The sequence below is a fragment of the Caulobacter sp. FWC26 genome (genome assembly GCF_002742645.2).
Classification (GTDB): domain Bacteria; phylum Pseudomonadota; class Alphaproteobacteria; order Caulobacterales; family Caulobacteraceae; genus Caulobacter.
On the sequence record NZ_CP033875.1, the window covers coordinates 3,770,350 to 3,990,089 of the forward strand.

Here is a 219,740-nt window from a genome sequence, read left to right on the forward strand (position 1 = left end):
GTCGCGGCCCTGCGCACCTACGGCCTGGTCGAGGTCGGGCGCAGCGACGCCCAGCGCATCGAGCTGGTGCGCCCCGCGCACGGCGCCTAAGGCCCAGGTACAAGTTTTCTCGATCCGAAGGTGAGGTTGCGGCGGCGAGCTGCGTCTTACCGATCGACCGCCTCCGTTCCGTTGTCCGGGGGCGCGGTCCTTCGCAGTCCGGGGAAACGTCCAATGAAGCTGTCCGCCCTCAAGCTCGCTCTCCTGTCGGCCACCGTGGCCAGCGGGGTCCTGGCGCCGCACGCCTTCGCCAAACCCGTCCCCGAGGCCGAGAAGGCGCAGATCCTCAAGCTCGTCGATGCGGACGCGGCCAACATCCAGGACGCGGCCCTGAAGATCTGGAGCTTCGCCGAGGTCGGCTATCAGGAGACCAAGAGCACGGCCCTGCTGCAGGACCAGCTGAAGGCCGCCGGGTTCGCGGTAAAGGCGGGCGTGACGGGCGAACCGACGGCCTTCATCGCCAGCTACAAGAACGGCGAGGGTCCGGTCATCGCCATCCTGGCCGAGTTCGACGCCCTGCCGGGACTGGCCCAGACCGCCGATCCGGTGAAGACCGGCATCCCCGGCCAGATCGCGGGCCACGGCTGCGGCCATAACCTGTTCGGCGCGGCCTCGGTCGGCGCGGCCGTCGCGCTCAAGGCATGGATGGTCAAGAACAACATCAAGGGCGAGCTGCGCGTCTACGGCACGCCCGCCGAGGAAGGCGGCTCGGGCAAGGTCTATTTCGTGCGCGACGGCCTGTTCAACGACGTCGACGCCACGCTGCACTGGCACCCGGCCAACAGCAACTCGGCCGTCCAGGGCGTGTCGATGGCCAATATCAGCGGCAAGTTCCGCTTCCATGGCGTCTCGGCCCACGCCGCCGGCGCGCCGGAAAAGGGCCGCTCGGCCCTGGACGGCGTCGAGGTCATGGACGTGGCCACCAACTTCCTGCGCGAGCACACGCCGGACAAGACCCGCATCCACTACGTGATCACCGCCGGCGGCACGGCCCCGAACGTCGTGCCCAACTTCGCCGAGGTCTACTACTACGTCCGCCACCCCGATCCCGCCGTGGTCAAGGACGTCTGGTCGCGGGTCGAGAAGGCGGCCGAGGGCGCGGCCATCGCGACCGGCACGACGGTCGACAAGGAAATCACCGGCGGCGTCTACGCCCTGCTGCCCAACGACACGCTCGGCCGCGTGATGGACGCCAACCTGCGCAAGGTCGGCGGGATCACCTGGACGCCGGAAGAGATCGCCTTCGCCAAGAAGATCCAGACCTCGCTGGTCAATCCGCCCTCGATCGACACGGTCAAGACGGAGGAGCCCTACAAGATCGAGCTGGAGGGCGGCGGCGGCTCGACCGACGTCTCCGACATCAGCTGGGTCACGCCGACCGTGGGCCTGGGCACGGCGACCTTCGTGCCCGGCTCGGCCGGTCACAGCTGGCAGAACGTCGCCGCGGCCGGCTCCTCGATCGGCGTGAAGGGCGCGGTAAACGCCGCCAAGACCCTGGCCCTGACCGGCGCGGACCTGTTCGCCAACCCCGACATCGTCAAGAAGGCCAAGGCCGAGCTCAACGAGCGCCGTGGTCCGAACTTCACCTACAAGGCCATGCTGGGCGATCGTCCGCCGGCCCTCGACTACCGCAAGCCCGCTGGGGCCGCGCACGAATAGCGATCGTCCGCCTCCCCGGCGATCGTCAGCGGCCGGCGCGTCCCCCCCCTTGCGCCGGCCGCGTCCTCTTTCACCCCTTGTTGGAGTCCCGTGTGAGCGACACCGTGGTCATCAGCGCCGAGCGCTTCGAGACGCTCAAGAACGCCCTGCCCGCCATCACCCGCGAGCACCTCACCCGCATCTATGGGATTAGCGAAACCACCTGGACCAAGCTGCGCCGCGGCGAGCCGATCAAGCGCAACACCTGGGAGCGCATGCAGGCTCGGCTGGCGCGCGTCCTTCCCGGCGCTTAACAGTCCCGACGCTCTCGTCGCCGCGCTAAGCAGTGATCGCCGGGAAGGTCAGGATCACCCGCAGACCGCCTGGCGGCGCGAGGTCCAGCACCACGCGACCTTCGTAAAGCCCGACCAGATCGCGCACGATCGACAGCCCCAGGCCATGGCCGGGCGTCCGCTCGTCCAGCCGCTCGCCGAGGCCGAAGACGTGCTCATAGCTCTCCGGCGGCAGGCCGGGTCCGTCGTCGTCGACGATGATCTCGGCGAAGTCGCCCCGGCGCCGCACCAGGATCTCCGTCCGCGACCGCGCCCATTTGCCAGCGTTGTCGATGACGTTGCCGAGAATCTCGCTGAGGTCCTGAGCGTCCACCGCGACGATGGGCTGGTCTTGGTAGTCGACGACGAACGACACGTCCCGGCGCGCATAGAGGCGCGAGAGGGCTGCGACCACCGGGTCCAGCGTCGCCTTGACATCCGCCGCCACGCCCGGCGCCCGCTTCAACGCCGCCGCGCGGGCGCGGGCGATCTGATAGTCGATCTGCCGGCGCATTCGCTCGCACTGCAGGATGACCACCTCGGCGGCCTCGCCCTGTCCGGCGGCGCGCATCCGCTCGGCCTCGTCGACCAGGATGGCCAGGGGCGTCTTGAGCGCGTGGGCGAGGTTGCCGGCCTGGGTGCGGGCGCGCCGCAGCATCTCGACATTGGCCTCGAGCAGGGCGTTCAGGTCGATCGCCAGCGGACGCACCTCGCTGGGGAGGTCCTCCGGCAGACGGCTCGCCTGGCCCAGGCGAACGGCCGACAGCGCGTGGCGCATGCGGGTCAGCGGACGCAGTCCGAACCAGACCTGGAGCATCGCCGCGCCGATCAGGCCAGCGGCGACGATCGTCAGCGACAGGAAGAGCGTCCAGTTGAATCGTCCCAACACCTGGTCGAGCAGACGCTGGTCCACGCCGATCCCCAGGCGCAGGGGCGCTCCGTGCGGGTTGGCGACCGAGCGCTCCACCAGGCGAACCTGCCCGGAGGGGCCGTCAATGAAGACGTGCCGCTCGACGCCGAGCGGGGGCAGCGGATCTGGCAACGGCAGGTCGCGCCCCGCCAGGGAGGGAGAGGTGATGGCCTGCCCGCCGGGGCCTTCAACCCGCCAGTAGAAGCCTGAATCCTTCGGCAGGAATCGGGGATCGCTCAGACGGCGATGCAGCGAAAGACCGCCATCCGGCGCGATGTCGATCAGCGCGGCCAGTTCGGCGGCGTGACCGTGCAACTCGTCGTCGAACTGCTGGGTCACGTGGGCCTTGAACAGTTCCGACAGCAAAAAGCCGCTGACGGCGAGGCCGGCGATGATCCAGACGGCGGCGCCGACGATCAGGCGCGTGCGAAAACTGGTCCACAGCTGGCGCATCAGGCGAACTTGTATCCCAGGCCTCGGATCGTCCGGATCGCGTCCTTGCCCAGCTTCTTGCGCAGGCGGGCGACATAGACCTCGATCGTGTTGGACTCCCGCGTCTCGTCCAGGCTGTAGACGTGGTCGATCAGTTCGCCCTGCGACACCACGCGGCCCGCGCGGTGCATCAGATAGGCCAGCACTTTCAGTTCGCGGGCGGTCAGCTCCACGGCCTCTTCGCCGCGCTGGACGGTCCCGGCCTCGGGGTCGAGCACGATGTCGCCGCGACGCATCACCGGCGACGACCGGCCCGCCGAGCGCCGCGTAAGCGCCCGCAGGCGCGCCACCACCTCGGCGTTCTGGAAGGGCTTGCCGAGATAGTCGTCGGCCCCGGCGTTCAGGCCCTCCACCCGGTCGGTCCAGGCGTCGCGGGCCGTCAGCACCAGCACCGGCATGTCGCGCCCCTCGCGGCGCCACTGCTTCAACACCTCCAGCCCCGGCAGGCGCGGCAGGCCCAGATCCAGCACCACGGCGTCGAAGTCGTTGGTGCGGCCCAGCAGCAGGCCCGTCTCACCGTCCCCGGCGCGTTCGACGACGAAGCTCGCCTCCGCCAGCGCCGCGGCGAGGCGAGGCGACGGGCGATTTCCGGATCATCTTCGACGAGCAGGACGCGAATGGCGGGTCTCCTTTGGCGGACGCCACAGCATAGCACTCCCGGCTGAAACGAACCTGACAGGACGCTTTCAGCTTCGTTTCAGCTTCGCTTCAGACACGCTTCAGGCTGGCGGCGCATCAGGGGCGCGTTCAATCCCCCGAGGAGCCCATGCCCCCCGCTCATCCCCTGGTCGCCGCCGCGCTCCTCGCCTGTCTCTTCAGCACCTCCGCCCTGGCCGCCGGTCCGATGGCCTTGAGCGCGGCGCAGGAGAAGGCCATGGGGATCGTCCTGACCACCGCCAAGCCAGCTTCAGGCGCGCCCGTGGCGGCGCTGCCTGGCGCGATCACGCCTCCGCTCAACGACCGGCGGGTGGTCGCCGCCCCCTTCGCCGGGACGGTGACGCGGATCCACGTGCTGGAGGGTCAGTCGGTCAAGGCCGGCGCGCCGCTGGTGACGCTGTTCAGCCGCGAAGCGCTGGCGGTGTCCTCGGAGCTCGTCCAAAGCCAGGCCGAACTGCGCGTGGCCGAGGCCGCCGCGCGACGGCTGCAACAGCTGGCCAGCGAAGGCGTCATCGCCGGCGCCCGGGCCGAGGAGGCGCAAGCCCGGCTGCAGCAGGCCCGCGCCATGGTCAACGAGCGTCGTCGCCTGCTCTCCGGCGCCGGCTGAACCCGTGGCGAGTACGTCCTGCGCGCTCCGACCGCCGGCCGCGTGGCGGCTGTCACCGCCCAGCCCGGCGGCGGCCTGGAGGCCATGGCCCCGGCCGTGACCCTGGACCGCGCCGATCGCCTGTGGGTCGAGGCGCGCGTCTCCCCCGAAGTCGCTCGCCGGCTGAAGGTCGGCTATCCGGTTCGGGTCGGCGACATCACCGGGCGCATCGTGGCGCTCGGCGCCAGCATCGATCCCAAGACCCGGTCCCTGCCCCTGCGCGCCGAACTGGCCACCGCCGCGGGCCTTGCGCCCGGTCAGACGGTCACGGTGACGGTGCTGAGCCCCGCACCGAGCGGCGCCCAGACCATTCCGCGCGGCGCCCTGGCGCAGGACAGCGCCGGCGCCCGCGTGTTCGTCAAGACCGCCGCCGGCTACGAGGCGCGCGCCGTGACGGTACTGGGCGCGGCCGGCGTCGAAGCGGTTGTGACCGGCCTCGCCCCCGGCGCGCGCATCGCGGCCTCAGGCGCGTCTCAACTGAAGTCGGCGCTGGGCCACTAGCATGCGCAAGCTCATCGCCCTGGCGCTCTCGCAGCGCCTGCTGGCCGCCGTGCTGGCCATCGCCCTGGTCGGACTGGGCGCGAACGCGTTCCTGAAACTGCCCGTCGACGCCTTTCCCGACATCTCGCCGACCCAGGTGAAGATCATTCTCAAGGCCCCCGGCATGACCCCAGAGGAGGTCGAGAGCCAGGTCATCACGCCGCTGGAGATGGAGCTGCTGGGCATTCCCAAGCAGGCCATGCTGCGCTCGACGGCCAAGTACGCGATCGCCGACCTGACCATCGATTTCGCGCCGGGCACGGACGTGTACTGGGCCCGCCAGCAGACCGCCGAGCGCCTATCCAACGCCCTGGGCGCCTTGCCGGCGGGCGTCAGCGGCGGTCTCTCGCCCATCTCCACGCCCCTGTCCGACGTCTTCATGTTCACGCTGGAGGGCGAGGGCCTGACGCTGGAGCAGAAGCGCACCCTGCTCGACTGGACCGTCCGCCCGGCCCTGCGCGGCCTGCCCGGCGTCGCCGACGTCAACGTGCTGGGCGGCCGGGCCAAGACCTTCGAGGTCTCGCCCGATCCCGCCGCCCTGGCCGCCTCGGGCCTGACCGCCCAGGCGATCATCGACGCCATTCCCGCTTCGAACCGCAACGACGGCTCGGGTCGCCTCAGCGAGGGCGAAGAGGCGCTGGTCGTGCGCGTCGCAGGGGCGATCACCAGCCTGGACGACCTGCGCGACACCGCCATCGCCTTGCCCGGCGGGGGCGTCGCGCGCCTCGGCGATCTGGCGGAGGTCAGCGAAGGCGCCCTGACCCGCTATGGCGCGGTGACCGAGAACGGCCGCGAGGAAGCCGTTCAGGCCATCGTCATCGCTCTGCGGGGCGCCGACGCCAAGGCGGTCGTCCGATCGGTCGAGGCGCGGCTGAAGGAGATCCAGCCTTCCCTGCCCAAGGGCGTCACCATCAGCCCCTTCTACAATCGCTCCGACCTGATCCAGCGCGCGACCGGAACCGTCAACAAGGCCCTGGTCGAGGCGACGGTCCTGGTGGTCATTCTGCTGCTGCTGTTCCTGGGCGATCTGCGGGCCGCCACCATAGTGGCCGTGACCCTGCCCCTGGCGGCGTTGACCACCTTCCTTTTGATGAAGACCTTCGGCCTGTCGGCGAACCTGATGAGCCTGGGCGGACTGGCCATCGCCATCGGCATGCTGGTCGACGCCGCCGTGGTCGTGGTCGAGAACACCGTCGAGCGCCTCGACAACCCGAGCCTCACCGGCTCCCGTCGCCTGCACGCGATCTATGAAGCCGTCGCCGAGGTCGCCGCGCCGGTGACGTCGGGCGTCTTGATCATCTGCCTGGTGTTCCTGCCCCTGCTCAGCCTGCAGGGCCTGGAGGGCAAGCTGTTCGCGCCGGTGGCCCTGACCATCGTCTTCGCCCTGGGCTCGTCGCTGCTGCTGTCGTTCACGGTGATCCCCGTCCTGGCCGCCTTGTTGCTGAAGGCCCATCCGCACCAGGAGTCCTGGATCATGCGCCGGATCGGGCCGTTCTATGAACGCCGACTGGCCAAGGCCCTGGCGCGTCCCAAGCCGGTCTTCGCGGCGGCCGGCGGCGGCATGGTGCTGGCGGCGATCGCCTATGTGCTGATCGGGAAGAGCTTCATGCCGACGATGGATGAAGGCGCGATCCTGATGCAGCTGGCCAAGCTGCCCTCGATCAATCTCGACGCCAGCGCCCGGCAGGACATGGCGGTGCAGCGCGCGATCCTGGCGCAGGTGCCCGAGGTGAAGCGGATCGTCGCCCGTGTCGGCTCCGACGAGCTCGGCCTCGACCCCATGGGCCTGAATGAGACCGACAGCTTCCTCGTGCTGGCCGACCGCAAGGATTGGCGCAAGAAGGACAAGGCCTGGCTGACCGAGGAGATCCGCAAGGTCGCGGCGCAGTTCCCCGGGGTGGAGGCCACCTTCACCCAACCCATCGAGATGCGGGTGTCGGAGATGCTGACCGGCAGCCGCGGGGACCTGGCCGTCAAGGTGTTCGGCCCCGACCTCCGGACGCTGGGAGATCTGGCCGGCCGCATCGAGGAGACCCTCAAGAAGACGCGCGGCGCCTCCGACGTCTATACCGTCGCCGGCGACAGCGTGACCTACCTGCAGCTGGACGTCGACCGGGCCGCCGCCGTGCGGGTCGGCCTCTCCGCCCAGGCCCTGCAGCAGGAGCTGCGCGCTCAGCTGGAAGGCGCCCCCGCCGGGGTGGTCTTCGAGCAGGGCAAGCGTACGCCGATCCTGGTCCGGGGGCCGCAGGACCTGCGCGAGGACCCGGTCCTGTTCGAACAGGCCCAGATCGCCACGCCCGACGGCGGCGTCGTGCGCGCCGGCGACGTGGCCCGCATTCAGCGCCGCGAAGGTCCGGTCAAGATCGACCGGGAGAACGCCTCCCGCTTCGCCGTGATCCAGGCCTATGTCCAGGGTCGCGACCTGGTCGGCTTCGTCAAGGAAGCCCAGGCCAATGTCGCGCGCGAGGTTCCGCTGCCGCCAGGCTACCGTATCGCCTGGGGCGGACAGTTCGAGAACCAGAAACGCGCCGCCGCACGGCTGGGCGTGGTGGTGCCGATGGCGCTGGGTCTGATCTTCCTCGTCCTGTTCATCAGCCTGAAGTCCACGCGCCAGTCGCTGCTGATCCTGGCCAACATTCCGTTCGCGATGATCGGCGGGTTGGTGGCCCTGTGGATCTCAGGCGAGTACCTCTCGGTTCCCGCCTCGGTCGGCCTGATCGCCCTGCTGGGCATCGCGGTGCTCAACGGCCTGGTTCTCGTCTCGCACTTCAACGAGCTGGTGCAGCGCGGCCGCGACGTCGCCACGGCCGTCACCGAGGGCGCGCGGCGCCGGCTGCGGCCGGTGCTGATGACCGCCAGCATCACCGCGCTGGGCCTGGTGCCGCTGCTGACCGCCACCGGTCCCGGCTCCGAGATCCAGCGGCCGCTCGCCATCGTCGTGGTGGGAGGTCTGGTGACCTCCACCCTGCTCACCCTGATCCTGCTGCCCATTCTCTATCGCCGCTTCGGCGTCGAGCCCGGGGCCGCAGCGCTGGAGGCTTCATCGTGAAAACCGTTCTTCTCGCCGCCGCGGCCGGCCTGGTCCTGGCCTCCGCCGCCAGCGCCGCCGACACCGGCTGGACGCGCCCGGATTTCCTGCCCAGCGACGCGCGCATCCTGTCGGCGCTGGAGGGCTCGCCGGAGCTGGCCGAGGCCCGCGCCCTGCAACGCGGCGCCGAAGCCGAACAGCGCGGCCTGGCCGCCGGTCCCCACGAGACAACGATCGGCCTCTCCAGCGATCGACGCCGGGTGCGCGGCGAAGGCGACTTCGCCGAATGGTCCTTGCAGGCCAGCCGGGCCCTGCGCTCGCCGGGCAAACGGACCCTCGACCTGGCGGCAGGCGCGGCGGGCGCCCTGGCCGCGCGCGACAGCGTGGATGACGCGCGCCACCAGGCCTCGCTGCGCCTCGCGGGACTGTGGATCGAATGGCTGGAGGCTGAGGCCCGCATCGCGGTCGACCGCGACGAGATCGCCGTCGAGCAGAAGGAGGTCGCGGCTCTTCGGCGTCGGGTGGAACTTAAGGACGCCGCCCTGCTGGATCTGGAACTGGCGCAGGCGGCGCTGGCCCGCGCCCAGGCCGCCCTGGCCGAAACCCAGGGACGCGCCGAGGCCGCGCGCTCGGCGCTCGACATGCTCTACCCGGGCTTGGCCCCGGCCCAAGCGCCGGCCCTGTCCGAGCCGGTCGCCCCGACCCGCGCCCTCGACGACTGGATCCCGGTGGTCATCGCGCGAAGCCACGAGATCACCATCGCCAAGGCGCTGGCGGATCGCGACGGCGCGCTGGCCCGTCGCGCGAAGCTGGATCAGCGTCCCGACCCGACCCTGGCCCTGCGGGTGTTCAACGAGCGCGGCGGCGCCGAGACGGGCGCGGGGCTCACGGTCAGCATTCCGTTCGGCGGCGCGGGACGCTCGGCGACGGCCGAGCGCCAGACCGCGTCGGCCTCCGCCGCCGAAGCGCGCTATCGGATGGTGGCGCGCAACGTCGAGGCCGAAGGCCGCAACGACGTGGCCAAGGCCCGATCGGGCCTTTCGGCCTGGGCGCGTTCGCGCGAGGCGACAGCCGCCGCCGCACAGGCCGCCGATCGCGTTCAGCGGGCTTACGCCCTGGGCGAGCGGGACCTGACAGACGTGCTCGCGGCCCGCCGTCAGTTGTTCGACGCGCGCCGCACCGAGGTCTCGGCGCGCGCGGCCGCCCAGGGCGCCTTGCTGCGTCTGGCTCTGGACGCCCACGAACTCTGGCTTTCCGAGGAGGAAGGGTCGCAATGACGGTGATGGTCGGCTTGGCGCTTGCTGTGGCGCTTTTTCAACCTAAGTCGACCACCACGGTCGTGATCGGCGACATCGGCAGCCGCGCGTTCGTGTTCCGGTCGGTCGGCCTCGACCAGCGTCGCGAAAGCCGCCCCGTCCTGCGCGGATGGATGTGCCGCCGCGCGCCCGGCGCGTCCGTCCAGCGTCTAGCCGTCATCGCCGAAGACCGCGCCGGCGCGGTGATCTGGAAACAGGTCGTCGCGCCCCCGGCCTTTGCGCCCGGGCGAAGCGGTGAGTGTCGCGTCCTGCGGATCGCCGTTCCCCCCGACGTTGCCCCGAACGCCGCCGTCTGGCGATTGGCGCGCCCCTAGGGCGCGACGCCGTCCCGCGCTCGCACCCCATCCAGCACCAGGGCCGTCACCGCCGCCACGGCCTCTTCCAGAAAGCCCTTGTCGGACAACGATCCGCCCGACAGCGCGCGCACCTGGACGGCGAAGTCGGCGTAGTGCTGGGTCAAGGCCCAGATGGCGAAGATCAGATGCGGCGGGTCGACGGAGGCGAGCTTGCCTGTCGCGACCCAATCCTCGATCACGGCGACCTTGGCGTCGAACACCGCCTTGAGCGGGCCCGTAAGAACCGGCTTCAACAGCGGTGCGCCGCGTAGCATTTCCAGGGCGAACAGGCGCGAGACCTCGGGATGGTCGCGACTCATCGCCAGCTTGGCCTTGATCAGGGCGCTGATCGCCTCGGCCGGATCGTCCTCTGGCCGGAAGCCGGCCAGCGGCGCCAGCCATCGCGACAGTCCCTGCTCCAGCACAGCCACGTAGAGCGCGTCCTTGGACGGGTAGTAGTAGAGCAGATTGGCCTTCGACAGCCCTGCGGCGCGGGCGATGGCGTCGAGGCTGGCCCCGTCCAGGCCCAGGCGCGCGAAGACCGACAACGCCGCCGCCAGGATCACGGCCTTACGGGCCTCGCCGGCCTGGGCGCGACGGCCGGCCGGCGGCGGAGCGTCCGCCGTTTCGCCTGCCGATTGGGCGGCCTTGACCAGAGCGCGGGCGCCGGAAGACCTCGCGCCGCCGCGACCGGCCATGCGCCCCCGCGGCGGCTTGACGGACTTGGCGGCGGGACCGGTCATCGGCTCTCGAACTTGGACCAAATGGTCAAACTTGAACCAGATGGTTCGGATTGCAGCGTTCGGCGGAATGGTATTCCATGCAGGCTGGACATCACAAGGAGCCGCGCCGATGAGCTCGCCGATCGCCCCGCTGTCGCCCGGCTGCGTGATGCTGCCCGCCCGGCCCGAGCCCCTGCCGATCGATCCCAAGACGACGGCAGTGATCGTCATCGACATGCAGAACGCCTACGCCTCGCCCGGCGGCTATCTGGACCTGGCCGGCTTCGACATCTCGGGCGCGGCCGGGGTGATCGACAAGATCGCCGAGATCCTGCCTGTGGCCCGCGCGGCCGGCATGACGGTGATCTATTTCCAGAACGGCTGGGACGACCAATATGTCGAGGCCGGCGGTCCCGGCTCGCCCAACTGGTGGAAATCCAACGCCCTGAAGACGATGCGCGCCCGGCCCGAACTGCAGGGCAAGCTGCTGGCCCGGGGCCAGTGGGAATATGAGCTCGTCGACGCGCTCAAGCCCCTGCCCAGCGACATCCAGCTGCACAAGACGCGCTATTCCGGCTTCTTCAACAGCCAGCTGGACAGCGTGCTGCGGGCGCGCGGCATCCGCCACCTGGTGTTCGTCGGCATCGCCACGAACGTCTGCGTGGAGTCGACCCTGCGCGACGGCTTCTTCCTTGAGTATTTCGGGACCGTGCTGGAGGACGCCACCCACCAGGCGGGCCCCGACTTCGTCCAGAAGGCCGCGCTTTTCAACATCGAGAGCTTCTTCGGCTGGGTGTCGAACACCACCGACTTCAAGGGAACGTTCGGACAGCTGGCGCCGTCATGAGCAGCTTAAATCAGGTGTCATCCCGGCCGTAGCGAAGCGGAGAGCCGGGACCCAGGGGTGGCCTCACCAGCGGCGGCCCCTGGGTCCCGGATAAGCCCTCCGGGCTTTCCGGGATGACACGTTTGGACCTGGAAAAAGGAACGAGACCCCAATGCCCAAGACCGTCATCACCCCGCCCGGGACAGGCGTCCCCATCGCCCCATTCTCGCCAGGAACGATGGCCGACGGCGTCGTCTATGTCTCTGGCACCCTGGCCTTCGACAAGGACAACAACGTCGCCTTCCCCGGCGACGCCGAGGCCCAGACCCGGCAGGTGCTGGAGACCATCAAGTCTGTCATCGAGACCGCCGGCGGCACGATGGAGGACGTGACCATGAACCACATCTTCCTGACCGACTGGGTTCACTACGCCCCGATGAACAAGGTCTACGCCGAGTACTTCCCCGGCGACAAACCGGCCCGCTACTGCATCCAGTGCGGCCTGGTGAAGCCCGGCTTCGTGGTCGAGATCGCGTCCGTGGCGCACGTGGGGAAGAAGTAGCCAGCCATGACTTCAGGCGTCGTCGACGGCATCTTCTACGAGCTCCACGGAGGCCCTGTCGCCGGTAGAGACGCCGTGCTGCTGTCGTCGGGCCTGGGCGGCTCGGGGGCGTTCTGGGCGCCGCAGATGCAGGCCCTGACCGAGCGCTGGCCGGTGGTCACCTACGACCATCGCGGCACGGGCCGCAGCGTTCGCGAACTGCCGCCCCACTACACCATCGCGCACATGGCCGATGACATGGTCAAGGTCATGGACGCCCTGGGCCTTTCCAAGGCCCACGTGGTCGGCCACGCGGCCGGGGGCAATGCGGGGCTGCAACTGGCGCTGGATCACCCTGATCGCCTGGCCAAGCTGGTGGTCGTCAACGGCTGGAGCCGTCCCGACCCGCACATCAAGCGCTGCTTTGACACCCGCCTCCATCTGCTGAACGACACGGGCCCGGAGGCTTATGTCCACGCCCAGCCGATCTTCCTCTATCCGGCCGACTGGATCTCGCGGAACCACACCCGGCTGATGGCCGAGGAGGCTCACCACGTGGCAGGTTTCCCGCCCCGCGAGGTCATGCTGGCGCGGATCAACGCCCTGCTGGCCTTCGACATCGACGCGCGGCTGGAAGAGATCACACACCGGGTGCTGATCAGCGCCAGCGCCGACGACATGCTGGTGCCGATGCTCTGCTCCCAGCGCCTGGCCGGCCGCCTTCCCAACGCCGATTTCCAGCAGGTCGCCTGGGGCGGCCACGGCTTCACCGTCACCGATCCCGAGACCTTCAACGAAGGTCTGGTGACGTTCCTGGAGGGGACGTGACCTTAGTTCCTCCCCCGCGATGCGGGGGAGGTGGCCCAAAGGGCCGAAGGGGGCTGGCGGCGCCAATGTCCAGCGCGCCCCCTCAGTCGCTCCGCGACAGCTCCCCCGCATCGCGGGGGAGCATCTTCAATCCCTAGAAGGCTAATCATCCCATGCAGGTCGGCGTCTTCATTCCCATCGGCAACAACGGCTGGCTCATCTCCGAGACCTCGCCGCAGTACATGCCCAGTTTCGAGCTGAACAAGGAGATCACCCAGAAGGCCGAGCAGTACGGCTTCGACTTCGCCCTCTCGATGATCAAGCTGCGCGGGTTCGGCGGCAAGACGCAGTTCTGGGAGCATAACCTCGAGAGCTTCACCCTGATGGCGGGCCTCGCTGCGGTGACCTCCAAGATCAAGATCTTCGCCACCGTCGCCACCCTGACCATCCCGCCGGCCATCGTGGCGCGCATGGCCTCGACCATCGACTCGATCGCGCCGGGCCGCTTTGGCGTGAACCTGGTCACCGGCTGGCAGAAGGCCGAGTACAGCCAGATGGGCCTGTGGCCGGGCGAGCAGCACTATACCGACCGCTACAACTACCTGGCCGAATACACGACCGTGCTGAAGGACCTGCTGGAGACCGGGGTGTCGGACTTCAAGGGCAAGTACTTCCAGATGGACGACTGCCGGGTCAGCCCGCACCCCAAGGAAACCAAGCTGATCTGCGCCGGCTCGTCCGACGAGGGCCTGGCCTTCACGGCGCAGTACGCCGACTACAGCTTCGCCCTGGGCAAGGGCGTCAACACCCCGACCGCCTTCGCCAGCGTCAACCAACGCCTCGAAGCCGCCGCCGCCAAGACCGGCCGCGACGTCCAGTCCTTCATCCTGTTCATGGTCATCGCCGACGAGACCGACGAGAAGGCGCTGGCCAAATGGCAGAAATACCGCGACGGCGCCGACCAGGAGGCCCTGGCCTGGCTGACCCAGCAGGCGGCGCCCAACGCCAAGGCCGGCGCAACCACCAACACCCAGCAGCTGGCCGCTCCGGAGTCTGCGGTGAACCTCAACATGGGCACGCTGGTGGGCAGCTATGCGAGCATCGCCCGGATGATGGACGAGATCGCGCAGGTCCCCGGCACGGCCGGCGTGCTGCTGACCTTCGACGACTTCGTGCAGGGGGTGCAGGACTTCGGGACCAAGATCCAGCCGCTGATGAAGAGCCGAACGGCGCGATGAGCATCTCAGGCCGGCTCAGCCAGGGTCATCCGCCGCCGGTGGTCGCCAAACGACTATCAGAGCTGCACGGGCACGAAGGGCGTTCCAGACGCAGGGGCGCGCGCAACGCCACGTCGCAGCGGACGGCGAATTGAACGGGAACCGCCCGAAACATGCGAGAAATCGAACGATCGATTTCGCCGCAACACTTTGACGTCATGGAAGAAGGGAATGGTGGACGCGACAGGGATTGAACCTGTGACCCCTACGATGTCAACGTAGTGCTCTCCCGCTGAGCTACGCGTCCGCCGAAGCGATCCGAAGCGTCTTCGTGAAGACGTCCCGGCCGGGAAGGTGTGGGGGTATAGCGGCGGCTCGCGGACTGCGCAAGCCGCCTTTCGCAACTTTTTATGCGGTCAGGCGGCCATCATCTTTTCCACCTCGGCGACAAGGTCGCGCAGGTGGACGGGCTTGGACAGCACCTTGGCGCCGGCGGGCGCGCGATCCTGCGCCGAGAGGGCCACGGCGGCGAAGCCGGTGATGAACATGATGCGCAAGGACGGGTCGCGGGCGGCGGCCTGGCGGGCGACCTCGATGCCGTCCATGCCCGGCATGACGATGTCGGTCAGCAGCAGGTCCCAGGGATGATCCAGGTGCTGGACGGCTTCCTCGCCGTCGGCGCAGGCCTGGACTTCGAAGCCGGCGCGCTCCAGCGCACGGGCCAGGAAGCCGCGGAGGGAGTCGTCGTCTTCGGCGAGGAGGATGCGGGCCATGAGGTCACGTGTCCGGGGTCAAGGTCGTCGATAGAGGATCCACCTTAGCGCCTCGTCCGTAAATCGGGGATGAACCTAAACGTCGCGGCTGTGGACGGATTAAAGAGGGCGATTGAGGTTTGACCCCGCGCCGCGACGCTTCGATGATGAAGCATGAGCGCGTGGCGCCCCCTTCCCGACGATTCGAGAGCCGACGAAACGCTTTCGAGCCCCCCGCTGGAGACCTTCGCGGGGCCGGCGTTCGAGGTGCTGCGCGCCGCGCCGGTCGGGGCGCCGCCGCCCACGGCGCTGGTGTTCGCCTCACCCCATTCCGGGGACGTCTATCCCGATGAGATGATCGCGGCCGTCCGCCTGCCGCTCGAAACGCTGCGCGCCTCGGAGGACGCCTTTGTCGACCGCGTGATCGCCCGCGCGCCCACCCTGGGCGCGGCCGTGGTGCGCGCCCGCTTCGCCCGCGCCTATGTCGACCTGAACCGCGAGCCCTGGGAAATGGACCCGGCGATGTTCGATGGGGATCTGCCGGACTACGCCCAAGGTCGGACCGCCCGTGTCGCGGCCGGACTGGGAACGATTCCGCGCGTCGCCAGCGAAGGGCGTCCGATCTATGGCCGCAAGCTGTCGTTCGAGGAGGCCAGGGCGCGGGTCGAGCTGGCGCACCGGCCCTATCATGACGCGCTGGACCGCCAGCTGGCTGCGGCGCGGGCCGCCCACGGCGCGGCGATCCTGATCGACTGGCACTCGATGCCGGCCGTCGCCGCGCGGGGGCAGCGCTCCAAGGGCGGCGGCGCCTGCGACATCGTGCTGGGCGATCGTTTCGGCGCGGCCTGTTCGCCGAAACTGACGGCGCTGGTGGAGCGGGAGCTGGAAGGGCTGGGCTACAATGTCGCCCGCAACGCACCCTATGCCGGCGGCTATACCACCGAACACTACGGCCGCCCGGCCAGGCGCACCCACGCCCTGCAGATCGAGATCAACCGGGCGCTCTATATGGATGAAGCCACCCGCGCGCCTACCGAGGGCCTGGCCAAGCTGACGGCCGACGCCGAAGCCCTGACCCGGGCGCTGACGGGACTGGATCTGGCGGCGCTGAAGTAGCCGCTTGGCGACACGCCCCAGCGCATTGTCCTGGATCAACGACACCCGCCGACGCTGAGGCCAAAAAAAAGCCCGGTGAAACCACCGGGCCAGTTCATTAGGGAGGAAACGCCCAGGAAGGGCAGAAGCGGCAGCGCCGCCTCACAGGATTGTTTCTAGAGTGCGGCGCAAAATTAGGCAAGCGGAAAACGAGCGTTTGACGTCTTTTTTTTGCAGCGCACCCGTCACAAACCCCTTTGATCACGGGGGTTGCGGAACAGCGCTATGCGAAACCGCCTAAAAAGCAGGCATATTGCACTGCACAATTTGTTGCGTATGAAACCGTCTCGGATGAGAAGACGCCGCAAACACAAGCGGGATAAGACTTTCGCGATGACACCGGTGTCCTGCGACAAGTGTTTCCAACCGTCGGGGGTGGATAAATTGTACGCGTTCGCGTAAAAGCCGCGCGCCTGACGCGATGCGTCATCTCCTATTCCTCCCGAAAGTCCGTCCGCCCCCATGTCCATGCGAAATATCGCCATCATCGCGCACGTCGATCATGGCAAGACCACCCTCGTCGATCAGCTGCTGGCTCAGTCCGGCGTGTTCCGCGCCAACGAAGCCACCACCGAACGAGCGATGGACTCGAACGACCAGGAGCGCGAGCGCGGCATCACCATTCTCGCCAAGTGCACCTCGGTGCTGTGGAACGGTGAGGCGGGCGAGACCCGGATCAACATCATCGACACCCCCGGTCACGCCGACTTCGGCGGCGAGGTCGAGCGGATCCTGGGCATGGTGGACGGCTGCGTCCTGCTGGTCGACGCCGAGGAAGGCGTCATGCCGCAGACCAAGTTCGTGCTGACCAAGGCGCTGAAGATGGGCCTGCGCCCGATCCTCTGCATCAACAAGGTCGACCGCGCCCACGCCGACCCGGACCGCGTCCACAACGAAACCTTCGACCTGTTCGCCGCCATCGGCGCCACGGACGAGCAGCTGGACTTCCCGCACATCTACGCCTCGGGCCGCAATGGCTGGGCGACGCTGGACCTGAACCAGCCGAACGACAACCTGGCGCCGCTGTTCGACCTGATCGTCCGCCACGTTCCGCCGCCCAAGGTGGCCGAAAACAAGGACAAGCCGTTCCAGATGCTGAACGTGCTGATCGAAAGCGATCCGTTCCTGGGCCGCCTGCTGACCGGTCGTATCGCCAGCGGCAAGGCGATCCCCGGCATGGCCATCCATGCCCTGGACCGTGACGGCAACGAGATCGAGCGCGGCCGCATCACCAAGGTGCTGGCCTTCCGCGGTCTGAAGCGCCAGCCGGTCGACGAAGGCGCCGAGGCGGGCGACATCGTCGCCATCGCCGGCATGAGCAAGGCCACCGTGGCCGACACGCTTTGCGCCATGGAAGTCACCGAGGCCCTGCCCGCCCAGCCGATCGACCCGCCGACCATCTCGATGACCGTTTCGGTCAACGACAGCCCGCTGGCCGGCCGCGAAGGCGACAAGGTCCAGTCGCGCGTCATCCGCGACCGCCTGCTGCGCGAAGCCGAGAGCAACGTGGCCATCCGCGTCACCGAGACCTCGGAGAAGGACGCCTACGAAGTCGCCGGTCGCGGCGAACTGCAGCTGGGTGTCTTGATCGAGAACATGCGCCGCGAAGGCTTCGAGGTGTCGATCAGCCGCCCGCGCGTGGTCTATCAGACCGGCGAGAACGGCGAGCGCCTGGAACCGATGGAAGACGTGGTCATCGACGTCGACGACGAGTTCACCGGCATCGTCATCGAAAAGCTGTCGGCGCGTAAGGCCGAGCTGAAGGACATGGGCCCGTCGGGCGCGGGCAAGACCCGCATCCAGCTGCTCTCGCCCTCGCGCTCGCTGATCGGCTATCAGGGCGAGTTCCTGACCGACACGCGCGGTTCGGGCGTGCTGAACCGCGTGTTCAGCCACTACGAGCCCCACAAGGGCCCGATCGACCAGCAGCGCAAGGGCGTGCTCGTCAGCAACTCGGACGGTGAAACGGCGGCCTACGCCCTGTGGAACCTGGAAGAGCGCGGCGTGATGTTCGTCGGCGCCGGCGAGAAGACCTACCAGGGCATGATCATCGGCGAAAACAGCCGCTCGGACGACCTGGACGTCAACCCGATGAAGGCCAAGCAACTGACCAACGTCCGCGCCTCGGGCAAGGACGAGTCGATCCGCCTGACCCCGCCGCGCCGCATGACTCTGGAACAGGCCATCGCCTATATCGAGGACGATGAGCTGGTCGAGGTTACGCCGAAGAACATCCGCCTGCGCAAGCAGGTCCTGAACCCCTCGTTCCGCAAGAAGCGCAGCAAGGAAGACTAGGATCTCCAGATCCGACCAGAAGGGCCGCCGTTCTCCGGAACGGCGGCCTTTTTTCTGGGCCGCGTCATCTTGTCGCCCGCAGGCGACTTAACCCCGGATTTACCGAAAAGAACGATGTTCTGACGGGGAAATCTCGGTTCCGGAAGACCAAGGATCGCGCGTGCGCGCCACCATCAGTTCGCTGCTCCATCGCGCCGTCGCCTCCCTCCAGGTCCCCGCGCTGGCGGACGCCCCTGAGGCGCTGGCCGGTCGTGTGCGCATGGAGCAGGTGCAGAGCATCCTGCGCATGACGCCGGTGATGATGAGCGCCAACATCGCCATCGCCTTCCTGGTGTCCATGGCGGGCCTGACCCACCCCCACCGCGTCACGATCGGCGTGTGGGCCGCGCTGGTGATGAGCTACGCCCTGCTGGGGCTTCGCGGCTGGGTCGCCTCGCAACGCAGCAAAACTGGAAAGGCCGCCGTCTCCGCGCGGGGCGTTCGTCGCATCGCGCTGCAAGCCGGCGTTCTGGGATGCCTCTGGGGCGCCCTGCCGCTGATGACCCTTCGCCCGGGCGACAATAGCGCCTTGCCGATGATGGTCGCCTCGGTGACGGCCGGGATGGTCGGTTGCGGCGGCTTCGCCCTGCTGACCCTGCCCGCCGCCGCCATGGCCTATTCGACGCCGATGGTTCTGGGCTCGGCCTACATGCTGGCGGCCAGCGGCGATCCGATTCTCTATGCCTTGGGCGGCCTGCTGCTGTTCTGCTACGCGGTCGTCACCGTCTCGTGCCTGTCGCACGCCCGGATCTTCGTCGAGCGGCTGATCGCCGCCGATGAGCTGGAAAAGCAGAAGCAGGTCGTCAGCCTTTTGCTCTCCGACTTCGAGGAAGGCGCCAGCGACTGGCTCTGGGAGGTCGACGCCTCGGGCCGCCTGACCTACGTCTCAGACCGAATGGCCGCCGCCGCCGGCGTGCCGAAGGAGACCCTGCTGGGTCAGCCGATGTCGGACCTGTGCGGCGCGGCCGAAGGCCCCGGCGGCGCGTTCGCCGCCCTCTCGGCGCTGTTCGCCGAGCAAAAGACCTTCCGCGACATGGTCGTCTCGATCACCAGCGGTCCGGACACCGAGTCCCAGACGGCCCACTGGTGGTCGCTGTCGGCCAAGCCGGTGCATGACCTCGACGGCTGCTTCATCGGCTTCCGGGGCGTGGGCGCCGACATCACCCAGGCCCGCGAGGACCAGGAGCGGATCTCGCGCCTGGCGCACTACGACGTCCTGACCCAGCTGCCCAACCGCCTGTCGCTGCTGCAGTCGCTGGGCCAGGCCTGGCTGGAGCACGGGCGCGAGTCGGGCGCGGGCTGCGCCGTGATGTGTCTGGACCTCGACCACTTCAAGGGCGTCAACGACAGCCTGGGCCATCCGGTGGGCGACGCCCTGCTGGTGCAGGTGGCCTCGCGGCTGCGGACCTGCGTCGGTGACGCGGGCATGGTCGCCCGTCTCGGCGGCGACGAGTTCGCGGTGATCTGCGCGCCCGCGCCCAGTCGCGAGGCCTTGGCGACCCTGGCGCTGTCAATCGTCGAGACGCTCTCGGCGCCCTACGACATCTTCCGGCACAACGTGCTGATCGGCGCCAGCGTGGGCATCGCCGTGGCCCCGCAGGACGCCGACGACCCCGATGGCCTGCTCAAGAACGCCGATCTGGCCCTTTACCGCGCCAAGGGCGACGGCCGGGGGGCCTATCGGTTCTTCGAGACGGCCATGGACGTCCTGGCGCAGGAGCGCCGCGCCCTGGAGCTGGACCTGCGTGAGGCGCTCGCTCGCGACGAGTTGAAGCTGTTCTTCCAACCGCTGATCGGCCGCCGCGACAACGAAACCACCGGCTTCGAGGCGCTGTTGCGCTGGCAGCACCCGACGCGCGGCCTGGTGCCGCCGTCCGACTTCATCGAGTGCGCCGAGCAGTGGGGCCTGATCGGCAAGATCGGCGAGTGGGTGCTGACCGAGGCCTGCCGCACGGCCGCCACCTGGCCCTCGCACCTGACGGTCGCGGTCAACCTGTCGCCGAACCAGTTCACCTCTGGCGACCTCGTCGATCAGGTCCGCGCGGCGCTGGCGGCCTCCAACCTGACGCCCTCGCGCCTGGAGCTGGAAATCACCGAGGGCCTCTTGCTGCATGACAGCGCCAAGACCCTGGAACAGCTGGCCGCGCTGAAGGCGCTGGGCGTCAAGATCGCCATGGACGACTTCGGCACCGGCTATTCCAGCCTCGCCTACCTGTGGCGGTTCCCGTTCGACAAGATCAAGATCGACCGTTCGTTCGTGGCCGAGATGCAGGACAATGCGGCCATCGCCGATATCCTGCGCACGATCGCCCTGCTGGGCCAGACCCTGAACCTGGAGGTCACCGCCGAGGGCGTGGAAACCCAGGCCCAGGCTCAGCTGCTGGCCGAGATGCGTTGCGACCAGTTCCAGGGCTTCCTGTTCGGTCGGCCGATGCCGGTCAGCGACATCCCGAGCTTCCTGGTCTCCAACCTCGCCCAACGCATGCGCCGAGGGCACGAGGCGGAGCCGGACGACGCCGGACTGCTCAATTCCCAGGCCCCGGGCTAAACCGTCAGCAAACCGTCACAAATAAAGTAACATTCTGCATACTTAGCGCAGTACGGGGCAGGTTAGCCGCCCCGACTCTCAGGGATGGCCAACCTGAGGGGGTTTCATGTCTTTCGCTCGCAAGCTCGCCGCGGGAGCGGCGTTCGGCGCGTTGTCGTTCGCCTTCGCCGCGCCGGCTGTCCACGCCCAACAAACCACCGCCGCCGTGCGCGGCGTCACCGTTGACGACAAGGGCGCGCCGATCGCCGGCGCGACGGTCACGGTCACCCACGTCCCCAGCGGCACCGACCAGGTGGTCGTCACCAACGAGGCCGGCGCATTCGACGCGCGCGGTCTGCGCGTGGGCGGTCCCTACAAGGTCACCGCCACCGGCCAGGGCTTCGCGTCGCAGACGCTGGGCGACCTGTTCCTGAACGTCGGCGACGCCCAGCGCGTCCGCCTGACCCTGGTTCCGGCCAGCGAAGTGTCGGAAATCGTCATCACCGCCGCCAAGGCCGCCACCACCAGCCAGCTGGCCAATGTCGGCTCGCGCACCACCCTGGGCCGCGACCAGATCGACGCCGTCGTGTCGGTCAAGCGCGACATCCGCGACATCGGCCGCCGCGACCCGCTGGCCAATCTCGACTTCGTGGCCCGCGGCACCGGTCCGTCGGGCGGCCTTTACATCGCCGGCTCGGCGCCGCGCGCCAACCGCATCACCATCGACGGCGTGCGCTCGGCCGACAGCTACGGCCTGAACACCGGCGGCCTGTCGACCAACCGCGGCCCGATCTCGTTCGAGGCGCTGGAACAGGTCGCGATCCAGGCCGTGCCGTTCGACGTCGAAGACGGCGATTTCACCGGCGGCGCGCTGAACCTGATCATGCGCTCGGGCGGCAACGACTTCCACGGCTCGCTGTTCTCCAACGAGCGCACCACCCGCCTGGTCGGCAACAAGCTGCCGATCGTCGGCTTCACCAACAACGACGTGCTCCAGGCGCCGCTGAGCGGCTTCCGGAAGGTGAAGAACCAGATCGCCGAGACCAACTACGGCTTCTTCCTCTCGGGTCCGATCATTAAGGACCGCCTGTTCTTCGCGGCCTCGTACGAGAAGTTCTCCAGCTCCGACACCACGGGCGTTGGTCCGATCGGCGGCGGGTTCGCCAACACCTTCAACCGCATCCCGGGCGTCTCGACCGGTACGGGCGCCAGCCAGGCCGACATCGACGCGGTGCTGGCCAATTGGAGCGGCTATGCGGCCTCGTCGATGCTGAAGCCAGGCTCGGTGGCGCTGGTCGAACCGATCCTCGACGAGAAGTCGTCGATCAAGATCGACTACAACATCACCGACAAGCACCGCCTGTCGGCCACCTATCGCCACGCCTTCAGCTCGGTTTGGAAGCGCAGCCCCTCGGCCACCGCGATCAGCCTGGACACCAACTGGTACGTCCAGCCCGAGAACGAGGACAACTACGCCCTGCAGCTGAACTCGCGCTGGAGCCCGACCCTGGCGACCGAGGCGCGCGTGGCGTTCCGCGGCTATCAGCGCGGCCAGCTGCCGCCGGTGGGCCAGGGCTTTGCCAACGTCTCGATCTGCACCGACTCGGCTTTCGGCACCGGCGCGGCCTTCTCGTGCTCGTCGGGCGTGCCGTCGATCAACTTCGGCCCCGACCAGTTCCGCCAGGCCAACGTTCTGAAGACCAAGGACACCTCGGGCTCGTTCGTCGCCAACTACACCGGCTTCGACAACCACCAGATCAAGCTGGGCTACCAGTATCGCGGGATGGAGATCTACAATCTCTTCCTGCAGGCGGCGCGCGGCGTCTACTACTTCGACAGCGTCGCCGAGTTCCAGGCGGGTCAGGCCAACCAGCTGTCGTACGGCAACTCGCTGACCGGCACGGCCACCGACGCTGCGGCGGTGCTGGACTACAAGGTCCACTCGCTGCTGGCTCAGGACACCTGGGACGTCACCGACGCCCTCACGGTGAACTTCGGGGTTCGCTGGGACCACTACGCCGCCGACAAGAAACCGACGCTCAACAGCAACTTCATCAACCGCTACGGCTATTCCAACCAGACCACCTATGACGGCATCGACGTGGTGATGCCGCGCGTCTCGGCCAAGTACAACAGCGACTGGTTCGAGCTGTCGGGCGGCTTTGGCCTCGTGTCGGGCGGCCTGCCGGACGTTTTCCTGGGCAACAGCTACGGCGGCACCACCGGCGCCCTGACCAACAGCTTCGCGATCCGCCGCACCACCAACGGCACGCTCTCGACGGCCGACGACACCTTCGTCGACACCGCCACCAACCAAGCCATCGACCCGTCGATCGGCAACGCCCTGCTGACAATCAACAAGGCTTCGCCCTCGTTCATCACAAGCCCGGCAGCCGTGGCCCAGACCCTGCTGACGGCCGACAGCGCCAGCCGTCGCAACGCCTACACCAACTCGCTGGCCCCCGGCTTCAAGATGCCGGCCGACTGGAAGACCAACCTTTCGTTCAAGACCACCCAGTTCGGCATCGACTGGGGCGTTGACGCGGTGGCCAGCTGGTCGGAGGTCAATGTGGCGTTCCGCGACGCCCGCGCCCGTCGCCTGACCGTCAACGGCGTCCAGCAGTACACGCCGGACGGCCGCGCCCGTTACGACGGCCTGGTGATCCCCGGCGCCAACGCCGCGGCGATCAACGTCAACCGCGCAGCGTTGGGCCTGCCGGTCGTCGCCAACGCCGACCTGGCCAATCTGGGCCTGTTCGGCGACATCCAGGCCTACAACCCGTCGACCAAGAACTGGACGCGCACGCTCGCCCTGTCGGCCCGCCGCAACATCTTCGGCGTCGACACCTGGGCCGCCTACACCTGGCAGTACGGTCATCAGTACGGCGGCATCTCGGAGTTCGGCACCACCGCCGGGGGCAACTCCACGAGCGGCAACTACTATGCCGACCAGGGCTTTGACCTGGATCCGAACGCCGCCGCCGAGGGCAAGTCGAACAACCTGATCCGCAACTCGCTGAAGGTGAACCTGAGCTACAAGCTCGAGCTGCGTCCGGGCTGGGTGTCGCGCTTCACCCTGTTCGGCGAGCGTCGCGACGGTCGTCCGATCAGCTTCCTGATGACCGACCCGGCCGGCGGCCGTAACCCCACCTTCGGCGTGTCGCGCGACGACGCCCTGGCCTACATCCCGAACCTGAACAGCCCGGACGCGGCCAACCCGCTGAAGTTCGTGAGCGCGTCGGGCACGACGGTGTTCTTCGACAGCCAGGCCTCGGTCGACAAGCTCAAGGCTCTGGTCAACCAGTTCGGCCTGCCGATGGGCAAGATCGTGCCGCGCGGTTTCGGCAAGAACCCCAGCGTCGACCGCATCGACTTCCAGTACGCCCAGGAAATCCCCTCGCCGATCCGCGGCCACAGCCTGCTGTTCACGGTGGACATCCAGAACCTGGGCAACCTGCTCGACAAGAAGTGGGGCGTGGTCAAGGAGTACACCAACAGCCGCTCGGGCGGCGTGGTGGTCAACGCCCAATGCGCCAAGGCCGACGGGACGGCCGCCGGTTCGGCGGACCCGACCTGCGTGGCCTATCGCTACAGCTACACCACCGCCTCGCCGGCCAGCCTGGCCGTCCCGACGGTCGACCAGGCCGCCAGCCTGTGGTCGGTGGGCATGGGCCTGAAGTACCGCTTCTAGAAGCGCGCGCTCCGCAAGGATCGCCAAGGGCGCGGCTTCGGCCGCGCCCTTTTTCGTGGCCGATGCGCGGGGCGGGATGCTACCCCTCGGCCATGGTCCACCCCGTCTTCGACAACCTGTCCACCACGATCTTCGAGCGCATGAGCGGCCTGGCCCGCCAGCACGGCGCCATCAATCTGGGGCAGGGCTTTCCCGACGATCAGGGCCCTCTGCCCGTTCGCGAAGCCGCCGCGCGGGCCCTGATCGAAGGCTCGAACCAGTATCCGCCGATGCGAGGTCTGCCCGAGTTGCGGGCCGCCGTCGCCAGCCACTATGCGCGCACGCAGGACCTGACCCTGGATCCCGACAGCGAGATCGTCATCACCTCCGGGGCCACCGAGGCCCTGGCGGCGGCGTTCACGTCGCTGATCTCGCCCGGCGACGAGGTGGTGCTGTTCCAGCCGCTCTATGACGCCTATCTGCCGCTGGTGCGTCGCGCGGGCGGCGTCCCGAAGCTGGTCCGGCTCTCACCGCCCGACTGGCGCTTCGACCGCGCCATGCTGGAGGCAGCGTTCTCGGACCGCACGCGAATGGTGGTGCTGAACAGCCCGCTGAACCCCGCCGGCGTGGTCACGCCCGATGAGGATCTGGCGCTGCTGGCCGAGTTCTGCGTTCGCCATGGCGCGGTGGCCGTCTGCGACGAGGTCTGGGAGGCCGTGGTCTTCGACGGGCGCCGCCATCGGCCGCTGATGAGTTTCCCCGGCATGCGCGAGCGCACGGTCAAGATCGGCTCGGCCGGCAAGCTGTTCGGCATGACCGGCTGGAAGGTCGGCTTCCTCTGCGCCGCCCCGCCGCTGGCCAAGGCCCTGGCGGCCGCCCACCAGTTCCTGACCTTCACCACCCCGCCCAACCTGCAGGCGGGCGTGGCCTGGGGCCTGGAGCACCACCGCGCCTGGTTCGACGAGATGCCGGCGGCCCTGCAACGCGCCCGCGACCGCCTGACCGAGGGCCTGCGCGCGGCCGGCTATGTCGTGCTGGAGAGCCAGGGCACCTATTTCCTGAACGTCGACCTCGCCGCCTCCGGGATCGCGCTGGACGACGTCACCTTCTGCGAGCGCTGCGTGACCGAGCACGGCGTCGCGGCCATTCCCGTCTCGGCCTTCTTCGCGGAAGATCCGGTGACCAGCGTGGTCCGCCTCTGCTTCGCCAAGGCCGACGCGACGCTGGACGAGGCGGTCCAGCGGCTAGCGGCGGCGAAGGCGGCGTTGGGGTGAAGCGCTCTGGTCGGAGGAGCGGTGACCGAGGTTATCCGCCCAAGGCCGCCCCTGACTTGTTTCCTCCGCGCTGTACAGCCCTACAGTGCGCCTTGGCCGACCGCCGCCTCGCGGGCCACACTGCGGGCCAGGCAGCGGTCCATGACCGACAGCAGGTTGCGCAGGTCGATCGGCTTGGCCACATGGGCGTCGCAGCCAGCGTCGAGGCAGGTCTTGATCTGGGCCGACATCACGTCGGCGGTCAGGGCGATCACCGGCAGGCGCGCGAAGCGCGGGTCCAGGCGCAGGCGCCGGGTCGCCTCAAGGCCGTCCATCACCGGCATGTTGACGTCCATCAGGACAAGATCGACGGCCGCGCGTTCCAGGGCTTCCAGCGCCTGCTGACCGTTCTCGGCCTCGACAAGGTCGCAGTCGAACGGCTCCAGGAACAGGCGGATGACCCGGCGGTTCACCGGATGGTCGTCAACCACCAGCACGCGACGCCCCTGCAGCGCGGCGAAGCGGGCCTCTTCCTCGGCGCCCTCTTCCTCGAAGACCTGGGGCGCGGCGCTCTCCGCGCGATCGACCAACATCTCGATGGTGAAGATCGAGCCGACGCCCTCCTCGCTTTCGACCTTGATGTCGCCACGCATCATCTTGACCAGCCGGCGGGTGATGTTGAGGCCAAGGCCGGTGCCGCCAAAGTTACGGGTGGTCGAGGCGTCGGCCTGGGTGAAGGGGCGGAACAGCTTGGCCACCGTAGCCGCGTTCATGCCGATGCCGGTGTCGGCAACACGCAGGCGCACGCGCACCCGGTCGTCGCCTTCCGGATAGCAGGCCAGCGCCACCTCCACCTTGCCCTCGGAGGTGAACTTCAGGGCGTTGGAGACGAGGTTGGTCAGGCACTGACGCACCCGCACCCCATCGAACATCAGGGGCCCCGGCGCCGCGCTCTCCAGCCGGAAGGTCAGGACCACGCCCTTCTCCAGCGCGGTCGGCTGATAGCCGCCGACGAGGCGCGCGCAGGTCTGGACGATGTCGCCGGCCGTCGGCGCGATCTCCAGCTTGCCCGCCTCGATCTTCGACAGGTCAAGAATGTCGTTCAACAGCACCAGCAGCGTATCGCCGCTGTCCATGATCAGCTCGACCTGCTCTCGCTGTTCATGGCGCAGGTCGCCCGCCCGCAGCGCCTGGGCCAGACCGAGCATCCCGTTCAGCGGCGTACGCAGTTCGTAGCTCATCATCGCCAGGAAAGCGGACTTGGCGGTGTTCGCGGCCTCGGCCCGTTGCTGCGCGCGCTTGAGGCGTCCCGAGGCTTGGCGCTGAAGGAAGGCCCAGGCCGCCGCACCGGCCACCAGCACGCCCAGCAGCAGGGCGATCACGCCCGAAGCCCGCGCCAGGCTGCGCGAGAGCCGAACCTCCTCGGTCAGGCGGCGGCTCTCGTCGCGCTTGGCCCGCAGTTCGCTCTCCAGGGCGGTCGACATCTCGGCCACCCCGCGCGCATAGGCCTTTCGGGCCGCGAGGCTGTCGGCCTTGCGCCAGGCGTCCAGCTTGCGGAAAGCCTCGGCGTCCCGGCCTTCGCCCCGGTCGATATAGGCCTCGACCAGAGCTTCCAGCGCCAGGTCGCGGCTAACGAGTGTTTCAGGCAGTCCCCTCAACTGGTCCAGATCGCGACGCGCGGCCTCGGACTGGCCCAACTGAGCTTGGGCCAGGGCGCGCTGACCCAGCATCCGCGCCTGCAGACGGCGGTCCGGCTTGACCAACAGGCCGGCGGCGGGCGCCAGACAGCTCATCACCTTGGCGGGCGTGTCGCGCAGGCCGGCGATCCGGGCGCAGAGGAAGCGGTCCCAGGTCAGGAGGTCGGGGTCGCCATCGGCGACGGTCAGCTTGTGATGCAAGGCCGCGAAGCGTTCGGCCGCGTCAAGCTCGCCCAGATCGGCGGCGGTGAAGGCGATGTCATAGACCCGCTCGATCTTACGGACATAGAAAGAGTCGCGTTCGTCCAGGGCGGCCGCCTGGGTCATGTGGTCCAGTGCGCCTTCCTTGTCGCCAAGGTCCGCCAGCGTGTAGCTGTGAACCTGGTGGAGTTCGGCCAGCAGAGGCTGGGCGATACGACCGCGTCGCTCCAGTTCGCCGGTCAGCTCGGCCGCCAGCCTGGCGGCTTGCGCCCAGCGGCCGATCTGCCCCAAGTGGCGGACCCGCTCGATCCCCGCCATCAGCCGGATATCGGGACCAGAACGTTGCAGGAAGCGATCCCAGTCGGCGTCCTGGAACGCCTGGAAGCCGCCGCTCTCGTGGCGATAGGCCAGGGTCTCCAGATCGACCAGCGCCAGCAGGGCGGCGTCCTTGTCGCGCTGGGCCACCGCCTTCGTCCGCGCCGCCCAGACGTCGAACGATCCACGGATCTGGTTGCTTTTGAACGCGTAGAGCACGCGCCACAGGCCATAGAGCCGGGTCTGGCCGGTCTCGCGCAGGGCGCGGGCGCCGGCGCGCTCGATATCCTCGTTGTCGCGGGGCGGCGCGCGCAGCTCATGCGCGCCGATCTCCTGGCTTAATTGCTCCAGCCGCTGCCCCAAAGGCGCATTGCTCTTGGCCCAGGCGCCCTCGGCGCTCAGGAGCAGAAACAAGACGACGGAGACAACACGAAGACGCAAGCCGTTACCCTGAAGTTCAGGGCCACCCTTCGCGGCTAGAAATGTAAGACGGGTTAAGTCTAACGCCCGGGTTGCGCGTTAGATCGTCGCGCCGCCGTCCACCACCATGGCTTGTCCGGTCATGAAGCTGCCGGCCTTCGAAGCGAGATAGACCGCCGCCCCGGCGATCTCGTCCGGCTCGCCGATCCGGCGTAGCGGCACGCCCGTAGTGGAGCGCTTCAGGGTCTCGGGATTGTCCCACAGCGCCTTGGCGAAGTCGGTCTTGATCAGGCCGGGGGCAATGCAGTTGACCCGCACGTTGTCGGGGCCGAACTCGTGGGCAAGATTGCGCGCCAGCTGGAAATCGGCCGCCTTGGAGATGTTGTAGGCGCCGATGATGGCGTTGCCGCGCAGGCCGCCGATCGAGCTGATGATGATGATCGAGCCGTCCTTGCGAGCCTGCATCTCGGGCGCGACCATCGAGATCAGCCAGTGGTTGCTGATGATGTTGTTGTCCAGGATCTTGCGGAACTGGTCGTCAGCGATCCCGGCCAGGGGACCGTAGTAAGGATTGCTGGCGGCGTTGCAGACACAGATGTCGATCTGGCCGAACGCCTTGCGGGTCTCGTCGACCAGAGCCTGAAGCTCTTCCTTGGAGGCGATGTTGGCGGGGACGGCGATCGCGGCGCCCGCGCCGTGCTTTGCGTTCAGTTCCGCAGCCACCTCCTCGCAGGGTCCGGCCTTGCGCGACGAGATCACGACCTTGGCCCCGTGCTCGGCCATCCGCTCGGCGATCGCCTTGCCGATCCCGCGCGAGGACCCCGTGATGATCGCCACCTTGCCGGTCAGGTCGAAGAGGTTCATGTCGCGCGCCCTAAACGTTTGTTTGAATTTCAAGCACAGTGCGACCGGGGAAGCGCGGGGTCAAGCGCACGAGGATCTTCGCGCGCCGGGAAAGATTTTCATCCTCGCCCTGTCGGCGCACGCCCCATCGGCTCGTCCTTGGGGCAAGATCACGCCCGATACGGAGACGCCCCATGCCCCTCGAAGCCACTCCCGCCGCCGATGACCGCGACCTCGTCCTGGAGCGGGTCATCGATGTCCCTGCCGACAAGCTCTACAAGTGCTGGACCACGCCTGAGCTGATGACCAAATGGTTCTGCCCAAAGCCCTGGTACGTTTCTGACGTGCGCCAGGACGTTCGCTCGGGCGGCAACAGCTACATGGTCATGAACGGTCCGGACGGCGAGCGCGTCCCGCAGCCGGGCGTCTATCTGGAGGTGATCCCGAACCAGAAGCTCGTCTTCACCGACGCCTTCACCGAGACCTGGAAGCCTTCGGAGAAGCCCTTCATGGTCGGGATCGTCACCTTCGAGGATCTGGGCGCCGGCAAGACCCGCTACCGCGCCGTGGCCCGCCACTGGACCGCCGAGGACAAGGCGGCTCACGAGCAGATGGGCTTCCACGAGGGCTGGGGCGTCGCGACCGACCAGCTGACGGCCCTGGCCAAGACGCTCTGAGGCGCGAAACACCCTTGGCTCGCGCGGCGAAAAGGGCCATTTGCGCCGCCATGAGCTCCGCCCTTCCGCCCGCGCGCCTGGTCGACAAGGCCCTCGTCCCGCGCTTTGCCTTGCTGTGCCTGGGCATCTGGCTGAACGCCGCCGACACCCTGGTGACGGCGACGATCATGCCCAGCGTGGCCAGGGAGATCGGCGGCTATCAGTATTTCGGCTGGTCGGTCGCCGCCTATCTGACAGGCTCGATCGTGGCCGGGGCCTGCTCGGGCAAGCTGTCGGTCGCGCTAGGCCTGCGGACGGCGACGGCGCTCAGCGGTCTCGTCTACGCGATCGGCTGCGCCATGAGCGCGGTCGCGCCGGAGTTCGTCACCTTCATCGTCGGACGGCTGGTGCAGGGCCTGGGCGCGGGCGCCGTGGTGGCCCTCTGCTACGTCGCCATCACCGCCCTGTTCCCGCAGAGCCTTTGGCCGCGCGTCTATGGCGCGATCGCCGGGGTCTGGGGGGCGGCGACCCTGTTAGGCCCGACCCTGGGCGGCCTGTTCGCCGCCGCGGGCTTCTGGCAGGGGGCGTTCTGGATGTTCGTGGCCCAGGCGGTGATCTTTGTCGGGGCCGTGCTGGTGATGCTGCCGGGCGGCAAGCGCGAGGAAGGCGGCGCCCGGATCCCCAGCCTGCAACTGGCCCTGCTGGTGATCGCCGTCAGCCTGATCGGCGGCGCCGGGGTCGTGGCCTCGCCGCGCTGGGCGGTGACCCTGGCGGTCGGCGGCGTCATCGGCATGGCCGCGATGCTGGCCGCCAACAGCCACACCCAGGATCGGCTCTTACCGAAGTCCGCCGCCGATCTTCGCACCGCCACGGGGCTTGGCCTTCTGACCATCTTCGCCTGCGAGGCCGCGGTGATCGGCTTCACCGTCTATGGCCCGGCCTTCATCCAGGCCCGCCATGACGCTTCACCGCTGGTGGCGGGCTATGTCACCGGCGCCATCGCCGCCGGCTGGACGACCTGCGCCGTGGTCTTCGGCCATGTGCCGGCCCAGAAGGACGGCCAGTTCGTGCGTCTGGGCGCCGGCGTCATCGCCCTGGGGGCGGCGCTCAGCGCCTGGGCCGTGCCGCGCGGGAACCTGATCGAGACCTCGCTCGCCTTCGTCGTGCTGGGCGCGGGCTTTGGCCTCTGCCACGCCTTCATCGCCCGCCGCACCATCGCGGGGGCGCCGCCCGAAGAACAGGCCATGGCCTCGGGCGCGGTGCCGACCTCGCAACTGATCGGCGGCGCGGTCGGCTCGGCGGGCGCCGGCGCCATGGCCAATGTGCTGGGCTTTGGCCACCACGGCATCGATGCGGCGCTGGCCCAGAGTCACGGCGTCCTGCTGTTCGGGGCCTTCCTGCCGCTGGCCCTGATCGGCTTCGCGGCGGCGTGGCGGCTGGGGCGGGGTTAGGGCGTCAGTCGAGCGATGATCCGCTCGACTGCGGCACGTAGTCCAGGCAACTCGACCACAACGACCGACCAGACGATGGTGAAGCTGACGCTGGCATAGCCATGAGCAATTCGATTGCGAAGGTCGATTGCGGCGCGCCAATCGATCTCTTGCTCGAGATCTCGAACGGAAGTCGACAAGCGGGCGGCGCTTTCGCCAATGACCAGCAGGTTCATTGCGACCGCATCACGCCGCATCCGGTCCGCAAGAAACCCCGCCTGATCGACGCCTGCGACATAGGCCTCGATCTACTCGATCGACTCCAGCAGTTGGGCGAGGTGGGTGCGGGTCGAAGCGTCAGGCAAAGACGACGTCCCGTAAGACGGGCTCCTTCACCAGCCGGTGCAGGCCGTCTTCGGTAACAAGATCGACGGGTCGGCCCAGCAGCTCAACCAAGTCTCGTTCGAGCCTGAAGAAGCCAAAGCCTGGTAATACCTCCGGCGCGAACTCGACCAGTACGTCCACGTCGCTATCCGGCCCCGCCTCGCCCCGCGCCGTGGAGCCGAACACGCCCACCCGCGCGACGCCGTAGCGGTCGAGCAACGGCTTGGCCGCGCGCAGCTTGGTGAGGGCCTCGTCGAGGGTCATGGCGGGATTATAGCACGAAACGCCCTATCACCCGTAGGTCCCAACCTTGCTGACATCGGGCAGGTCCGTCGCGCCCCGGATCGGCAGGACGACACCGTTCGAGGTCCAGGGCGCGATCGGGAGTTCGGGCTGAACCGTGCGCAAGGCGGCCAAGGCCTCGTTCGGAAACAGCCCCGTTGGCGCAAGCGGCGCGGCCAGCAACGCGCTACGTCCCGCCGCCTGCGCGGCGGCGTCGGTCAGAACCAGGCGAAGCTCGCGCGGCCCGCTGGGCTGGACGGCAAAGGCGATCTCGTCCCAGCCGTAGGCTCGCCGCCACGGCGCGGCGAACACGCCAGCCTCGTCGATCCGGAGCTCGACCCTGGAGCGCCAAGCCCTGCAGGCGTAGAGGCCCGTCATCGCGAGCAGCCCGAAAGTGATCAGCAGCGCGGCGGCCACGCGCACAAGGTCGCCGATCCGCCAAAGCTCCCAGCTCAGGACAAGGAACGAGACAAGCCCGGTCACGAGGAACGGCAACAGCGCCAGACGTCGAATCCGGTCGGCCCGCGTCGTGCGCCAAACCCCCGCCTCATCCCGGTTGAATCGCCCCAGCACGTCCTCGGCCCGCTCCAGGGACAGCAGCCACCAGACACCCCCGATCGCCAGCACCAGGGGGAGGAACGGAAACACCAGCCGCGACTCCAACGGCCATTGCAGCCAGTTGGAGACGACATGGACGCCGATCAGAACAGCTGCGAGCCGAAGCCAGCTCAGCCGCTCAGAGGTGAGAAACGTCCAGAACGATGACAACCCGCGCGCCATTCGTTCAATCTAGGCGCGCATGGATCGCTTGTCACGCCTCGGCCAGCGCCGTGGACTCCACCAGCTTCACGACGTCGCCCATGATCTGCGTGATCTTGAAGTCCTTGGGCGTGTAGATCCGCGCCACGCCCATCTGTTTCAGGATCAGCGCGTCGTCGGGCGGGATGATGCCGCCGGCCACGACCGGGATGTCGCCCAGGCCCTCGGCGCGCATCACCCGGATCACCTCCTGCACCAGGTCAAGGTGCGAGCCCGACAGGATCGACAGCCCCACCACATGGGCGCGGCTTTCCTTGGCCCGGCGGACGATCTCTTCCGGCGTCGAGCGGATGCCGTCATAGACCACCTCCATGCCGCAGGCGCGGGCGCGGGTGGCGATCTGTTCGGCGCCGTTGGAGTGACCGTCCAGGCCGGGCTTGCCGACGAGGTAGGTCAGGGTGCGGCCCAGCATCTGCGAGACCCGCTCGACCTCGCGCTTCACCGCCTCGACATCCTCGGCTTCGTTGGTCGAGACGACGACGGCGACGCCGGTCGGGCCGCGATATTCGCCGAACACCTCGCGCAGAGCGCCGGACCACTCGCCGGTGGTGACGCCGGCCTTGGCGGCGGCGATCGAGGGCTCCATGACGTTGCGGCCCTCGCGCGCGGCGGCCTTCAGCTCGGTCAGCGCAGCCTCGACGGCCGCGGCGTCACGGGCCTCGCGCCAGGCCTTGATGCGGGTGACGACCTCGGCTTCCAGGCGCGGATCGACGGTCTCGATCGCCCCTTCGCCCGCCGACAGCGGCGAGGCTTCGGTCTCGGTCCAGCGGTTGACGCCGACCACGGTCATTTCCCCGGTCTCGACCGCGCGCACCCGCTTGGCGTTGGAGGCGACGAGCTCGGACTTCATGTAGTCGATGGCGCTCGCGGCGCCGCCCATCTCGTCGATCAGGGCCAGTTGCTCCAGCGCGCCCTTCGACAGTTCGGCGACCTTGGCCTCGACGACGTGGCTGCCGTCGAACAGGTCTTCGTACTCCAGCAGGTCGGTCTCATAGGCCAGCACCTGCTGCAGGCGCAGCGACCACTGCTGGTCGAACGGGCGCGGCAGGCCCAGGGCCTCGTTCCAGGCCGGCAGCTGCAAGGCTCGGCAGCGGGCGTCCTTGCTGAGCGTGACGGCCAGGGCCTCGATCAGAATGCGGTAGACGTTATTCTCGGGCTGCTGCTCGGTCAGGCCCAGGCTGTTGACCTGCACCCCATAGCGGAAGCGGCGGGCCTTCTTGTCCTGCACGCCGTAGCGCTCCAGCAGGATCTGGTCCCACAGCTTGGTGAACGACCGCATCTTGCACAGCTCGGTGACGAACCGCACGCCGGCGTTGACGAAGAAGCTGATCCGCGAGGCGACGATCTCGAAGTCCTCGTCGGGCACTTGGCCGCCGGCCTTGACCGTATCGAGCACCGAGATCGCGGTGGCCAGGGCGAAGGCCAGCTCCTGCTCCGGTGTCGCGCCCGCCTCCTGCAGGTGGTAGCTGCAGACGTTCATCGGGTTCCACTTGGGAACCTCGCGATAGCACCAGGCGATCATGTCGCCGATCAGCCTCAAGGACGGACCCGGCGGGAAGATGTAGGTGCCGCGCGAGAGGTACTCCTTGATCAGGTCGTTCTGGGTGGTGCCCTGCAAGAGCTTGCGGTCGGCGCCCTGCTCGTCGGCCAGCGCCACGTACATGGCCAGGAGCCACGCCGCCGGGGCGTTGATGGTCATGGAGGTGTTCATCTTCTCCAGCGGGATCTCGCTGAAGAGCTGGCGCATGTCGCCCAGGTGGCTGATCGGCACCCCGACCTTGCCGACCTCGCCCCGCGCCAGGATGTGATCCGGGTCGTAGCCGGTCTGGGTGGGCAGGTCGAAGGCCACCGACAGGCCCGTCTGCCCCTTGGCGAGGTTCGCCCGATAGAGCGCGTTCGACTTCTCCGCCGTCGAGTGGCCGGCATAGGTGCGGAAGATCCACGGCGGATCGGGCGCGTGCTGATACGGCTTGGCGGACATGACGAACTCCCGGCGTTTTTTGGTTCTTGTTATCGCCGATCATGAGCCGGGATTTGCTGCGGCGCAATATGGATTTCGCGGATGCGAATGAAAGCCCTAGCGCTTCAGCCAGACCTCAACCCACCAGTCCTCGTGCGCGTCTTCGAGGGCCGAGGTCGTCCAGGCGAGGATATCAGGGTGGGTCACCCAAAAGCCGAGCGGCGGCGCATGGCCGGTGTTCTCGAAACGCAGGTCGGCTTCACGATCTTGGGGAACGTTGGCGTTCGGCATCGTCCACTCATCGTCCGGAGGCACGGCCGCGCCATCTTGGAAGTGCAGCGCCGTCTCGATCAGCCCCGCCTCCGCGGGCGTCGTCACGACCTTATTCGTCGCGGGATGGCGCTCGAGGAACGCGACACCTTGCGCGTCGGTGAGAACGATGGGCTTGAACGACGAAGGCGGAGGCGTGGTCATGGCGGGAAGCTAGGCGCCGATCACCGCCCCGTAAACACCGCCGGCCGCTTGGCCATGAACGCCGCCCGCGCTTCGGCGTGGTCCCCTGAGGCCGCCAGAGCCGGGATCTCGCCACCGGTCTCTGACACGCCTGACGCCACCCGCTTGGTCGCCTCGATCGCCAGCGGAGCGCGCGAGGCGATGACGCGGGCCATATCCAGCGCCGCCGGCAGCAGCCCTTCCGACGGGTGAACCTCGGCCACGATCCCGTCGGCCAGGGCGCGGGCCGCGTCGAACGGGGCGCCGGTCAGGAGGTGCGGCTTGGCGCGGCTCTCGCCGACCAGACGCGTCAGGCGGTCGGCCGAGGCGGTCAGGCCCATCCGCACCGCCGAGCAGGCGAAGCTGGCGCGCGTTCCGGCCAGGCGGATGTCGCAGGCCAGGGCCAGCTCCAGTCCGCCGCCGATGCACCAACCGTCGACGGCGGCGATGACAGGCACGCGGACAGCGGCGATGCGGTCGCACATGTCCAGGAAGTTCAGGATGGCGGCGGTCTGGGTCGGGACGTCGCGCGACAGCGACTCGGCCAGGTCGTCGCCAGTGCAGAAGGCGCCGTGGCGGCCAGCGAGGATCGCGACCCGCACCGCGCGGTCCGCCTCGATCTGCGCGAAGGCGTCCAGAAGGCGGACGCGCTCGGCCATGGCCAGGACATTGGCCGGCGCGACGTCGAGTTCGACCAGAGCAACGCCGGCCTCGGGGTGGGACAGGTGGATCATGCCGCCAGCGTGGCCCGCCGCGCCGCGCGCCGCAACCTTCCCCCTGCGAGAGTCCGCCCCGATGTTGCGGCGCACAAAGATTCTGCTTGCCAGGTTTAAACACTTGTCTCAGCGTAGGGGCATTCCGGGATCAATTTTGCGCCCGGAGCCCAAAAACGACCCTGCGGCGGAACTTTTTCGCGTTTCGACCGCCGGGCAGCGCAGCCGAGTTTGACCTTTGCGCGTTGTTGCAGCGCGGAAGGACGGGGAGTGAGATGACGATTCAGACGCTTGAGAAGACCGAGCTGAAGGACCTGTACGAGATCGGTGAGATCCCGCCGGCCTTCCACGTGCCGAAAAACATGTACGCCTGGAGCATCCGCAAGGAGCGCCATGGCAAGCCCTCCACCGCCATGCAGGTCGAGGTGGTGCCCACCTGGGAGATCGGCGAGGACGAGGTTCTGGTCCTCGTGATGGCCGCCGGCGTCAATTACAACGGCGTCTGGGCCGCGCTGGGCGAGCCGATCAGCCCGCTGGACGGCCACAAGCAACCCTACCATATCGCCGGGTCCGACGCCTCGGGCATCGTCTGGAGGGTCGGGGCCAAGGTGAAGCGGTGGAAGCTGGGCGATGAGGTCGTCATCCACTGTAACCAGGACGACGGCGACGACGAGGAGTGCAACGGCGGCGACCCGATGTTCTCGTCCAGCCAGCGCATCTGGGGCTATGAGACGCCGGACGGCAGCTTCGCCCAGTTCTGCCGGGTCCAATCGCGACAATTGCTGCCGCGCCCCAAGCACCTGACCTGGGAAGAGGCCGCCTGCTACACCCTGACCCTGGCGACCGCCTACCGGATGCTGTTCGGCCACAAGCCGCACGAGCTGAAGCCCGGCCAAAACGTGCTGGTCTGGGGCGCCTCGGGCGGTCTTGGCGTCTTCGCCACCCAGCTGGCCGCCGTCGCCGGCGCCAACGCCATCGGCGTGGTCAGCGATGACGACAAGCGCGAATTCGTGCTGTCGATGGGCGCCAAGGCGGTGCTGAACCGCAAGGAGTTCAACTGCTGGGGCCAGCTGCCGAAGGTGAACGGCCCCGAGTTCAACGACTACATGAAGGAAAGCCGCAAGTTCGGTAAGGCGATCTGGCAGATCACCGGCAACAAGGACGTCGACATGGTGTTCGAGCACCCTGGCGAGCAGACCTTCCCGGTGTCGGTGTTCCTGGTCAAGCGCGGCGGCATGGTCGTGATCTGCGCCGGCACCTCGGGCTTCAACCTGACCATGGACGCCCGCTTCCTGTGGATGCGCCAGAAGCGCGTCCAGGGCAGCCACTTCGCCAACCTGATGCAGGCCAGCGCCGCCAACCAGTTGGTCGTCGACCGCCGCGTCGACCCGTGCCTGTCGGAAGTGTTCCCCTGGGACCAGATCCCGGCCGCGCACGAGAAGATGCTGGCCAACCAGCATCTCCCCGGCAACATGGCCGTACTGGTCTGCGCCCAGCGCCCGGGCCTGCGCACCTTCGAGGAAGTGCAGGAACTGAGCGGGGAGCGCTGAGGCGCGTTGAGACCTTGTACGCCTAGAGCCTTTAGCCTGAAATCGGAATCGATTTCAGGCGTTAAAAAGGCTCTAAATCAAATACTTAGAGCGTGAGAATAGCCGAAACCGGTTCCCACTTTCGGCCTCACGCTCTAGAGCATCAATCCGTGTCATCCCGGAAAGCCCGAAGGGCTTATCCGGGACCCAGGGGCCAACGCACTGCGCCCGCTCCTGGGTCCCGGCGCTTCGGCCGGGATGACACGCTTTGGATGATCTATCGATTGCGAGCTTGGCCCGCGCCGTCCGCCGCTACCCTTCCCGCGTCAGCCGCAGGTCGTGGTAGTCGTAGCTGAAGTCGGCCAACGGCGAGACCGCCTTGACCAGGGCCGAGACCGCCTTGCCGTCCTTGAGGTCGAAGGTGAAGAACGCGTCTTCCTGGGTGCGGTCCTCGAAGGTGGTGATGAAGGTCTCGCCGTCGAACGGCGCGAGCCTGCCGCGCAGCAGCGGGGTCTTGTCGAACGAGACATAGAGCCCCTTCTTCTTGCCCTTCCCTGTGACGCTGATCGTCACCGTGCCGTACCAGGGATCGCGATAGACCCCGGCATAGGCCTCGAGCGGCAGGCTGGGCGAGGCGCCGCCGCCCTTGGGCGTGGTCGCCGCCGCAGCGTCCTTGATCGTCCGGGCGTCGGCCTCGGCCTGGACGCGCTTGGACGAGGCGATCCAGTCGAAGTCGCTGCGGCCCTGCAGCCGGTCCGGTCCTCCGAAACGCAGCGACCGTAGCACCGGGTTCTCCTCGGCGTTGGTCATCACCATGATGCCCGACTTCCGACCGGGCAGCAGGCCCGTATAGGAGATGAAGCCCGCCAGACCGCCGGTGTGCCACAGCAGCCGCTCGCCCCGGTGATCCTGCACGTACCAGCCCAGGGCATAGGCCTGAAGCGACGGCCGCGCGGGGTTCTCGTTGGACGGACCATCCGACCAGCTGGTGATGGTCTGCGGCTTCCACATCTCACGGGCCTGGGCTTCGCTCCACAGGCGCTTGCCATCGGCCGCGACGCCGAGGCCCAGCTGCGCCTGCATCCACTTGCCGATGTCGGCGGGACAGGAATTGACCCCGCCCGCAGGCCCCGCCGCGTCGAAGCTGGCGTCGAACGGCAGCACCTTCTGCGGCCCCAGCCCCCGCACCGGCGGCCCGAGGCGCGCATGCGGCAGGGCGCGGCGGGACTGGTCGACAAGGCGCGGGCTGGAGACGGTGTTGGTCATCGCCAGCGGGTCGAAGATTCGCGCCTTGATCACCTGCTCCCAGGTCTGGCCAGTCACCGCCTCGATCACCGCCCCGGCGACGACATAGAGGACGTTGTCATAGGCGTAGCCGCCCCGGAACTGCCCGCTGATCGGCAGGTGCTTCAGGCCCGCCACGATCTCGGCCCGGGTGTGGGTGGGCGCCGGCCAGATCATCAGGTCCCCGGCGCCCAGGCTCAGGCCGCTACGGTGGACCAAAAGGTCACGCACCGTCAGCAGCTTGGTGACGATCGGATCCTTCATCTGGAAGTCCGGCAGATACTTCGTGACCGGCGCGTCCCACTCGACCCGTCCCTCGTCGACCAGCATGGCCAGAAGGGCGGCGGTCATGGCCTTGGTGTTGGAGGCGATGCCGAAGATCGTATTGGCGTCGCAGCGGTCCTGGCCGCCCAGCGCCTTGACGCCATAGCCCTTGGCCAAGGTGATCTGGCCGTTCTCGACCACGGTGATCCCCAGGCCCGGCTGGTCGGGGAACGCCGCCATCACCTCCTGGGCGAACCTGTCGACAGCGGCCCCGACCGCGCCGGTCTCTTGCGCGAAGGCTCTGCTTCCGAACGCCGCCAGGCCGGTGGTGGCGAGACCCGAGATCAGGGCGGCGCGGCGGGTGGTGGTCAGCATGGGGCGTCCTTCGGATGAGGACGCGAGGCTAAGCTGATGCTCCAGCGGCGGACAAGGGCGCAAGCGCCTCAAGATCCCTCTCTCTTTGAGAGAGGGAGGGGCCCGCCGCGAAGCGGTGGGAGGGTGAGAGGTTTGGGCGTCACCCGACGTGCCGGCACGCCGTCGAGCGTCGCAACCTCTCACCCCAACCCTCTCTCAAAGAGAGAGGGAGCCCGCCCGGGTCTCAGTTCCCGCCGTCCAGCAGGCGCCGCGCGATGACCTGGGCCTGGATCTCCCCCGCCCCCTCGAAGATGTTGAGGATCCGCGCGTCGGCCAGCAGGCGGCTGGCGGCGTATTCCATCGCAAAGCCGTTGCCGCCATGAATCTGCAGGGCGTTGTCGGCGGCGGCCCAGGCGACGCGGGCGGCGATCAGCTTGGCCATGCCGGCTTCGAGGTCGCAGCGCTTGCCCTCGTCCTTCTGGCGGGCGGCGAAATAGGTCAGCTGCCGCACGCCCATGATCTCGGCGGCCATCATGGCCAGCTTGTTGTGGACGCGGGGGAAGTCGAAGATCGGCTGGCCGAACTGCTTGCGGTCCAGCGCGTAGGACAGGCCAACCTCCAGCGCCGCCTGGGCGACACCCACGGCGCGAGCGGCGGTCTGGATGCGGGCGCTCTCGAAGGTGGCCATCAGCTGCTTGAAGCCCTGGCCGGGCACGCCGCCCAAGAGGTTCTGCGCCGGCACGGTGAAGCCGTCGAAGCCCAGCTCGTATTCCTTCATGCCGCGATAGCCGATCACGCCGATCTCGCCGCCGCTCATGCCCTCGGCGGGGAAGGGGTTTTCGTCCGTGCCGCGCGGCTTGGGCGCCAGCAGCATCGACAGGCCGCGATAGTCGGTGGTGGCCGGATCGGTGCGGAGCAAAAGGGTCATCACGTCGGCGCGGGCGGCGTGGGTGATCCAGGTCTTGTTCCCGGTCACCACATACTGGTCGCCCTTCAGCTCGGCCCGCGTGCGCAGGGCGCCAAGGTCCGACCCCGTGTTCGGCTCGGTGAAGACGGCGGTCGGCAGAATCTCCGCGCTGGCGATCTTGGGCAGCCAGTATTCCTTCTGAGCGTCGGTGCCGCCGGTCAGGATCAGCTCGCCGGCGATCTCCGAGCGGGTGGCCAGCGAGCCGACGCCGATCCAGGCGCGCGACAGCTCCTCAGAAACCACGCACATGGCGGTCTTGCCCATGCCGCTGCCGCCGAACTCTTCGGGGATGGTCAGGCCGAACACGCCCAGCTCGCCCAGCTCCTGCACCAGCTCCAGCGGGATCAGCTCGTCCTTCAGGTGCCACTCGTGGGCGAAGGGCGTGACCTTCTCCTCGGCGAAGGCGTGGAACTGGTCGCGGATCATCTCGAACGTCTCGTCGAGACCGGTCTGCTCCAGGGTCGAGCGACCACGGGCCTCGGCCAGGCGCTGGGCGATGCGGGCCTTCACGGCCTGGGTCCCGCCCTCGACCATCAGCTTCATCAGGCCGTTGGAATAGAGGCGGTTCAGCACCGCACGGTCCTCGACCAGATGCGCCGGGCGGACGATCTCGCCCTGGTTCATCGGGATGCCGCCGACCAACTGGGCGCAGTATTCGGAGAACAGGAGCTGGGCCAGCAGGGCCTCGATCTCGCCAAAGCGGCCTTCAGCCTCCAGCCGCTCGGCCCAGCCGGCGACCTGGTTCATCAGCTCGGCGTAGGAAGCGTACCAGCCATAGCCGTGAACGCGGTGCTGGTGGACGTCGGCGAGCTTGCGGTCGACCTTGCCGCCATTTGGCGCAATGTGCGCCAGGACCGCCGGTTTGGCCTCCGCCACGAACAGCCCCGCCGCGTCGGCGGCCTCGCGCAACAGGCCCGTCAGGCCGGCCAGGATGAGAGTCTCGTTGGTCTTCTCGGCGACCGTGTCGGTCATGGCTTGCTCCCCGCGCCCAAACAGTTGTTTTCTTTCACTGTGGCTCTTTTCGCACCTGCGAGCAATGCCGCAATGCAGCATAACCACAAAATAGGGGATGAAACGTGCTCAAGGTCCACCACCTCAACGAGTCGCGCTCGCAGCGGATCCTGTGGCTTCTGGAGGAGCTGTCGCTCCCCTACGAGATCGTCCAGCACAAGCGCGATCGGCAAACCCGCCTGGCGCCGCCGTCGCTGACCGACGTCCACCCGCTCGGCAAGTCGCCGGTGATCCAGGACGGCGATCTCGTCGTCATCGAGTCCGGCGCGATCATCGACTACGTGATCCGTCGCCACGGCGGCGGTCGCCTGGCCCCGGACGCGGCCAGCGCCGACTATGACCGCTACCAGCAGTGGCTGCACTACGCCGAGGGCTCGGCCATGCTGCCGCTGATGCTCAACATGTATGTCGGCCGCCTGGGCGAGGCCGGCGCGCCGCTGCACCCGCGCATCCAGTCCGAGATCGCCAACCACCTGTCGTATGTCGACCAGAGCCTGGCCGGCCGTGAGTTCTTCGTGGGCGACAGCCTCACCGGCGCCGACATCCAGATGAGCTTCGTGCCCGAGGTCGCCAAGGCCATGGGCAAGCTGGCCGACTATCCGAACATGGCCGCCTGGATCGGCCGCATGCACGCCCGCCCGGCCTGGAAGACCGCGCTCGACAAGGGCGGGCCCTACGCGCTGGGGGCTTGAGACCTGGGGGCCTGAGAGAAGTCCTGCGCCCTCGCGATTTCCCCCTTCCCCCTGGATGGGGGAAGGGTCGGGTATGGGGGTGACCTGCGGCGGCTAAGCCCGCGACAAGCCTCTGACGCCGCATCACCCCCACCCTGCCCTCCCCCATCCAGGGGGAGGGATTGGCGGCGCACGAACGTCCCCCTCCTCGAAAAAAATCCAACATGAACGAAATCTGCCAGAGCGGTCCGCGCAACCGTTCAGCTTGGTCCTGCCATGGTGCGTCTCACGGGGTTGCTGACCCCGGTGAATTTTCAAAGGGACGAAGGACCAAGATCATGACCATCACGACTAAGATCAAGACGATCACCCTGACCCTGGGCGCCGCCGCCACCGCTCTGGCGATGACCGCCGCGCCCGCCGCCCACGCCATGGACGAAAAGCTGGGCGGCGTCGTCGGCTGCAAGGCCTCGGGCAAGAAGCAGGAGATCGGCGCCGTCGTCGGGGCCCTCCTGGGCGCCGCGGCCGGCTCGAACCTGGCCAAGAACGACCAGCGGACGGGCACGGCCATCGGCGCTGTGGTCGGCGCGGGCGCCGGTTCGCTGGTCGGCTGCAAGATGCAGAAGACCGACGCGGCCCAGGAGGTCGGCGGGATCTACAAGTCGGGCGGCTACCGCTACGCCCAGACGGTCCAGGCCGCGCCGCTGGTGAAGATCGAGAAGAAGATGGTCGCCCGCTCGACCGTCAACCTGCGGGCCGCCGCCTCCACCCGGGGCGAACGCCTGGGCGCGGTGGAGTCGGGCACGACCTTCCAGGCCCTGGGCCGCACCGGTGACGGCAAGTGGATCCTGGTCGGCCAGGACGGCGTCGGCGTCGGCTACGTCTCCAGCGCCTACGTCTACCGGGCGTAAGGTTTGAGTTTCGGGGCGCGTCCGCTCCGTCCCTCAGGCCGCGCCTTTGAAGAGAGCCCGTCCGGTCCCCCATGACCGGGCGGGCTTTTTCGTGGGCGCATTCGTGGGCGCAGGTCAGGCCAGCGCGCTGACCCCGCCCAGCCAGGTCTGCCAGACCACCACCAGCGCCCAGTGCAGCAGCACCGCCGGCCAGACCGAACCGGTCACCCGCTTGGTCACCGCGCAGCCCAGCCCCAGCACCGCGCAGCACAGCAGGAAATCAGGCCGCAGGAACACCGGCGCGGCGTTGGGCAGGAAGGTCAGGGCCTCGACCACGTGCCACAGCACATAGAGGCCGGTGGCGCCCCCGACCTCGACCCACGGCCGCCGCCCCTCGCCCGGCCCCGGCGTCAGGACGGCGCGGAAGGGCAGCTCCTCGCCCAGGGCCGGGATCAGGATCACGGTGAGCACCCGCAGCGCCAGGCCCGGCTGGGTCGGGGTCAGGTGATAGAGGCCGGTCGAGAAGCCGATGATCGTCATGGTCGCCAGGGTGACGGCGGAGACCATCAGGCAGAACAGCCACTGCCGCGCGGTCGGCAGGGTGCGCAGGCTGGTGAGGAGGCGGTGGCGGTAGAGGTCCAAACTATGCGCCATCATCGCTTCCCGAACCTCAGCCAAGCTCCGTCATTCCCGCCCTGAATGATGGGATAGACCAGCGCTGGCAATGGGTCGGCGGCCGGCCCGGCAGCGGACATTGAAATCGGCTGTTCGGGGTGGGAAGGAGACCTTCGGCTTGGTGTGGTTGAACCGAGGAGGGCAATACTCTAGCCCTTCCGAACTTCCACTACTGGAAAACGGGGATGGCCGCGCCGGCGCGCACGTACATTCGGTTCGTCTGCTATCAGACGGTGGAATCTCAGCGGCAGCGGCTTGGACTGTTTCAAGCTCTCGATCATGCGCGAGAAAGCGATTTCGCGCCGGCATGGGCCCTCAAGGAAATCGGCGAGATCTATGGCTGGTTTAAGAAGAACCTAGCTGTGCCTGGACAGTTCTCGCGAGGGGGCTGGAAGGGTCGCGGTCAGCCGGGTCTATCCTGGTTCAAACCCGCAGCGACTGAGCATATCCGTCAGATGCATCGCCTGAAGTTGGCTCTGGAGGCCTGCGGAGTTCACGTCGATCTCCTGACAACGAGAGATCCGGGCGAAATCATTTGGCAAGATCAACATCAACTGGTCGCTGAGCCAGGCGCGCGCAAATTTTAGCGGTCGTCAGCGCGCACAAATCGGACGCGTTGGGAGGCCGCGACGGGTGGGGAGCTGTCCTCTGCCACCACTCAATAATTTCCGTCATTCCCGCCCTTGTGGCGGGAACCCCTCTATCCGCCGCAAGTGCAGGAGGGGCGGATCGCCAGCGATCCGCTTGCGTCTCACGTGTCAACTGAACCAGGGGGTCCCGCCACAAGGGCGGGAATGACGGGAGTTTGGGAAGTCAGAGTTGGGTCGCGAACTGTCTCCCACCTCCCCCCATAAAGCCGACCTTCCCGGCGAACGCCGGGATCCAGATCGAGCCCACCAGCATCTATCCAACAGACGCCGCGTGATGTCGCATCATCCCCAGCCGCCCCGGATGAATCTGGGCCCCGGCGTTCGCCGGGGAGGTCGGGTTCAGGAAACCCTCACGTCCGCCAGCGCAGCGTCTGGTCCTTGACCGGATTGACGAACGGCCGGCCCTCGCGGCGGCTCAAGTTCCATTCGCGCTTGCACTGGTGGTACCAGCGGGCCTGCTGGTCGGCGTCGCCCACCCACATCAGGGGCGGGTTGCACTTGAGGCCGGGCGTCTGGTTCTCGACGATCTTGCCGTCCTGGCGCAGGAAGGCGCGGGCGGCGATGCGGATGATCGGATAGAGCGCCGTAAACGCCCAGTGATCCGACCACATGATCTGGTTCATCCGGGTCTTGTGAGCGTTGATCGGGGTCATGGCCGACAGGGCCAGCACCTGCTTGTCGCCCACGGTCACATGCTCCCAGCGCAGGCCCGGCAGGCGGAAGGTGATCTCGGTCAGGGGCTCGCCGCCCAGGATGGCGTAGGCCTTGGAGTTCTTGGACGGCTCGTGCCGCACCATGGTGAAGCCGGCCTCGCTGGGCGCGAAGCACTTCTTCTTCTCGTGCTGGCTGGTCTTGGTGCGCCACCACCACTGCTGATGGACGTAAGGGCCGTGGGCCGGGTCGATCAGGCCCAGCACGGCGTGGTCGATATGGATGTCGTAGTCCAGATAATCGACCAGCTTCGGCTTGCCGCCCACCACGCCCGGGATCACCGGCGGCGGCTCGGGCGGCTCCCCGTCGAAGCGCGGGTTGGACGACATCCAGATCCACACCAGGCCCTGCGCCTCGACGGTGGGATAGCGGCGCACCCGCACCTTGGCGATGTCGAAGTCGCTGTCGGCGGTCAGGGACGGGATCGCGGTGCAGGCGCCGTCGGGTCCGAACCGCCAGCCGTGATAGGGGCACTCGACGCTGTCGGTCCCGTCGGCCTCGCGCACCAGGCGGCCGGCCGACAGGGCGGCGGCGCGGTGGGGACAGATGTCGCGGATGGCGTAGACTTCGCCGCCGCGCGTGCGGCCCAGCAGCACCGGCTCGCCCAGATACTCGCGCTTGGACTTGGTCCCCGGCTTCAGGTCCGGCGACATGGCCGCCACGTACCAGGCGTCCCAGACGAACCCCTCGCCGAACGTATCGGCGGGGGCGGGTCTGGCTTTCGCGGTGGAGGCGGCGTCGTCTGGCATGGTTGCCCTGAATGACTGAATTCGATTGCGGCTTTGCGACACTTTGAGTGGGTCACGCCGGCTCGGAAACACTGAAGTTTGCTGCAACCAAACACCGTGTCATCCCGGACGCCCCGCAGGGGCGATCCGGGACCCAGGGGCCCCGCCCTGTGCGGTCGCCCCTGGGTCCCGGCTCTCCGCTACGCTGCGGCCGGGATGACACCGCAATGAGCTTGAACTTCAGCCAGCCCGCCCCCCTACCGCGACCCCGCCGTCTCCACCAGGCGCTGATAGAAGCGCACCATGCGCTCGACATTGTCCAGGCTGATGTGCTCGTCGGTGCCGTGGATCACCTTGGTGCCGTCGACGGTCAGCACCAGCGGCTGGAAGCGGTAGACGTCGCTTGAGACCCCGCCCATGTAGCGGCTGTCGGTGCCGGCGGTGACGAGGCCCGGCACGACCGGGGCCTTGCTCTCGTCGGCGGCCAGGCCCGCCAGGGTCTTCCAGGCCTCGGACTCGGTCGACGACACGGCCGAAGGCTCGTTGCGGTTGCCCTGGAAGGCCAATTCGACGGGCAGGTCGCCGACCGCTTCCTTGGCCTTGGCCATCACCTTGTCGGAGCTGTCGCCCGGCGCGATGCGGTAGTTGATCCAGGCGGTGGCGTCCTGCGGCAGGACGTTCTCCTTGGGAGACCCCTTGAGCATCGTCGGCGCGATGGTGGTGTGCAGCATGGCCGCGCCCGCCGGGCTCTTGGCCGTGACGTTCACCAGCAGCGACGAGAATAGCCAGGTATTGGCCGCGAAGATCTTCACCACCGGCGAGGCGTGGGGCGCGATCGCCTTCAGCATGTCCGCGCCCGGCCCCTCGAACTTCATCGGGAAGGGGTTGTCGTGGATCGCCTGCACCGCCTTGGCCAGGGTGACCACGCCGCCGCCGTCCTTGGGCGGGGCCGAGGAGTGACCGCCGACGGCCGGGGCGGTGACCTTCAGGGTCGCATAGCCCTTCTCGGCCACGCCGACGATGGCCGCCGGCTTGCCGGTGACCGGATGGTCGGCGACCACCGCCATGCCCTCGTCCAGCACGAACTGAGCCTTGACGTTGCGCGACTTCAGAAGCGCCGCCGCCGCCCGGGCGCCCTCGCCACGCACCTCCTCGTCATGACCGCTGACGATGATGATGGTGCGGACCGGCTTGAAGCCGCCCGCCGCCACGCTCTCCAGCGCCTCGAAGATGGTGACCAGCGAGCCCTTGTCGTCGATCGCCCCGCGCCCCCAGACCTTGCCATTGGCGACGACGCCGGCGAAGGGCGGGTGGGTCCACTGCCCCTCGCTGCCGGGCGTGACCGGCACCACGTCCTGGTGGGCCATCAGCACGATCGGCGGCAGGGCCGGGTTCGAGCCGGTCCACGTGTAGACCAGGCCATGGCCGCCCACGACCTCGCGGGTCATGGCCTTGTGGGCCAGCGGATAGGTGGCCTGCAGCCAGGCGTGCAGCTTGTCCCACTCGGCCGGCTGGTCTTCGGCGCGGTCCTGGTGGCTGATGGTCTGGAAGCGGATGGCCTGCGCCAGGTGGTCCGCAGCCTTGGCCACGTCGACCGGCCGGGCCGGCGCCAGCCTGGCGGCGGCGGGATCGGCCTGGGCCGGCGCCTCGAATGTCGCGGTCCGCACCGCCACCACGGCGCTCACGGCCAGCACCAATCCCACGGCCGTCAGCGCGACCTTGCCCCCGATACCCATGGCACTCTCCCCGAACCTTTGACGGGGACTGTGCGACCGGCGAGCGCGGCTGGCAATCCTGCCCCTGCGGCGGCGACACGGCGAAAGTTATCCACAGGGCGGCGACGCAAGCGGGCTCAATCCCCGTTCCTTTTCAGATCAGATCCAGGAAATTCAGGGCCTTACAGAAAAACGCAGGTTTCTTATCCCCGCCCTTCGGCGTGACCTCATGCTGGCGCCATGACCCAGACGACCTCCGAGACCTGGTGCGCCCGGATACAGGCCAAGCTGATGGCGGCGATCGACGCCGCCTGGGCCATGATCGAGGCCAGCGACGACCCCGCCGTGCTCCGCAAGGCTCGCGACAAGGTGAAAGCGTGCGGCGAACTGGCCGCCAATGTCCGCAAGATCGCGGCGATGAGCGGGCAGAGACGGCCCGCGCCGCGGGCGGCGGCGGGATCGGCGCTGGACGCAGCGCTCGCCGCCGTCGCGACGGCTGCGCCAGCGTCGGATCCGCCGACTGAGCGAGGCTTGGATCGGTTGAGGCGCGGCGGACGCGGGCGATTGTAGGGGCACACCATCGACACAAATCCCTCTTCCAAAGGGAGAGGGAGGGGCCCGCCGCGAAGCGGTGGGAGGGTGAGGGGTTACGAGGTCTGACGGCGTGCCGGCGCTCCGTGGGACGCCGTACCCCCTCACCCCAACCCTCTCCCTCTGGGAGAGGGAGCATGGTCTCCGCCGTCACGGCCGCTGGGACAGTCCGGCTCGTGCGGCCCGCCAAGCTCCGCCAGACCAGCCCCTACTTCTTCGCGTCCTTGATCGCGTCCTTGATCTCGCCCTGCTTGAGGTTGCCGGCCACCTGGTCCTTCTGGCCTTCCTTCTTCAGGTCCTTGTCGCCGACGATCTCGCCGACGCCGGACTCGACCTTGCCGATCGTCTCCTGCTTGCGGCCGGCCTCCTTGTCGCAGGCGGCCAGAGCGCCGGTCGCGAAGAGGGCTACGAGGGACAGGGACAGGGTGCGCTTCATCGGACTCTCCATGGATTGTCCGGCTTGAACGCAAACGTGGCCGTAAGCGATCCGACGGGGCCCCATGAAACAGCGCCCCCTCCTGCCCCGCTCGCGGGGGAGGAGGGGGCGCTTTGGGCTTACCCCTACCGCGGCTTCCAGCCCTCGGCGATCAGGGCGATCTGGCGGTCCATCACCGCCGACATCTCCGTCGCGGCCAGATCACCGCCCTTGGCGGCCGCCATGCGGTAGTTCCAGGCGTAGGCGGCCTTCAGGGTGTCGACCAGCAGGCCAAGGTCGAGATCGGCCCGGACTTCGCCCTTGCGCACGCCGTCCTCCAGCACGTCGATCAGCATCTGGCTGAGACGTGGATTGAGGCCGTAGGGCGTGACGCCCGCTTCGTTGTTTGGATTGTAGGACGCGGCGATGTGAGCCAGGAACAGCTTCACGCGCCGGGTCTCGAACGCGTAGTGAATGGCGAAGATCGAGCACAGGCGATCGGAAGTGCTGCCCCGCAGGAACGGGATCACCCGGTCGAACTCGGCGTAGAGCTCGTCCAGGCGGTGGGTCATCACATGGCTGAGCACCTCCGCCTTGGAGGCGAAGGTGGTGAAGACGCTGCCGACCGAGACCCCCGCCCGCTCCGCGATGGCGCGGATGGTGGTCTCTTCATAGCCAACGTCGTTGAACAGGTCCCTGGCGGCGTCGAGAACCTTCTCGCGCGTCGCCGCCTTCTGCTCGTCTCTTACGCCCAAGCCCGCCCCCCTCGAACACGCCAGCGTCAATATGGAAATCGAAGGCGCTCCGCTCCCCCGAACGGAGCGCCTCCGTCTGGTCTTAAGCGCGGGCGCCCGCGAAGATGACCTTCAGTTGATCCGAAAGCCGCGCCAGCAGAGCCTCAACCGACCAGCCGTCGTAGACGGCGCGGCGGTAGTTGGCGACATACACGTCCCAAGTGATTTCAGCCAAGAGCTTGGCGTCGATATCCTTCTTGAGCTGACCTTCGTCGACAGCGCGCTGCAGGGTCACGCCGATCAGCTTGAAGATGTGCTTGATGTCGTTGCGGGCCCGGCGCTCGGCGACTTCCGAACGCGTCCACGACACCGAGATGCTGGCGCGCAGCAGCGGCAGTTGCTCCAGGTGGAAGCTGTAGGCCACGCCAAACAGGCCCAGCAGCGCCTCGTCCACCGTCTTGGCGGCGCGGGCGGCCTGGGTCATCTGGGCGTAGATGACCTCGTAGTCGGCGGTCAGGATTTCTTCGAACAGCTCCGACTTGTCGGCGAAGCTGGCGAACACCGCGCCGGTCGACATGCCGGCGGCCTGGGCGATGTCCCGGATGGTGGCGCCTTCATAGCCGCGCTCGCTGAACAGACGGCGGGCGGCGGCCAACACGCGCTCGCGCGTGCGCTGCTTGGCCAGCGCGCGGCGGGTCAGCTTCACCGGGGTCTCGGCGCCCTGTTCGATATTGACGGACACAAAGCTCATGCGGCGGCCTCCAGACGGGCGAGAGCCGCCTCGGCGCGCTTCTCGAACTCAACACAGTACTCATCGACGACGTTCTGAAGGACGTCGGCGTAACGGCGGGCCAACTCACGGCCGTCCTGCGCGGCGTCGCGCAGGTCGGTGATCAGTTGGCGAACTTCAGCCATGGCTTCTTCGCGATCGGACGCGGAGAGCGCGGCGGCGGTCGCTAGGCGAGCGCTCATGCGGTGGTCTCCTGTCCCCCGATTGGGTGGGTGAAAAGCGCTGAACAGACCGCAATGGGGGAGGGTGATCATGTTCAACGAACGCGCACTAAGAAAACGAAAGCGGGGCGTCTAACGCCAAGATGATAACGATGCAACCGCCAAATCGAACAGAACTCGACGAACGGCTGCGTTTAAGATGGGTACGCAATCGTTGTCAGCTAGTCACTGCGACAAATGCCCTCACCGAACAGGTTCGCCGAATTCGCTCATCGGACCTTGATCACTGATCAGGAATCCCCCGACCTCGCGGGACCGCGCCCTTATGGCTACGGTCGGTATGGCGCGGGGGCCGACCACGCCCTATTCTGAGAGGCATGTCGCACCTGTTTGACTTCCTCGTTCCCGCCGCGCTTCTGGCGGTTCTGATCGCCCTGGGGGCGGGCCTTTACGCCCTGTTTCGCGGGGGCGATTTCGGCCGCTCCTGGTCGAACAAGCTGATGCGGCTGCGCGTGCTCTTGCAGTTCATCGCCATCATCGTCCTGGTCGCCGCCGCCTTCTGGTGGCGGAAGGGCGCTTAACCTCTAGCTCTTTTCGGCGAACAGGAGTCCGCGACCGATGGTCACGCTGAACCGCATCTATACCCGCACCGGCGACGGCGGCTCGACCCGCCTGGCCACCGGGGCGCCGGTCAGCAAGGCCTCGCCACGCGTCGACGCCTATGGCGGGGTCGACGAGACCAACGCCGCGATCGGCCAGGCCCGCCAGCACACCGGAGCCGATCCGGTGCTGGACGCCATGCTGGAGCGGATTCAGAACGACCTCTTCGACCTGGGCGCGGATCTGGCCACCCCCGAGCAGCACGGCAAGCCCGAATGGGAGCCCCTGCGCGTGCTGGAAAGCCAGGTCGAACGGCTGGAGCGCGAGATCGACCAGCTGAACGGCGAGATGTCGCCGTTGACCTCGTTCGTCCTGCCCGCCGGCTCGCCGGCCGCCGCCGCCCTGCATGTGGCGCGCACGGTCTGCCGCCGCGCCGAGCGCGGTGTCGTGGCCCTGTCGGAGATGGACGGCGAGATCGTCGGCGTTCCGGCGATCAAGTATCTGAACCGCCTGTCGGACCTTCTGTTCGTCGCGGCCCGCTGGGCCAACGACAAGGGTCAGGCCGACGTGCTGTGGAAGCCGGGCGCGACGCGCTAGGGGGCCGTCCTCGCTCGGATCAGCGCCCCGCACTGACGACGGTCTAGGGTCTGGACCGCATTGCGGGCGGGAAAGCCCCGATCTCGCCCCGATATTGCAATGACTAAACCTCTCGTCATCCCGGAAGCCTCGAAGAGGCTATCCGGGACCCAGGGGCGAGCGATCGTGCGGTGGCCCCTGGGTCCCGGCGCTACAGCCCGCTACGCGGTCTTCCGGCCGGGATGACGAGAGAAAATGTTGCTGATTGAGGAGGAGCCCTAGGCTACTTCTTCTCGGGAGCCGCCGCAGCCGGAGCCGCCGCCGGAGCGGGCGCGGCCTTGGCCGGCGCGTCCGCGGTGGGCGCATCGGCGCGCTCGCCATTCAGCGGCGGGGTGCCGCGCGGACGGCGGGTCCAGGTCTCGATCGGATAGACCGTCGCGCACTTCATCCACTTGCCGGCCCAGGCGCCGCCGCTTTTCTCGCAGCGATCCTTCGGCCACACCCACATCGCGTGGTAGGCCAGCACGCTGGCGCTGGCCAACAGGAAGATACCGATGAAGATGTACTTCAGGCGGTTGATGGTCTTGTTCATGGCGGCCCCATATCGCTTTTCAGCGCTTAAGGGAATTGTCGCGAGGAGGCCCCCTGGCGACAGACGCCCGCAAAAATCGTACAACCGTTTGAAGCCCGGCGCGTTTTCAGCCTTACGCTTACGCCAAGGGAAACTTGCATTGCGGCGCCGAAACGCTAAGTCGGTGCCCGAGCAGGAGAAACACAAGCCTGGAGGCGGTGGAAACCGATGAAGGTCCTAGTCCCGGTTAAACGGGTGATCGATTATAACGTGAAGGCCCGCGTGAAGGCGGACCAGACGGGCGTCGACCTGGCGAACGTCAAGATGTCGATGAATCCTTTCTGTGAGATCGCGGTCGAAGAAGCCGTGCGTCTCAAGGAAAAGGGTGTGGCGACCGAGGTCGTCATCGTCAGCATCGGTCCGGCGCAGGCCCAGGAAACCATCCGTACGGCGCTGGCCATGGGCGGCGACCGCGGGGTGCTGATCACCACCGACGCCGATCCCGAGCCGCTGGCCGTGGCCAAGCTGCTGGCCGCCGTGGTGGCCGAGGAAAACCCGAACCTCGTCCTGATGGGCAAGCAGGCGATCGACGGCGACAACAACGCCGTGGGCCAGATGCTGTCGGCTCTGCTGGGCTGGCCGCAGGCGACCTATGCCTCGGCGCTCGAAGTCTCGGCCGCCAGCGCCAAGGTCACCCGCGAAGTCGACGGCGGCCTGCAGACGATCGACGTCGATCTGCCGGCCGTGGTCACCGCCGACCTGCGCCTGAACGAGCCGCGCTATGCGTCTCTGCCCAACATCATGAAGGCCAAGAAGAAGGAGATCGTCAGCAAGACGGTCGCCGACTACGGCGTCGACATCGCGCCGCGCCTGAAGGTCCTGAAGGTCACCGAGCCGCCGAAGCGCTCGGCCGGCATCAAGGTCGAGACGGCCGCTGACCTGGTTTCCAAGCTGAACACCGCGGGGGTGCTGTAATGGCTGTTCTCGTCGTCGCCGATAACGACAACGCGCTGCTGCGCGACGCCACCCACAAGACCGTCACCGCCGCCCTGAAGATCTCGGGCGACGTCGACGTGCTGGTGCTGGGCAAGGGCGCCAAGGCCGTGGCCGACGCCGCGGCCAAGATCGCCGGCGTCCGCAAGGTGCTGCTGGCCGAGTCCGACGCCCTGGGCCACGGCGTGGCCGAGGCTCAGGCCGACGCCGTGCTGGCCCTGGCCGGCAATTATGACGCGATCCTGGTTCCGGCCACCTCAGGCGGCAAGAACTACGCCCCGCGCGTCGCCGCCAAGCTGGACGTCGCCCCGATCTCGGACATCGTCGACGTGGTCGCCGCCGACACCTTCACGCGTCCGATCTACGCCGGCAACGCCCTGGAGACCGTTCAGTCGAGCGACTCCAAGAAGGTGATCACCGTGCGTCCGACCGCCTTCGCCGCCGCCGCTGAAGGCGGCTCGGCCTCGGTCGAGACCGTCGGCGGCGCCGACGCTGGCAAGACCCGCTTCGTCAGCGAAGAGATGGTCAAGTCCGACCGTCCGGAACTGGCCGCGGCCAAGATCGTCGTCTCGGGCGGTCGCGCCATGGGTTCGGCTGAAGAGTTCCAGCGCGTCATCGAGCCCCTCGCCGACAAGCTGGGCGCCGCCGTCGGCGCCTCGCGCGCGGCCGTCGACGCCGGCTACGCCCCGAACGACTATCAGGTCGGTCAGACGGGCAAGGTCGTGGCGCCGCAGCTCTATGTCGCCATCGGCATCTCGGGCGCGATCCAGCACCTGGCCGGCATGAAAGACTCCAAGGTGATCGTCGCGATCAACAAGGACGCCGACGCGCCGATCTTCCAGGTCGCCGACTTCGGCCTGGTCGCCGACTACAAGACCGCCGTGCCGGAACTGATGGACGCCCTGGCCGCCGTCGGCAAGTAAGCCACCGGTCGACAGACGCATAAACGCGAAAGGCCCGGAGGCGACTCCGGGCCTTTTTGCTGGACCCTAGACCTCGGAAGCCCTTTGCAACCTGTGCGGGCGCAGGTAGGAAACGACTTTAGTCGAGTTTCCAGGACCTCGGTCGCCTTGCCCAGATTCGCCGAATGGCTGGACCAGGATGTCACCACGGTGACGGCGCGCAGCCTCCCGACCCTGGGCGTGCGTCTGGTCATCTGCGCGGCGACGGCGCTGCTCTATGCGTTCGCGATCGACCTGAACGGCGGCCTGCTGTGGGGCCTGGCCGTGGCCAGCGCCGAGGCGGCGGTGTTCATCTGCAGCAGCCCCCAGCGCGCCGAGCGCAAGATCAGCCACGGCCAGCGCCTGGCCTATGTGGCGGCCGTCATCTGGATGAACATCGTCTGGTGGGCGTTGGCGATCATGCTGTGGCGTCAGGAGCACCCCGCCCTGCGGCTCTCGGCTCTCTGCGTGGTCTGCGCCTTCCTGGTTCACGCCCAGGCCTTCACGGCGCGCTCCAAGACCCTGCTGCTGATCATCGGCGGCGGGTCCGCGACGGTGTTGCTGGTGATGTGCGGCGTGATGAACGACTTCCCGCCCGCCGAGCGCCTGGTGCTATGCGCGTCGGTCCTGATCCTGCTGACCTATACGGCCAAGGCCGCCCAGACCAACGGTCAGCAGGGCCGCGCCCTGGAGCTGGCCAAGAGCCAGGCCGAGGCCGCCAGCCAGGCCAAGTCCGAGTTCCTGGCCTTGATGAGCCACGAGCTGCGCACGCCGCTGAACGGGATGCTGGGCCTGTCGCAGGCCCTGAAGCTGGAGCCGCTGGAGCCCGGTGAGCGCGAACAGGTCGAACTTCTGGAAGAGTCGGGCCGCACCCTGCTGGCCCTGCTCAACGACGTGCTCGACATGGCCAAGATCGAAGCCGGCAAGCTGGAGATCGCCCCCGCTCAGGAGGATCTTGGGCGACTGGCTGAGCGGGTCGTGCGGATCCACCAGGCTCAGGCGCGCGAGAAGGCGACGGAGATCACGCTGGACGTCGACCCGGCCCTGCCCCGCGCCCTGCTGTTCGATCCGCTGCGGGTGCGCCAATGCCTGGCCAACCTGGTCTCGAACGCGGTGAAGTTCACACCCGCCGGCCAGATCCGGGTCCGCGTCAGCTGCGAGGCGGGCGACGAGCCCGACCGGATGCTGGCCAAGATCGTCGTCTCCGACACCGGTGTCGGCATGAGTCCGACCGTGCTGGCCAGGATCTTCAAGCCGTTCGAGCAGGCCGACCCCACCGTCGCCCAGCGCACCGGCGGCACGGGCCTTGGCCTCAACATCACCCGGCGCCTGGCCCAGATGATGGGCGGCTCGGTCACCGTCCGCAGCACCGAAGGCAAGGGCTCGACCTTCACCCTGACCTTCGCGTGCGGCGTGCCGACCGTCACCGCCGTGCAGACCATCGCCGGTCTCGGCGGCGACAAACCACTCCGGTTGCTGGCGGTCGACGACTATGCGGTCAACCGCAAGGTCATCGCCATGATGCTGGGCCCGCTGGGCTGCGAGATCGTCGAGGCCGACGATGGCCGGCAGGCTCTCGATATCCTGGCCGAGCGCGAGGTCGACGTGGTGCTGCTGGACTTCAACATGCCCGTCATGGGCGGCCTGGAGGCGACGCGCCGCATCCGCGCCGACGATCGCTGGCGCAAGCTGCCGATCGTCTGCCTGACCGCCGGAATGATGGACGAGGAACGCGCCGCCGCGTCCGCTGCGGGCATGGACGCCTTCATCGAGAAGCCAATCGAGATGTCGACCCTGGTGACGACGATCACGCGGCTGGGGCGGCGCTGAGGCCCCGACGAAATAGCCCGGCGGAACGATCCGCCGGGCTATTTGTCTGTACGACGCTTGAAGGACGCTTAGTCCTTGGCGCGTTCCACGTAAGAGCCGTCTTCGGTCAGGATGACGACCTTGGTGCCGGCGGTGATATACGGCGGGACGGTGGTCTTGACGCCGTTGCTGAGCACGGCCGGCTTGTAGGACGACGACGCGGTCTGGCCCTTCACCGACGGTTCGGTGTCGACGATCTCGAGGACCACCGTGCGCGGCAGGTCGATGGCGATCGGCACGTCGTTGTGGGTCGACAGGATGACGGTCATGCCTTCCTGCAGGTAGGGCGCGGCGTCGCCGATCACTTCTTCGGTGGCCACGAGCTGGTCGTAGGTTTCCGGGTTCATGAAGTGGTAGCCGTCACCGTCGCTGTACAGGAAGGTGTGGTTGCGGTCGTCGACGAAGGCGCGCTCGACCTGCTCGGTCGTGCGATAGCGCTCCGAAACCTTCACGCCGTCCGAGATGCGGCGCATGTTCAGCTGGGTCACCGGGGTGCCCTTGCCGGGGTGGATGTTTTCGGCGCTCAGGACGACATAGAGCTTGCCGTCCATGTCGACGACAGAGCCTTTGCGGAGCGAGCTGGCTGCGACCTTCACGTAGTTACGTTCCTTGGATGAAAGCGCGCGCGAGGCCGCGGGCGCGTTCGTGCTATTGATCCGTGAGCGCCCTCGTATAGCGAAAGGGCCGAAATCTCCAGCCTCTTCGGTTTTGCAGCCTTGTCCCTAGCTTCCTCCACCTGGTGGCGCGCCAGCGTCCACGCCGACCGCCGGCCGTTCCTGCTGGCCCGCAACCGCATCACCAAGGCCTTCCGCGCCTGGTTCGAGGCGGAAGGCTTCGAGGAGGTCGAGGCTGCGGCCCTGCAGGTCTCGCCCGGCAACGAGGCGCATCTGCACGCCTTCGCCACGCAGGCCCTGACCATCGCGGGCGAGGCCAGTCCGCTCTATCTGCACACCTCGCCGGAGTTCGCCTGCAAGAAGCTCTTGGCGGCCGGCGAGGAGAAGATCTTCAGCCTGGGCAAGGTGTGGCGCAATCGCGAGCGCGGGCCGCTGCACCATCCAGAGTTCACCATGCTGGAATGGTACCGGGCCGGCGCCCCCTACCAGACCCTGATGGAAGACTGCGCGAGCCTGCTGGCCCTGGCCGCGCAGACGGCGGGAACGACGCGCTTCGAGTTCCGGGGCATGTCCTGCGATCCGTTCGCCGCACCGGAGCGCCTGTCGGTGGCCGAGGCTTTTCAGCGGCACGCGGGGGTCGACCTGCTGGCCAGCGTAGCGAATGACGGCTCGACCGACCGCGACGCCCTGGCGGACGAAGCCCGCAAGGCGGCAATTCGCGTCGCCGAGGACGACAGCTGGGCCGACATCTTCAGCCGCATCATCGTCGAGAAGGTCGAGCCGCGCCTGGGCGAAGGCCGGGCGACCATCCTCTGCGAATACCCGATCAGCGAGGCCGCCCTGGCCCGCCCCAAGGACGCCGACCCGCGCGTGGCCGAACGCTTCGAGCTCTATGCCTGCGGGGTGGAGTTGGCCAACGCCTTTGGCGAACTGACCGACCCTGTCGAGCAGCGCCGCCGGTTCCTGATCGAGATGGATGAGAAGGCGCGGATCTACGGCGAGCGCTACCCGATCGACGAGGACTTCCTGGCGGCGCTGGAGCACATGCCGCAGGCGTCCGGCTCGGCGCTGGGCTTCGACCGGCTGGTGCTGCTGGCCACCGGCGCGCGGCGGATCGAGGACGTGGTCTGGACGCCGGTGGCGGACTGAGACTCGCGCCGAAAATTTTGCATACCCCTCTTGCGAATTGCACGCGTTCGCACAAAATGCAGACAGCGGGCCGGGCCCCTCTGACGATTTCGACGCCCCCACGTCGAACGTGATGTCGGACCGCATCGGGTGCGCTCGATGTCGGGTCCTGGCGGCTTACCCTCTCGCCATCCCCTCTCCCGCCGTCGGGCGCGCCCCTTCTGAACAGAGGAGCTGGCGCTTGCCCCTTTTGACCGCCCGACAGATTCGCGCCGAGATCGCGCGGCTGACATTGACCTTGCACGAAGAAGCCCGGAAGCCCGAGCCGGATCGCAGCCTGATGCGGCTGTGGGACCTGCGTCGCGAACGCCTGAAGGAACAGCTCTGGACGGCGGAGATGAACGCCACCGCCGCACGGTGGCGGTGATACTCGCGCCCGGACCTGACGACCGCCGTCAGCAGATCGACGCCCTGGTCGCCGCCTGCGTGCTGATCGCCCAGGTCGACGGGGCGGTGACGCCCGACGAGCGCAGCCGCATGGTCGAGCGCCTGAAGTCGCAGCCCTTGCTGGAAGGGCTGGAGCTGGAGACCGCGCTGCAAGCCTTCGAGGCCCTGGACGCCCGCTTCGACGCCCGGCCCGAGGAGACCTGGGTCGAGGCCGAGATGATGATCCGCCGCCTGAAGGGGCGCGCCGAAGCCGAGGCCGTGGCCTCCGCCGCCGTGGCGGTCTCGATCGACGGGGGACTGGAAGCCGAGGAACGCACGGCCGTGCTCGACATCTGCGCCTGGCTGGACGTCAGCCCCCTACGGGTTCTGCCGTAGAGGCCGAATTCAATCCGCACTGATCATTTTCTGGTGTCATCCCGGCCGGACCCCGGCCTTGAGCCGGGGGGAGAGCCGGGGCCCAGGGGGGTGAAGGCGCGCGGCGCTTGCGGCCCCTGGATCCCGGATAGCCTCTACGAGGCTTCCGGGACGACAAGAGGTTTGGTTCTTGCCGTACCCGCGGACTTTGTCGCCGTCATGGGGTCCAGACCTGAGCACATTGAACTTGCTTGACGCGGATCAAGGCCGCGCATCCTGCTCCGATCCAGAGTGCTGTGAACAGAGAGCAACAGATGACCCGTTTGAAGGCCCACGTCGAACGCCACGCCGTTTCGCGCATCGGCTGGCTCCGCGCCGCCGTGCTGGGCGCCAATGACGGCATCGTCTCGACCGCCTCGCTGGTGGTCGGGGTGGCGGCGGCCGAGGCCACGCGGGGTCCGATCCTGCTGGCCGCCAGCGCCGGTCTGGTGGCCGGGGCCATGTCGATGGCGGCCGGCGAATATGTGTCGGTCGCCTCGCAGGCCGACAGCGAGGCCGCAGACCTCGCCCGCGAGCGCAAGGAACTGGAAATCCAGCCCGAGGAAGAGCTGGAGGAGATGACCGCCATCTATGTGGCGCGGGGCCTGACGCCCGATCTCGCGCGGCAGGTCGCCGAACAGCTGAACGCCGGCGACGCCCTGGCCGCCCACGCCCGCGACGAGCTGGGCATCTCCGAGCACGTCACCGCGCGGCCCGTGCAGGCGGCCCTGACCTCTGCCTCGACCTTCGCGGTCGGGGCGGCCATGCCGCTGCTGGTGTCGATGCTGGCGCCCTTGCCGGTGATCATCCCGACCATCTCGGTCGCCACCCTGGTGTTCCTGGCGGTCTTGGGGTGGCTGGGCGCCTGGGCGGGCGGCGCCAGTCCCTGGAAGCCGATGCTGCGCGTCACGTTCTGGGGCGCCCTGGCCTTGGGGGTGACCGCCGTGATCGGCAAGCTGTTCGGGGCGGTCGTCTAGGGGCCCTGTTTGCGTCGCGGCGGAAAATCCCGCATATCCCCGCGCCTCATGCCCCCGCCAAGACCCTTCGCGACGTCCGGTCCCTGACCGAGGCCGGGCTGGTCCCGTCCGAGCGCCTGCCGGCGCTGGAGACGGTGGCCGCGCGCTATGCGGTGACGATCACCCCGGCCATGGCCGCGCTGATCGAGACCCGCGACGAGAACGACCCCATCGCACGGCAGTTCATCCCCTCCCCCGAGGAGCTGGTGTCCAGCCCCGGCGAGGACGGCGACCCGATCGGCGACGCCGCCCACAGCCCGATCGAGGGGATCGTCCACCGCTATCCCGACCGGGTGCTGTTAAAGCCCACCCACACCTGCGCGGTCTATTGCCGGTTCTGCTTCCGGCGCGAGATGGTCGGCCCCGAGGGGCTGTCCAACCTGACTCCGGACCAGCTGGACGCGGCCTTCGCCTATATCGCCGCGCACCCGGAGATCTGGGAGGTGATCGTCACCGGCGGCGATCCGCTGGTGCTGTCGCCCCGGCGCCTGGCCGACCTGATGGACCGGCTGGAGGCGATCGACCACGTCAAGATCGTGCGCTTCCACACCCGCGTTCCCGCCGTCGATCCCGACGCGGTGACGCCCGAGCTGGTGGCCGCGCTGAAACGCTCGTCGAAGGCGGTCTATGTCGCGCTGCACGCCAACCACGCCCGCGAGCTGACCCCCGCCGCCCGCGCCGCCTGCGCGCGGATCGTCGACGCCGGAATTCCCATGGTCAGCCAGACGGTGCTGCTGCGCGGGGTCAATGACAACGCCCAGACCCTGGCCGACCTGATGCGCGCCTTCGTGGAGACGCGGATCAAACCGTACTACCTGCACCATGGCGATCTGGCGCCGGGCACCGCGCATCTGCGGACCACGGTCGCCGAGGGTCAGGCGATCATGCGCGCCCTGCGCGGGACGCTCTCAGGCCTGGCCCAGCCGACCTACGTGCTCGACATCCCCGGCGGCCACGGCAAGGTTCCGGTCGGCCCCACCTACCTCGCCGAGGGTGCGGTGGAGACGCCGGACGGCGACGCGCGGCCCTATCCGCCCACGCCCTGACGACGCCAGGGCGCCCCCGCCCCGTTGCGACGCAGCAAAGCCTTGGCGAGGCCATGGTTTCTCGTGCTAGAAAAGTCGTCACAACAGATGGCCCGGACTGTGGCGTTCGGCGCGAATTCAAGCGAAGGCTTGGCTTTTATGAGTGAAATCAAGACGGTCGGCGTGATCGGCGCCGGCCAGATGGGGTCGGGCATCGCGCATGTCGTCGCCCTGGGCGGCTATGACGTACGGCTTCACGACATCTCGCGCGAGCGGATCGACGCCGGCATCGCCATCATCGAGAAGAACATGGCTCGCCAGGTCGGCCGTGGGATCATCGACGACGCGGCGATGAAGGCGGCCCTGGCCCGCATCCAGCCCGCCGAGGGCCTGGAAGCCGTCGGCGCCACGGACCTGGCCATCGAGGCGGCGACCGAGAACGAGGAGGTCAAGAAATCGATCTTCCGCAGCCTGCAGCCGCACCTGAAGCCCGACACGCTGCTGGCCTCCAACACCTCGTCGATCTCGATCACGCGCCTGGCCTCGTCCACGGACCGGCCCGAGCGCTTCATCGGCCTGCACTTCATGAACCCGGTGCCGCTGATGAAGCTGGTGGAGATCATCCGCGGCATCGCCACGGATGTCCCGACCTACGAGACCGCCGTGAACTTCGCCCAGTCGCTGGGCAAGATCACCAGCAACGCCGAAGACTTCCCCGCCTTCATCGTCAACCGCGTGCTGGTGCCGATGATCAACGAGGCGATCTACACCCTGTACGAAGGGGTCGGCACGGTCGACGCCATCGACACGGCGATGAAGCTGGGCGCCAACCACCCGATGGGCCCGCTGGAGCTGGGCGACTTCATCGGCCTGGACACCGTGCTCAGCATCATGAACGTGCTGCACGAGGGCCTGGCCGACAGCAAGTACCGCCCCTGCCCGCTGCTGGTGAAGTATGTCGAGGCCGGCTGGCTGGGCAAGAAGACCGGACGCGGCTTCTACGACTATCGAGGCGAGACGCCGGTCCCCACGCGCTGACCGGACTTCAACACCGCGATCTCTGAAGAGAATCGAGGCGCGCGCCCCCTCCAGGCGCGCGCCTCTTTTTCGTCGGTACAGCCTTGTCGAAAGGCCTCCCCCCGAAGGCCGACGCGATAGGGGAATCGCGCCGGCTAGATCGCCGAGACCCGGCGGAGGAAGCGGCGATCACCCCCCGCGCGCGCCAACTACCCCACCGGCGCGCTCGAAAGGATGGCTCCTTTTCGCGCTACGGCGCCACTCTGTCATTGCCCGCACGTCCACGTTCTCTTGCCTGTCTGTCCGGAATCGGCGACTGGCAGGGCGATCATTGAGGGCCCATGTCAACGGAACGTCCGCCAAGAGACCTGTGGGTGCTGGACGCCCGCGAACAGCCCGATGCGGCCGAGCGCTATCGCCAGGCCTGCGCCCAGCTGTTCGACGTCACCCTGCTCTGCCCCGAGGCCGAGTTCCGCAATCGGATGGATGGCTACAATCTGGGCGGCGTGGTCCTGGCGCGCTGCGCGGGCGTGCCCCAACGCTTCGACCGCCGCTACGCCCACATCGTCACCGACACCGCCGACTCGGCCCTGGCGGTTCTGGAACTGAGCTCCGGCGGCTGGCGCGGAGTCTATGACGGGCGGCCGGCCGATGGCGGCGAGGGCTCGATCCGCCTGGTCGACATGTCACGGCCCTTCGACCTGACCACCGCCGCCTTCGAGACGCTCTATCTGGCCCTGCCCCGCGCGGCCCTGGACGAGCAGGTCGGCCAGTTGGACTTCCATGGCCGCGTGATCTCGGAAAACACCGCCACCGGCCGCATCCTGGGCGCGCACATGCGGGCGGTGTGGGACAGCATCGAGACGATCTCCACCCCCGAGGCGGCGCTGGCGGGCAAGGCGGCGGCGACTCTGTTCAGCGCCGCGATCCTGGCGCACGGAGAGCCGGCCGGCGGCGACGCCAGGCCCGTCGAGAAGATGCTGCTGGCCTCGGCCCGCGACTTCGTGATCGCCCGGCTGGCCGACCCGGAACTGACGCCCGAGGCCGTGCGCCAGCACCTGGGGATCTCGCGCAGCCTGCTCTACAAGGTTTTCGAGCCGGCCGGCGGCGTCAGCGCCTTCATCCAGGCCCGCCGCCTGGACCAGGCCTTCGACGAGATCATCCGCGACCAGAACGAACGCAAGACCCTGGCCGAGATCGGCTATGGCCTCGGCTTTCGCTCGGACGCCCATTTCAGTCGCGTGTTCCGCGCCCGCTTCGGCGTCACCCCGGGCCGCCTGCGCCGCCTGGGCGGCGCCGCGCGGCGGGAGGGGCTATCGGCGCTGGAACGGCCAGACGACGTGTTCGTCTGGGTGGGGAGCTTGCTGTAGACGCCCCCTACCCCGCGCCCAGCGCCACGGCGACGTGGTAGGTGATGAAGGCCGCGATATAGGCCAGGCTGACCATGTAGACGAACATGATCGTCGGCCAGACCCAGCTGTTGGTCTCGCGTTTCACCACGCCCAGGGTGGGCAGGCACTGCGGCGCGAACACGTACCAGGCCAGGAACGACAGGGCGCTGGCCAGCGACCACTGGTTCTTCAGCAGGGTCGACAGGGCGCCAGTCTCGCCGTCCTCGCCGCCGACGGCATAGACGGTGCCCAGCACCGCCACGGCCACTTCGCGCGCGGCCATGCCCGGGATCAGGGCCACGGTCATCTGCCAGTTGAAGCCGATCGGGGCCATCAAGGGCGCCAGGAACTGGCCGATGCGCCCGGCGATGGAATAGTCGATCGCCGGCCCGGTCGCGCCTTCCGGCGGATAGGGGAAGGTCGACAGCACCCAGACCAGAACCATCAGCGGCAGGATGATGCGGCCGGCGCGGCTCATGAAGATGCGGGCGCGGGTCCAGAGGTTCATCAGGACGTTGCGCGGCTCGGGCCAGCGATAGGTCGGCAGCTCCATCATGAAGGGCTCGACCGCGCCGCGCCAGAAGATGCGACGGATCACGAACGAGACCAGCAGCGCGCTGACGATGCCGCTGGCGTAGAGGCCGAACATCACCAGGCCCTGCAGGGACAGCACGCCCCACACCGTCTGCTGCGGAATGAAGGCGCCGATGATCAGGGTGTAGACCGGAATCCGCGCCGAACAGGTCATCAGCGGCGCGACCAGGATCGTGGTCAGGCGGTCCTGGCGGTTGTCGATCACCCGCGTCGACATGATGCCGGGAATGGCGCAGGCGAAGCTGCTGAGCAGCGGAATGAAGGCGCGGCCGTGCAGGCCGGCGCCGCCCATGATCCGGTCCATCAGGAAGGCGGCGCGGGCCATGTAGCCGCTGTCTTCCAGGAGCAGGATGAAGAAGAACAGGATCAGGATCTGCGGCAGGAACACCAGCACGCTGCCGACGCCGGCGATCAGGCCATCGGCGATGAAGCTGGTCAGCAGGCCCTTGGGCAGGTGGGCGTTGGTCAGTTCGATCAGGGCGGCGAAGCCCGCGTCGATACCGTCCATGGCGGGCGTGGCCCAGGTGAACACCGCCTGGAACATGACAAACAGCAGGCCCAGCAGGATCATCAGGCCCGCCACGGGATGCAGCAGCACGCCGTCGATCTTGCCGGTCACGGTGTCGGGCCGCTCGGGCGGCTTCACGCAGGCCTTGAAGATGCGCTGGGCCTCGGCGTGGGCGGCGCGGATCTCCGCTGGGCTGGGCTCATGCCAGGCGTTGTCGGCGGTGAGGGTCTGGCGGTCGACCAGGGCCTCGACCTTGTCCAGCAGTTCGGGCAGGCCGCGCTTGCGGGTGGCCACCGTGGTGACAATCGGCGCGCCGATCTCGGTCGACAGGCGCTCGACGTCGATCCGCAGGCCCTGGCGCTGGGCGATGTCGAACATGTTGAGGGCCAGCACGAACGGGCGGCCCACCTGCTTCAACTCGAGCGCCAGGCGCAGCACGAGGCGCAGGTTGGTGGCGTCGGCCACGCAGACCAGGGCCTGGGGGGCGTCCTCGCCGGCCAGCTTGCCCAGCACCGCGTCGCGGGTCACCGCTTCGTCGGGGCTGCGCGCGCGCAGGGAATAGGTGCCCGGCAGGTCCAGCACGCGGATCTGGCGGCCGCTGGGCGCGGTCAGCACGCCCTCTTTCCGCTCGACCGTGACGCCGGCGTAGTTGGCCACCTTCTGGCGGCTGCCGGTCAGGGCGTTGAACAGGGCGGTCTTGCCCGAGTTCGGGTTGCCGACCAGGGCGATCCGGGCGGTGTCGGCGAGCGGGGAAACGACGGGGCGCGCGGCGGCGCCGGAATCGGGGGTCAAGGTCTTAGCGTCCGTCGAACTTCACGCTGATCGCGCCGGCCTCGCGACGGCGCAGGGCCACGCGGGTGTCGTCCACCCGCACGGCGATCGGATCGCGCCCGAACAGGCCCTCGTGCAGCACCTCGATCGACGCGCCCTCGACGAAGCCCATCTCCAGAAGGCGGCGCTCGAGCTCCTCGGCGATCACCGCCTCGGCCGCGCCGCTGTGGCCGGTGACCTTGACGATGACGCCGCGCTCACCGCGATCGGCGCTGGCCAGGGAACGCACGCCCGGCGCAGTCGCGGCGGGGTTGAATTCAGGCGACAAAACGAACGCTTCGGACATCATGGCTCCGATTAGATTGCGAACGATTATCAGTCGAAGCGGCCAATGTCGATTCAGTGATCCTGGGGTTCTGCGTTATGCTGCGCCTTTAAGGATCGTTGGGACGGAATGGCGCAGGGCCGTTAATCTATTCGACTCTTCGGGCCGGGACCGGTCTGATTGCGTGTAACGATTCGTGTGGACGGATTATGCGTAGACTGATGCTGGCGCTCCTGACGGGCGCTTATCTCTGTCTGGCCTTGATCGTCTCCCTCTTCCTCTGGAGGACGGGAGCGACGCCGACTGTCGGTGTTTCCGCGTTCATCGGCACGCTGGGCCTCTGCTTCGCCTTCCACGGCCTGATCGCCCAGGCGTTCATGGGCGCCAATCTGCGCGTCGACATCGACACCATCCGCGAAGCCCACGCCATCCTGCTGGACCAGATCGAGAAGGTCGACGCCCGGGTCACCGACCTGGTCGACACCGTCGCCGCCGACGCCCAGCGCCGGTCCGAGGAGCTGTCGACCGAGGTGCATCAGCTGGAAGACCTGATCCAGCAGATGAACGACCGCCTGGAGCACCAGCTGACCCACCAGGTCGCCGCCGCCTCGGCCCGCTCCAGCGGCCGCGAGCGCGCGCCGCACGCCAGCCACATGCTGCAGGTGGTGCAGGACGCCCTGGCCGAGAACCGCGTCGACCTCTACCTGCAGCCGATCGTCAGCCTGCCCCAGCGCCGGACCGTCTTCTACGAGAGCTTCTCGCGCCTGCGCGACGAAACGGGCCGCGTGATGATGCCGGCCGAGTATCTGGCGGTGGCCGAGGGCGAAGGCCTGATGACGGCGATCGACAACCTGCTGCTGTTCCGCTGCGTGCAGATCGTCCGCCGCCTCGCCAAGCAGGACCGCAAAGTTGGGATCTTCTGCAACATCTCGCTGGCCAGCCTGGGCGACGAGAGCTTCTTCCCGCAGTTCCTGGAGTTCATGCAGGGCAACAAGGACCTGGCCGGCGCGGTGATCTTCGAGCTGGGCCAGGCGGCGTTCGATCGCCGCGGCCCGGTGGAGGCCCGCCACATGGCCCGTCTGGCCAGCCTCGGCTTCAGCTTCAGCCTGGACAAGGTCAACGACCTGGACGTCGACTTCCAGGACCTGGCCCGCGCCGACGTGAAGTTCCTGAAGGTCGGCGCCCAGATGATGCTGGACCAGTTGGAAGAGCAGGACGGCAAGCTCGTCATCGCCTCGCTGCCCGACCTGAACGCCAGCGACTTCGCCGCCCTGACCCGCCGCTACGGCGTCGAGGTGATCGTCGAGAAGGTCGAGGCCGAAAAGCAGGTGGCCGAGATTCTGGACCTCGACATCGGTTACGGCCAAGGCCACCTGTTTGGCGAGCCGCGCGCCATCCGCGACGCCGTGCTGGCCGAAGCCGACCCGCCCGCCGACTTCATCCGCGCGCCGATGCGTCGCCGCGCGGTGGGCTGGTAGCGCCAGGCGCCGCAAGCATCGGAATGACGCCGTCCCGCGCGGACGGCAGGGTCTCTCGTCAGAAGGAGACTGCCGATGACCTACCTCACCGACGAGGCCCGCTGGGCCGCCTGGGAAGCCCGCGACCGCGCCGCCGACGGGGCCTTCTTCGTGGCCGTGCGCACCACCGGCGTTTATTGCGTGGCCAGCTGTCCCGGCCGACCGCTGCGCCAGAACGTCGTCTTCCACGACAGCCGCGAGGCCGCCCGCGCCGCCGGCTTCCGCGCCTGCCTGCGTTGCAAGCCGGACCGGGTCGCTGCGTGACTGTGGACTGGATCCGCATCGCCGCCGAGCTGGACGCCCGCGGCTGGGCCCTGACCGGCCCGCTGCTCAAGCCTAAGACCTGCGCCGACATCGCCGACCTGTATCCCCGCGAGGAGGGCTTCCGCAGCCGCGTGGTCATGGCCCGCCACGGCTTTGGGCGCGGCGAGTACAAGTATTTCAGCTATCCGCTGCCCGAGGTCGTGCAGCGCCTGCGCCAGGACCTCTATGGTCCGCTGTCGGTGATCGCCAACGCTTGGGCGCAGCGCCTGGGCGAAGAGCGCCGCTTTCCCGACACGCTGGAGGGGATGCTGGCCCGCTGCCACGGCGCGGGTCAGGCCCGCCCCACGCCGCTGCTGCTGACCTATGGCCCCGGCGACTACAACTGCCTGCACCAGGACCTCTATGGCGAGCACGTCTTCCCGCTGCAGGCCGCCTTCCTGCTGGACGAGCCGGGGCGAGACTTCGAGGGCGGCGAGTTCGTCCTCGTCGAGCAACGCCCCCGCCAGCAATCCGCGCCGCAGGTCGTGCCGCTAAGCCAGGGCGAAGGCGTGATCTTCGCGGTCCGCGAACGCCCGGCCGAGGGGACGCGCGGGGTGCACCGGCGGATGCTGCGGCACGGGGTCAGCGAAGTGCGGTCCGGACGACGGCGGACGTTGGGGGTGATCTTTCATGATGCGACGTAGGTCATAAGCCGCTCCGCCCCGAGCCTTTGGGGGACTAGCCCAGGAAATCCAATGCAAGGTCACGCCAATCAGGATTGCTCTCCTCAATCAGCATGAGCTTCCAGGACCGACGCCATTCTTTGAGGCGACGCTCGCGGATCAGTGCGCTCTCGCGCGTTTCATGCTGCTCGAACCACACCAGCATCGTGCAACCGTACTTTGCGGTGAAGCCTCGAATCTGACTCTGATGCTCGAAGACGCGGCGAGCGAGGTCGTCGGTCGAGCCGATGTAGAGCGTTCCGTTTCGGCGGTTGGCCATGATGTAGACGTAAAAGGCCATGGGCGATCTTTGATCGCGCCGCCCACATAATCAATCAAAGATTGTATTTGTCCCCGACCTCCCCGGCGAATGCCGGGGTCCAGATCGCGATCGCTTGCGTCCCCGGATTGGCTGAGGCCGCCGGGCGAACCCACCCCAACCGCTCCGGATGAATCTGGGCCCCGGCATTCGCCGGGGAGGTCGGGTGTATGAGGCCCCTCACCCCATCGGCGACACGCCAAACAGCAGCCGGTGCAGCACGAACACGAACACCAGATACAGCACCGTCCCGCCAAGCACGCCGATCAGGTCCGACCGCGGCTTGACGACCACGGGGGCGGGCTCCTTGCGGCTGATGGCGGAGGCAAGATCGACCACCGCCCAGGCCAGGAACGATCCGAACAGCATCACCGAGGCCTGGTCGCCATTGGCCAGCAGGTGGCCGGCCGACCACAGGATCACGCCCAGCAGCATCGGGTGGCGCACCGTCGCCTTGATCCGTCCGGCCGGGGCGTTGGCCGTGGGCAGGAGGATGAAGGCCAGCCACACCAGCAGCATGGCCGCGTGACGGCCCCAGGTCGGCGGGTCGTAGAGCTGCGGCGCGGCGGGGCGATAGATGATCCAGCCCCAGATGATCAGGCCAAGGCCAACCGCCGACACCAGCGAATAGAGCCCGCGCCAGCGCTTGGGACTGGCGGCGACCTGCGCGTCGCGCAGGGGCGCGGCCAGGATCCGCACCGAGTGGATTCCCAGAAACAGCACAAGACCAAGAAGCAGAATCGTCATCACGCCCTCCCGTTGGCGGGAAGGATAGTCACGGAACGCCGGTCTTCGATAGCGGGGCCGCCCGGCCCTTGAATCCCGCCGCCCAGGGCTCAGCTAAGGGGCCGGCCGCATTGACGCCCCGTTCCTAGACCGTTACCGCCGAGCCCATGATGGACTTCCCCCCCGGCCTTTCCGCCCTTTCCGACCGCTACGACGTGGTGCTGTGCGACGTCTGGGGCGTGATCCACAACGGCGTGGCCAGCTTCCCGCAGGCTTGCGACGCGCTGACGAAGTGGGCGCAGACCAAGGGTCCGGTGGTGCTGATCTCCAACTCGCCGCGTCCGTCGCACGACGTGGTCGCGCAGCTGGACGCGCTGGGCGTGCCGCGCTCTTCCTGGCAGGGCTTCGTCACCTCGGGCGACGCGACCCGCGCGCTCCTGAAGGCCAACGCCCCGGGCAAGGTCTGGAAGATCGGCCCGGCCCGCGACGAGGTGCTGTACGAAGGCCTCGATCTGGTCGGCGCCGGCTGCGAGGACGCTGACTTCATCTCGTGCACCGGCCTCTATGAGGACGAGGTCGAGGTCCCCGAAGACTATCGCGACCGCCTGAAGGTCGCCGCCGAGCGGGGCCTTTTGTTCATCTGCGCCAATCCCGACCGGGTGGTGCAGCGCGGCGACAAGCTGATCTTCTGCGCCGGCGCGCTGGCCGACCTCTATGAGAGCCTCGGCGGCAAGGTGGTGATGGCCGGCAAGCCCTATGGCCAGATCTACGACCTGGCTGTGGCCGAGGCCGAGCGCCTCCTCGGCCGCCCGGTCGATCGCGCGCGGATTGTCTGTATCGGCGACGGCGTGATCACCGACGTGAAGGGCGCGCACGATCAGAAGCTGGCCTGCCTGTTCGTCGCCAGGGGCATCCATGGCGACAAGGCCGTGGGTCCCGACGGCCGGCTGGTTCCCGACGCCGTCCACGCCCTGCTGGACGCCGAGGCGGTGGGCGCGACCCACGCGATCGGCGATCTGGTCTGGTGAACGAGGATTGAGCGGTTAGACTGTGTGCAACGCACAATAAAAACCGCAGGGGAGCGTGTGATGCAGGGCAAATTCCTGGAAGAGCTGAACGTCGGCCAGTCGGCCGAGCTGGTCCGCACCGTCGGCGAGGCCGACATCGTGGCCTTCGCCGAGGTCACGGGCGACAACAACCCCGTCCACCTGGACGCCGACTACGCCGCGAAGACCAGCTTTGGCGAGCGCATCGCGCATGGCATGCTGTCGGCCGGCTATATCTCGGCGGTGCTGGGCACGACCCTGCCCGGCCCCGGCGCGATCTATCTGTCCCAGACCCTGCGCTTCAAGCGCCCGGTCAAGATCGGCGACGAAGTCACCGCCCGCGCCACCATCACCGAAATCGACGAGGCCAAGGCTCGCGTCACCTTCGCCACCACCTGCCTGGTCAATGGCAAGCCGGTGGTCGAGGGCGAGGCCACGGGCATGGTCCCCCGCAAGGCCGCCTGATGCCCCTGAAGACTGTTCACGCCTGGAAAGACCTGTCCCCCGACCAGCGCGGCGCCGCCGTGGCGCTGGGCAATTTCGACGGGGTGCATCGCGGCCACCAGCAGGTGATCGCCCAGGCCGCCAAGGCCGCCCTGGCCGACAAGACGCCGCTGGGCGTGATCAGCTTCGACCCGCATCCGCGTCGCCTGTTCCGGCCTACCGAGCCGGCGTTCAAGCTGATGACCCAGAGCCAGCAGACCCGGGCGCTGGCGGGGCTGGGCGTGGGTGTCTTCTACCTTCTGCCGTTCGACTTCGAGATGGCCAGCTTCGGCGACCGCGAGTTCGTCGAGAAGGTGCTGGTCGAGGGGCTGGGCGTGACCCATGTGGCCGCCGGCTTCGACATCTCGTTCGGGCGCGGCCGCACCGGCAGCCCCGACCTGCTGCGGGCCTACGGCCAGGAGTACGGCTTTTCGGTCTCGATCGCCGAACCGGTGGCGGGCGGCGATGGCCAGAAGTTCTCGTCGACGGCGGTGCGTGACGCGCTGCGGGCCGGCCAGCCCGAGCAGGCGGCGGCGATCCTGGGCCGCCCCTTCGCCATCGAGGGCGTGGTGCGGCGCGGCCAGCAGCTGGGCCGCCAGCTGGGCTTTCCCACCGCCAATGTCGAGGTCGAGGACTATGTGGTCCCCAAGCTCGGCGTCTACGCCACCCGCACCCGCCTGCCCGACGGCCGCGAGGTGCCCGGCGTGGCCAATCTCGGCAACAACCCGACCACCGGCCATGTCGAGACCCGCCTCGAGACCTGGCTGTTCGATTTCGACGAGGACCTGTACGGCCAGATCATCGAGACCCAGCTGGTCGCTTTCCTGCGCCCGGAGCTGAAGTTCGACAGTCTCGAGCTGATGATCGAGCAGATCCGCCGCGACGAACAGGCCGCGCGGGCGATCGTCGCGCCGGCGTTTTAGGTCTGGACTTCCCCCCCTCGATGGGGGAGGGGTAGGGGTGGGGGTGATGCGGCGGTTGACGCCACGCTCTTTCGGCAGGCGGCGCACCCCCATCCCCAACCCTTCCCCCATCCAAGGGGGAAGGGAGCCATTGGCTTCTCCCGCCGCGGGAGAAGCCCTTTCCTCCCGTCGCCCCACCCGTTAACCTTGGTTAACTTCCGTGGGGGCCGGATGCTCAAGGGGCGCAAGTATCATCATTTCGCGCGGGCCCGGCGGCCGGTCGCCCGGCGTCGGCACGAGATCCTGGCCTATCCGGACGGCGCGCAGTTCGTGTTCGACACGGGCAAGGCGATCGAGGTCGAGGGCGGCTATTGCGCCCTGCCCGACGGCGATTTGCTGGACGCCTATTCCAACGCCGTGGTCCGCGCCGTCGAGCATGTGGGCCCCAGCGTCGTCCGCATCCACCCGATGCTGGAAGACCCCCGGATGCAGGGCGTCGGCTCGGGCTTCGCGATCGCTGAAGGCGGGCTGATCCTGACCAACAGTCATGTGGTGCAGGGCGCCAACCGCTTCATCGTCATCACCGCCGAGGGCCGCAGCCTGACGGCCCGCTGCGTGGGCGACGACCCTGACACGGACCTGGCCCTCATCAAGGTCGACCAGGCCGTCGAGATCCCGGTGGCGCGGCTGGGCGACTCCAAGAAGCTGCGGCGTGGCCAGCTGGTCATCGCCATCGGCGCGCCGCTGGGCTTCGAAGCCACGGTGACCACCGGCGTCGTCTCGGCCCTTGGCCGGTCCCTGCGCGCCGAGCGTGGCCGGCTGATCGAAGACCTGATCCAGACCGACGCGGCGCTCAATCCGGGCAACAGCGGCGGGCCGCTGGTCAGCTCGACCGGCGAGGTGGTCGGCATCGCCACGGCGATCATCGCCGGCTACCAGGGTCTGTGCTTCGCGGTCGCCGCCAATACGGCCAGGTTCGTGATCGGCGAGCTCCTGGCCCACGGCCATGTGCGGCGCGGCTCGATCGGCCTTGTCGCCCAGCAGGCCCCGATCCCGCCGGCGCTTGCGCGGGCGACGGGCGTCCACCAGCCCTACGCAGTCTATGTGGCCCATGTCGACGCCGGCGGCCCGGCGGCCAAGGCCGGCATCAAGGAAGGCGACCTGCTGGTCGCCGCCGGCGAGATGCTGCTGACCGGCCTCGACGATCTGTTGCGGGCGCTGGACAACCACAGCATCGGCAAGCCGACGGTGTTCACCCTGATCCGCCATGGTCGGCTGATGCAGGTGACCGTGACGCCGAGGCTGCGGAAGCCGGGAGCTTAAGCGGCGCACAAGATGCTCCCCCGCGTTGCGGGGGAGCTGTCGCGGAGCGACTGAGGGGGCCAATGCGGCACGCATCCAGCTCGCCCCCTCCGGCCCTCTGGGCCACCTCCCCCGCGTCGCGGGGGAGGATCTTTGACGCACTGGCCTTGCCGTCCCGCCTCTGCTATCCCCACCCCATGAGTTCCGTTCGGAAGATTTCGCGAATTATCCGCCCGGCGTGACGCCGCCGGACGATCCTCCAGCGCGCGCCGGGTTCTCCCGCCTTCTTCCGAAATTTCCAGAGCCGGATTTTCATCCCATGGCCGACGACGCCACGACCGCCCGCGACTATCGCGAAACCGTCTTCCTTCCCGACACCCCGTTCCCGATGCGCGCGGGCCTGCCCAAGAAGGAGCCGGAAATCCTGGAGGGCTGGGCCGCCCTCTCCGACAAGGGCCTGTACGGCGCGGTGCGCCAGAAGCGCCAGGCCGCCGGCGCGCCGCTGTTCGTGTTCCACGACGGCCCGCCCTACGCCAACGGCGCGATCCACATCGGCCACGCGCTGAACAAGATCCTCAAGGACTTCGTGGTCCGCTCGCGCTTCGCGCTGGGCTACGACGTCGACTACGTGCCCGGCTGGGACTGCCACGGCCTGCCCATCGAGTGGAAGATCGAAGAGCAGTTCCGCGCCAAGGGCCGCCGCAAGGACGAGGTTCCGGCCGAGGAGTTCCGCCGCGAGTGCCGCGCCTACGCCGCCGGCTGGATCGAGGCCCAGAAGACCGAGTTCCAGCGCCTGGGCGTGCTGGGCGACTGGTGGAACCGCTATGCCACCATGGACTTCACCTCGGAAGCCAAGATCGTCGAGGAGTTCCACAAGTTCCTGGCCACCGGCCAGCTCTATCGCGGCTCCAAGCCCGTGATGTGGAGCCCTGTCGAGCGCACGGCCCTGGCCGACGCCGAGATCGAGTACCACGACCACGTCTCGCCCACGATCTGGGTGAAGTTCCCGGTGTCAGCGGTAGTTCGCGAAGGCCCTACGTCTAAGGCAGAGCTCCTAGGCGCGTCCGTAGTTATCTGGACGACGACGCCTTGGACCATCCCAGCCAACCGCGCCATCAGCTACAACCCGGAAATCGGCTATGGTCTCTACGAGGTTGCAGAAGTTGCCAGTGCAGAGTCCCTCGGATTTGCTCCTTGGGCCGCGCCTGGTGATCGACTGATCTTGGCTGATAACCTGGCCGAGAGCGTCTTCAAAGCTGCCAACATCGTCCAAGCCAATCGCTTGAAGGCGCTAACGAAAGACGATCTCCATGGCTTGATCGTTCGGCATCCGCTCCACGAACTCGACGCCGGTTACACGTTCACAGTGCCAATGCTAGCCAGCGATCATGTGACTGATGACGCCGGTACTGGCTTTGTTCATACCGCGCCGGGCCACGGCCAGGATGACTATTCTGTCTGGATGCGCACTGTTCATGGGTTGAACGAGTTGTTCGCTAGCCAATATCCGGCGGCTCAGGTCAATGTCGACAAATCTATCCCGGACACCGTGGACCCGGACGGCGCGTATTACGATCACGTGCCGCTGTTCGCGGGCCTCAAGGTCCTCGAGACCGAAGGCAAGAAGGTCGGCAAGTTCGGGCCCGCCAACGGCGCGGTCATGGAAAAGCTGATCGAGGCCGGCAACCTTCTGGCGCGTGGCCGCGTCGAACACAGCTATCCGCACAGCTGGCGCTCGAAGGCCCCGGTGATCTTCCGCAACACGCCGCAGTGGTTCATCCGCATGGACCACGCGGTCGACTCGCTGGGCGGCAAGACCCTGCGCGAGGTGGCCGTTCAGGCCATCGCCGACACCGCCTTCTATCCGGACGGCGGCCGCAACCGCATCGGATCGATGGTCGAGACCCGTCCCGACTGGCTGATCAGCCGCCAGCGCAACTGGGGCACGCCGCTGGCGATGTTCGTCGACAAGCACACCGGCCACCCGCTGAACGACCCCGACGTCAACGCCCGCATCCTGGCGGCCATCCGCGAGGGCGGCGCCGACGCCTGGTTCACCCGTCCCGACAGCGATTTCCTGGGCGCCCACGACCCGGCCCAGTACGAGAAGATCACCGACATCCTCGATGTCTGGTTCGACTCCGGCTGCACCCACGCCTTCACGATCGAGGGCCGCGAGGACAGCGCCTGGCCGGCCGACCTTTATCTCGAGGGCTCCGACCAGCACCGCGGCTGGTTCCAGTCGTCCCTGCTGGAGGGCTGCGGCACCCGCGGTCGCGCCCCCTACAAGGCCGTTGTCACCCATGGCTTCACCATGGACGAGAACGGCGAGAAGATGAGCAAGTCGCGCGGCAACACCGTCGAGCCGCAGACGATCACCAAGGAGTCCGGCGCGGAAATCCTGCGCCTGTGGACGGCCATGGTCGACTATCAGGAAGACCAGCGCATCGGTAAGACGATCCTGGCCACCACGACCGACGCCTATCGCAAGCTGCGCAACACCATGCGCTACCTGCTGGGGGCTCTGGCCGGCTTCACCGAGGACGAGCGGGTCACCGACTACGACCAGTTCCCGCCGCTGGAGAAGTACATCCTGCACCGCCTTTGGGAGCTGGATGGCCAGGTGCGCGAGGCCTATGAGCGCTACGCCTTCTCGGATGTCATCCGTCCGCTGATCGAATTCTGCCAGGGCGACCTGTCGGCCCTGTTCTTCGACGTGCGCCGCGACAGCCTCTATTGCGACCGTCCCGACGCCCTGAAGCGCCGGGCCTATCGCACGGTGCTGGACTATGTGTTCGACCGCCTGACCATCTGGCTGGCCCCGCTGGCCAGCTTCACGATGGAAGAGGCCTGGACCACCCGCTTCCCCGAGGCGGGCCCGGTGGCCTATCGCGTCATCCCGGACACCCCGGCCGCCTGGCGCAACGACGCCGAGGCCGCCCGCTGGGCCAAGGTCGAGAAGGTCACCAGCGTCGTGACCGGCGCCCTGGAAGTCGAACGCCGCGAAAAGCGCATCGGCTCGGCGCTGGAGGCCGCGCCGGTGGTGCATGTCGCCGACGAAGACCTGCTGGCCGCCTTCGAGGGCCTGGACCCCGCCGAGGTGTTCCGCACCAGCGCCGCGACCCTGGTCGCAGGCGACGCCGGCGCCTTCCGCGCCGACGACGTCAAGGGCGTGTCGGTCGATCCCAACAAGGCCGAGGGCCAGAAGTGCGCCCGTTCGTGGCGCATCCTGCCGGAAGTCGGAACCGATCCGCGCTATCCGGAGCTTAGCCTTCGCGACGCCGACGCCGTGGCCTACTGGGACGCGGGACGCTAAATCTCCCTCTCCCATGGGGAGAGGGTTAGGGGTGAGGGGGTAAGCCGTCAGCCGGCGTAACCCCTCACCTCCCGCTGCTGACGCAGCGGGTCCCTCCTCTCCCTCTGGGAGAGGATTTCGAACAGGGGATGACCGCCTTTGACCATCACCCGCCAAGGCTGGATCGCCTACGCCGTCGCCGCCGCCACGGTGGTGCTGGACCAGATTTCCAAGCTCTGGATCCTGGGCCTTCTGGGCCGTGAGCAAGGCGCCAGCCTGCCGCTGCTGGGGCCGCTGCACCTGACCATGGTGCATAACTACGGCATGAGCTTTGGCCTGCTGCGCAACAGCGAGTGGGGCCGCTGGCTGCTGATCGGCTTCTCGGTGGTGGTGGTGATCGGCCTGGCCCTCTGGATCCGCAAGGCGATCAGGCCGCTGCCGGCGCTGGGCGTGGGCATGATCATCGGCGGCGCCATCGGCAACAACCTGATCGACCGGGTGCTGTACGGCTATGTCGTCGACTTCATCGACGTCTCGCGGCTGCACTTTCCCTGGGTGTTCAACGTCGCCGACTCGGGCATCTCGGTGGGCGTGGCCCTGCTGCTGCTCGACAGCTTCCTGTCCGAAGAGAAGAAACTCTCTCACCAGACCGAGTAGTTTCGGCCGAATGACGCCGCAATCGCATGGGACATTGGCGCCCGCGCGATGATGTCGTATCGAGAGCGTCCGAATTTTGGGCCGGGGGTCGGCCTGCTGGAGCGTGGTTAGATGAATTTCAATCGGGTCGCGACCGTGAGCGCCCTGACCGCCGTGGCCGCCATCGGCCTGGCGGGCTGCCAATCGACCCAGAAGGCTCTGGGCATGAGCAAGGTGGTTCCCGACGAGTTCCGCGTGGTCTCCAAGGCCCCGCTGGCGGTGCCGCCCGACTACGCGCTGCGTCCGCCGGCGCCCGGCGAGCCGCGCCCGCAGGAACTGCAGCCTGAAAGCGCCGCCCGCGCCGCCCTGCTCGGCCAGAACGCCGCCGCCGGCCGCTCGGAAGGCGAGCGCCTGTTGGTCGCCCGCGCCGGCAGCGACAAGGCCGACCCGCTGATCCGCTTCGTCGTCGACGATGAGAACGGCGATCTGGCCCACAAGGACGAGAGCTTCGCCAGCAAGGTGATGTTCTGGAAGAAGGGTCAGGCCAAGACCAACGTCGCCACCGCCGCCGAAGCCGGCGGCAACGCGCCGCTGGAAGTCGACGCCGCCGCCGAGGAAGCGCGCCTCAAGAAGCTCGTGGGCACGGGCGGCGTGGTCATCAGCCGCGAGAAGAAGACCGGCATCAAGCTGCCGGGCCTGTAAGGCTTAAGTCTTCGCCGAGATACAGAACGGCCCGGAACCTCGCGGTTCCGGGCCGTTTTCGTTGGTGCGACCGCGCTATGGTTAGAACGTCAGAGCGCGGGCTTCCTTCACGTGCGGGAGCGCCTGGATCTTGGCCAGCAGGCCCGCGTCCGGCGCCTGGTCGATCCCGACGAGAGCGATGGCGTCCTCGTCGGCGGCCACGCGGCCCAGGTTGAAGGTGGCGATGTTGACGCCCGCTTCGCCCAGCATCATGCCCAGCGCGCCGATGAAGCCCGGCTTGTCCAGGTTGTTGACGTACAGCATGGCCGGCGAGAAGGCCGCGTCCAGCTCCATGCCCTTGACCTCGACGATGCGCGGCGCGCCGGCGATCACCGTGCCGGCGAAGGCGCGCTTACCCTTCTCGGTGGTGATGGTCACGCGCATCAGGCTGTCATAGGTGGGGCTGACTTCCTGGCGGCTCTCCGAGACGGTGATGCCGCGCTCCTTGGCGATGGCCGGGGCCGAAACCATGTTGATCTCGGCCAGCATCGGCTTCAGCACGCCGGCCAGGGCGGCCGAGGTCATCGGCTTGACGTTGAGGTTCGACACCTCGCCCTCATAGGCAATGTCGATGGCCTTGACGCCGAAGTCGACCATCTGGCCGGCAAAGGCGCCGATCTTCTCGGCCAGGGCCACGAACGGCTTCAGCTTGGGGGCTTCCTCGGCCGTGATCGAGGGGCTGTTCAGAGCGTTGGTGACCGCGCCGGTCAGCAGATAGTCCGAAACCTGTTCGGCGACCTGCAGGGCGACGTTCTCCTGAGCTTCATTGGTGCTGGCGCCCAGGTGCGGGGTGGCCACGACCTTGTCCGAACCGAACAGCGGGTTTTCCTTGGCCGGCTCGACGGTGAACACGTCGAAGGCCGCACCGGCGACGTGGCCGTCGTCCAGCAGCTGACGCAGGGCCGCCTCGTCGACCAGGCCGCCACGGGCGCAGTTGACGATCATCACGCCCTTCTTGGTCTTGGCCAGGTTCTCGGCCGACAGGATATTGCGGGTCTTGTCGGTCAGCGGGGTGTGCAGGGTGATGACATCGGCGCGGGCCAGCAGGTCTTCCAGCTCGACCTTCTCGACGCCCATCTCGACGGCGCGTTCGGGCGAGAGGAAGGGGTCGTAGGCCACGACCTTCATCTTCAGGCCCAGCGCCCGGTCGGCGACGATGCCGCCGATGTTGCCGGCGCCGATCAGGCCCAGGGTCTTGGCGTAGAGCTCCACGCCCATGAAGCGGTTCTTCTCCCACTTGCCGGCTTGGGTCGAGGCGTCGGCGGCGGGGATCTGGCGGGCCAGGGCGAACATCATGGCGATGGCGTGCTCGGCCGTGGTGATCGAGTTGCCGAAGGGCGTGTTCATCACCACGATGCCCTTGGCCGTGGCGGCCGGGATGTCGACATTGTCGACGCCGATGCCGGCGCGGGCGATGACGCGCAGCTTGTGGGCGGCGGCGATCACGTCCTTGTCGAGCTTGGCGCCCGAGCGGATGGCGATGCCGTCATAGTCGCCGATCACGGCGATCAGCTCGTCCTTGGACAGGCCGGTCTTGATATCGAAGTCGAGGCCGCGGTTCTTGAAGATCTCGACGGCGGCGGGGCTGAGCTTGTCGGCGATGAGGACGCGGGGAGCGGTCATGGTTCTGTACCTTGCTCCCCTCCCCCTTGCGGGGAGGGGCTGTGGGGGTGGGGGTGCGAGCACTGAGGCGGCGGGGGTCACCCCCACCCCTGCCCCTCCCCGCAAGGGGGAGGGTGGCTCGGAGCATGGAATTTAAGCAGCGGCCAGTTCGGCGCAGACGGTGGCGAAGGCCCAGTCGAGCCAGGGCGTCAGGGCCTCAAGGTCCGAAGCTTCGACCGTGGCGCCGCACCAGATGCGCAGGCCGGCCGGGGCGTCGCGATAGCCGCCGATGTCGAGGGCCGCGCCCTCCTTCTCGAGCAGGCTGGCCAGCTTCTTGGCGAAGTCGGCCTGGGCGTCTTCCGGCAGGGCGCAGATCTTGGGATCCACGACCTTCAGGCACACCGAGGTGTTCGAGCGAATTTCCGGCGTCGCCGCGAGGAAATCGACCCACGGGGTCTTGGCCACCCAGTCGGCCAGCACCTTCAGGTTCTGGTCGGCGCGGGCCTGCATGGCCTGCAGACCGCCGATGGACGAGGCCCATTTCAGGGCGTCCAACGCGTCTTCCACGCACAGCATCGAGGGCGTGTTGATCGTCGCGCCTTCGAAGATGTCGGCGGCGATCTTCCCGTTCTTGGTCATGCGGAACAGCTTCGGCATCGGCCAGGCGGGGGTGTAGCTTTCCAGGCGGGCCACGGCGCGCGGCGACAGGATCAGGATCCCGTGCGCGCCCTCGCCGCCCAGCGCCTTCTGCCAGGAGAAGGTCACGACATCGAGCTTGGCCCAGTCCAGGTCCTGGGCGAAGGCCGCAGAGGTGGCGTCGCAGATGGTGATGCCTTCACGGTCGGCCGAGATGAAGTCGGCGTTCGGGACGCGCACGCCCGAGGTCGTGCCGTTCCAGGTGAAGACGAGGTCCTTGGCCGGATCGACCTTGGAGGTGTCGGGCAGCTGGCCGTACGGGGCGCTCAGCACCTCGACGTCGGGCAGCTTCAGTTGCTTGGTGACGTCCGTGACCCAGTCCTTGCCGAAGGACTCGAAGGCCAGCAGTTGCACGGGGCGCGCGCCCAGCATCGACCACATCGCCATTTCGACGGCGCCGGTGTCCGAGCCGGCGACGATGCCGATCAGGAAGTCGGCCGGGACTTCCAGCACTTCGCGCGTCTGGTCGATGGCGGCCTTCAGGCGCGCCTTGCCCAGCTTCGAGCGGTGCGAACGACCCAAGACGGCGTTTCTGAGATTTTCGGGGGTCCAGCCAGGGCGCTTGGCGCAGGGGCCGGAAGAGAACTCGGGGCGAGCCGGGCGGATCGCCGGCTTGGCGAGGGTCGTGGTCATAGCGATGTCTCCCATCCTTACAGATGGACTGCGCCCCGTTGGGAGGGCGTGGCCCGCCGGCGAGAAACCGCGTCTGGAGCCGAATTGCAAGGAGAGATTTGTCGCGGCCTGCGGATTTATCCCGGCGCGAGGAAATTATTTTGCGGCGCGCTGCGCACGCCAAGCCAGCACGACGCCGAACAGCAGGCTGGCCACGACCCCGAAACTGACGAGGTTGTTCACCAGGATATACAGGTTGTCATAGCGCCTGGAGGCCACGAGATAATAGGCGTGGAGACTGAACTGCACGCCCTGCAGCAACAGCGCCACGCCCAGCCAGCGGCGGACATAGCGCATGGCCAGCAGCAGCAGGCCCAAGGCAAGAACACCGTCCAGCGCCAAGTAGACGCCTCGCGCCAGTTCTCCGTCTTGGACAAGGCTGGCCAGCACAAACGCGGCGAAAACCGCCAGCGTCAAGGCCGCACCGCCCCGCTCGGCCTGTCCGCCCCACCGCCACGCGCCAAAGCACGCAACCGCGAGAAGCAGCCAATCGACTAGAACCAGCAGTTGCAGGACAGCAAACATGATTTGGGCCTCTAACCTGAATTAGAGGCCCAAGACTATTAAACTATCGCAATGTCTGGTTGCCGATCGCTCAGCCGACTTCCTTCAGGCCGGTCAGGCCCTCTTCGATCGGCTTCAGGGCGCCGCCCATGCGGGTGCGCACGCCCAGACGCAGGCGGGTTTCATCCAGCTGGCTGTGCACGTCGACCATCGCCGTACGGGCGGCGACCAGCGCCTGCATCGCTTCGGCGACCTTGACGCTGACGTCGTGACCGAAGGTCGCCGACAGGTTGAGATCCTTCCGCGCCTGCATCAGCTCGGCCATCATCTCGCCGACTTCCGCCACCGCAGCGTCAACCGCAGCTTCGGTTGCGTACAGCTTGGTAGCCACGCGCTTCGCAACAAAAACCTTTTCCACGCCCGCCTCCAGTTAATGAAACACTAATGAAGAAGGTAAACGGAATGTAAACGCGGAGGCAACGCGAAAATGTGCGTTAGCGTTGTTTTGTCGCGCTACTCTCGCAACCGCCGGAAGCGAAACGTTAGGAACATTCAGGCATACTCTCGTTACAAGTGAGTCCTGGGTGCGATGACCACAAAGCGCAACCATAACGTGTCGAGCCACGCGCCTTTGCAGGCGCGAATCGCCGGCGTGGCCCTGGCCACCACGGTGCTGGCGCTGGTCGCCGCGTGCCTGTGCTTCATGCTCCAGCAGTGGAGCGTGGCGCGGCAGGAAGCGCGCGCCAATCACGAGGTGCTCGTGCAGATGGCCGCCGCCGGCGCCGCCGCGCCTCTGGCGGATCACAACATGGTCGGCGTCTACCGGGCCTTGGAGGCCGTGGCCAAGGCGCCCGGCGTCGCCAGCGCGCGCATCATCGACGCCAAGGGCCGGACCGTCGCCCAATTGGGGGAAGTCAATCCGTCCGACGTCGACACCCTGCGCCGACCGATCAAGCTGTCGACCCAGACCATCGGAACGCTGGTGCTGGTGGCCAAGCACCCACGCCTGGCCCAGACCCTGGCCCGCGACCTGGCTCTCACCGGTGCGCTGTTCTTCGGCGCCGCGGGCCTGGCGATCCTGCTGGCCAACAGCCTGGCCCGTCGCCTGGCCGCGCCGATGGAGCGCCTTTCCGACGCGATGCACGAAACCGCGGTCGGCGGCCGCTTCAAGTCGGTGGAGGAGACCGCCGACGATGACGTCTTCCGCAGCCTGACTGAAAGCTTCAACCACCTGGTCGCGCGCCTGGAGTGCAACGACCAGGACCTACGCGGCGCGATGGCCGAACTGGTCAAGGCGCGCGATGACGCCAACACCGCCAACGTCCTGAAGTCGCACTTCCTGGCGAACATGAGCCATGAGATCCGCACGCCCCTGAACGGCGTTCTGGCCATGGCCGACGTGATGGCGATGGACAAGCTGAGCGATGTGCAGCGCGAACGCCTGTCGGTCATCCGCGAATCCGGCGCGGTGCTTCTGGGGGTTCTGAACGACGTGCTCGACCTGTCCAAGATCGAGGCCGGACGCCTGGAGATCGAGGACCGTCCCTTCGACATCGCCCAACTGGCGCAGTCGATCCGCGAGACCTTCGCGCCGCAGGCCCGCGCCAAGGGCTTGGCGTTCGAAGTCGCGGTGGCGCCGGAAGCCCAGGGCCTGTGGCGTGGCGACGCCGATCGCCTGCGCCAGATCCTGAATAACCTGGTCTCCAACGCCCTCAAGTTCACGCTGGAGGGCGCGGTCGCGGTGCGCTTTGCGTCCGCCGAGGACGGCTCGGGCCTGCGGATAGACGTCGCCGACACCGGCATTGGCATCTCGGCCGACATCCTCCCGCGACTGTTCGACAAGTTCGTGCAGGCCGACAGTTCGACCACGCGGCGTTTCGGCGGCTCGGGGCTGGGCCTGGCGATCTGCCGCGAACTCTCCACGCTGATGGGCGGCTCGATCAAGGTGCAGAGCCGCGAAGGCCGTGGCTCGACCTTCACCGTTCTGGTCGCCGTGCGGCGGGAAGAAACCCTGACCGACGTTCACTACATTGACGATGGCGACCCGGTCGCCGTCCAGGCCCCGACTGCGCCGCCCCGCCTGCGCGTCCTGGCGGCCGACGACAATCCGACCAACCAGAAGGTCGTCGCCGCCGTTCTGGCGCCCTTGAGCGCAGAGGTCACCCTGGTCGACGATGGCGCGGCCTGCGTCGAGGCCTGGAAGAGCGGCGACTTCGATATCGTGCTGATGGACATCCATATGCCCGTCGTGGACGGCGTCGAGGCCGCTCGGATGATCCGCGCCCTGGAGCGCGAGGAAAAGCGCTCCCGCACGCCGATCATCGCCGTCACCGCGAACGCGCTGGCCCATCAGGTCGAGGAGTATCTGGCCGTGGGCATGGACGGTCACGTGGCCAAGCCGATCGAGGTCAGCAAACTCTACGAGGCCATCGAGGCTGCGATGGCGAACAAGCGGCTGTCCCACGCGGCCTGACGCACCGGTGGATCGCTCGGCCAGACGCGGCACCAACATGAACGCAACATAACGAGGGTCTCAGAACCGCTTCAGGCGGGACGTGTTTCTCTGCAGTCAACGTCGCTTCCCCCCGCGACGCAGACAGTTCGAAAGGAACCGAACCGATGAAGAAGATCCTGATCCCGATCGTTGCGGTCTCGGCCCTGGCGGCCGCCACCGTTCCCGCCGTGGCTTCGGCCCAGTCGATCAATGAGCGCCAGGACCGCCTGGAGCGCCGTATCGACATGGGCCTGCGCAATGGCTCGCTGACGCGTACTGAGGCCTATCGCCTGCGCGCCGAGCTGCGCGAAACCGCCCGGCTTGAGCACCGCTACCGCTACAACGGCCTGAGCCGTTGGGAACGCGCCGACCTGGATCGCCGCTTCGACCGCATCAGCGCCCAGATCCGCTATGAGCGCCACGATCGCGACTATGGCTACGGCTATGGCTACGGCCACGATCGCGACTATCGCGGCGACCGTCGCTGGTAACCGCGCCTATAAGGAGCCCGGCTCCAGCCGGAGCCGGCTCTCCAGCACCGTCACGCCGCGGCCGCGCAACAAAACGCGCGCGCCGCGGCGTTCGCATTCCAGGTCACCGCCCCGGCCGGGGTAGGCCTGATGAAACTTGAGGACCCCTGCGTTCAGCTTGTCGCCATAGAGCGGCGACAGAATGCAGTGCGCCGAGCCGGTGGTCGGATCTTCGGGAATGCCAAAGCCCGGCGCGAAGAAGCGACTGACCACGGCGTAGGGCGCTCCGGGATCGGCCCGCGCGACCACCACGACCTGCCCGGCGCCGCCGCTGGTCTCACCGCCAATCGCTTTCAAGGCTGAAAAATCGGGACGCAGGGCCCGGACCGTGGCCTCGTCCTCCAGAACCGCGACCAGATAGGCGCCGGCCCACACCTCGCGCGGGGTGACGCCGAGGGCGTCGGCCAAGCCCTCGGGCGCTGCAACCTGGTGGGGCGGATCGGCCGGGAAATCCATCTCCAGCCCGCCGTCCGCCCGCCGAACCGTCAATGGCCCCGAAAGCGTATCGAAGGTCAGCAAGGGCACGTCGACGCCCAGTTCGGCGAACAGCGCATGCGCCGCCGCCAGCGTGGCGTGACCGCAAAGCGGGACTTCCAGTGTCGGGGTGAACCAGCGCAGACCATAACGCGCCGGGTCGGCGGTCTTCAGCAGATAGGCGGTCTCGGCCTGGTTGTTCTCGGCCGCGAGAGCCTGCAGCCAGCCGTCAGCGGGCCATGCCTCGAGCGGCTCGAGCACACAGGCGGGATTGCCCTTGAAGGGCGCGCTGGCGAAGGCGTCGATGGTCCACTGCCGCATGAGGAAGGCTCCCGCGAAATCCAATGGACATCGCTGTTATGCCCGCCGCGACGGCCCCGCAAAGGCTTTATTGTTCCGATGACAATAAGATTGTCCCGATGACAATGAGCCGTCAGGGCTCGATCGAGATTTCCGGCCAGCGCGCCTTGGCCGAGGCCGTGGTCCGCTCCCAGCCGCCCGCCCCTTTCACCCGCAGGGGGTTCGGTCGCAGGCGAAGCGCGAACAGATCCTCCAGCCCGAACGGCGCCCAGACGCTCAGACGGTCGTCGGGCTCGAGCCGCACCCCGACGCAGAAGGCCGTGGCGACAAAGCGCTTCAAGGCCGCGGCGCTGTTCTCCAGCGGCGGGTAGGGCTCGTCGGCGCCGAACTTCTTGTTGAACCAGAGATGCACCCGCGCCTGGTTGCGAACCTCGACAAGGTCGCGCAACGGCGGTTCGAAGGCCGCAGCGACGCGCTTGATGACGACGTCCTCGGCCTCGTAGGAGGTGTCACTGTCGTCGTGATAGGCGACGTCGTAATCCTTGATGCCATAGTCGGGCGCGCGGCCCGTCAGCTGGTTCCAGACCGGCTGGTAGACCGCGCCCGAAAAGACCATCCAGTCGGGCAGGTCGAGCGCGCGAACAGTCTCCAGCACGCGCATCGTCGTCGGAACACCGCGCACGATCTCGATGAAGCGATCTTCAAGGTTCGTGGTCATGCCCGCAGCGTCCAGCCGTGGTCGAGCGGTCCATGGCCAGCGCCCAGCCCCGGCGCTCGCAGCATGGCCTCGTGAACATAGTTCCAGGCCTGGGCGACCGCGTCCTCCAGGCGCAGGCCGCGCGCCAGGCCCGCCGCGCAGGCCGAGGCCAGGGTGCAGCCGGTGCCATGCGTGTGGCGAGTGTCGATGCGTTCGCCCTCGAACGTGGTCTCGCCCGCCGCGGTCATCAGGATGTCGACCACCCGGTCGCCGGCGACGTGGCCGCCCTTCATCAGCACCGCCTGGGCGCCCATCGCCAGCAGGACCTCGCCGGCCCGGCGCAGATCGTCCGTGGTCTCGACGCCAAGACCGGTCAGCGCGGCCGCCTCGGGCGCGTTGGGGGTCAGCAGGGCCGCGCGCGGGATCATCAGGCTCTTGACCGCGCCGATCGCCGCCTCGGCCAGCAGGGGCGCGCCGCCCTTGGCGACCATGACCGGGTCCACCACCGCCGGGACGCCGCCGGCATGATCAAGGCATTGCGCCACGGTCTCGACCACTGCCGCGTCGCCCAGCATGCCGGTCTTGATCGCGTCCGCGCCAATATCGTCCAGCACCGCCCTGGCCTGCGCCGCGATCACGTCCAGGGGAATGGGGTGAACACCGGTGACCCCCAGCGTGTTCTGCACCGTCACGGCGGTGATCGCCGTGGCCGCATAGCCCCCCAGGGCGGTGATGGTCTTGATGTCGGCCTGAATCCCCGCCCCCCCGCCGGAATCCGAACCAGCGATGACGAGAACACGGCCTTTGGGCGCTTGTGACATTCCTGATTCTTAGGCGGGAATCGGGCTCGAACAAAGCGTGATCAGTCCCGCGCCCACAGCTTATGCCGTGCGATCACGGATCGCCGCCAGGACGTCCAGCGCCTGGACCGTCTCGCGCACGTCGTGAACCCGCACGGCCGCGACGCCGGCCTGGGCGCCCGCCAGATGCGCGGCGATCGACCCGCCCAGGCGATCGCTCGCCGCATTAGCCGAGGGGTCGACGCCGGCGATGAAGCGCTTGCGGCTGGCGCCCAGCAGGATCGGATAACCGAGGTCGACGAAGCGCGGCAGGGCGGCCAGCAGGGCCAGATTATGCTCCAGCGTTTTGCCAAAGCCGATGCCGGGATCCAACCAGATCTTCTCGCGCGCCACGCCGGCCGCCATCGCCGTGAACGCGCGGGCCAAGAGAAACGCCTCGACCTCGGCGACCACGTCGTCATAGCGGGGCGCGTCCTGCATCGTGCCGGGCTGGCCCAGCATATGCATCAGCACCACCTCGCACCCCAGGTCGGCGGCGACCTCCGGCGCCTCCGGCGAGAAGCGCAGCGCGGTCACGTCGTTCCAGATCGTCGCCCCGGCCTTGATCGCCGCGCGGGCCACGCCGGGCTTCATGGTGTCGATCGAGATCGGGATGTCGCTGGCCTTGCGGATCGCCTCGATCAGCGGGACCACCCGCAGGATCTCATCGAACTCCGAGACCGGCGCCGCGCCCGGCCGGGTGCTCTCGCCGCCGATGTCCAGGATGTCCGCGCCCTGCGCGATCAGCCGTCGCGCATGCTCGACCCCGTCGGCGGCCGACAGGAACTGGCCGCCGTCCGAAAAGCTGTCGGGCGTGACATTGACGATGCCCATGACACGAGGGCGAGTTGGCGCGGTCATGAGGGCGTTCTAAGCCCTTGCGGCCCCGGCGTCATGCCTGACGGCGTCAGCCCGAGCGGCCCATCTTGCGGCACACGTTTTGGACGCGAACAGCCACGTCAAGCCCGCCGTCTCTATCGTTCTGCGCCAGCGAGAGCGCTCGGTCGCATCGGCCCTCGTTGATCAGGGAGGCCAACTGACGCGCCAGCACCCATCGACTCGCCTGAGTGACCGAGCGATCAGGCGGTCCTACGGCCAAGGCCGGATCGGACGGGCCCTTCGGCGTGGTCAGCGGAGCGTAGGAAGGATCGGCGCGAGACTGGGCGACAGCTTGGCCTCCAGCGGTGATGACCAGGAGGACGGCGAGAAGCGTGGGACTGGCATGGCGCACCGCAAACTCCCCCAAGGCTAAAACGACAATCGCACAGGTCGTATTCTTCGGCGAGAATATCCGAAGTAGAAGCGGCTGTCTGCGTGAAATCGGGCTTGGCCTTATCGTCTCTCGCGCTCTACGCCTCGCGCAGCATCCGGTCGACCCGGCCGGCCAGATCGCCGATCGCGAACGGCTTGGTCAGCACCTCCATGCCCTGTTCGATATGGCCGTGGTTGAGCACCGCGTTCTCCGCGTAGCCGGTGATGAACAGCACCTTGAGGTCGGGCAGCACCGCCCGGGCGCCGTCGGCGACCTGTCGTCCGTTCAGCCCGCCCGGAAGGCCCACGTCCGTGATCAGCAGGTCGATCCTGCGGCCAGATTGCACGAGGCGCAGGCCCGACGCGCCGTCCGGCGCCTCCAGGCAGGCGTAACCCAGCTCGGCCAGAGCGTCGACGACCAGCATCCGCACCGTCGGCTCGTCGTCGACGACGAGCACGGTCTGGCCGGCATGGGCCTGTGAGGTCGCGGCGATCGGGGCTTCGTCCTCAACCTCCTCCTCGCCCAGGTGTCTTGGCAAATAGAGACAGACGATCGTCCCGTGCCCCACCTCTGAATAGATCCGCACGTGCCCGTGCGACTGGCGGGCGAAGCCGTACACCATCGACAACCCAAGGCCCGTGCCCTGGCCAAGCGGCTTGGTGGTGAAGAACGGGTCGAACACGCGCTCGAGCGTCGCCTTGTCGATGCCTGTCCCGGTGTCGCTGACGCTGACCGACACATACTGGCCCGGATCGAGCCCCTGCTCGCGGGCGGCGCGCTCGTCCAGCCAGCGGTTGCGCGTCTCCAAGGTGATTCTGCCACCGTCGGGCATCGCGTCGCGCGCGTTGATGCACAGGTTCAACAACGCGTTCTCGAGCTGGTTGGCGTCCACCAGGGTCGGCCACAGACCCGCCCCTGCGATCATCTCGACATGGATCGACGGCCCGACCGTGCGCCGCACCAGCTCCACGAAGTCCGCCATCAGACGGTTGATGACGACCGGGCGCGGCGCCAGCGTCTGGCGGCGAGAGAAGGCCAGCAGCCTGTGTGTCAGCGCCGCCGCGCGCCGCGCCGCGCCCTGCCCGGCCGCCAGATACCGATCGACATCCGCCGCCCGCCCCTGGGCCAGTCGCGAGGCGATCATCTCGAACGCGCCTGAGATGCCCGCCAGCAGGTTGTTGAAGTCGTGCGCCAGCCCCCCGGTCAGCTGTCCGACGGCCTCCATTTTCTGCGCCTGGCGCAGCGCCTCTTCGGTGCGCTCACGCTCGGTGAGGGCCTGGGCGATCCGGCTCTCAAGCGTCTCATTGAGCCCGCGAAGCTCTGCCTCGGCGCGCTTGCGGGCGGTGACGTCCTGGAACAGCACCGCCACCTGCTTCAACTCCGGGGGCTCAATGCGGAACGACGACAGCTCCAGATGACGGCCGGTCGCCACCAGCTCCTGCTCGAAGCGGATCGGCTCGCCCGTCCGCAGCACCGCGCCGTACCGGGCCACCCAGGCGTCGGCCTCGTCCGGCACCATGGCGCGGAGCGTCTGGCCCACGACGTTGGGGATGCCCGCGTGCCGCTCATAGGCGGCGTTGGCCATGATGTGGATGTAGTCGCTGTCAGGGCCGTGCGGACCGTCGAAGAACTCGATGACGCAGAACCCTTCGTCCATCGACTCGAACAGGGCCTGATAGCGAAGCTCGTCGGCGCGATGCGCGCGCTCCTGGCGCACGCGCTCGGTGATGTCGTTGCAGAGGATCAGGACGCCGCGAACCGCGCCGTCCTCGTCCCGGACCGGAGAGAGCATCAGGTTGCACCAGGCGGCCTCGCCGTTCTGGCGCGTAAACGCGACATACTCCCGAACAAGGCTCTCGCCGGCCCTGGCCGACTCCAGCATCGGCAGGGCGTCGGGGACCGGGAAGACCTCCGCGAACGACGCCCCCAGGGCATTGGGCGCGAGCAGACCGCGCGCCGCGTCGTTGTGCAGAAGAACCCCGTCCTGGCCCCAGGCCAGCAACGACGGAATGGGCGAGGCCAGCATCAGCCCGGCCACCGTTCGGAGCGCAGGAGACCAGGCCTCAAGCGCGCCGAGGGCCGTCGCGGACCAGTCGCGCGCGGCGATGATCTCGGCCATCGGGCCGCCGACGTTCAGAAAAGCCGGCCGCCCCGGGCGGTCTGAAGAGCCTGCCGGCTCGTCGGTCGCGGACAAGGTTTCCAACGGCGGCGTCCCCCTCGGCCGCGCCTGACGGCCAAGCTTCTAACGGGCGTTACGGCCCATGGTTGCACGTCCTCGCCAGAATCCGAGCAAGAAAAAAGCCGGCCCTTTCGAGCCGGCCTTTTCCTGACCTCCAGCCCTCGCCCGTCAGGCGGTGACGCTGGCGCCCGCGCTCGGCGACAACGGCACCAGCGACGGCGCGATGACGGCCGTAGCCGCTTCCTCTTCCTCGCGCTTGGGCGGAACGCCCTTCAGCACGCCGGCGATCTCCTCGCCCGAGAGGGTCTCGTATTCCAGCAGCGCCTTGCCCAGGGTGTGCAGATCGTCGATCTTCTCGGTCAAGATGCGGCGGGCCTCGTCGAGGCCGTACTGCACCAGACGCTTGACCTCGCTGTCGATCAGGCGGGCGGTCTCTTCCGAAACGTTCTGGGTGCGGGCGACCGAGTGGCCCAGGAACACCTCGTCCTGGTTATCGCCATAGGCCACCGTGCCCAGCACGTCGGAATAGCCCCAGCGGGTGACCATGTTGCGCGCCAGATCGGTGGCGGCCTTGATGTCGCTGCTGGCGCCAGAGGTGATGTTCTCCTTGCCGAAGATCAGCTCCTCGGCCACACGGCCGCCCATCATGATAGCCAGACGGCTGGTCATCTGCTGGTACTTCATCGAGTAGCGGTCGCCTTCCGGCAACTGCATGACCATGCCGAGAGCCCGGCCGCGCGGGACGATGGTGGCCTTGTGCACCGGGTCGGCCAGCGGGACGTTCAGCGCCACGATGGCGTGGCCGCCCTCGTGATAGGCCGTCAGCCTCTTCTCTTCTTCGTTCATGGCCATCGAACGGCGCTCGGCGCCCATCATGACCTTGTCCTTGGCCTGCTCGAAGTCCTGCATGGTGACCATGCGGCGGTTCTTGCGGGCGGCCATCAGGGCGGCTTCGTTGACGAGGTTGGCCAGATCCGCGCCCGAGAAGCCCGGGGTGCCGCGCGCCAGGGTCTTGACGTCGACGTCGGCGGCCAGCGGCACGTTCTTCATGTGCACGCGGATGATCTTCTCGCGACCGGCGACATCCGGGTTCGGCACCACGACCTGACGGTCGAAGCGGCCCGGACGCAGCAGGGCCGGGTCCAGAACGTCGGGACGGTTGGTGGCGGCGATCAGGATGATGCCTTCATTGGCCTCGAAGCCGTCCATCTCGACCAGCAGCTGGTTCAGGGTCTGCTCGCGCTCGTCGTTGCCGCCGCCCAGGCCCGCGCCGCGATGGCGACCGACAGCGTCGATTTCGTCGATGAAGATGATGCAGGGGGCGTTCTTCTTGGCCTGCTCGAACATGTCGCGCACGCGGCTGGCGCCGACGCCGACGAACATTTCGACGAAGTCCGAACCGGAGATGGTGAAGAACGGCACGCCCGCTTCACCCGCGACGGCGCGGGCGATCAGGGTCTTACCCGTACCAGGAGGGCCGACCAGCAGGGCGCCCTTGGGGATCTTGCCGCCCAGGCGCTGGAACTTGGCCGGGTCCTTCAGGAAGTCGACGACCTCCTGCAGTTCTTCCTTGGCCTCGTCGACGCCGGCGACATCCTCGAAGGTGATGCGGTTCTTGTTCTCGGTCAGCAGCCGGGCCTTGGACTTGCCAAAGCCCATGGCGCCCTTCGCCCCGCCCTGCATCTGGCGCATGAAGAACAGCCAGACGCCGACGACCAGCAGGATCGGCAGCAGCTGGACCAGGATGGCCAGGAAGCTGATCGAGCCGCTCTTGAACTTCACGTCCGCGTTCTTGGCCACCATGCGGTTGACCAGTTCCTCGGAGTTCATCGGCGCGTTGACCGTCAGGGTCTTGTTGTCGGCGGTCTTGGCCAGCACCGTCTGGCCGGCGATCTCGGCCGACTTGATCTTGCCGGCGTCGACATCCTTGAGCAGCTGAGAATAGCTGATTTCACCGCCGCTTTTCGTGCGCGAGTTCTGGCTGACGACGAACACGCCGCCCAGCACCGCCACGATCACCAGCCAGATGGCCAGGTTTCTGAAATTCATACGCCTTGTCTTCCCAGCGAGTAGGGTCTTCCCGAATAGGGCTCTCGACCACCCAAGATAGGGGGTCGCGGGCGCTTGCGCCACGGACGTGACATCAGGTCACGGATTCTTGGTCGAAAAGGCCAATGGCGGCCTTGAACCGATCCAGAACCAGGGCGCGCGCGCCGGCTCCTCCTTCGACCGCACGCTCGGGGACGTCAAGCGCGAGGGACCCCGTATCCGCCCCGTCTCGCTCCAGCAGCAGGGGCAAGGACGGCCGGGCCGCCGCCGGGATCTCGGAGAGTCGCGCGCGCTGCCCGGCGGTCAGGGTCGACGCCCGCCCCTTCAGCGGCGCCACCGTCACCGGGACATCGCCGGCCGTGATCTCCCAGCGGCCGTCCCACACGCCGGTCTCGCGGGGCGCCAGATCCAGCCGCGCAAGACCGCCGCGCGCGATCTCGCCGGCGTCGCGGCAGATCAGAAGCTCCGCTGTCGCTTCGATACGCGCGCCTGCAAGGGTCGCGGTGAAGCGCTCGCCCGAGCGCAATCGCTCGACCAGCCGCGTCAGGCGCTCCCCCCTCGGCGGACGCTCGGTTCCGCCGGCGCAGAGCAAGGCCGCCGCCAGGTGGATCGGCGCTGCTTCGCGGGTCAGCCGGATCGCGCCGGCGGCGTCGACGGTGACGCGCGGCGGCGGAACGGGCTCGCTATCGACCGGTGACGGCGCGCCGGTCCCCCGCGCGCGGGCGCGAGCGCGGGCATAGCGCGGGTCCAGATTGGCGGGATCGTCCAGCCAGGTATCGCCCTCGGCCGCCAGGCGCTCTCGAATGTCCGTGCGCGTGAGGGACAGCAGCGGACGAAGCACCATCACGCCGCGCCCCTCGGGCCACACGGGCGACGGCGCCCATTCCCGAGGATTGGAGACCGATGAGCCCTCCGCGCGCATCGCCACGCCTTCGGCCAGATCGCTGGCGGTGTGGCCCAAGAGCAGGACACGGGCGCCGGCCTCCCGGGCGGCGGTCGCCAACAGCGCGTGGCGGGCGCGCCGGGCGGCGGCCGGCAGCCCCGTCGTCGGCTTCGCGCCGGTCCAGGCCAGGGCCTTCGCCCTGGCGCCCAAGGCCTCAGCCTTGGCGACGGCCTCGGCCGTCCAGCGGGCGCTGTCGGGGTGCAACTGGTGATCGACGACGAGCGCCAGGACAGGCCGGCCCTGCGCCCAGTTCAGCACCGCCTTCAGCAGGAACAGGGAGTCGCCGCCGCCGGAAAAGCCAACGGCCAGCGGCGCGGTCGACGCCCTATCCAGGCGGCGGTCGAGGACCTCAACAATCCCCTCTCGCATCGAGAGAGGGGTTCGGGTCTCTAGGAACACTTGGCCGCGACGCGGGTGGACGTCGCCCGCGCGTTCACCTGGGCCGGGGCCTTGGGATAGCGCTTGGACAGCTCGTCCAGGGTGCGACACGCCTCGGCCGTCTTCTTCAGCGCCACCATCGAGCGGGCGAGCTTGAGCGTCGCGTCCGGCGCCCAGCTGGTCTGGGGCCAACCCCGGATCGCGCCGATATAGTTGCCGGCGGCGTCGGTGTAGGCCTCGCGCACGAACTGCGTCTCGCCCAGCCAATAGCGGGCTTCCGGCGCCTTGGCGCTGTCTGGATAGTTGTTCACATAGGCCGCGAAAGCCTGTTCGGCGTTGGCGTAGTCGCCCGCCAGCAGCAGATCCTTGGCCTGCTTGAAGGCCACGGCCGGGTCAGCCGGGGGCGCGGGAGGCGGCGGGAGGTCGCCCGCGCCGGCGCTCGACGCCTGGACGGTCGAGGCGGCCTGCAGGTCGGCCAGGGTGCGTTCGACCGCCGCCAGACGCTGCTCCAGCGAGTCCGCCCGCGCCTTTTGATCGGCGGCGGTGCGCTGGGCCTTGGTCAGTTCGAAGGTCACGGCCTCGTTCTGGCCGTTCAGACGGGTGAGCGTCTGTTCCAGATCGGAGACGCGATCATTCAGCGCCGCGATCTGCGCGTCGGTCTCGGCCGGCTGCACGACGACGGGCTTTCCGGTGTCGCGCCCCTGGAACACGATCGCGCGCAGTTCGCGCACGACCTTTTCCATCCGCTCCACGCGCTTGGCCGAGCGGTCGTCCAGCGGGTCGGCGGGCGGCAGCGGGGTCTGGGCCGCCGCGACGGCGGCGGTGGAGGCGAACAGGACGGCGAGCAGGGCGGATTTCAGCGTCATGGCCGTGATTTACCGATAGAGCCGAGACAAAACTAGGGCGGCTTCCCGTTTGAGAAGCCGCCCTGTCTGAATGCGTCTTAGCGAGCGCCGTCCGTGATGGCCGTGCGGCCGTTCCGGTTCTTGGCCCAGGCCTCTTCGCTCGAACCCGGATCGATCGGACGTTCCTTGCCGAACGAGATGGTCTCGATCCGCGCGCCCGAAACGCCCTGGGCGATCAGGAAGTCACGCACGGCGTTGGCGCGGCGAGCGCCGAGCGCCAGGTTGTACTCGCGCGTGCCGCGTTCGTCGGCGTTGCCTTCGATGCGGACGCGAACGCCCGGATAGCGGTTCAGCCACTGGGCCTGACCGGCCAGAACCGGCTGGGCGTCGGCGCGGATCACGTACTCGTCGGTGTCGAAATAGACCCGGTCGCCGATATTGACGACGAAGTCCTGCACCGAGCCCGGCAGAATGCCGCTGGTCACCGGCGGCTGGGCCGGCGGCGTGTAGGGGGTCGGCTGCGTGGGCTGCGGCTGCGCCGGCGGGGTGACGGGCTGGGGCTTCGGACGCGAAGCGCAGGCGGCGAGCGAGGCGGCGGCCAAGCCGACGAGCGCCAGTCTAACGGCGCGCTGGGTGTCGAAGCTCATCCAGTTTCTCCTCAAGTCTACGAATTCTGGACCTGATCCATACCCGCGCAACGCTTGGATTGGACCCTCTAAATGTCTGACTAAGCCTCACAATGATGTCAGATGCGCGTCAGACGATGCAGATTCACTTACAAAGGGAAATAAGCGCCGCCGCGACCATCCTCAACCGGGAACGCACGGCTCCGGTTGAGGTTGCGCGAGCGCTTGGCGTCTAGTCCAGAAGCGGCGACCAGGCCGGGTCGGACGCGGAACCGCCATAAGCGGCCGGACGGAGAATCCGGCCGGTGATGTCGACCGTCCAAAGCCTCGGGTTGCCGCTGGCGCCTTCCCGGAAGAACATCAGCACCCGGCCGTTGGGCGCCCAGGTGGGACCTTCGTCCAGATAGCTGGTGGTCAGCAGGCGCTCGTCGCCGCCGTCCGTCCGCATCACCCCGATGTGGAACTCGCCGCCCGTCTGCTTGGTGAAAGCGATGAAGTCGCCGCGCGGGCTCCACACGGGCGTCGTGTAACGCCCCCCGCCATAGGAGATGCGTCGAACGCCCGAGCCGTCGGTGTTCATCACATAGATCTGCGCCTGACCGCCGCGGTCGGAATTGAACACGATCTTGGTCCCGTCGGGCGAGAACGACGGCGAGGTGTCGATCGCCGGGTCGGTCGTGATGCGGGTGGTGACGCGCGACCGCAGGTCCATCACGTAGATGTCGCTATTGCCGTTCTTCTCGACCGAGAAGGCGACCTTGCTGCCGTCCGGCGAGAAGCGCGGCGCGAACACCATGCCCGGGAACTTGCCGACCGTTTCCTGACGGCTGGTCTCCAGGTTCAGCAGATAGATCGACGACCCCGTCGGCCGCAGGGCCATGTAGGTCAGCTCCTGGCTGGTCGACGAAAAGCGCGGCGTCATGACGATGTAGGAGCCGTCGGTCAGGTACTGCGGGTTGGCGCCGTCCTGGTCCATGATCGCCAGACGCTTGACGCGGTTCAGCTTGGGACCGCTCTCGGCGACGAAGGCGACGCGGGTGTCGAAATAGCCCTTCTCGCCCGTCAGACGCTCATAGACGGCGTCGCTGATCTTGTGCGCCACCCGGCGCCAGTTGTCGGGCGTGGAGGAGAACTGCAGGCCCAGCAGCTGCTGCTGGCTGAACACGTCCCACAGCCGGAAGTCCACGCGCAGGCCGCCGTCGGCGCCGACCGTGACCTGGCCGTTGATCAGCGCCTGGGCGCCGGTGGCCTGCCAGTCGGGGAAGCGCGGCTGCACATTGACGTCCGACAGCTTGTCCGCGACGCCGCTGACGTTGAGCGGCTGGAACAGGCCCGAGCGCTCGAGATTGCCGGTGATGACCTGGGCGATCTCGGCGCCGCGCGGCGATCCGGAGAAGGCGGGCACGGCGATCGGCAGCGGCTTGACCGCGCCCGCGTTGATGTCGACCTCGATCTGCGCGGCGGCCGGCGTGACGAGCGCCGCGCCGCTCAGCAGGGCGGCGACCATCAGCATCAGGGCCCTAAGTCTCTTCAAGGCTCTTGGGCGCATCAGGGTCTCCTTGTCCGTCTTTCCAAACCTCAACGCGAACAGGCCTGTTTTGCGTTGAAGTTGAGGGCGATTTTCTGACCGTACAGGTCGGATGGCAGATAGGCGAACGGCGAGGCCGCGAACAGCGCGCGAATGGCGCGGTCCGAGGCGGCCTTGACCACCGGATCCGGCGAAGACGTCCCGGGCGACTCCGGCTGACCGACCACCCGGCCGCCGGGGCCGATGACGAACACGACCCGGACGTTGACGTTGGCCCCGCCCTCGACCTCGCAATTGGGGTTCCAGCGATCCTGCACCTCGCCCTGAAGGCGTCCGAGCGCCGCGGCCGAAAGCCCGGTGGCCGCGCCCATGGCCGGGCGCGCCGACACCGAGGTTTCCGCCCGCGCCGGGCCCTTGGCCGCATTGGCGGTGGGCTTGCCGGTCGCCTTCTTGGTCTTGGCGATCGAAGCCTCGAGGGAAGCGAAGAAGTCGTTATCGGTCTTCTTCTGCGGCGTCGGCTTGGCCGGTGTCGGCGTCGGCGAGGGCTTGGGCGTCGGGGTCGGCTTGGGCGGCGGCGCCGGGGCGGGAGTCGGCGTGGGCGCCGGCGTCGGCGCGGGTGGCTGCGGCGTCGCCTCGGGTGTCGGCTCCGGGGTCTGGGCCGTCTGCTCCTCCAGCGCCTCTTCCGCAGGGCGCACATTGGTCGGACCGTTGGTGACGATCGTGACCGGCACCGACTCGCCGATGGTGATGGGCTCGGACTGCTTCCAAGGCAGGCCAAACGCGATCAGAGCCGCCACGGCTCCGTGCAGCGCGATCGAACCCAGCAGGCCCGGAGACAGAGTCTGTTCGCGGCGGGCGCTCATGCCGCTCCTACTGCGCGGGCCGCAGGTCGGCCGCGCCTTCCGGCTGCGCGTCGCGCGGGGCCGCCCCCGTCGAGGGGCCGCCGGTCTCGGTGATCAGGTTGATCTTGTTGAAGCCGGCGTTCGACAGGCCCGCCATCACCTGGGCGACCACGGCGTAGGTCGCGCCGCCGTCGGCCCGCACGAAGATCGGCTTGTCATAGCCGTCGCCCGCGATGGCGCTGATGCGGGGGGCGAGGTTCTCGAACGGAATCTGCGTCTCACCGACGAAGATCTGGCCGTCCTTGCGGATCGACACGGTGATCGGCTCTTCCTGGTTCTGCAGGGCGGCGGCCTCGGTCTTGGGCAGCTCCAGCGGCACGCCGGCGGTCAGCAGCGGCGCGCTGATCATGAAGATGATCAACAGCACCAGCATCACGTCCACCAGCGGCGTGACGTTGATCTCGGACAGCGCCCCGCGCGAGCGGCGACCGCGACGACGGCCTCGGCGCCCGCCCGTGGCGAACGCGTCGTTGGAGGACATCGCCATCGCTAGACTCGCTCGGCCAGGCGACGCTGGATCGCGGTCGACAGGTCGTCGGCGAAGCCTTCCAGGCGGCCGGCGTACTTGCCCGCGTCGGTCGAGAACTTGTTGTAGGCGATATAGGCCGGGATGGCGGCGATCAGGCCGATGGCGGTGGCGAACAGCGCCTCGGCGATCGAGGGCGCAACCACGGCCAGCGAGGTGTTCTTCGAGATCGCGATGTTCTGGAAGGCGTGCATGATGCCCCAGACCGTGCCGAACAGGCCGATGAACGGCGAGGCCGTGGCGACGATGGCCAGGCTGCCCAGGCCCTCCTCGACCTTGGTGGTCTCGCGGGCGATCTGGGTGTCGAGGATGCGGTCGATACGGGCGATCAGGAAACCGGCCTGGTTCTCGCTCATCGCGCCCTTGGCCTTGGCGTCACGCCATTCCTTCAACGCCGCCTGCAGCATGCGCGGCAGGGCGTGACGCGGATTGGCGCCAGCCTCGCCCGCGACGTCCTCCAGCGAGCGCCCGCCGCTGACCTGCTCCTCGAAGCGGTCGGCGGCGCGGTTCAGCGCCTGGAAACGGAACAGCTTGTCCAGAATGACCGCCCAAGAGCCCAGCGAGGCCAGGATCAGACCGATCATGACGCCCTTCACGACCCAGTCGGCCTGCATGAACAAGGCAAAGAACGAGAAATTGGGGGCGGCGGCCGCGGCGTCCATTCGGGATAGGCTCCGTTGGGTCGTCTGATCAGGACTGGAGAGCGCCGTATGGCATGAAGCGGCGCTGGGGTGAAACTATGACAATCGCCGGGCGATCCCGAAAATCGACTTCGCTCAGCTCTGCGTCGGCGTCAGCCATGGGGAAAGCTTGGCCAGCATCTCAGGCGTCGGCCTGCGCGGGCGCCCCGAGAGGCTGATGCACACCGCCACGCCCTTGGCTTCCAGCACCACATCCTGGCCGCGCGTGATCCTCTGGGTCACGAACAGCCGCGCGCCCTCGACGCGGTCATAGGTGGTGCGCACCAGCAGGGCGTCGTCGATCCGCGCCGAGCGCTTGAAGTCCAGCTCCATGCGGATGATCGCAAAGGCGGTGTCCTGCTGCGCCAGTTCGGTGTGCGAAATGCCGGCCAGCCGGAAAAAGTCGCTCCGCCCCCGCTCCAGATAGCGCAGATAGTTGGCGTGGTAGACGATCCCCGAAAAATCAGTGTCCTCGTAGTAGATGCGCACAGGCAGCTGGTGCTCGCGCCCCTCGAAGGCGCCGGCGGTGGGCTCGGTCATGACGCGGGCGGGTCCTGGTTGACGGGGCCACCGAGCACCAGACCCAGGGACAGGCCCCAGGCCAGGATCGGCGCAGCGCCATACCCTAGAACGGGCGCGGGATAGTTTCCAAACAGGTTCCCGGCGATCCAGCCGGCCCAGAGGGCGGCCAGGGCCAGGGCTTCGGCGCGACGCTCGGGCCGCGCGCGGGCCACCAGCAGGAACGGCGCGGGCAGCGCGATCATCAGCACGCCGGCCAGGGCGCCCAGCACCGGATGGGCGGCGAACGTCTGGTCCAGAAGACCCTCGACATAGGGCACAGCCGGCAAGGTGTCAGGTTCGACCCAGGCGCCGTAGGCCAGGAGCGCGGCGATGGCCACGCAGGCCCACGGCGTCAGCTGGCGCGGGCGCTCGACGAGCGTCGCAGCCGCCAGCGCCAGGGCGAAGGCCAGGGATGAGGCCGCGTCGTGCTGGTACAGCAACAGCAAGGCGACCAAGGCCGCGATCGGCGCCACACGACGGTCGCCAAAGCCCTTGGCATAGGCGAAGGCCGCAAACGGCAGGACGATCGACGCGGTGTGCAGCTGGAGCGGGCCCAAGGCCACCCAGCGCTTGGCGCCCTCCAGCGAGACGCCGTTCATCAGGGTCAGAACCAGGGCCAGGCCGCAGGCGGCTGTCAGCACCCAGAGCCGCCAGTTCGCCCGCCGCCAGAAGCGTCCGACCAGCAGGGCCACGCCCACGGCGAGCACGGCGGCGAGCCCCTGGACGATCAGGGCGTTGCGCGGCGCGCCGGCGACGTTGATCGCGGCCAGGGAAACGGCGAGGCTCGCAGCGGCGAGGCCGGCGGTGAACAGACGGATCGCGCGCACGCTGTCAGCCCTCGTCGAACAGGCCGGCCTGCCCGGGCGGGGCGGCGGGCGGGGTCAGGCCCAGATGCAGATAGGCCTTGCCGCAGGCCATCCGGCCGCGCGGCGTCCGCTGGATGAAACCCTGCTGCATCAGATAGGGCTCGATCACGTCCTCGACCGCATCGCGGGCCTCGGCGATGGCGTAGGCGATGGTCTCCACGCCCACCGGTCCGCCGCCGTAGTTTTCGATCATGGCGCGGAGGTAGCGGCGGTCCAGACTGTCGAGGCCGCTTTCGTCGACCTCCAGCCGCGCCAGGGCCATGGCGGCGGCCTTGCGGTCGATGTTGGTCGCGCCGTCGGCCGTGGCGAAGTCGCGGACCCGGCGCAGCAGGCGACCGGCGACACGCGGCGTTCCCCGCGCCCGCTTGGCGATCTCATCGGCGCCGTCGTCGGTCAGCGGCGCGCCCATCTTGCGGGCGGCGTGCTGCAGCACATGGCGCAGCTCGGCCGGGGTGTAGAACTCCAGCCGGATCGGAATGCCGAAGCGGTCGCGCAGCGGCGTGGCCAGCATCCCCGCCCGCGTCGTGGCCGCCACGAGGGTGAACGGCGCCAGGTCGATACGGATCGACCGCGCCGAGGGGCCCTCGCCGATCACCAGGTCCAGCACATGGTCCTCCATGGCCGGATAGAGGATCTCCTCGACGTTCGACGACAGGCGATGGATCTCGTCGATGAACAGGACGTCGTTGGCTTCGAGATTGGTCAGGATCGCCGCCAGGTCGCCCGGCTTGTTCAGCACAGGCCCGGAGGTGGCGCGGAAATTCACGCCCAGCTCGCGCGCGACGATCTGGGCCAGGGTGGTCTTGCCCAGGCCCGGCGGGCCAAACAGCAGCACATGGTCCAGGGCCTCGCCCCGGCCCTTGGCGGCCTCGATGAAGACGCGGAGATTGCCCTTGGCCTGCTCCTGACCGACGAACTCGGCCAGGGTCTGGGGACGCAGGGCGCGGTCGGCGGGCGCGAGGTCGCCGTGCTGGGGCTCGCCGGAGATGACGCGGGTCACTTGCCCCCTCCGCGCGGAGCCTGTCCTCGGGCGCGCGCTACGCGCGACCCGGGGGCGCTCCTCCCCCGGAGGGGGAAGAAGGCGCGCGTTTCCTTCCGCCCGCCTTCGGGGGCGGACGACCTGCGAAGCAGGTCAGGTGGGGGGAGCTGCTGAGCTAAAATCATCGACCCAACTCCTTCAGACCCGCCTTGATCAGCGCCTGAACGGTCGCGTCGTCGCCCAGCCCGGCGGCCGCAGCCTCGACCACCCGACGGGCGTTCACCTCAGTGACACCAAGGCCCATAAGGGCCGCGACGGCGTCACCAGTCGGCGCGGGCTTGGCGGGACCAGACGGCGCCGACGACGCGCTAGGCGCGGTCATCAGCACCGGGCCGTCGGTGATCGGCTTGTCCTTCAGCTCGGTGACGATGCGCAGGGCCAGCTTGGGCCCAACGCCGTTGGCGCGGCCGACGGCGGCCTTGTCCTCGCGCGCCACGGCGCTGGCCAGTTCGGCCGGCGACAGCACGTCCAGCACCGCCATGGCGGCCTTGGGTCCCACGCCCTGGATCGCCTGCAGCAGCACGAAGGCGCGGCGGTCTTCGCGGGTGAGAAACCCGTAGAGCCTTAAGCCCGCGCTCTCGCTCCACTGGCTTTCGATATGCAGCAAGGTCTCCTCGCCCAGGGCCGGCAGACGCTGGAGCGTGCGATGGCCGCAGCGGACCAGATAGCCGACGCCCATGACGTCGATCAGGGCCTCTTCCTCGCCGACCTCGGCGACGGCGCCGCGCAAACGCCCGATCATGCGACTCTCCGGTTGGCGACGCGCAGGTTGGCGTGGGTGATGGCGACGGCCAGCGCGTCGGCGCAATCGGCCGTCGTCTTGCCCGCCGTCGGCAGCAGACGCGCGATCATGAAGCCGATCTGGGTCTTGTCGGCCGCGCCGGTCCCGACCACCGCCTTCTTGACCAGACGCGTCGAATACTCGGCGACCAGCAGCCCCGCGCGAGCCGGCGCGATCAGGGCGGCGGCGCGGGCGTGGCCCAGCTTCAGGGTCGACTGGGCGTTAGTGTTGAGGAACACTTCCTCGACCGCCGCCTCGTCGGGCCTGTGCTGCTCGATCACGGCGCTGATCCCCTCGAACAGATGCAGCAGCCGGTCGGCGAATTCGGCCTTATCGTCCGGCGCGATCACGCCGTGGGCGACGTGGGTCATGCGCGAGCCCTCGACCGAGAGCACGCCCCAGCCCGTGCGGCGCAAGCCGGGGTCGAGGCCGAGAATTCGAATGGGGGCGCGATTCGTGTTCATCATGTGTTCTCGCACCATCGCCTGTTCGCGCCTCCACGAAAAGCCAGTCCTTTGCTAACGCGCGGTTAACCGCGCCCCCTTGCGCGCGAGGCCGAGGCAAGCTCTGTTCCATCGAACATGTGTTTGGGGAGATGATTTCGATGAAGCCGATGGCATGGATGACGGCGGGCGCGCTGATCGCGCTGGCGAGCGCCGCGAACGCCCAGACGGCGGCGGCGCCCAAGACCGTTCGGCCAGACCAGCTCGTCTTCCGCGAACTCTACAAGGAGCTGGTCGAGATCAATACGACCCTGTCGGTCGGGTCCTGCACCGCCGCCGCCGAGGCGATGGGCGCGCGCCTGAAGGCGGCGGGCTATCCCGAGGCCGACGTCAAGGTGGTGGTCGAGCCCAAGCATCCTCGCGAGGGCAGCCTCGTCGCCGTCTTGCGCGGGACGGACGCCAAGACCCCACCCATGCTGCTGCTGGCCCACATCGACGTGGTCGAGGCCAAGCGCGAGGACTGGACCCGCGATCCGTTCAAGCTGGTCGAAGAGAACGGCTATTTCTACGGACGCGGCACGTCGGACGACAAGGCCCAGGCCGCCATCTGGGTCGACAGCCTGGTCCGCCTCAAGCAGGCGGGCTTCAAGCCCAAGCGCGACATCAAGATGGCCCTGACCTGCGGCGAGGAGAGCGAGGGCTATAACGGCATCGAGGACCTGGTGAAGAATCATCGCCCGCTCGTCGACGCCGCATTCGCCCTCAACGAGGGCGCCTCCGGCGTGCTGGACGAGCAGGGCAAGGCCGTCGTCCTGGAGGTCCAGGCCGGCGAGAAGGTCTATCAGGACTTCACCCTCACCGTGACCAATCCCGGCGGCCACTCCAGCCGCCCCGCTTCGCCCAATGCGATCTATCAACTGGCGGCGGCGCTCGACCGGATCGGCGCCTACAAGTTCCCGCCGCGCTTCAACGACGCCACGCGCGGCTACTTCACCCAGATGCAACCGCGCGTGACGCCAGAGCAGGCGGCGGCCATGAAGGCGCTGGTCGCCGATATCAACGATCCGGCGGCGCTGGCGGTGGTGACCAAGGACGCCACCTGGAATTCGATGCTGCGGACCACCTGCGTCGCCACCATGGTCAGCGCGGGTCACGCGCCGAACGCCCTGCCCCAGCGGGCCACGGCCAATATCAACTGCCGCATCCTGCCGGGTACGCCGATCGACGAGGTCAAGGCCAAGCTGACCGAGCTGGCGGCGGATCCAGCGGTCGCCGTGACCCTGGCCCACGACTCCAAGCCCGCCTCCCCGCCCCCGCCGCTGACGCCGGCGATCATGGGCCCCATCCAGAAAAACGCCGCCAAGGTCTGGCCCGGCGTTCCGATCCTACCGGTCATGGCGACCGGCGCGACCGACGCGGTCCATACCAGCGCGGCGGGCATCCCGACCTACGGCGTCACCGGCCTGTTCCACGGCCCCGAGGGCACCGGCGCGCACGGCCTCAACGAGCGCATGCGCGTCAAGTCGCTGTATGAGGGACGCGACTTCCTTTACGGCCTGATCCAGGACTATGCGGGCGGGAAGTAGGGCCGAACACAGACTGGCGGAGCCTTCGGGTTCCGCCAGCGCAGCGACACCCTACTCCGCCAGATAGGCGTCGAGATTGCGCTTCACGCGGGCCATCACCGGCTCGCTTGGGTTCGGCGCCTCAAAGGTCTGGCCCGTGATCGCCTCGAAGGCCTCGATATAGACCGCCGACGTCCGCGCGATGAGCTCGGCCGGGATCTCGGGGATCGGGTCGTTGTAGGGATCGCACCGCTCGCCGACCCAGGCGCGGACGAAGTCCTTGTCGAAGCTGTCCGGACGCTGGCCGGCCGCGAACCGGGCCTCATAGGTGTCGGCGCGCCAGAACCGGCTGCTGTCGGGGGTGTGGATCTCGTCGGCCAGCACGATCGCGCCGGTCTCGTCGAGGCCGAACTCGTACTTGGTGTCGGCGAGGATCAGGCCCCGCTCGGCGGCCATGGCCTGGCCGCGCGCGAAAAGCGCCAGGCCGTAGGCGCTGAGCTGTTCCCACTGGGCGGGCGTGACCAGCCCCTGGGCCAGCACCTCGTCCGGTGACAACGGCGCGTCGTGATCGCCGTCGGCGGCCTTGCTGGTCGGGGTCAGGATGGCCTGGGGCAGGCGCTGGTTGGGCTTCAAGCCGTCCGGCAGGGTGACGCCGTACATGGTCCGCTGGCCCTTGTTGTAGAGGGTCAGAACCGAGGTCGAGGTCGTCCCCGCCAGATAGCCGCGCACCACCAGCTCGACCGGCAGCATCTCCAGCCGCTTGCCGATCAGCACGTTCGGGTCCGGATAGGCGACGACGTGGTTGGGACAGATGTCCGCCGTCGCGTCGAACCAGAACCTCGCCGTCTGGGTCAGCACCTGGCCCTTGCCCGGCACCGCGCACAGATTGCGGTCGAAGGCGCTGAGCCGGTCCGAGGCCACGATCACGCGGCGGCCGTCGGGCAGGTCGTAGTTGTCCCGCACCTTGCCGCGATAGTGGTTGGGCAGGTCGGGCAAAACGACCTCAGCCAGGGCGTTAGGGGCGGAAGAGGTCACCGGAGCCTCGGTCTGTCAGGGATACGCAAAGACGAAGGGGAGGTCCGTCCGGACCTCCCCCAAATGCATCAACCCAGCTTGGCCAGGTCTTCGTCGCTGATGTCTTCGTTCGAGTAGACGGCCTGGACGTCGTCGTCCTCGTCCAGCATGTCGAGCAGCTTCATCAGGGTGGCCACGGCGTCACCCGTGACCGGGACCTGCATCTTCGGACGCCAGGCGATCTTGGTGTTCGACGCCGCGCCGAACTTGGCTTCGAGGGCGGCGGCCACGTCGTTCAGGCTTTCGAAGGCGGTATAGACCGTGTGGCCTTCGCCTTCCTCGTCCATGTCCGAGGTGACGTCATCGGCGCCGGCCTCGATGGCGGCTTCCATCATGTCGTCTTCCGACGCGGTCTTGGCCGGATAGCTGATCTGGCCGACGCGGTCGAAGTTGAAGGTCACCGAGCCGGTGGCCCCCATGTTGCCGCCCATCTTGGTGAAATAGGAGCGGACATTGGCGGCGGCGCGGTTCTTGTTGTCGGTCAGCACCTCGACGATGATCCCGACCCCGCCGGCGGCGACGCCTTCATAGCGGATCTCCGAATAGTCCGCCGCGTCGCCCATCTGCGACTTCTTGATCGCGCGCTCGATGACGTCCTTGGGCAGGCTTTCGGCCTTGGCGTTGTTCACGGCCAGGCGCAGGCGCGGGTTCATGGCCGGATCCGGCAGGCCCGTCTTGGCCGCGACCGTGATTTCCCGCGACAGCTTGGAGAACAGCTTGGAGCGCGCGGCGTCCGCGCGGCCCTTGCGGTGCATGATGTTCTTGAATTTCGAGTGACCGGCCATTCGGAGGGCTCTGTCTCTAGTCTGAAGAGGAGTGTGGGCGCGCTTCTAACGCCCGGCGGCGGGGTTTGTCACCCCGCCTAGACGGTGGGCACCGTCGACTTCAGCCGACCGCCGACCCGGATCGGCTCGACCCGGACGGCCAGCCCGGTGCGATCGTCGGTCTCGACGAACACGCCGCAGACCGTCGCCGGACCCGAGGCCGGCTGGTAGCGGCCGCCGCTGATCTTGGTGGTGAAGCGCCGCAGCGGCTCTTCCTTCTGGTTGCCGATGACGCTGTCATAGTCGGCGCAGGCGCCGGCGTCGGTCTGGTAGGCGGTGCCGCCGGGCAGGATCTGGCAGTCGGCGGTCGGGACGTGGGTGTGGGTGCCCACCACCAGTGAGGCGCGGCCGTCGCAATAGTGGCCCATGGCCATCTTCTCCGAGGTCGCCTCGCAGTGCATGTCGACCACCACCGCATCGGCCACCTGGGCCAGCGGCGCCTTGTCCAGCTCGCGATCGGCGGCGGCGAACGGGTCGTCCATGGCGTCCATGTGAACCCTGCCGAGCAGGTTTACGACGAAGATCGTCTTGCCCGAGTCGGTCTGGAAGAGATGGCTGCCGCGCCCCGGCGCGTCCGACAGGATCGGATAGTTGGCCGGCCGGATCAGGCGCGGCTCGCGCACGATGTAGGTCAGGGCCTCGCGCTGGTCCCAGCTGTGGTTGCCCAGGGTCAGGCAGTCGGCGCCGGCCTCGAACAGCTCGCGCGCGGTGTTCTCGGTGATGCCAAAGCCCGCCGCGGCGTTCTCGGCGTTGATGATCACGAACTCGAGGCCGAGCTGACGACGAAGGTCGGGCAGATGGTCGGCCAGGCCGTCACGGCCCGACTTGCCGACGACATCGCCGAAGAAGGCGAAACGCATCGATAGTCCCAGAAGCGGAGTGTGACGGCCCGTTACCCGGCCATCGCGTTGACCGCTATATATTCTTTTTCGGTGAGAATGGCGTCCAGCCTTTGATCGTGCGGCTCGTGCGGCAGATTCTCCATCTGCTGGCCGCTGTAGGCGAGGCCCAAAACGAAGATCGACCGGCGCGCGCGCAGGAACTCAAGCGCCCGATCATAATAGCCGCCGCCCTGCCCCAGCCGCGTCCCGTCACGCTGAAAGGCCAACAACGGCGTCACGACCAGATCGGGGATCACCATCGGCTGATCGGGCGCCGGCGCGCGCAGACCGATCTCGTCATGCTTGAGCGGCTTTTCCACATCCCAGCGCCGGAACACCATCTTGCCGCCGTCGCGATCGACCACGGCCGGCAGGGCCAGGGTCCATCCGGACTCGGCCATCTGTTCGGCGAGAAGACGCGGGGAAATCTCCGATCCCATCCCGTGATAGAGCGCGGCGATCTTGCCTTTGGGATTGGGAAACAGTCGCTGCAGAGGCGCGCGGGCGACCTCGGCGATCATCCAGTCGGCCTCGGGATGCTCGCGCGCCAGCTGCTTGCGCTGGTTGCGGAGAAACACGCGAAGGGCCGTCTTGGCCGCGATCGGATCGACGATGGTCATTCCGTGAAGGCTGTCATCCCGGTCCAGCGGCCGCAAGGCAGCGCCGAACCGGGAGCGCAGCGCGCCCGACGCTTCCGGCGATCCCGGCTCGGCGTGCTGCGCACTTGGCCGGGAAGACAGTTTTACAGGGAAAGGGTGGCGGCGCCGCGAAGAACCGTGAAGACGTTTCAATCCACTCGAACCTGTCAGTAACAGGTGGGCCCCGTGTTCCCGCAGCCACGGCCACGGGAGGGAACAGGTCCCGATAGAGAGATTAAGGTCCCTGGGATAAGAAATCTTCGACGAGAGCCACAGCAAGACCCGCCATCGTGTAAGATAGGGACTTAGGTGGCGGAACGCCAGCGTCGCGGTAACGCGACTGTTCGATCCGCCTAGTCGATCGCGAGCTTTTCGATCTTCTCCGCCGCCGCGTCCAGCGCGCGGATGGCGGCGATCTCGGCCTTGGTGCCTTCCTGCTGCATGCGGGCGATCTCGGCGTTGGCGTGGGCCAGGCGCAGCTTCATGTCCGACAGCTCGTCGGCCAGCAGCAGGGCGCCCATCAGGAAGAGGCGCGTCTCGCCCAGTTGGCCCACGTCCTGGCTGACCTGGCGCACCTGACGGTCGAACAGGCGCGCCAACTCGGTCAGGTGCGGCTCTTGTCCGTCCTCGCAGCCGACCATGTAGGGCCGGCCGTTCACCTGGATGGTCACCTGAGCCATGGGTCAGGCCTCCTCGGAGTCTTCGAACAGGTCATCGTCGTCGCTCGGGGCATGAAGATCGTTGGCGACGCCGTCTTCACCAAGGGCGGCGCGGATCTCGGCGATGGCGCGGCCCAGCGCGACCGAGGCCTGCTCTCCGGCCTCCTCCAGCGCCTTCTCCCGTTCGCGGGCGGCTTCCAGGTCGGCGAGCAGCCGGGCGCGTTCCTCGTCCTCGAACAGGCCAGGCTCGGCCGCCATGACCGGCGCGGAGGCAGCTGCGGCCTTCGCGGCGGCGAGCGCGCGCTCGGCCTCGGCCGCCTTGGCGGCCAAGCGTTGCTCAAGTTGGCTCACCGCCCGCTCCAGGCGGCGCACGGCAAGGTCCAGGGCCGTACTGTCAGCCGGCATCATCGGCGGAAATCCATCATGCGACGCAACATATAGATCGAACGGGTCTAAGCCAGACGCGGGGGCGATATTTGGGCGACGCGCAGCCCATAGCAGCTTTCTAAGGAAGGTTGTCAGTTTCTCGGGCTTGACTTCGCGACTTTCCCCCGCAAAACGCGCAGCAAAATAGGGAACGCCGGTCGATATCGTCCGGCGGCCACATATCAGGAGAAAGACCCATGGCTCTTCGCGTCGCCATCAACGGCTTCGGCCGCATCGGACGTCTGGTCCTGCGCTCCATCGCCGAGCATGGCCGTCGCGATATCGAGGTCGTCGCCATCAACGACCTGGGCCCGGTCGAGACCAACGCCCACCTGCTGCGCTACGACAGCGTCCACGGCCGCTTCCCGGGCGTCGTCACCTCGGGCGAGGACTGGATCGACGTCGGCATGGGCAAGATCAAGGTCACGGCCATCCGTAACCCCGAGGAGCTGCCGCACAAGGACCTGGGCGTCGACATCGCCTTCGAGTGCACCGGCATCTTCACCGCCAAGGACAAGGCCAGCGCCCACCTGAAGGCCGGCGCCAAGCGCGTCCTGGTCTCGGCCCCGGCCGATAACGCCGACAAGACCATCGTCTACAAGGTCAACCACGAGACCCTGACGGCCGACGACATCGTCGTCTCGAACGGCTCGTGCACCACCAACGCTCTGGCCCCGGTCGCCAAGGTCCTGCACGACCTGTTCGGCATCGAGCGCGGCTACATGACCACGATCCACAGCTACACCGGCGACCAGCCGACGCTGGACACCATGCACAAGGACCTCTACCGCGCCCGCGCCGCGGCCCTGAGCATGATCCCGACCTCGACCGGCGCCGCCAAGGCCCTGGGCCTGGTTCTGCCGGAACTGAAGGGCAAGCTGGATGGTTCGTCGATCCGCGTCCCGACCCCGAACGTCTCGGTCATCGACCTGAAGGTCGTCGCCGCCCGCGAGACCTCGATCGACGAGATCAACAAGGCCCTGCAGGCCGCCGCCGACGGCCCGATGAAGGGCGTTCTGGCCGTGACCACCGACCCGCTGGTCTCGACCGACCTGAACCACATCGCCGCCAGCTCGACCGCCGCCCTGCCCCAGACGCAAGTCATCGAGGGCAAGCTGGCCCGTGTGCTGTCGTGGTACGACAACGAGTGGGGCTTCGCGACGCGCATGAGCGACACCGCTCTCGAAATGGCGAAGTTCCTCTAAGGAACCGAATGATCCAGCCCCCGCTCCGCAAGGAGCGGGGGTTTTCCTTGCCCGTTATATTACCGAGACGCTCGATGACCTTCCGCCCCCTCGACACCGCCGATCTCGCCGGCAAGCGCGCCCTGGTCCGGGTGGACTTCAACGTCCCCGTCGACGGCGGAAAGGTCGCCGACGACACCCGCCTGCGCGCGGCGCTGCCGACCATCGCCTACCTGTCCAAGCAAGGCGCCAAGGTGGTGCTGCTGGCCCACTTCGACCGCCCCAAGGGCAAGGTCGTGCCGGAGATGAGCCTGGCCTTCGTCGCCGAGCCGCTGTCCAAGCTGCTCGAGCAGCCCGTCGCCTTCGCCAGCGACTGCGTCGGCGCTGAAGCCGCCAAGGTCGTCGACGCCCTGGAAAACGGCGGCGTGGCGCTGCTGGAGAACGTCCGCTTCCACGCCGGCGAAGAGAAGAACGACCCCGAGTTCGCCAAGGCCCTGGCCGCCAACGGCGACGTCTATGTCAACGACGCCTTCAGCGCCGCCCACCGCGCCCACGCCTCGACCGAAGGCTTGGCCAAGCTGCTGCCGGCCTATCCGGGCCTGTCGATGCAGCGTGAGCTGGAGGCGCTGGACGCGGCGCTGGGCAAGCCCAAGAAGCCGGTCATCGGTATCGTCGGCGGCTCCAAGGTCTCGACCAAGCTCGATTTGCTGCGCAACCTGGTGACCAAGCTGGACTACCTGGCCATCGGCGGCGGCATGGCCAACACCTTCCTCTACGCGGCCAAGATCGATGTCGGCGCCTCGCTGTGCGAGACCGACATGGCCGAGACGGCGCGCCAGATCATCGACCTGGCCGGCAGCGCGGGTTGCAAGCTTCTGCTGCCGACCGACGTCGTGGTGGCCCAGGAGGTCAAGCCCGGCGTCGCCGCCACCGTCCGCAACGTCTACGAGGTCCAGCCCCAGGACCGGATCCTCGATGCCGGCCCAGAGACCGTGGCGACGCTGAACGCCACGATGGCCCAGTGCCAGACGCTGATCTGGAACGGCCCCTTGGGCGTTTTCGAAGTGCCGCCGTTCGACGAAGCCACCGTCTCCGCGGCGAAACATGCCGCTTCGCTCGCCAAATCCGGTAAGATCGTGGCGGTCGCGGGTGGTGGTGATACAGTCGCGGCGCTGAATCACGCGGGCGTGTCGGCCGATTTCACCTTCGTCTCGACGGCGGGCGGCGCGTTCCTGGAATGGATGGAAGGCAAGACGCTTCCGGGCGTCGCGGCCCTGGAGGCCTAGTTCGAATTGGTAAACCGCCCGTCCCGGCCTTCGCCGGGAAGGGCGGGAGAGCTTAAGTACGTAGACTGACGACCTGGGCAGAGAGCGCTTCAGCGCCGGGCCCCAAAAACAAGAAACGACCCAAACCACTTAAACGCTTGCAGGAGAAAATTACGTGGCTCGCATCACGCTGCGCCAGCTGTTGGACCATGCCGCCGAGCATGAGTACGGCTTGCCCGCCTTCAACATCAACAACATGGAACAGGGCCTGGCGATCATGGAGGCGGCCGACGCCGTCAACTCGCCGGTCATCATCCAGGCCTCGCGCGGCGCGCGGAACTACGCCAACGACATCATGCTGGCCAAGATGATCGACGCGCTGGTCGACATCTATCCGCACATCCCGGTCTGCATGCACCAGGACCACGGCAACGGCCCGGCGACCTGCGCCACGGCGATCCAGTACGGCTTCACCTCGGTGATGATGGACGGCTCGCTGATGGAAGACGCCAAGACCCCCGCCAGCTACGAGTACAACGTCGAAGTCACCCGCAAGGTCGTGCAGATGGCCCACGCCTGCGGCGTCTCGGTCGAGGGCGAGCTGGGCGTGCTGGGGAGCCTGGAAACCGGCATGGGCGAGGCCGAGGACGGCCACGGCTTCGAGGGCAAGCTCAGCCATGACGAGCTGCTGACCGATCCGGACCAGGCCGTGGACTTCGTGGCCCAGACCGGCGTCGACGCCCTGGCCATCGCCATGGGCACCAGCCACGGCGCCTACAAGTTCACGCGCAAGCCGGACGGCGACGTCCTGGCCATGAACGTGATCGAGGAAATCCACCGCCGCCTGCCCAACACCCACCTGGTGATGCACGGCTCCTCGTCGGTGCCGCAGGACCTGCAGGACATCATCAACCAGTACGGCGGCCAGATGCCCCAGACCTGGGGCGTGCCGGTCGAGGAGATCCAGCGCGGCATCAAGCACGGCGTGCGCAAGATCAATGTCGACACCGACAACCGCATGGCCATCACCGGCGCGATCCGCAAGATCCTGGTCGAGAAGCCCGGCGAGTTCGACCCGCGCGCGTATCTGAAGCCCGCCAAGGAAGCCATGCGCAAGGTCTGCCAGGCCCGCTTCGTCGAGTTCGGCTCGGCCGGTCACGCCGACAAGATCAAGGCGTTCTCCACCGCGACCATGGCCAAGCGTTACGCCTCGGGCGAACTGCACGCCAAGTTCGGCGCCAGCACGGCCAAGGCCGCCGCCGAATAGGCGACGCTGTTTCGGTCAGGGCTGTTTGGATCGGGGAGGCTTTGGCCTCCCCTTTTCTTTTTGATCAGACGCCGACGACGCTCTCGACAGCCTGACCTCGCGTCCGCCGCAGCCGTCCGAACACGCCGACCAGCAACAAGCCCGCCAGACCGCAGACCAGCATCCCCGCCGTGTGCCAGGGCGCGATGATGGCGAAGCTCGAGAAGGAGCAATGCAGGCCGAACACCATGTCGGCCACCGCCCCGCAGGCGACGCCTCCGGCGAAGCCGACGAGACGCGGCCGCTCGGGATCGACGCTGGCGAGGCCATAGCCGGCGAACAGCAGCATCGGCGTCGCGATCGCCAGGATCTGCACGATACAGACCAGCGCCGCAGGCCAATACAGGCCGGCCAGCGCCGCCGGGGTCATCGCCAGCGCCTGGATGGCGCCGAGCGCCAAGAAGCCGCCCGCGACGCCCGCAGCGGCGACGAGGGGGGCTCGCCCCCAGGTCCGGTCGCGCGCCAGGCGACAGGCCGAAAGACCCGCGCCGGCCGCGATGAAGGCGGCATAGCCGATCTTGATCCAGAAGACCGGCGTCTGCAGCGCCGCCTCAAGATCGGGCCGCAAACCCAGCCAGGCGAGGATCATGAGAATGCCGCCCAGCACGCCGGCGGCGGCGACTTCCGTCAGACGCCAGGGCAGGTTTCCTGCAGACCATATGGGAGAACCGCCGCCCGCCGGAGCGAGGGTGTCGTCGATCGTCACGCGCCTCTCCCCCAAAGAACCGTATGGCGTTTATCGTTCGGCCATGCGCGCTCCAGTCGCGAAGGCTGCGGCACTTGATTGGCGTAACGCCGATTTGTCAATCGACCCTGGCGCGAGTTTCGGGCCTACCAGCGAAGCGCCCATCGGCCGACCAGCGCGCCAATCGCGGCCAAGGCCAGAACGCCCAGGCTGTACCAGAGCGCGATGAAGGTGAAGGTGTGCTCCGGACAGTGCAGGCCATAGACGGTGGCCACCACGCCGCCGGAGAACAGCCCCATGGCGAACCCCGCCAGGCCCGGCCGGGTCGGCGCTGTCCCGCGCAGCGTCCATAGACCCAATCCCAGCATTGGCAGGCCCAGCAGCAGGATGCGCGGGCTGCAGGAGCGCCATGAGTGGCCGTGGAGCATCTTCAGCGCGGCCTGCACATCGGGACTGACCAGCGCCTGGTACACCCCCGCCGCCACGCAGAGCGCGAAGATCGCCGCGCCCAGCATCCAGCCGCGTCGCCCCGATCCTTCGGGCCGCGACAGGCGTTCGACCGCCATGTAGCCCGCCGCGCCCAGGGCGGCGGTATAGACCGCCTTCATCCAGAACATCGGACCCAGCAGCGCCTGCGCCAGATCCTGGCGCGTCCCCAGCCAGGCCAGCACCAGAACCAGCGCCGCCAAGGCGCCCAAGGCCGCCACCAGGGCGAGCCGGCGGGGCGGGGCGGGGTCGCGCGTCCCCTCCGCATCGCGGGCCAGGGCGTCGATCAGGTCATCCGTCCGCACGGCGCATCCTTTCAGCCAGGGCCTTCAAGGCCCGGTGCAGGGCGACCTTCGCCGCGCCTTCCGACATGCCCGCCCGCGCGCCGGCTTCGGCCAGCGAGAGTCCCGTCAGCTTCACGTCGCCGACCAGCCGCCGCTGCCGTTCGGGCAAGCTGGCCAGCGCCCGGTCCAGTTCCAGACCCACGCCGGGATCGGGCTCTTCGGCCGCCAGGAAGTCGATGTGATCCTCGATCGGCAGGGTCTGGCGAACGCGTCGACGTCGCCAGTGGTCGATCAGCTTGTAGCGCGCCACCGCATGCGCCCAGGCGGTGAACGACTGGGCGCTATCCCATGTCGACCGCTTGAGATGCACCGCCAGCAGCGTTTCCTGCACAAGATCCTCCACGTCTCCGGGCGCGCCGCTCATGCGCCGCGCGAAATAGGCGCGCAGCCGGACGCCGAGCAGGGCCAGACACGCGCGGTAGGCGGCGGCGTCGCCGTCCAGCCCGCGCAGCATCAGCGCCTTCAATCGGGTTTCGGTGTCCGTCACGCCACCCCCTGATCCGCGCGAGAGAGCCCAATGGTTACATGCTGTCGCCTCGCGCCGAAAAGGGCGGTCGGCGGCGTCGTGAAATTTTGTTCGCCGACCGGTGTAACCTTGGCCGCCCGGTCTCCGTACTTCCCCATCGACCGGGCGGCGAGAGGCCGCTTCGGCGCGAACCCACCAAGGAGAGCCTCCATGACCCGCACCGCCACCACCCTCGCCCTCGCCGCCGCCCTGGCCCTTTCGGCCGGTGTCTCGATCGCCGCCGCCGACGAGCACAAGGCCGGCGCCAACACCGAAAAGTGCTACGGCGTGTCCAAGGCCGGTGAGAACGACTGCAAGGCCGGCGCCGGCACCTCGTGCGCGGGCACCTCGAAGGTCGACTATCAGGGCGACGCCTGGAAGATGGTCAAGAAGGGCGCCTGCACCACGATCAAGACGCCCAAGGGCATGGGTTCGCTGACGCCGAAGGCCTAAGCGCCAGCCTCTGGTTCAAACCCCGTCACTCCCGGCCGCCCCGAAGCAGGCCGGGAGTGACGCGCCTTGAAGATCGCTCGATGACCCCCACCGCCGGCCTTGGCCTGAAATCGCAGCACTATGACGACGCGATCATCTGCGACGCCGACGGTCTGTGGTTCGAGGTCCATCCCGAAAACTACATGTCGGCCGGCGGCCCGCGCCTGACGGCGCTGGAGGCGGTGCGCGAGCGTCATCCCGTCTCGCTGCACGGCGTAGGCCTCTCCCTGGCGGCTGACGCCGACCCGGATCCCGATCACCTGCGCGCCTTGAAGCGGCTGGTCGATCGCTTTGAGCCGTTCGTGGTGTCCGAGCACCTGGCCTGGTCGACCCATCGCGGCGCGCACCAGCCCGATCTCTTGCCTTTCCCCCGGACGCGAGCGGCCCTCGATCGCATCTGCGACAATGTCTGCCGGATGCAGGACGCCCTGGCGCGCCGCGTTCTGATCGAGAACCCGTCGCTCTATCTGCCGCTCCAGGGCCATGCGATGGACGAGGTCGCGTTTCTGAAGGCCCTGGTGACGCGCACCGGGTGCGGCCTGCTGGTCGACGTGAACAACGTCTTCGTCAGCGCCAGCAATCTGGGCTACGCGGCCGAGAGCTATCTCGACGCCCTGCCCGCCGAGGCGATCGGCGAAATCCATCTGGCGGGACATGCGCCTGACCCCGGCGGCTCCGGCCTGCTGATCGACACCCACGGCGCGCCCGTCGCCGATGCGGTCTGGGCGCTGTTTGAGCGGCTGATCCGCCGGATCGGACCACGCCCGACCCTGATCGAGCGCGACGACGACATCCCCGCCTTCGCCACCCTGCTGGCCGAGCGCGATCGGGCCGCCGACGTGCTGGCCTCGGTCAAGACCGTCGAGCCTCATCATGTCTGACCTTCTGACGTTCCAGGACGCCTTTGTGGCGGCGCTGTCGGGCGATCGCGCGCCGCTGTCGCCCTGGCTGCCGGAGTCGCAGGCCGACGCACCGGGTCTTGCGGTCTATCGCAACACCATCACCAAGGGCTGCGTTGACGCCTTGGCGGACAATTTTCCGACCGTCCGCGCGATCGTGGGCGAGGAATGGTTCACCGGAGCGGCTGTCCTGTTCTCGCGCGAGTCTCCGCCCGAGCATGCGGCGCTGCTCGACTACGGCGCGGCGTTCCCGGCGTGGCTGGAGCGGTTCGAGCCCGCCGCCGATCTTCCCTACCTCGCCGGCGTGGCCCACCTCGACCGCCTGTGGACCGAGGCCCTCTTCGCCGGCGAGGCGGCCCCGCTCGAGGCGGCCGCGCTGGCGTCGCTTCCGCCCGACGCCCTGGCGGCCGCCCGCGTCAGGCTCCACCCTAGTTTGCGGCTGGCCAGCTTCGACGCGGGCGTGCCCGGGCTCTGGCTGGACCTGCGCGCAGGCGCCGAAGCGCTAGAACTGGCGGAGACGCCCCAGACCCTGCTGCTGATCCGTCGCGCCGGAAGCGTCAGCAGCCGCATCGCCGACGAGGGCGAGGCCGCCTTCCTCCGCGCCTGCCGCGACGGCGACACGCTGGGCCGCGCCGCTGAGCATGCGGCGAAAGCCCAACCCTCCTGTTCCATCCCCTCCCTTTTCGCCGCCCTGATCGCCGACGGCGCCTTCAGTGGCCTAGACCCGGATCGTCACACATGACCGCCACCCAAGCCTCTTGGCGCGCTCCCTTCGTTCACCTGGCCCAGATCGCCGAAAAGCTGTTGCCCGAGGATGTCCTGGCGCTGGTCGCGCGCCTCGGCGTCGCGGCCATCTTCTTCCAGTCGGGACGCACCAAGGTGGACGGCCTCCTGCACATCACCGATGGGACCTATGCGCTGTTCGAAACCGAGTATCACCTGCCGCTGATCCCTCCCGTATGGGCCGCGTACGCCGCGACCTATTCGGAGCACCTGTTCTCGATCCTCCTGGTTCTGGGCCTGTTTACCCGCGTCTCGGCCCTGGCCTTCCTGGGCATGACCGCCGTGATCGAGATCTTCGTCTATCCGGACGCCTGGCCGACCCACCTGTCCTGGGCGGGGCTCCTGCTCTTCTTGATCGCCCGTGGCGGGGGCGCGTTCAGCCTTGATCGCGTCGCGCGACTGCCCTGAACAACACACGCCCTGCGACAATTCGCCTCAAGCGAGAGACGTTATGATGGATGCCCGTTAAGGGTGTTTTTGCCCCTTGGGATCATTGTTCCCAGAACGCTGTTCACATTTCAGGGGTGCGACGTGGGCAAGCACGAGACTACGTTCAGGTTTCAGGACGCAGCGGTTCTGATCGTGGACGAGAACGCCGGCTTCATGGATCTCACCGCGCAGATCCTGATGGGCTTCGGCTTCCGGAAGCTGGAGCGGCGCGGGCTCAAGCACGCCCAGACGGCCGCCGGCTTCGACCCGGACCTCATCATCCTGGACCCGTTTCCCGACCTGGAGGCGGGCCTGCGGCTGATCGAGGATCATCGCCGCCGACAGTCCGCCAACGCGCCCCCAGCGGTGGTGATCGTGGTGACGGGTCACACGCCCCGCCCCCTGATCGAACAGGCGCGACGGGTCGGGGCCGACTACATCGTGGCCAAACCCTTCTCCGCCAACACTCTGCTGGATCGCATCCTGTGGAGCACGTCCTCGGTGTTCGCTAATCTCGCATCGGCTGAGACCGACGCCGAGGACGCCGCAGACGCCGGGGACGACGCCTATCGGGCGTCGATCCAAGGCGCGACAGCGGCGCTGCTCCAGTGAGCGCCAGTCGCCTGACCCGCTTTGCCGACCTGCCGGGCGGAATCGACCCGCAGACCGCCCTGCTCCGCGCGCAGACGAACATCGAGGCGTATCGCGGTTCGGCGATGGCGCTGATCGATCAGGCCATAGACGCCCTTGTCGCCGCCGGACCGGCTATCGATGCGCGCACGGCGGCGCGGCTGGCCGAAAGCGTCCGGTCGCTGGCGGGCATGTTCGGCCTATCGGTGCTGGAGCAATCGGCCGGCGGGCTGTGCGACATGATCCGGGCCCTCATCGAGCGCGGGGCATGGGACGCGACCGCCGTGCGGATCAACGTTCAGGCGCTTAAGCTCATCCGCCAGCACGGCGACAGCGAGGACCTCGGAGATATCCTGGAGGGCCTGCGCCAGTTGGGAGCCAAGGCGGCCAAGAACCAGCCAGGCTGACCTCCCGCGCCGCTCGCCTAGAGCAATTTTCCGATCTGTTTGGACCGGAAAAACTTCGTCGGAAGACGCTCTCGCTTAGTGCAGGGTGGGGCCGCGCGGGATGGGGCGGCGCCACAACTGGCTGGTCAGCGCGTTGGCCAAGCCCACCCAGCCCAGGTCCGGCGCCGTGCCGCCGCCGACCTTGCGCGCTTCCAGAGCATACGCCGCCGAAGCCGCCAGAGAGGCTGTCGCGGCGCCAAGTTGGCCGCCGACGCGCTTGGCGCCCAGGCCCAGCCACAGGGCGTTGAAGCCCTGCACGAGGCTCCAGATCGTCAACGCCCGCGTGCGGGCGGGGCTGGACGGCGCGTTCCAGGTGCGCAGACCCGACAGGGTCATGGCGATGAACAGCGGCGGCAAAAGAAGGCTGGTCAGCGGCTTGGGCTGATGCGCCACCGGCTCATGCATCTCGGCGAACTCGACGGCGTACATCTCATCGTCCAGAGCCCGCTCATGGCGTCGACCCATGATCATGGCGGCGATGATCGCGCCACCCGCCAGGGCCGCCCCGAGAGCCACTTGGCCCACCGGATGATGACGCTCGCCCTGGTCGAGCTCGAACGCCTCGCGACCGGCCAAGGCGCGGTGTCGCGCGGTTCCATTGGCGATATGCATGCGGCGCTCCCTATGAACTCTATGGGTTCAAACAGTCCAGTTCAGCCTTGGTTCCAGGCCGCTCCGACCGCTCCAAAGGATCATGACCGGATCACGCTTGCGAGGCAAAGGCCAGCCCCCACCGAGAGGGCTGGACTGTGGGGCGATCACAGGGGACTTTCGCCCATGACCATCAACATCCGCGCTGCTCGGTCTGAGGAGTTGTCCGCCATACAGGCGATCGAGGCCGCTTCGGGGCTGCGGTTCGTCGGCCTGATGGACGCTATCGCCAACGACGCCCCAACCTCGCTTGAGCTTTTGGCCGCTCGCCAGGCGGCGGGCCAGCTTCTGGTCGCAGAGACTGACGCCAGCGGCGCTCCGACACTTGCCGGGTTTGCGATGTTTCGGCCGCTCGAGAAAAGCCTCTACATCGAACAGGTCGACGTGCTGCCGGCCTTCGAGCGACAACGGATCGGCGCGACGCTGATCAACGCGGTGGCAAGTCAAGCGCGCGCCATCGGCCTTCTTGGGCTGACCTTGTCGACATTCCGAGCGATCCCGTGGAACGCGCCCTACTATCGACGCCTCGGGTTCGCCGACATTGAGGACAGCGCCTTGACGCCCGACCTGACGGCGATCCGTCGCGAACATCAGGCGCGGGGGCTCGATGAAAGCGCCCGCGTCTTCATGGCGAGAACGCTTTAAGCCGGCAGCTCGCCCATCGCCGATTGAAGGTAGTTCGCCTCGCCCAGCGACTTCACCAACGACAGCTGGGTTTCCAGGAAGTCGATGTGCTCCTCGGTGTCGCTGAGGATCTCGCGGAGCAGCTCGCGGCTGACATAGTCCCGCGCCTGCTCGCACTGGATGATGCCGGGGATCAGGGTCTCACGGCCGGCCAGCTCGACCTGCAGGTCGCTGTTCAGGCACTCGGGCACGGTCTCACCGATCTTCAGCTTGTGAAGGTCCTGAAGGTTGGGAAGCCCCTCCAGGAACAGGATGCGGTTGATCAGCATGTCGGCGTGCTTCATCTCGCCGATCGACTCGTCATAGGTGATCTTGCCCAGGCGCTTGAAGCCCCAGTTGTCGTACATCCGAGCGTGCAGGAAGTACTGGTTCACCGCCGTCAGCTCGTTGGTGAGCACCGCGTTGAGCAGTCGGATGATGCTGGGATCGCCCTGCATGGCGGCCTCCTTAGGCGTCTGGGATTCGCGTTGGCGGCGACCGTGGGGCAAGCGCAAACGGCGTTCAACCTGAATGTGTGCAAGTGTTTCGCGGTCTCACGGAATTCGGCGAGAACGCTTCTTGGTCGCGAAAACCTTCGCGCGACGGGGACTTACTCGGCGGCGTAGGCCAGCGCTTCGCGGCTTTCCTGGATCATCTGCCGCATCTCGCACACGCACTTGGCGCACTGGGCCTGACAGCCCTTGTGGCGGAAGATATCGGCCGGCCGCGTCGCGCCCGCGTCGATGGCGGCGCGGACTTCGCGCTCGCGGATGCCGTTACAGTTGCAGACGTACAAGGAAAGAACGCCTTACCCGATTGAGTGTCATTCTCATCTAGCGCAGGGCGACGGCTTTTGCAACTGACTCTCACTCTGGTTCGCAGCGACAGGAGGTCGCAAGCGGCGGCGAATTGGCCTAAAGCGACGGCATGACGCTCGACTGCCGCCTCTATCTGATCACGCCGCCCACGCTGAATGACCTCGCCGCGTTTGGTCGCCAGCTGGCCCAGGCGCTTGACGGCGGCGACGTGGCCGCCCTGCAGATCCGCCTCAAGGACGCGCCCGACGCGGTGGTGGCCGCCGCCGTGGACGCACTCGCGCCGATCGCCCAGGCGCGCGACGTCGCCGTGATCCTCAACGACCGCCCTGATCTCGCCGCCCGGCTTCCGGTGGACGGCGTCCATGTCGGCCAGTCCGACATGTCGTGCAAGGACGCCCGCAAGCTGATGGGCGACCGCATGGTGGGCGTGACCTGCCACGACAGCCGCCATCTGGCGATGGAAGCAGCCGAGGCCGGCGCCGACTATGTCGCTTTCGGCGCCTTCTTCCCGACCACGACGAAGGACGCCCTCACCAAGGCCGAGCCGGACATCCTGACCATCTGGCAGGAGACGATGGAGATTCCTTGCGTGGCGATCGGCGGGATCACCGCCGCGAACGCCGCAGGTCTCGCCCAGGCGGGCGCGGACTTCCTGGCGGTGTCGGCCGGCGTCTGGTCTTACCCCGAAGGCCCGGACGCCGCCGTCGCCGCCCTGAACGCCGCCATCGCCGAGGGCCTTGCCGCCCGCGTGGCCGCCCGTAAGTAGTTCCAGGTAACGCCGGTCTCTTGTGACGCGCCGCACATCGTCCTAGCGTCCTCCCAGCGAACAAAAGCAGGGGGAGACGCTGACATGAAGCGGCTCGTAGTGTGTTTGCTTAGCGTACCGATCCTGGCCCTCGGCACGGCCGCGATCGCGGAAGACTGGAAACTGGCTCCGGGCGAAACCAAGACCTATTACGACGCGGAGTTCAGCCGGGTCGACCAGTCCACCGGGCTGATCGTCACCCGCATCGCCGAGGGCAAGGCCAACGGCCCCTACAAGAACTGGCCCGCCTCGAAGGGCCCCATCCTGATCTTCGCGCTCGACTGCGCGGCCGACAAATGGATGGACCTGGGCATGGACTTCGACGGATCCAAGGGCCTGCCCAAGGGCTGGCGCAAGGAAGGCAAGATCGACGACATCTCCGGCGCCGTCGGCAAGGCCGGCAAGCTGCTCTGCGAGACCAAGGACAGCCTGCCGAAGGTCGACCTGCCCTAAATCTCCGATCTCCCCGGCGAATGCCGGGGAAATCGGTGTTTCTGGCGGCCGAAATCCCCGTTAAGCCTGCCGAATCAACGGCGCCTTGCCTTCCGCGCGTTCGGCGACTAGGTTCCGCGCCCGTTCTTTCACACCGTCGACCTACCGCTCCGCCGCCGGACTTTCCGGCGGGCGTCGACGGCTTCTTGAGGATAGCCCGCCCGTGCCCACGCCCTCCGCCCTGCTCAACGTCATGATCGAAGCGGCTCGGAAGGCCGCCCGTGGCCTGGCTCGTGACTTCGGCGAAGTCACCGAACTGCAGGTCTCCAAGAAGGGCGCGGCGGATTTCGTCACCAACGCCGACATCAAGGCCGAACAGACCCTGTTCGAGCTGCTGACCAAGGCGCGTCCGGGCTACGGCTTCCTGGGCGAAGAGCGCGGCATGGTCGAAGGCACCGACAAGACCCACACTTGGATCGTCGACCCGCTGGACGGCACCACCAACTTCATGCACGCGATCCCGCACTTCGCGGTGAACATCGCCTTGCAGCGCGAGGGCGAAGGCATCGTCGCCGGCGTCACCTACAACCCCATCACCAACGATCTGTTCTGGGTCGAAAAGGGCAAGGGCGCCTTCCTCGGCGCCGAAAAACGCCTGCGCGTCGCCGCGCGTCGCCAGCTGGACGAAGCGGTCCTCGCCACCGGCGTGCCGTTCGCCGGCAAGCCGGGCCACGGCCAGTTCCTGAAAGAGCTGCATCAGGTCAGCCAGAAGGTCGCCGGCGTCCGTCGCTTCGGCGCGGCCTCGCTCGATCTGGCCTGGGTCGCCGCCGGTCGCTTCGACGCTTTCTGGGAGCGCAACCTCAACAGCTGGGATGTCGCGGCCGGCGTGCTGATGATCCAGGAGTCGGGCGGCAAGATCACCACGATCGACGAGAACGATCACGACGTGGTGCAGGGCAAGTCGATCCTGGCCAGCAATCAGGACCTCCACCCGCAGATCCTGGAACGCCTGCGGGCGGCTTAAGGGAACGTCACAAGCGCCCCCTCCACCGCGGAGCCTGTCCTTGGGCGCGCGCTTCGCGCGACCCGGGGGCGGTCCCCCTCCCCCGCTTCACGGGGGAGGATGGGCCGATCCTCCTCACCCGCATCGCGGGGAGGTGGCGCGGCGCGGATACGCGCCGTGACGGAGGGGGCGTTCCCCTCTAGCCAAACCGTCACATCCGCGCGCTAAATCGCGGTCCATGACCCTGCTGACCCGTCGCGCCCTGACCACCGCCGCCCTCGCTGGCACGTTCCTGCCGGGCCTCGCCCGCGCCCAGAGCAAGAAACCGATCGTCATCGGCCACCGCGGCTGCAGCGGCGAGCGGCCCGAGCACACCGCCCTGGCCTACGAGCGCGCCATCGAGCAGGGCGCGGACTTCATCGAGCCGGATCTGGTTCCCACCAAGGATGGCCATCTGGTCGCCCGCCACGAGAACGAGATCGGCGGCACGACCGACGTCGCCAGTCGCCCCGAGTTCGCCGCGCGCAAGGCCACCAAGACGATCGACGGCGAGCAGGTCACCGGCTGGTTCACCGAAGACTTCACCCTCCCCGAGCTGAAGACCCTGCGGGCCCGCGAACGCCTGCCGCAGCTGCGGCCCGCCAGCGCAGCCTTTGACGGCCAGGCCCAGATCCTGACCTTCGAGGAAGTCTCGGCGATCGCCCAGGCGGGCTCCAAGCGCACCGGCCGCACGATCGGCGTCTATCCCGAACTGAAGCACCCCACCTACTTCGCCGCGATCGGTCTGCCGACCGAGGATCGCTTGGTGGCCAAGCTCAAGGCCGCCGGCCTCAACACCGCGACCGCGCCGGTCTTCGTGCAGTGCTTCGAGGTCGGGCCGCTCAAGCGTCTGCGCGCCAAGACCGCCGCGCGGCTGGTGCTGCTGGTCGACGCCGAAGGCGGGCCGGCGGATCAGCCGAGCGTCAAGTACGCCGACCTGATCACCGCGCAAGGACTGAAGGACGTCGCCGTCTATGCCGACGGCCTGGGCCCGAACTGGAAGCTCGTGGTCCCCAATGACGGCCAAGCGCTATTGCCGCCCACGGATCTGATCCGAAACGCCCACGCAGCGGGCCTGGCCGTGCATCCCTGGACGGTGCGGGCCGAGAATGCGTTCCTGCCGGGATCACTGCGCCGAGGCGACGCCGCCCAGCCGACCTTCCTGGCCCAGCATGGCGACGTGGAGGCGGTGCTCAAGGCGCTCTATGCGGCGGGGGTCGACGGCGTATTCAGCGACTTCCCGGCCGCCGCAGTCGCCGCGCGCGGCTGATCAAGACGGACCGCTCCTGGCTCTTGCCTAAGCGCCGCGCGCCGGTGCAGCGTGCGCGCCTTCGAAGCCGCCTGCGAGAACCGCCATGAAGATCCGTCACGCCGCCTCCGCCGCTGCGCTCGCCGTCGCCCTGGCGGTTCTTGGCGCCCCGGCCCTGGCCTCGCCCGGCTCCGAGGCCCTGGACCGCGTCGCCGTCGACTTCGTGCGCCTGACGCTGGAGGCGGGCGAGCGGGAGCCCGGCTATGTCGACGCCTATTACGGCCCCAAGGACTGGCAGGACGCCGCCAAGGCCGCGCCGCGCCCGGTGTCGGTGCTGCGCAAGGAAGCCGACCGCCTGCAGATGCTGCTGGCTAAGGTCCCCGATAAGGACCTCACGGCCGACCAGCGCCGTCGCAAGCTGTTCCTGCGCGGCCAGTTGAAGGCGGCCCAGACGCGCCTGGCGATGATCGCCGGCGACACGTTCAGTTTCGAGGACGAGGCCGAGGGCCTGTTCGGCGTGCGCCCGGTGCTGAAGCCCCTGAAGAGCTACGACTCCGTCCTGGCGCGCCTGGAAAAGATCGTGCCCGGCCAGGGCGATCTGGCGGCGCGCGTCGATGCGTTCCAGAACCGCTACGTCATCCCGACCGATAAGGTCGGCGCGGTGATGGAGGCGGGCATCGCCGCCTGCAAGGCCAAGACCGAGCAGCACATCAAGCTTCCGCCCGGCGAGCGCTTCGACCTGGAGTTCGTCACCAAGAAGCCCTGGAGCGGCTACAACTGGTACAAGGGCGGCGCTCACAGCCTGATCCAGATCAACACCGACCTGCCGATCTATATCAGCCGCGCGCTCGATCTGGGCTGCCACGAGGGCTATCCCGGCCATCACGTCCTGAACGCCCTGCTCGAGCAGAAGCTGACCAAGGAAAAGGGCTGGGTCGAGTTCAGCGTCTATCCGCTTTTCTCGCCGCAGTCGTTCATCGCCGAAGGCTCGGCCAATTTCGGAATCGAACTGGCCTTCCCCGGCAAGGCCAAGACCGCCTTCGAGCGCGACAGGCTCTACCCGCTGGCGGGCCTGGATCCGAAGACGGCCGAGGCCTTTGACGAACTGCAGCAGGCCAAGGCCGCCCTCGCCAGCAGCGGCAATACGGTCGCGGCCCTCTACCTGTCTGGCAAGATGACCAAGGAACAGGCCGTCCAGGCGCTGATGAAATACAGCCTGTACTCGCGGGGCGCCGCCGAGAAGCGGGTGTCGTTCATCGAGACCTACCGCTCCTACGTCATCAACTACAATATCGGCCAGGACATGGTGCGCGACCACGTGCTTCGCGCCGGCAAAACCGAAGACGCCCGCTGGAAGGCGATGGAGCGCCTGCTCAGCGAGCCGACGACGCCGGCGGATCTGAAGCGCTAGCCTTCCACTCCTAAGCCGCCTCGACCCCAAACTGGAGACGCGCCAGACGCGCATAGAGGCCGCCCTTGGCGAACAGCTCCGCGTGCGCGCCCTGTTCGACGACGCGACCTTCCTCCATCACCACGATGCGGTCGGCCTTGAGCACGGTGGCCAGGCGGTGGGCGATGACGAGGGTGGTGCGGCCTTCCATGGCCGTGGCCAGGGCCTGCTGAACCAGCTGCTCGCTCTCAGCGTCGAGGGCGCTGGTGGCCTCGTCCAGCAGCAGGATCGGCGCCTCGCGGACCAGGGCGCGGGCGATGGCCAGACGTTGCCGCTGGCCGCCCGACAGGGTCTTGGCGCGCTCGCCGACGGGCGTATCGAAACCCTCGGGCAAGGCCGACAGGAAGCCGGTGGCCTGGGCCGCTTCGGCGGCGGCGCGGACCTCTTCGTCGGTGGCGTCAGCGCGGCCGAAGCGGATGTTGTCCATCGCCGAGCCCGAGAACAGCGGCGAGTCCTGGGCCACCAGGGCCATGCGGGCGCGCACCTCGGCGGGTTCGGCGTCGCGCAGATCCACGCCGTCCAGCAGGATGCAACCGCTCTGGGGGTCGTAGAAGCGCAGCAGCAGCCGCAGGACGGTGCTCTTGCCCGCCCCTGACGGGCCGACCAGGGCCACGGTCTCACCGGGCTTCACGCGGAGATCGAAGCCGTTCAGGGCGGGCAGATCGGGCCGTCCCGGATAGGCGAAAACCACATTCTCGAAGGCGATCTCGCCGTGGCCCGGAACCGGCAGCGTCTTTGGCTTCGGCGGAGCGGCGATGTCGGGCTTGGCGTTGAGCAGTTCGGAGATGCGGTCCATGGCGCCCGAGGCCTTCTGGACGTCGCCCCACACCTCGCCCAACGCGCCGATCGAGCCGGCGGCCATCACCGCCAGCATGGCGAACTGGGCCAGGGTGCCGCCGGTCATCTCGCCGGCCAGCACCAGACGGGCGCCGGTCCACAACAGCAGGGTGATCCCGCCGAACGCCAGGGTGATGACCATGGCGGTCATGGTGGCGCGAGTGGTGATCCGGCGGACCGAAGCCTTGTAGGCGTCTTCGACCGCCGCGCCGAACCGCGTCGACGAGGCCGACTCGCGCCCGAACGCCTGTACGGTCTCCAGCGCGTCCAGGCTCTCGCCCGCATAGCCGACCGCATCGGCGAACTTGTCCTGAGCAGTGACGGTCAGCTTGCGCACCCGGCGGCCCACCAGAAACATCGGGGCCAGGATCACCGGCACCATCAGCACGATGAAGCCGGCCAGCTTTGGCGAGACCACCGCCATGGCGGTGAGACCACCAATCAGGTTGAGGATGTTGCGCAGGGCGATCGAGATCGACGCCCCGACCAGTTGCTCCACCAGCGCCACGTCGGTGGTCAGGCGCGACAGGACCTCGCCCGTGCGTGTCTTCAGGAAATAGGGCTGATCCAGGCTCAGCGTGTGGCCATAGAGCTTGCGCCGAAGATCGGCCACCACCCGCTCGCCCAGCCGGGTGATGAAGAAGAACCGCAGCGCCGTCGCCAGGGCCAGCACCAGGGCGACCGCGCCCAGGCCGATAAAGGCGCTGTTGATCGCCGCGCCCTGGCCCTTGGAGAATCCGTGGTCGATGACGTTCTTGAAAGCGTAGGTCAGGCCCAGCGTGGCGGCCGTCGAGAACAGCAGGAAGAAGCCGGCGGCCAGCCCGTCGCCCTTGTGGGCGATGACGAACGGCAGCAGATGCGCCAGGGGACGGATGTCCTTGCGACGCGGCCGGCGGGCCTTGGCCTCGGCCATGCCCTGGACCAGCTCGGCCCCCGCGCCGGGGCGACCTTCGACCTTCTGGTCGCCGCTGTTCGCGTCAGTCATCAACAGTCCCTTGCCAAAATCGCGCGGGTTCTTTATAGCCGCGCGTCTTCGAGGGCCACCCCGCGCGTGCGCGGTTTGGCGCTTACCCCATTCTCACTCGCCGGCTTAGTCGGTCTGGATCGCCGCCATGAAACAAGACATTCACCCCGACTACCACTTCATCACCGTCACCCTGACCGACGGTTCGAGCTACAAGACCCGCTCGACCTACGGCAAGGAAGGCGCGAATCTGGCGCTCGACATCGATCCGCGCACCCATCCGGCGTGGACCGGCGGCAACGCCCAGCTGATGGACCGCGGCGGTCGCGTTTCGCGCTTCAACGCCAAGTTCGCCGGCTTCACCGGCAAGAAGGCCTAAGCCCCCTTCTCGCCGTAAGGGCGACGAGAGGCCGGTTCCGCGTTTGCGGGCCGGCCTTTTTCGTGTCTGGAGGTCGGGCAACGCCCCCTCCGTCACGCCGCCTATCGGCGCCGCGCCACCTCCCCCGCAAGCGGGGCAGGAGGTTTGCGGCTGTCTTCCTCCTGCCCCGTGAAACGGGGGAGGTGGCGCGATGCGGATACGCATCGTGACGGAGGGGGCGCCGCCTATTCCTCTTCCGGCTCGTAGAGATCGTCCCCGCGATCGCGCATCAGATCGGTCGCGACAAAGTCCATCGCATCCTCGGCGTCCTTGAAGCTGAGTTCCGACACCGTCTGGTTGCGGATGGAGATCCCCGCCTTGTGCGTGCTCTCCGGATCGCCGGTCACCAGCGGATGCCAAAGCGGGAGGTCCTTGCCCTCGTGCAGTCGCCGATAGGCGCAGGAGCGCGGCATCCACTCCAGGTCCTCGATATTGTACGGCGTCAGCTTGATGCAGTCGGGCACCGTCTTCTTGCGGTTCGGATAGTCCTTGCAGCGGCATAGCCGCTCGTCGAACAGCTGGCAGTGCACCCGCGTGGGGATGATTTCGCCGGTATCTTCGTCTTCGAAGCGAACCAGGCAGCAAAGGCCGCAGCCGTCGCATAGGCTCTCCCACTCGGGGACGGTCATTTCGGCGAGCGTCTTCGTCTGCCAGAAAGGTTTGCGTGGCGTCATGACGCCGTCCTAAACCCGATTTACCCGGCGACCAACTAGAGCCTGACCGACACCGTGAACGACTGGACGCTGCCGCCCTACAAGTTCGACGACGGGAAGAGCCCCGGAGAGCCGCCGAAGCCTGGTCAGGCCTCGATGGGCGACGGCGCTTCGCAAGATCCCTGGACGCCGCAGGACCATGATCCGTTCCGCCTGTCGGACAATGCCGCGCCGCCTCCCTCGCCGGAGCCGCCGCCCGAGGAGCCCTTCCGCGCGGATCTCAAGCACGCCGCAGCCAAGAAGACGTCCCGGAAATGGGGATGGATCTGGGGAACGCTGCTGGTCGGCCTCCTGCTGGCCGTTCTGACCGCCGCGGGCGGCGCGGCCTATGTCTGGTTCAAGTATCTGCAGGACACCCCGCCCCTGCCCTCGCGCGAGGCCCTGTTCGCGGTCAACCGCGCGCCCGGCATCCGCTTCGAAGACCGCAGCGGCCAGGTCATCGCTACACGCGGTCCGCGCTATGGTCAGCGCATCACCCTGGGCTCGGTGCCCAACTACGTGCCGATGGCGTTCCTGGCGGCCGAGGACCGGCGGTTCTATGAGCACGGGGCCATCGACGTACAGGGCATCGCGCGGGCGGCCTGGATCAACTACCGCGCCGGGAAGACCCGGCAGGGCGCCTCGACCCTGACGCAGCAACTGGCCAAGGGGCTGTTCCTGACCCCCGACCGGGTCGTGAAGCGCAAGCTTCAGGAGATGCTGCTGGCTTACCGGCTGGAGCAGATCCTCACCAAGGACGAGATCCTCGAGCTCTATCTCAACCGCATCTATTTCGGCGCGGGCACCTATGGGATCGACGGCGCGTCGCAGACCTATTTCGGCAAGCCGGCCAGCCAGCTCACCCTGTCGGAAGCCGCTCTGCTGGCCAGCCTGCCCAAGGCGCCGTCGCGCCTGGCCCTGACCCGCGACATGGAGCGCGCCCTGGCCCGCTCGCGCCTGATCCTGGCGAATATGCGCAAGGAAGGCTGGATCACCGCCGAGCAGCAGAGCCAGGCCCTCGACGACACGCCCCGCCTGTCGCCGATGGCGCTGCAGGACGAGGGCGACTACGGCTGGGTGCTCGACTACGCCACCGCCGAGGCGGTCAGGATCGCCGGCCAGAACGCGCCGGACCTGGTGGTGCGCCTGACGATCGACCCGGTGCTGCAAAGCGAAGGCGCCGAGGTCGTGCGCCAGACGATGGCGATCGAGACCACGCGCTCGGGCGCCAGCCAGGCGGCGCTGTTGTCGCTGTCGGCCGACGGCGCGATCCGCGCCATGGTCGGCGGGACGGACTATTCGGAAAGCCCGTTCAACCGCGCTGTCCAGGCCAAGCGACAGCCCGGTTCGACCTTCAAGCCGTTCGTCTACGCCGCCGCCGTCGAGAAGGGCGTGCTGCCGACCGACATCCGGGTGGACGAGCCCGTAAAGTTCGGAACCTGGTCGCCGGAGAACTACAGCGGCGGCTATCGCGGCCCCATGACCGTCGAACAGGCGCTGGTCACCTCGATCAACACCGTCGCCGTGAAGCTGGGCCAGGAAGCCGGCGGCGCGGCGATCGGCGATCTTGTCCGCCGCTTCGGGATCACCAGCCTGCCGCCGACGCCCGACCTGTCTGTGGCGCTGGGCTCCTACGAGGTGAACCTGCTGCAGCTGACCTCGGGCTTCCAGGTGTTCCAACAGGGTGGGATCCGGATCGAGCCCTATGTGATCGAATCGATCAGCACCCAGGGCGGCGAGCAAATCTTCCAGCATCAGCCGCCGCAGGCCGAGCGTAGCGTCTATGACGTGGCGCACGCCAGCATCATGGTGAAGATGATGAAGAAGGTCGTCACCCAGGGCACCGCGCAGCGCGCCGCCTTCGGGCGGCCCGTCGCGGGCAAGACCGGCACCAGTCAGAACTGGCGCGACGCCTGGTTCGTCGGCTTCACGCCCGACTATGTGACCGGCGTCTGGGTCGGCAACGACGACGAAAAGCCGATGAACAAGGTGGTGGGCGGCGACATTCCCGCCAGCATCTGGCGTCGCTTCATGATGACCGCGCATCAGACCCTGGCGGTCCGCGACTTCGAGTGGCTGCTGCCCGACCCGGCGCCCCAGAGCGAACCGGACCCGCGCAACGGCTTCTACGAGACCCTGTCGGCCGAGTTCTCCCGCGCCGCCTCGGAGCTGGAAGCGCCCCCGCCCGTCGCGCCCGCGCCAACCCCGCCGGCTCAGGACAATCTACCCTACTAGCTGACCGGGCTCAGCGCCCGGTCGACCGCCGCCATCGCGTGCAGAGTCGTGGTGTCGAACACCGGAACCGGGCTGTCGGCCTGCGAGACCAGCAGCATGATCTCGGTGCAGCCCAGGATGATCGCCTGCGCGCCCCGCTGCGCCAGCCGCGCGATCACCGCCCGGTAGGCCTCACGCGAGGCGTCCAGCACGCGACCGGCCACCAGCTCCTCGTAGATGATCCGATGCACGACGGCGCGGTCGTCGGCGTCAGGCGTCAGCACCGTCAGGCCGTGCTTCTTCTCCAGCCGCCCGCGATAGAAGTCGTGCTCCATGGTGAAGGCCGTGCCCAGTAGCCCCACGGTGGAAAACCCCGCCGCGCGGACCGCCTCGCCCGTTGGGTCGGCGATGTGCAGCAGCGGGATGTGAACCGCCGCCTCGATCGCGTCGGCCTCGCGATGCATGGTGTTGGTGCACAGCACCAGAAAGTCCGCGCCCCCCGCCTCCAGAGCCCGCGCTGCGTCGGCCAGGCGTCGCGACAGTTCAGGCCAGCGCCCCGCGTGCTGCAGCGCCTCGATCGCGGCGAAGTCGAACGACCACATCAGGGTCCGCGCCGACGCCACGCCGCCCAGACGATCGCGCACCGCCTCGTTGATCAGCCGATAATATTGGGCCGAGCTTTCCCAGCTCATCCCGCCGATCAGTCCGATCAGGGCCTGTTCGCTCATCGCGCGCTCCGCGTTACTCACGCAAAGCGCTCTAGCAGTCCCGGGCGCGCTAAAGAACCTCTCGCCGCGACAGATGGAGGATCGCCGCGATCAAGGCGATCAGCCCAAGGCCGCCGCCGAGCGCCAGCGCCGTCTCGATCCGCCAGGCGTCGCGCGCCAACATGTTGACGGGCATCTGCCAGGGGAAGAACACACCCTGCTTGGCCGAGGTCGCGACCACGGAGAAGAAGGTCCCGCCGATGCCCAGCGCCAGCGCCGGCACGAAGCTGGCGAACCGCAAGGCGGTCCACAGCTGGATGGCGATCATCAGCGTGGCCGCCGCCAGGACCTTGACGAGCAACAGCGCATGCTTGGCCAGGTCCGGCGCTCCCGTCGGCATGACCGCTGGCTTGATCGTCCCCGCCAGGACGACCGCGCCCCAGGAGAGGAGCAGGTTCAGCACGCTCATGGCGGCCACGAGCGCGACGACACAAATGGCCTTGGCGGCGTAGAGTTTCCAGCGCGCCACGGGCAGGGCGCGCAGGTGATCCCAACTGCGCGGGGCGTGCTCCATCTGCGCGACCAGGGCGGTCAGGGCCGTCACGCTCATCGGCAGCATGAAGAACGCCCAAACCACGCCCGACATCTGTAGGCCCATCTCCCACGGCGGCGCCTTCTTGCCGCGTAGTAGATTGAAGAACAGGAAGATGGCGATCAGCGTCGGCGCGGCGATGGCCAGCAGGGCCGCCAGCGAGCGGTTGAGCTTACGGACTTCGACGGACAGAACGGCGAGCATCAGGCGGCCTCGGGTTGCGACGAACGGGATGCGGCCACGCCGCGATAGATGTCTTCCAGAGAGCGCGGCTTGGGCCCCACGGCGAACACCGGCGCGCCGCCTGCAACGAGCACGCGAACCAGTTCGGCGGCCGCTTGGTCGAGGTCCTGGCCAGGGCGCAACGCCACCGACAGTCCGCCCTCGAAGGCGACCGGCGAATGGCCGGCAGCCAGCAGCGCCTGAACGGCGCGCGCGTCATCGCCCGTCCGCAGCAGGATCTCGGGCGCCAGATCAGCCTTCAGTCGTGACAGCTCCCCTTCCAGGACTAGCCGCCCGTCATGGACCACCCCGACATGGGTCGCGGTCTGCTCGATCTCGCCCAACAGGTGGCTGGACAGCAGCACGGTCGCGCCGGTCCGCTCGGACAGGCTTCTCAGGAACCGGCGCATGTCGGCGATGCCGTCAGGGTCCAGGCCGTTGGTCGGCTCGTCCAGCACCAGGATCGGCGGCGCGCCCAGCATGGCGCGCGCCAGGCCCAGGCGCTGGCGCATGCCCAGCGAGTAGCCGCCCACCTTACGGTCCGCGTCGGCGCTCATCTCCACGACCTCCAGCACGCGGTCGATCTCGGCTTTGCGCAGGCCAAGGAGCGTGGCGGTGAGGCCCAGGTTCTCGCGGCCCGTCAGATTGCCATAGAAGCCATGCGCCTCCAGCAGCGCACCGACCTGCCGAGCCGCGCCGATGCGGTCGCGGGCGACGTCGATCCCGTTGACCCTCACCGCCCCTGCGTTGGGCCGGATCAGACCCAGGATCATTCTCAGGGTCGTGGTCTTGCCCGCGCCGTTGCGGCCCAGGAAACCGTAAACCGCCCGCTCGGGCACGGTCATCGACAGGTCTTCGACCGCGAGGCGCGCGCCGAAACGACGGGATAGGCCTCGGGTCTCGATAGCGGCGGACATTGGCGGCGCTCACGAAATTTAAGTTAGAGATAAAGTTGCGGAGCCGCGATCTTTAAGTCAAGATTAAAGACAAGACAGGTTCCCAACCCGCCGTAGATCATGACCCAGACCGAAATCCTCGCCTTCCGCCGCCGCTGCCGTCAGTTCCGCTGGCTGGCGATGTTCATGGTGATCAGCGTCGGGCTGCTGATGGCGCTGATGGCGTGGATCGCGCCGATCCTCATCGCTCTAGTCAAGGGCCGCCCTCTGCAGTGGGGCTCCATGGCGGCCATGACCGTCTGGAACCTGCCGGTCGCCTGCTACCTGTTCGCCGTCTGGACGATCGGGAGCACGCTCGGCGAACTGGCCAAGGGCCGGCTGATTCAGGCCGCCCTGCCGCCCGCCCTTCGACGGGTGGGGATCGCTTTGGGTCTTGGCGGTCTGACCAGCGTCTTCGTCGTCAGCAATCTGATGCGTTTGATCGGACAGGCAAAGGGCGGCTATCTGCACTTTGACGTCGCGGCGATGACCCTGGGCATGATCGGCGGCGCGCTGTTCCTGCTGGGGCGCGTGATGGACCAGGCCCTGGCGGCCCAGGCCGAACTCGACGAGATGATCTGATGCCCGTGCGCGTCACGCTAGACGCCCTGATCGTGGCCAAGGGCCTGAAGGCCCGCGACCTGGCGGCCGAGGTCGGGCTCAGCGAAACCCAGCTGTCGCTGTTCAGGTCCGGCAAGGTGAAGGGGATTCGTTTCCGCACCCTGGCCCGCCTCTGCGCGGCCCTGGACTGCAAGCCCGGCGATCTTCTGGACTACGACTTCGACGCCGACGACCTGAGCGCCCCTGACGACGCCAACTAGTCCCGCAGCGGTCGCAGTCGATTGACGTGACCCATCTTGCGGCCGGGGCGCGCCTCGCCCTTGCCGTACAGGTGCACGCGGGTCTCGGGTTCGGCGGCCAGCTTCTTCCAGGCGTCGACATCGGCGCCCAGGAGGTTGGTCATCTCGACATGGTGATGCGGCGCCGTGGGACCCAAGGGCCAGCCGGCGACGGCGCGGATGTGCTGCTCGAACTGGTCGACCTCGCAGCCGTCCTGGGTCCAGTGGCCGGTGTTGTGGACGCGAGGCGCGAACTCGTTGACCAGCAGCTTGCCGCCCGAAAGCTCGAACAGCTCGACGCCTATGACGCCCACATAGTCGAGCGCGGTGAGGATCTTGGCCACGATCGACTCGGCCTGGTCTCGCGTGGCCGGCGTGATCTTGGCCGGCGCGACGGTGCGGCGCAGGACTCCGCCTTCGTGGTGGTTCTCGCTGACCGGATAGCAGGCGATTTCGCCGTCGCGGCCGCGCGCGGCGATGACCGACAGTTCGCGACCAAAGTCGGCGGGCGCTTCGAGGATCGCCGGCTGGCGGCCGATCTTGTCAAAGGCGGCCTCCGCGTCGCCGGCCTTCTGGATCCAGGCCTGCCCCTTGCCATCGTAACCCTCGCGGCGGGTCTTGAGCAGGGACGGCGCGCCGATGCGGGCGACGGCCTCGGCGAGGCTCTCGCTGTCGTGGACGGCGGCGAAGGCCACGGTCGGCACGCCGATCTCGGCCATGAAGGTCTTTTCCGCGACCCGATCCTGTGCGGCGGCCAGGGCCTTGGAGCCCGGCGAGACCATGGCCCCCAGCGCGGTCAGTTCCGAGACGGTGTCGGCGGGGACGTTCTCGAATTCGTAGGTGACGACGTCGCAGGCTTCGGCCAGGCGCTTGAGCGCCCAGCGGTCGTCATAGGCGGCGACGATCTGGCGGGCGGCGACACGGCCGGCGGGCGAGCCTTCCTCGGGGTCCTGGATCACGACGTCGAACCCGAGGCGCGCGGCGGCCAGGGCCAGCATGCGCCCCAGCTGTCCCCCGCCGAGGACGCCGATGGTGGAACCGGGAACCAGGGGGAACGAAGCCATCGTGATCAGTCCTCGACGCTCTCGGCGACGCTGTCGGTCTGGGCGGCGCGGAAGGCCGCCAGGCGCTCGCCCAGGGCCGCATCGGAAAGGGCTAGGATCTGGGCCGCGAGCAGCCCGGCGTTCTTGGCGCCCGCCTCGCCGATGGCCAGGGTGGCGACAGGCACGCCGCCCGGCATCTGCACGATCGACAGCAAGCTATCGAGCCCGCTCAGCGCCTTGGACTGCACCGGCACGCCCAGCACGGGAAGGTTGGTCATCGAGGCCGCCATGCCCGGCAGGTGCGCGGCGCCGCCGGCGCCGGCGATGATCACCTTGTAGCCCGCCTTCTCCGCGCCCGTGGCGAAATCGAACAGGCGCTGGGGCGTGCGGTGGGCCGAAACCACCTTGGCCTCCCAGGCCACGCCCAGGCTGTCCAGCGCGTCGGCCGCGCCCTTCATGGTCGGCCAGTCCGAGCGGCTGCCCATGATGATCGCGACAGGCGGCGTGGTCGAAGGCATCGGCGTCGTCCCTTGAACTCGGCGGCGGCGGATGAAAGCCGCCCCGTAGGCGGGCCGCCCTCCGCGCGCAAGCCTAAAACGACACGAGCGCGTTCAACTTGGCGTCTGAACATGGGTTTGACAGCATCATGAGACGACATGTCCCTGCGACTCTTCGGCGCCCCGATTGCGCCGAACGCCGTTCCCGTTAACCATAGGCGAGCTGTGCCATTCGATTCCCCGTAAGGTCATGAAGATTTCCGGCGCCCGGACCGAACCTTTCGCCGCCATTCGCAAGCGTGCGCTGGCGCGCGCCGGCGCTCAGGTGACGGCTCGCGAAGTCTCAGCCCCCGACAGCGCGGCCTTTCTGGGCCTGACCGAGACCGACCTGACGCCTAAGGTGGTCGAGGCGCTTCAGACCCTGATGAGCGAGATCGAGGACCTGCGGAACGAGGTCTCGGTGCTCAAGCTGCGCCTGAACGAGGCGCAGGGCCTGGCCGACATGGACGTTCTGACGCCGGTCCTGAACCGGCGCGCCTTTCTGCGCGAGATGAAGCGGGTGGCTGCTTTCGCCCAGCGCTACGGATCGCCGGCCAGCGTGGTGTTCTTCGACCTGGACGGCTTCAAGAGCGTGAACGACCGCTTTGGCCACGCCGCCGGCGACGAGGCCCTGAAGGCGGTCGCCAAGCGCCTGCTGGCCAATGTCCGCGAGAGCGACATCGTTGGCCGCATGGGCGGCGACGAGTTCGCGGTGCTGCTCGCCCAGGCTGACAAGGAAACCGCCCTGGCCAAGGCGCAAAGCCTCGCTGAGGCCGTTCGCGCCGAGCCGGTGGAGTTCGGTGAATGGTCCGCCCCGCTGCACATCTCGTTTGGCGTCCGCGAGATCGAGCCCGGCGCTGATCCGGAAGAGGCGCTGGCCGAAGCGGATGCGGCGATGTTCCTGCGGAAACGCAAGAGCGCCTGATCGCGGCGACGCCACCCTCGGCGCCCAAGCCTTGGCCATGACAACCGCCAGGCGTGCGACCTTATCGCACGGGGACTCGCCTGACGTCGGCACGCTAGTTAGCTTTACGGTTTGTTAAGCATGCGCGCGAGATTTGAGGGTCATGCAACGTATACTGGTCGCCGAAGACGATCCGGTTCTGTCGATGATCTATGAGATCACTCTGACGGAAGCTGGATTTGACGTCCTGCTCTGCAGCGACGGCCAGGAGGCGTTTGAAGCGCTCAAGTCTTTCAGTCCCGACCTGGTGATCACCGACCACACCATGCCGCGGATGAGCGGCGGCGACCTTGTTCGGGCGGTGCGCCGCGACTTGCCGGGCGCCGCCACCCTGATGGCCTCGGCGGTGGATCCGCGATTGCTTGAGAATGACCAGCACGCCGACGCGCGCCTGGAAAAGCCCGTGACGCCGGGCCGCCTTCTGCAAACCGTGCGTGAGCTGGAAGCCGCGCCCCCGCGCGCCTGACAGAACTTTAAGCTGACCCGACATGCCCCGCCCGCCTAGGGTGAGGTCGCGTTTCGGGGGCTTTCGATGATCGTCAATCGTATTCTGGCCGCGTCCGTCGCTCTGACGGTGGGGGGCCTTGGCGCGCTGCCGGTCGACGCGGCGTCCCCGCAGCGAAACCTCGACGTCTATCGAGTCTCGCCTTTGGTCGAGAACGGCAAGATCCAGGCGCTGGCTGTAGAGGTCAGACTTCCCGCCGACGCCGACGGCGAGACGCGGATGCAACTGCCGGCGGAATGGGGCGGCGGCGAGCGTCTTTGGCGGTTCCTGAAGGACCCCGTCGTGACCGGCGGTCAGCTTTCCCAGCCTGACGAGAAGACGTGGGTGATCACCTCGAAGCCGCGCGCGCGCCTGACGCTTCGCTATCGGGTCGTCAGCGCCTACGACGGTCCCCCGCCGCCGGACAGCCCCAACTACGGCCAGCCCATCATCGGCCCGGAAGGGTTCTACGTGATCGGCCACACGATCTTCGCGACGCCCGAGGACCGAGAAACGGACCTGGCGCGCTTTGAATGGGATCCCGCCAGCTCGGCGCTGCAGCTTTCCACGGACCTGACGCCGCTGCAGCGGGCGCCCGCTTCGATCTCGCAGCTGGGTCCGAGCGTGCTGATGGCCTACCCGGACACGGTGGAGGCCCGCCGTGACGTCGGCGGCGCGCCGCTGACCGTGGCCACGCGCGGAACGTTCAGTTTCAGCGCCGAGGCGTTCGCCGACATGGCGGCCCGGTCGATCGGCGCCGTCCGCGCGTTCTGGGGTGATGGCCGCGCGCCGTTCCTGATCACCCTGGCCGGCCAGCCCGCGCCGCAAGGCTGGACCTCGTATCGCGGCAGCGGACTGGACGACGCCTTCGCCGTCATCTCCACCCAGAACACCAAGCTCGAGGACTATCGCCTCTTCCTGACGCACGAGTATCTCCACACCTGGATCGCCGAGCGCCTCGGCGGGGCCATCGACGGCCCCGGCGAGCCGGCCGGCTATTGGTTCAGCGAGGGCTTCACCGATTACTACGCCCGCCGCTTGGCGCTGCGGGCCGGGCTCGTGGACCTGGAGACCTTCGCCGCCGCATGGAACGAGGCCCTGGACGCCTATGCGACCTCACCGGCGATCGGCGCGAACAACGCGCAGATCGTCGCCGGCTTCTGGAGCGACAGGGCGGTGCAGAAGCTGCCCTACCAACGCGGGGCGCAACTGGCGGTGCTGCTGGAGAACAGGCTGAAATCCAAGGGCGGGCTGGACCGGGTGATGCTGGCCCTACGCGATCAAGCGGCCAAGCGGCGCGATACGAGCCGCCGGGTTCCGGCCTCTCAGGCCTTCACCCCGGTCGCCAGAAGCGTGACCGGGGTCGATCTCGCCCCCGAGATTGACCGCTATGTAAGCCGGGGCGAGCGCATCCTGCTGCCAGCCGACGCTTTTGGGGGATGCCTGACCGTTGAGACGCTGACGCGCCCCGCCTATTGGCTGGGCCTCGATCTCGCCGAGACCGACAAGGCCCGAACCCTCGTCGGCGTCGATCCGTCGGGTCCCGCCTACGCGGCGGGCCTGCGCGAGGGCATGAAGTATCTCGGTCGGCACGGCGGCAAGCCGGGCGACAGCACCGTCGAGGTCGGGCTGGCGATCGAGGAGAACGGCAAGCCGCGCGTGGTCCGGTTTCTGCCGAAGGGGCCCGGAGAGGTCACTGTGCAACGGATCAAGGTCCCCACAGCGCTCGGGCCCGACGCCCGCGCCGCCTGCGTGAAGGCCGTGGCCGGCTAGCTAGGCGATGATGTCCGGGGTCAGCAGGTCTTCGAGCCGGCCGATCTCGTCCTTGAGGACCAGCTTCTTCCGCTTCAGGCGTGCAATCTGCAGCATGTCGGGCTGGAAGCGCTCCTCCAGCGCCCGGATCGAGTCGTCGAGGTCCTTATGCTCCTCGCGCAGCTCGGCGAGGCGACGTTCGATCGCGATGTCGGTATCTTCCGACGGATCATCGTCGTTCATGGACGTCATCTCGGTGGGGCCCCTCTGAGGGTCATAGATAGCAAAGGCTGACGAGCGGTAAAGGCGCTCACCGTTGCGACATCTCCAGCGCCGCCGCCAGCTGTTCCAGCGCCGCCCGGCGCGGGGGATCGCCGGACGCCTCGGCAGCCGCGCTGAGGCCGTCGACCAGGCTTGACGGGGCGGACGGCGGCCCAGCCAGAGCCTCCAGGCTTTCCATCAGGACACGCTCACCTTGCAGCTCCACCGCCTTCACGGCGTCGCGAAAGGCCTCCTTTGCGACGTCATCGACAGGCGGTCTCGGCGGCTTCAAGGCGCGTCGGACCCCGCGCAGGGGCGCGCCGACCTCGCTGTCCCAGCGGCGCATCAGCCCGGCGGCGGCCTTGAGGTCGGCTTGCCGCCCCTGCTCGGCCATCCAGGCGGCCCAGAGCAGATACGGCACGTTCTGACCATGACCGTCCTGCAGATTCAGGCACGCCTCTGCGACAGGTTGACGCGCATAGGCTCGCAGCGCCCAGTCCCAAAGTCCGAGTGTCGCGCCCATCGCGTTAACCTTCCGCCTTGCCGGTGATCGTTTCCAGGTCTTCGCCCCAACGCTTCACCGGGCGCCAGGCCAGGCCGAAAAGGTCGAGGACGCGCCCCACCGACTGATCGACCATTTCCGCGATCGAGGCGGGCTTGGCGTAGAGCGCTGGCAGCGGAGGCGCGATCACCGCGCCCATCTCGGCCAGGCTGGTCATGGTGCGCAGATGGCCAAGATGGAACGGCGTCTCGCGCACCATCAGCACCAGGGTCCGGCGCTCCTTCAGCACGACATCGGCCGCGCGGGTCATCAGCGAAGACGTTACGCCGGTGGCGATTTCGCTCATCGTACGGACCGAACAGGGCGCGATCAGCATGCCCAGCGTGCGAAACGAGCCCGAGGCGATCGACGCCCCGACATCGGCGGCGCGATGGACGACGTCGGCCTTGGCGTTGACGTCGGAGACCGAAAGGCCCGTCTCCTGGGCCAGGGTCAGGGCGGCGGACTTGGACATGACAAGGTGGCTCTCGACGCCCAGATCCCGGCAGGCGTCCAGCGCACGCAGGCCATAGGCGACGCCGGAAGCGCCCGTTATGCCGATCACGAGGCGGGAGCGATCAGCGTTTTTCGAACCGTCCGACATGGTGAATTTTTGTCCGTCATGGGAGCAAGCCGCGCCACGTCAAGCGGGGCCGATTGCAATCATATGTGATCTGACAGCGCCGCGCAGCGGGTGTTCACTTTGGTTTCCAACAGCAAGGAGCCGAGAGCCATGGCCATCGAATCCCATATCCGCGAGCTTGGGTCCCGTCACGAGAACCTTGACCGCAAGATCCAGGAGGAGACCAATCGACCCGGTAGCGACGGAACGGCGCTCAGGGAGCTTAAGCGGCAGAAACTGCGGCTGAAGGAAGAGATCGAGGGCCTCAAGGCCCGAATGCACTAGCTGCTAAAGGCAGCCGAAAAACGAGAGGCCCCGCTCCGGCAAGGAACGGGGCCTCTGCTTTTTCTGCGAGGCGCGGAGGCTTAGTCCTCGTCTTCCTCATCGACATAGCCGGTGGACTTGCCGAACACGTCCTCGGCCTTGAGGTCGCCACGCGGCGCGCGGAAGTCTTCTTCCTCTTCCTCGACCTCGGGCTCGAACTGGCCGGCTTCCGAAGCCGGACGCAGGGTCGGGTCTTCCGGAACGATGCCCTTCTTGAGGTCGTCCTTGGCCTTCTTCTCGGCGGCCTTCTTGACCAGGGCGTCCAGCTCCAGCTGGCCCACCAGGCCCAGGGTCACCGGATCGACCGGCTTGATGTTGGCGGCGTTCCAGTGCGTGCGCGCGCGGACCTGCTCGATGGTGGCCTTGGTGGTGCCGAGGATCTTGGAGATCTGGGCGTCGGTCACTTCGGGGTGGTGGCGCAGGAACCAGGCGATGGCGTCCGGACGGTCCTGACGGCGCGACACCGGCGTATAGCGCGGAGCCTTCTTCTGCGGCTTCAGCAATTCGGCGTGGCGGCTGACCAGCGCCTTCATGCGGTAGTCGGGGTTCGCCTGAGCGCGGTCCAGCTCCTCGCGGTTCAGCTGGCCGTTGCCGATCGGATCGGCGCCGCGGATGTCGCGCGCCACTTCACCGTCGGCGATGCCGCGCACTTCCAGCGGGTGCAGGCCGCAGAAATCGGCGATCTGCTCGAAGCTGAGCGAAGTGTTGTCCACCAACCAGACGGCGGTCGCCTTGGGCATCAGGATGTCGGACATGCGGTCCTCCAGAAATGACGGCGCCCGGCCTTTCGGCCGGGCGGGATGTGGATGAACGCTATAATCCGGTTCTCGCGAAAAGGGAACGGGGGACAAGCAGAGACGCCGCCCCCGGCGCTCAAAGCCAGGCGGCCATTACTTCACACCACCAGCACCACCTTGCCCACATGCTCCCCAGCCTCGAGGTGCGCATGCGCCTGGGCCGCCTCGGCCAGCGGGAAGGTCGCGTCGACGATCGGCTTCAGCTGGCCCGCCGCCACCCACGGCCAGGCGACGCCCTCGACCTCGGCGGCTAGGCGCGCCTTCTCGTCGGCCGAGCGGGGGCGCAGGGTCGAGCCGCTGATCACCGCCCGCTTCTGCATGATCTTCATCACCGGGACCTCCAGCGTCGAGCCGCCAAGGCTGGCGATGTAGACGATGCGGCCGCCGGTGTTCAGGGCGTCGAGGTTCTTGTCGAAATAGCTGGCGCCGACCATGTCGAGCACGACATCCGCGCCGCCGGCGGCCTTGACGATCTCGGCGAAGTCCTCGGCCTTGGTGTCGACGGCGATGTCGGCGCCCAGCTCAAGCGCCTTGGCCTTCTTGTCTGCGCCGCGCCCCGTGGCGATGACCTTGGCGCCGGCGGCCTTGGCCATGGCGATCGCCGTTGTTCCGATTCCGGACGTTCCACCGTGAACCAGCAGCGTCTCGCCCGCCTTCAGCGCGCCATGCTCGAACACGTTGGCGAAGACGGTGAACACGGTCTCGGGCAGAGCCGCCGCGTGGATCAGATCGAGATCGCCGGGGATCGGCAGGGCGTGGCGCGCGTCCACCACCGCGTACTCGGCGTAGCCGCCCCCGCCCAGCAGGGCGCAGACCTTGTCGCCGGCCTTCCAGCGGCCCGCGCCCACCACGACCTCGCCGGCCACCTCCAGCCCCAGGGTCGCGGGCGCGCCCGGCGGCGGCGGGTAAAAGCCCATGCGCTGCAGCAGGTCGGGACGGTTCACGCCGGCCGCCGCCACCTTGATCAGGATCTCGCCGGGTCCCGGCGCGGGACGCAGGGCCTCGGTGGCGTGCAGCGCTTGCGCCGGCCCCTTGCCGCCTTCGATCGCGATCGCGGTCATCATCTCAGCCATGCCGGGCTCCTTCGTGGTGCTTGCCTTGCGGCCTAGGTAGGCGTCAGATGTCTGACGGAAAAGGGAGAAAAGCCGATGTTCGAGGAGCCTGCGGAACCCCGCGCCTTCAGCGGACGCGCCTTGAACGAGACGACCCACGAGGACCTGGAGGTCTACGGCGTCTCGGAACTGGAGGAGCGCATCGCCGCGCTGCAGGCGGAAATCGAGCGCACCAAGGCCCAGCTGGCCAAGAAAAAGGCCGGTCGTGACGCGGCCAATGCGCTGTTTGGTCGCCTGGACTAACGGTTCCTTTAAGGTTTCGGTGAGGTTACTGGCGGCTTAAGGCGGTGTTCCGCCTTCAGAGGTTTTAGGTCGGTTCGAAAGGGGCGGGTCGCGAAACGGGACGGTTGGCTCTGGCACGGGCGTTGCAGTTCGGTCGTCAGGCGAGACGTTCTCGCGGCCTTTCGAAGGGGCATTGAGTAGCTATGACCGAAGTGAACGCGTTCGCGGACACGCCTTGGCGCGCTGGAGTGATCCAGGATTTCGCGCGATCGGAACTGTTCGACCGGACGTTCGAGGAAGGCATGCAGCTGGTCGAAGAGACCGCCGCCTATCTCGACGGCGCCGGGCGCCATGACAGCAAAATTCTGTCCCGCAACGCCGCCCTCGGCTACGCCGCCGAAAGCATGCGCCTGACCACACGCCTGATGCAGGTGGCGTCGTGGCTTCTGGTGCAGCGCGCCGTCCGCGAAGGCGAGATGCCGCCTGAGGCCGCCTGCGCCGAAGCCTATCGCCTGGGTGAGGAAGCTCCTGGCGATGCGCCGGCCGTCGAGGAACTGCCCTTTGGCCTGATGAACCTGCTGCAGCGCTCAGAGCGCCTCTACGAGCGCGTCCGCCATCTGGACCGCCGCATGTACGTGGAAGCCCCCAACGAAGAAGCCCCGCGCCCCGTGCAGGCCCATCTCGATCGCCTGACCGCCGCGTTCGGGGGCTAAGCCCCCCTCGCCTACTTGCCGAACCGCATCCGGGCCAGCGCAGAGACCATCTCGCTGGCCAGGTCCATCGGCTTCAGACCCGCCTTCCATTTCTCGAAGGCCATCACGTTGTCGATCCGCGCGTCCAGATGCGACAGCGCCGACACGCGGCCCGACGCCATGTCGACCGCCAGGGTCGAGATCAAGATTCCCGACAGGATCGCCCGCTTGGAATAGTGGTTCTCGTCGGTGGCCGTGTCGCCGGCCCAGCGCCAGATCGCATCGGCCGACTCCCAGGTGAGCCTCAAGGCCAGCGCCAGATTGGTCGGAAACGCCAGGAAGGTCGCCAGCGGGCGCAGAACGTCGGCGTTTTCCTGCGCCGCGTCGAGTCGGGCGACCACGCCCTCGCGGATTCGCTGGCGGATCTTCAGCGCGGCGACATCGAAGGCCTGCAGACGCGCCAGCGCCGCCGCGTCATGGCGTCGCGACAGCAGGGCGGCGAGGTCTCGCTGCCCTTCCGGAAGCAGCAACTGCCCCTCGGCGTCCGAAAGTCCGGCCGCCGCCAGCGCGCGGCTGACGAGTCCGCTGTTCCAGCCGGTTTTGGGCGCGAGACGCAGGGCCTCGTCCAGAACGCGCTGTTCGGCCTGATCGGCCCAGTTCAGGCCAGCTTGATCGGAAGCTTGGCCGGAGGTGTCGACGGTTTCGCTCATGAATCCGAGTCTACACCGTGGTTTAAGCCGCGTCGCGCATGGACAGCCGCCGTTGGCTCTGCTATCAGCCCCGCCTCATCGCCTGGAAGCACCCCTTCCGGGGCACTGGTTTTATTCGCCCGCCCGGCCCCTCAAGAGGGACTTGGGAATTTTGGTCGGGCTGTCGAATGGAGAGATACCCCTGGTCCAGATTTTCGTCCGCGACAACAACGTCGATCAGGCGCTCAAGGCCCTGAAGAAGAAGATGCAACGCGAAGGCTCGTTCCGCGAAATGAAGCGGCACGTGCACTATGAAAAGCCGTCGGAAAAGCGCGCGCGCCAAAAGGCCGAAGCCGTCCGTCGCGCGCGCAAGCTGGCCCGCAAGCGCGCCCAGCGCGAAGGCCTGCTGCCGATGCCGAAGAAGCCGGGCCGGTAAGACCCGCTTCTCTTCGCATCGCTGAAGATTTCGAAGGCCGCGCGGTGATCCGCGCGGCCTTTGTTGTTTCGGCTCTGGGGTCATTTCGGCTTAGGGATCGTTTCGGCCTCGGGCTAGCGAGGCTCTAAGTCAAACATTTCGAGCGTGACTCGCGCCGAAACCGATTCCCAGGTTCGGCGTCACGCTCTAGGCGGCCTGCTTGCGGACGATCCGGCCGATCAGGGTCTTCAGGTCGATCTTGCCCGTCGCCAGAGCGCCGACGTGGAACGCCCGGGTCGAAAACGCCACCAGGGCCACCGTCGTCACCGCCATCAGAATCGTCGTCCCCACCACCTGCATGAGCGGCGGATCGCTGGCGATGCGCACGGGCATCAGGAACGGCGTGAAGGGCGGGATCCACGACAGGGTCGAGAGAATCGGCGAGTCGGGCGAACGGATCGCCTGGCTCATGAAGATGATCGGGATCGACATCACCAGGATGATCGGCCCCAGCAGGGTCTGCGCGTCACGCTGGGTCTCGCAGAAGGCCCCGACGCCCGCGAACAAGGCCGCGTACATCAGATAGCCTCCCACCAGATAGGCCCCGAAGTAGAACACCAGGCCCTTGCCCAGCAGCACGGCGGCGAGATCACCCGCCAGGCCCGGCGCGAAGTTGATCAAGGCCACCCAGCCGGCCATGGCCCAGACGCCCATCACCGTCAGGGTCAGGCCCGCGACGCCGAGGATCTTGCCGCCCATGATCTCCGGGACCGAGGCGGACGACAGCAGGACCTCGAGGATCTTGCTCGACTTCTCCTCGATCACGCTGTTGAGCAGGATGCTGGCGCCGGTCATCACCATCGACCACAGCAGGAAGCCCGCTGCGAGGCCCACGTAGGTCGGCAGGCGATCGCGCAGCGCCACCTTGGCGCCGGAAGCGGCCTTGGGCGACAGGCTGTTGAAGGCCGGCTTCAGAGCATCGGCCTTGCTCAGGGTCTCCTGCGAAACCCCCGCCCGGGCCAAGGCCCGCTCGCGCATGATCTCGGTGACCGTCTGACGCAGATCGCTTTCCAGCACGGGCGCGGCGAGGTTGCGGCTCCAGAGATCCAGGGTCACGTCGGTATCGCGCCCGCTGACGATCAACATCGAGTCGAGGCGCTTCTCGCCGACCTCGCGGCGCGCGATGGCCCCGGCTTCGGCGGGCGTCCTGGCGGCTCGCGCCTCCGGCGGCGCAGGTAGGACGACAGCGTCGACCTTGGGCGGCTTGAAGCGCGCGGCGGCCGTGGGGTTGAAGCGCGCCAGGGCTTCGCGTCCGGCGGCGTCGCCGCCTTGGAGCTGGGCCTTGCGGACGGCCTCCTGCGCCTCGGGACCCGCCGATGACAGCGCCGCCGCGCGCAGAGCTCTCGCGGTCGCGCGATCCTGATCCTCGGCCATGGCCTTGGCGATGGCGGGCGCGAAGCCCTGACCGGTCAGATCGATGATCGCCAGGCGCTCGGGCTTGGCCGATTTCATCATCATCAGCGGAGCCGAACTGCTGATCCCCATCACCAGCGGCAAGGCGATGATCGACAGCCAGAAGCCGACCGTGCGGACATAGGCCAGGTACTCCCGGCGCGCGATCTTCAGCAGACGGCTCATGCCTGGCCTCCGGTCAGAACGATGAAGGCGTCATGCAGGCTGGGCTCCTTGAGCTCGAACCGTCGCAAAGACAGATCCCGCGCGAACGCCGCCTTCAGGGCGTCCTGTCCGGTTCCGATCTCAGGCAAGCGCGCCACATGGCGCCAGCCGCCTTCGGGCAGAGGTTCGGACGTGATCTCGCCAAGACCCGGCAGGGCGGCGACCTCCTCGGCCAGGAGATCACCTTCCAGAACCAGCGCGCGCGGCGCGGCGCAACGCGCGGTGGCGACGTCGCCGTCGAACACCTTGCGGCCGCGGGCCATCAAGACGACCTTGTCGCAGAGCCGCTCGGCGTGCTGCATTACGTGGGTGGAGAACAGCACGGTGGCCCCGCGCGCCGCGATCTCGCGGATCATCGTCTCCAGCGCCTGCTGATTAACCGGGTCCAGACCGGAGAACGGCTCGTCCAGCACGACCAGTTCAGGCTCGTGCGCCAAGGCGGACAGGAGCTGAACCTTCTGGGCCATCCCCTTGGAAAGGTCCTTGATCGGCCGCTTCATCGCAAAGCCCAGGCCTTGGGCCTCCAACAGCACCTGAGCCCGCTTGCGCCCCTCCGCCTCCGGCACGCCCTTCAGGCCGGCGAAGAAGGCGATGGCGTCGACCGGCGTCATGCGCTTGTAGAGGCCGCGCTCTTCGGGGAGGAAGCCGATCCGGTCACGGACCTTGGTCGCGTCGTCCGCGCCGAGCACCGATATGCGCCCGGCGGTCGGCGGCAGCAGGCCCAGGATCATGCGAAGCGTGGAGGTCTTCCCCGCGCCATTGGGGCCAAGGAAGCCCGTGATCCGGCCGGCGGGAACCTCGAAGCTGACGTCGCGCACGGCGTGGAAGTCGTCATAGGTCTTGCAGACCCCTTCCAGGGTGACGGCGTTGACCATGAGACGGCTCTCCGAATCGATCCTGCGCTCTGGTTGTATCAGCCCTTTTGGCGAGCGTCGGCCACGAAGGCCACCGCGCGTACGATGTGGTCGGCGAAGCGGCGGCCGATCAGCAAGGTATGGGTCGCCGCTTCGACATGGTCGACATAGCCGTGCTCGGAGCGACGCGCTGGGGCGGCCTGCATCTCCTTGCGTAGCTCGCGTCCCGCCACCGGGCCGGCCGTCACCACCGCCAGCGGCCACTTGGGATCGAACGGCGGCTCGGCGGCGGCCTGAGCCGAGGCCTCGGCCCACAGCCCCACCTCTTCCGCCGAGGTGCGGTTGTGCTGGCCGTTGGCGAACGCCCAGCCCTTCTCGGCCTTGGCCGGGGGCGGCAGATCGATCTTGTCGCCCAGGCGCGTATGGATCAGCGGCTTGTAGAGCCCCAGCGAGGCGCCGACGGCGGCCCACTTCGACACGCGGGCGAAGGTCTTGATGAAGCCCTGCATCGAGGGGTTCAAAGCGGCCTCGGGCGTCGCCGCGTCGACGAGGACCAGGCCGGCGACCTTGTCGGGATTGCGGCCCGAGAACGCCCTCAAGCGTAGCCCCGCCATCGAATGGCCGACCAGAATGTAGGGACCCGGCTCGCCGGACGCGGCGACCAGCTTCTCGAAATCCGAAACGATCGCGAGGCCGTCGCGCGGGCTCGGTCCCTTCGGTGAAAAGCCCATGCCCGCCCGATCATAGGCGCAAGAGCGCCAGCCCGCCTCTGTCAGCGCCGCCTGGGTGGCGCCCCAGTCGGCGGCGAAGCCGAAGGCCCCCGCTTCCAGCCAGACGACGGGACGATCGCTGCTGGGCCCTTCGCAGACCAGACGCAAGGCGCGCCCGGGCTCGATCTCGACCATCTGGCCGCGCAGCTTCGGCGCTCCGGTCGCGCTCATCAGGCCGCCTGCGGCGATGTAGAACACAAGGACAAGAGCAAGGACCGCCGCGCCCCGACCGAAAAACTGGATCATGGCGTCCAATGTAGTGGCGGTTCGCGAACGGTCGAGACCGGCGATATCAGTTTCGACCTTAAATCGCCGCGTCGGTCGAACTTGAGCCCGTCGAAGCGGCCGGCGCCGGAACCGTGGCCACGGGAAGCGTGGCCCGGACACGTCCGTTCTTCAGACGCGCCAGTTGAACCTGCCCCTTGGCGGACTTCGCCACACCCGGGGGCCAACGCGACACCGTCGCCTTGTGGACCTTTCGCGACACGCGGCCAGCCGCACGCAACGGCAGGTCATCGGCCTCGGCGAAGGAGCGCCCCATGAAGAAGCTGGGATTGAGCGGCTTGTCGCCCTTGCGGATCTCGAAATGGAGATGCGAGCCCGATGAGCGGCCCGAATTACCGACGAAGGCCAAGGTCTGACCTCGACGAAGATAGGCGCCGCGCTTCACGCCTTGCGCAGGCCGCGCCAGGTGCGCGTACATTGTCGAAAGGCCGCCCTTGTGGACGACGAGGACGTAGCGGCCATAGGTGGCGCTGACGCCGGTCGTCTTGACCACCCCGTCGGCCGCGACCTTCACCGCCGCGCCGGCGGGCGCGGCGATATCGACGCCCTGATGCAGCCGGCCGCTTTCTTCCCACGGAAGCTGCCGCAAGCCGAACGGCGAGTTGATGACCCGGCCAGGGAGCGGGGCGTCAAAGACAAAGGCCGGCGGCGGCGCCTGGACCTCAGGCTCCAGCTCGGGCGCGGGCTGAGCGGGCGCGGGGGGCGTCTGGCTCAACGGCGCGCGCGCCACCCACTCGCCCATGGCGACGGCGCCGTTCAGCGCACCCGCCATCGCGGCGACGCCCAGCATCGAGAACAACGCCACGCGCAAGTGCTGAGGCGAGAGAGCCAAGCTCCTGGAGACCAAAACCGCTTCCTCTTCGACGTTCGGTCAGTCGAGAGGACCGCGTCTGGGCGATCTTGCTCTCATGCTTGACCTTTCGGGATGGTGAATCGGCGGCGTGTATGAATGTCGCATGGGGCGAAAACGGGGCGCAACTTAACCATTTGCGAACCGTGTTGGCGCCGCCACCCCAGCAGTCTCAACTACACACAGAACATTACAGCTATTTTATAATATTAAAGAGCCGTAATTCTCTTAATTACACGTCATGACTGAGACGTAACGGGACTTCGAGCACCCTCGCAGGTATTCAATATTCATCGGCGCACGGAAAAGCGCCCAACCAGAGGGATACTTCAAATGCGCAAGTTCATCATGAGCCTGACCACCGTCGCCACCCTGAGCCTGGCCGCCGTGCCGATCCTGGGCCTGACCCAAGCCGCCAACGCCGCCGAGCGTGACCCGAGCGTGACCATCGTGGTGTCCGACCTGAACCTGTCGAACCCGGCCCAGGCCTCGGTGTTCAAGGCGCGCGTCGACCAGGCCGGCACGGCGCTCTGCCGCGCCAAGCTCCGCAACAACGACCTCAATATGTCGTTCGGCCAGTGCAAGATGGAAGTCCATCGCGAAGCCCAGCGCCAACTGTCGACGCCCCAACGCCAAGCCCTGGTTCAAGCCAAGCGCGCCATGGCGGTTGAGATGGCGGCTCAGTGATCGCCAAGACCGACGCCACACTCCCCCACACCACCCCGCGACAGAGGCCTCAGGTAACCCTGAGGCCTTTGCTTTAGACACGAAAAAGGCCCCGGCGGCGTCGCCGGGGCCTTCGTCGTTCCGATGACCTGGGATCAGAGTCCCTTGAGGATGCCCTCGACCATCTTCTTGGCGTCGCCGAACAGCATCATCGTGTTGTCGCGGAAGAACAGCTCGTTCTCGACGCCGGCGTAACCCGAGGCCATGCCGCGCTTCACAAACAGCACCGTGCGCGCCTTTTCCACGTCCAGGATCGGCATGCCGAAGATGGCGCTGGTCGGGTCGGTCTTGGCCGCCGGGTTGGTGACGTCGTTGGCGCCGATCACGAAGGCGACGTCCGCCGTCGAGAACTCGCTGTTGATGTCCTCCAGCTCGAAGACCTCGTCATAGGGCACGTTGGCTTCGGCCAGCAGCACGTTCATGTGGCCCGGCATCCGGCCGGCGACGGGGTGGATGGCGTACTTCACCTCGACGCCCTCCTCCTTCAGCTTGTCGGCCATTTCGCGCAGAGCATGCTGGGCCTGGGAGACGGCCATGCCGTAGCCCGGGACGATGATGACCTTCGATGCGTTCTTCATGATGAAGGCCGCGTCGTCGGCCGAGCCCTGCTTGACGGGACGGGTCTCGACCTTGCCGCCAGGACCGGCCGCCGCCGCGTCGGCGCCGAAGCCGCCCAGGATCACCGACACGAACGAGCGGTTCATGCCCTTGCACATGATGTAGGACAGGATCGCGCCCGACGAGCCGACGAGCGCGCCGGTGATGATCAGGGTGGTGTTCTCGAGCGTGAAGCCCAGCGCCGCCGCCGCCCAGCCGGAATAGCTGTTCAGCATCGACACCACGACCGGCATGTCCGCCCCGCCGATCGGGATGATCAGGGTGACGCCGATCAGCAGGCTCAGGGCGAAGATGCCCCAGAAGGCCCAGATCGCCGAACCGCCGCTGGCGACCAGCACCACGATCAGGGCCACGATGGCGGCCGCGATGAGGATGTTGAGCAGGTGACGGGCCGGCAAAAGGATCGGCGCGCCGCCCATGTTGCCGTTCAGCTTGGCGAAGGCGATGACCGAACCGGTGAAGGTGATGGCGCCGATGGCCAGGCCCAGCGACAGCTCGATCAGGCTGTTGAGGTGGATGGCGCCGTCCTCGCCGACGATGCCGTAGGCGCCGGGCGTGTAGATGGCGGCCACCGCCACCAGACAGGCGGCCATGCCGACCAGCGAGTGGAAGGCGGCGACCAGCTGCGGCATCGAGGTCATGGCGACCTTGCGGGCGATCACGGCCCCTACCGCGCCCCCGACGGCGACGCCGCCGAGGATCAGGCCCAGGGTCACCACGTCCAGAGCGCCCTGGCTCCAGAGCGTGGCCAGGGTGGTCCCCACGGCGATGGCCATGCCGATCATGCCGTTGCGGTTACCCGCCTGGCTGGTCACGGGGCTGGACAGGCCGCGCAGCGCGAGAATGAAGAGCACCCCTGAGACGAGGTACAGGATGGCGGCGAGATTGGCGTTCATTGGACTGGTTCCCCCTGCTCTCGCCCGCTCACTTCTTCTCTTTCTTCTTGTACATCGCCAGCATGCGCTGGGTGACCAAGAAGCCGCCGAAGATGTTGACCGCCGCGAAGGCCGCAGCGATGGCGCCGGCCCCCTTGGAGATCCAGGTCGAGCCGGCGACGGCGCCGCCGGCCAGGTCGGAATTGGCGCCATGAGCCGCTGCGGCCAGCAGGGCGCCGACGATAATCACCGACGAGATGGCGTTGGTGACGGCCATCAGCGGCGTGTGCAGCGCGGGTGTCACGCTCCAGACGACGTAGTAGCCGACAAAGATGGCGAGCACGAAGATCGCCAGACGGAACACGGTGGGGTCGACGGCTTCCATGGGAGCCTCCCTTTCGATTCTGGAGTTAGGCGGTCTTCAGGTTCGGGTGGACGATCGCCCCGTCACGGGTGACGACGGCGGCCTGCAGGATCTCGTCCTCGAAGTTGGGGGCGAAGGCGCCCTCCTTGGTCATGAACAGCGAGGAGAGGGCCAGCAGATTGCGGGCGTAGAGCGCGCTGGCGTCGGCGGCGATCCGACCCGGCAGGTTGGCGTGACCGAGGATCTTGGCGCCGTTGGCGGTGACGACCGTCTCGTTGAGCTTGGCGCCCTCGACATTGCCGCCCTGCTCGATCGCCAAGTCGACCAGGATCGAGCCCGGCTTCATCGAGGCGACCTGCGCGGCGCTGACCAGCTTCGGCGCGGGACGCCCCGGGATCAGGGCCGTCGTGATGACGATGTCCTGCTTGGCGATGTGGCTGGAGACCAGTTCTGCCTGCTTGGCCTGGTACTCCTTGGACATCTCCTTGGCGTAGCCGCCGGCGGTCTGGGCGTTCTTGAACTCCTCGTCCTCGACGGCCAGGAACTTGGCGCCCAGCGACTCGACCTGCTCCTTGGTGGCCGGACGCACGTCGGTGGCGGTCACGACCGCGCCCAGACGGCGAGCCGTCGCGATGGCCTGCAGGCCAGCGACGCCCACGCCCATGATGAAGACCTTGGCCGCAGCGACGGTGCCCGCAGCGGTCATCATCATCGGCAGGGCCTTGCCATAGGCTTCGGCCCCCTCGATCACGGCGCGGTAGCCGGCGAGGTTGGCTTGAGAGGACAGCATGTCCATCACCTGCGCACGCGTGATGCGCGGGATGAACTCCATGGCGATCGCCGTCGCGCCCGCCTTGGCCAGGGCGTCCAGCGTTTCCTTGTCCTGATACGGATTCAGCGCCGCAGCGACGATCGCGCCCTTTTTCAGCGCCGCGATCTCGGACGACTCAGGCGCGCGCACCTTGAACAGGATGTCGGCGTCGTTCAGGGCGTCCTTGGCCGTCTTGGCGATCTTGGCGCCGGCGGCCTCGTAGTCGGCGTCCGGATAGGACGCGGCCGTCCCGGCACCCGCCTCAATCACCACCGAGAAGCCGGCGGCGCCGAGCTTCTTGACGGTTTCAGGCGTGGCCGCGACCCGCGTTTCGTTGGCGCGGGTTTCTTTCGTGACGGCGATGACGGCCATCGGCATTCCCCTCCCCAGAGCGGTGTTACCTCACCAGCATGAGGGGCTCTGTAGGGGATAGTCTTGCCTCTTGTCGAGGCATGACGTGGAGGTCAGGGAAAAATTCTACCGATGGCCACCGGTGTCAATGGCTCGAGCCGGGCTTTTCCTTCAGGAGCAGCACACCCGCCACCAGGAGGACGACCGAGGCGATAGCGCTACCAATGAAGCCGGCCGGCGTGCAGAACAGCAGGGTGATGAAGAGCAGCAGGACCGCGACGGCCAGCGAACCCCACTTCGTCAGTTTACCGAACGCCGCGTAGGTGGCGGCTTGCTCGTGGATGTCCATTTCACCGCGGTGATAGTCGCCGGCCATGTGTCGTCCTCAGGAGAAAAGAAGAAACCGAGTTCGCCCGATACAACGCGGGCGACGAAGGCTCAAGCGCGCGCATCGCCCCAGCGCTCGGCCACGAAGCGCGCACGGACCGCCGCGACCGCTTCATCGACCGTAATATCCGAAATGCGGCCCTGCCCGCCATCCAGGCGCGACAGCCAGCGCGAATAGGCCGGCACGGGCGCCGTGCCCATCAATCCGACGCAGGGCGTGCCGACGGCGGCGGCGACATTCAGCGCGCCCGAGTCGTTGCCGAGGAACCCGGCCGCCAGCGAGATCAGCGCCGCCGACTGGTCCAGCGGCAGGTCGCAGGCCACAACATTGCCCGGCAAGTCACCGATCGCAGCCCTGGCGATCCCAGCCTCGTGCGGACCGCCGACCCAGAACACCGTGCCGAACAGATCGGCGAGTCGCCGGGCGGCCTGCGCGAAACGCTCGGCCGGCCAGGTCCGCGCGGGCTCGCTGGCGCCGATCCCCAGGCAGAGCCAGGGGCCGGGCCGATCGGCGAAACGGGTCCGCACCGTCGCCACCGCCTCGGGATCCAGCCGGAGCGCGGGCTCGCGGCTGGCGACGACAAGACCGTGCGCCCGTTCGAAGGCGTCCAGCTTCTCGATCCTGTGGGCCGGGCGCATCGTCTTAGGCAGGAAGGGTCCGGTCGTCAGGAAACGCACCTGACCATGGCCCAAGCCAAAGCCTCGTCGCTCCGGCACGCCCGCCAGGGCTGCGGCGATGGCGGGGCGGTCGATCTTTTCAAGAATCCACACCGCGCGCGGCGCCTCCGCCCGACAGATCCGGTAGAAGTCCAGAGTCTCGCGCACGCCCTTCAGGCGATCCTTGTAGTGGGGGGCGTAGACCACCCGCGCCACCGACGGCTCGACCTTGAGGACCTCGGAGGCCCGGCTCGACGGCCGCGCGACCAGCACCACCTGGCCTTCGGGCGTGGTCGCGGCGATGGCTCGGATCGTCGGCAGGTGCCACATCAGGTCGCCGATGCCGCGATCCGGCGCGTAGACGAGGACGGAGCCTGGGGACTTCTCTGCGGGCAAGACGGTCGTCTCTCGGCGAGGGGGTCCCGCCGATTAGCGAGCGCCGCGGAGGTTGTCACCTAGGGCGGCCGGTCAGGGCCAGTTTGACAGCAGTCCGCGCAGCCCGGCGACACAGGCCAGGGGCTGATCAACCATCACGTGGTGATCGGCGTCGGGAATGGCGAGCTTCAGGACCCTGGAGGGCATCCGTCCGACCATGTAGTTTAGCGTCTCATCGGTCATCAGGTTCGAGCGCTCACCCCACGCCAGCGCGGTCGGACAGGCGATCTGGGGCAGCAAATCCCCCAGATCCGGCATCTTGAAGTTCCGCCAGAGGTCCGGATCGAACTTCCAGGTCCAGCCCTCGGCGGTTTCCTTCAGCGAGCGCCGGGCGATAAAATCGGCGATGTAGAGGTTGTCGCACGGCTGGGGCGGCGCCAGCCGGAAGCGGGTCAGCGCCTCTTCCAGCGTCGCATAGACCGGCGCGCCCTTGCCTGATCGGGGCGGCGGCCCTTTCCAGCGCTTTTCGGGCGGTTGAATGGTGGTGTCGAGCAGGATCGCCCCGCGCAGCCGGTCCGCATGGCGGGCGGCGCAGTAGAGCGTCGGGAACCCGCCGAACGAATGGCCGACGACGATCGGCTTGACGCCGCCCGCCTCCAGGCCGGCCGCCTCCACCGCTGCGAAGATCTCCGTCGCGAACAGTTCGGCGCTGTAGGCCGGGCGCCAGTCGCTGCCGCCCATCCCCGACCAGGAGATCGCCGCCACGCGCCAGTCCTTGGAGAAGAAGGGCGCGATGAAGCTCCACCAATCGGCGTGGGCGCCGTTGCCATGCAGCAGCAGGAGGCCCGGCTTGCCCACCTCGCCCCACGTGAGAAGCTCAATGTTCGCACCCTCGACAGCAATCATCGCGCGCTCGGGCGTCTCGGCGATCGCGGCGTCGAACCAAGCGGGCGCGGGCGGCGGCGCGCCGTGGAACGGCGCCAGCAGCGACGCGGGCGCAGATTGATCGTCGGCCATCGGTTACGCCTGTTCCTTGTAAGCCAGTTCGCCGGGTCGCGGCTTTCGCGGGCTCAGCGCCTTGAAGACGCCTGTGCCGGTGATCAGCGTCCGGTCGCCCGCCCAGATCCTGCCGCGAACCGTGAACAGCAAGTCCTCTTCGCCGATCAACTCCCCTTCGCCTTCCACCCAGTCGCCCAGCTTGGCGCCCGAGAGAAAGTCGCACATCAAGCGTACGGTGACCCAGCTGTAGGACTTCTGCAGCGAGATGATCCGCCCCCAAGCCATGTCGGCGAAGCTCATCAGCATGCCGCCATGGCAATTGCCCAGGCCGTTGGTGTGGTGCTCCTCGACCCGAAACGCCAGGCGCGCCTGACCCGGCCCCTCGCGGTGCTCGAACAGCGGCCCGATCTGGCGACCAAAGCCCCGCGACCAATTAAGTTGAGAGAAGCCGTCCGGAATCGCGGCTGTCTGGGCGTCTGTCAGATCGTCGGACATGACGTCAGGCTAACAAGCGTTTGAAAAAAGGAAAGCCTTCCCTAAAGCCTGTCTGGTTTAGATGGCATCATCCAAACCAGATAAATACGCTCTATTTCATACACTTAGGGCGCGTTCGAGCGGTTTAGCCGCTTACACTTAAACCTCACGCGCCCTAGGGACGGCTGCGCCTACAGCCCCACTGCCGCCAGCGCCTGGGCCTGGCGTGCGGCCACGGCCTCTTCGGAGAAGCCCTCCAGCGAGGCCTCGAACAGCTGCTTCCAGTTGTGGCTGGCGCCCAGGTGCAGGAAGGCCGCGCCCAGGCCGATCGCGGCGCGGTCCATGAAGACGAACTCGCGCGGGATCGTCACGCCGCCGACGGCCTTGAGAGCCTGGCGCACCTTGAAGGCCTCGCGCCGACCGTATTCGCCGGGCGGGACGTCGTCGGCGACCGTGCGCGCACGGTCGTCCAGAAGGGGGCCGTAGATGAACCGCGCCCAGACATTCAGCGCGTCGACCAGCGGATCGCTGAGCCCCTGGAAGCCCCAGCTGCGATAAGCCTCCACCTGCTCGGCGCGATCATCATTGGCGAGCGCCCGGTACAGCCTGACAACCCCCGCCACGAACTTCGGGGGGAAGATGCGGATGCAGCCGAAGTCGAGAAGGTTCAGGTGCGCGGCCCCCTCGCCCGCGAAGGTGTAGTTCCCAAGGTGCGGATCGCCATGGATGATCCCCAGATGGGTCATGGGGCTCCACCAGGCCTCGAACAGCAGGGCGGCGATGCGGTCGCGCACGGCCTGGGGGGCCGCCTTGAACGCCAGCAGGCCCTGACCGTCCAGCCAGGTCATCGACAGCAGGCGTCCGGTCGAAAGTTCCGGGACCGGCGATGGGGTGCGGATGTCCGCGCGGTCGGCGAAGAAGTTGGCGTACAGCGCCATCAGCTTGGCCTCGCGGGCGTAGTCCAGCTCCTCGCGCAGGCGGTCGCCGATCTCGACAATGGCCTCGGACGGGTCGAGCGCGCCGTCCATGCGCTTGATGAGGGAGATCAGGGCGCGTAGCTGGCCAAGATCGCTTTCGACGGCGCTCTGCATATCCGGGTATTGCAGCTTCACCGCCAGAGCGCGGCCGTCGTGCGTGGTGGCGCGGTGAACCTGACCCAGCGAGGCGGCCGCAACGGCTTCGTGCTCGAAACTGGCGAACCGCGCCTGCCAATCAGCGCCAAGCTCGGCCGCCATACGCCGCCTGACAAACGGCCAGCCCATCGCAGGCGCGTTGGTCTGCAGCTCTGCCAGCTCCTTGGCGAACTCGGGCGGCAGGAGGTCCGGCACGGTGGCGAACATCTGCGCCGCCTTCATCAGCGGCCCCTTCAAGCCGCCCAGCGCCGCCTTCAGGGCCTTGGCGTTGCGCGCGTCGGCCTCGTCGCCGCCGAACATCCGGTTGGCGCCGTAGGACACGGCGGCGCCCGACAGCCCCGCCCCGACCTTGGCGAAGCGTGAGAGGCGGCCGGAGAGGCGGTCGCGTTCGGGATCTTGCACCATCAGATCAACGCTCCAATCCCTTCTCCCCTTGCGGGAGAAGGTGTCGCGAAGCGACGGATGAGGGGTCGCGCGGACGGTCGGAGAAACCCCTCATCCGACCGCCTGCGGCGGCCACCTTCTCCCGCAAGGGGAGAAGGACGCTCACACCAAGGCTTCAAACTCATCCACCAGCCGCTCCAGCTGGGCGCAGCCGGCGGCCCAGAACGCCTTTTCGCGCGGGTTGAGCCCAAACGGGGCCAGGGCCTCGACATAGGTCTTGGTCCCCCCAGCGGCGAGCAACTGCTCATAAAGCGGCGCAAACCGCTCCGGATCCTCGCGACGCTTCTCCATCAGCCCCCGCACCAGCAGATCCCCGAAGGCATAGGCGTAAACATAGAACGGCGCGTGGCAGAAATGGCTGACATAGGCCCAGTAGTGCTCGTAGCCAGCGTTCAGCTTGACCGCCGGCCCCAGGCTCTCGCCCATGACATCCAGCCATAGGGCGCCGATCTGATCGGGCGACAGCTCGCCGTCCTGACGCGCCTCGTGGAAGCGGCGTTCGAACCTGTGAAAGGCGATCTGACGCACCACGGTGTTGAGGCCATCCTCGATCTTGCCGGCCAAGAGGCCCTTGCGGTCCTCGGGCGTGGCTTCGGCCAGCAGCCGGTCGAACACCAGACCTTCGCCGAAGATCGACGCCGTCTCGGCCAGGGTCAGCGGTGTGTCGGCGAGCAGCGTGCCCAGCGGCTGGCACAGGGTCTGGTGAACGGCGTGACCCAGCTCGTGCGCCAGGGTCAGGACATCCCTGCGCTCGCCCATGTAGTTCATGAACACGAACGGATGGCGGTCGGCCGTCACCGGGTGGGCGAAGGCCCCCGACTGCTTGCCCGGACGGGGCCGCGCGTCGATCCAGGGCTTGTCGAAGAAGACCCGGGCGGCGTCGGCGAACTTGGGCGCCAGGTCCTGGAAGCTCTCCAGCACCATGCCCTTGGCCTCGTCCCAGCGATAGGCGCGGGGCGCGGCGGCCGTCAGCGGGGCGTTGCGGTCCCAGTAGTCCAGCGAGTCGACACCCATGACCTTGGCCTTCAGCGCGTAGTAGCGGTGCGACAGGCGCGGATAGGCCTCGACCACCGCCTGCTCCAGGGCGTCGACAGCGTCGGCGTCGACCTCGTTGGCCAGGTGGCGCGACTGCGCGGGCGTCTCATAGCGCCGCCAGCGGTCCTCGACCTGCTTTTCGAAGGCCAGGGTGTTCAAGACCAGCGCCTGGGTCGAGGCGCGCTCTTGCAGGGCGCTGGCCAGGCCATCGGCGGCGGCCTTGCGACGGTCGACACTGGGGTCCGACAGGCGGTTCAGGGCTTCGGCGAGGGTCAGGGTCTCGTCGCCGACCTTGGCGGTCAGCTTGGCCAGGGTTTCGTCGTAGAGCCGCACCCAGTTGGCGACGGCCGGAGCCTTGTCGACGATGAACCGCTCCAGCTCCGGCGACAGCTCATGCGGCCGCGACAGACGCACGCGGCGCAGCCACGGCGTCCAGCGCGCGGCCTCGGGATGGGCCTCCAGCGCCTTGGCGATCTCGCTGTCCTCCAGCTGGTTCAGCTCCAGCGTGAAGAACAGGCTTTCGGCGGCGATCTGCGACGAGCGGGCCCGCAGATCGGCCTCGAACTTGGCCCAGGCCGGGTCGTCGCGCGCGACCGAAGCGGCAAGACCTGCATAGGCGCCCACGCCCCACAGGCCGTTGGTCGCCTGCTCGTAGAGGGTGATCCCGCGATCCAGCAGCACGCCCAGCCGCTGGGGCTCCTTGCGGGCCTCCAGGAACATGCCCTCCAGCGAGGCCAGTTCGTCATTGGCGGCCTTGGCGGCGGCCAGATCGACCTCGATGCGGGGATCGTCACGACCAGCGTAGAGATCGCCGAGATTCCATTCGGGCGGGGTGTCGGGCTTGAAGGGCGCGTTCATAGGGCAGCAGATAGGGCTGCGGCCCCCACAGGCGCAATGCTCCAGCCCCCTAGACCCGCGCTTTCCCGGTTCGCGGCTCGACGAAAACAGCCACCAGGCATGTCGCCAGATAGGTGGCGACCGCCGAACCGCCCAGGCCGACCGGGTCGCCGGCGAGCGGCTTCAGCATTGGAACCACCTGCAAGACCAGCAGAAAACCCAGGAAGCCGACAGCCCCGGCCCAGCCGTGTCCTTGCTGACCGCGTCGCCAAGCCCAGGCGGCCCCGGCCATCCCCAGCAGGCCCATCTCGACGGCCTGTTCGAGCACGGCGTGGTTCCATAGGCCCAGGCCGACCTTGGGTCCGCTCCAGATCAGCGGCAGGTCCGGGCGATGGACCAGAAAATCCAGCAGCCAATGCGACAGAACGGCCAGACCGATGAACAGGCCCGCCCGCCGGGGTAATTTCAAGAGCAGAACCAGCGCGGTCGCCACGGCGACGGACCAAAGCGCCGCCGCCGGCAGACTATGCGTATAGGGCATGTGCGAAAGGATCAGGGCGCTGCCCGGCAGGCTGTGATCGACGGACGCCTTCTCGACGCCGGCGATGAGCAGGCCGCCCCAGGCGATATCCATGGCCTGACAGGCCAGCACATAGCTCCAGAGCGGCGCGCGCGGCTCGATCGCCTTGGCGGCCAACGCCCCCGCATAGTGCCCAACGAACATGACGCCCCCCCGGGTCTCGGCCTCGCACGCCGCGCGAGGCCCTGATCCACGATCCGTCAGCATGGGCGTGGAAGTCCAGCGCGATGATCGACGTCGCGGCGCGAGATCAGGTCGAGCTTTCCGGCGCCTTCGCGGCCGGCCACACCCTTCGATGCTGGGAAGTCACTGTTAACTATAATGTTTAAGGTTCGCGACACCTCTCTGAAAGCCGGTGTTTACCCGAGAGCTGTATCACTCTGAGCCAACAAGAGCCCTGCTCCATGTGGGCACGGCCGGTTCTGGTGGATGTTTCAATGACCAAAACGGTCCTAGTCGTCGATGACGACCCGACACAACGTCGGTTGATTCAAGCGGTGCTCGAGCGCGACGGGTTCGCGGTCTCGCACGCTGAAGGCGGTGACGCGGCGATCGCGCACCTGACGTCCGGCGCGCCAGCCGATGTGATCCTGCTTGACCTCGTCATGCCCGGCCTGAACGGCCAGGAGACGCTGAAGGAGTTGCGCGCGCGCGGCTTCCAGCAACCCGTGATCGTGCTGACCGCCAGCGGCGGCGTCGACACCGTGGTCAAGGCGATGCAGGCCGGCGCCTGCGACTTCTTCATCAAGCCCGCCTCCCCCGAACGGATCACCGTGTCGATCCGCAACGCCCTGTCGATGGGCGACCTGAAGGGCGAGGTCGAACGGCTGACCAAGCGCGCCGGCGGCAAGACCACCTTCGCGGACCTGATCGGCGCCTCGCCGGTCATGACCATGGTCAAGCGCATGGGCGAGCGGGCCGCCAAGAGCGGCATCCCCGTGCTGATCACCGGCGAAAGCGGCGTTGGCAAGGAATTGATCGCCCGCGCGGTGCATGGCTCGTCGGATCGCGCCGGCAAGCCGTTCGTGGCCGTGAACTGCGGCGCCATTCCCGAGAACCTCGTCGAGTCGATCCTGTTCGGCCACGAGAAGGGCGCGTTCACCGGCGCCACCGACAAGCACCTGGGCAAGTTCAAGGAAGCCGACGGCGGCACCCTGTTCCTCGACGAGGTGGGCGAACTGCCGCTGGACATGCAGGTCAAGCTGCTACGCGCCCTGCAGGAGGGCGAGATCGATCCAATCGGCTCCAAGCGCTCGCTGAAGGTCGACGTCCGCATCGTGTCGGCCACCAACCGCGACCTGCACCAGGCGGTTTCGGCCGGCCGGTTCCGCGAGGACCTCTACTACCGCCTGAACGTCTTCCCGATCGAGGCTCCGTCCCTGCGCGAACGTCGCGAGGATATCCCTGCGCTCGTCGAGGCGTTCATCCGTCGCTTCAATGTCGAGGAAGGCAAGCGCGTCATCGGTGCCTCGCCCGAGGCGATGCGGCTGCTGACCAGCTTCGACTGGCCCGGCAATGTCCGTCAGCTCGAAAACACGGTCTATCGCGCCATCGTCCTGGCCGACGCCCCATATCTGCAGCCGTTCGACTTCCCGGCGATCTCAGGTCTGGCCGCGCCGATCGAGGCGGTCTCGATCCCGCCCGCGCCGCCGCCCGCCGCGCTGCTGCAGGCGACTCACGCGGCCATGGCGGCCGCCGTCGGGACCGAAGCGCCCGTGCGCATTCTCGACGATCGCGGCCATCTGCGGACGCTGGAGGAGATCGAGCGCGACCTGATCCAGCACGCCATCGATGTCTATGCCGGCCACATGAGCGAAGTCGCCCGGCGCCTCGGCATCGGACGCTCGACCCTCTATCGCAAGGTTCGCGAGCAGGGGATCGAGGTCGACATGAAGGAAGCGGGCTGATGAGCCCGCTGATCCTGCGCCCGCTGTCGCGCGAACAGCGCCTGAAGGCCCTGCTCAAGCCGGCCCGCGCGACGGTGAAGCCTAGAGCGTGAGGCCGAAAGTGGGAACCGGTTTCGGCTATTCTCACGCTCTAAGTATTTGATTTAGAGCCTTTTTAACGCCCAAAATCGACTCCGATTTCGGGCTAAAGGCTCTAGCCGGGGCTGACGGCGAGGCCGAATTGCGATCAGTCTTCCTGGACCTCCGGTTCAGGTTCCGGTCGCCCGCGACGCTGGAAACCCTTGCCGCGCTTCATCGGCTTCTTCTCGCCCTTGGCCTTGCGGGCGATCTCTTTCAGCTTGATGGCCTGGTTGCCTGACAGGGCCTGGCCGCGCGCGCCCTTTTCGGGATCGGCGAAGGCCCGGCCGTAGGTCTCGACCCGCTGGGCGACGCTGGTCAGGAACTCCCCCTCCCACTCGGAGAGTTCGACGCCTGACTTCTCAGCCGCGCGACGCGCGCGCTTCAGAGCGTTCAGCGCGGCCCGCTTGGCCTGTTCTTTCGGATCGGGCGGCTTGGCGCGCATCGGCAGGGAGTATCCCCGACCGCGCGCGCCGACGCACTCTCAAAAACCTAGATTTCGCCGATCGCCGACAGATAGAGATCCAGGATGGCGTCTTCTTCCTGGCGCTTGGCGCGGTCCTGCTTGCGGATGCGGACCACCTTCTTGAGCACCTTCACGTCGAAGCCGTTGCCCTTGGCCTCGGCGTAGACTTCCTTGATCTGCTCCATGATCTCGGCCTTCTCGACCTCCAGGCGCTCAACGCGCTCGATGATCGACTTCAGCTGGCCCTGGGCGGTCGAGTTCAGGACGTCGGTGTGGGGAATGGCGTCGTCGGCCATGGGCGGTCTCGCGGAAAAGGCTGGAAATCGGAGGCGCGGAACCTAGTTCGAAGGCGCGCCGCTGGGAAGCGCGATTCAGCGGCCGTCCACACGTCCTCTCGCGATCTCGGCCAGGGCGGCCAGGTCGAGCCCCTTGTCGTCCCCGTCGAGCAACATCTCCAGACTGGCCTCGGCCAGATCGGCCTGCGGCATCGAAAGGCCCTTGGCCTCAGCGGCGTCGAGCACGAGGCGCACATCCTTCAGGCCCAGCTCAGCCGCGAAGCCAGGCGGGCTGTAGCGTCGCTCGGCGATCATGCCGCCGTAGATCTTGTAGATCGGGGCTGCGAACAGGGTGCTGCTCAGCATGTCCAGCAACTCAGGGGCCGGAACGCCGTAGGCTTCGCCCAGGGCCACGGCCTCGCCCATCGACTCGATGGCCGAGACGATCATGAAGTTGCCGGCCAGTTTCAGGGCGTTGGCGCGGACGGGGTCCTCGCCCAGCGGCCAGACCTTGGCGGCCAGTTGCTCCAAGACCGGCATGGCCGTTGCGACGGCGTCCGGCGCGCCGGACGCCAGCACGTTCAGCGCCCCGGCCTGGGCGACGAGCGGGCGCCCGAACACCGGAGAGGCGACATAGCCGAGGCCGAGCTCGGCGTGCAGGGTGGCGAGCTCGCCGGCCAGGGCGGTCGAGATCGTGGCGAGGTTGACGTGGACCACGCCCTTGCGCGCCCGGGCCAGGACGCCGCTATCAACCAACACCTCCCTCACCGCCTGGTCGTGGGCCAGCATGGAAAGCACGATATCGGCCTTGAAGGCTTCGTCGGCGTCGGCGGCGGGAACGGCGCCCTCAGCGACCAGCGCCTCGACGATGGCGGGCGACCGGTTCCACACCGTCACCTTCATCCCCTTGGCCAGCAGATTGCGGACCATGGCCGCGCCCATGGCGCCAAGGCCGATCATTGAGATGTTCATGGAGAGGCTCCGAATCCTACTCGCCCCCAGATAGGCGTCACCGCCCCATCACGCCATGGCGAGGAAAGCCGTTGTCAGATCAAGCCGTGCGCCGCGACCGCGCCCCGCAGGGCGCCGGGGTCGGTGAAGTGATGGGTGTGGAAGCCGAGGGCCTCCGCAGCGGCGATATTGGCGACGCTGTCGTCGATGAACAGGAGGTCCTGTGCGGATAGCCCGGTTCGCTCCAGCACGATCTCGTAGATCCGGCGCGCAGGCTTGATCACCCCTTCGTCTCCCGAAACCACCGCGTCGCGAAAGTGGCCGAAGTGCGCGGGCGAGATCGCCTGGACGACCGGCCACTTCGATTGCGGCATGTTGGTCAGAGCGAACTGAGGAACCTGGCGCGCCGCCAGCGCGTCGATGACCTCTGCCGTCTCGGGGATCGGCCCCGACAGCATCTCGTCGAAACGGTCGTCCCAGGCCCGGATTTCGGCCTCATGTTCGGGAAAGCGCGCGATCAGCGGCGCGGCGTTGTCGGCGAACGACACGCCCCGGTCATGCGCCACATGCCATTCCAGGGTGCAGACATGCGAAAGGAACCGGTCGAGATCGGCCGGTTCCTCGAAGATCTTCGCATACAGTGCGCGGGGGTCCCAGCGCACGATGACATTGCCAACATCCCAGAGCACGGCTCTGGGAGGCGAGCCCGTCATCAGCCTTGCTTGGCCTTGAAGCGCGGGTCGGTCTTGTTGATGATGTAGATGACGCCCTTGCGGCGGACCATCTTGCAGTCGCGGTGGCGACCCTTGAGCGACTTCAGCGAGCTGCGAACCTTCATGACCGTCTCTGTCTGTACTCAGCGGAGAGGTTCGGGCGCGCACAAGACGACGGCCGGAACGTCCGGGTGTTTCGGAGGCGGTGCGTATAGTCAGGACGGGGGCGTGAGTCAATGCGCTCCTGGGCCTTTCGCGCCACGCGGCGGGAACTTCACCCGTCTGGCGCGCTTGTGATTGAAGCTTTCCCTCGAACCCCGGTAGCTTCCTCGCATGGCCATGGATCGTCGCGTCTTTCTCGTTCTCTTGCTCGCCGGCTGCGCGGATACGTCTCCGCAGGGGCCGCTGACCGCCATCAGCCCGCCGCCCTCGCCCGCGCCGAAACCGCAGACGCCCGTCGCTCCGGCGCCTACGCCGCAGACGCCTGTTCCCGCCGGCGAGCTGGCTTTCGACACCTGGATGCAGGATTTCCGCGGCCGGGCCCTCGCCGCCGGGCTGTCGCCGGCGCTGCTGGATCGCGAACTGAGCGGGGTGATTCCCGATCCGAAGGTGATCAGTCTCGACAGCCGCCAGCCGGAGTTCTCCAAGCCGGTCGGCGACTATATCCGGGGCGTCATCAGCGATGACCGGGTCGCGATCGGCCGTAACAAGCGCGAGCAGTTGGCGTTCCTGCCGCCGATCGAGGCGCAATATGGCGTGCCGCGCGACATCCTTCTGGCCGTCTGGGCCATGGAGTCGGCGTTCGGGCAGCTACAGGGCAATTTCGACGTGGTGCGCTCGATGGTCAGCCTGGCGGCCGACGGTCGCCGCCGCGCCTGGGCCGAGGGCGAACTGATCGCCGCCCTGAAGATCATCGACTCGGGCGAGGTGACGCGCGCCCAACTGAAGGGGTCCTGGGCCGGAGCCATGGGCCAGACCCAGTTCATTCCGTCCAGCTATCGCGCCACCGCCGTCGACTTCGACGGCGACGGGCGCCGGGACATCTGGGGATCGGACGCCGACGCTCTGGCCTCCGCCGCCAACCTGCTCGCCCACGGCGGATGGAAGCGCAATGTGGGTTGGGCCAAGGAAGTGATCCTGCCCCCCGGCTTCGACTATTCGGTCACCGAAGGCCCCAGGGAAATTCCGGCCTGGTGGGAGGCGCGTGGCGTTCGACGCGCCGACGGCCTGCCCTGGACCGCTCAGGACGCCGCTTCGCCGGCCATGCTGATCCTGCCGGCCGGCGCGGCGGGACCCGCCTTCCTGGCGCTGCCCAACCACTTCGCGATCCGGACCTACAACAACTCGACGTCCTACGCCCTGGGCATCGGCCTGCTGGCCGATCGGTTCGCGGGCGGCGGGCCGCTGGTCACGCCGTGGCCGGTCGAGACGCCGCTGTCGATGTCGGACCGCATAGCGGCCCAGATCGCGCTGGCGCGCGTGGGCTTCAACCCCGGGCCCGCCGACGGCGTCATCGGCGCCGGCACGCGCCGCGCCCTGCGCGCCTGGCAACAGAGCCAGCAACTCCCGGCCGACGGCTACCTGTCCAACGACATGGTCGCCCGCCTGAAGGCCCAGGCGGGCATAACACCCTAGGTCTGACGCGGCTCACCGCCCGGCGGCGATCTCCATCCAGATCGAGCGGCTCTCGCCGGGCCGCAGCGCGGCCATGCCGGTCTCCCCCGCGCCGAAGGGATTGGGACGGCTCGCGCAGGGCTCCACGCAATAATAGCCCTCTTCGGGAGGCACATAGACATGCAGCCAGGCGCAGTCCGTTGAAGCGCTGACCACCGTGTCGGGCTGGCCCGGCGCGCTGAGCACCGCGCGCTGAGTCCAGCCGGTGTAGCAATGATCGATCAGGTCATGGCCCGCCACCGGCGCGCCCGTCGCCCAATCCGGCCCCCACGGTCCGGCGTGGTGGACGGTGGGCAACACGTCGGCGTCGATCATCCAGACCCCGTCATGGGCCGCCGTCAGGCGCTCGCCGGGCCGCGCGGGAAAATAGGGGTGGAACCCAAGGCCTGCAGGCATCACCGCGTCGCCCGTGTTGGTCACGCTCAGCGTCACCCGAAAGGCCGCCTCGCGAAGCTCGAACCGCTGCTCGGCCCGATACGCCCACGGCCAGTCGCCGGGCGCGTGATCAAAGGTCAGCACCGCTTCGCCGCCCTCGGCCCTCTGTACGGACCAGGGCCGCCGCCAGCCCTGGCCGTGCAGCGGATGAGGATGATCCCCGAGGTTGGGCGGCAGGACGACCTCGCGTCCCTGAAACTGGAAGCGGCCGTGGGGGATACGATTACAAAACGGGACCAGCGGAAAGCAGGCCGTCAGCAAGGCGTCGGTCGATCCGCCCGGCGTCGGCCGCAGCACGTCTCGCCCAGCGACGGTGAAGCCGGCCACCGCGCCGCCGACCTCGGGGGCGAACACCAGGCGGGAATCTCCCGTCTCGATCGCGACCATGACCTCTGCTCCCTGGAACCGACGGCCGCATCGGTAGGTCCATTCGCCCTCTTCGCCAAGCCTGATGGTAGCGGTCTCAACACCTTGCGCGCCTCGTCGGCGCGGGCTCAACTGTGTTCATGGTCGAAACCCTCACCGCCAAGGAAGCGCGGCGCATCGCGCTGGCGGCTCAGGGATTCGGGCGACCGCGACCGGACAACCCCGGCCGCAGACATCTGCTGTCCACCATCGAGGCGCTCGGCGTGGTGCAGATCGACTCGGTCAACGTGGTCTCGCGCTCGCACTATCTGCCGTTCTTCTCCCGGCTGGGACCTTATGATCGCGGTCTGCTTGAGGATCTGGCCTGGGGGCGCAAACCCGCCCTGGCCGAATACTGGGGGCACGAGGCGTCCTTGACGCCGCTCGCCACGCACCCGTTCCTGCGCTGGCGCATGAAGGACGCCCAAGACGGGGTTGGGGTCTGGAAGAACGTCGCCAAGTTCCTGCGGAGCCATGCCGACTTCATCGATCAGGCCCTCGAGGCCGTCGACCAGCGCGGACCGCTGGCCGCGTCCGAACTGGATCTCGGCGCAAAGGGCGCGGGCGGCTGGTGGGGCTGGAGCGAGGGCAAGCGGGCGATGGAGTGCCTGTTCTGGACGGGGCGGCTGACCACCGCCACCCGCCGCAACAGCTTCGAGCGGGTCTATGGCCTGCCCGAGCGTGTCCTCCCCAAGGCGATACACGAAGCCCCGACGCCGTCCCGCGACGAAGCCTGTCGCGCCCTCCTGATGATTTCCGCCAAGGCCATGGGCGTGGCGACCGAGCGCGACCTGCGGGACTACTTCCGGCTCGGCCTCGTCGATGCGCGCCAGGGCGTGGCCGCCCTGGTCGATCAAGGCCTGCTGACCCCGGTCGCGGTCGAGGGCTGGGATCAGCCCGCCTATCTCTGGCCGCAGGCGCGGCGTCCTCGGTCGATCAAGGCCAACGCGCTGTTGTCGCCGTTCGACAACCTGATCTGGTTTCGCGAGCGGACCGAGCGCATGTTCGGCGTCCGGGTTCGCCTGGAGATTTATACGCCGGCCCATAAGCGCACTCACGGCTACTACGTCCTGCCCTTCTTGCAGAACGAGGCGATCACCGCCCGGGTTGATCTGAAGGCCGATCGGAAGGCGGGAGTCCTGCGGGTTCTCGCCGCGCACGCCGAGCCGGCCGCCGACGGCGACACCCCTCGCGCCCTGGCCGAGGAACTGAGCCTGATGGCGGGATGGCTCGGGCTGTCCCGCGTCGAGGTGAAACCGGTCGGCGACTTCGCCCCCGTCTTGGGTTCGGCGATTGACGAACAGAGCGAACTCGGCTCGACCCGACTGTAAACCATTGTAAAAATGCCGCCTCAGGTCGAGCGTGCAATGGCGGAGCAAGGTACAGATGACTGGCTGGACGCCTGCTTGTCGCCCCACCGACGGCCGGACGACCGCGGCGCGTCTCGCTCCCCCGCGGGGCGCGCCACCTCCCAGCTTAAGTGAGCATATGAAAGTCGCCCTGCTCGACGACGACCAGAGTCACAACGCCCTCGTCGCTTCGGTTCTGGATCCGGCCGGCTTCACCTGCACGAGCTTCACGACGCCCTCTCGCTTGCTGGCCGAGTTACGCAAGCAGACCTTCGATCTCATCATCCTGGACTGGAACATGCCCGAGTTGTCGGGCGTGGAGACGCTGAAGCTGCTGCGTGAGGATCCCCTCACCGCGCCGCCCGTCCTGTTGCTGACCAGCCGCTCGGTGGAAGCCGATCTCGTCGAGGGCCTGAACGCCGGCGCCGACGACTATATCGTCAAGCCGCTACAGCCTCAGGTGCTGCTAGCTCGCGTGAACGCTGTGGTGCGGCGTATTCATCGCCCCCCGAGCCAGCCGCAGCCCGAACAATACGGCCAGTACCGGCTGGATCCCGGGGCGCAGACCGCCAGTTGGGATGGACGCGTCGAGACCCTGACCCCGAAGGAGTTCCAACTGGCGTCGCTTCTGTTCAGCAACCTTTCGCGTCCCCTGTCCCGCGAGTACCTGCTGCGACGCATCTGGGGCCAACGACCCGACCTGGAGACCCGGACGCTGGACGCCCACGTCTCCCGTCTGCGGTCGAAGCTGCATCTTCGCCCGAACAACGGGTTCCGGCTGAGCACCGTCTATGGCTTCGGCTACCGCCTGGAAGCATGCGACCCGGACACTACGGGCGAGGGAGATTGACCATGTCCAGGGCGGCTACAGCGCGCCTCGCGGCGCTTGCGCTGTTGGGAGCGGCGACGGCGCGGGCGGAAACGGCGCCTGTCGATCCTCCGGTGGCCTACATGGTCAAACCAGGAGACACGCTGATCGGCCTGGGACGCGCCTACCTGAACCGTCCGAGCGACTATCGTCGGGTTCAGAAAGCCAATGGCGTGACCGAGCCCCGGCGGCTGCGTCCGGGCTCCCGGCTCGCCATCGACCCGAACTTGCTGAAGTCGACGCCGATCGCCGCGACGCTGTCGGCGCTGACGGGGCCCGTGCAGATCGAGACCAACGGCCAGCGGATACCCGGCCGCGTGGGCATGTCGCTGTCGGAAGGGCAGTGGATCATCACGGGTCCTGGCGCTTTCGCGACCTTCGAGCTTGAGGACGCCTCACGCGTCACCCTGCCCTCGAACACCCGCGTGCGGATCGCCAAGCTGCGCCAGACCTTGCTGAACAACGCGCCCCAGCGCGTCTTCCAGCTCGATCAAGGCAAGGGAACGATCTCGGCCACGCCCACGCCGACGCCCGGGGCGCGGTTCGAGGTGCGCACGCCGGTTTCGGTGTCGGCGGTGCGCGGCACAGAGTTCCGCGTCGCTGCGGCGGCCGACAGGGCCCAGACGGAGGTCCTGAAAGGCGCCGTCGGGGTCGCCGCAGGCGAGACCGTCTCGGACGCCCCGCCCATCGCGGCCGGCTTTGGCGTCAGCGCTTCGGCGAACGGCGTCAGCGCCCCCGTCGACCTGTTGCCCGGGCCCAAGCTGGGCGCGGGCGGCCAGACCCAGAGCGACGCGCTGGTTCGTTTCAGCCTGGAACCTGTCAAGGGCGCCGCGTCCTACCGCCTGCTGCTGGCGCGGGACGCGGGCTTCGTCGACATTTTCGCCGAGGCCACGACCCAGGCGACGTCCCAGGAGAAGCCGAACGCGGACTTCGGCCAGATCGCGAACGGCACCTACTTCGTTCGGCTCACCGCCATCGACCCTGGCGGGCTGGAGGGGTTCCCGGCCGACTACAGCTTTGACCGCGACCTCGACACCCTGGACGCCGCGTCGCCCAATGACACCCGCCAGGGGAAGCATCGCAGCTTCCTGTTCCGGTGGAGTTCCGCCGGCGACGGGGTGCGGAACTACCGCTTCCAGATGTTCGCCGAAGCTGACCCAAAGACCCCGATCGTCGACCAGCCCGGCCTGACTGAACCGCGACTGACGCTCACCGATCTCGCGCCCGGGGCCTACACATGGCGGGTCAGCGCTCTGCGCTTCAAGGACGGCGTGATGACGGAAAAGCAAGGGCCGCCGCAGCAGTTGCAGATCGGGAAGTGACGGCGTCCTCCACCCGTCCGCCCCGGCTGCAAGGACGCCGAGCCTCCTGGTTCTGGCTGGCCGTCGTCGCGAGCCTGGCGCTGGCCGTCGTCGCGGCGCGCGCGCCCAGCCGCCTGGACAGTCTCCTGTACGACGTCTTGACCCGCGCCAATGCGCGCCCCGCCGACGACTCGATCCTGATCATCGATATCGACGAACGCAGCCTGGCCAGGTTGGGCGCCTGGCCGTGGGCCCGCGACAGGCACGCCCGGATGATCGACCAGCTCGATCAGGCGGGCGCTGGGACGATCGTCTACGATGTCCTGTTCAGCCAACCCTCTCCAGACCCCGCTCAGGACCTTGCCCTCGGCGAAGCCATCAAGCGATCCGGACGCGTCTACCTGCCGGAGTTCCTGACCGATAGCGGCCAGAACGCGCCGCCCCGTATCGTGAGCTCGATCCCTGAGATCGCCCAAGGCGCGGCCGGTGTCGGTCTGGCGCACGTGCGCTTCGACAACGACGGCGTCGTGCGGCGCATGGCGCCGTTCGAGGCCGACGGTCCAAACCTCCGCCCTGATCTGATGACCGTGGTCCACCGCGCCACCCGACCGCCGGGCTCACCGGATGTCACCCGGAGCGACGCCCAAACCTTGCTGATCCCCTTCGCCGGACCGCCGTCCATCTACCGACATGTCAGCTTCGTCAGCGTGTTGGAGGGCGAGGTGCCCAGAGAGCTGATCGCCGGGCGTACGGTGTTCGTCGGCGTCACCGCGCCAGGCCTCGGCCCGGCCTTTCCGACGCCTGTGACGCCCGACGCCGCCAGCATGACCGGCGTTCAACTACAGGCGAGCATCCTCGACGCCCTGCGACGAGGACAGATGATCAAGCCGGCGGAGTCGGCGAGCCGCGTGGGATTCAGCCTGACCCTGCTGTGGCTGCTGCTGATCGGGTTCATCGCCCTGCCGCCCCGCGCGAATCTCTTGCTGACGATGGGCCTGTGCCTTGTGGCGCTGGGCTACTCGGCCGCCCTCCTCTGGCTGGCCCATGTCTGGCTTTCGCCGATCGCCACGGTGATCGGCCTGATACTGGTGGCGCTGGTCTGGGGGTGGGGGCAGTTGAGCCGGGTCAGCGACCTGATGGGGCGGGAACTGGCGCGCGTGCGGTCGATCGTGAGGGCGCGCGGGGCGAAGCCGGCGGCCTTCCAGGGCGACGTCATCTCGCGCCAAGCCTCCAGCCTCGGCGAGGCGATCACGCACATGGACGATCTGCGCCGCTTTTCCGCCGACGCCTTGTTCAGCCTACCCGACGCCACCTTGGTGGCGGACGCCCACGGCCGGGTGATCGCCGCGAACGCGGCCGCCCAAGCCCTGTTTGGACCCCATCAGACCGCCTTGAACGGCGCCTCTATGGCCGACCTGATCAATCTGCTGGATCCGCTCGGGCGACGGTTTGAGCTCGACTGGCCGCACGCCACCGACCAGCAGGACCCCGTCGATCTGCATCTGCCGGACGGCCGGACCCTGCAGCTCCAGACCGTGTTCCGGCGTGACGACAACGGCGCGCCGGCCGGGTGGATCGTGCGGTTGGCCGACATCTCGATCCTGACCGCCGCCATGCGCCAGCGGGAGCAGGCGCTGCAGCTTCTGACGCACGACATGCGCTCGCCCCAGACTTCGATCCTGGCCTTGCTGGCGACGACGCCGGACCTGCCGAGCGAAACCGCCGAGCGGATCGCGGCCTACGCCCGCCGCACCCTCGCTCTGGCCGACGGCTTCGTTCAACTGGCCCGCGCGGAGGTCACGCCTGTTTCCCTGGAGCCACTCGATCTGGCCGACGTGGCGGTCGAGGCGATCGACGAGGTCTGGCCTCAATCGGTGCAGCGGAAAATCCGCATCGAGCAGGTCGGCGGCGACACGCCCCTGATGGTGCTGGGCGATCGTGGCGTACTGGCGCGCGCCTTGGTCAATCTGCTGGGCAACGCCGTGAAATACAGCCCGCCCGGCTCCACGATCACCGTCACCCTGTCCGAGCAGGCTTCGCCGAGCGGCCCGGTGGTCAGCGCCGCCATCGCCGACCAGGGGCCGGGCTTGTCACGCGAGGAGGCCGCCTCCGCCTTTCGGGCCTTCCAACGGTTCGAGCGTCCGGGTCAAACCCTGGCGGGCGGCGGCGTCGGACTTGGACTCGCCTTCGTTCAGGCGGCCATCGCGCGTCATGGCGGAGAGGTGTCCTGCCGCAGCGAACCCGGCGTCGGCGCCGAATTCACCGTCCGCCTGCCTCGACACGGAGTCGGATAGATCCTATCGCGCCTTGGAGACGCTGAGCGCGTCAACCAACAGGTCCGCCACCTGCGCCGGCGTCTCGCGCCTGGTGCGGATCGAGGACCAGGCCAGGGTTCCGCCGTCGCGTGCGTTGATAACGGCCAGGGTGACGACACGCGCTTTTCCGCGCTGCCCCCACAACCGCCACCACGGCGCTTCATCGGGCGCGCTGCGCCAGGCGTTTTGATCCAACGCGCCCACGGCGCTCGAGACCCCAACGGTCGGGAGCGGCTGGGCGACGCCGACCTGAACCAGATACACGGGCTTTTCCGTGTTCGCTGCGGCGCCTAGCCGGCTCAAGACCCCGATCTCGACCGCACGGGCGTACGTCGCCGCCTCGCCATCGGTCTGACCTGGATATGCGGCGACCGCCGCCCCCTTCATCGACGCGATATCGCCCTGACCAACCGCGCGGGGCGAGGCGCAGGCGCCGAGCAGAAGGCCGCACACCGCCAGGGCGAAAACCGGGTGACGCATGATCTCAATCCTCTTGAGTCGTACGAAACGACCCTAGCGCGGGCGACTCCAAAGATCATCCACGCGCCCACGACCCGGGCGGCGCCAGAGCGGCCGGAGACGGGAGTTGACCCTTCCGTAAGTTTGCATCGTTATTCCGCCCCAAAAATGGATATTGCTTCGCTGTGAGGGGCTACGGGCTTCGGACTTGGGAGATCTTTTGAGCGATACGGACTCGGACAAGGCCGCGCTGCTGCGCCTGTACGAGGAGAAGCGCGCCAATCTGGTGCGCGTCTTTGCGGCGCGCCTGAATTCACGAGCCGAGGCCGAGGATCTCGTACAAGATCTCTTCATCCGCATCAGCGGCCTGGAGGTCCTGGAGCCGATCGACAATCCCTCCGCCCTGCTCCATCGCATCGGTTCAAACCTGATGCTCGACCGCCTGCGCAGCCAGAAGCGCTCCGGAGCGCGCGACACCGACTGGCGTGACGTGAACACCACGGTGCTGGCGGGCCAGGAGGTCGCCGACCAGCCCTTGGCGGACGAGGTCGTCAATAGTCGCCAGCGCCTGCAGGCGCTGGTCAAGGCGGTCGAGGATCTGCCCGAGAAGACCCAGCAGGCGTTCCGGCTGCACAAGCTGGAGGGCCTCAGCCATGCCGAGACTGCACGGCGAATGAACATCAGCGTCAGCACTGTCGAAAAGCACATCAGCTCGGCCCTAAAGACCCTGACGAGGCGACTGCGTTGATTTATGCAATGCTAGATGGGGGACGGAAACGGTCGGCGCCGTCGACCCTCTTGGGGATGATGGATCCTTGCGGGAGCCACGCCGGATGAGCCGGTCTGCGCAATATCTTCAGGAGGCGGCCGACTGGCTGACCCGGTTGCAGCGGCCGGAAGCCGGTGAAGCCGACTGGCTTGCGTTTGACGCCTGGCTGGAAGAGCCCGGCGCGCGCGAGGCCTATGACGCCGTCCAAGCCGTCGACGAGGAGATCTTCGAACGTGGAGCGGCCTTGCGGGGAGCGTTGACGGAACCTCGGCGCGTCGCGGGCAAGCGGCCCTTCTCGGTCGACTGGCGCTGGCTGGGCGGTCTGGGCGCGACAGCGGCTGCCGCCGCCATCGCCTTGACGCTCGCACCGTGGGGAGAACTTCTGCCCCAGCCAGACACGCTCTATTCGACCGCCAAGGGCGAGAGCCGGGTCATCCAGCTGGCGGATGGCAGCCGCATCGACCTGAACACCGACTCGAATCTGTCGGTTCGACTGGAAGACGACGCTCGGCGCGTCACCATCCACGATGGCCAGGCGCTGTTCGATGTGGCGCGTGATGAGCGCCGTCCTTTCCTGATTACCGTCGGCGACGAAACCGTCCGCGTGCTCGGCACAAAATTCGACGTGCGCCGTCGGGACGGCCGGCTGGCCGTGACCGTTCTGCGCGGCGCGGTCGAGGTGTCGACCGAAGGCGAGGGCAAGCCCGTCAGGCTACGCCCCGGACAGATGCTCGAACATGTCGACGGCTCCGGCGCCCCCGTGGTCCGGACCGTGTCGACAGAGGAGCAGGTCAGCTGGCGCTCCGGGCGCCTCGTCTATCGAGACCAAACCCTGGGGCGGGTCGTCAGCGATCTGAACCACTACTTCGAGCGGCCGCTTCGTCTTGAGGGCGTGAGCACGGCCAATCTGCGCTTCTCCGGCGTATTGATCGTGGATGGTCAGGATGCGATGGTTCGCCGCCTCACCAGCCTGATGCCGATTTCGGCGACGCCGACCGATGACTCCATTCTTCTGCGCGAAAGATCTTCCCCGGCGAAGTGACGCCTCGCGGCTGGTTCGATCCTGAAACGAGCCCGCCTCCTCGTCGCCGCTGGCCTCTTTGGCCTCGGCGTCCAAGGCCCCGCCGGGGCTGCGGAAACCCGCGCGCGCCTGGATATCCGCAAGTCCACCGTCGGCGAGACCCTGATTGAACTGGGCCTTCGCCTGGGCGTCAGCATGGGCGGGGTCGAGGCCTGCAAGGGCCCCGGCGCGCCGCTGGTCGGAACGTTCAGCCTGCGCGAGGCGCTGGACCGGGCGACCGCCGGAAAGGGGTGCGCGTACAGTTTCGTGGACGCCAGGACGATCCGATTCTCGGCGCTTCGTCCGGCCTTGCCGCCTCGCCCCGCCGGAACGACACCGGCTCGCGTGGTCATAGAACCCATGGCGCCGCTCGCGCCCCTCACCATCAGCGCCGGCAAACGACCACTTCGTCTGGGTAGCCTTCCGGGCGGGGTCAGCGTGATCAACGCACCACAGCTTCGAGACACCGGCGCGAGCGACACGAATTCAGTGGCGCGGCAAACGGCGGGTTTCATCACCACCAACCTGGGAGCCGCGCGAAACAAGATCCTGTTGCGGGGCCTTTCGGACGGCACCTTCACGGGACGCACGCAGTCGACCGTCGGGACCTATCTCGACGACCTGCCCATCAACTACAACGCCCCGGATCCTGATCTGCGGCTGATCGATGTGGATCGCGTCGAGATTCTGCGCGGCCCTCAGGGCGCGCTGTATGGCGCAGGCTCGCTGAGCGGCATCTATCGGATCGTGACCCGCCCCCCGGAACTGGGGGTCGCCTCGACCTCGGTCGGCGCCACGACCGCCAGCACCCGGTCTGGCTCGCCCAGCTATAAGCTGGAGAGCGTGATCAACCTCCCCACCGGCGATAACTCTGCGGCCAGAGTCGTCGCCTACCATGATGTGGACGGCGGCTATCTGGACGACGTCAATCTGCGCCTTTCCAATGTCGACCGAACGACGCGAAGGGGGGGGCGGGCGGCTTGGCGGGTCGATCTTGGCGACTGGCGGATCAAGCTGGGCGCCGCTCGGCAGAGTGTGTCCTCAAAGGACACCCAATACGTCACCCTGGCGCCCGGGGGCCCTCGACGCGCTAACCAGGTGCGCGAAACCCACCGCAATCGGCTGGGTCAGGCCTCCCTCAACATCAGCGGCTCCGGCGATTGGGGCCAAATCGACTCCGTGACTGGCTATGTGCGCCACAACTACGCCAGCCGCTACGACGCCACCCTGTCGCTCAGCCAGTTCTCCCAAACCGCTGTCGAACTGGGCGTCTACGACGAGTCGACGAAGCTTCGGATGGCGGTGCAAGACCTTCTCTACACGGCGCCCGCACGGGGCCGCCTGCGTTGGATGCTCGGCGCCTTCGCCGCGAGGAGCCTGGAAGACGGCGCGTCGGACCTTCGGGCGCGCGCCGGCGGCATGACCCGCGGCGTTTACAACGAACAGCGCGAGGATCGTCTGAACGAGCACGCCCTGTATGGCGAGGCCACCTATGATCTTGGCGGGGGCTGGAAGGCTGCGGTCGGCGGACGGGCGTTCAAAACGATGGTCCAGACACGTTCTCACGTCCTGGCTCCGCCGCCCGGACAGTCCCGTGATCTCGATCGGAAAGCCTCGTTCGACGGCTTCTCGCCGAAGCTATCCCTGCAGCGAGACCTGTCGGGCGGCGGTCTGATCTACCTCCTGAGTTCGGAGGGCTATCGCGCGGGCGGCTTCAATTCCGGCGGTCTTCTGGCGCCCGGCGCGACGCGTCGGGTTTTCCGACCCGACCATCTGCGCAACTACGAGATGGGGCTGGCGCTGAATCCCTGGCGCGGACGCATGAATCTTCGGGCCGCGCTGTTCATGGTGGATTGGCGCAATATCCAGACCGACCAGTATTTCGGATCGGGGCTGTCCTACACGGCCAATGTCGGCGACGGCCGTAATCGCGGTCTCGAGATCGAGGCCACCTGGCGGGCCACCCCCCGACTGGTGGTCAGCGGCAACGCGCTGTTCAACCGCCCTGAGCTGACCAGGATCGAACCCGGTTTCGGCATCGCCGGCGCCGCCAGCCTGCCCGGCGTGCCCGATGTTTCGTTCGGCGGCCTGGCCAGCTACCAGCGGCCGCTGACGCCCCGCGCCTCGCTGTTGCTGACCGCCGAGGCAGGCTATATCGGCCAGTCTCGACTGACCTTCGACCCGCGATACTCGCCGTCGATGGGCGGTTACTATACCGGCAAGCTGTCGGCCCAACTGCTGGGCGAGAGATGGCGCGCGGCGCTCTTCGTCAGCAATCCATGGAACAGTTCGAGCGACACATTCGCTTACGGCAACCCGTTCAGCTTCGGTCAGGTGCGTCAAGTCACCCCGCAGCGCCCCCGCACCTGGAGCCTGTCACTCGCCGCTGACTTCTAGCGAAAGCCGCGCCGCCAAATCGCGACACTGACGATTTTCTTGAGCAGCCGACGGAGGTCGCTTCGGGTCGGCGGCGTCTTCCCCAGGAGACCTATGCGGGGGCGGGGTCGCGCAGTCGGGATTTTGTGATGACCAGGCTTTCAGCGCTCATCTGCGCTCACAACGAGGAGCAGCGTCTTCACGCTTGCCTCTCGGCGCTTTCATTCTGCGACGAAATCGTCGTCGTCGCCGATCGCTGCACCGACGGCACCGAAGCGGTCGCGCGCCAGTATGGCGCCAAGGTCGTCTCCGGCGCCTTCCCGGTCGAGGGCCCCCGCAAGCACGCCGGCCTAGCGCGCTGCACCGGGGATTGGATCCTGGAACTCGACGCCGATGAGGGCGTCAGTGCGGCCTTCGCGCGCGAAGTCCGCGAAACGATCGCTCGCCCCAACGCCGCCGACTGGTACCAGGTGCCGATCGACAACTATGTCGGCGATCAACTGGTGCGGCATGGCTGGGGCGGTTCGTTCGGCACCTCCTCTGCGGCGCGCCTGTTCCGGCGCGGCGTCAAGTCGTGGAAAAGCGAGCGCGTCCATCCGGGCGCACGGCTCGACGGAACCTTCGGCGGACGGCTCAACGAACCTCTGCGGCACATGGTCGATGAAGACATCGCCGACATGTTCGCCCGCCTGTCGCGCTACACCGCTTTGAGGGCCCAGGATCTGGCGGATGCTGGCGCGGTCAAAAGCCTGCCCGACGACGCCTTCCGAGGGCTGCGTCGCTTCTTCAAGTGCTACGTGTCGCGCAAGGGCTATCGAGAAGGCGATCTGGGTTTCCTTATCTCGCTGATGGCCGGGCTCTATCCAATCCTGTCGAACCTGCGGGCGCGCGAGATCCTGCGCCAACGGTCGCGAGGCGCGGTCTCCGAAGCGCCGGTTCCGTCGGCGATACCGGTCCCGTTGCAGCACGCCGAGGCGGTCGCGCGGTAGCCATCAATGCCCGCGCGCCTGCCGCTCGCCTTTCGCCTGATCCTTGGCCCGGAGCTGGACCTTTGGTCCAAAGCGGGTCACGCGCCGGTCATCTGGTGGCGTGACGATGACGCCCGAGCGCCGACCCCGGCGCTGGAGCGTTTGCTGGACCTCTCGCGCCGCCACGCCGCGCCGCTGACCTTGGCCGCGATCGCCGGTCCCGAGCTGACGCAGCTGGTGCGGCGCGTCAGCGAAGACCCGCATATCGAAATCGCCGTTCATGGCTTCACGCATGTCAACCGCCAGCCCGAGGGCGCGGGCTTTGGCGAGATCATCGACAGCGATACGGTCGAGGAAGTCCGTGAACGGCTCAACGCCACCGTCACGGCCTTTCATGAGGCCGGCGCGATGCCGACCCTGTTCGTTCCCCCGTGGAACAATCTGTCCCGCCAATTGCTCGGGGCGCTGCCGGGCTCGGCCCTGAGCGCGATCTCGGCCTTTGATGAGGCCATGAAAGAGACCGACACGGTTCCGCGCGTTGACGCGCACCTGGACGTCTTGCGCTGGAGGGGCGGCGCCCGGTTTCGCGGGCGGTGGAAATTCCTGACGCGAATGCGCCGATTGCTGGCCCACAGGCGCAGAAGCGGGGCCTGGGACGAGCCGATCGGCCTACTGACCCACCATCTCGACCACGATCACCAGACCTGGCGCTTTCTGGAGGCGTTCCTGACAGTCTTTCCGATCGTCGCGCGTCGCGCCTTGCGCGTCGAACCGAGCCAGGACCACCCCGCGCTCAGCGCTTAGAGCTTAGGCCGCTTCGGGTCGGTCGCGCAGACACTCGCCGATGGCTCGCGCGCACCCCGGAAGACCCAAGGCGCCGACAAACGACATCGCAACGGCGCAGACCAGCATGATCGGTTGAAAAATGCGCATCGGATAAGTCTCCACGCAGCGTGTCATCTGCTGACAATCTGTCACGGTTGTAAGACGGAACCTTGACGGTTGTTCCGCGCTCGAATGAAAAAATTCAGTCGGCGGCTTTGCAGCCCATTCAACCGCCCAAGTCGTAGGTCGTTCGCACGGCCTCGATCCGGGCGAGCTTGTCGTGCAACGGCGCCCAATCGTCAGCTTCTGCGATCGGCGCCCAAAGGGCCTCGACCTCGTCGATGAGCAGCTCCTCCGGCTCGTCGCTCTGGAAAACAGGGTCCATCAGTCGTTCCGGACGATCCGGCGCAGCCGCCTCCAGCCTGCGGCGGAAATCGCGGAAGGTCTCGCTGTCATAGAGCGCGGCCCTGGGGCCTCGCAACGCGCGCTCCGCCGACGCCTCGCCGCAGAACCAATCGAAGAAGAACGGCTCCCAGCGGAGGTCATCGCCGCCGGCGGCCAAGGCGCGAAACGCGGCGTTGACCAGGTCCAGGTCGCTGTCAGCCCCCTGGCTCTTGAGGCCCAGCCGTTGCAGCATCGCGCTGCGCAAGGCCGTGCGGTAGGCGTCTGAAAAGCCGTTCAAGGCCGCCAGCAACGAGGCCTGTTCGGCCACCAGACTCAGGCATCCGGCCAGTTGCTGCAGGTTCCAGAACACAGCTTCCGGCTGCCGTCCGAAGCTGTAGAGACCGGCATGGTCGAAATAGGCCGCGACGAAGTTGGGATCGTTGCGCGGCAGGAAACGCCACGGTCCGTAGTCGAAGCTTTCGCCTGTGACGACCATGTTGTCAGTGTTGAGCACGCCGTGCACGAAGCCCGCCGCCATCCAGCGCGACAGCAGCCGCGCGCTGGCCTGGACCGTGGCGTGCATCAGCGCCGCCGCGCGATCAGGCTGGTCGGCGAGCTCGGGGTAATAGGTTTCCACCACATGATCGACCAGCCGGATCATCAGGTCCCGCCGGTCGAAATAGGCCAGCCTCTGGAAGGTCCCAAAGCGGATATGGCTGTGCGACAACCGGGTCAGCACCGCCGAGCGGGTGGGGCTGGGCTCGTCGCCCCGGACCAAGGCCTCGCCGGTCTCAACCAACGAGAAGGCGCGCGAGGTGGGGACGCCCAAGGCCTCCAGGTAGCTGGCCGCCAGGATCTCGCGGACACCGCCCTTGAGGGTCAGCCTTCCGTCGCCGGCCCGCGACCAGGGCGTCTGACCCGACCCCTTGGTCGCCAGGTCCAGCAGCCGATCGGTTCCCGCCTCGCGCAGCTGAGCGAACAGGAAGCCTCGTCCGTCCCCGAGGTCGGGATTGTACACGCGGAACTGATGGCCATGATACCGCATGGCCAAGGGCTTCGGCAGGTTGTCCGGCAAAGGCTCGAAGCGGCCAAAATGCCTTAGCCAAGCCGCATCATCGAGGCCGTCGAGCCCGACGACGCGCGCCGCGCGATCATTCCGGAAGCGCAGGATGAGCTCGGGAAAGGCCGCCGGCGCGACCGGGTCGGCGAACGCCTCGCCCAGGGACTGGAATCGGGGATCGGGGCGGTAGGCGGCCAACGCGGTCATAGGGGGCCAGATGAGACCGGAGCCAAGTCCGCGCAACCCCCTTTCGAATTTCGATGACGCCCAAGGAACGCTGTCGCTTCCCAGCAACAGAGCGTCTCGGAACCCTACATTACAAGGGATTTCACTTGCCGAGACACCGGACGGCGCCTAACCCTACGCTTATCCATTCGAACAATCGTTCGGCGGAACAACGAAAAACAAGCCGGAGGCGGGCAAGCGCTTTCGGCCAATGAACCGAGGTAGGAAATGCGCTTTTCCCAGGTGCTTTGCGGCACTGCGTCCGCTGTTGTCCTCGCCGGTCTTGGCGCCACGAGCGCCGCGCAGGCTCAAACGAGTGACGTTCAAACCGTCGACAGCATCATCGTCACCGCCCAGAAGCGGGAACAGAACCTGCAGGACGTTCCGGTGGTGGTCACCGCCGTCGGCGCCAAGCTGCTGCAAGACACCGGCGTCAAGGACATCAAGGACCTGACGATCCTGACCCCCGGCCTGACCGTCACCTCGACCTCGTCGGAAGCCTCGACCACCGCGCGCGTCCGCGGCGTCGGCACCGTCGGCGACAACCCCGGCCTGGAAAGCTCGGTCGGCGTGGTGATCGACGGCGTTTATCGCCCCCGCAACGGCGTCGGCTTCGGCGACCTCGGTGAAATGGAGCGCATCGAAGTCCTGAAGGGGCCGCAGGGCACCCTGTTCGGCAAGAACACCTCGGCCGGCGTCATCAACGTCGTCACCAAGGAGCCGGAGTTCGGCTTCGGCGCCAACGCCGAAGTCACGCTTGGCAACTACGACGCCAAGGGCGTCTCCGCCTCGGTCACCGGCCCCCTGATGGGCGACAAGATGGCCGGCCGCCTGTACTTCGCCGCGCGGGAGCGCGACGGCTTCAACGACGTTATGGTGGGCAAGGGTCCGTCCAGCCGCAAGCAGGACGCCGACCAGAACTTCTACACCGTCCGCGGCCAACTGCTGTTCGTGCCCGACGACAACGCCACCTTCCGCTTCATCGCCGACTACAGCCGTCGCGACGAAAACTGCTGCGGCGCCGTCCAGGTCCGCACCGGTCCGACGGCGGGCATCCTCGCGCTGGTCTCGGGCGAAGCCACGCCGGTGGCGACGACCGCCGATCCCTACAAGCGCGTCGCCTATTCGAACCGCGGCGCCCCCGCCAAGATCGAGGACAAGGGCGTCTCGCTGCAAGGCGACATCGACCTGCCCATCGGCACCCTGACCAGCATCTCGGCGATCCGCCAGTGGCGCACCGACAACGGCCAGGACTCCGATTTCTCGCTGGCCGATCTGGCCTACCGCAACAAGGACGGCACGAACTACTCGCAGTTCACGACCTACAGCCAGGAACTGCGTTTGGCCGGCAAGTCGGACAAGTTCGACTGGATGGTCGGCGCCTTCCTGGCCGATGAGCGCCTTGAGACTCGCAACAACTTCCTGTTCGGCAACGATTACGAGCAGTACATGGGCCGACTGCTGTCGCGCTCGGCCGCCAATCCGGCCGGCTTGCCCAACTTCATCGCCCTGCTTCTGAACCGCGCCCCGAACACCTCGTTCACGCCGGGTCAGGGCATCTATGACCGCTACGACCAGCGCGCCACCACGGTGGCCCTCTTCACCAACGACACCTGGCACGTCACTGACTCGTTCGAGATCACGGCCGGCCTGCGCTACACGGCGGAGAAGAAGCAGCTCGACACGTTCCAAACCAACAGCGACGGCGGTGTTGGCTGCGGCACGGCGCTGTCGCCCGCGGGTCAGGCGCGTATCGCCGGGATCGTCGGCGCCGCTAACGCCGGCACCATCATCGGCAACCTCTGCCTGCCCTGGGCCAACCCGCTGTTTAACGGCCGCGGCACGAACCAAGAGCGCACCGACAAGGAGTGGAGCGGCACGATCAAGGCCTCATATCGCTTCTCGCCGGAGGTCTTCACCTACGCCTCGTTCGCGCGCGGCTATAAGGGCGGCGGCTTCAACCTCGACCGCACCCAGTCGTCGAACGGTCTGCCTTCGGGCACGTCGGGCGTGACGCCGATCTATGACACGTCGTTCCCCGCCGAGTTCGTCGATAGTTATGAACTGGGCGTCAAGAACACCCTGTTCAACCGCACCGTCCTGTTCAACGTCAGTCTCTTCCAGCAGAAGTTCACCGACTTCCAGCTGAACACCTTCCTGGGCACCTCGTTCGTCGTGCGCTCGATCCCTGAGGTTAAGTCTTCGGGCGTGGACGCGGACTTCATGTGGTTCACGCCGGTGCGCGGCCTGGTCATCCAGAGCGGCTTCACCTACGCCGACACCAAGTACGGCAAGCAGCCGATCCCGAACGATCCGGGCAACGCCTTGGCGCTCCTGCCTGGCAGCAACCTGTCGCTGGCGCCGAAGTACTCGGGCTCGGCCTCGATGACCTACGAGACCTCGCTCGGCGACAACCTGAAGGCCCGCTTCAACCTCGGCGGCAAGTACTCCTCGAAGTACAACACCGGCTCTGACCTCTTCCCGCCGAAGATGCAGAAGGCCTTCATGGTCGTGAACGGTCGCGTGGCCGTTGGCTCCGCCGACGATCGCTGGACGGTCGAACTGTGGGGTCAGAACCTGCTGAACGAGAAGTACACCCAGGTCGCCTTCAACGGCTTCCTGCAAGGCTCCTCTGGCCTCAGTGCTACGCAGAAGACCTACAACCCGGCGCTCGACACCATCACCTATGATGCGTTCCTCGGCGCGCCCCGCACCTACGGCGTCACCCTGCGCTCGAAGTTCTAGTTCTACCGGGAGGGGGACCGGCGGCGCCCACCGCGCCGCCGGCTTTCGGAAGAGGAAGGGCGATCCGCTGGGCGGGTCGCCCTTTTTCCTTGGGCGGAGGGGTTCCGGTTCCGCGCGTATCACCGCAGCATGGCCCAAGAGATTCGCTTTCGGGCGCGGAGACACGCCGATGAAGACCGTTCGCTTCCTCGGATTCTGGATCTGTCTGGCGCTGGGCCTTGCCCTCGGCGCGCTGAGCCAGCGCCCGCCCGCGCCGGTTCCCGTCAGTGCGCCCGCGACCGCTTTCTCCGCCGACCGCGCCATGGCCGACATCGCGGCGATCGCCCAAAGGCCGCACCCAACAGGCTCCGCCGAGATCGTCAGGGTTCGAGACTATCTGCTGGGACGGATCAACGATCTGCGCCTGGAGGTGTCGGTCCGCCCCGGCGAGGGCTTCCGTCCTTACGGGCGGGACGGGCGGGCGCTGGGCGTGGCGGCGGTGCAGAACTTGGTCGGCGTCCTGCCGGGCCGCGATCGCGCCCTGCCGGCGATCCTCGTCATGAGCCATTATGACTCGGTGCATAACTCGCCGGGCGCCGCCGACGACGCCTCGGGAACAGCCGCCGCCCTGGAGATCGCCCGTGCCCTGAAGGCCAGCGGGCCGCACGCCCGCGACGTGATCTTCCTGTTTACCGACGCCGAGGAAGCGGGCCTGCTGGGCGCGGACGCCTTCTTCTCTCGCGACCCCAGTCTGTCGCGCGTCGGCCTGGTGGTGAACATGGAGGCGCGAGGCGACGCGGGACGGGCGGCGATGTTCCAGACCGGCCCCGGCAATGGCGCGCTGATCGGCCTGTTCGCCCGCGAGGCGAAGGGACCATCCGGCAACTCGATGGCCTCCACCGTCTACGAGAAGATGCCCAACGACACCGATTTCACCCACGCGGTGAACAAGGGCCTGCCGGGCCTGAACCTGGCCTTCATCGACAATCAGCTCGCCTATCACACGCCGCTTGCTCGGCCAGACCATCTGCAACGCGGCAGCCTGCAACACATGGGCGATCAGGTGCTGCCCACGGTGCTGGCCCTGGCCAATGCGCCGGCCCTGCCAACCAAGACTGAGAACGCTATCTATTCCGACGTCCTGGGCCTGTTCATGATCCGCTACCCGACGGTGGTGGGGTGGGCGCTGCTGGCGATCGCCGCCGCCCTGGTCGGCTTCTCGGCCTGGCGCGCGCTGGCGGGACGCGGCGCGACCGGTTGGGAGATCGCGCGCGGCGCGGCGGGACTGCTGCTGACCGCCCTCAGCGCGGCCCTGGTGCTCCACCTGGTCGGGCGCCTCCTGATGATCGACGGCGCTCAGCGCTATTACGGGCTGCTGACCCGCTTCGACTTCCTGCTCTGGGGCGCGGGGCTGCTGGCGGCGGCGACCGGACTGGGCGTCGCCACGGCCCAGGCGCGAGGCGCTCGGCGGATCATTCCGTGCATCGCCGCGCTGATCCTGGGCGGCGCATGCAGCCTGATCGGCGGCTTCGATCCCGTGGGCCTTGGCCTTGGACTGGCGGCCTGCGTGCTGGCCGCGCTGGCGCTGGGCTTCCGCACCGAGGTGCTGGGCGCGTGGATCGGCGGCATGATCGTGGTGCTGCTGCTGGCGGTCGCCGCTCAGGTCATGGCGCCCGGCGCGACGGTGATGCTGACCTGGCCGCTGCTGATCGCCGCCGTTGGAGCGGCGCTGGTGATCGGCGTCGGCGGCACGCGGGACAAGCGGGTCGCCATGGCGCTGACCGCCGTGGTCGGCCTTCTCGCAGTGCTGTCGACGGCGCAACTGGCCGCCTGGGGGGCCTGGACCTTCGCCGGTGTCGGTCTGATGGAGCCGGCCGTGCTGGCGGTTTTCGCGATGCTGGCCGCCCCGGCGCTGTCGCCGCTGGCCCACGACTTCGCCGCGACCCGCTGGGCCTGGCGCGCTGCGGGCGTCATGGCGCTGGTCGGCGCGGTCTTGGTCGGCAACGCCGCGCGCCTCGGCGGCGAGCCGGGCCGTCCGGCGATCACCCAGGCCCTGCACGTCGCCGACCTGTCGAGCGGCAAGGCCTGGCGGGTCGCGGACCTTAAGCGGCTCGACGCCTGGACCCGCGCCACCCTGCCCGACGACGGCGGGGCGGAGCCGCGCCAGCAGGCTCTGGCCCCATTCTGGCGCGAGCCCGTCTGGATGTCCGAGACCCGCGTCGTTCCCGTCGCCAGCCCTCAGTTGACCGTCAACCGCGCCGAGGATCGTCTTCTGGTCCGGCTGATCCCCGCGCCGGGCGCCGAGCAGGTGACGATCCGCCTTCGCCCCAGCGCTCCGCTCAGCCAGCCGCGCCTCAACGGGCGGCCGATCACCCTGGTGACCAAGGCCGGCGATTGGTCGAGCCTGACCTATCACGCGCCCGATCCGAACGGGATCACGCTGAGCTTCACGACCGCCGGCTCCGGTCAGGTCGAGGTCGCCGCGCTGGAGCACCACGACGGTTGGCCCGCCCTGGCCAAGGCCCCGCCGCCCAAGCCGGCGGACCTGATGGCCTTTGGCATGTCGGACAAGACCGCCGTTCTGGTGCGCAGCGGCCTGTCTTGGTGATCCTCTAGACGGTGAAGACCCCCTCGCCCGGGGCCTTGGCGTAGAGTGCTTCCACCCGATCGGCGCGGCGCTCCAGCACGCAGCGCTGGTTGACGTAGCCCTTGTCGGTGATCTCGCCCGCGTCGATCGACGGCGGCTCGGTCAGCAGGGTGAAGCGGGCCACCCGCCGCGAGGAACCGCCCGCGCCCGCGTTGAACGCCGCCAGCCGGTCCTTGAGGATCGCCACCAGCTTTTCCAGCGGCGTCCCCGGCCCCGGATCGGCCACCAGCGCCGCCAGTCCAGTCGGCGAGGGCCACAGCATCGCGCCGATGAACGCCTTGTCCTGACCAGTGATCACCGCGTCGTGGATGTAGGGACTGCAGGCGGCCACCAGGTCGGGGCGCAATACCCCGACGCTGACCCAGGTGCCGCTGTCGAGCTTGAAGTCCTCGGTCACCCGGCCGTCGAAGACCAGCCCCTTGGCCGGGTCCTCCGGATCGACGAACCGCGCTGCGTCGCCCAGCTTGTAGAAGCCCTCTTCGTCGAAGGCGGCCGCCGTGCGTTCGGGATCCTTGTGATAGCCGGCCGCCACGGTCGGGCCCTTGACCCGGACCTCGTACTTCGAACCGCTGGGCGCCAGTTTCAGCTGGATTCCCGGCAGCGGCAGGCCGACCAGCCCGACCCGCTCGGTGATCCAGTGGGTGACGGTGATGCCTTGGGTCTCGGTCGCGCCGTACATGGTGGTCAGCGGGATGCGATGCCCGGTCTCGGCGACGGCCAGGGCCTGGATCCGCTCATAGACGTCATTGCTCAGCGTCGCGCCGCCATAGCCCATGTAGCGCAGGTTCTTGAAGAATGAGCGCCGCAGCGCCGGGTCGTTCTCCATCGCCTCGGCCAGCATCGAAAAGGCGATCGGGGCCGAGCCGAACACGATCGGCGAGACCTCGTAGAGGTTCTTGATCGTCGTCTCGAACATCCCCGGCAGCGGCTTGCCCTCGTCGATATGCAAGGTGCCGCCGCCCCAGATCACGGCGTTGAAGCCGATATTGCCCGCCGAGATATGGCTCCAGGGCATCCATTCCAGGCTCTGGGGAACTTCGTCGGTGGGAACATCGGTGCGCAGGCCCTCCTGGCCGGCGATCACGCCCGCCATCATGCCGTGGGTTTGGGGCACGGCCTTGGGCAGGCCCGTGGAGCCCGAGGTGAACAGATACTTGGCCACCGTCTCGGGACCGACGGTCTCGCGGGCCGTGGCCACCGCCGCCGTCGGGACAGTCCCGGCGACCTCGGAAAAGGCGATCGCCCCCTCGCCTGCGCCATCAGCGGTGATCACCGCAAGGCTGGGATCCAGCGCTTTCAGCGTCGCCAGGGCGCCGGCGAACATCGCCCCGCTCTGGGCGAAGACGACGCGCGGCGCCACCTTCTCAAAGCAGTGCTTGAGCTTGGCGTGGTCGGTCGAAATCAGGCTGTAGGCCGGACTGATCGGCGCAGCGGGCACGCCAGCCGTATAGGCGCCCAGCGTCGTCAGGGCGTGCTCGATCGAATTGCCCGACAGGATCATGACGCTGTCATGGGAGCCGAGTTTCTGATCGATCAGCCATTGGGCGATCCCTTCGACCGCCCGCAACGCCTCGCCATAGGTGACGCCGCGCCAGGGGCCGTGGTTGGGTTCGCGCTGTTTCAGGTAGGGCCGATCGGGATGCTCGGCGGCCTTGGCGGCAATCAGGTGAGCGATCGAGCGCGGGCCCTCGCCGGGCGCATGGTTGGAGGTGATGACGATCGAGCCGTCCGGTCGGCGCTCGACCGACACCTCGGGGCCTTTCATGGCCAACGGCTTGAACGGAGCTGTGGAGACGTCGCGTGGAGGCGACGCGCCATCGGGCGGCGTCATGGTCTCACTCCCTAAGTTATCGTTGTTCTGTTGGGAGGGACGTTAACTGAACCCCGCCGCTCGGCAAGGTTGATGTTGAGAAACCGCCCTTCAGGCGCGCGGTCGTCGCCGCGCTGCGCGGGCTGCGGCCTCGGCCGCAGTGACCTGGGCGGCGAAGGTCGCGAGGTCGACGCCGAACCGCTCGCCGCAGTCACAGTCGATAACCGGCAGCATCCGCACCGCCGCGATGCGGGCCGGCGCCTGACCGCCGCAGCGCGGGCAGGTGAAGTGCAGTTCAACGCTACCCACGTCCACGCCAGCCATCTTGCTCGCTCGCGATTGCGTCTCCGACTCAGAGGAGACCACGAGAACGATGACAGTCGCCACCCAGGCTGCGCCATGCGGCGCTTTGTCCGAGGGGGCGCGGCGATCACGCGATACCGAGGCCTCGCCAACAGGGCAGCACGGTGTCCGCAAAGCCGACGGCCTGGCTGTGCAGCGCCGCCATCGCCGCCTCGCCGCCCACCGGCGCGCCGTCAACCACAAGAGCCTGACCCTGCTGCGCCAGCAGATTGGCGGCGAAACCGGCCCACTCCCGCGGACCACCGCCTTCCTGCATGGCCAGCCAGAACATCTGGTGGAAGCGCGAGGCGCTGACCGAGCCGCCGGTCGCCGGCGCGGCCAGAAAGCCCAGATCGCTCGCCTCGGCCGCGCGGCGCGCCAGCTCGCGGTTCAGGCTGCGGGCGGTTCCCATCGCGCGGACCGTCGTCTCCGCCGATTGGGCCGGCTGCACCGCGCCCTGGCTCATCAAGAGGATCAGCGCCGTGGTCAGCTGTGGCAGGGTCGAGCCCGGCGGCAGCGCGGCCTCCAGGTCGCCGATCGTGCGGGGCTGGCCGTCGGCCAGGAGATCGCGGATCGCTTCGTGGGCCGGACCGCCCATGACCATCTCGGCATAGGTCCCGCGCGCCTTGTCGGGCCACTCCGCCGCCGGACGGGCCAGGGCCACGCGCTGGTCGCGGATCGCCCGGCGCTGGTCGGCGGCGGCCAGCATCGAGGCCCCGCGCAGCCAGTAGTCGCGGCGAAACTGCGCCTGCACCGCAAAGTCGCGGAAGGTCTCGCGCAGCGACGGATCGGGCACCTCGCGCAGGAAGCCGATCATGTCGGGCGACAGATTCAGCTCGTCCACATGGTCGGAGGCATAGGCCGAGGCGGCGAACGACAGCTTTGCCGAGGACAGCCGCGCCTCGACCTCGGCGAACCACATCGGCACCCAGTCGCGGTTCATGTATTCGTGGACCAGATAGGCGCGGTCCTGGCGCATCACCGCTTCCAGGCGATCAATCACCCCCGAATTGATCCGCGAATAGACCGGGTCCAGGGCGAAGAACCGCTGCATGGTCGACAGGGCCGCGTCGAGGTTGGCGGCGGGGCCCAGGCCCGGCGCGCCCAGGGTCTCGGCGTGGCGCTTCATCAGGTGGCGCAGCGGCCCGGCCACCGCCCAGCCCGGCTGGGTGTTGTAGGAGATATAGACCAGGCCCCCGGGCTTCAGCCGCCGGCGCAGGAAGGCGACGATCTTGTCGCGGGCGGCGTCGTTGACCCAGCTCCACACCCCGTGCAGCGCCACGAAGTCGAACTCCGGCAGGCCCGGCCGCCCGGCGAACTCGTCGAAGGCGTCGTCGAAGAAGTTGGCCCGCGCGCCGCTGGCGGCCACCAGGTCGCGGGCGAAGACCGCCTGGGCCGGAGCGAAGTCGCAGCCCCACCATTCGATGTCGGGCTGGGTGGCCGCGTGCACCGCCGCCGAACAGCCCTGACCGAAGCCCAGCTCGCAGGCCGTCTCGATCTTGGGCGCCCGGAAGCCCTTGGTCAGCAGCGGCAGGGCCGCCCGCACCGGGTTCAGCTCGGGATAGCAGCCATAGGTGTAGCCGGTCTCGACCACATAGCCGGCGCTCCAGTCCTCGTTCATGCGTGCTCCCCCGAGTCGTGCCCGAACGGTGGGCCGGGCCAGCGGCGGCGGCAAGGGGCGGCCGCGTTGTTTCTCCCTTCCCCTCGATGGGGAAGGGCCGGGGATGGGGTGACTGCTGAGGTAGCGGCGGTGCGCGGCATTTGACGCTGTGTTCACCCCACCCCTACCCCTCCCCATCCGCCAACGGAGGGGACGTGTTTCATCGGCTTCACGCGATCACTCGCTGAAGGTCTGGAAAGGGACGCGGAGCGCCGGACATTCGTCCGGAGTTCTGTTGTGTTGTTACCGTTTCGACGAAGCCGACGCTCCGCGCGATCGTTATCCGCCAGCGTCCCGGGAAGGTGGCCCTGTTCGGGCCTTGTCGGGACCCGGGCGCTTCCGTTTCCGGCAGCGCCCGGTGATCGAAGAGGGACGAACCCTTTCCCTCGACCACGCCGACGGCGGGCGGGCCTGACCAGCATCAGGTCCCCGGACCGTTCGAGTATCCCCCTCGAACCTGTCCCCGCTCGACCGCCCCCCGCCGCCACGATGGTCGCTGGCCATGCGCCCTTTCCTCGCGACGAGGTGAGACCAGTATGGGGCGGGTCTCAACGCCGGGGACAAGTCTGGGCGTAAAAGTGAGAAGCAATTGATTTCGTTAACTTCCACCCCGCCAATTCCGAGCGTTCATCGCGCCCAATTCCCTCTCCCAGAGGGAGAGGGTGGCCGCGAAGCGGTCGGGAGAGGGGTTTCAAAGCCCCGGCCGTGCGCGCCGCAGCGCCGCGAGAATGTCGTCGGCGGTCCCGCCGGGATCGGCCAGCACCCGCGTGTTGTGAAACCGCAAGACGGCGTAGCCGAACCGCTCCAGAGCCTCAGTACGGCGGGCGTCGTAATCCTCGCGCCCCTCATGCGCCGCGCCGTCCAGCTCGACGATCAGCCGGGCCTGTTCACAGACAAAGTCGGCGAAATAGCCGCCGATGGGAACCTGTCGCCTGAACTTGAACCCGCCCAGCCGGTGCGCCCGGACCAGTCCCCATAGGATCTTCTCGGCCAGGGTCTGGGATTGTCGCAGGCGACGGGCGGTGGCGGTGGCGTCCATGGCGAGAGCATGAGCTCAACCCTTGGGCGCACTCAACAAGAGGAATCAGTGTTTTCGTGTCGCGTTCCCTCTCCCAGAGGGAGAGGGTGGCCGCGAAGCGGTCGGGAGAGGGGTTTCAAAGCCCTGCCGGCCCACAGTGATCCCTCTCCGGGCGGGAGAGGGCGGGGCCCGTCCCGACGAAAGTCGGGATGGGAGGGAGAGGGATTACAACGCCCTGCCGGCGCTCCGGCGGACGGCTTACCCCCTCTCCCCGGCCCTCTCCCCATGGGAGAGGGTGTGCGCGAGCCTTGACGGACCTGGTCAGTCCGGCACGCTGCTGCCTCCAAGAGATGTAAGGTTGGGTCCGACTGCGTCCCGCTCGCGTCACCTAGTCAGGTTTGGTGACGTAGGGGTATCTTCGAAAGTCTAATCCTAGAAGCAGGGTCTTCGACGTTAGCCGCCCTTAACACCTCAACGAAAGCGCCGTACACGGCGGGCAAATCCTCCGTAGGACCAATGATCACGCGGTGGATTAAACTCGGTATATCAGCTCCTACAAGCCCATTGGCCGGGTCATCTCTCAAAGGTATTACCTGAACTATTTGCGGTATACCGCGAACAACTTTCACCTCCGGGCGAATGACTGGAGATGGCTCCATATTTGGAGAGTAGATAACCCTCCACTCCCTTTCTTCCTTGAACGCTGGATGCTTCGTAGAAAGAACTGAAAATCTCAGCATCTGGAATATATTCTCGCGGAGCGATTCCTCATTTAAGAGCTTTATATTATCGAATTCTTCCTCGAGAGATTTATATATACTCTCCAGTCTGATTATATATTCTTCTGTGCCGCCATAGAACACAGGCACGGAATAGGCCGCCAGTTCGTTAGTTTCTGCAGAAAATGGTGTGGAATTCAGCACCAATGCTACGCCACTTCTACCGCCGTATGCTCGCCACATGGAAAGTCGGCCATAATCATCCTCGCCCGGAGGGTGCTCCGAAACACAAGTCAAGTACGTGCCGTAGAGAAATTCGTTTTTCCAAGACTCAAAAAGCTTCGCCGCAGCTTCACACGTCCCAGGGTGAATGGAGTCTATTTTCTGCCTAAAATTCACTCCCACATCCGAATGCCAGGCACCCACGATGCAAGATATTCCATGCTCGACTTCCGAAAAGTCGTTCATAGTTTTCGCATTTCTCATCCAAATCTCTTTATTTTGGATGATGCTAATCGCAACCTCGGCCGAGGTATAATGAACAAACCTTCCGCCAGAATTGCTTAGAGAAAGCAATTTCTCTCCAGCATCAGAGAAAAATACTTTCTCAACTGCATTTTCTAATGCACGCCGATCAATCTCATTTTCCATATTTGGAATTTAACGCCCGAATCTGTGCGAGCGGAAGATTCTTCAGCAAACAAAAAAGGCGGAGCCTCTCGGCCCCGCCCTCTCCGTCTAGCTCAGTAGAAGCCGAAGCCCCCTACTCCGCCGCCACCTTCGCCGAGTAGCCGAGGATCGCCTTGGTCTCCAGGAACTCGCCGAACGCGTGGTCGCCCCACTCGCGGCCGTTGCCGCTCATCTTGTAGCCGCCGAACGGGGCCATCAGGTCGGGGCTGGCGCCGTTGAGGTTGACCTGGCCGGCGCGCAGTTGGCTGGCCACCTTGCGGACCGCGTCCTGGTCGCCGCCCGAGACATAGGCCGCCAGGCCGTATTCGGTGTCGTTGCCGACCGTGACGGCTTCATCGACCGTGTCGTAGCCCAGGATCGAGACGACCGGGCCGAAGATCTCTTCCTTGGCGATGGTCATGTCGTTGGTGACGTTGGCGAAGACGGTGGGCTTCACGTAATAGCCCTTGTCCAGTCCCTCCGGACGGCCCACGCCGCCGGTGACCAGGGTGGCGCCCTCGTCGATGCCTTTCTGGATCAGGCCCTGGATCTTGTTCCACTGGGTCTCGGAGACCACCGGGCCCATCTTGTGGTTGCCGTTCGGGTCGCCGACCGTGTGCGCCTCGGCGGCGGCCTTGGCGATGGCGATGACCTCGTCCATGCGCTGGCCGGGCACCAGCATCCGCGTCGGAGCGTTGCACGACTGGCCCGAGTTCAGCATCACCGAGGCGACGCCGCCGGCGACGGCCTTCTGGAAGTCGGCGTCGTCGAGGATGATGTTGGGGCTCTTGCCGCCCAGCTCCTGGTGGACGCGCTTGACGGTGGGGGCGGCGTTCTTGGCCACCTCGATGCCCGCGCGGGTCGAGCCGGTGAACGAGACCATGTCGACTTCCGGATGGGTGGACATCGCCGCGCCGACCGTGGGGCCGTCACCGTTCACAAGGTTGAACACCCCGGCCGGAACGCCGGCGGCGTGCAGGATCTCGGTCCAGATATAGCCGCTGAACGGGGCGATTTCCGAGGGCTTCAGCACCATGGTGCAGCCGGTGGCGATGGCCGGGCCGACCTTGCAGGCGATCTGGTTCACCGGCCAGTTCCACGGCGTGATGAAGGCGCAGACGCCGATCGGCTCCTTGACGATGCGGGTCGTGCCGCGGTCTTCCTCGAACTTGTAATTCTTGAGCACGGCGGCGGCGGTCTGGACGTGGCCGATGCCCATGGCGGCCTGGGCGCGCTGGGCCAGCCAGGCGGGGGCGCCCATCTCCTCGGTGATCGCCTTGGCCATGTCCTCGAAGCGCTTCTGGTACTCGGCGATGATGCGCTCGAGAATGTCGATGCGCTCTTCGCGGCTGGTCTGGCTGAAGCTGGCGAAGGCCTTGCGGGCGGCGCGGACGGCCTTGTCGACGTCGGCTTCCGAGCCCATCGAGATGACGCCGCAAACCTCTTCGGTGGCCGGGTTGATGACGTCCAGCGTCTTGGGCTGGGCCGGGTCGACCCAGGCGCCGTCGATATAGAATTTCGTGTACTCGCGCATGCCTTCGCTCCTGCCCTGTGGGTCCGCTCTTAGTTGGGAGACGCGGCGGACGGTTTCAAACAGCCATTTAATGTGATCGGCGTTCAGGTGGGAAGGGGCGCAGTTCGATCGACGCTCTATAATTCGTGTCATCCCTGAAACGCCGCAGGCGTTATCCGGGACCCAGGGGATGCGTCAGCGCCGTGCAGGCCGCCCCTGGGTCCCGGCTCTGCCCCCGGCTTTCGCCGGGGTTCGGCCGGGATGACATGAAGGGTCACCACATCGGATCGGTCTCGTCCCCATGCAGCGCCTCGGCGATGCGCTTGCGGGTCGCGCGGGTGGTCTCGTCGGGCAGGTCGTGGGGATCAAACCAGCCGACCGCGTGGATCTCGCCCGCCGCATCGGACAGGCAGGGCTCCCAGGTCTCGATCCGGTAGAGCAGCACGTGGTCGCCGGGGTGCAGCACCTCGTTGCTATGGGCGGACACCAGGCGCGGGCGCGACAGGGCGCGGACCCCGGCCTCCTCGGCCAGCTCGCGGATCACGGCGGTCTCGGCGGTCTCGCCGCGCTCGACCCCGCCGCCGGGCAGGTACCAGCCCTTGATGTAGGTGTGCTGGATCAGCAGCACCTTGCCGGCCTCGTCGGTGACCACCGCCCGCACCCCCAGCGTCAGGCCCCGCGCCAGGCGGAACCAAGCATAGACCAGGGGGCGGGTGAACGGTTCGATACGGCGGCGCCAGAGCATGGGGAGGTTTAAATCCTGCCTCAGACCGCGTGTCATCCCGGAAGCCTCGGAGAGGCTGTCCGGGACCCAGGGGCGGCCCGCGCGGCGCTCTGTCGCCCCCTGGGTCCCGGCGGTCCGCGCTTTACGCTACGGCCGGGATGACACCGGGGAGAAATACGCGACCGCCCGTGCTTGCGAACAGCGACCTGCGCCGCTAAAGCCCAGACGACCACTTTCTCTTTTCGGAGCCGCGCCATGATCGCGATCGGTGTCATCGCTCTCTTCCTGCTCGTCATCATGGGCCTGAACCTGACCGAGTTCGGCCGCATCGACTAAGATGACCTCGCGCGGCGCGGCTCTGGTCACCGGCGCGGGACGCCGGATCGGCCAGGTCCTGGCTCTTGAGGCCGCGCGCGCCGGCTACGACGTCGCCATCCACTACCGCGCCTCGGCCGACGAGGCCGAAGCGACCGCGCGCGCCGTCGAGGACCTCGGCCGCCGCGCCCGGCTTGTCCGCGCCGACCTGGCGGACGAGGATCAGACCCGCAGCCTGGTGGCCCAGGCCGCGCCGCTGGGTCCGCTCACCCTGCTGATCAACAACGCCTCGGCCTTCGAGGACGACCGCGTCGGCGGCCTGTCGCGGGCCACCTGGGACCGCCACCTCGAGACCAATCTGCGCGCGCCGATCGTGCTGGCCGAGGCGATGGCCGGGGCCCTGCCAGACGATCGTCACGGCCTCGTGGTCAACCTGATCGACCAGCGGGTCTGGCGGCCCAATCCGCAGTTCTTCAGCTACACGCTTAGCAAGGCGGGCCTGTGGTGGGCCACCCAGACCCTGGCCCAGGCCCTGGCGCCGCGCATCCGCGTCAACGCCATCGGGCCGGGCCCGACCCTGCCCTCAGTGCACCAGGCGCCGGGCGAGTTCGAGGCCGAGGCGGCCGGGGTGCTGTTGCAGCGACGCGCCAGCCCCGAAGAGGTCGCCGCCGCCCTGCGCTATCTGATTGACGCATCCTCGGTCACGGGACAGATGATCGCCGTAGACGGCGGCCAGCATCTGGGCTGGAAGACGCCGGATATTGTTGCTCCCTAGAGCCTGTCTGGAACAACAGGCTCGACCCAGTTGAAAGAAAGGCCGCGCCTTGGCCGCTTCGCCCCTCGCCGACCCCGCGCCCGCCGCCGACATCGCCCGCATCATCGTGACCAAGGTCTTCGTGCGCGGCCTCAAGGTCGACGCCCAGATCGGCGTCTATGACCACGAGCATGGCCGCCTGCAGCCGCTGGTGGTCGATGTCGAACTGGACGTGGCCGCCAGCCACTGCGAGCGCCTGGGCGACACCGTGAACTACGAGACCATCGGCGAGGCCGCCCGCGCCATCGTGGCTGAGGGCCATATCGACCTGGTCGAGACCTTCGCCGAACGCCTGGCCCAGGCCTGTTTCGCCGATCCCCGCGTCACCCGCGCCCGCGTGCGGGTCGAAAAGCCCCTGGCCCTGGCCCCGCACGCCGCCGCCGCCGGCGTCGAGATCACCGCCGTCCGCGCGTGACCGCGATCACCTTCAGCGCCCGGCTCGCCCCGTTCCAGCCCGAAACGGTCTGGACCCTGGAGGCCGGGACGCTGATCGAGACGCGCGGCAAGCTGCAGCGCCGCTTTCCGCTGTCGGGACTGAGCCGTTACAGCCTGTCGCTGGCGCCGGACGGGCGTCGGCGGGTGCTGCTGGTGGTGTTCGGCCGCCACCGGCTGCTGATCCCCTCGCAGAGCTTTGTGGGCCCCGGACGGTTCGAGGATCGCCTGGCCGCGTTTTCGATCCTGGCCCGCGCCATCGCGGCCGTGGGCGCGGACCTGTCGCCGCGCGCGAAGTTCGGCCTCGCGCGGCTGGAGGCCAGGACGGCGCTGACCTTCGTCATGGGTCTCTTGGCCCTCGGCGCGGCCGCCACGCTTTTGTTCTCGTTGACCGCCGGCATGGTCGGCGTCGGCGTCGACATGGCCGCGCGGATGGCCTTCGTCCTGATCCTGATGTTCGCCGCCCTGCCCTGGCTGGCGCGTCCGGCGGACTTCGATCCGCGCGATCCGCCCGCCGATCTTCTGCCCTGAAAATGCGAAGAGCGCCCCGACCTTGCGGCCGGAGCGCCCCTTCTGGGAGACCTGAAAGGGTCTATCAGCGCGGCATCAGCACGCTGTCGATGACGTGGATGACGCCGTTGCTTGCGGCGACGTCGGTGGCGGTGACGGCGCTCTTGCCGCCCTTTTCGTCGGTGATCACGACCTTGCCGCCGACGACCGCAGCCTTGAACTGGCAGCCGCCGACCGTGTTGATCGTGTAGCTGCCGCCGTGCTTCTGGATCGCGTCGGTCAGAGTCGCGGCCGTCACCTTGCCGGCCACGACGTGGCAGGTCAGGATCTTGGTCAGGGTGGCCTTGTTCTCAGGCTTCACCAGCGTCTGCACCGTGCCGGGCGGCAGCTTGGCGAAGGCGGCGTTGGTCGGGGCGAAGACCGTGAACGGACCAGCGCCCGACAGGGTGCCGACCAGGTCGGCGGCCTTCACGGCGGTCACCAGGGTCGAGAAGTCCGCATTGCCGGCGGCCACGCCGACGATGTTCGGCTTGGCGCCGTGGTGATCGGCGAGGGCGGGACCGGCCACGGCGGCGGCGGCCAGGGCCAGAACGGCGGCCCGGCGTTGCATCGAACGCATCATGTCTTGAAACCTTCCATCAAGTCTTCGGGTTGGGGGAACTGAAGAGGTCGACGGCGCGCGGTCTGATCAGAGTTACGGCCCCCGCTCCGTGCCGGATCGATTCTGCGAGATGACTTTTTTGTAGGGTTCAAGGAGCGCGCCGAACGTGACATCGCCTTCATGACGCCACCTTCATTTGCATCAGAGCCCGATCGGCGCGACGATCTGGATGACGATGTTATCCCAGGCTCAACCGTGACCGACCCCACTCCCGACACCGCCGTCCCGCCCAAGCTGCAGGACGACAAGGCCCTGCCGATCGCGATCTACGCGCTGCACATCGCCGGCGCCGTGACCGGCGGCTTCACCAGCCTGATCGCGGCCATCCTGGCCTATATCAGCCGCAAGGACGCGCCTGACTGGCTGGCCAGCCACTACGAATTCCAGATCCGAACCTTCTGGCTGGCGCTGCTGTTCAGCGCGGTCTCGCTGCTGCTGACCGCGGTCGGCGTGGGTGTCGTGATGCTGGTCGCGGTCGGCCTCTGGGTCATCGTCCGCGCTATTGTCGGCCTTTCGCACCTGCTGAAGGGCCAACCCTACCCCACGCCCAAGAACTGGATGCTCTAAGCCATGACCGACGCCGCCGTCGCCCCTCGCGCCGAGGAAGACAAGATCCTGCCCGCCGTCGTGTACGGCCTCTATCTGCTGGGCTTCACCAACGGCCTCACCTTCTTCGTGGGTCTGATCGTGGCCTATGTGAACCGCGACGCCGCAGGACCCATCAACGCCTCGCACTACACCTTCGCGATCCGGACCTTCTGGCTGGCCATCGCCTGGTTCCTGATCGGCCTGATGATGACCATCTTCGGCGCGCCGCTGAGCCTGATCCTGGTGGGCATTCCGGTGCTGATGGCGGGAATCGCGATCATGGGCGCTGTGGGCGTCTGGTTCGTGGTTCGCTGCGTGATGGGAATCTACTATCTCACCCGCGGCGAGGCGCACCCGCGCCCGCGCACCTGGTTGATTTAGAGGCGCTCCTTACGCCCGGCGCCCGCCACGGGATCATTCGCGCGGCCCCCTTCCCCTGCCGGTTGAGACGGCTCGACGGGATCGGGGCCGTCGGATGACTAGTGCGGCTCGGCGGTGGGACGCCCATAGTGGGCGTACGTCTGGGGGACGCGATGTTGGCGCGACTGGTTGGGATCATCTTGGGGCTGATCCTGGCGTCGTCGGGGTATGTGGTGGCGGGCTGGGGCTCGCTGGGGACATGGGCCACGAACCTCGACCTTGGTCCGTCTGAACCGCATCGGCCCGCTGTCGGCGCGGCGGCGACGATCGTGGGCGGGGTGCTCATCGTCGCCGCCCTGCTTCCCCGTCCCAAGCGCAAGACGCGCAAGACCGCGCCGGCCCTGCTGGGCCTGGATCTGTCGCCTGCGACCGCGCCGGTCGCCGCTGCGGTCGCAGCGCCAGTCTCCGAGCCGTCACCCGCCGCCGCCGAGCCGCTGGCGACGCCCATCATGCCAGTGGCGCCGCCTCGCGCGCCGGCCGCGCCGCCGGCCGCGCCGCCGCCGCCCCAGCCATCAGCCAACACCTTCGCCGAAATACGGGCGCGCCTGGTCGGCCTGAGCCGCGAGGACTCTTGGGCGGAATGCGCCCGTCTGCTCGCGTCCATGAAGCGCGCGGCGCATACCGACGAAGAACTGGCGATCGTTCACCGCGACCTGGGCGACTTCGCCCGCGCTCAGGGCCAACTCGATGAGGCGGCCGAAGCCTATGAAACGGCCGTGGCCTACGCGCGCCAAGTCCGCCAGGCGCGTCCCAACGACGCCAGCACCGACCTCCTGGCCGGCGCGCTGTCAGGCGTGGGTGACGTGGCCGAGGCCGAGGGGCGCCTCGACGCCGCGTTGTCGGCCTTCGAAGAGGCCCTGGCCCTGCGCCGCTCGCGGGGTGGCAGCGAGGCGCACGACGCCAACGCGCAACGCGCCCTGTCGGTGAATCTGGAGCGCCTGGCCGATCTGCGCGAGGACCGCGGCCACCGCATGCGCGCCCTGGACCTCTATCGCGAAAGCTATGATATCGCCGGCCGCCTGGCCGCCGCCGACCCGGCGCGGTTCGGACCGGACCTTGCCTCGACCCGCGCGCGGCTCAACGAACTGGAAGCCAAGATTTCAAGCTGACGACGCGGCCCGCGCAGGGAGCCACCGGCCTCCTCAGGCCTTCGGGCACTTCGCGCCCGTGTCGATCCACGCCTTGATCAGCGCGCCGAACTGAGCCTGCGTGCCTGGCGCCGGCGTCCGCCCCACGCCGGGGTTCCACCCCCACCCCACGAGATGATCCTCAGCCATGTGGTGATGAATCTCGGGCAGGGTCTTGCCACCATTGGTGGCGGGGTTCTTGATCTGGGCGCAGATGGCTCCGAGCGACTTGCCCTGCCAAGCCATTTCAGCCGGCGCCAGCGCCCACTTCGGATCGCCTGGAATGCTCTTGATGCGCTCGCCCCAGGTCGGGACGTTGGCGGCGGTGTGACACGACAGGCAGGGCAGGCCCGCCGGCCCATGGCCGCTGTCGCCGGCGGCCATGGGCGGATTGTGCGGATGCAGGTCATCACCCTGAGTGGGCGACCGTTCGGCGGGGTGACAATTCAGGCACCGGGGGCTCTGGATCACCTTGCCAGCCTCCTCGAACAGAGCGAGCGAGCGGGCGGCCGGGTCCTTGATCGCGTCAAAGCTGGCGACGCTGCGCAGGGTCGCCGCAGCGGCCGGCTTCACCGATGGCGCAGCGACGCCGCCGGCCAGGACAGCGCCCGCGGCGCTCAGGCCTCCGACAAGGATGGCGATCGTTGCGATACGCATGGGGTTTCCTCCAGCAATGCCGGAGGACCAACGCCTCAGCTTAGCGTGCGGTTTCGTGGGCGAGGAACCGGCCGATCCAATCGGCCATCCGCGCACGGTCGTTGGGCCCGTCCAGACTGGCGATCGCCGCGTCGGCCTGCGGGTCGGTGTAGCGCGTCCCGCGCCGCGCCTCGATCAGGGCCTTGGCGTAGTCCGGCGTGAACTCCGGATGGAACTGCATCGAGATCGCGCGGGCGTCCTCGTAGGCGAGGATGCCGTAGGGGGTGAAGGCGCTGCCCGCCAGCACGCGGGCCGTGGGCGGAAGTTCCACCACCTGGTCCTGGTGCGACCCCGGCACGGCGACCTGCGCCGCCTCATCCATCCAGGGCGCGCGTTCGGCGACCGCATAGGCCTGGAGACCGACGCCCCAGCCCTTGGCCGACTTCTCGACCTTGCCCCCGAACGCTTCGGCCATGACCTGGTGACCGAAACAGACCCCGACCAGCGGCGTCTCGCCCCGGGCCGCCCGCAGGAAGGCCTTCAGCGGTTCGATCCAGGGCAGAGGATCATAGACCCCCGCCGAGGAGCCGGTGATCACATAGGCGTCGTTCTCGCCCGGATGGGCCGGCAAAACCCCGCGCTGGACGTCATAGGCGCGGTACGCATGACCATCGCCCAGCAGCGCCTCGAACATCGATCCATAGCCGCCGAAGGTCGCCTTCAGCGCACCCGGCGGCTCGCCCGTCTCCAGCAGGCCGATCTTGAGCGCGCGCGCCGTCATCGTCGTCAGTAGACCATGCCCTGGGCCACGGCCTTCAGCCGCTCGATGGCGCTGAACTTGTCCTCGATGAAGTCCTGGTCGATCCACCAGAGCTCGATCTCGCGCATCACCTCGCCGACCATCGGCCCCTTGGGCACCCCGGCCTTCATCACCTCCTCGCCCGACAACGGGAAGGCCGGCGGAATCCAGGTCTCGGCCAGAGCCAGCAGGGCCCGCCACTGCGGGGCGGTCGAGTCGCGGCCCGACCCCGCCCAGGCCAGCTTGATCCGGTCACAGAAGGTACGGGTCCCCAGGCCATAGACCGCCCGCCGCGCCTCGCGCGGGCTCATCCACGAGACCACGCGCGGGGTCTTGCCGACCGCGTCGACCAGGCGATCGCGAACATTGTTGGGCAGGCGCAGGCGCTCGGCCAGTTGCTCGGCGACCTTGGGGTCGTCCGGGATAAGAGCCGCCAGACGCAGTTCGGGATCGTTCTCGAACAGCTGCTCGGTCTCGATGCCGACCAGGGCCTCGAAGCGGGCCAGCGACTTCACCGACGGCAGGATCGACGATAACACGCTGGTGGCGGCCATCAGGCGGAAGGCCGGACGCGGATCGTCCGCCGCCAGCATCTTCATCAGTTCCTTCTGGGTGCGCTCGGCGGCGCGGCCCGACACCATGCCCTTCAGCGCCTTGCAGGCGGCCAGCGCCTTCTGGTCGGCCTCGCCCCGGCCGTACCAGGCCTGGAAGCGGAAGAAGCGCAGGATGCGCAGATAGTCCTCGCGAATGCGGGTCATCGGATCGCCGACGAACACCACGCGCCCCTCGCGCGCATCGGCGACGCCTTGGCCGGTCGGATCGTAGATGCGGCCGTCGGTATCCGCGTAGAGCGCGTTGAAGCGGAAGTCGCGTCGCTCGGCGTCCTGGTTCCAGTCCTGGGTGAAGGCCACCACCGCGCGCCGACCGTCCGTCGAGACGTCCTTGCGCAGCGTAGTGATCTCGTAGGGGCGTCCACCGGACAGGGCGGTGATCGTGCCGTGGTCGACCCCGGTCGGGATGGCGCGCAGGCCGGCCTGCTCCAGGGCGTCGATGACGAGATCCGGGGTCAAGGTCGTGGCGATGTCGATGTCGTCGACCGGCTTACCCATCAAGGTGTTGCGCACGCAGCCGCCGACGAACCGCGCACAGCCGGCGTAGCCCCGCGCTTCCAGCGCGGCGATCACCGTCTTGGTCTCCGGAGACGCGATCCAGGGCGCGTCGCCGATCATTTCACTGCTCAACGCCTGACTCCCACTCACGCGTCCGATCCCTCTGGCGAGGGGGCGCCATTGTTAGGCCAGGAGACCCCGGCTTCGCCAGACAAGAAACGCCCTATTCGGAGGGGGTCCGTCCGCTTTCGTCATGGAGGGCGTCGTAGAGCGACCGCAGCATGCCCGCCGTCGCACCCCAGATGAACCGATCGTTCCAGGGCATGGCGTAGAAATGGCGGCGCGGCCCGCCCGGAACCTCGCGGTGCTGCCGCTGGTGGTTGGCCGGATCCATCAGGAAATCGAACGGCGTCTCGAAGACGTCGGCGACTTCCTCGGGGCTGGGCGTGAAGGTCGCCCTGGGATCGATGAAGCCCACGACCGGCGTGACGTGAAAGCCGGTGACGGTCTGATAGCCGTGCAACAGACCGGCCACCGTGACGTGGGCGGGGTCCAGCCCGACCTCCTCCTGAGCCTCGCGCAGAGCCGTGCCCCACGGGGTCTCGCCTGGATCGCAACGCCCGCCCGGAAAGGCGATCTGGCCGGTATGGCTGCGCAGCGTGTCCGAGCGGCGCGTGAGCAGGATGGTCGGACCATCGTCGTGCTCGACCAGGCCGACCAGCACGGCGGCCGGACGCAGGGCGTGCGGATTGTCGACTTTCAGGCCCGGGTTGAGATCAAAGTCCGACCGCAGAGGATTGGCCAGGCTCGGATCGTAATCGGCGATCGGATGCAGGCGGCTGGTGATCCAGGCGCGGCGCTCTTCGCGGGTCATGCCGCACCCTTGCCGGGTCCGTTGATCGGGAAGAACGCCCCGCCCGAGCGCACGCCCCAGACGCCGCCCTCTTCGACCGCCATCTCGGCCAGTTCGTAGAACACCGCCCGTGCGATCAGCGCCTCCAGGCCCCGGCGGACGTGGACATAGGGGCGTGGCTCGCCGGTCTCCGCGTCGATCGTGACGCGGATCGGGTTGTCGGGGCCCGCCGTCACCGTGTCGCCGACATTGGTCTGGAAGACGAGGTCCTCGCCCTCGCGGTCCACGCGAACCGCGATGAACGGCGCGTCCTCGACGGTGATCCTCATCTTCTCGACCGGCGTCACCAGGTGGTAGCCGTCGGGGTCGAAGCGCAGCACGGTCGAGAACAGCCGCACCAGCGCCTCGCGGCCGATCGGCGTGCCCTCGTGGAACCAGACGCCGTCCTTGCGGATGCGGATGTCGATCTCGCCGCAGTGGGGCGGGTTCCAGAGGTGGACGGGCGGCAGGCCGCGCTCGCCCGCCGCTTTCACGGACTGAGCGACGCCATCCAGGCCAGACTTGAAAGGCGTGTCGGTCATGCCCGTTCAGTTAGGCTGTCGGGCGCGCCGGCTCAAGCGCGAGGGTCAACGGCGACGAGGCCGGAGAGCCCTTCGTCGCCGCCTTCGCGCAGCGGCAACAGCAGGACGCGGCGCTGATCGACCGGCCCGGGCATCACGACCCCGGCCGTGTGGGCGTTCGAAAAGCCGACGCGTCCGAAATAGGGGCCGTCGCCCACCAGAAGCACCGCGCGCCAGCCGGCGGCCCGGGCGGCCTCGCAGGCGGCCTCGACCAGGGCCTGGCCCAAGCCGGCGCTGCGCTCGTCGGGATCCACGGCCAGCGGCCCCAGGAACGCGACGGGTTCGCCGCCGATCGTCACGGGCCACATCCGCACGCAGCCCACAGGCGCGCCGCCGCGCAGGGACACGAACGAGCAGTCGGCCAGCAGGGTGTTGCCCTCGCGCAGGCGCTCGGACGACTTTGCGAACCGGCCGGGGCCGAAGACCCGGTCGATCAGGGCGGTGACGGCGGCTTCCATCGCCGGGGTCACGTGGACCAGCGGCGGAAAGGGGTCGGGAGAAAGAGACTGTTGAACGGAGGTCATCGGCCTTCGGAAAATGCGAAAGGGCGTCGGGGGCTCCCGACACGAAGGCGCGCGGGAGGGCTTCAGATCGTGGCGCGTTCGCGCATCATTCGTCGCAGGCGTCGCATGCCTGATAGCCTCCAAAGGATGCGGCGCTGTAGGACCAACCCCTCCGCAGGTCAATAACGTTGCGGTGCGACGACTTGGCCCTATGTTCGGCGCGATGTCCGATCCCGCCGCCCCCTCGTCCGAGCCCGCGCTCGAGAGCTCTACCCGCGCCCTGTTACGGGAGCGTGACTTTCTTCTGTTCTGGACGGCGCGGTTCGTCTCCACCCTGGGGGTGCAGATCCAGTCGGTGGCCCTGGGCTGGCAGGTCTACGCCATCGCCCGCATGACCCGCTCGGTCGGCGAGTCGGCGTTCCTGGTCAGCATGATCGGCTTGGCGCAGTTCCTGCCGCTGTTCCTGCTGACCCTGGTGGCCGGCGAGACGGCCGATCGGCGGACCCGCAAGCTGATCGTCGCCGCGACCCTGGCGCTGGACGCCGTCAGCGCCGGCGTGTTGCTGATCCTGGCCCTGATGGGCTCGCACCAGCTGTGGCCGATCTTCGCGATCTCGGTGCTGTTCGGCGCCAGCCGCGCCTTTCTCTCTCCGGCCAGCAGCGCCATGGGGCCGATGCTGGTGCCGCGTCCGTTGCTGCCGCGCGCCATCGCCTGGCAGTCGCTGTCCTGGCAGGCCGGGTCGATCGGCGGGCCAGCGCTGGGCGGCCTGCTCCTGATCCACTCGCCGGGCCTGGCGTTCGGGGCCTCGTTCGCCCTCTACCTGACCGCGGCCCTGCTCGCCCTGGCCATCCGCAAGCCCACCAAGCCCGAGCAGCAGCCCGGCTCTCGCGTCGAGCTGATCAAGGAAGGCCTCTCCTACGTCTGGAACAACAAGATCGTGTTCGGCTCGATCTCGCTGGACCTTTTCGCCGTGATCCTGGGCGGCGCGACGGCCCTCCTGCCGGTATTCGCCAAGGACGTGCTGCACATCGGTCCCGGCGGCTTTGGCCTGCTGCGCGCCGCCCCCGCGATCGGCGCCTGCCTTGTCGGGATCTATCTCGCCGCCAACCCGATCCGACGCCAGGCCGGCAAGATCATGTTCGCCGGAGTCGCCGTCTTCGGCCTGGCCACGGTGGTCTTTGGTCTCTCCAAGCTGGTCTGGCTGTCGGTGGCGGCCCTGGCGGTGCTGGGCGGCGCCGACATGCTGAGCGTCTATGTCCGCCAGACCCTGGTGCAGATCGTCACCCCCGACGCCATGCGCGGCCGGGTCGCCGCCGTCTCGGGCGTGTTCATCAGCGCCTCCAATGAGCTGGGCGAGGTCGAGAGCGGCGCTGCGGCCTGGCTGCTGGGTCCGATCGGCGCGGCGGTGTTCGGCGGTGTCGGCGCCATGGCGATCACCGGAATCTGGGCCTTCCTGTTCCCCGAGCTGCGTAAGGCCGACCGGCTGGAGTGAGGCGGAGCTTAAGGCGACATCATCCGCTTACGGATCAACCAGAGCCGTTCGGCCTCCCCCGGCGCCATCTCGATCGCCCTGTCATAGGCCTGCAGCGCCTCTCCGGACCGTCCAAGTCGCGCCAGCAGATCCGCCCTGACCGCGTGATAGGGCTGGAAGGCGTCGAGCCGCTCGGCGTCCAGCGCCTCGACCTCGGCGAGGGCGGCCTCCGGCCCGGCGACCTCGGCCAGCGCGACCGCGCGGTTGAGGCGGACGAACGGGTCATCGCCCTCTTGCAGGAGCAGGTCGTACAGCGCCAGCAGGGTCGCCCAAGGCGGCGGCTCGGCGAGGGACCGCCGCAGGGCCCAGGCCGCATGCAACGCCGCGCGCAACTGGCGCGGGCCCGGATGGTTCAGCCGCGCGGCGCGGCGCAGCAGCGCGTCGCCCTCGGCGATCAGGGCCCGGTTCCAACGCTTCGGATCCTGCTCGGCCAGGGGGACCATGGCGCCGCCCGCGTCCAGGCGCGCGGGCCGCCGCGCCTCGGCGAAGCGGACCAGGGCGGCGAAGGCCAGGGCCTCGGGATCGCCGGGGGCTAGGTCCGTCAACACGGCGGTCAGGTCCAGCATCTCGCGGGCGTAGCCGGCGTGCGGCCCCGAGCCGGCGGCGTCCTCATGGGCGCGGGCGTAGGCCACTTCCAGGGTCGAAAGCACCGCCGCCATCCGGTCGGGCCAGGCCTCTGGACTGGGAACCTCGAACGACACGCCCGCCTGCGCGATCTTCTTCTTGGCGCGGGTCAGGCGCTGGAACATGGCCGGTTCAGCGACCAGGAAGGCGCGAGCGATCTCGGCGACCGAGAGGCCGCACACCAGGCGCAGGGTCAGGGCGGCGCGCGACTCCGGCGCGACCGCCGGGTGGCAGCAGACAAAGATCAGCCGCAACCGCTCGTCGGGGATCAGGCGGTCGTCGGCGGTCAAGATATCCTCGGCCGTGGGGGGCGGCGCGGGCGGTTCAACAGCGTTGGCGCGACGAATGTTCCGCCTACGGATCATATCAAGCGCGCAGCGTCGCGCGGTGGCGTAAAGCCACGCGGCAGGGTCCAGCGGCGGCGCGGCGGGCCACACCGCCGCCGCCCGTGCGCAGGCTTCGGCATAGGCCTCTTCGGCCAGGTCGAGGTCGCGGAAGGCGGCGGCCAGGGCGGCGACGATCCTGCCGCCGTCCCGCCGCGCTGTCTGGTCGAGGGGGCTCAATCTTCGTCGATGATCGGGCGCACCTCGACCGCGCCGTCGCCGGCGAAGGGGATGCGCCTCGCGATGGCCAGGGCCGCGTCGAGGTCCGGAACCTCGATCACGTAGAAGCCGCCCAACTGCTCACGCGCCTCGGCGTAGGGGCCGTCGTGCAGGGTGTCGACGCCGCGCGCCTTGCGCAGGGTGGTGGCGGTGTCTGACGACTTCAGACCCTGGCCGCCGCGTAGGACGCCCTGCTCGGCCAGTTCGGCCGCCAGAGCCCCGTGGGCGGCGATGATCGCTTCCAGGCTGGTCGCGCCGTCTTCGGCATAGACCGCTTCGTTCTCGTACAGCAGCAGCGCGTATTGCATGGTCTTCTCCCATTGGCGCGCGACCATCGCGACGCCTCGCCCCCTGAGACGCGCCAGTTCGGCGGGATTCGACAGCGGCCGCAAAAAAATGTCGAGAGGGGGCTATCGCCTCGGAGTAAGGGAACTTGGGTGACACGCTGTGTTCTAACCCGTGTCATCCCGGCCGTAGCGCAGCGTAGAGCCGGGACCCAGGGGCGGCAGGCACGGCGCTTTGACACCCCCTGGGTCCCGGGTCGGCTACGCCGCCCGGGATGACACGGAGGCGGACGGTCTCATCAGCGGGCCAAAACGCCGAGGGCCGTCGTCCAGCCGCATGGATTGAACAGCGTTATGACCCGAGACATAACAGGTCATGGACGGATCGCCCCTCGCCACAGCTCCCTTCCGTGACGCTCGCTATGCGCCCCGTGCGCTGGAGGTCGAGCGACTCCAGGGCGAGGAAGGCGAGACGCTGATCCTGCGCAATCCCATGCCCTATTCCGATGCGGTGCGGACCACGACCGCGCCGTTGGCGCGCTGGGCCATCGAGGCGGCGGACCGGATCTGGCTGGCTGAACGCGACGGCGAGGGCTGGCGCACCGTGACCTATGCGCAGGCGAGGTCTCGGGTCGAGGCGCTGGCGGGCGGGCTGACGGCGTTGGGGCTGCGCCGAGGTCAGCCGTTGCTGATCCTGGCGCGAAACGGGATCGACCACGCCCTGATCGCCTACGCCGCCATGAGCCTGGGGGCGCCCGCCGCGCCGGTCTCGCCGCAATATGGGCTCAAGGGCGCGGATCTCACCCGGCTGCAGCACGCCGTTGAGCGGCTAAAGCCCGCCGCCGTCTATGCCGACGACGCCGAGGCGTTCGGCGACGCCCTGGCCGCCCGGTTTCTGGCCGGACTGCCGGTGGTGGTCAGCCGCAATGTCCGCCCCGAAGACGTCGCCTTCGAGTCGCTGCTGGAGAGCCCGCCGCTCGCGCCGGTCGCAGAGCCGGGCGATGTGGCCAAGCTGCTGTTGACCTCCGGCTCGACCGGCAAACCCAAGGCGGTGATCTGCACGCACGCCAACATCGCGCTGAACGCGGCGCAGATCGAGGCCTGCTACGCCGACCCCGAGCCGCCGGTGCTGGTCAATTCCGCGCCGTGGAGCCACAGCCTGGGCGCCAACGCCATCCTGCACATGGTGCTGCACCGGGGCGGGACGCTCTACATCGACGCCGGCCAGCCCGTGCCCGGGCGCTTCGCCGAGACCGTGCGGAACTTGTCGGAGGTGGCGACGACCTATCACAACATGGTCCCGGCCGGTTGGGGCATGTTCGTCGGCGAGCTGGAGCGTGACGCGGCCTTGGCTGCGAAGTTCTTCGAGAGGGTGCGGGTTCTGCAGTACGGCGGGGCCTCGATGGCCCAGTCGATCCTCGACCGGGTGCAGGCCGTGGCCGTGCGGACGGTGGGGGAGCGGATCACCTTCGCCGCCGGCTATGGCGCAACCGAGACGGGGCCGACGGCCTGCAACATCCATTGGCTGAACGCCCGATCGGGAATGGTGGGACTGCCCACCCCCGGCACGGCCGTGAAGCTCGTGCCAGCCGGCGACGGCGGCAAGTTCGAGATCCGGGTGAAAGGGCCGCAGGTCTCACCGGGCTATCTCGATCAGCCCGAGGCCACGGCCCAGGCCTTCGACGAGGAGGGCTTCTACCGCTTGGGCGACGCGGCGCGGCTGGCCGATCCGCAAGACCCGGCGGCGGGGCTGGTGTTCGACGGGCGCCTGGTCGAGAACTTCAAGCTGGCCAGCGGCACCTTCGTCGCGGCCGGGGCCCTGCGGGTCGCGGCGGTGTCGGCGATCGGCGGCGTGGTGTCCGACGCGGTGGTCTGCGGCGAGGGACAGGAGGGCGTCGGCCTGATGCTGTTCGTCGACGCCAAGACGGCCGCGCAGCTCGGCGACGCTGCAGCGGTGCGTTCGGCCATCGTCGAGGGCCTATCGCGGATGAACGCGTCGGCCAAGGGCGGAGGGGGGCGGATCGCCCGCGCCCTGATCCTGGACGGCGCGCCGGACGCGGCCAGCGGCGAGCTGACGGACAAGGGCTATATCAACCAGGCCCTGGCGCGGGATCGGCGGCCGAAGGAACTGGAGCGGCTGTTTGCAGATAACCCGGACGCCGGGGTGATGGTGTTCTCCCAATCCGACCTCCCCGGCGAAGGCCGGGGCCCAGATCGAACCCACGGAGGTCCGCCGGAAGCGCAGGGCCGTCGGCGCGTCACCTTCAAACGCTCAGGCTGAATCTGGGCCCCGGCCTTCGCCGGGGAGGTCGGTTGTGGAGGCGTCCAACGCCCCAGCCACACCGACGCAGATCAGCAGCTGCCCGAAATAGTAGAGCCCCCAGACGCTCAGCCCCGTGGCCAAGTTGTCGGGCAACGGCCCCAGACGGCCGAAGATCAACAAATCCGAGACCACGAACATCAGCGCGCCCAGGCCCACGGTCTTGAACGGGAACCGGCTCATCATGGCCGTGGCGGCCATCACCGCCAGGAACAGGCTGTAGAGGGCGATCCCCGGCGCGCCGGCGCGGTCGCTGGGCAACAGGAACGACACGGCGACCACGACCGGGATCAGCGCCAGCGGCGCCAGCGACCCAGGCTTGCGGTGGCGAAGATAGAGGCCGCTGGCCACCACGTGTCCCAGCAGGAACGAGATCGCGCCAACCGTGAGGCCGTGGGTCTCCAGCAGGACGTCGCCGCCGGTCCCCAGCGCCATGATGGCGGCGAGCAGCCAGCCGTCCAGCGACCGGGCCCGCAGCGCGGCGTGGATCGCCAGGAGGGCGACGCCCGAGCCCTTCCAGGCGGTCTCGACCCCAGGCGGCAGGGTCAGACCCCAGCTGGCCACATAGCTGACCCCGGCGATCACCGAAGCGATCAGCGTCCACCGCGCGGCCGCGCTCATGGCTTGCATCATTCTGTCCCCCCGCTTTTTGCGCAGACTGCGCCGCCCAGCCCTCTGAGCGCAATCGCCTTGAAGCGTCCCGGGTTGGCGCGGCCGGCGAAATGTCGGAAGGAAGAGGCATAGGTACGGAGAAGACCATGAACGGCGCGGACGCCCTGATCACCACCCTGGCCGACAACGGCGTGACCGCCTGTTTCGCCAATCCCGGCACCAGTGAGATGCAGTTCGTCTCGGCCCTGGACCGCGAGCCGCGCATGCGCAGCGTGCTCTGCCTCTTCGAGGGCGTGGCGACCGGCGCGGCCGATGGCTATGGCCGCATGGCCGGCAAGCCCGCCTGCACCCTGCTGCATCTGGGTCCCGGCTACGCCAACGGCGCGGCCAATCTGCACAACGCGCGCCGCGCCTTCACGCCGGTGGTCAATGTCATCGGTGAACACGCCACCTATCACCGCGACTTCGACGCGCCCTTGAACAGCGACATCGCCGCCCTGGCCGCGCCCAATTCGCTGTGGGTCAAGTCGGCCGAGACCGCCGACAGCGTCGGACCTCTTGCCGCCGAGGCCATCGTCGCCAGCTTTGGCGCGCCCGGCGGCAACGCCTGTCTCGTGCTGCCCGCCGACGCGGCCTGGAACGAGACGACGGTCAAGGGGCCGGTCGTGACACCGCCCGCCTTCGCCGCGCCTGACGCTGCGTCCGTGGAGAAGACCGCCCAGGCGCTGAAGGGGGCGACCAAGCCTGTGTTGCTGCTGGGCTCCGGCGCTTGTGGCGAGGCGGCGCTGACCGCCGCCGGACGCTTGGCCGCCCATGGCGTGCGGGTTCTGACCGACACCTTCACCGCTCGCCAGGCGCGCGGCGAAGGTCGCTTCCGCCCCGACAAACTGCCCTATTTCGGCGAGTTGGCGCTGAAGGACCTGGACGGCGTCGACCTGATGGTGCTGGTCGCGACCCAGACCCCGGTCGCCTTCTTCGCCTATCCCGACCGCCCCAGCGTCCTGGTTCCCGAGGGCTGCGCGGTCGAATCCCTGTGTGGTCGCGAGGTTGACGCCGCCGCAGCGCTCAACGCCCTGGCTGACGCGCTGGGCGCGCCCGCCGTGGGTCCCGTCGAGACCTACGCCGCTCCGGACGCGCCGGCGGGACGCCTGGACGCTTGGGCCATCGGCGCGGCGATCGCCCGGCATATGCCCGCCGACACGATCATTTCCGACGACGCCGTGACCGCGGGCCTGCCGATCTTCACCCAGACCAAGGCGGCCCGCGCCCACGACTGGCTGTCCCTGACCGGCGGCGCGATCGGCCAGGGGATTCCGCTGACGATCGGCGCGGCGGTGGCGTGTCCGGACCGCAAGGTTCTGGCCCTGACCGGCGATGGCGCGGGCATGTACACCGTACAGGGCCTCTGGACCGTCGTGCGCGAGAAGTTGGACGTCACCGTCGTCGTCTTCGCCAATCACGCTTACCGAATCCTCGGCATCGAGCTTGGCCGCACCGGCGCCGGCAATCCGGGCCCCGCCGCCTCGAAGCTGCTGGATCTCGGTGATCCGCGCATCGATTGGGTCAAGCTCGCCGAAGGCATGGGCATGGCCGCCGAGCGCGTCTCCACCGCCGAGGCCTTCGACGAGGCCTTCGCCCGCGCCATGGCGACGCCGGGACCGCGCCTGATCGAAGCCGCGATGTAGCGGGTCGCGTTTAAGCCCAAAGAAAAAGCCCGCCCAGATTGCTCCGGGCGGGCTCCTTTTTGTCAGGCCGTGACCTGGATCAGGCCTTCGGCTTGTTGGTCGGCAGCTTGCAGCCGCCGCCAATGCCCTTGGCCTGGGCGCAGGAGAGGAACTCCTTGGCCGCCGGCTTGGCGACGCCGATCGGATAGCCCAGGACCCAGCCCGGCAGGCCGTCCGAGCAGGCCACTTCGACGAAGCCTTCGGTGTCGGTCGAACCGATGATGCGGGCGTCCGAAACCTGGCACGAGGCCTTGTTGAAGCCCACGAGGTCCTTGGTCAGACGGGCGTACTGCGTGTCCTTCTTGGTGAAGGAGCAGCGGAAGCCGTTCATCTCGGCGGTCAGGCAGTCAAAGACCTTGCCGTCGGTGGCGGTGAACACGGCGATGCCGCCGACGTCGCTGCCCTTGCACTTCAGCTCGACGATTTCCTTCTTCGGGTCGTTGGTCGGCAGCATGCCGTACTTCTCGACGTCGCAGGTGAAACCGGCCTTGCCGGCCAGCTTGCTGTAGAAGCCGGCTTGCTCGGTCTGAGCGGCCACCGCGTCGGTCATGGTGCAGCCGCCGCCGACGAAGCCGGCCTGGGCGCACGGGATGGCGCGATTGAACGCCCCGGTGGCCGAGGTCTGCTGGTAGACGTAGCCCTTGCCGTCATCGCAGGCGACTTCGAAGTAGTTGTCAGTCTTGGTGCTGAGGACGTAGCGCTTGTCCTTGACCACGCACTTGGTGCCGGCCGCCGCGGCGGCCGTGTTCAGCGTGTCGACGATTTGCAGCTGGGTCTGACGATTGGTCAGCTTGCAGCTGACATTGCCGCCTTCTTCGTACAGCAGGCAGCTGTTCACCGCGACCTCACCGCCGATGTTCATCGGCGCGGTGGTCTGGACGATGTAACCGGCGCCGCCCTTACAGGCGACTTCGAAATAGGCGTTCTTGGCGCCCGAGCCGATGGCGCGGGTGTTCTCGATCTCGCAGTTGGCGCCGCCCTTCTTGACGTAGGCGTCGAGGCCCGCGCCGGGGTTGGCGTTGCCCGGCAGGATACAGGCCAGGCCGCCGACCTTGCCGTCCGGACCCGGCTGGCTCGATTCGAGGCAGCTATAAACTTGCGGCGCGGTGTCCTTCTTGGCGATGAGCGCGAAGCCCATGCCTTCGTTACACGCAACTTCGAAGTACTTGGCGCCCGCCTTCTTGTCCTCGCCGATGAAGCGAGCGTCCGAAACGGTGCAGCTGGCGCCGCTGGCCTGCATCAGCGCCGGCGCTTCCTTCATGCCCGCTTCACGCGCCTTGGCGTCGATGGCGGGCTTGCCCTTCTGTTCTTTCGGCGCCGAAATGACGGCGGCCGGAACGAGTACGGCGACCGCGAGGGCGGCCGTCAGGCCGATCGCGAAAGGCCTCATGGGAAACATCTCCTGGGTGGATTCCTCGCGCGGACATAAGCGCGTGCTTGCATCGGGGGTCAAGATACCGTCCGACCTAGGCGTGATCGTGACAGCCCTTACGGGCAAAAAATGGGTAGGATTCGCGATAAGCGTCGGTCGACTGGCGCGCGGAGGGAGTGAAATGCGCGACGGATTCGAAGACGAGACGAGCGAGGCGGCCTCGGAGCCGAAGAAGGCGGGGCGACTGGTCTATCCGTTCGAGAGCGCGCCAGAGCAGGGCTCAGGCCAGGCCGTCGAGGTCGCGCCGGGCGTCCTGTGGCTGCGGATGCCGTTGGGCGGCTCGCTGCAGTTCATCAATGTCTGGGCCATCGCCGACGGCGAGGGCTGGGCGGTGGTCGACACCGGGGTCCAGACCCGCGAGACCAGCCAGGCCTGGCGGGCGGCCTTTGTCGAGGCGCTGGGCGGCAAGCCGATCACGCGCGTAATCGTCACCCACCTGCATCCCGACCACATCGGCCTGGCCGGCTGGATGACGCGCAAGTTCGACTGCCGGCTCTGGATGACCCGCCTGGAGTACTTCCAGTGCCGGATGCTGGTGGCCGACACGGGCCGCGAGGCGCCCGAGGACGGGGTGCGATTCTTCCGCGCCGCCGGCTGGGACGAGGACGCCATCGAGAACTACAAGGCCCGCTTCGGCGGCTTCGGCAAGGCGATCTACGCCCTGCCCGACAGCTATCGCCGCCTGAGCGACGGCGAGGATTTCGACATCGGCGGCCGCACGTGGCGCGTGGTCACCGGCCAAGGGCATTCGCCGGACCACGCCTGCCTGTGGTGCCCGGAGCTGAAGCTCCTGATCTCCGGCGACCAAGTGCTGCCGCGCATCTCGTCGAATGTGTCCGTGTTCCCGACCGAGCCGGACGCCGATCCGCTATCGGACTGGCTGCGTTCGCTGGCCAAGGTCAAGGCGACCGTGCCGGACGACGTCATCGTGCTGCCGGCCCACAACGATCCGTTCGAAGGCCTGCACACCCGCATCGACGCCCTGATCTCCGGTCACGAGCGGGGCCTGGCGCGGCTGGAGAAGAAGCTTTCCGAGCGCAAGCGGGTGGTCGACACCTTCGGCGCGCTGTTCGCCCGTCCGATAGGACCCGACCTCCTGGGCATGGCGACCGGCGAGGCGCTGGCGCACCTCAATTGCCTGATCGGACGAGGCCGGGTCAGCCGCGATTTAGACGCTGACGGCGTCGCCTGGTACGCGGCGAATTCTAGCGGCGCTTAAAAACGACCGTTTGACATTTCGCATGTGAAATATACGGTTGACGCATGTCCACGCCGCCCAACCGTAGACTGGTCTTTCTGCTGAACGCCGGCCATCGGCGCGTGCAGCGCTGGATCGAGGGGAAGATGGCGGCGGAAGGCGGGCTGACCGCCGCGCAGTCGGGCGTGCTGTTCTTCCTCGGCGAGCGCGATGGCGCCCTGATCGGCGAGGCGGCCGACGCCCTCGATCTGGCCCCCTCGGCCATGACCGGCCTGATCGACCGCATGGCGCGAGCCGAGCTGGTCGAGCGTCGCGCCGATCCGAAGGACGGACGGGCGATGCGCCTGCACCTCACCGACAAGGGCCGTGTCGCGCGCGACACGGCCAAGGCTGGCCTGCGCGGCGTCAACGCCCAACTGACCGAAGGCTTCACGGACGAGGAAATCAGCGTGGTCTCGCGCTGGCTGACTAGTCTGCAAACCAAGTTCCCCAAGGGAGACCCGCAATGACCGAGCATGTGAAGGTGCAGATCGACGCCGGCGTGATGACCCTCACCCTGGCGCGCCCGGAGAAGAAGAACGCCCTGTCCAACGCCATGTACGGCGTGCTGGCCGACAGCCTGGAGGCGGCCGAACAGGATCCGGCCATCCGCGTCGTGGTCTTCCAGGGCGACGGCGACAGCTTCACCGCCGGCAACGACCTGCAGGACTTCACCGCCCAGGCCACCGGCGCCTTCAGCGGCGAGCGTCACGTGACCCGGTTCCTCAAGGCTCTGGCCCACGCGACCCGCCCGCTGGTCGCGGCAGTGCAGGGCCAGGCGGTCGGCGTGGGGACGACCATGCTGCTCCATTGCGACCTGGTGTTCGTGACGCCTGACGCGCGCTTGACCACCCCGTTCGTGAACCTGGCCCTGGTGCCGGAGGCCGCCTCCAGCTGGCTCCTGCCCGCCCGCATCGGCCACGCCCGCGCCTACGCCATGTTCGCCCTGGGCGAGGCGGTGGACGGCGCCACGGCCGTGGCCTGGGGTCTGGCCAACGGCTTGGCGGACGGCGAGGCGCTGAGGGCCCGCGCCCGGGCCGCCGCCGACCAACTGGCCAAGCGTCCGCTGGGCGCCCTGACGGTGACCAAGCGGCTGATGCGCGACGCTGAGAAAATCGCCGCCCTCATGGACACAGAAGGCGCGGAGTTCGCCGCGCGTCTGCAGACCGCCGAGGCGCGCGAAGCCTTCATGGCTTTCGCCGAGCGCCGTGCGCCCGACTTCAGCAAGGTCGGCTAGGTCGCTCTGACCTCAGCCCCGCGTGATGTCTTTGCGGATTTGCGCGATCCAGATGTAGCGTAGCCGACAGAACAGAACATCGGGAGGAAGCGGACATGAGCGGACGGATCACATCGCCCTTTGGGGCCAAGTCGACGGCGCGCGAGGTTGTCGCCGGTCACGACCTTTCCGGCCGCGTGGCCATCGTCACCGGCGCCGCCACTGGAATCGGGGTGGAGACCGTCCGGGCGCTGGCCCTGGCCGGCGCGGAAGTGATCATCGCCGCCCGCAAGCCCGAGCTCGGCGAAGAGGTGGCCAACGCCATCAATGAAGAGGCCGGCTCCAAGCGGGTCAGTTTCGGCATGCTGGACCTGTCCAGCCTGGAGGCCATCCGCCACTTCGCCAACGTCTGGGGCGACCGGCGGATCGACATCCTGATCAACAACGCCGCTGTCATGGCCAGTCCGCTGATGCGCACCGCCGACGGCTTCGAGATGCAGTTTGGCACCAATCACCTGGGCCACTTCCTGCTGTCGGTGCTGCTGGCCCCGAACCTGATCGCGGGCGCCAAGGCCAGCGGCAAGCCGTCTCGCCTGGTGTCGCTCTCGTCGATCGGCCATCGACGCTCGGGGATCCATTTCGACGATCCCAACTACAACACCCGCCCCTACGAAAAGTGGGAGGCCTATGGGCAGGCCAAGACCGCCAACAGCCTGTTCGCGGTGGGCTTCGACAAGCGCTTCAAGGACCAGGGCGTCCACGCCAACGCGGTCATGCCGGGCGGCATCCTGACGCCGCTGCAGCGCCACCTGCCGATCGAGGAGCAACGCGCTCTGGGCTGGCTGGACGAGAACGACCAGCCGCGCGAGGGCTTCAAGACGACCGAGCAGGGCGCAGCCACCAGCGTCTGGGCGGCGGTGGGCGCCGAGCTGGAGGGCGTCGGCGGGCTCTATCTGGAAGACTGCAACCAGGCGCTGCCCTGGAGCAAGGAGAGTCCCTGGACCGGCGTCATGCCGCACGCCCTGGACCCGGCCGCCGCTGATCGGCTCTGGGACCTGTCGGTGGAGATCGTCGGGGCCGGCGCCTGATGGATCGCAACGCCGTGCTGCGTCTTGCGGGCCTGGCGGCGATCGTTGGTGGGCTGATCGATCTTTTCGGTCCGCTGGTCTATCCGCATATGGCTCAACAACCCAAGCTGATCACCTATGTCCTTATCGACGTGCTTCTGCTGCTGGGACTGTTCGGCCTGCTGTCGGCGACTTGGCGGTCTACCGGCTGGCTAGGCTTGGCCGGCTTCGTCGTCGCGGTAACCGGCGTGCTTCTGGTGCGCTCCTCGGCGACCAATGTGCTGGGTCCGTCGACGGACGCGATCGCAGCGGCCGTTTGGGCTATAGGTATGGCGATCATTGGCGTGGCTCAGTTACGCCCCCGAACCCCGTTTCGGTTGGCCGGCTGCCTTTGGATGCTGACGGTTATTATCCCGCTCGTCGCAATGCTGTTCCAGGATCACCGCGCGTCCCGAAGCGCCACCGCACACGCCCTATTCGCACTGGGCTTTATGGTTGCGGGCGCGCAACTGGTCCGCCGTCCTCAATCCATTTCTGGAGACCCCGCGTGAGCCTCAAGAACAAGACCCTGTTCGTCACCGGCGCCTCGCGCGGCATCGGTCTGGCCATCGCCGTCCGGGCGGCCCGCGACGGCGCCAATGTGGTGATCGCGGCCAAGACCGCCGAGGCCCATCCCAAGCTGCCGGGCACCATCTACACCGCCGCCAAGGAAATCGAGGACGCCGGCGGCAAGGCCCTGCCGCTGGTCGTCGACGTGCGCGAGGAGGCCAGCGTCCAGGAAGCGGTCGACAAGGCCGTGGCCCAGTTCGGCGGCATCGACATCTGCGTCAACAACGCCTCGGCCATCTCGCTGACGCCGACCCTGATGACCGACATGAAGCGCTATGACCTGATGCACCAGATCAATACGCGCGGCACGTTCGTGACCTCCAAGGCCTGCATCCCGCACCTGAAGAACGCCGAGAATCCGCACGTGCTGATGCTGTCGCCGCCGCTGGACATGTCGCCGCGCTGGTTCGGCTCGCATGTGGCCTACACCATGGCCAAGTTCGGCATGTCGATGTGCGTGCTGGGCATGGCCGAGGAGTTCAAGCCCGACGGCATCGCCTTCAACGCCCTATGGCCCCGCACCGGCATCGCCACGGCCGCCATCCAGTTCGCCCTGACCGGCGAGGAGGGCCTGCGCCACTGCCGCACGCCCGAGATCATGGCCGACGCGGCCTATGCGATCTTCAACAAGCCCTCGCGCGACTTCAGCGGCAACTTCCTGATCGACGACACCTTCCTGTACGGCGAGGGCGTCCGCGACTTCGATCCCTACAAGGTCGACCCGACCGCCAGCCTGATGCCGGACTTCTTCGTGCCCGAGAGCAGCCAGCCGCCGCCCGGGGTGAAGATCGGTTGATTGAGACCCTCTCCCAGAGGGAGAGAAGGGACCCGCCGCGAAGCGGTGGGAGGTGAGGGGTTTCGCCGGCCGACGTCTTACTCCCTCTCCCTCCCACGCTTTCAGCGCGGGCCCCGCCCTCTTCCCTTGGGAGAAGGTTTCTGTTTACGCGCGGCGACGGCCAGCGACTTTCGCGCCCAGTCCAGCAGAATATCCTGGTCGTCCAAAGCCTCGGTGGGCGCAGTCCAGTAGGCCATCGTCTTGCCGTCCTCGAACGGGGCGAAGGCCTGTGCGCCGGCGGCCTCGAATTCGAGCTTCAGGGCATCGTCGCCCTTGAGGTAGAGGACGTCGTCGTCGATGAGCGCGAAGAACAGCCCATTCGCATAGACGCCGACTCCCCCGAACATGCGCCGGGCGCTGACCTGTCCCAGCGGGGCCAGCAGCTCCAGAACGAAGTCCTTGTAGTCGTCGGATACCGCCATGACCGTCACCGTCCGCCCCGCCACGCCCGCCGATGCGAGCCTGATCCACCAGTTCATCCTCGATCTGGCCGAGTATGAGAAGCTGCTCGACACGGTCCAGGCGACGGAGGCCGACACGGCGGCGGCCCTGTTCGGCGACAAGGCTCGCGCCTTCGCCGACATCGCCGAGATCGACGGCCAGCCGGTGGGCTTCGCGCTGTGGTTCTACAACTACTCGACCTTCGTCGGGCGACACGGGATCTATCTGGAGGACCTGTTCGTGCGCCCATCGGCGCGGGGGGCGGGGGCGGGCAAGGCGCTGCTGGCCAACCTCGCCAAGCGTTGCGTCGACGAGGGCCTCGGGCGGCTGGAGTGGTCGGTGCTCGACTGGAACGCCCCGTCGATCGCCTTCTATGACAGCCTCGGCGCCGCGGCGATGGACGAATGGATCATCCGCCGCCTGACGGGCGAGGCGCTACGCAAACTGGCGGGCGCGTAGGCCGCCCCTACCCCGCCAGGGTCTCCAGGAACCGCACCGGCTCGCCCTTGCCCTCGGCGATGATCTCGTCGTCGCGCATCACCACGATCCCGCGCACGATGGTCGCCACGGGCCAGGCCTTGGCTTCGAAGCCGTCGAACGGGGTCCAGCCCGAGCGGGTGGCCATCCAGTCGTGGGTGATGACCCGGCGGGCCTTCATGTCGACGATGGTGAAGTCGGCGTCGAAGCCCTCGGCGATGCGACCCTTGTCGGCCAGGCCGAAGATGCGGTTCACGCCGTGGCTGGTGAGATCGACAAAGCGCTCCAGGGAGAGCTTACCGTCAACCACGTGGGTCAGCATGATCGGGACCAGGGTCTGCACCCCCGGCATGCCCGACGGCGAGGCCGGATAGGGTCGCGCCTTTTCCTCGCGGGTGTGCGGGGCGTGGTCGCTGCCCAGGACGTCGGCCACGCCGGTGTCGATCCCGCGCCAGATCCCGGCCACGTGGTCGGCCTCGCGGATCGGCGGGTTCATCTGGGCGAAGCCCTTCAGGCGCTCATAGGCCTCGGGCGCGACCAGGGTCAGGTGCTGGGGCGTGACCTCAACGCTGGCGACGTCCTTGTTCTGGGCCAGGAAGTCGATCTCTTCCTTGGTGGTCACGTGCAGCACGTGGATGCGCTTGCCCAGCGACTTGGCGATGCGGACCAGGCGGTGGGTCGACTGCAGGGCGGCCTGGGCGTCGCGCACCTCCGGGTGGCTCGTCCAGTCGCCGGGACGGGCCAGGCTGCGACGCTCGGCCAGGCGATATTCATCCTCGGAGTGGAAGGCCGCGCGGCGATTGACGTGGCGCAGCACGTTCTCCACGCCCTCGTCGTCTTGCACCAGCAGCGACCCGGTCGAGGCGCCCATGAACACCTTGATGCCGCAGCAGCCCGGCAGGCGCTCCAGCTCGCCCAGGAAAGTGGCGTTCTCATGGGTGCCGCCGACATAGAAGGCGTGGTCGGTGTGCATCCGCCCTTTGGCGCGCGAGAGCTTGTCGGCCAGGGCGTCGGCGTCCGTAGTGGTCGGCTCGGTGTTGGGCATCTCGAAGACGGCGGTGACGCCGCCCAGGGCCGCGCCGCGCGAACCGCTTTCCAGGTCTTCCTTCCACTCCAGGCCCGGCTCTCGAAAGTGGACCTGACTGTCGATGACGCCCGGCAGGACCGTCAGGCCCGTGGCGTCGAACACCTCGCCGGCGCTGGCCTGGGACAGGTCGCCGATCGCGACGATCTTGCCGCCGCGCACGCCGATGTCGGTAAAGCCTCGCCCGGCGTGGTTCACCACCTCGCCGCCACGCACGATCAGGTCGAAGGTCTGGGTCATGGGACGGCTCCGGAGGGTTTCCGGCGATCTAGGACGATCGCTGACCACAGGCAACCGTTTGGTCCCGCCCTCAGGGCTTTTGCGGCGCCGGCTTGCTGAGGTCGAACGCGACGCGGAACAAACGGTTAGGCCGCGAAAGCTCATAGGTGAACTGGCTGTCGGTGAGCCCCAGCGTCCAGACATTGGTGTTCGAAACCGTCCGGTTCAGCCGGGTGAACAGGGCCTTGGACTCTTCATCGACCGGGAAGCGCTGGGCCTGGGCGGTTCCAGGCTCCAGCGTGTCGCCGCCATAGCGCGACAGCTCATCCTCGACGCCGTCGGTGTGGCGATGATCGTGCTTGAGGCGCAGTCGGCCGTCGTCGAGCCGCGTGATGATCCAGGTGCGCGAGCGATCCTCGCCTACGCGGAACGGAATGCGGATCTGCCGAGCGTCGCAGTGGGCGACGGTCATGACCAGCTCGGCCTTGCGGAACGTCTCGTCGGCCGCGTCGCCGGCCACGACCCGGCCTGCGAAGGTCTTGCCGCACAGCGCGCTCAGGCGATCGAAGAACTGCTCGCCCGGGCTTCCGGCCAAGACCGCAGTCGGCGCCAGGGCCAGAGCCGCGCAGAGGGCGATCAAGGATTTCATCGAAGTCTCCTGGTCCGCGCTCTGTTCGGTTCAGTCGCGATCGGGCTGGGCGGCGTCTTCGAGCTGGCTTTCCGCATCGCCTTCACCGGCCGGGGCGGAAGCCGCGTCAACGGGCGCGTCCTCGACAGGAGCTGCGGCGTCCTCGACCTCCGGATCCGGCGCGGCGCCAGGTCCCTCGACTGCGGCGTCGCTCGCATCGGATGCGACAGGCGCCGCAGGAACGGTCCCGCCGACCTTCGCCAGCAGCGCCTTGGCCGCCTTGAAGACCGTCGCCACCGGCAGGTCGCTCATGTGGCGGATGGCCTGGGACAGCTCCGGATCGATGGCCAGGAACTGTTCGAACGTCCGTGGGCCGCGCACCGCCACGGCGTGCTCGCCCCACGGCGCGTAGCGGCGCTCGTCGGAGGGGCCGAACAGGCCGATGGTCGGCGTTCCGGCGGCGGCGGCGATGTGCATCAGGCCCGAATCGTTGCCGATGAACAGGCTGGCGCGCTTCAGGCACGCATAGGCGGTCAGCAGGTCGACCTTGCCGGTGAGGTCGATGGTGCGGCCACGCGCCGAGGCCATGCGCAACTCCTCGACCATGCGGGTGTCGTCCGGACCGCCCAGGATCAGCAGCCGGCCGCCGGCCATCGGGCCGTCCTTGTCGAGCAGCTGCGCGGCGGTCTGGGTGAAGCGCTCGATCGGCCAGACCTTACCCACCCAGTTGGCCGCCGGGCCCACGGCCAGGATCGGTCCGGTTTCGCCGCCCGTGTTCAGGCCCAGCATTTCGTCCGCCAGGGCCTGAACCTCGGGCGTGATGTAGAGATAGGGCGGCGGCGGGTCGCCCTCGAGCTTCAGCGTCCGGGC

The 219,740-nt window shown here is 68.0% G+C and carries 222 protein-coding genes, 1 tRNA gene and 15 pseudogenes (2 of these 238 only partly in view); 110 read left to right on the forward strand and 128 right to left on the reverse strand.

The window, feature by feature from the left end:
- From CSW63_RS19445 to CSW63_RS19455, 3 genes are all read left to right on the forward strand, one after another.
- On the forward strand, nt 1-90 hold the end of the coding sequence (locus tag CSW63_RS19445) for a FecR domain-containing protein (protein ID WP_062097623.1). The gene continues 939 nt to the left of window position 1, outside the view; only the last 90 of its 1,029 coding nucleotides appear in the window; the start codon falls outside the window, past its left edge; the stop codon is at nt 88-90.
- 123 nt (nt 91-213) lie between these two features.
- Nucleotides 214-1,698, forward strand: a complete 1,485-nt coding sequence (locus tag CSW63_RS19450; RefSeq protein WP_099503069.1) for an amidohydrolase — start codon at nt 214-216, stop codon at nt 1,696-1,698.
- Between the two features lie 92 nt (nt 1,699-1,790).
- Nucleotides 1,791-1,991 (forward strand): hypothetical protein, encoded by a 201-nt coding sequence (locus CSW63_RS19455; protein WP_062097627.1) that lies wholly within the window; start codon nt 1,791-1,793, stop codon nt 1,989-1,991.
- Between the two features lie 25 nt (nt 1,992-2,016).
- Here the strand turns inward: CSW63_RS19455 and CSW63_RS19460 are convergent, their stop codons facing one another.
- Both CSW63_RS19460 and CSW63_RS19465 read right to left on the reverse strand, forming a co-directional pair.
- The gene (locus tag CSW63_RS19460; protein ID WP_062097629.1) at nt 2,017-3,372 is read right to left on the reverse strand and encodes an ATP-binding protein; all 1,356 of its coding nucleotides are present in this window, start codon (nt 3,370-3,372) and stop codon (nt 2,017-2,019) included.
- A pseudogene (locus CSW63_RS19465) lies at nt 3,372-4,030 on the reverse strand (response regulator transcription factor). Before CSW63_RS19465 ends, CSW63_RS19460 begins: the two are co-directional and overlap by 1 nt.
- Before the next feature lie 147 nt (nt 4,031-4,177).
- Between CSW63_RS19465 and CSW63_RS24220 the strand changes: the two are divergent.
- From CSW63_RS24220 to CSW63_RS19490, 5 genes are read left to right on the forward strand one after another with little or no spacing between them, the layout of a single operon-like run.
- On the forward strand, nt 4,178-4,675 hold the full coding sequence (locus CSW63_RS24220) for a biotin/lipoyl-binding protein (protein ID WP_062097631.1): 498 nt from the start codon (nt 4,178-4,180) through the stop codon (nt 4,673-4,675).
- An 18-nt stretch (nt 4,676-4,693) separates the two neighbouring features.
- Nucleotides 4,694-5,215 (forward strand): efflux RND transporter periplasmic adaptor subunit, encoded by a 522-nt coding sequence (locus tag CSW63_RS24225; RefSeq protein ID WP_082749611.1) that lies wholly within the window; start codon nt 4,694-4,696, stop codon nt 5,213-5,215.
- A 1-nt stretch (nt 5,216) separates the two neighbouring features.
- Nucleotides 5,217-8,303: an efflux RND transporter permease subunit gene (locus CSW63_RS19480; RefSeq protein WP_062097635.1), complete on the forward strand. Its 3,087-nt coding sequence runs from the start codon at nt 5,217-5,219 to the stop codon at nt 8,301-8,303.
- Nucleotides 8,300-9,559, forward strand: a complete 1,260-nt coding sequence (locus tag CSW63_RS19485) for a TolC family protein (protein WP_062097637.1) — start codon at nt 8,300-8,302, stop codon at nt 9,557-9,559. Before CSW63_RS19480 ends, CSW63_RS19485 begins: the two co-directional genes overlap by 4 nt.
- A complete protein-coding gene (locus CSW63_RS19490; RefSeq protein WP_062097639.1) occupies nt 9,556-9,912 on the forward strand; it encodes a hypothetical protein in 357 nt (118 codons plus the stop codon). The genes CSW63_RS19485 and CSW63_RS19490 overlap by 4 nt, the downstream gene beginning before the upstream one ends.
- On the opposite strand, the gene rutR is transcribed toward CSW63_RS19490, so the two are convergent.
- Nucleotides 9,909-10,676 (reverse strand): HTH-type transcriptional regulator RutR, encoded by a 768-nt coding sequence (gene rutR / locus CSW63_RS19495; protein ID WP_082749613.1) that lies wholly within the window; start codon nt 10,674-10,676, stop codon nt 9,909-9,911. The genes CSW63_RS19490 and rutR overlap by 4 nt on opposite strands.
- Before the next feature lie 109 nt (nt 10,677-10,785).
- On the opposite strand from rutR, the gene rutB reads away from it, so the two are divergent.
- From rutB to rutA, 5 genes and pseudogenes are all read left to right on the forward strand, one after another.
- Nucleotides 10,786-11,502, forward strand: coding sequence for a pyrimidine utilization protein B (rutB, locus tag CSW63_RS19500; protein WP_062097641.1), 717 nt, complete (start codon nt 10,786-10,788; stop codon nt 11,500-11,502).
- Nucleotides 11,503-11,511: 9 nt separating this feature from the next.
- Nucleotides 11,512-11,593: pseudogene (locus CSW63_RS23915) on the forward strand (hypothetical protein); the annotation flags it as partial.
- Between the two features lie 60 nt (nt 11,594-11,653).
- Nucleotides 11,654-12,043 (forward strand): pyrimidine utilization protein C, encoded by a 390-nt coding sequence (rutC, locus tag CSW63_RS19505; RefSeq protein ID WP_062097643.1) that lies wholly within the window; start codon nt 11,654-11,656, stop codon nt 12,041-12,043.
- Between the two features lie 6 nt (nt 12,044-12,049).
- Nucleotides 12,050-12,850, forward strand: a complete 801-nt coding sequence (gene rutD, locus CSW63_RS19510) for a pyrimidine utilization protein D (protein ID WP_062097645.1) — start codon at nt 12,050-12,052, stop codon at nt 12,848-12,850.
- Between the two features lie 152 nt (nt 12,851-13,002).
- Nucleotides 13,003-14,067 carry a pyrimidine utilization protein A gene (gene rutA, locus CSW63_RS19520; RefSeq protein WP_062097647.1) on the forward strand — a complete coding sequence of 355 codons (1,065 nt, stop codon included), beginning with the start codon at nt 13,003-13,005 and terminating at the stop codon, nt 14,065-14,067.
- Between the two features lie 211 nt (nt 14,068-14,278).
- On the opposite strand, the gene CSW63_RS19525 is transcribed toward rutA, so the two are convergent.
- Nucleotides 14,279-14,353 (reverse strand) — tRNA-Val (locus CSW63_RS19525).
- Between the two features lie 109 nt (nt 14,354-14,462).
- A complete protein-coding gene (gene cpdR / locus CSW63_RS19530; protein ID WP_010918630.1) occupies nt 14,463-14,819 on the reverse strand; it encodes a cell cycle two-component system response regulator CpdR in 357 nt (118 codons plus the stop codon).
- Between the two features lie 153 nt (nt 14,820-14,972).
- On the opposite strand from cpdR, the gene CSW63_RS19535 reads away from it, so the two are divergent.
- From CSW63_RS19535 to CSW63_RS19555, 5 genes are all read left to right on the forward strand, one after another.
- A complete protein-coding gene (locus CSW63_RS19535; RefSeq protein ID WP_062097649.1) occupies nt 14,973-15,914 on the forward strand; it encodes an N-formylglutamate amidohydrolase in 942 nt (313 codons plus the stop codon).
- 501 nt (nt 15,915-16,415) lie between these two features.
- A complete protein-coding gene (typA, locus tag CSW63_RS19540; protein ID WP_062097652.1) occupies nt 16,416-18,248 on the forward strand; it encodes a translational GTPase TypA in 1,833 nt (610 codons plus the stop codon).
- Between the two features lie 160 nt (nt 18,249-18,408).
- Nucleotides 18,409-20,835: an EAL domain-containing protein gene (locus CSW63_RS19545; protein WP_082749614.1), complete on the forward strand. Its 2,427-nt coding sequence runs from the start codon at nt 18,409-18,411 to the stop codon at nt 20,833-20,835.
- 106 nt (nt 20,836-20,941) lie between these two features.
- Nucleotides 20,942-24,505 carry a TonB-dependent receptor gene (locus tag CSW63_RS19550; RefSeq protein ID WP_062097656.1) on the forward strand — a complete coding sequence of 1,188 codons (3,564 nt, stop codon included), beginning with the start codon at nt 20,942-20,944 and terminating at the stop codon, nt 24,503-24,505.
- Between the two features lie 92 nt (nt 24,506-24,597).
- Nucleotides 24,598-25,758, forward strand: coding sequence for an aminotransferase (locus CSW63_RS19555; RefSeq protein ID WP_062097658.1), 1,161 nt, complete (start codon nt 24,598-24,600; stop codon nt 25,756-25,758).
- Between the two features lie 80 nt (nt 25,759-25,838).
- Here CSW63_RS19555 and CSW63_RS19560 read toward each other — a convergent pair whose 3' ends face one another.
- Both CSW63_RS19560 and CSW63_RS19565 read right to left on the reverse strand, forming a co-directional pair.
- Nucleotides 25,839-28,391 carry a response regulator gene (locus CSW63_RS19560; protein ID WP_099503067.1) on the reverse strand — a complete coding sequence of 851 codons (2,553 nt, stop codon included), beginning with the start codon at nt 28,389-28,391 and terminating at the stop codon, nt 25,839-25,841.
- Nucleotides 28,392-28,469: 78 nt separating this feature from the next.
- Nucleotides 28,470-29,234 carry an SDR family oxidoreductase gene (locus tag CSW63_RS19565; protein ID WP_062097662.1) on the reverse strand — a complete coding sequence of 255 codons (765 nt, stop codon included), beginning with the start codon at nt 29,232-29,234 and terminating at the stop codon, nt 28,470-28,472.
- 173 nt (nt 29,235-29,407) lie between these two features.
- On the opposite strand from CSW63_RS19565, the gene CSW63_RS19570 reads away from it, so the two are divergent.
- Both CSW63_RS19570 and CSW63_RS19575 read left to right on the forward strand, forming a co-directional pair.
- Nucleotides 29,408-29,890 carry an SRPBCC family protein gene (locus CSW63_RS19570; RefSeq protein WP_062097664.1) on the forward strand — a complete coding sequence of 161 codons (483 nt, stop codon included), beginning with the start codon at nt 29,408-29,410 and terminating at the stop codon, nt 29,888-29,890.
- Between the two features lie 50 nt (nt 29,891-29,940).
- On the forward strand, nt 29,941-31,320 hold the full coding sequence (locus CSW63_RS19575) for an MFS transporter (protein WP_062097666.1): 1,380 nt from the start codon (nt 29,941-29,943) through the stop codon (nt 31,318-31,320).
- Here CSW63_RS19575 and CSW63_RS19580 read toward each other — a convergent pair.
- The 6 genes from CSW63_RS19580 to CSW63_RS19605 form a co-directional block, all read right to left on the reverse strand.
- A complete protein-coding gene (locus CSW63_RS19580; protein WP_255357766.1) occupies nt 31,317-31,607 on the reverse strand; it encodes a DUF86 domain-containing protein in 291 nt (96 codons plus the stop codon). The genes CSW63_RS19575 and CSW63_RS19580 overlap by 4 nt on opposite strands.
- 49 nt (nt 31,608-31,656) lie before the next feature.
- Nucleotides 31,657-31,947 carry a nucleotidyltransferase family protein gene (locus CSW63_RS19585; protein WP_062097670.1) on the reverse strand — a complete coding sequence of 97 codons (291 nt, stop codon included), beginning with the start codon at nt 31,945-31,947 and terminating at the stop codon, nt 31,657-31,659.
- A gap of 27 nt (nt 31,948-31,974) precedes the next feature.
- The gene (locus CSW63_RS19590; protein ID WP_062097672.1) at nt 31,975-32,745 is read right to left on the reverse strand and encodes a hypothetical protein; all 771 of its coding nucleotides are present in this window, start codon (nt 32,743-32,745) and stop codon (nt 31,975-31,977) included.
- A 31-nt stretch (nt 32,746-32,776) separates the two neighbouring features.
- Nucleotides 32,777-34,765: a protein meaA gene (locus CSW63_RS19595; protein ID WP_062097674.1), complete on the reverse strand. Its 1,989-nt coding sequence runs from the start codon at nt 34,763-34,765 to the stop codon at nt 32,777-32,779.
- Nucleotides 34,766-34,861: 96 nt separating this feature from the next.
- A complete protein-coding gene (locus CSW63_RS19600) occupies nt 34,862-35,218 on the reverse strand; it encodes a hypothetical protein (protein WP_062099600.1) in 357 nt (118 codons plus the stop codon).
- 20 nt (nt 35,219-35,238) lie between these two features.
- Nucleotides 35,239-35,970 (reverse strand): enoyl-CoA hydratase/isomerase family protein, encoded by a 732-nt coding sequence (locus CSW63_RS19605; protein ID WP_062099599.1) that lies wholly within the window; start codon nt 35,968-35,970, stop codon nt 35,239-35,241.
- Nucleotides 35,971-36,224: 254 nt separating this feature from the next.
- On the opposite strand from CSW63_RS19605, the gene ccrA reads away from it, so the two are divergent.
- Nucleotides 36,225-37,499, forward strand: coding sequence for a crotonyl-CoA carboxylase/reductase (gene ccrA, locus CSW63_RS19610; protein ID WP_099503065.1), 1,275 nt, complete (start codon nt 36,225-36,227; stop codon nt 37,497-37,499).
- A gap of 291 nt (nt 37,500-37,790) precedes the next feature.
- Here the strand turns inward: ccrA and CSW63_RS19615 are convergent, their stop codons facing one another.
- A complete protein-coding gene (locus CSW63_RS19615; RefSeq protein WP_062093535.1) occupies nt 37,791-39,401 on the reverse strand; it encodes a serine hydrolase in 1,611 nt (536 codons plus the stop codon).
- A 223-nt stretch (nt 39,402-39,624) separates the two neighbouring features.
- A complete protein-coding gene (locus tag CSW63_RS19620; protein WP_062094206.1) occupies nt 39,625-41,319 on the reverse strand; it encodes an acyl-CoA dehydrogenase family protein in 1,695 nt (564 codons plus the stop codon).
- A 104-nt stretch (nt 41,320-41,423) separates the two neighbouring features.
- Between CSW63_RS19620 and CSW63_RS19625 the strand changes: the two genes are divergently transcribed.
- The gene (locus tag CSW63_RS19625; protein ID WP_099503063.1) at nt 41,424-42,050 is read left to right on the forward strand and encodes a glutathione S-transferase family protein; all 627 of its coding nucleotides are present in this window, start codon (nt 41,424-41,426) and stop codon (nt 42,048-42,050) included.
- Between the two features lie 317 nt (nt 42,051-42,367).
- Entirely contained in the window at nt 42,368-42,940 is a 573-nt protein-coding gene (locus CSW63_RS19630; protein ID WP_168193695.1) for an SH3 domain-containing protein, read from the forward strand.
- A gap of 114 nt (nt 42,941-43,054) precedes the next feature.
- On the opposite strand, the gene CSW63_RS19635 is transcribed toward CSW63_RS19630, so the two are convergent.
- Nucleotides 43,055-43,576 (reverse strand): type II CAAX prenyl endopeptidase Rce1 family protein, encoded by a 522-nt coding sequence (locus CSW63_RS19635; protein WP_062094209.1) that lies wholly within the window; start codon nt 43,574-43,576, stop codon nt 43,055-43,057.
- A gap of 203 nt (nt 43,577-43,779) precedes the next feature.
- Between CSW63_RS19635 and CSW63_RS19640 the strand changes: the two genes are divergently transcribed.
- Complete coding sequence (locus CSW63_RS19640) at nt 43,780-44,181, forward strand: hypothetical protein (RefSeq protein WP_062094210.1); 402 nt, start codon at nt 43,780-43,782, stop codon at nt 44,179-44,181.
- A 413-nt stretch (nt 44,182-44,594) separates the two neighbouring features.
- On the opposite strand, the gene CSW63_RS19645 is transcribed toward CSW63_RS19640, so the two are convergent.
- From CSW63_RS19645 to CSW63_RS19650, 3 genes and pseudogenes are all read right to left on the reverse strand, one after another.
- Nucleotides 44,595-45,704, reverse strand: a complete 1,110-nt coding sequence (locus tag CSW63_RS19645; RefSeq protein ID WP_062094211.1) for an aromatic ring-hydroxylating dioxygenase subunit alpha — start codon at nt 45,702-45,704, stop codon at nt 44,595-44,597.
- Nucleotides 45,705-45,793: 89 nt separating this feature from the next.
- Nucleotides 45,794-45,911, reverse strand: a pseudogene (locus CSW63_RS23465) (hypothetical protein); the annotation flags it as partial.
- 29 nt (nt 45,912-45,940) lie between these two features.
- Complete coding sequence (locus tag CSW63_RS19650) at nt 45,941-47,419, reverse strand: M20 family peptidase (protein WP_062094212.1); 1,479 nt, start codon at nt 47,417-47,419, stop codon at nt 45,941-45,943.
- A 219-nt stretch (nt 47,420-47,638) separates the two neighbouring features.
- Here CSW63_RS19650 and CSW63_RS23925 point away from each other — a divergent pair.
- Nucleotides 47,639-47,845: pseudogene (locus CSW63_RS23925) on the forward strand (hypothetical protein); the annotation flags it as partial.
- A 141-nt stretch (nt 47,846-47,986) separates the two neighbouring features.
- Here the strand turns inward: CSW63_RS23925 and CSW63_RS23930 are convergent.
- The 6 genes and pseudogenes from CSW63_RS23930 to CSW63_RS19680 form a co-directional block, all read right to left on the reverse strand.
- Nucleotides 47,987-48,097, reverse strand: a pseudogene (locus CSW63_RS23930) (hypothetical protein); the annotation flags it as partial.
- A 100-nt stretch (nt 48,098-48,197) separates the two neighbouring features.
- A complete protein-coding gene (locus CSW63_RS19660) occupies nt 48,198-48,425 on the reverse strand; it encodes a CsbD family protein (protein WP_062094214.1) in 228 nt (75 codons plus the stop codon).
- A 125-nt stretch (nt 48,426-48,550) separates the two neighbouring features.
- On the reverse strand, nt 48,551-49,159 hold the full coding sequence (locus CSW63_RS19665; protein ID WP_099503061.1) for a TetR/AcrR family transcriptional regulator: 609 nt from the start codon (nt 49,157-49,159) through the stop codon (nt 48,551-48,553).
- 82 nt (nt 49,160-49,241) lie between these two features.
- Nucleotides 49,242-49,889 carry a TetR/AcrR family transcriptional regulator gene (locus CSW63_RS19670; protein ID WP_062094216.1) on the reverse strand — a complete coding sequence of 216 codons (648 nt, stop codon included), beginning with the start codon at nt 49,887-49,889 and terminating at the stop codon, nt 49,242-49,244.
- Nucleotides 49,886-50,110: a hypothetical protein gene (locus CSW63_RS19675; RefSeq protein WP_062094217.1), complete on the reverse strand. Its 225-nt coding sequence runs from the start codon at nt 50,108-50,110 to the stop codon at nt 49,886-49,888. Before CSW63_RS19675 ends, CSW63_RS19670 begins: the two co-directional genes overlap by 4 nt.
- Nucleotides 50,046-50,182: pseudogene (locus CSW63_RS19680) on the reverse strand (hypothetical protein). The gene CSW63_RS19675 and the pseudogene CSW63_RS19680 overlap by 65 nt, the downstream one beginning before the upstream one ends.
- Before the next feature lie 284 nt (nt 50,183-50,466).
- Here CSW63_RS19680 and CSW63_RS19685 point away from each other — a divergent pair.
- Entirely contained in the window at nt 50,467-50,670 is a 204-nt protein-coding gene (locus tag CSW63_RS19685) for a twin transmembrane helix small protein (protein ID WP_062094218.1), read from the forward strand.
- A gap of 37 nt (nt 50,671-50,707) precedes the next feature.
- Nucleotides 50,708-51,286 carry a cob(I)yrinic acid a,c-diamide adenosyltransferase gene (locus tag CSW63_RS19690; protein ID WP_062094219.1) on the forward strand — a complete coding sequence of 193 codons (579 nt, stop codon included), beginning with the start codon at nt 50,708-50,710 and terminating at the stop codon, nt 51,284-51,286.
- A gap of 262 nt (nt 51,287-51,548) precedes the next feature.
- Here the strand turns inward: CSW63_RS19690 and CSW63_RS19695 are convergent, their stop codons facing one another.
- Nucleotides 51,549-51,857: a hypothetical protein gene (locus tag CSW63_RS19695; RefSeq protein WP_062094220.1), complete on the reverse strand. Its 309-nt coding sequence runs from the start codon at nt 51,855-51,857 to the stop codon at nt 51,549-51,551.
- A 207-nt stretch (nt 51,858-52,064) separates the two neighbouring features.
- Between CSW63_RS19695 and CSW63_RS19700 the strand changes: the two genes are divergently transcribed.
- From CSW63_RS19700 to CSW63_RS19710, 3 genes are all read left to right on the forward strand, one after another.
- Entirely contained in the window at nt 52,065-52,811 is a 747-nt protein-coding gene (locus CSW63_RS19700) for an electron transfer flavoprotein subunit beta/FixA family protein (RefSeq protein WP_062094221.1), read from the forward strand.
- A complete protein-coding gene (locus tag CSW63_RS19705; RefSeq protein ID WP_099503059.1) occupies nt 52,811-53,752 on the forward strand; it encodes an electron transfer flavoprotein subunit alpha/FixB family protein in 942 nt (313 codons plus the stop codon). The genes CSW63_RS19700 and CSW63_RS19705 overlap by 1 nt, the downstream gene beginning before the upstream one ends.
- 147 nt (nt 53,753-53,899) lie before the next feature.
- A complete protein-coding gene (locus CSW63_RS19710) occupies nt 53,900-55,600 on the forward strand; it encodes an ATP-binding protein (RefSeq protein WP_062094235.1) in 1,701 nt (566 codons plus the stop codon).
- 68 nt (nt 55,601-55,668) lie between these two features.
- Here CSW63_RS19710 and efp read toward each other — a convergent pair whose 3' ends face one another.
- The gene (efp, locus tag CSW63_RS19715) at nt 55,669-56,235 is read right to left on the reverse strand and encodes an elongation factor P (RefSeq protein WP_062094234.1); all 567 of its coding nucleotides are present in this window, start codon (nt 56,233-56,235) and stop codon (nt 55,669-55,671) included.
- Nucleotides 56,236-56,355: 120 nt separating this feature from the next.
- Between efp and epmA the strand changes: the two genes are divergently transcribed.
- The 7 genes and pseudogenes from epmA to CSW63_RS19750 all read left to right on the forward strand — a co-directional run bounded on the left by epmA (nt 56,356) and on the right by CSW63_RS19750 (nt 62,649).
- Nucleotides 56,356-57,402 carry an EF-P lysine aminoacylase EpmA gene (gene epmA, locus CSW63_RS19720; protein ID WP_062094233.1) on the forward strand — a complete coding sequence of 349 codons (1,047 nt, stop codon included), beginning with the start codon at nt 56,356-56,358 and terminating at the stop codon, nt 57,400-57,402.
- A gap of 129 nt (nt 57,403-57,531) precedes the next feature.
- Nucleotides 57,532-57,808: pseudogene (locus CSW63_RS19725) on the forward strand (hypothetical protein).
- Nucleotides 57,766-58,203, forward strand: a complete 438-nt coding sequence (locus CSW63_RS19730) for a TerB family tellurite resistance protein (protein ID WP_062094239.1) — start codon at nt 57,766-57,768, stop codon at nt 58,201-58,203. The pseudogene CSW63_RS19725 and the gene CSW63_RS19730 overlap by 43 nt, the downstream one beginning before the upstream one ends.
- 293 nt (nt 58,204-58,496) lie before the next feature.
- Nucleotides 58,497-59,198, forward strand: a complete 702-nt coding sequence (locus tag CSW63_RS19735; RefSeq protein WP_062094232.1) for a VIT family protein — start codon at nt 58,497-58,499, stop codon at nt 59,196-59,198.
- 35 nt (nt 59,199-59,233) lie between these two features.
- Nucleotides 59,234-60,283, forward strand: a complete 1,050-nt coding sequence (locus tag CSW63_RS19740; protein WP_099503950.1) for a lysine-2,3-aminomutase-like protein — start codon at nt 59,234-59,236, stop codon at nt 60,281-60,283.
- A gap of 138 nt (nt 60,284-60,421) precedes the next feature.
- Nucleotides 60,422-61,300 (forward strand): 3-hydroxybutyryl-CoA dehydrogenase, encoded by an 879-nt coding sequence (locus tag CSW63_RS19745; RefSeq protein WP_062094237.1) that lies wholly within the window; start codon nt 60,422-60,424, stop codon nt 61,298-61,300.
- A gap of 320 nt (nt 61,301-61,620) precedes the next feature.
- Entirely contained in the window at nt 61,621-62,649 is a 1,029-nt protein-coding gene (locus CSW63_RS19750; RefSeq protein WP_082749364.1) for a helix-turn-helix domain-containing protein, read from the forward strand.
- Nucleotides 62,650-62,656: 7 nt separating this feature from the next.
- On the opposite strand, the gene feoB is transcribed toward CSW63_RS19750, so the two are convergent.
- Both feoB and CSW63_RS19760 read right to left on the reverse strand, forming a co-directional pair.
- Nucleotides 62,657-64,564 carry a ferrous iron transport protein B gene (feoB, locus tag CSW63_RS19755; protein ID WP_062094230.1) on the reverse strand — a complete coding sequence of 636 codons (1,908 nt, stop codon included), beginning with the start codon at nt 64,562-64,564 and terminating at the stop codon, nt 62,657-62,659.
- A gap of 4 nt (nt 64,565-64,568) precedes the next feature.
- Entirely contained in the window at nt 64,569-64,889 is a 321-nt protein-coding gene (locus tag CSW63_RS19760; RefSeq protein ID WP_168193696.1) for a ferrous iron transport protein A, read from the reverse strand.
- Between the two features lie 188 nt (nt 64,890-65,077).
- On the opposite strand from CSW63_RS19760, the gene CSW63_RS19765 reads away from it, so the two are divergent.
- The 3 genes from CSW63_RS19765 (at nt 65,078) to CSW63_RS19775 (ending at nt 67,332) form a co-directional block, all read left to right on the forward strand.
- Nucleotides 65,078-66,346, forward strand: coding sequence for an EAL domain-containing protein (locus tag CSW63_RS19765; RefSeq protein ID WP_197425226.1), 1,269 nt, complete (start codon nt 65,078-65,080; stop codon nt 66,344-66,346).
- A 75-nt stretch (nt 66,347-66,421) separates the two neighbouring features.
- Entirely contained in the window at nt 66,422-66,649 is a 228-nt protein-coding gene (locus tag CSW63_RS19770; protein ID WP_062094228.1) for an Ada metal-binding domain-containing protein, read from the forward strand.
- A complete protein-coding gene (locus CSW63_RS19775) occupies nt 66,646-67,332 on the forward strand; it encodes a 2OG-Fe(II) oxygenase (RefSeq protein WP_062094227.1) in 687 nt (228 codons plus the stop codon). Before CSW63_RS19770 ends, CSW63_RS19775 begins: the two co-directional genes overlap by 4 nt.
- Before the next feature lie 34 nt (nt 67,333-67,366).
- Here CSW63_RS19775 and CSW63_RS19780 read toward each other — a convergent pair whose 3' ends face one another.
- Both CSW63_RS19780 and CSW63_RS19785 read right to left on the reverse strand, forming a co-directional pair.
- Complete coding sequence (locus CSW63_RS19780; RefSeq protein WP_062094226.1) at nt 67,367-67,651, reverse strand: GIY-YIG nuclease family protein; 285 nt, start codon at nt 67,649-67,651, stop codon at nt 67,367-67,369.
- Between the two features lie 198 nt (nt 67,652-67,849).
- The gene (locus CSW63_RS19785) at nt 67,850-68,416 is read right to left on the reverse strand and encodes an NnrU family protein (RefSeq protein WP_062094225.1); all 567 of its coding nucleotides are present in this window, start codon (nt 68,414-68,416) and stop codon (nt 67,850-67,852) included.
- A gap of 146 nt (nt 68,417-68,562) precedes the next feature.
- Here CSW63_RS19785 and CSW63_RS19790 point away from each other — a divergent pair, with 146 nt between their 5' ends.
- The 8 genes from CSW63_RS19790 to CSW63_RS19825 all read left to right on the forward strand — a co-directional run bounded on the left by CSW63_RS19790 (nt 68,563) and on the right by CSW63_RS19825 (nt 76,761).
- Nucleotides 68,563-69,423 carry a TIGR01459 family HAD-type hydrolase gene (locus CSW63_RS19790; RefSeq protein WP_062094224.1) on the forward strand — a complete coding sequence of 287 codons (861 nt, stop codon included), beginning with the start codon at nt 68,563-68,565 and terminating at the stop codon, nt 69,421-69,423.
- A 57-nt stretch (nt 69,424-69,480) separates the two neighbouring features.
- Entirely contained in the window at nt 69,481-69,906 is a 426-nt protein-coding gene (locus CSW63_RS19795; protein WP_168193697.1) for a MaoC family dehydratase, read from the forward strand.
- Nucleotides 69,906-70,847: a bifunctional riboflavin kinase/FAD synthetase gene (locus CSW63_RS19800; RefSeq protein WP_099503053.1), complete on the forward strand. Its 942-nt coding sequence runs from the start codon at nt 69,906-69,908 to the stop codon at nt 70,845-70,847. The genes CSW63_RS19795 and CSW63_RS19800 overlap by 1 nt, the downstream gene beginning before the upstream one ends.
- Nucleotides 70,848-71,057: 210 nt before the next feature.
- Nucleotides 71,058-72,149: a S1C family serine protease gene (locus CSW63_RS19805; RefSeq protein ID WP_062096601.1), complete on the forward strand. Its 1,092-nt coding sequence runs from the start codon at nt 71,058-71,060 to the stop codon at nt 72,147-72,149.
- 176 nt (nt 72,150-72,325) lie between these two features.
- A complete protein-coding gene (locus tag CSW63_RS23585; RefSeq protein ID WP_181242883.1) occupies nt 72,326-72,370 on the forward strand; it encodes a hypothetical protein in 45 nt (14 codons plus the stop codon).
- A 77-nt stretch (nt 72,371-72,447) separates the two neighbouring features.
- Nucleotides 72,448-75,444: an isoleucine--tRNA ligase gene (gene ileS / locus CSW63_RS19815; protein WP_062098967.1), complete on the forward strand. Its 2,997-nt coding sequence runs from the start codon at nt 72,448-72,450 to the stop codon at nt 75,442-75,444.
- Between the two features lie 138 nt (nt 75,445-75,582).
- Nucleotides 75,583-76,080: a signal peptidase II gene (gene lspA / locus CSW63_RS19820; protein WP_062098969.1), complete on the forward strand. Its 498-nt coding sequence runs from the start codon at nt 75,583-75,585 to the stop codon at nt 76,078-76,080.
- A 111-nt stretch (nt 76,081-76,191) separates the two neighbouring features.
- Nucleotides 76,192-76,761 (forward strand): DUF3035 domain-containing protein, encoded by a 570-nt coding sequence (locus tag CSW63_RS19825; protein ID WP_062098971.1) that lies wholly within the window; start codon nt 76,192-76,194, stop codon nt 76,759-76,761.
- Between the two features lie 81 nt (nt 76,762-76,842).
- Here CSW63_RS19825 and serA read toward each other — a convergent pair whose 3' ends face one another.
- The 4 genes from serA to CSW63_RS19845 all read right to left on the reverse strand — a co-directional run bounded on the left by serA (nt 76,843) and on the right by CSW63_RS19845 (nt 80,692).
- Complete coding sequence (gene serA, locus CSW63_RS19830) at nt 76,843-78,423, reverse strand: phosphoglycerate dehydrogenase (RefSeq protein ID WP_062098973.1); 1,581 nt, start codon at nt 78,421-78,423, stop codon at nt 76,843-76,845.
- A 132-nt stretch (nt 78,424-78,555) separates the two neighbouring features.
- Nucleotides 78,556-79,731 carry a phosphoserine transaminase gene (locus CSW63_RS19835; protein WP_062098899.1) on the reverse strand — a complete coding sequence of 392 codons (1,176 nt, stop codon included), beginning with the start codon at nt 79,729-79,731 and terminating at the stop codon, nt 78,556-78,558.
- A 135-nt stretch (nt 79,732-79,866) separates the two neighbouring features.
- Complete coding sequence (locus tag CSW63_RS19840; protein ID WP_062098897.1) at nt 79,867-80,295, reverse strand: hypothetical protein; 429 nt, start codon at nt 80,293-80,295, stop codon at nt 79,867-79,869.
- 70 nt (nt 80,296-80,365) lie between these two features.
- Nucleotides 80,366-80,692 (reverse strand): hypothetical protein, encoded by a 327-nt coding sequence (locus CSW63_RS19845; RefSeq protein WP_062098895.1) that lies wholly within the window; start codon nt 80,690-80,692, stop codon nt 80,366-80,368.
- An 82-nt stretch (nt 80,693-80,774) separates the two neighbouring features.
- On the opposite strand from CSW63_RS19845, the pseudogene CSW63_RS19850 reads away from it, so the two are divergent.
- Together CSW63_RS19850 and CSW63_RS19855 are read left to right on the forward strand one after the other, a co-directional pair.
- Nucleotides 80,775-82,747 (forward strand): annotated as a pseudogene (locus CSW63_RS19850) (ATP-binding protein).
- 146 nt (nt 82,748-82,893) lie between these two features.
- Entirely contained in the window at nt 82,894-83,259 is a 366-nt protein-coding gene (locus CSW63_RS19855; protein ID WP_062098891.1) for a hypothetical protein, read from the forward strand.
- Between the two features lie 6 nt (nt 83,260-83,265).
- Here CSW63_RS19855 and CSW63_RS19860 read toward each other — a convergent pair whose 3' ends face one another.
- From CSW63_RS19860 to ruvC, 19 genes and pseudogenes are all read right to left on the reverse strand, one after another.
- Nucleotides 83,266-84,093 (reverse strand): PhzF family phenazine biosynthesis protein, encoded by an 828-nt coding sequence (locus CSW63_RS19860; RefSeq protein ID WP_062098907.1) that lies wholly within the window; start codon nt 84,091-84,093, stop codon nt 83,266-83,268.
- Nucleotides 84,094-84,205: 112 nt separating this feature from the next.
- Nucleotides 84,206-84,790 (reverse strand): nucleotidyltransferase family protein, encoded by a 585-nt coding sequence (locus CSW63_RS19865; protein WP_062098889.1) that lies wholly within the window; start codon nt 84,788-84,790, stop codon nt 84,206-84,208.
- Nucleotides 84,787-85,590, reverse strand: coding sequence for a bifunctional hydroxymethylpyrimidine kinase/phosphomethylpyrimidine kinase (thiD, locus tag CSW63_RS19870; protein WP_062098888.1), 804 nt, complete (start codon nt 85,588-85,590; stop codon nt 84,787-84,789). The genes CSW63_RS19865 and thiD overlap by 4 nt, the downstream gene beginning before the upstream one ends.
- 60 nt (nt 85,591-85,650) lie before the next feature.
- Nucleotides 85,651-86,469 carry a dihydropteroate synthase gene (folP, locus tag CSW63_RS19875; RefSeq protein WP_062098885.1) on the reverse strand — a complete coding sequence of 273 codons (819 nt, stop codon included), beginning with the start codon at nt 86,467-86,469 and terminating at the stop codon, nt 85,651-85,653.
- A 46-nt stretch (nt 86,470-86,515) separates the two neighbouring features.
- Nucleotides 86,516-86,839 carry a hypothetical protein gene (locus CSW63_RS19880; RefSeq protein ID WP_062098883.1) on the reverse strand — a complete coding sequence of 108 codons (324 nt, stop codon included), beginning with the start codon at nt 86,837-86,839 and terminating at the stop codon, nt 86,516-86,518.
- Between the two features lie 118 nt (nt 86,840-86,957).
- A pseudogene (locus CSW63_RS19885) lies at nt 86,958-89,131 on the reverse strand (ATP-binding protein).
- Between the two features lie 76 nt (nt 89,132-89,207).
- Nucleotides 89,208-91,088, reverse strand: coding sequence for an ATP-dependent zinc metalloprotease FtsH (gene ftsH, locus CSW63_RS19890; RefSeq protein WP_062098881.1), 1,881 nt, complete (start codon nt 91,086-91,088; stop codon nt 89,208-89,210).
- Between the two features lie 94 nt (nt 91,089-91,182).
- Nucleotides 91,183-92,400 carry a tRNA lysidine(34) synthetase TilS gene (tilS, locus tag CSW63_RS19895; protein ID WP_062098879.1) on the reverse strand — a complete coding sequence of 406 codons (1,218 nt, stop codon included), beginning with the start codon at nt 92,398-92,400 and terminating at the stop codon, nt 91,183-91,185.
- A gap of 20 nt (nt 92,401-92,420) precedes the next feature.
- Nucleotides 92,421-93,275 carry a tol-pal system protein YbgF gene (ybgF, locus tag CSW63_RS19900; protein WP_062098877.1) on the reverse strand — a complete coding sequence of 285 codons (855 nt, stop codon included), beginning with the start codon at nt 93,273-93,275 and terminating at the stop codon, nt 92,421-92,423.
- Between the two features lie 77 nt (nt 93,276-93,352).
- Nucleotides 93,353-93,916, reverse strand: coding sequence for a peptidoglycan-associated lipoprotein Pal (pal, locus tag CSW63_RS19905; protein ID WP_062098875.1), 564 nt, complete (start codon nt 93,914-93,916; stop codon nt 93,353-93,355).
- A gap of 196 nt (nt 93,917-94,112) precedes the next feature.
- On the reverse strand, nt 94,113-95,429 hold the full coding sequence (tolB, locus tag CSW63_RS19910; protein ID WP_062098872.1) for a Tol-Pal system beta propeller repeat protein TolB: 1,317 nt from the start codon (nt 95,427-95,429) through the stop codon (nt 94,113-94,115).
- 29 nt (nt 95,430-95,458) lie between these two features.
- Entirely contained in the window at nt 95,459-96,271 is an 813-nt protein-coding gene (gene tolA, locus CSW63_RS19915; RefSeq protein WP_062098870.1) for a cell envelope integrity protein TolA, read from the reverse strand.
- Between the two features lie 7 nt (nt 96,272-96,278).
- The gene (locus CSW63_RS19920; RefSeq protein WP_062098868.1) at nt 96,279-96,797 is read right to left on the reverse strand and encodes a biopolymer transporter ExbD; all 519 of its coding nucleotides are present in this window, start codon (nt 96,795-96,797) and stop codon (nt 96,279-96,281) included.
- A 2-nt stretch (nt 96,798-96,799) separates the two neighbouring features.
- Nucleotides 96,800-97,498: a protein TolQ gene (tolQ, locus tag CSW63_RS19925; RefSeq protein WP_062098866.1), complete on the reverse strand. Its 699-nt coding sequence runs from the start codon at nt 97,496-97,498 to the stop codon at nt 96,800-96,802.
- Nucleotides 97,499-97,612: 114 nt separating this feature from the next.
- Complete coding sequence (locus CSW63_RS19930) at nt 97,613-98,056, reverse strand: YbgC/FadM family acyl-CoA thioesterase (RefSeq protein ID WP_062098864.1); 444 nt, start codon at nt 98,054-98,056, stop codon at nt 97,613-97,615.
- Nucleotides 98,053-98,904: a hypothetical protein gene (locus CSW63_RS19935; RefSeq protein ID WP_062098862.1), complete on the reverse strand. Its 852-nt coding sequence runs from the start codon at nt 98,902-98,904 to the stop codon at nt 98,053-98,055. Before CSW63_RS19935 ends, CSW63_RS19930 begins: the two co-directional genes overlap by 4 nt.
- A gap of 4 nt (nt 98,905-98,908) precedes the next feature.
- On the reverse strand, nt 98,909-99,943 hold the full coding sequence (gene ruvB / locus CSW63_RS19940) for a Holliday junction branch migration DNA helicase RuvB (RefSeq protein ID WP_062098860.1): 1,035 nt from the start codon (nt 99,941-99,943) through the stop codon (nt 98,909-98,911).
- Between the two features lie 160 nt (nt 99,944-100,103).
- Nucleotides 100,104-100,724, reverse strand: coding sequence for a Holliday junction branch migration protein RuvA (gene ruvA, locus CSW63_RS19945; protein WP_062098858.1), 621 nt, complete (start codon nt 100,722-100,724; stop codon nt 100,104-100,106).
- Nucleotides 100,721-101,242, reverse strand: coding sequence for a crossover junction endodeoxyribonuclease RuvC (gene ruvC / locus CSW63_RS19950; RefSeq protein WP_171012798.1), 522 nt, complete (start codon nt 101,240-101,242; stop codon nt 100,721-100,723). The genes ruvA and ruvC overlap by 4 nt, the downstream gene beginning before the upstream one ends.
- 125 nt (nt 101,243-101,367) lie before the next feature.
- Between ruvC and CSW63_RS19955 the strand changes: the two genes are divergently transcribed.
- Complete coding sequence (locus CSW63_RS19955; protein ID WP_099503948.1) at nt 101,368-102,792, forward strand: M20/M25/M40 family metallo-hydrolase; 1,425 nt, start codon at nt 101,368-101,370, stop codon at nt 102,790-102,792.
- Between the two features lie 51 nt (nt 102,793-102,843).
- Here CSW63_RS19955 and CSW63_RS19960 read toward each other — a convergent pair whose 3' ends face one another.
- The 6 genes from CSW63_RS19960 to CSW63_RS19985 form a co-directional block, all read right to left on the reverse strand.
- Nucleotides 102,844-103,806 carry a phosphoribosylaminoimidazolesuccinocarboxamide synthase gene (locus CSW63_RS19960; RefSeq protein WP_062098962.1) on the reverse strand — a complete coding sequence of 321 codons (963 nt, stop codon included), beginning with the start codon at nt 103,804-103,806 and terminating at the stop codon, nt 102,844-102,846.
- Nucleotides 103,807-103,874: 68 nt separating this feature from the next.
- A complete protein-coding gene (locus CSW63_RS19965; RefSeq protein ID WP_062098960.1) occupies nt 103,875-104,630 on the reverse strand; it encodes a YebC/PmpR family DNA-binding transcriptional regulator in 756 nt (251 codons plus the stop codon).
- Nucleotides 104,631-104,707: 77 nt separating this feature from the next.
- A complete protein-coding gene (locus tag CSW63_RS19970) occupies nt 104,708-105,541 on the reverse strand; it encodes a YmdB family metallophosphoesterase (RefSeq protein WP_062098958.1) in 834 nt (277 codons plus the stop codon).
- Nucleotides 105,542-105,561: 20 nt separating this feature from the next.
- Nucleotides 105,562-106,206 carry a 5-formyltetrahydrofolate cyclo-ligase gene (locus tag CSW63_RS19975; RefSeq protein ID WP_062098956.1) on the reverse strand — a complete coding sequence of 215 codons (645 nt, stop codon included), beginning with the start codon at nt 106,204-106,206 and terminating at the stop codon, nt 105,562-105,564.
- Between the two features lie 335 nt (nt 106,207-106,541).
- A complete protein-coding gene (locus tag CSW63_RS19980) occupies nt 106,542-106,868 on the reverse strand; it encodes a cell division protein ZapA (RefSeq protein WP_062098954.1) in 327 nt (108 codons plus the stop codon).
- A 3-nt stretch (nt 106,869-106,871) separates the two neighbouring features.
- Entirely contained in the window at nt 106,872-107,255 is a 384-nt protein-coding gene (locus tag CSW63_RS19985; protein WP_062098952.1) for a hypothetical protein, read from the reverse strand.
- A 215-nt stretch (nt 107,256-107,470) separates the two neighbouring features.
- Here CSW63_RS19985 and gap point away from each other — a divergent pair, with 215 nt between their 5' ends.
- The 3 genes from gap to fba all read left to right on the forward strand — a co-directional run bounded on the left by gap (nt 107,471) and on the right by fba (nt 110,989).
- Nucleotides 107,471-108,478, forward strand: a complete 1,008-nt coding sequence (gene gap / locus CSW63_RS19990; protein WP_062098951.1) for a type I glyceraldehyde-3-phosphate dehydrogenase — start codon at nt 107,471-107,473, stop codon at nt 108,476-108,478.
- Between the two features lie 74 nt (nt 108,479-108,552).
- Nucleotides 108,553-109,743, forward strand: coding sequence for a phosphoglycerate kinase (gene pgk, locus CSW63_RS19995; protein WP_062098949.1), 1,191 nt, complete (start codon nt 108,553-108,555; stop codon nt 109,741-109,743).
- 154 nt (nt 109,744-109,897) lie between these two features.
- Nucleotides 109,898-110,989 (forward strand): class II fructose-bisphosphate aldolase, encoded by a 1,092-nt coding sequence (gene fba, locus CSW63_RS20000; RefSeq protein WP_062098947.1) that lies wholly within the window; start codon nt 109,898-109,900, stop codon nt 110,987-110,989.
- 64 nt (nt 110,990-111,053) lie between these two features.
- Here fba and CSW63_RS20005 read toward each other — a convergent pair whose 3' ends face one another.
- The 3 genes from CSW63_RS20005 to CSW63_RS20015 all read right to left on the reverse strand — a co-directional run bounded on the left by CSW63_RS20005 (nt 111,054) and on the right by CSW63_RS20015 (nt 113,030).
- Nucleotides 111,054-111,734, reverse strand: coding sequence for a DUF1109 domain-containing protein (locus CSW63_RS20005; protein ID WP_062098945.1), 681 nt, complete (start codon nt 111,732-111,734; stop codon nt 111,054-111,056).
- Between the two features lie 125 nt (nt 111,735-111,859).
- A complete protein-coding gene (nrsF, locus tag CSW63_RS20010; RefSeq protein ID WP_062098943.1) occupies nt 111,860-112,504 on the reverse strand; it encodes an anti-sigma-F factor NrsF in 645 nt (214 codons plus the stop codon).
- Nucleotides 112,491-113,030, reverse strand: coding sequence for a sigma-70 family RNA polymerase sigma factor (locus tag CSW63_RS20015; protein WP_062098941.1), 540 nt, complete (start codon nt 113,028-113,030; stop codon nt 112,491-112,493). Before CSW63_RS20015 ends, nrsF begins: the two co-directional genes overlap by 14 nt.
- A gap of 189 nt (nt 113,031-113,219) precedes the next feature.
- On the opposite strand from CSW63_RS20015, the gene CSW63_RS20020 reads away from it, so the two are divergent.
- The 6 genes from CSW63_RS20020 to CSW63_RS20045 all read left to right on the forward strand — a co-directional run bounded on the left by CSW63_RS20020 (nt 113,220) and on the right by CSW63_RS20045 (nt 116,688).
- Nucleotides 113,220-113,501: a DUF2282 domain-containing protein gene (locus CSW63_RS20020; RefSeq protein WP_062098938.1), complete on the forward strand. Its 282-nt coding sequence runs from the start codon at nt 113,220-113,222 to the stop codon at nt 113,499-113,501.
- Nucleotides 113,502-113,581: 80 nt separating this feature from the next.
- A complete protein-coding gene (locus tag CSW63_RS20025; RefSeq protein ID WP_062098937.1) occupies nt 113,582-114,421 on the forward strand; it encodes a DUF692 domain-containing protein in 840 nt (279 codons plus the stop codon).
- Entirely contained in the window at nt 114,414-115,181 is a 768-nt protein-coding gene (locus CSW63_RS20030) for a DNA-binding domain-containing protein (RefSeq protein ID WP_062098935.1), read from the forward strand. Before CSW63_RS20025 ends, CSW63_RS20030 begins: the two co-directional genes overlap by 8 nt.
- Complete coding sequence (locus CSW63_RS20035) at nt 115,178-115,630, forward strand: DoxX family protein (RefSeq protein WP_062098933.1); 453 nt, start codon at nt 115,178-115,180, stop codon at nt 115,628-115,630. The genes CSW63_RS20030 and CSW63_RS20035 overlap by 4 nt, the downstream gene beginning before the upstream one ends.
- A gap of 123 nt (nt 115,631-115,753) precedes the next feature.
- Nucleotides 115,754-116,263: a two-component system response regulator gene (locus CSW63_RS20040; RefSeq protein WP_062098931.1), complete on the forward strand. Its 510-nt coding sequence runs from the start codon at nt 115,754-115,756 to the stop codon at nt 116,261-116,263.
- Entirely contained in the window at nt 116,260-116,688 is a 429-nt protein-coding gene (locus CSW63_RS20045; protein WP_062098929.1) for a hypothetical protein, read from the forward strand. Before CSW63_RS20040 ends, CSW63_RS20045 begins: the two co-directional genes overlap by 4 nt.
- A 75-nt stretch (nt 116,689-116,763) precedes the next feature.
- Here the strand turns inward: CSW63_RS20045 and CSW63_RS20050 are convergent, their stop codons facing one another.
- Entirely contained in the window at nt 116,764-117,339 is a 576-nt protein-coding gene (locus tag CSW63_RS20050; protein WP_062098927.1) for a tryptophan-rich sensory protein, read from the reverse strand.
- Between the two features lie 165 nt (nt 117,340-117,504).
- On the opposite strand from CSW63_RS20050, the gene CSW63_RS20055 reads away from it, so the two are divergent.
- Nucleotides 117,505-118,023: a GNAT family N-acetyltransferase gene (locus CSW63_RS20055; protein ID WP_062098925.1), complete on the forward strand. Its 519-nt coding sequence runs from the start codon at nt 117,505-117,507 to the stop codon at nt 118,021-118,023.
- On the opposite strand, the gene bfr is transcribed toward CSW63_RS20055, so the two are convergent.
- Nucleotides 118,020-118,499, reverse strand: a complete 480-nt coding sequence (gene bfr / locus CSW63_RS20060) for a bacterioferritin (RefSeq protein ID WP_062098923.1) — start codon at nt 118,497-118,499, stop codon at nt 118,020-118,022. The two genes, CSW63_RS20055 and bfr, sit on opposite strands and share 4 nt — an antisense overlap.
- Nucleotides 118,500-118,651: 152 nt before the next feature.
- Nucleotides 118,652-118,837, reverse strand: coding sequence for a bacterioferritin-associated ferredoxin (locus CSW63_RS20065; RefSeq protein ID WP_010921096.1), 186 nt, complete (start codon nt 118,835-118,837; stop codon nt 118,652-118,654).
- Nucleotides 118,838-118,968: 131 nt separating this feature from the next.
- Between CSW63_RS20065 and thiE the strand changes: the two genes are divergently transcribed.
- From thiE to CSW63_RS20080, 3 genes are all read left to right on the forward strand, one after another.
- Complete coding sequence (gene thiE, locus CSW63_RS20070; protein WP_062098921.1) at nt 118,969-119,625, forward strand: thiamine phosphate synthase; 657 nt, start codon at nt 118,969-118,971, stop codon at nt 119,623-119,625.
- Nucleotides 119,626-119,709: 84 nt separating this feature from the next.
- Complete coding sequence (locus tag CSW63_RS20075) at nt 119,710-120,117, forward strand: hypothetical protein (RefSeq protein WP_062098920.1); 408 nt, start codon at nt 119,710-119,712, stop codon at nt 120,115-120,117.
- Nucleotides 120,118-120,319: 202 nt separating this feature from the next.
- Complete coding sequence (locus CSW63_RS20080) at nt 120,320-121,120, forward strand: inositol monophosphatase family protein (protein ID WP_062098918.1); 801 nt, start codon at nt 120,320-120,322, stop codon at nt 121,118-121,120.
- Between the two features lie 11 nt (nt 121,121-121,131).
- On the opposite strand, the pseudogene CSW63_RS24230 reads toward CSW63_RS20080, so the two are convergent.
- Nucleotides 121,132-121,221, reverse strand: a pseudogene (locus CSW63_RS24230) (hypothetical protein); the annotation flags it as partial.
- Between the two features lie 116 nt (nt 121,222-121,337).
- Here CSW63_RS24230 and CSW63_RS20085 point away from each other — a divergent pair.
- On the forward strand, nt 121,338-122,408 hold the full coding sequence (locus CSW63_RS20085) for a glycerophosphodiester phosphodiesterase (protein ID WP_062098916.1): 1,071 nt from the start codon (nt 121,338-121,340) through the stop codon (nt 122,406-122,408).
- Between the two features lie 85 nt (nt 122,409-122,493).
- Nucleotides 122,494-123,798: a hypothetical protein gene (locus CSW63_RS20090; protein ID WP_062098914.1), complete on the forward strand. Its 1,305-nt coding sequence runs from the start codon at nt 122,494-122,496 to the stop codon at nt 123,796-123,798.
- Between the two features lie 10 nt (nt 123,799-123,808).
- Here the strand turns inward: CSW63_RS20090 and CSW63_RS20095 are convergent, their stop codons facing one another.
- Nucleotides 123,809-125,662 (reverse strand): ABC transporter ATP-binding protein/permease, encoded by a 1,854-nt coding sequence (locus CSW63_RS20095; RefSeq protein ID WP_168193699.1) that lies wholly within the window; start codon nt 125,660-125,662, stop codon nt 123,809-123,811.
- 124 nt (nt 125,663-125,786) lie between these two features.
- Here CSW63_RS20095 and rpmE point away from each other — a divergent pair, with 124 nt between their 5' ends.
- The gene (rpmE, locus tag CSW63_RS20100; protein WP_004616338.1) at nt 125,787-126,017 is read left to right on the forward strand and encodes a 50S ribosomal protein L31; all 231 of its coding nucleotides are present in this window, start codon (nt 125,787-125,789) and stop codon (nt 126,015-126,017) included.
- 101 nt (nt 126,018-126,118) lie between these two features.
- Here rpmE and CSW63_RS24235 read toward each other — a convergent pair.
- Nucleotides 126,119-126,267, reverse strand: a pseudogene (locus CSW63_RS24235) (hypothetical protein).
- Complete coding sequence (locus tag CSW63_RS20105) at nt 126,242-126,730, reverse strand: YcgN family cysteine cluster protein (protein ID WP_062098910.1); 489 nt, start codon at nt 126,728-126,730, stop codon at nt 126,242-126,244. The pseudogene CSW63_RS24235 and the gene CSW63_RS20105 overlap by 26 nt, the downstream one beginning before the upstream one ends.
- 54 nt (nt 126,731-126,784) lie before the next feature.
- Here CSW63_RS20105 and CSW63_RS20110 point away from each other — a divergent pair, with 54 nt between their 5' ends.
- Nucleotides 126,785-128,983 (forward strand): PBP1A family penicillin-binding protein, encoded by a 2,199-nt coding sequence (locus tag CSW63_RS20110; RefSeq protein WP_099503047.1) that lies wholly within the window; start codon nt 126,785-126,787, stop codon nt 128,981-128,983.
- On the opposite strand, the gene CSW63_RS20115 is transcribed toward CSW63_RS20110, so the two are convergent.
- The 3 genes from CSW63_RS20115 to CSW63_RS20125 are packed head-to-tail and all read right to left on the reverse strand — an operon-like array spanning nt 128,980 to nt 131,400.
- Nucleotides 128,980-129,690 (reverse strand): aspartate/glutamate racemase family protein, encoded by a 711-nt coding sequence (locus CSW63_RS20115; protein WP_099503045.1) that lies wholly within the window; start codon nt 129,688-129,690, stop codon nt 128,980-128,982. The genes CSW63_RS20110 and CSW63_RS20115 overlap by 4 nt on opposite strands.
- Nucleotides 129,691-129,739: 49 nt before the next feature.
- Nucleotides 129,740-130,465: an ABC transporter permease gene (locus tag CSW63_RS20120; RefSeq protein WP_099503043.1), complete on the reverse strand. Its 726-nt coding sequence runs from the start codon at nt 130,463-130,465 to the stop codon at nt 129,740-129,742.
- The gene (locus CSW63_RS20125) at nt 130,465-131,400 is read right to left on the reverse strand and encodes an ABC transporter ATP-binding protein (protein ID WP_099503041.1); all 936 of its coding nucleotides are present in this window, start codon (nt 131,398-131,400) and stop codon (nt 130,465-130,467) included. Before CSW63_RS20125 ends, CSW63_RS20120 begins: the two co-directional genes overlap by 1 nt.
- A 99-nt stretch (nt 131,401-131,499) precedes the next feature.
- On the opposite strand from CSW63_RS20125, the gene CSW63_RS20130 reads away from it, so the two are divergent.
- Nucleotides 131,500-132,000, forward strand: coding sequence for a DUF2975 domain-containing protein (locus CSW63_RS20130; RefSeq protein ID WP_099503039.1), 501 nt, complete (start codon nt 131,500-131,502; stop codon nt 131,998-132,000).
- Nucleotides 132,000-132,239 carry a helix-turn-helix transcriptional regulator gene (locus CSW63_RS20135; RefSeq protein WP_099503037.1) on the forward strand — a complete coding sequence of 80 codons (240 nt, stop codon included), beginning with the start codon at nt 132,000-132,002 and terminating at the stop codon, nt 132,237-132,239. Before CSW63_RS20130 ends, CSW63_RS20135 begins: the two co-directional genes overlap by 1 nt.
- Here the strand turns inward: CSW63_RS20135 and CSW63_RS20140 are convergent.
- The gene (locus tag CSW63_RS20140) at nt 132,236-133,321 is read right to left on the reverse strand and encodes a 5-(carboxyamino)imidazole ribonucleotide synthase (protein ID WP_099503035.1); all 1,086 of its coding nucleotides are present in this window, start codon (nt 133,319-133,321) and stop codon (nt 132,236-132,238) included. The two genes, CSW63_RS20135 and CSW63_RS20140, sit on opposite strands and share 4 nt — an antisense overlap.
- 5 nt (nt 133,322-133,326) lie before the next feature.
- The gene (gene purE, locus CSW63_RS20145; protein ID WP_099503033.1) at nt 133,327-133,818 is read right to left on the reverse strand and encodes a 5-(carboxyamino)imidazole ribonucleotide mutase; all 492 of its coding nucleotides are present in this window, start codon (nt 133,816-133,818) and stop codon (nt 133,327-133,329) included.
- A 229-nt stretch (nt 133,819-134,047) separates the two neighbouring features.
- Between purE and CSW63_RS20150 the strand changes: the two genes are divergently transcribed.
- The 3 genes from CSW63_RS20150 (at nt 134,048) to CSW63_RS20160 (ending at nt 137,057) form a co-directional block, all read left to right on the forward strand.
- Nucleotides 134,048-134,761 (forward strand): GGDEF domain-containing protein, encoded by a 714-nt coding sequence (locus CSW63_RS20150; RefSeq protein WP_099503031.1) that lies wholly within the window; start codon nt 134,048-134,050, stop codon nt 134,759-134,761.
- A gap of 142 nt (nt 134,762-134,903) precedes the next feature.
- Nucleotides 134,904-135,266 carry a response regulator gene (locus tag CSW63_RS20155; RefSeq protein ID WP_062098188.1) on the forward strand — a complete coding sequence of 121 codons (363 nt, stop codon included), beginning with the start codon at nt 134,904-134,906 and terminating at the stop codon, nt 135,264-135,266.
- A gap of 66 nt (nt 135,267-135,332) precedes the next feature.
- Nucleotides 135,333-137,057: a M61 family metallopeptidase gene (locus tag CSW63_RS20160; protein ID WP_168193700.1), complete on the forward strand. Its 1,725-nt coding sequence runs from the start codon at nt 135,333-135,335 to the stop codon at nt 137,055-137,057.
- Here the strand turns inward: CSW63_RS20160 and CSW63_RS20165 are convergent, their stop codons facing one another.
- The 3 genes from CSW63_RS20165 to CSW63_RS20175 are packed head-to-tail and all read right to left on the reverse strand — an operon-like array spanning nt 137,058 to nt 138,442.
- Nucleotides 137,058-137,288, reverse strand: a complete 231-nt coding sequence (locus CSW63_RS20165) for a YdcH family protein (RefSeq protein WP_082749650.1) — start codon at nt 137,286-137,288, stop codon at nt 137,058-137,060.
- Nucleotides 137,289-137,346: 58 nt separating this feature from the next.
- Nucleotides 137,347-137,820 (reverse strand): TIGR02444 family protein, encoded by a 474-nt coding sequence (locus CSW63_RS20170; RefSeq protein WP_062098184.1) that lies wholly within the window; start codon nt 137,818-137,820, stop codon nt 137,347-137,349.
- Between the two features lie 4 nt (nt 137,821-137,824).
- Complete coding sequence (locus tag CSW63_RS20175) at nt 137,825-138,442, reverse strand: UbiX family flavin prenyltransferase (protein ID WP_062098182.1); 618 nt, start codon at nt 138,440-138,442, stop codon at nt 137,825-137,827.
- 129 nt (nt 138,443-138,571) lie between these two features.
- Here CSW63_RS20175 and CSW63_RS20180 point away from each other — a divergent pair, with 129 nt between their 5' ends.
- On the forward strand, nt 138,572-138,745 hold the full coding sequence (locus CSW63_RS20180) for a YdcH family protein (protein ID WP_099503029.1): 174 nt from the start codon (nt 138,572-138,574) through the stop codon (nt 138,743-138,745).
- An 80-nt stretch (nt 138,746-138,825) separates the two neighbouring features.
- Here the strand turns inward: CSW63_RS20180 and CSW63_RS20185 are convergent, their stop codons facing one another.
- Both CSW63_RS20185 and CSW63_RS20190 read right to left on the reverse strand, forming a co-directional pair.
- Entirely contained in the window at nt 138,826-139,539 is a 714-nt protein-coding gene (locus CSW63_RS20185; RefSeq protein WP_062098178.1) for a DUF1013 domain-containing protein, read from the reverse strand.
- Nucleotides 139,540-139,679: 140 nt separating this feature from the next.
- The gene (locus CSW63_RS20190; RefSeq protein ID WP_099503027.1) at nt 139,680-140,654 is read right to left on the reverse strand and encodes an NAD(P)H-quinone oxidoreductase; all 975 of its coding nucleotides are present in this window, start codon (nt 140,652-140,654) and stop codon (nt 139,680-139,682) included.
- A 75-nt stretch (nt 140,655-140,729) separates the two neighbouring features.
- Between CSW63_RS20190 and CSW63_RS20195 the strand changes: the two genes are divergently transcribed.
- Entirely contained in the window at nt 140,730-140,936 is a 207-nt protein-coding gene (locus CSW63_RS20195) for a DUF1192 domain-containing protein (protein ID WP_062098174.1), read from the forward strand.
- A 182-nt stretch (nt 140,937-141,118) separates the two neighbouring features.
- Nucleotides 141,119-141,628 (forward strand): protease adaptor protein RcdA, encoded by a 510-nt coding sequence (rcdA, locus tag CSW63_RS20200; RefSeq protein ID WP_062098171.1) that lies wholly within the window; start codon nt 141,119-141,121, stop codon nt 141,626-141,628.
- Between the two features lie 11 nt (nt 141,629-141,639).
- Here the strand turns inward: rcdA and CSW63_RS20205 are convergent, their stop codons facing one another.
- The gene (locus CSW63_RS20205) at nt 141,640-142,317 is read right to left on the reverse strand and encodes a COQ9 family protein (protein ID WP_062098169.1); all 678 of its coding nucleotides are present in this window, start codon (nt 142,315-142,317) and stop codon (nt 141,640-141,642) included.
- A gap of 181 nt (nt 142,318-142,498) precedes the next feature.
- Here CSW63_RS20205 and rpsU point away from each other — a divergent pair, with 181 nt between their 5' ends.
- Nucleotides 142,499-142,732, forward strand: a complete 234-nt coding sequence (gene rpsU / locus CSW63_RS20210) for a 30S ribosomal protein S21 (RefSeq protein WP_024265935.1) — start codon at nt 142,499-142,501, stop codon at nt 142,730-142,732.
- A 186-nt stretch (nt 142,733-142,918) separates the two neighbouring features.
- On the opposite strand, the gene CSW63_RS20215 is transcribed toward rpsU, so the two are convergent.
- Genes CSW63_RS20215 through CSW63_RS20230 form a run of 4 tightly spaced genes read right to left on the reverse strand, consistent with a single transcriptional unit; the run spans nt 142,919 to nt 147,087 of the window.
- Complete coding sequence (locus CSW63_RS20215) at nt 142,919-144,349, reverse strand: ABC transporter permease (RefSeq protein ID WP_062098167.1); 1,431 nt, start codon at nt 144,347-144,349, stop codon at nt 142,919-142,921.
- Entirely contained in the window at nt 144,346-145,263 is a 918-nt protein-coding gene (locus CSW63_RS20220; protein WP_062098166.1) for an ABC transporter ATP-binding protein, read from the reverse strand. Before CSW63_RS20220 ends, CSW63_RS20215 begins: the two co-directional genes overlap by 4 nt.
- A 38-nt stretch (nt 145,264-145,301) precedes the next feature.
- Nucleotides 145,302-146,258 carry an alpha/beta fold hydrolase gene (locus CSW63_RS20225; protein WP_082749648.1) on the reverse strand — a complete coding sequence of 319 codons (957 nt, stop codon included), beginning with the start codon at nt 146,256-146,258 and terminating at the stop codon, nt 145,302-145,304.
- Nucleotides 146,259-146,316: 58 nt separating this feature from the next.
- The gene (locus CSW63_RS20230) at nt 146,317-147,087 is read right to left on the reverse strand and encodes a M23 family metallopeptidase (protein ID WP_082749651.1); all 771 of its coding nucleotides are present in this window, start codon (nt 147,085-147,087) and stop codon (nt 146,317-146,319) included.
- Nucleotides 147,088-147,480: 393 nt separating this feature from the next.
- Here CSW63_RS20230 and CSW63_RS20235 point away from each other — a divergent pair, with 393 nt between their 5' ends.
- Nucleotides 147,481-147,834 carry a UrcA family protein gene (locus tag CSW63_RS20235; protein ID WP_082749646.1) on the forward strand — a complete coding sequence of 118 codons (354 nt, stop codon included), beginning with the start codon at nt 147,481-147,483 and terminating at the stop codon, nt 147,832-147,834.
- Nucleotides 147,835-147,968: 134 nt separating this feature from the next.
- Here CSW63_RS20235 and CSW63_RS20240 read toward each other — a convergent pair whose 3' ends face one another.
- From CSW63_RS20240 to CSW63_RS20285, 10 genes are all read right to left on the reverse strand, one after another.
- Entirely contained in the window at nt 147,969-149,387 is a 1,419-nt protein-coding gene (locus CSW63_RS20240; protein ID WP_062098161.1) for an NAD(P)(+) transhydrogenase (Re/Si-specific) subunit beta, read from the reverse strand.
- A gap of 28 nt (nt 149,388-149,415) precedes the next feature.
- Nucleotides 149,416-149,751 (reverse strand): proton-translocating transhydrogenase family protein, encoded by a 336-nt coding sequence (locus CSW63_RS20245; RefSeq protein WP_047403586.1) that lies wholly within the window; start codon nt 149,749-149,751, stop codon nt 149,416-149,418.
- 25 nt (nt 149,752-149,776) lie between these two features.
- Entirely contained in the window at nt 149,777-150,919 is a 1,143-nt protein-coding gene (locus CSW63_RS20250; RefSeq protein ID WP_168193701.1) for a Re/Si-specific NAD(P)(+) transhydrogenase subunit alpha, read from the reverse strand.
- A gap of 118 nt (nt 150,920-151,037) precedes the next feature.
- Nucleotides 151,038-151,268, reverse strand: a complete 231-nt coding sequence (locus CSW63_RS20255) for an aa3-type cytochrome c oxidase subunit IV (RefSeq protein WP_062098159.1) — start codon at nt 151,266-151,268, stop codon at nt 151,038-151,040.
- Nucleotides 151,269-151,330: 62 nt separating this feature from the next.
- Complete coding sequence (locus tag CSW63_RS20260; protein WP_099503946.1) at nt 151,331-152,266, reverse strand: glycosyltransferase family 9 protein; 936 nt, start codon at nt 152,264-152,266, stop codon at nt 151,331-151,333.
- Between the two features lie 138 nt (nt 152,267-152,404).
- The gene (locus tag CSW63_RS20265; protein WP_062098155.1) at nt 152,405-153,328 is read right to left on the reverse strand and encodes an alpha/beta fold hydrolase; all 924 of its coding nucleotides are present in this window, start codon (nt 153,326-153,328) and stop codon (nt 152,405-152,407) included.
- A 3-nt stretch (nt 153,329-153,331) separates the two neighbouring features.
- On the reverse strand, nt 153,332-153,805 hold the full coding sequence (locus CSW63_RS20270; RefSeq protein ID WP_062098153.1) for a PaaI family thioesterase: 474 nt from the start codon (nt 153,803-153,805) through the stop codon (nt 153,332-153,334).
- 170 nt (nt 153,806-153,975) lie between these two features.
- Entirely contained in the window at nt 153,976-155,322 is a 1,347-nt protein-coding gene (locus CSW63_RS20275; protein ID WP_062098151.1) for an AarF/ABC1/UbiB kinase family protein, read from the reverse strand.
- A 141-nt stretch (nt 155,323-155,463) separates the two neighbouring features.
- A complete protein-coding gene (locus CSW63_RS20280) occupies nt 155,464-157,254 on the reverse strand; it encodes a M3 family oligoendopeptidase (protein ID WP_062098148.1) in 1,791 nt (596 codons plus the stop codon).
- A 49-nt stretch (nt 157,255-157,303) separates the two neighbouring features.
- On the reverse strand, nt 157,304-157,957 hold the full coding sequence (locus tag CSW63_RS20285) for a hypothetical protein (protein WP_062098147.1): 654 nt from the start codon (nt 157,955-157,957) through the stop codon (nt 157,304-157,306).
- Between the two features lie 293 nt (nt 157,958-158,250).
- On the opposite strand from CSW63_RS20285, the gene CSW63_RS20290 reads away from it, so the two are divergent.
- Together CSW63_RS20290 and CSW63_RS20295 are read left to right on the forward strand one after the other, a co-directional pair.
- Entirely contained in the window at nt 158,251-159,720 is a 1,470-nt protein-coding gene (locus tag CSW63_RS20290) for a sigma-54 dependent transcriptional regulator (RefSeq protein ID WP_062098206.1), read from the forward strand.
- A complete protein-coding gene (locus CSW63_RS20295) occupies nt 159,720-159,812 on the forward strand; it encodes a hypothetical protein (RefSeq protein ID WP_062098146.1) in 93 nt (30 codons plus the stop codon). The genes CSW63_RS20290 and CSW63_RS20295 overlap by 1 nt, the downstream gene beginning before the upstream one ends.
- Nucleotides 159,813-159,946: 134 nt before the next feature.
- Here the strand turns inward: CSW63_RS20295 and CSW63_RS20300 are convergent, their stop codons facing one another.
- The 5 genes from CSW63_RS20300 to ykgO form a co-directional block, all read right to left on the reverse strand.
- Nucleotides 159,947-160,282: a hypothetical protein gene (locus tag CSW63_RS20300; protein ID WP_062099244.1), complete on the reverse strand. Its 336-nt coding sequence runs from the start codon at nt 160,280-160,282 to the stop codon at nt 159,947-159,949.
- Nucleotides 160,283-160,329: 47 nt separating this feature from the next.
- A complete protein-coding gene (locus tag CSW63_RS20305; RefSeq protein ID WP_010921151.1) occupies nt 160,330-160,599 on the reverse strand; it encodes a DUF2312 domain-containing protein in 270 nt (89 codons plus the stop codon).
- A 75-nt stretch (nt 160,600-160,674) separates the two neighbouring features.
- Nucleotides 160,675-161,550, reverse strand: a complete 876-nt coding sequence (locus CSW63_RS20310) for an NAD(P)-dependent oxidoreductase (protein WP_062099246.1) — start codon at nt 161,548-161,550, stop codon at nt 160,675-160,677.
- 74 nt (nt 161,551-161,624) lie between these two features.
- Entirely contained in the window at nt 161,625-162,242 is a 618-nt protein-coding gene (locus CSW63_RS20315) for an HAD family phosphatase (RefSeq protein ID WP_062099248.1), read from the reverse strand.
- A complete protein-coding gene (ykgO, locus tag CSW63_RS20320) occupies nt 162,242-162,367 on the reverse strand; it encodes a type B 50S ribosomal protein L36 (protein WP_004616427.1) in 126 nt (41 codons plus the stop codon). The genes CSW63_RS20315 and ykgO overlap by 1 nt, the downstream gene beginning before the upstream one ends.
- 208 nt (nt 162,368-162,575) lie before the next feature.
- On the opposite strand from ykgO, the gene CSW63_RS20325 reads away from it, so the two are divergent.
- Nucleotides 162,576-163,877 (forward strand): lytic murein transglycosylase, encoded by a 1,302-nt coding sequence (locus CSW63_RS20325; RefSeq protein ID WP_062099250.1) that lies wholly within the window; start codon nt 162,576-162,578, stop codon nt 163,875-163,877.
- Nucleotides 163,878-163,889: 12 nt separating this feature from the next.
- Here CSW63_RS20325 and CSW63_RS20330 read toward each other — a convergent pair whose 3' ends face one another.
- Nucleotides 163,890-164,738 (reverse strand): aldose 1-epimerase, encoded by an 849-nt coding sequence (locus tag CSW63_RS20330; protein ID WP_062099252.1) that lies wholly within the window; start codon nt 164,736-164,738, stop codon nt 163,890-163,892.
- A gap of 119 nt (nt 164,739-164,857) precedes the next feature.
- Here CSW63_RS20330 and CSW63_RS20335 point away from each other — a divergent pair, with 119 nt between their 5' ends.
- Genes CSW63_RS20335 through CSW63_RS20350 form a run of 4 tightly spaced genes read left to right on the forward strand, consistent with a single transcriptional unit; the run spans nt 164,858 to nt 170,568 of the window.
- Entirely contained in the window at nt 164,858-166,087 is a 1,230-nt protein-coding gene (locus CSW63_RS20335; protein ID WP_062099274.1) for a winged helix-turn-helix domain-containing protein, read from the forward strand.
- Nucleotides 166,088-166,142: 55 nt separating this feature from the next.
- Nucleotides 166,143-166,955: a response regulator transcription factor gene (locus tag CSW63_RS20340; protein WP_168193702.1), complete on the forward strand. Its 813-nt coding sequence runs from the start codon at nt 166,143-166,145 to the stop codon at nt 166,953-166,955.
- Nucleotides 166,922-168,295 carry a FecR domain-containing protein gene (locus CSW63_RS20345; RefSeq protein WP_062099256.1) on the forward strand — a complete coding sequence of 458 codons (1,374 nt, stop codon included), beginning with the start codon at nt 166,922-166,924 and terminating at the stop codon, nt 168,293-168,295. The genes CSW63_RS20340 and CSW63_RS20345 overlap by 34 nt, the downstream gene beginning before the upstream one ends.
- Nucleotides 168,292-170,568, forward strand: a complete 2,277-nt coding sequence (locus CSW63_RS20350) for a CHASE2 domain-containing protein (protein ID WP_062099258.1) — start codon at nt 168,292-168,294, stop codon at nt 170,566-170,568. The genes CSW63_RS20345 and CSW63_RS20350 overlap by 4 nt, the downstream gene beginning before the upstream one ends.
- Before the next feature lie 3 nt (nt 170,569-170,571).
- Here CSW63_RS20350 and CSW63_RS20355 read toward each other — a convergent pair whose 3' ends face one another.
- Nucleotides 170,572-171,069, reverse strand: coding sequence for a hypothetical protein (locus CSW63_RS20355; protein ID WP_062099260.1), 498 nt, complete (start codon nt 171,067-171,069; stop codon nt 170,572-170,574).
- A gap of 199 nt (nt 171,070-171,268) precedes the next feature.
- Between CSW63_RS20355 and CSW63_RS20360 the strand changes: the two genes are divergently transcribed.
- The 5 genes from CSW63_RS20360 to CSW63_RS20380 all read left to right on the forward strand — a co-directional run bounded on the left by CSW63_RS20360 (nt 171,269) and on the right by CSW63_RS20380 (nt 177,025).
- On the forward strand, nt 171,269-171,796 hold the full coding sequence (locus CSW63_RS20360; RefSeq protein WP_082749716.1) for an RNA polymerase sigma factor: 528 nt from the start codon (nt 171,269-171,271) through the stop codon (nt 171,794-171,796).
- 85 nt (nt 171,797-171,881) lie between these two features.
- On the forward strand, nt 171,882-172,859 hold the full coding sequence (locus tag CSW63_RS20365; RefSeq protein WP_062099263.1) for a FecR domain-containing protein: 978 nt from the start codon (nt 171,882-171,884) through the stop codon (nt 172,857-172,859).
- A 174-nt stretch (nt 172,860-173,033) separates the two neighbouring features.
- Nucleotides 173,034-175,274 carry a TonB-dependent receptor gene (locus CSW63_RS20370; RefSeq protein WP_082749717.1) on the forward strand — a complete coding sequence of 747 codons (2,241 nt, stop codon included), beginning with the start codon at nt 173,034-173,036 and terminating at the stop codon, nt 175,272-175,274.
- Between the two features lie 128 nt (nt 175,275-175,402).
- Nucleotides 175,403-176,242, forward strand: a complete 840-nt coding sequence (locus tag CSW63_RS20375) for a glycosyltransferase family 2 protein (protein ID WP_062099267.1) — start codon at nt 175,403-175,405, stop codon at nt 176,240-176,242.
- 6 nt (nt 176,243-176,248) lie between these two features.
- Nucleotides 176,249-177,025 carry a polysaccharide deacetylase family protein gene (locus CSW63_RS20380; protein WP_062099269.1) on the forward strand — a complete coding sequence of 259 codons (777 nt, stop codon included), beginning with the start codon at nt 176,249-176,251 and terminating at the stop codon, nt 177,023-177,025.
- A gap of 3 nt (nt 177,026-177,028) precedes the next feature.
- Here CSW63_RS20380 and CSW63_RS20385 read toward each other — a convergent pair whose 3' ends face one another.
- Nucleotides 177,029-177,154: a hypothetical protein gene (locus tag CSW63_RS20385; RefSeq protein WP_062099271.1), complete on the reverse strand. Its 126-nt coding sequence runs from the start codon at nt 177,152-177,154 to the stop codon at nt 177,029-177,031.
- 118 nt (nt 177,155-177,272) lie between these two features.
- Nucleotides 177,273-178,697: a protein adenylyltransferase SelO gene (locus CSW63_RS20390; protein ID WP_062099273.1), complete on the reverse strand. Its 1,425-nt coding sequence runs from the start codon at nt 178,695-178,697 to the stop codon at nt 177,273-177,275.
- A 246-nt stretch (nt 178,698-178,943) separates the two neighbouring features.
- Here CSW63_RS20390 and CSW63_RS20395 point away from each other — a divergent pair, with 246 nt between their 5' ends.
- Together CSW63_RS20395 and CSW63_RS20400 are read left to right on the forward strand one after the other, a co-directional pair.
- Nucleotides 178,944-181,460, forward strand: a complete 2,517-nt coding sequence (locus CSW63_RS20395; protein ID WP_099503025.1) for a TonB-dependent receptor — start codon at nt 178,944-178,946, stop codon at nt 181,458-181,460.
- A 169-nt stretch (nt 181,461-181,629) separates the two neighbouring features.
- Nucleotides 181,630-184,047, forward strand: coding sequence for a M28 family metallopeptidase (locus CSW63_RS20400; protein WP_099503023.1), 2,418 nt, complete (start codon nt 181,630-181,632; stop codon nt 184,045-184,047).
- Between the two features lie 4 nt (nt 184,048-184,051).
- Here CSW63_RS20400 and CSW63_RS20405 read toward each other — a convergent pair whose 3' ends face one another.
- The 3 genes from CSW63_RS20405 to CSW63_RS20415 all read right to left on the reverse strand — a co-directional run bounded on the left by CSW63_RS20405 (nt 184,052) and on the right by CSW63_RS20415 (nt 187,859).
- A complete protein-coding gene (locus CSW63_RS20405; RefSeq protein WP_062093387.1) occupies nt 184,052-185,917 on the reverse strand; it encodes an AMP-binding protein in 1,866 nt (621 codons plus the stop codon).
- A gap of 90 nt (nt 185,918-186,007) precedes the next feature.
- Nucleotides 186,008-186,283: a hypothetical protein gene (locus CSW63_RS20410; protein ID WP_062093388.1), complete on the reverse strand. Its 276-nt coding sequence runs from the start codon at nt 186,281-186,283 to the stop codon at nt 186,008-186,010.
- 43 nt (nt 186,284-186,326) lie between these two features.
- Nucleotides 186,327-187,859: a class I SAM-dependent methyltransferase gene (locus tag CSW63_RS20415; RefSeq protein ID WP_082749282.1), complete on the reverse strand. Its 1,533-nt coding sequence runs from the start codon at nt 187,857-187,859 to the stop codon at nt 186,327-186,329.
- On the opposite strand from CSW63_RS20415, the pseudogene CSW63_RS23935 reads away from it, so the two are divergent.
- Nucleotides 187,858-188,229: pseudogene (locus CSW63_RS23935) on the forward strand (hypothetical protein); the annotation flags it as partial. The gene CSW63_RS20415 and the pseudogene CSW63_RS23935 overlap by 2 nt on opposite strands.
- Here the strand turns inward: CSW63_RS23935 and CSW63_RS23940 are convergent.
- From CSW63_RS23940 to CSW63_RS20440, 5 genes and pseudogenes are all read right to left on the reverse strand, one after another.
- A pseudogene (locus CSW63_RS23940) lies at nt 188,221-188,433 on the reverse strand (hypothetical protein); the annotation flags it as partial. The pseudogenes CSW63_RS23935 and CSW63_RS23940 sit on opposite strands and share 9 nt — an antisense overlap.
- Nucleotides 188,434-188,589: 156 nt before the next feature.
- Complete coding sequence (locus CSW63_RS20425) at nt 188,590-188,937, reverse strand: endonuclease domain-containing protein (RefSeq protein ID WP_062095826.1); 348 nt, start codon at nt 188,935-188,937, stop codon at nt 188,590-188,592.
- 371 nt (nt 188,938-189,308) lie between these two features.
- Entirely contained in the window at nt 189,309-190,286 is a 978-nt protein-coding gene (locus CSW63_RS20430; protein WP_082749652.1) for a DUF2971 domain-containing protein, read from the reverse strand.
- 112 nt (nt 190,287-190,398) lie between these two features.
- Nucleotides 190,399-191,838 (reverse strand): aldehyde dehydrogenase family protein, encoded by a 1,440-nt coding sequence (locus CSW63_RS20435; protein WP_062098212.1) that lies wholly within the window; start codon nt 191,836-191,838, stop codon nt 190,399-190,401.
- A gap of 253 nt (nt 191,839-192,091) precedes the next feature.
- The gene (locus CSW63_RS20440) at nt 192,092-192,562 is read right to left on the reverse strand and encodes an NUDIX domain-containing protein (protein ID WP_062098214.1); all 471 of its coding nucleotides are present in this window, start codon (nt 192,560-192,562) and stop codon (nt 192,092-192,094) included.
- Between the two features lie 234 nt (nt 192,563-192,796).
- Between CSW63_RS20440 and CSW63_RS20445 the strand changes: the two genes are divergently transcribed.
- From CSW63_RS20445 to CSW63_RS20460, 4 genes are read left to right on the forward strand one after another with little or no spacing between them, the layout of a single operon-like run.
- The gene (locus tag CSW63_RS20445; protein WP_127847018.1) at nt 192,797-192,877 is read left to right on the forward strand and encodes a hypothetical protein; all 81 of its coding nucleotides are present in this window, start codon (nt 192,797-192,799) and stop codon (nt 192,875-192,877) included.
- Between the two features lies 1 nt (nt 192,878).
- On the forward strand, nt 192,879-193,631 hold the full coding sequence (locus CSW63_RS20450; protein ID WP_062098216.1) for an SDR family oxidoreductase: 753 nt from the start codon (nt 192,879-192,881) through the stop codon (nt 193,629-193,631).
- 49 nt (nt 193,632-193,680) lie between these two features.
- Nucleotides 193,681-194,085 carry a dihydroneopterin aldolase gene (gene folB / locus CSW63_RS20455; RefSeq protein ID WP_168193703.1) on the forward strand — a complete coding sequence of 135 codons (405 nt, stop codon included), beginning with the start codon at nt 193,681-193,683 and terminating at the stop codon, nt 194,083-194,085.
- A complete protein-coding gene (locus tag CSW63_RS20460; RefSeq protein WP_062098218.1) occupies nt 194,082-194,633 on the forward strand; it encodes a hypothetical protein in 552 nt (183 codons plus the stop codon). The genes folB and CSW63_RS20460 overlap by 4 nt, the downstream gene beginning before the upstream one ends.
- A gap of 64 nt (nt 194,634-194,697) precedes the next feature.
- Here CSW63_RS20460 and CSW63_RS20465 read toward each other — a convergent pair whose 3' ends face one another.
- Nucleotides 194,698-195,234, reverse strand: a complete 537-nt coding sequence (locus CSW63_RS20465; protein WP_062098220.1) for a fasciclin domain-containing protein — start codon at nt 195,232-195,234, stop codon at nt 194,698-194,700.
- Between the two features lie 234 nt (nt 195,235-195,468).
- On the opposite strand from CSW63_RS20465, the gene CSW63_RS20475 reads away from it, so the two are divergent.
- The 3 genes from CSW63_RS20475 to CSW63_RS20485 all read left to right on the forward strand — a co-directional run bounded on the left by CSW63_RS20475 (nt 195,469) and on the right by CSW63_RS20485 (nt 197,390).
- Nucleotides 195,469-195,840 (forward strand): DUF4870 family protein, encoded by a 372-nt coding sequence (locus CSW63_RS20475; RefSeq protein WP_168193704.1) that lies wholly within the window; start codon nt 195,469-195,471, stop codon nt 195,838-195,840.
- Nucleotides 195,841-195,843: 3 nt separating this feature from the next.
- Nucleotides 195,844-196,242: a hypothetical protein gene (locus tag CSW63_RS20480; protein WP_062098226.1), complete on the forward strand. Its 399-nt coding sequence runs from the start codon at nt 195,844-195,846 to the stop codon at nt 196,240-196,242.
- A 140-nt stretch (nt 196,243-196,382) separates the two neighbouring features.
- Complete coding sequence (locus CSW63_RS20485) at nt 196,383-197,390, forward strand: tetratricopeptide repeat protein (protein WP_168193748.1); 1,008 nt, start codon at nt 196,383-196,385, stop codon at nt 197,388-197,390.
- 33 nt (nt 197,391-197,423) lie between these two features.
- On the opposite strand, the gene CSW63_RS20490 is transcribed toward CSW63_RS20485, so the two are convergent.
- From CSW63_RS20490 to CSW63_RS23595, 7 genes are all read right to left on the reverse strand, one after another.
- Nucleotides 197,424-198,065: a hypothetical protein gene (locus CSW63_RS20490; protein WP_062098230.1), complete on the reverse strand. Its 642-nt coding sequence runs from the start codon at nt 198,063-198,065 to the stop codon at nt 197,424-197,426.
- Nucleotides 198,066-198,105: 40 nt separating this feature from the next.
- The gene (locus CSW63_RS20495; protein ID WP_062098232.1) at nt 198,106-198,825 is read right to left on the reverse strand and encodes a gamma-glutamyl-gamma-aminobutyrate hydrolase family protein; all 720 of its coding nucleotides are present in this window, start codon (nt 198,823-198,825) and stop codon (nt 198,106-198,108) included.
- A 5-nt stretch (nt 198,826-198,830) separates the two neighbouring features.
- Nucleotides 198,831-200,084, reverse strand: a complete 1,254-nt coding sequence (locus CSW63_RS20500) for a CCA tRNA nucleotidyltransferase (RefSeq protein ID WP_168193705.1) — start codon at nt 200,082-200,084, stop codon at nt 198,831-198,833.
- Nucleotides 200,085-200,175: 91 nt separating this feature from the next.
- Nucleotides 200,176-200,826, reverse strand: a complete 651-nt coding sequence (locus CSW63_RS20505; protein ID WP_062098236.1) for a CoA pyrophosphatase — start codon at nt 200,824-200,826, stop codon at nt 200,176-200,178.
- Nucleotides 200,823-201,386 carry a DUF1285 domain-containing protein gene (locus CSW63_RS20510; protein ID WP_062098238.1) on the reverse strand — a complete coding sequence of 188 codons (564 nt, stop codon included), beginning with the start codon at nt 201,384-201,386 and terminating at the stop codon, nt 200,823-200,825. The genes CSW63_RS20505 and CSW63_RS20510 overlap by 4 nt, the downstream gene beginning before the upstream one ends.
- Nucleotides 201,387-201,418: 32 nt before the next feature.
- A complete protein-coding gene (locus tag CSW63_RS20515; protein ID WP_062098240.1) occupies nt 201,419-201,949 on the reverse strand; it encodes a GNAT family N-acetyltransferase in 531 nt (176 codons plus the stop codon).
- Nucleotides 201,950-202,011: 62 nt separating this feature from the next.
- Nucleotides 202,012-202,056, reverse strand: a complete 45-nt coding sequence (locus tag CSW63_RS23595) for a hypothetical protein (RefSeq protein WP_175582050.1) — start codon at nt 202,054-202,056, stop codon at nt 202,012-202,014.
- Nucleotides 202,057-202,151: 95 nt separating this feature from the next.
- Here CSW63_RS23595 and CSW63_RS20525 point away from each other — a divergent pair, with 95 nt between their 5' ends.
- On the forward strand, nt 202,152-203,420 hold the full coding sequence (locus CSW63_RS20525) for an MFS transporter (protein ID WP_062098321.1): 1,269 nt from the start codon (nt 202,152-202,154) through the stop codon (nt 203,418-203,420).
- Between the two features lie 8 nt (nt 203,421-203,428).
- On the opposite strand, the gene CSW63_RS20530 is transcribed toward CSW63_RS20525, so the two are convergent.
- Nucleotides 203,429-204,646 (reverse strand): RNA polymerase sigma factor, encoded by a 1,218-nt coding sequence (locus tag CSW63_RS20530; protein ID WP_062098242.1) that lies wholly within the window; start codon nt 204,644-204,646, stop codon nt 203,429-203,431.
- Nucleotides 204,643-204,993 carry a YciI family protein gene (locus tag CSW63_RS20535; RefSeq protein WP_062098323.1) on the reverse strand — a complete coding sequence of 117 codons (351 nt, stop codon included), beginning with the start codon at nt 204,991-204,993 and terminating at the stop codon, nt 204,643-204,645. Before CSW63_RS20535 ends, CSW63_RS20530 begins: the two co-directional genes overlap by 4 nt.
- 352 nt (nt 204,994-205,345) lie before the next feature.
- Between CSW63_RS20535 and CSW63_RS20540 the strand changes: the two are divergent.
- Nucleotides 205,346-207,145: pseudogene (locus tag CSW63_RS20540) on the forward strand (feruloyl-CoA synthase); the annotation flags it as partial.
- 96 nt (nt 207,146-207,241) lie between these two features.
- Here the strand turns inward: CSW63_RS20540 and CSW63_RS20550 are convergent.
- Nucleotides 207,242-207,919, reverse strand: a complete 678-nt coding sequence (locus CSW63_RS20550; RefSeq protein ID WP_062098325.1) for a lysoplasmalogenase — start codon at nt 207,917-207,919, stop codon at nt 207,242-207,244.
- Nucleotides 207,920-208,047: 128 nt separating this feature from the next.
- On the opposite strand from CSW63_RS20550, the gene CSW63_RS20555 reads away from it, so the two are divergent.
- Entirely contained in the window at nt 208,048-209,586 is a 1,539-nt protein-coding gene (locus tag CSW63_RS20555) for an acetolactate synthase large subunit (RefSeq protein WP_062098244.1), read from the forward strand.
- Nucleotides 209,587-209,665: 79 nt separating this feature from the next.
- Here the strand turns inward: CSW63_RS20555 and CSW63_RS20560 are convergent, their stop codons facing one another.
- Complete coding sequence (locus tag CSW63_RS20560) at nt 209,666-211,024, reverse strand: hypothetical protein (RefSeq protein ID WP_082749654.1); 1,359 nt, start codon at nt 211,022-211,024, stop codon at nt 209,666-209,668.
- 154 nt (nt 211,025-211,178) lie between these two features.
- On the opposite strand from CSW63_RS20560, the gene CSW63_RS20565 reads away from it, so the two are divergent.
- The 6 genes from CSW63_RS20565 (at nt 211,179) to CSW63_RS20590 (ending at nt 215,982) form a co-directional block, all read left to right on the forward strand.
- Nucleotides 211,179-212,276, forward strand: a complete 1,098-nt coding sequence (locus CSW63_RS20565) for an MBL fold metallo-hydrolase (protein ID WP_062098253.1) — start codon at nt 211,179-211,181, stop codon at nt 212,274-212,276.
- Nucleotides 212,277-212,320: 44 nt separating this feature from the next.
- Entirely contained in the window at nt 212,321-212,764 is a 444-nt protein-coding gene (locus CSW63_RS20570; RefSeq protein WP_062098255.1) for a MarR family winged helix-turn-helix transcriptional regulator, read from the forward strand.
- A complete protein-coding gene (locus CSW63_RS20575) occupies nt 212,761-213,531 on the forward strand; it encodes an enoyl-CoA hydratase-related protein (protein WP_062098257.1) in 771 nt (256 codons plus the stop codon). The genes CSW63_RS20570 and CSW63_RS20575 overlap by 4 nt, the downstream gene beginning before the upstream one ends.
- 95 nt (nt 213,532-213,626) lie before the next feature.
- Complete coding sequence (locus CSW63_RS20580) at nt 213,627-214,598, forward strand: SDR family NAD(P)-dependent oxidoreductase (RefSeq protein ID WP_062098260.1); 972 nt, start codon at nt 213,627-213,629, stop codon at nt 214,596-214,598.
- On the forward strand, nt 214,598-215,128 hold the full coding sequence (locus CSW63_RS20585) for a hypothetical protein (protein ID WP_062098261.1): 531 nt from the start codon (nt 214,598-214,600) through the stop codon (nt 215,126-215,128). Before CSW63_RS20580 ends, CSW63_RS20585 begins: the two co-directional genes overlap by 1 nt.
- On the forward strand, nt 215,125-215,982 hold the full coding sequence (locus CSW63_RS20590; RefSeq protein ID WP_062098263.1) for an NAD(P)-dependent oxidoreductase: 858 nt from the start codon (nt 215,125-215,127) through the stop codon (nt 215,980-215,982). The genes CSW63_RS20585 and CSW63_RS20590 overlap by 4 nt, the downstream gene beginning before the upstream one ends.
- 101 nt (nt 215,983-216,083) lie before the next feature.
- Here the strand turns inward: CSW63_RS20590 and CSW63_RS20595 are convergent, their stop codons facing one another.
- Nucleotides 216,084-216,452 carry a TfoX/Sxy family protein gene (locus CSW63_RS20595; protein ID WP_168193706.1) on the reverse strand — a complete coding sequence of 123 codons (369 nt, stop codon included), beginning with the start codon at nt 216,450-216,452 and terminating at the stop codon, nt 216,084-216,086.
- Here CSW63_RS20595 and CSW63_RS20600 point away from each other — a divergent pair.
- A complete protein-coding gene (locus tag CSW63_RS20600) occupies nt 216,442-216,921 on the forward strand; it encodes a GNAT family N-acetyltransferase (protein ID WP_062098268.1) in 480 nt (159 codons plus the stop codon). The two genes, CSW63_RS20595 and CSW63_RS20600, sit on opposite strands and share 11 nt — an antisense overlap.
- A 7-nt stretch (nt 216,922-216,928) precedes the next feature.
- Here the strand turns inward: CSW63_RS20600 and CSW63_RS20605 are convergent, their stop codons facing one another.
- The 3 genes and pseudogenes from CSW63_RS20605 to CSW63_RS20615 all read right to left on the reverse strand — a co-directional run.
- Nucleotides 216,929-218,263 carry a dihydroorotase gene (locus tag CSW63_RS20605; RefSeq protein WP_062098270.1) on the reverse strand — a complete coding sequence of 445 codons (1,335 nt, stop codon included), beginning with the start codon at nt 218,261-218,263 and terminating at the stop codon, nt 216,929-216,931.
- 70 nt (nt 218,264-218,333) lie between these two features.
- Nucleotides 218,334-218,891 carry a hypothetical protein gene (locus CSW63_RS20610; protein ID WP_062098272.1) on the reverse strand — a complete coding sequence of 186 codons (558 nt, stop codon included), beginning with the start codon at nt 218,889-218,891 and terminating at the stop codon, nt 218,334-218,336.
- Between the two features lie 182 nt (nt 218,892-219,073).
- Nucleotides 219,074-219,740, reverse strand: a pseudogene (locus CSW63_RS20615) (glycosyltransferase family 9 protein) (its annotated part continues 360 nt past the right edge of the window); the annotation flags it as partial.

What these genes read in the sequence shown, in the direction of transcription:
- CSW63_RS20325 (WP_062099250.1), top strand. Translation starts at nt 162,576, where the DNA reads ATGGCCATGGATCGTCGCGTCTTTCTCGTTCTCTTGCTCGCCGGCTGC.
- CSW63_RS19920 (WP_062098868.1), bottom strand. Translation starts at nt 96,797, where the DNA reads ATGGCGATGTCCTCCAACGACGCGTTCGCCACGGGCGGGCGCCGAGGC.
- CSW63_RS20195 (WP_062098174.1), top strand. Translation starts at nt 140,730, where the DNA reads ATGTTCGAGGAGCCTGCGGAACCCCGCGCCTTCAGCGGACGCGCCTTG.
- CSW63_RS20555 (WP_062098244.1), top strand. Translation starts at nt 208,048, where the DNA reads ATGAACGGCGCGGACGCCCTGATCACCACCCTGGCCGACAACGGCGTG.
- CSW63_RS20580 (WP_062098260.1), top strand. Translation starts at nt 213,627, where the DNA reads ATGAGCGGACGGATCACATCGCCCTTTGGGGCCAAGTCGACGGCGCGC.
- CSW63_RS20570 (WP_062098255.1), top strand. Translation starts at nt 212,321, where the DNA reads ATGTCCACGCCGCCCAACCGTAGACTGGTCTTTCTGCTGAACGCCGGC.
- CSW63_RS20300 (WP_062099244.1), bottom strand. Translation starts at nt 160,282, where the DNA reads ATGCGCGCCAAGCCGCCCGATCCGAAAGAACAGGCCAAGCGGGCCGCG.
- CSW63_RS20505 (WP_062098236.1), bottom strand. Translation starts at nt 200,826, where the DNA reads ATGACCCGCGAAGAGCGCCGCGCCTGGATCACCAGCCGCCTGCATCCG.
- CSW63_RS20335 (WP_062099274.1), top strand. Translation starts at nt 164,858, where the DNA reads ATGGTCGAAACCCTCACCGCCAAGGAAGCGCGGCGCATCGCGCTGGCG.
- CSW63_RS19980 (WP_062098954.1), bottom strand. Translation starts at nt 106,868, where the DNA reads ATGGCTCAGGTGACCATCCAGGTGAACGGCCGGCCCTACATGGTCGGC.
- CSW63_RS20275 (WP_062098151.1), bottom strand. Translation starts at nt 155,322, where the DNA reads ATGGTGCAAGATCCCGAACGCGACCGCCTCTCCGGCCGCCTCTCACGC.
- thiE (WP_062098921.1), top strand. Translation starts at nt 118,969, where the DNA reads ATGACGCTCGACTGCCGCCTCTATCTGATCACGCCGCCCACGCTGAAT.
- CSW63_RS19570 (WP_062097664.1), top strand. Translation starts at nt 29,408, where the DNA reads ATGCCCCTCGAAGCCACTCCCGCCGCCGATGACCGCGACCTCGTCCTG.
- CSW63_RS20025 (WP_062098937.1), top strand. Translation starts at nt 113,582, where the DNA reads ATGACCCCCACCGCCGGCCTTGGCCTGAAATCGCAGCACTATGACGAC.
- CSW63_RS20510 (WP_062098238.1), bottom strand. Translation starts at nt 201,386, where the DNA reads ATGACCGACACGCCTTTCAAGTCTGGCCTGGATGGCGTCGCTCAGTCC.
- CSW63_RS20585 (WP_062098261.1), top strand. Translation starts at nt 214,598, where the DNA reads ATGGATCGCAACGCCGTGCTGCGTCTTGCGGGCCTGGCGGCGATCGTT.
- CSW63_RS19930 (WP_062098864.1), bottom strand. Translation starts at nt 98,056, where the DNA reads ATGACCGAGCCCACCGCCGGCGCCTTCGAGGGGCGCGAGCACCAGCTG.
- CSW63_RS20450 (WP_062098216.1), top strand. Translation starts at nt 192,879, where the DNA reads ATGACCTCGCGCGGCGCGGCTCTGGTCACCGGCGCGGGACGCCGGATC.
- CSW63_RS20250 (WP_168193701.1), bottom strand. Translation starts at nt 150,919, where the DNA reads ATGCCGATGGCCGTCATCGCCGTCACGAAAGAAACCCGCGCCAACGAA.
- CSW63_RS20415 (WP_082749282.1), bottom strand. Translation starts at nt 187,859, where the DNA reads ATGAACGAGGACTGGAGCGCCGGCTATGTGGTCGAGACCGGCTACACC.
- CSW63_RS20405 (WP_062093387.1), bottom strand. Translation starts at nt 185,917, where the DNA reads ATGACGCCGCCCGATGGCGCGTCGCCTCCACGCGACGTCTCCACAGCT.
- CSW63_RS19550 (WP_062097656.1), top strand. Translation starts at nt 20,942, where the DNA reads ATGTCTTTCGCTCGCAAGCTCGCCGCGGGAGCGGCGTTCGGCGCGTTG.
- CSW63_RS20290 (WP_062098206.1), top strand. Translation starts at nt 158,251, where the DNA reads ATGACCAAAACGGTCCTAGTCGTCGATGACGACCCGACACAACGTCGG.
- CSW63_RS20535 (WP_062098323.1), bottom strand. Translation starts at nt 204,993, where the DNA reads ATGCAATACGCGCTGCTGCTGTACGAGAACGAAGCGGTCTATGCCGAA.
- CSW63_RS20140 (WP_099503035.1), bottom strand. Translation starts at nt 133,321, where the DNA reads ATGGCTTCGTTCCCCCTGGTTCCCGGTTCCACCATCGGCGTCCTCGGC.
- CSW63_RS20605 (WP_062098270.1), bottom strand. Translation starts at nt 218,263, where the DNA reads ATGACCCAGACCTTCGACCTGATCGTGCGTGGCGGCGAGGTGGTGAAC.
- CSW63_RS20265 (WP_062098155.1), bottom strand. Translation starts at nt 153,328, where the DNA reads ATGGCCGACGATCAATCTGCGCCCGCGTCGCTGCTGGCGCCGTTCCAC.
- pgk (WP_062098949.1), top strand. Translation starts at nt 108,553, where the DNA reads ATGACCTTCCGCCCCCTCGACACCGCCGATCTCGCCGGCAAGCGCGCC.
- tolQ (WP_062098866.1), bottom strand. Translation starts at nt 97,498, where the DNA reads ATGGACGCCGCGGCCGCCGCCCCCAATTTCTCGTTCTTTGCCTTGTTC.
- CSW63_RS19985 (WP_062098952.1), bottom strand. Translation starts at nt 107,255, where the DNA reads ATGATGCCGGCTGACAGTACGGCCCTGGACCTTGCCGTGCGCCGCCTG.
- CSW63_RS20355 (WP_062099260.1), bottom strand. Translation starts at nt 171,069, where the DNA reads ATGCGTCACCCGGTTTTCGCCCTGGCGGTGTGCGGCCTTCTGCTCGGC.
- purE (WP_099503033.1), bottom strand. Translation starts at nt 133,818, where the DNA reads ATGCCTTCGACCACGCCGCCTGTCGCGATCATCATGGGCAGCCGCTCG.
- tilS (WP_062098879.1), bottom strand. Translation starts at nt 92,400, where the DNA reads ATGCGAGAGGGGATTGTTGAGGTCCTCGACCGCCGCCTGGATAGGGCG.
- tolA (WP_062098870.1), bottom strand. Translation starts at nt 96,271, where the DNA reads ATGAGCGCCCGCCGCGAACAGACTCTGTCTCCGGGCCTGCTGGGTTCG.
- CSW63_RS20220 (WP_062098166.1), bottom strand. Translation starts at nt 145,263, where the DNA reads ATGGTCAACGCCGTCACCCTGGAAGGGGTCTGCAAGACCTATGACGAC.
- CSW63_RS20170 (WP_062098184.1), bottom strand. Translation starts at nt 137,820, where the DNA reads ATGGGCGCGACACTCGGACTTTGGGACTGGGCGCTGCGAGCCTATGCG.
- CSW63_RS20465 (WP_062098220.1), bottom strand. Translation starts at nt 195,234, where the DNA reads ATGATGCGTTCGATGCAACGCCGGGCCGCCGTTCTGGCCCTGGCCGCC.
- rutD (WP_062097645.1), top strand. Translation starts at nt 12,050, where the DNA reads ATGACTTCAGGCGTCGTCGACGGCATCTTCTACGAGCTCCACGGAGGC.
- CSW63_RS20130 (WP_099503039.1), top strand. Translation starts at nt 131,500, where the DNA reads ATGACCCAGACCGAAATCCTCGCCTTCCGCCGCCGCTGCCGTCAGTTC.
- CSW63_RS20035 (WP_062098933.1), top strand. Translation starts at nt 115,178, where the DNA reads ATGACCGCCACCCAAGCCTCTTGGCGCGCTCCCTTCGTTCACCTGGCC.
- CSW63_RS20125 (WP_099503041.1), bottom strand. Translation starts at nt 131,400, where the DNA reads ATGTCCGCCGCTATCGAGACCCGAGGCCTATCCCGTCGTTTCGGCGCG.
- CSW63_RS19460 (WP_062097629.1), bottom strand. Translation starts at nt 3,372, where the DNA reads ATGCGCCAGCTGTGGACCAGTTTTCGCACGCGCCTGATCGTCGGCGCC.
- CSW63_RS19840 (WP_062098897.1), bottom strand. Translation starts at nt 80,295, where the DNA reads ATGTTTGCTGTCCTGCAACTGCTGGTTCTAGTCGATTGGCTGCTTCTC.
- CSW63_RS20560 (WP_082749654.1), bottom strand. Translation starts at nt 211,024, where the DNA reads ATGTTTCCCATGAGGCCTTTCGCGATCGGCCTGACGGCCGCCCTCGCG.
- rpmE (WP_004616338.1), top strand. Translation starts at nt 125,787, where the DNA reads ATGAAACAAGACATTCACCCCGACTACCACTTCATCACCGTCACCCTG.
- CSW63_RS19535 (WP_062097649.1), top strand. Translation starts at nt 14,973, where the DNA reads ATGAGCGCGTGGCGCCCCCTTCCCGACGATTCGAGAGCCGACGAAACG.
- CSW63_RS20115 (WP_099503045.1), bottom strand. Translation starts at nt 129,690, where the DNA reads ATGAGCGAACAGGCCCTGATCGGACTGATCGGCGGGATGAGCTGGGAA.
- folP (WP_062098885.1), bottom strand. Translation starts at nt 86,469, where the DNA reads ATGACCGCGCCAACTCGCCCTCGTGTCATGGGCATCGTCAATGTCACG.
- CSW63_RS19630 (WP_168193695.1), top strand. Translation starts at nt 42,368, where the DNA reads ATGACCATCACGACTAAGATCAAGACGATCACCCTGACCCTGGGCGCC.
- CSW63_RS19480 (WP_062097635.1), top strand. Translation starts at nt 5,217, where the DNA reads ATGCGCAAGCTCATCGCCCTGGCGCTCTCGCAGCGCCTGCTGGCCGCC.
- CSW63_RS19490 (WP_062097639.1), top strand. Translation starts at nt 9,556, where the DNA reads ATGACGGTGATGGTCGGCTTGGCGCTTGCTGTGGCGCTTTTTCAACCT.
- CSW63_RS20330 (WP_062099252.1), bottom strand. Translation starts at nt 164,738, where the DNA reads ATGGTCGCGATCGAGACGGGAGATTCCCGCCTGGTGTTCGCCCCCGAG.
- CSW63_RS20305 (WP_010921151.1), bottom strand. Translation starts at nt 160,599, where the DNA reads ATGGCCGACGACGCCATTCCCCACACCGACGTCCTGAACTCGACCGCC.
- CSW63_RS19785 (WP_062094225.1), bottom strand. Translation starts at nt 68,416, where the DNA reads ATGACGATTCTGCTTCTTGGTCTTGTGCTGTTTCTGGGAATCCACTCG.
- CSW63_RS19860 (WP_062098907.1), bottom strand. Translation starts at nt 84,093, where the DNA reads ATGCGGCAGTGGACCATCGACGCCTTCGCCAGCGCGCCCTTCAAGGGC.
- CSW63_RS20190 (WP_099503027.1), bottom strand. Translation starts at nt 140,654, where the DNA reads ATGGCTGAGATGATGACCGCGATCGCGATCGAAGGCGGCAAGGGGCCG.
- CSW63_RS20105 (WP_062098910.1), bottom strand. Translation starts at nt 126,730, where the DNA reads ATGACGCCACGCAAACCTTTCTGGCAGACGAAGACGCTCGCCGAAATG.
- CSW63_RS19675 (WP_062094217.1), bottom strand. Translation starts at nt 50,110, where the DNA reads ATGAGCGCTCGCCTAGCGACCGCCGCCGCGCTCTCCGCGTCCGATCGC.
- CSW63_RS19735 (WP_062094232.1), top strand. Translation starts at nt 58,497, where the DNA reads ATGACCCGTTTGAAGGCCCACGTCGAACGCCACGCCGTTTCGCGCATC.
- CSW63_RS19660 (WP_062094214.1), bottom strand. Translation starts at nt 48,425, where the DNA reads ATGAAGCGCACCCTGTCCCTGTCCCTCGTAGCCCTCTTCGCGACCGGC.
- CSW63_RS20345 (WP_062099256.1), top strand. Translation starts at nt 166,922, where the DNA reads ATGCGACCCGGACACTACGGGCGAGGGAGATTGACCATGTCCAGGGCG.
- CSW63_RS20270 (WP_062098153.1), bottom strand. Translation starts at nt 153,805, where the DNA reads ATGTCCGACGATCTGACAGACGCCCAGACAGCCGCGATTCCGGACGGC.
- CSW63_RS19805 (WP_062096601.1), top strand. Translation starts at nt 71,058, where the DNA reads ATGCTCAAGGGGCGCAAGTATCATCATTTCGCGCGGGCCCGGCGGCCG.
- rutR (WP_082749613.1), bottom strand. Translation starts at nt 10,676, where the DNA reads ATGACCGGTCCCGCCGCCAAGTCCGTCAAGCCGCCGCGGGGGCGCATG.
- CSW63_RS19685 (WP_062094218.1), top strand. Translation starts at nt 50,467, where the DNA reads ATGTCGCACCTGTTTGACTTCCTCGTTCCCGCCGCGCTTCTGGCGGTT.
- ileS (WP_062098967.1), top strand. Translation starts at nt 72,448, where the DNA reads ATGGCCGACGACGCCACGACCGCCCGCGACTATCGCGAAACCGTCTTC.
- serA (WP_062098973.1), bottom strand. Translation starts at nt 78,423, where the DNA reads ATGACCGCTCCCCGCGTCCTCATCGCCGACAAGCTCAGCCCCGCCGCC.
- CSW63_RS20260 (WP_099503946.1), bottom strand. Translation starts at nt 152,266, where the DNA reads ATGTGGCACCTGCCGACGATCCGAGCCATCGCCGCGACCACGCCCGAA.
- CSW63_RS20440 (WP_062098214.1), bottom strand. Translation starts at nt 192,562, where the DNA reads ATGCTCTGGCGCCGCCGTATCGAACCGTTCACCCGCCCCCTGGTCTAT.
- CSW63_RS20375 (WP_062099267.1), top strand. Translation starts at nt 175,403, where the DNA reads ATGACCAGGCTTTCAGCGCTCATCTGCGCTCACAACGAGGAGCAGCGT.
- CSW63_RS20610 (WP_062098272.1), bottom strand. Translation starts at nt 218,891, where the DNA reads ATGAAATCCTTGATCGCCCTCTGCGCGGCTCTGGCCCTGGCGCCGACT.
- CSW63_RS20030 (WP_062098935.1), top strand. Translation starts at nt 114,414, where the DNA reads ATGTCTGACCTTCTGACGTTCCAGGACGCCTTTGTGGCGGCGCTGTCG.
- CSW63_RS20285 (WP_062098147.1), bottom strand. Translation starts at nt 157,957, where the DNA reads ATGTTCGTTGGGCACTATGCGGGGGCGTTGGCCGCCAAGGCGATCGAG.
- CSW63_RS20445 (WP_127847018.1), top strand. Translation starts at nt 192,797, where the DNA reads ATGATCGCGATCGGTGTCATCGCTCTCTTCCTGCTCGTCATCATGGGC.
- CSW63_RS19670 (WP_062094216.1), bottom strand. Translation starts at nt 49,889, where the DNA reads ATGAGCTTTGTGTCCGTCAATATCGAACAGGGCGCCGAGACCCCGGTG.
- CSW63_RS20230 (WP_082749651.1), bottom strand. Translation starts at nt 147,087, where the DNA reads ATGCTGGGCGTCGCCGCGATGGCGGGTGCGCTGAACGGCGCCGTCGCC.
- CSW63_RS20090 (WP_062098914.1), top strand. Translation starts at nt 122,494, where the DNA reads ATGAAGATCCGTCACGCCGCCTCCGCCGCTGCGCTCGCCGTCGCCCTG.
- ftsH (WP_062098881.1), bottom strand. Translation starts at nt 91,088, where the DNA reads ATGAATTTCAGAAACCTGGCCATCTGGCTGGTGATCGTGGCGGTGCTG.
- CSW63_RS20480 (WP_062098226.1), top strand. Translation starts at nt 195,844, where the DNA reads ATGACCGACGCCGCCGTCGCCCCTCGCGCCGAGGAAGACAAGATCCTG.
- CSW63_RS20365 (WP_062099263.1), top strand. Translation starts at nt 171,882, where the DNA reads ATGAGCCGGTCTGCGCAATATCTTCAGGAGGCGGCCGACTGGCTGACC.
- CSW63_RS19605 (WP_062099599.1), bottom strand. Translation starts at nt 35,970, where the DNA reads ATGATCCACCTGTCCCACCCCGAGGCCGGCGTTGCTCTGGTCGAACTC.
- CSW63_RS19555 (WP_062097658.1), top strand. Translation starts at nt 24,598, where the DNA reads ATGGTCCACCCCGTCTTCGACAACCTGTCCACCACGATCTTCGAGCGC.
- CSW63_RS20280 (WP_062098148.1), bottom strand. Translation starts at nt 157,254, where the DNA reads ATGAACGCGCCCTTCAAGCCCGACACCCCGCCCGAATGGAATCTCGGC.
- CSW63_RS19450 (WP_099503069.1), top strand. Translation starts at nt 214, where the DNA reads ATGAAGCTGTCCGCCCTCAAGCTCGCTCTCCTGTCGGCCACCGTGGCC.
- rutC (WP_062097643.1), top strand. Translation starts at nt 11,654, where the DNA reads ATGCCCAAGACCGTCATCACCCCGCCCGGGACAGGCGTCCCCATCGCC.
- CSW63_RS20390 (WP_062099273.1), bottom strand. Translation starts at nt 178,697, where the DNA reads ATGACCGCGTTGGCCGCCTACCGCCCCGATCCCCGATTCCAGTCCCTG.
- CSW63_RS20430 (WP_082749652.1), bottom strand. Translation starts at nt 190,286, where the DNA reads ATGGAAAATGAGATTGATCGGCGTGCATTAGAAAATGCAGTTGAGAAA.
- CSW63_RS19590 (WP_062097672.1), bottom strand. Translation starts at nt 32,745, where the DNA reads ATGGCGCGCGGGTTGTCATCGTTCTGGACGTTTCTCACCTCTGAGCGG.
- CSW63_RS20165 (WP_082749650.1), bottom strand. Translation starts at nt 137,288, where the DNA reads ATGACGTCCATGAACGACGATGATCCGTCGGAAGATACCGACATCGCG.
- CSW63_RS20425 (WP_062095826.1), bottom strand. Translation starts at nt 188,937, where the DNA reads ATGGACGCCACCGCCACCGCCCGTCGCCTGCGACAATCCCAGACCCTG.
- CSW63_RS20205 (WP_062098169.1), bottom strand. Translation starts at nt 142,317, where the DNA reads ATGAGCGAAACCGTCGACACCTCCGGCCAAGCTTCCGATCAAGCTGGC.
- bfr (WP_062098923.1), bottom strand. Translation starts at nt 118,499, where the DNA reads ATGCAGGGCGATCCCAGCATCATCCGACTGCTCAACGCGGTGCTCACC.
- CSW63_RS20370 (WP_082749717.1), top strand. Translation starts at nt 173,034, where the DNA reads ATGGGCGGGGTCGAGGCCTGCAAGGGCCCCGGCGCGCCGCTGGTCGGA.
- CSW63_RS20120 (WP_099503043.1), bottom strand. Translation starts at nt 130,465, where the DNA reads ATGCTCGCCGTTCTGTCCGTCGAAGTCCGTAAGCTCAACCGCTCGCTG.
- rcdA (WP_062098171.1), top strand. Translation starts at nt 141,119, where the DNA reads ATGACCGAAGTGAACGCGTTCGCGGACACGCCTTGGCGCGCTGGAGTG.
- CSW63_RS20050 (WP_062098927.1), bottom strand. Translation starts at nt 117,339, where the DNA reads ATGCATATCGCCAATGGAACCGCGCGACACCGCGCCTTGGCCGGTCGC.
- CSW63_RS20600 (WP_062098268.1), top strand. Translation starts at nt 216,442, where the DNA reads ATGACCGTCACCGTCCGCCCCGCCACGCCCGCCGATGCGAGCCTGATC.
- CSW63_RS20055 (WP_062098925.1), top strand. Translation starts at nt 117,505, where the DNA reads ATGACCATCAACATCCGCGCTGCTCGGTCTGAGGAGTTGTCCGCCATA.
- CSW63_RS19575 (WP_062097666.1), top strand. Translation starts at nt 29,941, where the DNA reads ATGAGCTCCGCCCTTCCGCCCGCGCGCCTGGTCGACAAGGCCCTCGTC.
- CSW63_RS20315 (WP_062099248.1), bottom strand. Translation starts at nt 162,242, where the DNA reads ATGACGGGCTCGCCTCCCAGAGCCGTGCTCTGGGATGTTGGCAATGTC.
- CSW63_RS19645 (WP_062094211.1), bottom strand. Translation starts at nt 45,704, where the DNA reads ATGCCAGACGACGCCGCCTCCACCGCGAAAGCCAGACCCGCCCCCGCC.
- CSW63_RS20185 (WP_062098178.1), bottom strand. Translation starts at nt 139,539, where the DNA reads ATGTCCGACATCCTGATGCCCAAGGCGACCGCCGTCTGGTTGGTGGAC.
- CSW63_RS20215 (WP_062098167.1), bottom strand. Translation starts at nt 144,349, where the DNA reads ATGAGCCGTCTGCTGAAGATCGCGCGCCGGGAGTACCTGGCCTATGTC.
- CSW63_RS20310 (WP_062099246.1), bottom strand. Translation starts at nt 161,550, where the DNA reads ATGAACATCTCAATGATCGGCCTTGGCGCCATGGGCGCGGCCATGGTC.
- CSW63_RS20255 (WP_062098159.1), bottom strand. Translation starts at nt 151,268, where the DNA reads ATGGCCGGCGACTATCACCGCGGTGAAATGGACATCCACGAGCAAGCC.
- CSW63_RS19770 (WP_062094228.1), top strand. Translation starts at nt 66,422, where the DNA reads ATGACCTACCTCACCGACGAGGCCCGCTGGGCCGCCTGGGAAGCCCGC.
- ccrA (WP_099503065.1), top strand. Translation starts at nt 36,225, where the DNA reads ATGACGATTCAGACGCTTGAGAAGACCGAGCTGAAGGACCTGTACGAG.
- CSW63_RS19955 (WP_099503948.1), top strand. Translation starts at nt 101,368, where the DNA reads ATGAAGCCGATGGCATGGATGACGGCGGGCGCGCTGATCGCGCTGGCG.
- CSW63_RS20160 (WP_168193700.1), top strand. Translation starts at nt 135,333, where the DNA reads ATGATCGTCAATCGTATTCTGGCCGCGTCCGTCGCTCTGACGGTGGGG.
- CSW63_RS20565 (WP_062098253.1), top strand. Translation starts at nt 211,179, where the DNA reads ATGCGCGACGGATTCGAAGACGAGACGAGCGAGGCGGCCTCGGAGCCG.
- ruvA (WP_062098858.1), bottom strand. Translation starts at nt 100,724, where the DNA reads ATGATCGGGCGTTTGCGCGGCGCCGTCGCCGAGGTCGGCGAGGAAGAG.
- CSW63_RS19600 (WP_062099600.1), bottom strand. Translation starts at nt 35,218, where the DNA reads ATGACCACGCCTCCGCCTTCGTCGTTCAAGCCCATCGTTCTCACCGAC.
- CSW63_RS19835 (WP_062098899.1), bottom strand. Translation starts at nt 79,731, where the DNA reads ATGACCACGACCCTCGCCAAGCCGGCGATCCGCCCGGCTCGCCCCGAG.
- CSW63_RS19745 (WP_062094237.1), top strand. Translation starts at nt 60,422, where the DNA reads ATGAGTGAAATCAAGACGGTCGGCGTGATCGGCGCCGGCCAGATGGGG.
- CSW63_RS20575 (WP_062098257.1), top strand. Translation starts at nt 212,761, where the DNA reads ATGACCGAGCATGTGAAGGTGCAGATCGACGCCGGCGTGATGACCCTC.
- CSW63_RS20525 (WP_062098321.1), top strand. Translation starts at nt 202,152, where the DNA reads ATGTCCGATCCCGCCGCCCCCTCGTCCGAGCCCGCGCTCGAGAGCTCT.
- thiD (WP_062098888.1), bottom strand. Translation starts at nt 85,590, where the DNA reads ATGTCACAAGCGCCCAAAGGCCGTGTTCTCGTCATCGCTGGTTCGGAT.
- CSW63_RS20550 (WP_062098325.1), bottom strand. Translation starts at nt 207,919, where the DNA reads ATGCAAGCCATGAGCGCGGCCGCGCGGTGGACGCTGATCGCTTCGGTG.
- CSW63_RS19615 (WP_062093535.1), bottom strand. Translation starts at nt 39,401, where the DNA reads ATGCTGACCACCACCCGCCGCGCCGCCCTGATCTCGGGTCTCGCCACC.
- CSW63_RS24220 (WP_062097631.1), top strand. Translation starts at nt 4,178, where the DNA reads ATGCCCCCCGCTCATCCCCTGGTCGCCGCCGCGCTCCTCGCCTGTCTC.
- CSW63_RS19750 (WP_082749364.1), top strand. Translation starts at nt 61,621, where the DNA reads ATGTCAACGGAACGTCCGCCAAGAGACCTGTGGGTGCTGGACGCCCGC.
- CSW63_RS20515 (WP_062098240.1), bottom strand. Translation starts at nt 201,949, where the DNA reads ATGACCTCCGTTCAACAGTCTCTTTCTCCCGACCCCTTTCCGCCGCTG.
- CSW63_RS19765 (WP_197425226.1), top strand. Translation starts at nt 65,078, where the DNA reads ATGCGTAGACTGATGCTGGCGCTCCTGACGGGCGCTTATCTCTGTCTG.
- CSW63_RS20235 (WP_082749646.1), top strand. Translation starts at nt 147,481, where the DNA reads ATGCGCAAGTTCATCATGAGCCTGACCACCGTCGCCACCCTGAGCCTG.
- CSW63_RS20245 (WP_047403586.1), bottom strand. Translation starts at nt 149,751, where the DNA reads ATGGAAGCCGTCGACCCCACCGTGTTCCGTCTGGCGATCTTCGTGCTC.
- CSW63_RS19635 (WP_062094209.1), bottom strand. Translation starts at nt 43,576, where the DNA reads ATGATGGCGCATAGTTTGGACCTCTACCGCCACCGCCTCCTCACCAGC.
- CSW63_RS20240 (WP_062098161.1), bottom strand. Translation starts at nt 149,387, where the DNA reads ATGAACGCCAATCTCGCCGCCATCCTGTACCTCGTCTCAGGGGTGCTC.
- ykgO (WP_004616427.1), bottom strand. Translation starts at nt 162,367, where the DNA reads ATGAAGGTTCGCAGCTCGCTGAAGTCGCTCAAGGGTCGCCACCGCGAC.
- CSW63_RS19760 (WP_168193696.1), bottom strand. Translation starts at nt 64,889, where the DNA reads ATGTCCGAAGCGTTCGTTTTGTCGCCTGAATTCAACCCCGCCGCGACT.
- CSW63_RS19825 (WP_062098971.1), top strand. Translation starts at nt 76,192, where the DNA reads ATGAATTTCAATCGGGTCGCGACCGTGAGCGCCCTGACCGCCGTGGCC.
- CSW63_RS19585 (WP_062097670.1), bottom strand. Translation starts at nt 31,947, where the DNA reads ATGACCCTCGACGAGGCCCTCACCAAGCTGCGCGCGGCCAAGCCGTTG.
- CSW63_RS20150 (WP_099503031.1), top strand. Translation starts at nt 134,048, where the DNA reads ATGAAGATTTCCGGCGCCCGGACCGAACCTTTCGCCGCCATTCGCAAG.
- CSW63_RS19565 (WP_062097662.1), bottom strand. Translation starts at nt 29,234, where the DNA reads ATGAACCTCTTCGACCTGACCGGCAAGGTGGCGATCATCACGGGGTCC.
- CSW63_RS19620 (WP_062094206.1), bottom strand. Translation starts at nt 41,319, where the DNA reads ATGACCGACACGGTCGCCGAGAAGACCAACGAGACTCTCATCCTGGCC.
- CSW63_RS20075 (WP_062098920.1), top strand. Translation starts at nt 119,710, where the DNA reads ATGAAGCGGCTCGTAGTGTGTTTGCTTAGCGTACCGATCCTGGCCCTC.
- CSW63_RS19865 (WP_062098889.1), bottom strand. Translation starts at nt 84,790, where the DNA reads ATGACCACGAACCTTGAAGATCGCTTCATCGAGATCGTGCGCGGTGTT.
- CSW63_RS19700 (WP_062094221.1), top strand. Translation starts at nt 52,065, where the DNA reads ATGAAGGTCCTAGTCCCGGTTAAACGGGTGATCGATTATAACGTGAAG.
- CSW63_RS20135 (WP_099503037.1), top strand. Translation starts at nt 132,000, where the DNA reads ATGCCCGTGCGCGTCACGCTAGACGCCCTGATCGTGGCCAAGGGCCTG.
- CSW63_RS20490 (WP_062098230.1), bottom strand. Translation starts at nt 198,065, where the DNA reads ATGCGTATCGCAACGATCGCCATCCTTGTCGGAGGCCTGAGCGCCGCG.
- CSW63_RS19790 (WP_062094224.1), top strand. Translation starts at nt 68,563, where the DNA reads ATGATGGACTTCCCCCCCGGCCTTTCCGCCCTTTCCGACCGCTACGAC.
- CSW63_RS20495 (WP_062098232.1), bottom strand. Translation starts at nt 198,825, where the DNA reads ATGACGGCGCGCGCGCTCAAGATCGGCCTGCTGGAGACGGGCGAGCCG.
- rutA (WP_062097647.1), top strand. Translation starts at nt 13,003, where the DNA reads ATGCAGGTCGGCGTCTTCATTCCCATCGGCAACAACGGCTGGCTCATC.
- rutB (WP_062097641.1), top strand. Translation starts at nt 10,786, where the DNA reads ATGAGCTCGCCGATCGCCCCGCTGTCGCCCGGCTGCGTGATGCTGCCC.
- CSW63_RS19780 (WP_062094226.1), bottom strand. Translation starts at nt 67,651, where the DNA reads ATGGCCTTTTACGTCTACATCATGGCCAACCGCCGAAACGGAACGCTC.
- CSW63_RS19650 (WP_062094212.1), bottom strand. Translation starts at nt 47,419, where the DNA reads ATGGGTATCGGGGGCAAGGTCGCGCTGACGGCCGTGGGATTGGTGCTG.
- CSW63_RS20180 (WP_099503029.1), top strand. Translation starts at nt 138,572, where the DNA reads ATGGCCATCGAATCCCATATCCGCGAGCTTGGGTCCCGTCACGAGAAC.
- CSW63_RS20380 (WP_062099269.1), top strand. Translation starts at nt 176,249, where the DNA reads ATGCCCGCGCGCCTGCCGCTCGCCTTTCGCCTGATCCTTGGCCCGGAG.
- CSW63_RS20340 (WP_168193702.1), top strand. Translation starts at nt 166,143, where the DNA reads ATGACTGGCTGGACGCCTGCTTGTCGCCCCACCGACGGCCGGACGACC.
- gap (WP_062098951.1), top strand. Translation starts at nt 107,471, where the DNA reads ATGGCTCTTCGCGTCGCCATCAACGGCTTCGGCCGCATCGGACGTCTG.
- CSW63_RS19705 (WP_099503059.1), top strand. Translation starts at nt 52,811, where the DNA reads ATGGCTGTTCTCGTCGTCGCCGATAACGACAACGCGCTGCTGCGCGAC.
- CSW63_RS19640 (WP_062094210.1), top strand. Translation starts at nt 43,780, where the DNA reads ATGGCCGCGCCGGCGCGCACGTACATTCGGTTCGTCTGCTATCAGACG.
- CSW63_RS20400 (WP_099503023.1), top strand. Translation starts at nt 181,630, where the DNA reads ATGAAGACCGTTCGCTTCCTCGGATTCTGGATCTGTCTGGCGCTGGGC.
- CSW63_RS20020 (WP_062098938.1), top strand. Translation starts at nt 113,220, where the DNA reads ATGACCCGCACCGCCACCACCCTCGCCCTCGCCGCCGCCCTGGCCCTT.
- cpdR (WP_010918630.1), bottom strand. Translation starts at nt 14,819, where the DNA reads ATGGCCCGCATCCTCCTCGCCGAAGACGACGACTCCCTCCGCGGCTTC.
- typA (WP_062097652.1), top strand. Translation starts at nt 16,416, where the DNA reads ATGTCCATGCGAAATATCGCCATCATCGCGCACGTCGATCATGGCAAG.
- ybgF (WP_062098877.1), bottom strand. Translation starts at nt 93,275, where the DNA reads ATGACGCTGAAATCCGCCCTGCTCGCCGTCCTGTTCGCCTCCACCGCC.
- CSW63_RS19690 (WP_062094219.1), top strand. Translation starts at nt 50,708, where the DNA reads ATGGTCACGCTGAACCGCATCTATACCCGCACCGGCGACGGCGGCTCG.
- CSW63_RS20385 (WP_062099271.1), bottom strand. Translation starts at nt 177,154, where the DNA reads ATGCGCATTTTTCAACCGATCATGCTGGTCTGCGCCGTTGCGATGTCG.
- CSW63_RS20435 (WP_062098212.1), bottom strand. Translation starts at nt 191,838, where the DNA reads ATGCGCGAGTACACGAAATTCTATATCGACGGCGCCTGGGTCGACCCG.
- tolB (WP_062098872.1), bottom strand. Translation starts at nt 95,429, where the DNA reads ATGCGCCCAAGAGCCTTGAAGAGACTTAGGGCCCTGATGCTGATGGTC.
- CSW63_RS20155 (WP_062098188.1), top strand. Translation starts at nt 134,904, where the DNA reads ATGCAACGTATACTGGTCGCCGAAGACGATCCGGTTCTGTCGATGATC.
- CSW63_RS19595 (WP_062097674.1), bottom strand. Translation starts at nt 34,765, where the DNA reads ATGTCCGCCAAGCCGTATCAGCACGCGCCCGATCCGCCGTGGATCTTC.
- CSW63_RS20225 (WP_082749648.1), bottom strand. Translation starts at nt 146,258, where the DNA reads ATGATCCAGTTTTTCGGTCGGGGCGCGGCGGTCCTTGCTCTTGTCCTT.
- CSW63_RS20295 (WP_062098146.1), top strand. Translation starts at nt 159,720, where the DNA reads ATGAGCCCGCTGATCCTGCGCCCGCTGTCGCGCGAACAGCGCCTGAAG.
- CSW63_RS20175 (WP_062098182.1), bottom strand. Translation starts at nt 138,442, where the DNA reads ATGTCGGACGGTTCGAAAAACGCTGATCGCTCCCGCCTCGTGATCGGC.
- CSW63_RS19965 (WP_062098960.1), bottom strand. Translation starts at nt 104,630, where the DNA reads ATGGCCGGTCACTCGAAATTCAAGAACATCATGCACCGCAAGGGCCGC.
- CSW63_RS20395 (WP_099503025.1), top strand. Translation starts at nt 178,944, where the DNA reads ATGCGCTTTTCCCAGGTGCTTTGCGGCACTGCGTCCGCTGTTGTCCTC.
- CSW63_RS20085 (WP_062098916.1), top strand. Translation starts at nt 121,338, where the DNA reads ATGACCCTGCTGACCCGTCGCGCCCTGACCACCGCCGCCCTCGCTGGC.
- CSW63_RS19855 (WP_062098891.1), top strand. Translation starts at nt 82,894, where the DNA reads ATGAAGAAGATCCTGATCCCGATCGTTGCGGTCTCGGCCCTGGCGGCC.
- CSW63_RS19800 (WP_099503053.1), top strand. Translation starts at nt 69,906, where the DNA reads ATGCCCCTGAAGACTGTTCACGCCTGGAAAGACCTGTCCCCCGACCAG.
- CSW63_RS19695 (WP_062094220.1), bottom strand. Translation starts at nt 51,857, where the DNA reads ATGAACAAGACCATCAACCGCCTGAAGTACATCTTCATCGGTATCTTC.